Raw genomic sequence first — 230,686 nt, forward strand, 5'->3', positions numbered from 1 at the left:
TCGACGACCTCTCGACCGGGCTCCGGGAGCGCATACCGCCGGGCGTGTCGTTCGCCTATGGAGCCCTGACCGACTATCGAGCGGTCCAGGCGCTGTTCCGCCAGTACCCGATCCGGGGCGTCGTGCATCTTGCGGCACGAAAGTCGGTGGGCGAGTCCGTGCTCCGTCCACAGTGGTACTGGCGGGAGAACGTCGATGGTCTCTCGATACTCCTGAACGTCATGAACCAGTCGGGCGTACGTCATCTGCTTTTCGCGTCTTCGGCAGCGGTTTATGGCGATCCGGCATCGAGCCCGGTAAACGAGCTGATGAAGACGATGCCGATAAACCCGTACGGCAAGACGAAGCTCGTCGGCGAGAGTCTGATCCGGGCCGCCGGTGACCGCCACGGCCTTTCCTGGCTTGTGCTCCGCCATTTCAACGTGGCGGGCTCGGTCGGCCCCCGCTTCGCCGACCGCAGCCGTACGAGCCTGCTGACGAACATCTTCCGGGCGGCGACGGGTGGTCCGGTGCTGGCCGTGCTGGGCACCCAATATCCCACCCCCGACGGCACGGCGATCCGGGACTACGTCCATGTGGACGATGTCGCGAGCGCGTACGCGAAGGCGGTGGATCTCTTCTCCAAGCAGCCGTCGAGATGGCCCGGTGGCGAGATCCTCAACGTCGGTCGCGGGACCGGGACATCGGTGCGGGAGGTCATCGCGGAAGTCGAGCGGGTGATCGGCCGCGTGGTGCCGCGCCGCGAGATGCCGAATCGCCCGGGTGACCCAGCCGCCGTCGTCGCCGATCCACAGAACGCGATGGACCGACTGGTCTGGAAGCCCGAAAGCGAGCTGGCCGAGATGGTGGAAAGCGCCTGGCAGGCGTGGTGCGCCTTGTCGAGCGGGCGCCCGCGTCAGGTCTCCGGGTCGTTGCGGAGGACCAAGATCGCGATGTCGTCGCGGGGGCCTTCCGCCGAGAAGCCCATGGTGGCGGCGCGGAGCCTGGCCGCCACGATGTCCGCCGAGTAGCCGGCCAGCGGCGCAGCCGTGTCGCGCAGCCGCTCCGGGCCGAAGAGCTCGCGGCCGCGCCGCCGCTCGGTGACGCCGTCGGTGTAGAAGACCAGCGCGTCGCCCGGGTCGAGCAGCACGGTGGCGACCGGCGTCGCGATCGAGTCGAGCAGGCCGAGCGCGGTGCCGCCGGTACCCACGAACGACGCCCGCCCGTCCGCGCGGACCAGCACCGGCCGGTCGTGGCCGGCGAGGTGCAGCGAGACGTCGAGCTGGTCGCCGTCGCCCCGGCCGACCGCGGCGAGCGCCAGCGTGCAGTACCGCCCACCACCCCGCTCGACGAGCGTGTCGTTGAGCCGGCCGAGCGCCTCGGGCAGCGGCTTGCCGTCGCCGACGAGCACCCGGATCACGTCGCGGACGAGGCCGGTGACCGCCGCCGCCTGCACGCCCTTGCCGGACACGTCGCCGACGACCACGAGCCACCGCTCGTCGGGCAGCGGGACAACGTCGTAGAAGTCGCCGCCCACCTCGGCGGCGTCGCCGGTCGGCACGTACTCGGCGGCGAAGCCGATGCCCCTGACCACCGGCAGCACGGGCGGCAGCAGCGACTGCTGGAGGGTGTGCGCGACCCGGCGGCGCTCCTCGTGGATGCGGGCGTTGTCGACCGCGAGCGCGGCGCGCCGGGCGACGTCTTCGAGGATCGCGATCTCTTCGGCGTCGTGCCGGTGTCGCGGGTGTCGCCCGACGGAGAGCGTGCCGAGGCGCTGCCCGCGCGCGGCGAGCGGCACGGCGAAGCCCTCCAGCGGCGGCCCCAGTGGCACTTGCGAGCCACTGCGGGACGCCTCCCGGAGCCGCGCGATCGGCGAGTCCGGACCGCTCTCCTGGAACATCGCGTGCACCTGCGGCAGCGCCATCTCGTCGGCGTGCGTGGCGGCGGCGAGCTGGAGCCGGCCCCACTCGTCGGTGGTGTGCACGGCACACCACTGGCCGAGCCGGGGGACCACAAGCTGGGGGATGAGCGCGAGCGTCAGGTTGACGTCGAGCGACTGGGCCAGCAGCTCGCTCGCCTCGGCGAGGAATGTCAGCCAGGTCTGCCGGCGCAGGTCGGCGCGGCGCAGGCGGTCGTTTTCCAGGTGGAGGGCGAGGCGCTCGGCGGCCAGCGCGGCGAGCGGCCCGGCGTACCCGGAGGGCGCGACGTCGAGCTCCAGCTCCCCTGAGTACGGCCGGTTGACGTTGAGCGGCACCCGCAGCAGCTCGGCGCCGGCGCGGGGCTGGCGCCCGTACCGGGCCAGGAGCTGCGCCCCGCTGCCTTCGCCCCGGTCGAGGCGGACCGCGCCGCCGGCGGCACCCACCAGCTCGGCGACCCGGGAGAGCAGGTGGCCGGCGAAGTCGGCGAGCGCGTCGTCGGCGTGCGGCTCGGGTGCGATCTGGAGCAGCGTGGTGAGTGCCCCGGCCGTGGGCGCGGGCGCCTCTGGAAGTGCACCCGCGGGCGGCACGGTCTTGCGGTCGAGCCGGAACCACACGCCCTTGCCGGTCGCCATATGTGTGGTGCCCCACCGGCTGGCGAAGTGGTCGACGAGTAGCAGGCCGCGTCCGCGTTCCGATACGTCCGAGATGTCTATCTCGTCGTTGCGCGGGCCCGCCGTCAGGGTCTCCGACGGGCTGGCTTTGTAGTCCGTCACCGTGACCATCAGCCCCGAGGGGCCCGCGATGACCTCGATGTCCAACTCAGTACCGGCGTGCACCACCGCATTCGTGGAAAGCTCGGTCGTCAGTAGGAGTGCCTCGTTGAGCAGCTCGTCCAGGTGGGCCTCGGCCAGCACCGACCGCACGACCGCCCGGGCCGCGGCCGGTGTACGCCGGTCGGCCGGCAGTCGGACGCGACGGACGTGCTCCGCCGCCGGGGCGGCGTCCGCTCGACTGACCTCCGCTGACACGCTTGCATCCTCTACCGCCCAGCCGGGTTCATCCAAGCTCTGCTTGTCACGCTACGTCGCTCGGCGCTCGTCCGCCGTCGTGGTTAAGGCCCGTAGCCTCACGACTCCGGCTCGGGCACTCGCATCTGCCGGACAGCACGAGCCATGATGTGGGGAACCACCCAAGGTGAGCGAGGACTGCATGACCACGGCAAAGCAGGTGAGTACCAGGCCGGCCTCGGACGAGGCCGCTGTTCTCAATGAGCTGGCCGACGCGTTGCGGCGGGTGCGCCGCGGCGACTTGAAAGTGCGCCTTCCCCGGCGGGCCGGTGTGGCCGGCGAGGTGGCCGACGCCTTCAACGACGTGGTGGCTCTCCAGGAGCGAAAAAACCTCGAGGTTCGCAAGATCAGCCGGATCGTCGGACGGGACGGTCGGCTCACCGAGCGCCTTGACGAGGAAGACGTCGACGGTGCCTGGGCCGACCACGCCCGCGCCATCAACTCGCTCATCGACGACCTGGGCCGCCCGACCACCGAGATCTCCCGGGTCATCGTGGCGGTCGCGGACGGCGACCTTTCCCAGCACATGGCGCTGGAGATCGACGGCCGGCCGCTGCGCGGCGAGTTCCTCCGCATCGGCCGCACGGTGAACACGATGGTCGACCAGCTCTCGTCGTTCGCCGACGAGGTGACACGCGTGGCCCGCGAGGTGGGCACCGACGGCGCGCTGGGCGGCCAGGCCGACGTCCGCGGCGTCGCGGGTACCTGGCGTGACCTGACCGACTCCGTCAACACGATGGCGTCCAACCTCACCAGTCAGGTGCGGTCGATCTCGCAGGTGACCACCGCGATCGCCCGCGGCGACCTCTCCCAGAAGATCACCGTCTCAGCCAAGGGCGAGGTCGCCGAGCTGGCCCACACGATCAACTCGCTCACCGACACGCTGCGGACCTTCGCCGAGCAGGTGACGCGGGTGGCCCGCGAGGTGGGTACCGAAGGCAAGCTCGGTGGTCAGGCCCAGGTGCCCAACGTGGCGGGCATCTGGAAGGACCTCACCGACAACGTGAACTCGATGGCGTCCAACCTGACCGCCCAGGTGCGAAATATCGCCCAGGTCTCCACGGCGGTCGCCAAGGGCGACCTCTCGCAGACCATCACGGTGGCCGCCCAGGGCGAGATCCTGGAGCTGAAGAACACCATGAACACGATGGTGGACCAGCTCTCCTCGTTCGCCGAGGAGGTGACCCGGGTTGCCCGCGAGGTGGGTACCGAGGGCAAGCTCGGAGGCCAGGCGCAGGTGCGTGGCGTCGCCGGTACGTGGCGCGACCTGACCGAGAGCGTCAACCAGCTCGCCGGCAACCTCACCGCCCAGGTGCGAAACATCGCCCAGGTCTCCACGGCCGTGGCGAAGGGTGACCTGTCGCAGAAGATCACAGTGGACGCTCGTGGTGAGATTCTTGAGCTGAAGAGCACTGTGAACACGATGGTGGATCAGCTGTCGTCGTTCGCCGACGAGGTGACCCGGGTGGCCCGCGAGGTGGGTACCGAAGGGAAGCTCGGCGGTCAGGCCCAGGTGAAGGGCGTCCTCGGTACCTGGCGCGACCTCACCGACAACGTCAACTCGATGGCCTCCAACCTCACCTCCCAGGTCCGCAACATCGCGAGCGTCACCACGGCGGTCGCGAAGGGTGACCTGTCGCAGAAGATCACAGTGGACGCTCGTGGTGAGATTCTTGAGCTGAAGAGCACTGTGAACACGATGGTGGATCAGCTGTCGTCGTTCGCCGACGAGGTGACGCGGGTGGCCCGCGAGGTGGGTACCGAGGGCAAGCTCGGCGGTCAGGCGCAGGTGCGGGGTGTGGCGGGTACCTGGCGCGACCTGACGGACAACGTCAACTTCATGGCCTCCAACCTGACCGCCCAGGTGCGAAACATCGCGCAGGTCTCCACCGCGGTCGCCCGCGGCGACCTCTCCCAGAAGATCACCGTCGATGCGCAGGGTGAGATCTGGGAGCTGAAGAACACGATGAACACGATGGTGGACCAGCTCTCCTCGTTCGCCGAGGAGGTGACCCGGGTTGCCCGCGAGGTGGGTACCGAAGGGAAGCTCGGCGGTCAGGCGCAGGTGCGGGGTGTGGCGGGTACCTGGCGCGACCTGACGGACAACGTCAACTTCATGGCCTCCAACCTCACCGCCCAGGTCCGCAACATCGCGAGCGTCACCACCGCCGTGGCGAAGGGCGACCTGTCGCAGAAGATCACGGTCGACGCCGAGGGCGAGATCCTGGAGCTCAAGCAGACCGTCAACACAATGGTCGACCAGCTCTCCTCCTTCGCCGAGGAGGTCACGCGGGTCGGCCGCGAGGTGGGTATCGAGGGCAAGCTGGGCGGCCTCGCGCGGGTGAAGGGCGTGTCGGGTACCTGGCGCGACCTCACCGAAAACGTCAACCAGCTCGCCGCGACGCTCACCACGCAGCTGCGGGCGATCGCGCAGGTGTCCACATCGGTGACCAAGGGCGACCTGACCCAGCGGATCACGGTCGAGGCGCAGGGCGAGGTCGCCGAGCTGAAGGACAACATCAACCAGATGATCGTGGCCTTGCGGGAGACCACCCGGAAGAACGCCGAGCAGAGCTGGCTCGACTCCAACCTGGCCCGCATCGGCGGCCTCCTCCAAGGGCAGCGCGACCTCGGCGAGGTCTGCCGGATGCTGATGGGTGAAGTGACCCCGCTGGTCGAGGCTCAGCTGGGCGCATGCTTCCTGGTCGACAACAACGAGGCCACGACGCGGCTGCGCCTGGCCGCCTCGTATGGCTATGTCACGCGTACCAATGAGGTTGTTTTCGGCCCCGGCGAGGGGTTGATCGGCCAGGCGGCGGTCTCCCGGCGGATGATCCGGGTGAGCACCGACGCCACCGGCGCGCTGACGCTGCGGTCCGGGCTGCTCACCACGAAGCCCCGCGACGTCGTGGTGCTGCCGATCCTCTTCGAGGGCGAGATGCTCGGCGTGATCGAGTTCGCCTCGGTCAACGCCTACTCCGACCTGCATATCTCCTTCCTTGAGCGACTCGTCTCCACGATCGGCATCGCGCTGAACACGATCCAGGCCAACCGGCGTACCGAGGAGCTGCTCTCCCAGTCGCAGCGGCTGGCGCACGAGCTTCAGGAGCAGTCGGCGGAGCTACAGCGCACGAACGCCGAGCTTGAGGACAAGGCGCAGCTGCTGTCCGAGCAGAAGGCCAACATCGAGACGAAGAACCGGGAGATCGAGCTGGCCCGGATCGGCCTGGAGGAGAAGGCGCAGCAGCTGACCCGGGCCTCGGCGTACAAGTCGGAGTTCCTCGCGAACATGAGCCACGAGCTGCGTACGCCGCTCAACTCACTGCTCCTGCTGGCCCGGCTGCTCGCCGACAACCCCGAGCACAACCTCACCGACAAGCAGATCGAGTTCGCCCGGACCATCCACAGCGCCGGCTCCGACCTGCTCTCGCTGATCGACGACATCCTCGACGTGGCGAAGATCGAGGCGGGCCGGATGGACGTCGAGCCCACCGAGGTCAACCTCCAGGACATCCGGGCGTACGTCGAGCAGGCGTTCACGCCGCAGGCCGAGGAGAAGGGCCTCGACTTCGCGGTTACTGTCGAGTCCGGCCTGCCCGCGGCGGTGGTCACCGACGCCCAGCGGCTCCAGCAGATCCTGCGCAACCTGCTGTCGAACGCGGTGAAGTTCACCGACACCGGCTCGGTCACGCTGACCATCGGACCGGCGGCACCGGAGGATCAGGCGGCCTCGGCCCGTCCGCTCGTGGCGTTCACGGTCGCCGACAGCGGGATCGGGATCTCGGAAGACAAGTTCGACCTCATCTTCGAGGCGTTCCAGCAGGCCGACGGCACGACGAGCCGGCGGTACGGCGGTACCGGCCTCGGCCTGTCGATCAGTCGCGACCTGGCCCGCCTGCTTGGCGGCACGATCGTGGTGTCCTCGGTGCCCGGCGTCGGCTCCACGTTCACGCTGCTCCTGCCGGACGTGCTGATGCCGGAGGCGATTCAGACGCCGCTGCCGATCGCACTGCCGGTGACCAGGGCCAACCTGCCTGACCTGCCGGCCCTGGCCGACCTGCCGATGCTGCGGCCGCCGATGGAGAGCGAGCGGCCGGCGTCGCCCGCGGCTCGCCAGCTCGACGGCGCCACAGTCCTGATTATCGATGACGATGTCCGCAACGTCTTCGCCCTGACCAGCGCGTTGGAGCTGCACGGCATGACGGTTCTCTACTCGGACAACGGAGTCGATGGCGTACGGTTGCTGGCGGAGCACCCGGAGGTGGACATCGTGCTGATGGACGCGATGATGCCGGACCAGGACGGCTACGAGACGACGCGCGCCATCCGCCGCAACCACCGGTTCGCCGAGCTGCCGGTCGTCTTCCTCACCGCGAAGGCGATGCCTGGCGACCAGGAGTCGGCGATCGGCGCGGGTGCGAGCGACTACATCACCAAGCCCGTCGACCTCGACGAGCTGATCGAGATGATGGCTGCCTGGGTCAACGGGGGCGGCCGGGAGGTAAGCAACTGATGGCTGTCGCCAAGGCGCTCCTGGTCGACGACCGGCGTGACAACCTGGTCGCGCTCGAAGCCATCCTCCAAGGCCTGCCGGTGCATACGGTCGCCGTGGAGAGTGGCGAGGCCGCGCTCAAGCAGCTCCTCGTCGATGACTTCGCGGTGATCCTGCTCGACGCGCAAATGCCCGACATGGACGGTTTCGAGACGGCCAGCCACATCAAGCGGCGGGAGCGTACCCGCCACGTCCCGATCATCTTCCTCACCGCCGCCGACCGCGACGCGCAGCTCGCCCTGCGGGGGTACTCGGTCGGCGCGGTCGACTACCTGACCAAGCCGTTCGACCCGTGGGTACTGCGCGCCAAGGTGTCGGTCTTCGTCGATCTCTGGATCAAGACGCAACAGCTCCAGGCGCAGTCCGAGGTGGTACGCGAGCGGGAGGCGCAGTGGCGGGCGCTGACCGAGGCCGTGGACGAGGCCACCGCCCTGCTCCGCTCGTCCGATCCGGACGCCCGCGAGCGTGCCGTCACCCTTCTCGAACAGGCCCGTTGGGGTTAACGGTGACCGTCAGCGGACGGTGAGGGCCGAGCGTAGGCCGGTGATGTCCAGCACGCGAAGCAGGAACTCGCCCACATTGGTGAGCATCAACACGCTTCGCGTGTGGCTGGCCTTCTTGGTCAGGACCACGATCGTGCCGAGGCCTTGGGAGTCACAGAACGTGACGCCGGCCATGTCGAGGACGATGCGAACGGGCGGGTCGGCCAGGATGTCGTTGACGACGTTGGAGAGCCGACCTGCGGTGAGCATGTCGATCTCGCCGGCGAGCTTTAGCACAGTCTCGTCGGGATCACGTAACACCGCGATGGACAACTCCGGACGTTCCACCCCAACAGCCTATCGTGATCTAGTGAAGGTCGCCCGGTGGAGCGGTTGCGGACGGGGTGCCCTGCCTTCACTCCAGGTACCACTGTCAGAATGGCTGCACCGTGAGCGACACGCCAGCATCCGATGCCCTCTTCGACCGCGCCCGCGCCATCGTGCCAGGCGGGGTCAATTCACCCGTGCGTGCCTTCCGCGCTGTCGGCGGTACGCCCCGCTTCATGGTCCGCGGTGACGGTCCGTGGTTGTACGACGCGGACGACCGGCGCTACGTCGACCTTGTCTGCTCGTGGGGCCCGCTGATCCACGGCCACGCGCACCCCGAGGTGGTGGCCGCCGTGCAGGCCGCCGCCGCCCTCGGCACCAGCTTCGGTACGCCCACGCCGGGTGAGGTCGACCTCGCCGAGGAGATCGTCGGGCGTACTCCGATCGACCAGGTGCGCCTTGTCAACTCCGGCACCGAGGCGACCATGTCCGCGATCCGGCTGGCGCGTGGCTTCACCGGCCGTTCGAAGGTGGTGAAGTTCGCCGGCTGCTACCACGGGCACGTCGACGCGCTGCTCGCCTCGGCTGGCTCGGGTGTGGCGACGCTCGGGTTGCCCGACTCGCCTGGCGTAACCGGCGCGGCGGCGAGCGAGACGATCGTGCTGCCGTACAACGACGTGGCCGCCGTGGAGGCCGCCTTCGCCGCTGACGGCGAGCACATCGCGGCCGTGATCACCGAGGCGGCGGCGGGCAACATGGGCGTTGTCGCGCCCCGCGACGGCTTCAACAGGGCGCTCGCCCAGATCGCCCACCGGCACGGCGCGCTGCTGGTCGTCGACGAGGTGATGACCGGGTTCCGGGTGGCGCGCGGCGGCTGGGCCGAGTTGGATCCCGCCGACGCCGACCTGTACACGTTCGGCAAGGTCATGGGTGGTGGCCTGCCGGCCGCGGCCTTCGGCGGGCGTGCGGAGATCATGGCCCGCCTTGCCCCGGCCGGCCCGGTCTACCAGGCCGGCACCCTTTCCGGAAACCCGCTCGCCTGCGCCGCCGGGCTGGCCAGCCTGCGTCTCGCCGACGCGGAGACCTACCGCCGGCTGGACGAGACGGCCACCGCCGTGGGCGCGCTCGCGAGCGAGGCGCTCACCGTCGCCGGTGTCCCGCATCGGCTCGAGTACGCGGGCAACATGTTCTCGATCTTCTTTACCGGTGACTCCGTGTTCGACTACGACAGCGCCAAGACCCAGGACGTGGCCGCGTTCAAGGCGTTCTTCCACGCGATGCTGGACGGCGGTGTCTACCTGCCGCCCAGCGCGTTCGAAGCATGGTTCGTATCCACCGCGATCGGCGACGACGCGCTGGAAGTGATATCGGCGGCCCTGCCCTCCGCAGCGGCGGCCGCGGGGGCAGCGGGGAGCGGGTCATGACGAGCAAGACCATCGTGCACGTGTTACGGCACGGGGAAGTACACAATCCAGACAAGGTCCTGTACGGGCGGCTGCCCGGGTTCCACCTCTCGGAGGTGGGCGGGCAGATGGCCAAGGCGGCGGCGCAGGCCCTCGCCGACCGTGACGTGACGTATGTGGTGGCGAGCCCGCTGGAGCGCGCCCAGGAGACGGCCGAGCCGTTCGCGGCCCAGTTCAAGCTGCCGGTGGCGACCGACGAGCGGCTGATCGAGAGCGCCAACTGGTTCGAGGGCAAGCGGGTGGGGCCGGGCGACGGCTCGTTCCGCGACCCGCGCAACTGGTGGGTGCTGCGCGACCCGGTGACCCCGTCGTGGGGCGAGCCGTACAAGCAGATCGCCGAGCGGATGTTCGCCGCGCTGCACGCCGCGCGGGTGGCGGCGGAGGGGCGCGAGGCGGTTTGCGTGTCGCATCAGCTGCCGGTGTGGATTCTGCGCCGGTACGTCGAGCGCAAGCGGCTCTGGCACGACCCGCGGCGCCGGCAGTGCAGCCTGGCCAGCCTCACCTCGTTCCACTTCGAAGACACGAAGATCGTCGGCATCGCCTACTCCGAGCCGGCCGCGCACCTTGTCGCGATATCCCCGGCGCCCGGACGGCCAAGGGCGCCTGATGCGTGCTCGCGCCCTGCTCGCCGTCCTGCTGCTCACCACCACGCTGGCAGCGTGCACTGGAAAAGACGACGGCTGCGACACCTCACCCTCGGGGATGGTCGAGTGCCCGGTCGACAAGCGTCCAGCCGCCCCACAGCTCTCGGGTGAGCTTCTGGAGGGCGGCCGCTACGAGCTGAGCCAGGACCGCGGCCAGGTCGTGGTAGTCAACTTCTGGGGTTCCTGGTGCGCGCCCTGCCGGGCCGAGATCGACGACCTGGAGCAGGTGTACCAGGCCACCAAGGACCAGGGTGTCCGCTTCCTGGGCATCAACGTCCGCGACGACCGGGACAAGGCCAAGGCGTTCCACAGCGGCGCCGTGACGTACCCGAGCGTCCTCGACCCGTCCAGCAAGCTGGCGCTCGACTTCGACATCCCGCCCAACACCATTCCGGCCACGATCGTGCTCGACCGCGAGGGCCGGATCGCGGTGGTGATCCGGAAGGCGGTCCAGGCGGCCGAGTTCGAGCCGATCGTGGCGCGCGTGGCGGCCGAGGCCAGCTGAGATGGGCGAGACGTTCCGCGAGCTGGCCAACGGGGGACCGCTCGCGCTCGCGATCGGTGCCGCTGCCCTCGCCGGGCTGGTCAGCTTCCTCTCGCCCTGCGTGCTCCCGCTGGTGCCGGGCTATTTGTCGTACGTCACGGGGCTCTCCGGCGCCGAGCTCGACGCGGGCACCGAGCGGATCCGGCGCGTGCTCGCCGGCACCACGCTCTTCATCGCCGGCTTCACGGTCGTCTTCACGCTGACCGCCGTGCTCTTCACCAGTGCCACAGGTGCGTTGATGGGCAACCGGCGGCTGCTGGAGATCATCGGTGGGGCGCTGATCATCGTGCTGGGTCTGGCGTTCCTCGGTCTGGTGCCGGGGATGCAGCGCGAGTTCCGCATCCACAAGCTGCCGAATGCCGGCCTGATCGGCGCGCCTGTCTTCGGTGCGGTCTTCGCGCTCTCCTGGGTGCCGTGCGTGGGCCCGACCCTGGGCGCGGTGCTGACGATGGCGTCGGTCAGCGGCAAGACCGACCGGGCCGTGGTGCTCGCGGTCGCGTACTGCCTCGGGCTCGGCCTGCCGTTCATCGCCTTCGGGCTGGGTTTCCGCCGGCTGCTCGGCGTGTTCAAGGCGATCCGGCGCAACAGCCGCTGGGTCACCCGGGCCGGCGGCGCGCTGCTGATCGTGGTCGGGCTCGCGCTCGTCACCGGGGGGTGGCAGACCTTCCTCATCTGGCTCCAGACGACGGTCGGCGTCGGCGAGGTGAGCATTTGATGAGCGGGAGTCGCGAGGCTACGGACATCGAGCACGACGGCGGACGAGCGCCGAGCGACGGAGCGGGGTAGGCATGGTCTCGGTCCAGGACCCTCCCGTCACCTCGCCGCGACCGAGGCGGGCCAACCCGGTACTCGCGCTGCTGCGCAACTCCTGGCGGCAGCTGACCAGCATGCGTACCGCGCTGATCCTGCTCTTCCTGCTCGCGGTCGCGGCGATCCCCGGTTCGGTGCTGCCCCAGCGCGGCGTCAACATCGACGACGTCGACCGGTACTTCGTCGAGCACCCCGATCTCGCCCCGGTGCTCGACCGGTTGGGCATGTTCGAGGTGTTCGCCTCGGTCTGGTTCTCCGCGATCTACCTGCTGCTCTTCACCTCGCTGGTCGGCTGCGTCGTGCCGCGCCTGGCCGAGCACTGGCGGGCGATCCGCAGCGCCCCGCCGAAGGCGCCGTCCCGGCTCGACCGCCTGCCGCAGCACGCGACCATCGCGCAGGCGATCGGTGGTGCCGAGGAGATCGGCGCCGCGCTGCGCAAGCGCCGCTGGCGGGTCGCGGTCCGCGGCGACACGGTCTCCGCCGAGAAGGGGTACCTGAAGGAGACCGGCAACCTGCTCTTCCACTTCGCGCTGCTCGCGGTGATCGTCGGCGTGGGCTACGGGTCCTCGTACGGCTGGCACGGCAACCGGCTGCTCGTCGCCGGTACCGAAACGGCGTTCTGCAACACGCTCCAGCAGTTCGACGAGTACGGGCTCGGGCCGAGGGTGGACGCGGCCGACCTGCCCCGCTTCTGCCTGGAGTTGACCGACTTCAACGCGGAGTTCCTGCCGACCGGGCAGCCGTCGTCGTTCCGCGCGACCGTCCGGGTCGACAACGGAGCGCCCCGCGGCTTTTCGGTCAACTCACCGTTGCGGCTCGACGGCGCCAACGTCTACCTGCTCGGCCACGGGTACGCGCCGATGATCCGCTACACGGACAGGTACGGGCAGGCGCAGACCGCGATCGCCCCGTTCCTGACCGTCGACGGGATGCTGACAAGTGAGGGCGTGGCCGCGTTCCCCGACGCGAACATCGACCCGAAGGCCGGCAGCGCCCGCGACCCGAACGCGCAGGTGGCGTTCGAGGGGCTCTACCTGCCCACCGCGCCGGACCAGCCGCCGTACACCCGCTCGGTCTACCCCGAGGAGCGCTCGCCCGCGCTGATGCTGTGGGCCTACCGGGGCAACCTCGGGCTGGACGCGGGCATCCCTGGCTCGGTCTACCGCCTGGACCAGCGGCAGGTCGACAACGGGCGGCTCAAGCGTGTAGGCGAGGCGACGCTGCTGCGGGTCGGCGAGCGGATGACGCTCGACGACGGCAGTTCGGTGGAGTTCCTCGGCACCCGGGAGTACGCGACGCTCTCCATCCGCTACGACCCGGGCGAGAAGATCGCGCTCGGCGGTGCGGCGATCGGCCTGCTGGGGCTGATGCTCTCGCTGACCGGCAAGCGCCGGAGGGTCTTCTTCCGTGTCACTACGGGAGGTAGTAGTTTGGTGGAGGCCGGTGGCCTGCCACGCACCGACTACTCCGGCTTCGCGGAGGAGTTCAAGCAGACCGTAGAGGCTGTGGAGCGAGCGAACGAGGAAGGCAGCGTGAAGCGCTGATGTCCGCACTGTCCGATCAGCTCCTGGTCGTCGCGATCCTGTCGTACCTCGCGGCGATGGTCTGCCACGCCGCCGAGTACGCGTTCGGCAACCGCAGCCACATCGGCCGCGCGGCCTCGCGCCCCGCGCGGGAGCTCGTCGCGGTCGGCTTCGGCTCCTCTGCCGTCAAGGTGGACGAGCCGCCCGCGGACGATATGCCGGCGGCTCCGTCCGGGCGCGACCGGGCTGCCCTGGCCGGCAGGGCCGCTGTCGTGGTCACCGCCCTCGCCGCGCTCGTCCACCTCGGCACGCTCGTCACCCGCGGCATCGCGGCCGAGCGCATGCCGTGGGGCAACATGTACGAGTTCGTGCTCTCGGTGACGTTCGTGGGCAGCGCGGCCTGGCTTGTGGTGCTCTCCCAGCGGCCGGCGATCCGCCACCTGGGCCTCTTCGTCGCGACCGCCATGGTGGTCCTGCTCGGCATCGCCGGCATGGTGCTCTATACAGAGGTGGCGCCGCTGGTGCCCGCCCTCAAGTCGACCTGGTTCGTCGTGCACGTGTCGGCCGCGGTGCTCTCGTCCGGCATATTCTTGCTCGGCTTCGTGCCGGCCGCGATGTTCCTCATCCGCAGCGGGTACGACCGGGGCAAGCGCAGTTTCCCGTACTCCCTGGGCCGGCGCGTGCCCGAGGCGGCGGCGCTCGACCGGCTGACGTTCCGGCTGCACGCGTTCGCGTTTCCGATCTGGACTTTCGGCGCGCTGATCGCCGGCCCCATCTGGGCCGAGGCCGCGTGGGGCCGCTACTGGGGTTGGGATCCCAAGGAGGTGTGGGCGTTCATTTCGTGGATCGTCTACGCCGGCTACCTGCACGCCCGCGCGACGCCGAGCGTAAAGCGCACGACCGCGACCTGGATCGCGGTGATCGGGTGGCTGACGATGCTGATGAATCTGTTCGGCGTTAACATTTTCTTCACCGGCCTCCACTCGTACGGCGGCCTTTAAACCGGCTCAGCAGATGCCTGAGCTGTTTTCGTTCAACCTGTTCCGTCCGAACGGCTGAACCGTTGATCCACACCTTTAGACAACGATGGCGACGTCTTTTGCCGTAAGGCAGCGTCCGTCCACCCCTCTACAGTGGACGCCGACCCCACGGGGAGTCCGTCGTGTTCCAACTTCGCCGAGCGCGTCGCTCGGCTGTGGCCGGAGTCGTCCTTGTCGCGGTGGCAGGCTCGGCCACCGCTCTTTTCATCGGCGGTGGCACGGCGGTCGCCGAGCCGACCCCCGTCAAGCCGACGCCCATCAAGCCGCGCGCCGAACACATCGAGGTCTCCCGCGGCACCGGCCAGGTGATCAAGGACAGCTACATCGTCGTCTTCAAGGACGGCAAAGCGAAGGCAGCCGACGTCGCCACCCATGTCAAGTCCCTGACCAATACGTACGGCGGCTCGGCGCGCAGGACGTTCACCAAGAGCCTGCGGGGCTACTCGGCCAAGATGACAGCGGCGCAGGCCAAGGAGCTGGCGAAGGACCCCGACGTGGCCTTCGTCGAGCAAAACCGCCTGCTGAGCAAGTCGGCGACCGCTGGGTCGTGGGGGATCGACAGGATCGACCAGCAGTGGGTGCCGCTCGACGGGTCGTACACCGCGCCGAATACGGCGAGTGATGTGACCGTCTACGTCATCGACAGTGGCATCGACATCAGTCATCCGGAGTTTGGCGGGCGGGCCCGGTACGGCATCGACGTCGTGGACGAGTCGGCGGCCCCCACCCCAACAAGTCCTGGGCGCGCCGACGACACCGTCCCAGCCGACTGTGACGGCCATGGCACGCACGTGGCGGGCACGATCGGCAGCAAGAGTTACGGCGTGGCCAAGGGTGTGCAGCTCGTCGCCGTGCAGGTCCTCGACTGCGCCGGTGTCGGCAGCGTCGAGGAGGTTATCGCCGGCATCGACTGGGTGACCGCCAACGCTGAAAAGCCGGCGGTGGCCAACATGAGCCTTGGGGGCTCGGCAAGCGCCGCCATCGACAAGGCGGTAGAGAAGTCGATCGCCTCCGGCGTCACGTACGTAGTGGCGGCGGGTAACGGCACGGAAAACAAGGCCACCGGATTGCCAGAGCCCGTCCCCGCGTGCAATGTCTCGCCGGCGAGGGTGCCGGCGGCCATCACCGTGAGCGCTACCGACGTGGCCGACTTCCGGGTGTCGTGGGCGGGCCTTGGTACGTGCGTCGACATCTTCGCGCCGGGCAACGACATCGTGTCGACATACCACGACGCGGTCACGGGCAAGCCAACGATCGCCCAGATCAGCGGCACCTCGATGGCCAGCCCGCACGTCGCGGGCGCGGCCGCGCTGCTCCTCGCGGACAACGAAGGCATGACGCCGCAGCAGGTGCGCGACAGGTTGGTGGGCACCGCGACCCGGGGGGCCGTGAAGAACCTGGGTACGGGCTCGCCCGACCGCCTGCTCCGGATCGGCTCGGGCCTGCCGTCGACGACTGCCCTTCGCGCGGCAGCCAATGGCAAGCTCGTCACTACTCCCGGCGCGGGCGCTTCGGCCCTGATCGCCAGCGGCTCCCTGGCGCTCCAGGGGGAGCAGTTCGACCTCGTCAAGAACAGCGACGGCACCACATCTTTCAGGGCCAGGTCCAACGGCAGGTACGTCACCGCCGAGCGCGCCGGCGCCCAGCCGCTGATCGCCAACCGGACCGCCGTCGGCCCGTGGGAGAAGTTCGACCTCAGCACCAACGCTGACGGGACGGTCAGCGTCAAGGCGCTGGCAAACGGCAAGTACGTCACGGCCGAGCGCGCCGGCGCCCAGCCGCTGATCGCCAACCGGACCGCCGTCGGCCCGTGGGAGAAGTTCACCTGGACCTCTCCGGTGCCGGTGATCAGCCTCCTGGCCTACGTCAACGAAAAGATCGTGTCGGCGGAGACCCGGGGCACCAAGCCTTTGATCGCCAACCGCGCCGGCATCGGCGTCTGGGAGCAGTTCGACATCATCGATCGAGGCAACGGCAATGTCGCTCTGCGCGCCCACGCCAACGGCAGGTTTGTCGCCGCCGAGCGCGCCGGCGCCCAGCCCCTGATCGCCAACCGCACGGCGGTCGGCCCCTGGGAGACCTTCCAGGTCCTGAATCTGGGCGGTCCGGTGGCCTTCAAGGCGGCCGCCAACAGCCGGTGGGTGAGCGCCGAGTCCAGGGGCACGAAGCCGCTCATCGCCAACCGCACTTCGCCCGCCGCCTCAGAGGCATTCTTCCTCCTCTGAGCACGGCTGGATCAGCCTCGGGGTGGCCGTCGGCCAGGTGTCGCACCTGACTCGGCGGCCACCCGCGTCGTTGGGGTTGCGTCCCGGTAGGCGAGACTTGCAGTCATGGCGGTACGCGGATTCCCGTACACGGGACTGAAGGACTTTCTCGCGGCGCTTGAGCAGGCCGGTGAGCTGCGCCGGGTGTCCGTGCCGGTAGACCCGACGCTGGAGATCAGCGAGGTGGTCACGCGGACCGTCGCGGCCCGAGGCCCAGCGCTGCTCTTCGAGCGCCCCACCCGCGGCGAGATGCCGCTGGCGATCAACCTCTTCGGCACCCAGCGCCGCATGGCCATGGCGCTCGGTGTGGAGAGCGTCGACGAGATCGGCGACCGGATCGGCGACCTCGTCAAGCCAGAGCTGCCGGTGGGCTGGTCGGGCATCCGCGAGGGGCTCGGCAAGGTGATGCAGCTCAAGTCGGTACCGCCGAAGAAGGTCAAGACCGCGCCCTGCCAGCAGGTGATCTACCGCGACGGCCACGTCGACCTGGGCCGCCTGCCCGGCTTGCAGACGTGGCCGGACGACGGTGGGATCTTCCACAACTACGGGCTGACGCATACGAAGCACCCGGAGACCGGCAAGCGCAACCTCGGGCTGTACCGGCTCCAGCAGCACTCGCCCACCACGCTGGGCATGCACTGGCAGATCCACAAGGACTCCACGGCGCACCACGCGGTGGCCGAGCGGCGGGGCGAGCGGCTGCCGGTGGCGATCGCGTTCGGCTGTGACCCCGTGGTGTCGTACAGTGCGTCCGCGCCCCTGCCAGGCGACATCGACGAGTACCTGTTCGCAGGGTTCCTGCGCGGCGAGCGGGTGGAGATGGTCGACTGCCTGACCGTGCCGCTCCAGGTGCCGGCGCACGCCCAGGTGGTGCTGGAGGGGTATGTCGAGCCGGGCGAGCGCCTTCCCGAGGGGCCGTTCGGCGACCACACCGGCTTCTACACGCCGGTCGAGCCGTTTCCGGTGTTCCACGTCGAGTGCATGACCACCCAGCGCGACCCGGTGTACCACTCGATCGTGACCTCGAAGCCGCCGCAGGAGGACGGGCCGATCGGGCACGCCACCGAGCGGATCTTCCTGCCGCTGCTCAGGCTCCTCATTCCGGACATCGTGGACTACTCGATGCCGGAGGCCGGCGTCTTCCACAACTGCGTGATCGTCTCGATCCGCAAGCGGTACCCGAAGCACGCGCAGAAGGTGATGTCCTCGATCTGGGGCGCCCACCTGCTCTCGCTGGCCAAGCTGATCGTGGTGGTAGACGACGACTGCGACGTGCACGACTACAACGAGGTGGCGTTCCGGGCGTTCAGCAACGTCGACTACGACCACGACCTGCTGCTCACCCAGGGGCCGGTCGACCACCTGGACCACGCGTCTTACCAGCAGTTCTGGGGTGGCAAGGCGGGCGTCGACGCGACTCGCAAGCTGCCGACCGAGGGGTACACGCGTGGCTGGCCGGACGAAGCGGTCATGTCGCCGGAGGTCAAGGCGCTGGTCGACAAGCGCTGGAGAGAGTACGGGATCTCATGAGGGCGTTCCTCCGTCTTGTCACGATCGAGCACTCGGTCTTCGCGCTCCCGTTCGCCTTCCTCTCCGCGCTCGCCGCGATGCGCCACCTCGGCGGCGGCGTGCGCTGGGGCGATCTGGCGCTGATCACGATCGCGATGGTGGGCGCCCGCACGTTCGCGATGGCCGCCAACCGGATCATCGACCGGCACATCGACGCGCAGAATCCCCGTACCTCGAAGAGAGAGCTTGTCACCGGGGCCGTGCGGGTCAAGACGGCCTGGACCGGTGCGGCAGCCGCGCTCGTGGTGTTTGTCGGTGCCGCCGCCCTGCTCAACCCGCTCTGCCTCGTGCTCTCGCCGCTCGCGGTAGCGCCGCTGGTCGTGTACCCGTACGGCAAGCGGTTCACCGACTGGCCGCACGGGATCCTCGCGGTGGCGCAGGCGGTGGGTCCGGTCGGCGCGTGGCTGGCGGTCACGGGCACGTTCGAGGGCTCGTGGCCGGCGTGGGTGCTCGGCGCCGCCGTGGGGCTGTGGATCGGCGGGTTCGATCTGATCTACGCGTGCCAGGACGCCATCGTGGACCGGGAGATCGGCGTGCGCAGCGTCCCGGCTCGCTACGGGTTGCCGTTCGCGCTTGGCCTGTCCACGGTGGTGCACCTGGTGACGTTCGCGTTGTTCGTCTACTACGGCGAGCTCGTCGAACTCGGCTGGCTGTGGTGGGTCGGGCTGGCGCTGACCGCTGTCGCGTTCGGCTACCAGCACGTGGTGGTCACGCCCACGGACCTCTCCCGGGTCAACCGCGCCTTCTTCACCGCCAACGGGTTCGTGGGCATCGCCCTGTTCGCATTCGCGCTACTGGACTACGCGGCCTGAGCCGTCACTGGTAGCGCGCGCTCTCGTAGGACCAGTCCATCGTGCCCCGGATGGCGTACTCCACGCCGTCGAGGTACCTGCGGCCGGCGGCACCGTGCGGTGGCACCGCCGCCCGCAGGACCGGGAAGTGGCGCATCGTCCGCTGCCAGCGCGCCCGAGCCACCTCGGCGGCCTCCTCCAGCGATACGCCGCGCTCGGTGGCGATGGCCAGCACGAGGTTGTGCCCGCCGGCGGTGGCCGCGTCCCGCTCGAGTGAGAGCAGGTCGTTGAACCAGGAAAGCAGGTCGTTGCCGGTACGGCTGAACGCCCGCACGGCTGGGTGGTAATAGAACGATTCATTTACAAGGTCACCGTTGCCCGCGAAGTCGACGAGCGCGTGCGCCACGTACGCCGCGGAGGTGGCCCGTCGCAGCTCGACGTACTCCTGCACGGCAGGTCGGTGTCCGCCCGCCTTGTTGCGCGCCTCGACCACCACCCCGTTGAGGTGATGCTCGACGGTGGCGACGAAGCGGGTCCGCCACCTCGCCGGCATCCGGCGCTGGGGCTCGCGCCAGGCGTCGGCGAGCATGCTGCCCAGCGGCCCGGGCAGTGCGTCATCGGGGGATCCGGGCTCGCCGCGCAGCAGGGACAGCGCGCCGCCGACCAGAGCGCGTACCCGCTCCGGCTCCGGCACGCTTGCCCGGTCGCACTCGTCGTCGATGAGGAAGAACCAGGTGAAGAGGGCGGAGAGCACGTGGAGGTCGCCTGGGCTCGCGTGGGGGTAGAGGCGGGCCGCGTACCGGGCGATTCGGCCTTCGGCGAGCCGGTCGGCGTACACGCCGGGCAGCCCATGGCTACGGGTCCATCCGTCGAGCCAGCCGTGGGCCTCTTCGGCATAAGCCGAGATAACCGGATTAATCGGGCACTGGAGATCAAGGGAGATCGTCCGCAACATCGCAGCCTCCTGCAGTCCCGCCAACATCAGCTTGGCCTGACGGTAGCTCTAGTCTGGATCTATGCGGAATCCATGGATCGTCGGTGTTTCAGGTGCTTCAGGGACGCCGTACGCTGCGGCGCTCCTGCGTGGACTGTTCGACGCGGGTGAATCGGTTGATCTCGTGGTATCCCGCGCCGCCCGGCTGACGATCCTCGACGAGACCCGCGCACCCTTCCGCGACGCCCACTGGAAGGACGACCTGGCCGGGTGGCTCGGGCGTGACCTCGACGGTGCCGACGTGAGCTACTGGCCGGCCGGTGACCTGGCGGCCGGGCCGAGCAGCGGCTCGTACCTGGCGCGCGGCATGGTGGTCGTTCCGGCGAGCACCGCCGCGTGCGCCGGGATCGCGATCGGCCTCTCGAAGGACCTGCTCCAGCGGGCCGCCGAGGTAAACCTCAAGGAGCGCCGGCGGGTGGTGGTGGTGCCGCGCGAGACGCCGGTGACCCGTAGCCACCTGAGCCACCTCATCGCACTGCACGACGCCGGGGCCGTCGTGCTGCCGGCCAGTCCGGGCTTCTACGGTGCCGGCGCGTCCGCGACGGCGCAGCAGTTGGTGGACTTCGTCGCTGGCAAGGCGCTGGACGCGCTCGGTGTGCCGCACTCACTCTTCCGCCGCTGGCAGGGCCAGCTCGGGTCCTAAGGATCCGGCCTGGCCGCAGGTGCCGGTGGCGCGTGAGCCGGCCTTGGCTCAGCGCATGTTGACGTTGCCCGGGCTGGGCGTATGGTGACCGGCGCTCCGCGGCGGACCAGGATTCGCGCCCGGGCCGTCGTTGCGCGGCCGGTTGGCGGTCGACGGCGGCTGCTGCTCATCGCGCAGCTCGTCCAGCTCGCCCTCGCCCTCAAGCAGCGCGCGCACCTCCGACTCGCGGAAGCGGCGATGGCCACCGGGGGTGCGGATACTGCCGATCCGCCCCGCGGCCGCCCACCTGGTCACGGTCTTTGGATCGACGCGGAACAGCGCAGCCACCTCGCCCGGCGTCAGCAGACGATCTCCAGTGTCCACAGCCCCTCCCTCGCGTCGCACGATGGCCGTAGGTTGGATGCCCGACAGCCTCGATAGGGACGTACGGTCATTACAGCACCGCGAGCGTGCCGTGTCCGGGAAACAGGGAAAACGCACTGTCTGGGAAGTTAGGCAGTAGGATTTGCGAGCCTTGCTCACCTCCCCGACTGTTAATGTCTACCACCAGTGGACGACATAGATCTGAGGCTTGTGGAGCTATTGCGGGGGAATGCCCGGCTCTCGTATGCGGAGCTGGCCCGGCAGGTCGGCCTCTCCGCACCCGCAGTGCACGATCGCGTGGGCAAGCTGGAGAGCAGCGGGGTGATCCGCGGCTACCGCGCGGATGCTGAGCCGGGGGCGATCGGGCTTGGCGTGACGGCGCTGATCGGGCTGGTGCAGGACTCCGGCGGTGACACCGACGACGTGCTCGAGGCGCTGCGTGGGATGCCCGAGATCGAGTCGTGCTACTTCATGGCCGGGGTGGAGTCGTTCCTCCTCAAGGTGCGGGTGCCCACGATCCAGGAGCTGGAGACCGTGATCCTCCGGCTCAACCGGACCGCGGGGTGGCATCGACGCGTACCACCATCGCCCTCTCCACCAAATGGGAGGAGCGGCCGCAGCCCCTGTTACGGTCCGAGGATGGAACTCCTCGATCGGTGTAATGACTCCGATCGCGCCTGGGTCACCGACGCGATCGCCAAGGTCGAGGCCGACGCCAACCGCTCCGCCGACACCCACCTGCTGGCGTTTCCGCTGCCTGTCGACTGGGGCATCGACCTGTACCTCAAGGACGAGTCCGTGCACCCCACGGGCTCGCTCAAGCACCGGCTCGCCCGCTCGCTCTTCCTCTACGGCCTCTGCAACGGCTGGATCGGGCCGAAGACGACGATCGTGGAGGCGTCGTCCGGCTCTACGGCCGTCTCCGAGGCGTACTTCGCCCGCATGCTCGGCCTCCCCTTCATCGCGGTGATGCCGGCCTCCACGTCGCAGGAGAAGGTGGCGCTGATCGAGTTTCAGGGCGGCAGGTGCCACCTCGTCGAGGACCCCGCCTCCGTCGTGGTCGAGGCCCGCTGGCTGGCCGAGGACACCGGCGGGCACTTCATGGACCAGTTCACGTACGCGGAGCGGGCCACCGACTGGCGGGGCAACAACAACATCGCCGAGTCGATCTACGCGCAGATGGCGCTGGAACGGCACGCCATCCCAGCCTGGGTCGTCGTCGGCGCCGGCACCGGGGGCACCAGCGCGACCATCGGCCGGTACGCCCGCTACTGCCGCTATCCCACCAAGCTGTGTGTGGTCGACCCGGAGAACTCGGCGTTTTACCCAGCCTGGCAGGCGGCCGACTGGAGCCACGAGACCGGGCTGGGCTCGCGCATCGAGGGGATCGGGCGGCCGAGGGTGGAGCCGTCGTTTCAGCCCACGCTTGTGGACCGCATGGTCCGGGTGCCGGACGCCGCCTCACTCGCCGCGATGCGCGCGGCCTCCGCGCTGCTCGGGCGCCGCGTCGGCGGATCCACCGGTACGAACCTGTGGGGCGCCTTCGGCCTGATCGCCGAGATGCGCGCGGCCGGCACACGTGGCTCGGTGGTGACCCTGCTCTGCGACGCCGGCGAGCGGTACGCCAACACGTACTACTCCGACGAATGGGTCGCAGCGCAGGGTCTCGACATGGCCCCTTACCTGGGGATGCTCGACGGCTTTCTGGCGACCGGGATCATGCCTGCCGCTCTGCCAGCCCTGGGTACGTGAGCACATACCCCTCCTTGTCGACGGCCAGGTCGGCGCCGAAGCCCTCGAGGTCGAAGCGGATCGTGCTCTCGTCGACCACCCGGTAGGTCTGGGCGCTGGGCAGCACCTCGAGGCTGGGCACCAGCACCCACGCCATCGTGAGGGCGTGCGTGGTGCCGGGCGGCGCGTCGAGCAGGCCAAGCCGCCGGATGGGCAGTGTGTTGGGAAGAGGGGCGCCGGCGAGGTCGATGTCGATCGCGTCGTGCAGCCGGTCGGGCTCGTCGGTGCCGGGCAGGCCGGCTGGGGCGTGGCCCTCGCTGATCAGCACTCGGTCGAGGTCACCCTGCTCGGCGGTGGTCGCCCGCCAGCGGCCGGCCGCCCGCTCCAGCCGCAACGAGCGCAGCCAGCCGGCGCCCTCGACGGTCACGTCGAGGTGAGCGGTGGCCCAGGTCTCGTCGGTGACCAGCTCATAGCGGCACAGATAGGGAATCGGGTCGATGGCAGTCGCGACGCCGCGCGCGATCAGACCGCGCCGGTCGTCGAAGAGCGCCAGGTCGGTGCCGGTGGTGTCGGTGCGTTGCCACAGCAGTGCCTTGGGTAACGTCGCCATGCCCGAAACGCTACCGGCACAACGCGCTCGGCGCCGCCCGTGCACCGCTGATCATGGGTTCCACCGCAGGGGTGGAACCCATGACCGTCACTCAGTGAGTACGTGCGGCTGGCCGGCGGTCGCCACCGGAGCGGCGAAAGCCCTGCGGGCGATCCCCGCGGGGACGGCCGTCGTGGCGGAAACCGCGCGGGCGGTCGGTGCGGCGTGCCGGCGGCGGCGTGGGCTCGTCCACCACGGGAACACCGCTGGGCTCCCGGGCACCGGTCACCTCGGCCAACGCGGCGTCACCGGCGCGTACCCGAATCTGTCCGGGCTCCTCGACACCGGCCCGCTTGAGCATCGCCAGCGTCGACTTGCGCTGCTTGGGCAGGACCAGCGTGACCACCGCGCCCGACTCACCAGCCCGCGCGGTACGGCCGGCGCGGTGCAGGTAGTCCTTCTCGTCCTTGGGCGGGTCGATGTGAACGACGAGCGAGATGCCGTCGACGTGGATGCCGCGGGCGGCGACATCGGTGGCGACCAGCACGTTCATCCGTCCCTCGCGGAACTCGGCGAGCGTGCGGGTGCGTGCCCGCTGCGTCTTGCCGCCGTGCAGCGCCCCGGCCCGCACGCCCACCGCGGCGAGCTGCCCGACCAGCCGGTCGACGCCCATCTGGGTGCGCGCGAACATGATCGTGCGGCCCTCGCGGGCGGCGATCGAGGCGGTCACACCGAACTTGTCGTGCGGCGGGATCAGCAGCAGGTGGTGGTCCATCGTGGTGACGGTCGCGACCGGCGGAGCGGTCGAGTGGGTCACCGGGTCGCTCATGAAGCGCTGCACCAGCGTGTCGACGTCGCCGTCGAGCGTGGCCGAGAAGAGCAGCCGCTGGCCACCCTCCGGCGTCTTGTCGAGCAGCTCGGTGACATCGGGCAGGAAGCCCATGTCGGCCATCTGGTCGGCCTCGTCGAGCACCGTGATGGCGACGTCGTCGAGCGAGCAGGCGCCGCGCTCGATCAGGTCCTTGAGCCGGCCGGGCGTGGCCACCAGGACCTCGGTGCCGCGGCGCAGCGAGTCGATCTGCCGGTCGTACGGCACACCGCCGACGGCTGTGGCCAGGAACACACTCAGCGCCTTGCCGAGCGGTCGCAGCGCGTCAGCGACCTGCATGGCCAGCTCACGGGTCGGCACCAGGATCAGCGCACGCGGACGCCGCGAGCGGGCTCGCTCGCCCTCCGCGACCCGCGCCAGCAGCGGCAGCCCGAAGGCGAGAGTCTTGCCCGAGCCGGTCTGGCCACGGCCGAGGACATCACGGCCGGCCAGCGCGTCGGGGACGGTCGCGGCCTGGATCTCGAACGGGGTGAAGATGCCCTCCCGGTCCAGCTCGCGCACCAGGGGCATTGGCAGGCCGAGGTCGGCGAAGGTCTGCTCGGAGGAGGGCTCGAAGGCGGATGGGAACGTGCTTGGATCAGCGAACGTGGTCAAGTAAACCTCTCAGCGGGGGGCGCTTCTTCGCGTGGCCCCGCCGCGGCTAATGGGCAGCCGCCGTGTATCGCCCCAAAGAACGCCCAAGGACGCGCAAATCAAGCGCGCCGGGTCGGTAGAACTCGACAAGTGTACGGGCAGCCAGGCGTATCGGCACACGGATATGCCCGGTCGTGGGGAGGCTCACCCGGGGTCAGCTTTTGAGGAAGCTGTCGAACAGGCTGGAGAAGGTATCTCCGCTTACGAGTACGACCAACGCCCCGACCGCCACGAGGATTCCCAACACAAGAGCCATGACGAGGAAGACCTTGGCCGTGTTTCCAGCCGAGGTGGGCCCGTCGGAGCGCCCCTGGGAGAGGATGTGGCCGGTCAGCGAGCCGGAGTTTTCCAGCGGGCTGGCCCCAGCGATGGCCATGGTCATCTGACCTGGCCCGGAGCCCGAGGCACCGTAGACCGTCCCAGGTGGCGGCTGATCGCCCCTGCCGCGCTGGCCGCGGGCCCATTCCCCATATTCCGCTGAGGTGGAGACCGGTGGCGCCGAGGTGGGCGGCGCGCTGGTGGGCGCGGGCGGCGGCTCCACGGGTGCCGGCGGAGGCGCGGGCGGCGGGGAGAAGAGCGAGGGAGCAGGCGGGGGCGGCGGCGCGCTCGTGGCCGCCTCGCTCACCGGGGGCGGCGCGTCGACGGCGCTCCAGCGCCCGGGCGCGGTCGGGTTGCCAGCCGGCGGCCAGGTCGGCAGCGCGGGCGCCGGGACGACCGGTGCGGCAGATGGCGGTGGCGCGGCCGGCGATGGCGCCGAGGTGAGTGGCGGCGGCGCGGCCGCATATGGCGGCAGGGGGCTGTGTGACGCCTGCGCCGGGTGGGGCGGCATGGCCTCCAGCGGCGGCCGTGCGCCCTGCGGCGGCGGTGCGAGGTACGGCGGTGGCGTCACAGCGGGCGGCCCCAGCGGCGGCGCGGCGGCGGCCGGCGGCGCGAGGTGCGGCGGGACCCCGGGCGGCCCTGGCGAGGGCGGGACGGCTGGCAGCGCAGCCGCCCCGCGAGGCGTGAACGGCGTCGTCGCACCGCGGACCGGTGTGCCCGGCGGGGCTGGCACCACTTGGGGGACCGTCATCACCGGCGGTGGCGGCGGAAACGGCGGCAATGGCTCCGGCGGCTGCGGCCCCGGCGTCGGCGCAGGGTTGGGCGGCCCCGGCACGGGCGGGATCGGCACCGGCGGCGCCGGCTCCGGCGTCGGGAACGGGTTGGGCGCCGGCCCCGGACCCGGCGGCTCCGGCGCGGGCGGGCCGGGCGGCGGCTCGCCCGGCTCCGGCTGCTCGGGATCGGGGGTACCGGCACGGTAGACGCGGGCACGGCCGGCCGAGGGCTGCGCGGCCACTGCCGCCTCTGCGGCCGAGACCTGGCCCGCACCCGGCACGCTCGCCCGGGCGCGGGCACCCAGGGCGGAGATGAGCGAGTCACCGCGCGGCGCGGATCGCTGAGGTGGCACGAGGTACTCCGGCTCGGCCGCCTCTGCCTGCACGGCGGCGGGAGGAACCGGTGGCGTCAGCGCCCCGCCCGGCGGTGTGGGGGTGGCGGACGGCACCGAGTAGGCGGGAGTCTCCCGCACCGGCGGCGGCTCCGGCGGCTGGGCCTCCCGCTCTTCGGGCTGCGCGTCCCGGGGGCGGCGGGGGCGGAGTCGCGCCACGGCACCTCGAACGCCGACCACGGCGAGTCGGTCTGCGGCCTCTTCGGCTGGCGCCGCTCCAGCGGCGGGCCGGGGACCGCCGACTTCACCGGCGCGGGCAGCCCGGCCGCCGGCGGAGCGGAGGCGGCGGCCGCCGTGGGCGATGGCGGTGTGAAGGCGGAGGCCGGCAGCCCGGACGGCATGGAGGCGGCCGGCGGGGCGGAGGTCGGCGCGGGCGAAAGAGAGGCCGGCGTGCCAAAGACGGGTGCGGGCGGAGACGAGGCCGGTGCCGCGGAGACGGGTGCCGGCGGAGCGGAGGCCGGTGCGAGTGGGCTGGGTGGCGGCATGACCGGCGGGACGCTCGGTGCGGCCGGGGAGGCGCTCGACTCGCCGGCCCGGTACGTGCGGCCGGCGGCGGGCGGTGTCGGCAGGGCGGCGAGGTCGGCTGGAGCGAGCGGGGCGGAGCCCGAGACCGAGGCACGCCCGACGACACCCGGCCGGGGCGATGGCACCGGCTGGGGTGGTGGGACCGGCTGGGGCGGTTCGTTCGGGGTCGGGGTGCTCCAGGCGGGCACGATCCGCAGGGGCGCCGGCGCGGCTGCCGCTGGCGGCGCGCTCACCTGCGCCGCGCCGGCCCACACCGCCGGGGGTGCGGCTGGCGGGGATGCGGATGCGGGGGCGGGTGGAGAGCTCACCTGCGCCGGGCCGGGCCACACCGCCGGGGGCGTGGCCGGCGGGCTGACCGGGGCGGACGAGGCCGCCGGCGGACCGCTCACGGAGGCGGATGCGCGAGCCGGAGCCGCGGGTGGCGCAGACGAGGGCGCTGGCGGGGCGGAAGAAGGCGCGGCCGGAGAGGCGAAGCCAGGCCACAGCGCGCCCTCGGGTGGGGGCGGTGGCATCTCATACGCCTCGGGCAGCTGCTCCGACGGCGGCTCGGGCAGTGTCGTGCCCACGGGCGGTGGCGGAGGTAGTGGTGGCAGCTCAGCCGCGAGCCCTGTCGGCTCGCCGGCCTTTCCGGCGGCCGGCGGATCCTGTCGCTCGTCCATCATCGCCTCCCGCTCCCCCGCCGCACCGGACCGGTGCCGTCCGGACCGGAGCGTCCTTCAGCTTTTACCGTGCCACATCGCCCGGCGCCCGGACACCCGGAGTCGGGTTGTGGGCCGCTACCTGGCCCACAACCCACTTCCTACGGCCCAAGCCGTCCACTATGCGGACAGACCCGTCAGCCAGCCGTGCTCGCTCCGGCGGAAGAGTCGGACGAAGCGGGCACATCGGGCTGGGCCTCGGTAGTGGCCGGGGCGGCTTCGCTGGTGCTGGTCGCCGGGGGCTCGGACGACGGCTCCTCGGCCGGGGGACTCGGCGGGTCGGGCGTCGGCGTCGGCGTCGTCGGGGGCGGTTCCTCCGGCGTGGTGGGGGCGGGCTCTCCGGTGGGGTGGTCGGCTCCCCTGGCGTGGTCGGAGGCGGGGTCTCCGGCGGCGTGGTCGGCTCGCCCGGCGTGGTGGGCGGCGGCGTCGTCGGCGGCGTGGTGGTGGGCGGCGTCGTCGCGGGCGGGTTGGTGGTGGGCGGCGGCGTCGTGGACGGGGGGTTCGTCGGCGGCGCGGTGGGCGGCAGGTCCGGGGGAGCGGGGACCGCGCCGTAGATCCGGGTGGCCGCGAAGAGCCGCGAATACCAGACCGTGGAGACCTTGACCTTCTCCCGGCTGTTAGGCGCGTGGACCATCCGGCCCTCGCCGAGGTACATCCCCACGTGGTGGATGCCGCTCGCGGTGCCATTGGAGCTGAAGAAGACGAGGTCGCCGGGGAGCATCGCGCTGGTCGACACGCTCCGCGAGCGGGTCGCCGCGTACTGGTCGCGGGAGACCCGGGGCAGCTGGTAGCCGGCGTACCGGTACGCGGCCCACATCAGGCCGGAGCAGTCGTACGTATTCGGCCCCTCGGTCCCCCACACGTACGGCTTGCCGAGCTCGCCGAGCGCGAAGTTGACCGCCTTGATCGCGCGCGGGTCGGCGGCCATCCCGGCGATGTTGTCGGCGTTGAGGAAGCCCTCGCTGAGCTTGGCCTCCTGCGCCTCGCGCTCCCGCTCGATAACCGCGAGCTGGGCCGAGTTGCGCTCCTTGACCTCCGCGAGAGCGGCTTCCTTGGTCTTGAGCGTCGCCTCGATCGTGTTGAACTGCCCGACGAGCGACTGCTCCTTGCCAAGCGCCGTGTTGTACGCCTCCTGGGCGACCCGCTCGGCGTCCTTGGCCCGGGCCACCTCGTGCTCGGCGGCGTCGCTCTTGGCCGTGGAGGACTCGCCGCGCTGGATCCGGCCCAGCTCGCTCAGCCCGTGGAGGTCGGAGCCGAACGCGCCCGGCGGCAGCTCGGCCGCCTCCTTGATCGCCTGGGCGGCAGCGCTCTCCGCGTCTGCCTCGGCCTCGGCCACCGCGACCCGCGCCTCGTCGAGCTGCCGGTGGGCGATCGCCAGGTCGGTGCGCGCCTGCGCTTGCTCTTCCCGCTTTTTCAGCAGGTCTTCGCTGAGCAGGCCGATCTCGGTCTCGGCGTTGTAGATCTGGGCGGCCAGCGGGCCGGTGGCCGAGGGGGCGGCGTATACGTACTGCCAGGGGGCGGCACGTTGGCGCCGGGCAGCTGGAACGAGCCGGCAGGCAGGGGCCGAGCACCCGCGTCGGGGACCGTGCTGGGCGTGGGCTCGGCATAGGCCGGGGCCGCTAGCGCGGCAGCCGCAGCGGCGCCGAGCATGGCGGACCAGGCCAGTGGCCGGAGGACGGGACTGATGTACCCGTCCGGGCGCGCCTGATGCCTGCCCTTGCGCTTCGCCATATGCACATCTCCCCGCCGCTCGCGTACCCATTCTGTCCTACCGCACTGGAGCAACGATGTCGATTGGAGAGCAGGTAACAGGTACCTGAGAGCTCGTTTACGTAAGGGGTGACTAGGCTCAAAGCCATGGACGCGGCCCGCAGGCAAGAGATCGAAGAGCGTGTTTACGCAGGTGACCGGCTCACCGGCCCGGACAGCGAGGAATTGGCAGCCGCCAACGACCTCGCATGGCTCGGGCGGCTGGCCGACGACCGCCGCGCCGCCCACCACGGCGACCGGGTCACGTTCCTGATCGGCGATGGTCAGGTTTCCGACAGCGTGACCGCGTCGACGGACCCGGCGCCCGCGCCGGCCGAGGTGCTCCGCCGATTCGCGGTCGCCCGCCTGGCGATCATCGGCCCCCGCCACGTGAGCTGCTCGACGGCCGACCACACCACCGCGCTGGCCCAGCTCGCCCTCAACTTCGGCGTCGACGACATCATCGCCCCGCCCGACGCCGACCGCGACGAGATCCTCCACCTGATCTGGGACGCCGGCTTCCGTCCGGTCGAGCGGGACGCGGAGGACAACGTCGTCCGGGAGTACGACCCGCCGGTGCCACTGGCCGAGCGCCGAGCCACCCCACAGCAGGTCTGGGCCTGAGGACGGACCCCACCGCGCCCGGCAGTACCCTCAATGGGTCATGACTGAGGCGCAGAGTGGCTTTCCGAAGCGCGACGCCGACGGGCGGATCCTCGCCGTGACCGACCTGCTGGGCCTGGTCCTGGCCGGCCTGGTCATCGGCGTGCTCGCGCTGCTCGTCTTCGACGGCGTCTTCTCCCTGCTCGGCTTCGGCGACTTCGGCCGGGCCTCCGGCTGGCTGGCCGTGATCCTGCCGGCCTGGGTGTTCGTCGAGGAGTTCCGGGCCTGGTCGTACGGCGCCGCACGGGTGGTGGTCGCGCTGGTCGGCGCTGCCGTCTCGATCACCCTGGGGCTGCTGGTCGCCGGCCTGCTCAACGAGGCGGCGCCGCTCTGGTCCGGCTCGGCCGCCGCGGCGGCGTTCGCGCTGGCGTACTCGCTGATCTGGTTCTACGGCATCCGGTGGCTGGACCACCGGACCGGGTAGGGGATGGGCATGAGCCCGGTAATCAAGTACACCCTGGCTCGCGTCGGACTCTTCGCGGCTGTCTTCGCCGCGCTGTTTCCGATCGACCTCGACATCTTCATCAAGCTGGCGATCGCGCTGATCGCGTCGGCCGGTTTCTCGTTCATCCTGCTACGCGGCCTGCGTGACCAGGTGGCCAACCAGATGGCCGCGTCGGCCGAGCGGCGGCAGGCGGAGAAGGACCGCCTGCGCGCCGCCCTGGCAGGAGACGACGAGCCGAAGCGCGAGGACTAGGGCACCCGCGCGACCACACCGCCGCCGACCACCGCGACGAACGAGGTCGGCCGGATCGTCATGATCACCCGTACCGCCGCGTCCTTGATCGGGTAGTCCATGCCGTACCGGTACTGGAGCGACTTGTAGAAGCCTGCCTCGGCGTCGTCGTCCTCGATCGCCTCGACTACGCCGCGCACCTCGAGGAAGCGGTACCCGTCCTCCGGGTCCGTGATGGAGAGCGCGATCCGCGGCTCGCGGTTGAGGTTCTGGAACTTCTGGCGGGTCTTCGTGTGTGTCATCCGGATCCGCTTGCCGTCCCACTCGAACCACATCACGCTGCTCTGCGGCGAGCCGTCGGGGCGGACGGTGGCGAGGTGGGCGAAGAGGGGGCGTTCGAGGAGGTCGGCGTGAGTTTCCGGCGGGAACACGTCAGTCATGGTCAACGGAATACACCGCGGACGGGCCCGCCGCCAACAGGCGGCGAGTCCCGCACCCCTACCTCGGCAGGCCCGCCACCTGCGGCCAGGCCTTCCACCAGGGCTTGATCAGGTACGCGATGCCGCCCGAGCCGCCGGAGACACCCCCGGACGCGTTGATCCGCTTGGTGCGCAGCCACACGGTCTCGAACTGCTCGCGCGGGTACACGTTGCGCACCGCCTCGTTGGATGACGAGGCCGGGTCGTTGACGATCACGTCACCCTCGGCCGTGAATCCCACCACGACGAAGAGGTGGCCCGAGGTGCCGTAGTTGGCCCCGTCCAGCTCGCTGGCCAGGAACGACTGGCTCGTGATCACTGGGATGCCGGCGCGGATGAGCCGCTCCACGTCGTCCAGCGAGTGCAGCCGGGTGACGAACGCGTCGAGCCCGGGGAAGGATGCCGCGTACGCGGTGTTGAACGGCCAGTTGCCCGCGCCGTCGTACGCGTAGTCGTAGACCATCCGGGCGGCGTGGTTGACGGTCGGGTCGGGGTAGGTCGGGTCCACCCAGGACGTGTCCTCGTCGGACGGGCGCCGGCCCCAGTACTCCACCACCATCTCCGTGGATGTGGGCGAGCACCAGGCCTCTCCGCCGCCGTCGTACTCGGGGTAGTGCCCCTCGTGGACGTTCTGCGAGTAGCGCGGCACCGGCAGCTCGCGGCCCCACGCGATACGGCCCCTGCTCGGCGGCACCGTGAAGCGGTCCGGCACGAAGGAGCTCATCGCGCCGACCATCCACACGCGGGGCGAGCGCCACTGGTCAGGCGCGCGGTACAGGGTGACGCGCAGCTGGTAGTCGCGCAGCAGCACGCCGGCCGCCACGTCGTCGATGGAGAACGTGTCGGTCCAGATCGTGGACCACGGGTCGCCTTGCCGGTTGACGCTCGTACGGCGAATGTCCTGGTCGCCGGAGGCCCACCGGCCCATGACGTACCAGGGTGTGTGGTCGCCGGTGTTGTAGGTGCCCTGCATCTCGATCTGGATCCAGGTGCCGGCCGGCGTCTCCGCGTTCCACGAGGCGACAAGCTCGCTCGCGTCGAAGCCAGCCGTGCGGACCGGCGACGTCCACGTCGCGTACGCCCACGTCTTCGCCCCGCCGGTGTGCGGGTCGGTGTAGTCGACGGTGCCGGCGGGCCGTCCGATCGTGATGCCCGTACGCACACCCGGCAGGGCCACCGTGCCCTGGTGCGTGCCGCCGCGCCAGTCCTGGTACGTGGACCAGCGCTGGAAGGTGATCTGCTCGTCGTGGCTGATGGCTCCTCCGGCCGGGGCGGCTGCCGCGGGGGCGGCGACGGCCGGTGTCGCGGCGCCAAGCAGGGCGAGGGCCGTGACGGCTACGGCGGTGGTTCTGACCATGTCGCCACTATCCCGTTTGAAGGGAAGTTTCGCCAGAGTGTGGCACGAGGAAAATCTTTGTCAACGTGACGACCACATTGGAATGAGGGTCCGAGGACCCGGATGTGGTGCAGTTTTCATCAGTACACATCGGATCTCCCCAGCCCCAGGAGGTCGTTTTGTCCATTCGTCTGAGGCCGCGCCGCGCGGTCATCCTCGTCGCCGCCCTCGCGGCCGGGCTGTTGCTGGTCACCAGCAGCCCTGGCAGCGCCAAGCCAGATCCCGGCCCGAAGACGGCCGAGGTCGCCGCGCAGTACACGGTGATCGGGCCGCGCACGTTCGCGGACCGTGACGCCATCGCCCGTACCGGCGCGGCCATCGACTACATCGAGCACGGAAAGATCTACGTCTCGGCGATCCAGTCCGAGGTGCTCGCCATCCGCAAGCTCGGCTTCCAGGTGGTGCCGGTACCGGTCCCCGCACCCGGCGGCGTGACCACGTTCGACTTCCCGCCGGCCGACTCGGCGTACCACAACTACGCCGAGCTCAACGCGGTGGTCAACCAGGTGGTGGCCGATCACCCGTCGATCGCCCGCCGGATCTCGCTCGGCAACTCGTACGAGGGCCGCGACATCATGGCCGTCAAGATCTCCGACAACGTCGCCACCGACGAGTCGGAGCCGGAGATCCTCTTCAACTCGCAGCAGCACGCCCGCGAGCACCTGACCGTGGAGATGGCGATCTACCTGCTCAACCTCTTCACGGACAGCTACGGCTCGGACTCGCGGATCACCAACATCGTCAACGGCCGCGAGATCTGGATCGTGCCGACGGTCAACCCGGATGGCAGCGAGTACGACGTCGCCACCGGCGCGTACCGCTCCTGGCGCAAGAACCGCCAGCCGAACTCCGGCTCGTCCAACGTGGGCACCGACCTCAACCGCAACTGGTCCTACAACTGGGGCTGCTGCGGCGGCTCGTCCGGCACGACCAGCTCCGAGACGTACCGCGGCCCGTCTGCCTTCTCCGCGCCGGAGACCCAGCGGCTGCGCGACTTCGTCAACAGCCGGGTGGTCGGCGGCGTGCAGCAGATCAAGGCCAACATCGACTTCCACACGTACTCGCAGCTCGTGCTCTGGCCCTTCGGCTACACGACGGCGAACACCGCGCCCGGGCTCAACGCCGACCAGGAAGCGGTCTTCCGCACGATCGGGCAGCAGATGGCGGCCACCAACGGGTACACGCCGGAGCAGTCCTCTGACCTCTACATCACCGACGGCGACAGCATCGACTGGATGTGGGGCAGCACGGCATTTGGGCGTACACCTTCGAGATGTACCCCGGCTCGTCCGGTGGCGGCGGCTTCTACCCGCCCGACGAGGTCATCCCCGCGCAGACCTCGCGCAACCGCGAGGCGGTGCTGATCCTCAGTGAGTACGCCGACTGCCCGTACCGCGCGACCGGCCAGCAGGCCCAGTACTGCGGCACCGGCGGCGGCACGACGGTGTGGTCGGACACGTTCGAGACCAACACCGGGTGGACGGTCAACCCGTCTGGCACCGACACGGCGACGCTGGGCCAGTGGCAGCGGGGCACCGCCCAGGCCACCAACTCCAGCGGCGCGAAGCAGCTCGTCCCGTTCGCCGGCAGCAATGACCTGGTGACCGGCCCGCTGGCCGGTGCGAGCGCTGGCGACCATGACATCGACGGTGGGCTGACCAGCGTCCGTTCGCCCGCGGTGACGCTCCCGTCGAGCGGCACGCTGTCCATGTCGTTCGCCTGGTACCTGGCGCACGGCACGAACGCCTCGTCCGCCGACTTCCTGCGCGTCAGCGTGGTCCACGCCGGCGGCACGACGGCGGTCCTCACCCAAGCGGGCGCGGCGAGCAACCGCAACGCCTCGTGGGCGACGGCGACGGCGAACCTGACCCCGTACGCCGGGCAGTCGATCCGCATCCTGATCGAGGCAACTGACGCCTCCGGCGCCAGCCTGGTCGAGGCCGCGGTCGACAACGTGACGATCACCTCCGCGTAAGCGGAGTTCTCACAGGATGGGCCCGGGCCGTACGGTCCGGGCCCATCTGACCTGGGGTACCGTCGCAGGCGATCGGCCGCAGCGAATCCGGTGCCCAAACCGGAGCTGTCCCGCAACTGTGATGCCGTACCGGTGCAAACCGGACGGACTAGCCAGGTCGCCTGCGGACGGTCGCGAACAAGCGCTCTCGAGGAAGGGCGCCTCGCGGGCGGAGCGGCGACCCCTCTCTTGTCGGCGAAGCACCAGATCCTCGACCGACAGGAGGACCATGAAGAGACGCATCACAGCGGCCGTGATCGCGGCCGCCGCGGCGATCGCGATGAGCGCGTGCGCCAGCAACGACAGCACCGGCGAGCCGAGCGGGGGCGGCGAGGCGACCGCAAACGCCGCGACCTACCCCGTGACCGTCGGCAGCCTCACGCTCGACAAGCGGCCCGAGAAGATCGTGTCGCTCTCGCCCAGCGCGACCGAGATGCTCTTCGCCATCGGGGCGGGGGCACAGGTGACGGCGGTAGACGACAACTCAAACTATCCGCCCGACGCGCCCAAGTCGGACTTGTCCGGCTTCCAGCCCAATGCCGAGGCGATCGCGGCCAAGTCGCCCGACCTGGTGGTGATCTCCAACGACACCAACAAGGTGGTCGACCAGCTCACCACGCTGAAGATCCCGGTGTACCTGGCGGCCAGCGCGGTCACGCTTGACGACTCGTACAAGCAGATCAACGACCTCGGCGCGCTCACCGGGCACCCCACGGAAGCGGCCGACACCGTGCAGCGGATGAAGGACGACATCGCCAAGCTGGTCAAGGACGTGCCGCAGCGGGCGGAGAAGCTCACGTACTACTACGAGCTGGACCCCACGCTCTACTCGGTCACCAGCAAGACGTTTATCGGTGCGCTCTTCTCCCTCGCCGGTTTGGAGAATGTGGCCGACCCCTCGGATGCGGATGGCAAGAAGGGCGGCTACCCGCAGCTCTCGGCCGAAGGGCTGGTCAAGGTGGACCCGGACCTGATCTTCCTGGCCGACACCAAGTGCTGCCAGCAGTCGCTGGAGACGGTGAAGGCGCGCACTGGTTGGGCGAGCATCACCGCGGTCAAGAACGGCAACGTGATCCAGCTCGACGACGACATCGCCTCCCGGTGGGGGCCGAGGGTCGTCGACCTCGTGAAGGCGATCACGGACGCGGTGGCCAAGGCACCCGTGTGAGCAAGGCCCTACGGGCAGCGCGGGAGCGCCAGGCCGGCTGGATCGTCGCGGGCGTCGTATCCGTCGTCGTCGCGGCCATCGCCGGCCTGGCGTTCGGCCCGGTCAGCCTGCCACCGGGCAGCGTCGCGGCCGAGGTGCTCAACCTGATCCCGGGCGTACACATGCATAGCGGGCTGGACGAGCGGGAGATCGCGATCGTCACCCAGATCCGCCTGCCTCGTGTCGTGCTCGCACTGCTGGTGGGCGCGATGCTCGCCCTCGCCGGCGGGTGCTACCAGGGCGTCTTCCGCAACCCGCTGGCCGATCCCCACCTGCTCGGCGTGGCGGCCGGCGCCGGCCTGGCGGTGACCGCCGTCATCGCGTTCCGGATCGGCTCCGGCACCTCCGGCGGTGACGTGACCTCGGGCCTGCCGCTCACCACGCCGGTGGCCGCGTTCGCCGGTGCGGTCGGGGCGGTCGCGCTCACGTACCTGCTCGGCGTCGCCGGTGGCCGCGACCGCTCCCCGGCCACGCTGATCCTCGCCGGCGTGGCGGTCTCCGCGTTTCTCGCCGCCGGCCAGACCTATGTCATGCAGCGCAACGTCGACGCCATCCGCGAGGTGTACTCCTGGCTGCTCGGGCGGCTGGCCACGGCGGGGTGGCACGACGTGCTGGTCATCCTGCCGTACGCGCTGGTGACCGGCGCGGTCCTCCTGCTCTTCCGCCGCGAGCTCGACGTGCTGTCGGTCGGCGACGACGAGGCCGCCAGCCTGGGCCTGCACCCGCAGCGCTCCCGGTACATCCTGCTCGCCGCCGCCAGCCTCGGCACCGCCGCGGCCGTTTCGGTGTCCGGCCTGATCGGGTTTGTCGGGATCATTGTGCCGCACACGGTGCGGCTGCTCGCCGGCGCCAGCTACCGCATGATCCTGCCGCTGTCGGTGCTCTTCGGGGCCGCGTTCCTCGCCTTCACCGACCTTGTCGCGCGCACTGTGGCCAGCCCGGCGGAGATCCCCATCGGTGTGGTCACCGCGTTCTTCGGAGCGCCGTTCTTCGTGCTCGTGCTGCGCACCACGAAGCGGGTCAGCCTGTGAACGCGCTGGAAGCGCGCGGCGTCCGGGTCACCCTGGGCGGCGCCACGATCCTGGACGGCGTCGACCTCACGGTCGCCGCCGGTGAGTGGGTCGCGGTCATCGGACCCAATGGCGCCGGCAAATCGACCATGTTGCGCGCCGTCGGCGGCCTGCTCCCCGCAGCTGGTGCCATCTCCATCTTCGGTACGTCCACCGGGCGCCTCTCCCGTCGACAGCGGGCCAGGCTCGTGGCGACAGTGGCACAGTCACCGGTGGTGCCGGCCGGCATGGCCGTCTTGGACTACGTGCTCCTCGGCCGCACTCCCTACGTCCCGCCGCTGGGCCGGGAATCCACCGCCGATCTGGCCGCCGCTCGCGAAGTGCTGACCCGGCTCGACCTGCACCGCTTCGCCCGCCGCGAACTCGCCACGCTTTCCGGTGGCGAGCGGCAGCGCGTCTTCCTGGCCCGCGCGCTCGCCCAGGGCGCCCCGCTGCTGCTGCTCGACGAGCCGACTACCGCGCTCGACATCGGCCACCAGCAGGAGGTGCTGGACCTGGTCGACGGGCTGCGCCGGGACCGAGGGCTGACGGTGCTGGCCACCATGCACGACCTGTCGATCGCCGGCGAGTACGCGGACCGCATGGTCCTGCTCGCGGGCGGCCGGGTGGCGGCGAGCGGCACTCCGCGGGAGGTACTGACCGAGGAACTGCTGGCGACCCACTACGGCGCCCGGGTCCGGGTCATCGAGGGCGATCACGGCCCGCTCGTCGTACCGGTACGCTCGACCGCGAGCGGCGCCTGACCCCTAAGCCTTGCCGCGGTTGGCTACCTTGATCCCCGAGGTGGTGTGACGGTGACGACTCTCGTACGTGAACCGGCGACCCGGGCACCTGCCGTCGCACCCGTGGCCCGACTACGCAGGCGGGCCGCGGGACGATTCCGGGGGACCCCGGGCCGGCTCGTGCTCGCCACGGCGGCCCTTGTCGTGCTCGGCCTGGCGACCGGCGTCGCGGGCGCCGTTGGGGTTCGGCAGCGGGCCGACCTCGTCGACGGTGCCGTGGCGCGCAGTGGCGAGCTGACCGTGGCCGCCCAGCAGCTCTACCGCGCTCTCTCCGACGCCGACGCGACCGCCGCGAGCGCGTTCCTGACCGGTGGCGTGGAGCCGGTGGCACTGCGCGAGCGCTACCAGGCCGACATCGCCGACGCGGCCGCCGCGCTCGCGGTCGTGTCCGGCGGTGGCGCGGGCGATGGCCGGGGTGCCAACGCGGTCGCCCGGATCGCCGCGCAGCTGCCGGTCTACACCGGCCTCGTGGAGACCGCCCGGGTCTACAACCGCCAGGGCGTGCCGGTGGGCGGCGCGTACCTGCGCGAGGCGTCCGGCGTGATGCGCGAGCGGCTGCTGCCGGCGGCGCAGGAGCTGTACGACGCGGTCTCGGCCGAGCTGGACGAGGCGCGCGACGACGCGGGCGCGTTCCCGTGGTTCGCGGTGGCGCTCGGCGTGCTCACGATCGCCGCGCTCGTGGTGGTCCAGCGTTTCCTGACCCGGCGCACCAACCGCGTGTTCAACGTGGGTTTGGTCGTCGCGACCGTCGCCGCCGTGGCCGTGGTGCTGTGGCTCGGCCTCTCCGCGCTGGTGGCCGCCGGGCGGCTGGAGGCAAGCCACGACCGGGGTTCGGAGGAGGTGGCCCGGCTCGCCGACGCCCGGATCGCCGCCCTCCAGGCCCGGGCCGACGAGTCGCTGACGCTTGTCGCGCGGGGCAACGGCCAGGCCTTCGAGACCGACTACGACAAGATGATGGACCGGCTGGCCGGCGACGACAGGTCCGGCGGCCTGCTTGTCGCGGGCGACGCCGACGCGTCGACCCGGGATGCCCTCGCGGCTGCGCTGACCGAGGCGCGCAACTGGGACTCGGCGCACAAGCAAGTGCGGCAGCTGGACAACGACGGGCAGTACGCGCAGGCGGTCACGGCCTCGGTCGGCGGCGAGCCGACAAGTACAGCGAGCATCGCCGGCCGGTTGGACGAGCGGCTCGGCGCCGCGATCGAGCACAACAGCGAGGTGTTCCGGCAGGAGGTGCGCGGCGCGGGTGGCTCGCTCGCCGGCGCCGACATCGGTATCGGTTTGCTCGCCACGCTGCTCGTGCTCGGCGCGGCGATCGGCATCCAGCGCCGCCTTGCGGAGTACCGATGAGGGCGCGGCTCGCAGTGGCAGTGGCCCTGCTGTCCGCGCTGGTACTCGCCGGATGCGGCGGCTCGGACACCCCGCCGCCCGGCGCCAACCCGGCCGAGCCCGCCCGCCCGGTGGGCGTTCAGGATCCCGCGGTGCTGCCCACGAGCAGCGCGGCCGCGGCCGGTGCGTGCAACCCTCGGGCCAGCTACCGCCCGACCGGCGCGCTGCCCGCGGCCGGACGGATGCCATCCGGCTCCGCGATGGCGCGCATCCAGCAGGCCGGCCGGCTCGTGGTCGGCGTCGACCAAAACAACTTCCGGTTCGGGTACCGCGACCCCAAGACCGGCAACCTGGTCGGCTTCGAGATCGACCTGGCCCGCGAGCTGGCCAAGGCGATCTTCGGCAGCCCGGACAAGGTGCTCTTCCGCGCCATCACGACGGCCGACCGGGAGAAGGCGATCCAGGAGGGGCGGGTCGACGTCGTCATCCGCAGCATGACGATGAACTGCGACAGGTGGGAGCGGATCAACTTCTCCACCGAGTACTTCTCCGCTGGGCAGGCCATCATGGTCACCCGCGACTCGCCGATCAAGGGGATCAAGGACCTCGCCGGCAAAAAGGTCTGCGCGGCCACCGGCAGCACCTCGATCCGCAACATCGCGGCCAAGGCGCCCGACGCAGTGCCCGTGTCGGCGCCCGACGCGCTCGACTGTCTCGTGCTGCTCCAGCAGCTCCAGGTGGATGCGGTCTCCACTGACGACGCGATCCTGGCCGGCTTCGCCGAGCAGGACAGAGGCACGAAGATCCTGCCGGACCGGTTCACCGAGGAGCCGTACGGCATGGCGGTGAAGAAGGAGTCCGTCGACCTGGTGCGGTTTGTCAACGGGGTGCTGGAGCGGATGCGCGCGGACGGCACCTGGACCCGCCTCTACAACGCGTGGCTCTCCTCGCTCGGCTCCACCCCGCAGCCGCCCGCGCCGCAATATCGGGACTGACCGTGTCGACGACGCCGCCGCCGATGAGCCGCGACGAGGTCGATCGGGCCATCGTCGGGCTCGTCGCGGTGTACGACCGGATCTCCGCCGCGATGTTCGTGATGGACGCGCACCCGGCCCTTGTGCTGCTGCGCGGCGGTGGCCTGCGGGGCCGTACCGCCGAGGTGGCGAAAGAGGTGCTGGCGGCGGTCGAGGTGCTCTGGTCCCAGTTCGCCGCGCTGGGCGCCCAGCTCGACCGGGCCAAGGCGGTGCGCGCCGAGCGCTCGCGGCCCGGCGAGAGCGAGCTGCGCGTGCTGACCTCGGTGCTGCGGCACCCGATCGTGGGACTGAGTGCCTCCGGCATGGTGCTCGACACCCTCGCCGCCGGTACGCCGGCCTCGTGGCAGACCGTGCCGGGGCTCGCCGACGACCTGGAGACCGTGGCCGCCGAGGTGGTGCACGCGCTCAGCGAGGTCGAGGCGGCCAGCGGCCGGATCGCCGCGCTGTACGCCCAGCCGAGCGCCACGCTGGCGAAGGCGAGCGCCGACGCGGCGAACCTGGGCGGTGACGCGCTCCGGGGGTCCGATGTGGACGGACTCGCGCGCAAGCTCGGCGACGCGCAGGCCGAGGCGCTCGGCGACCCGATCGGCGCGAGCGGCCCGCCACCCGCGCTGGTGTCCGAGATCGACGCGCTTGCCGGACGGATCGCCGGCTTGGCGGAGCTGCGCACCGCGTACCCGGAAAAGCTCCGGATCCTGACCATCGCGGTGGGTGAGGTCGCCGAGGCGGAGGCGGGGGCGCGCAAGGTCTGCGATCTTGCGCTGACCAAGATTGCCAATGCCGGCCTGCCGCCGGTGCCGGACGCGGTGGGTGGGCTGCGCGCGCACCTCGCCCAGCTCGGGCAGCTCCAGCGCGAGGGGCGTTGGCTGCGCCTGGCCGACGAGCTGTCCATCGTGGAACGTTCGGTGTCGCAGGCGATGGAGCAGGCGGCCCACCTGTACGAGGCGGCGGACGGGCTGCTCCAGCGCCGCACCGAGCTGCGTGGGCGGCTCGACGCGTACCGCGCGCGGGCCGGCCGGATGGGGCTCGTCGAGCACCAGGAGCTCGCCGCCAAGCATCGCGCCGCCCAGGACCTGCTCTACACGAGTCCGTGCGACCTGCCCGCGGCCACCCGCGCGGTGGTCGCCTATCAGCGTTACCTCAACCAGCTCACGGAAAGGGGCAACCCATGAGGTGTGTCCGGCCCGGCTGCTCCGGCACGTATGGCGCCGAGGGCTACTGCGACGAGTGCGGGCGTCGGGCGCCGGCCGGTGCGGTGCCGGCGCAGGCCACGCCAGCGTCCTCGGCGACGCCGGCGTCCACCGCGACACCGGTGAGCGTGGCCACGACGCCCGGCTCGGTGCCGACGATCAGCGGGCGGGGCTCGACCCGCGGCTCCGGCCGCAGCCGTGGCGCCTCGCGGGGCGGGCTGGGCGCCGGCCTCATCGAGCTGCCCCGCGTGCCGTTGCGCGACCCGGCCACCGCGGTCATGCGCGACCCCAAGGTCTCCGAGTCGCGCCGCTACTGCAGCAAGTGCGAGGAGCCGGTCGGCCGCGGTCGGGACGGCAAGCCCGGCCGGAGCGAGGGTTTCTGCCAAAACTGCGGTACGCCCTTCTCGTTCCTGCCCCGGCTGTCCCAGGGCGACCTGATCAACGACCGGTACGAGGTGCTCGGCGCGCTCGCGTACGGCGGCCTCGGCTGGATCTACCTGGCCCGCGACCGCAACGTCAGCGACTCGGTCAGCGACCGCTGGGTCGTCCTCAAAGGACTGATCAACACGGCTGACGCGGACGCGATGGCGGCGGCGGTGACCGAGCGGCGGTATCTGGTCGAGATCGACCACCCCAGCATCGTGAAGATCCACGACTTCGTGCAGCACCCGGACCCGAAGACCGGTGTGCCGGTGGGCTACATCGTCATGGAGTACGTGGGCGGCCAGTCACTGCGCGACATGCTGATGGCCCGCCGCGCCGAGGGCCAGCGGGTGCTGCCCCTCGCCGAGGTCCTCGCGTATGGCGCGGAGGTACTCCCCGCGCTCGGCTACCTGCACGGCCGTGACCTGCTGTACTGCGACTTCAAGCCGGACAACGTGATCCACGCCGAGGAGCAGTTGAAGCTCATCGACCTCGGTGCCGTACGCCGGGTCGACGACGATGTGAGCGCGGTCTACGGCACGCCCGGCTACCAGGCGCCCGAGGTGGCCGACGTGGGGCCCTCGGTGGCCGCCGACATCTACACGGTGGGGCGGTCGCTGGCGGTACTGAGCTTCGAGTTCCGCGGCTTCTCCACCACGTACGCGGGCAAGCTGCCGGACCGCGCCGGCGTGCCACTCCTCGCGCAGGAGGAGTCGTACTACCGGCTCCTGGTCCGCTCCACGCACCGCGACCCGGACCGGCGCTTCCAGACCGCCGCCGACATGAGCGACCAGCTGCTCGGCGTACTCCGCGAGGTGCTCTCGGCGAACGACGGCGTGCCGCGCCCGGTGGTGTCCCGGCAGTTCACGCCGGAGCGGCGGGCGTTCGGCACCGGGGCGGGCGAGGTGAGCGGCGAGGCGATACCGGTCGAGCTCCAGCCCGCCGGGGTGGCCGCCGCGCTGCCGCTGCCGCAGGTGGACGTGCTCGACCCGGGCGCCGGCTTCCTCGCCACGCTCAGCAGCACCGACCCGGCCGAGCTGGTACGGCAGCTGGAGTCGCCGCCGGTACGCAGCACCGAGGTCTCGCTCCGCCTGGTCCGCGCCCGGATCGAGGCGGGTGACCTCGCCGGCGCCGCGGCCGGGCTGGAGGAGCTGGCCGCCACGGACCCGTTCGACTGGCGGGTCGACTGGTACCGGGGCATCGCCGCGATGGCCGGCGACAGCGCGGGTGACGCGCGGGTCGCGTTCGACGCCGTTTACGGCGAGCTGCCCGGCGAGCCCGCCGCCCGCCTCGCGCTCGCCGCCTCGATGGAGTGCACCGGCGACAAGGAGGCGGCGCTCCGGCTGTACGACCGGGTGTGGCGGGTCGACCGGGGCTTCATCAGCGCCGCGTTCGGGATGGCCCGCATCCTGCTCGGCAGCGACGACCGCAGCGGCGCGCTGGCCGTGCTCGACCAGGTGCCGGACAGCTCCAGCCACCACGTGACCGCGCAGGTGGCAGCCGTGCGGGCCAGCCTGCACAAGGGTGGCCCGATCGCCCACGCCGACGACCTCCTGCGCGCCTCCGGGCGACTTGAGCGGCTGGGGCTCGACGTGGAGCGGCAGGCCCGGCTGACCGTGGAGATGCTGGAGGCCGTCCTCGCCTGGCTGACCGCCACCAACCTGCCGCCACACCGCCTGCCGGCCGGCGCGCGGGTGCTGGGCCACGACCTGTCCGAGCGCGGGCTGCGGTTCGGGCTGGAGCGGGCGTACCGCACGATGGCCCAGATCGCCCGCGACCCCGACACGAAGATCGCGCTCGTCGACCGGGCCAACGCCGTACGCCCTCGGACGCTCGTATGAGGGTCTGTCCGGAGCACGGCCCGCCGAGCGAGCCGGAGCACAGGTTCTGCGAGGTGTGCGGGCGCAACCTGGTCACCGGCGAGGCCGCGCCCGTCATGCCGGTACCGACAGTCTCGCTTTCCTCCCGCGCGGGCCTGGCCTGCACCGGCTGTGGCGATTCTGGCACCGAGCCCTACTGCGACAACTGCGGCCGGCGCCGCTCGGTCGGGCGGGACCATGCGGAGCTGGACCTGAGCGCGGTGGCGGCGGTCACCGACCGGGGCCGGCGCCGGCCACGCAACGAGGACGCGGTGGTGATCGGCCGGTACGACGGCGGCCTGGTGTCGGTGGTCTGCGACGGGGTGTCCACCTCGACCCGTTCCGACGCTGCCTCACTTAGCGCGGCCGAGGCCGGAGTCGCCGCGCTGCTCGACGCGCTCACCGCCGGCGCCGATCCCGCCGAGGCGACCGCGCTGGCCGCGCATGCCGCTGCGAAGGCTGCTCGGGCCGCCGCCGGTCCGGACGAGAGCGACACCCCGCCCAGCTGCACATACGTGTCGGGGGTCGTCACGCCCGACGCGGTGACCGTGGGCTGGATCGGCGACAGCCGGGCGTACTGGCTCGGCGCCGAGCCCGCCTGCCTCACCGTCGACGACTCGATCGCCGGGCAGCTCGCGGCCGGCCGTCCCGCACCGGCCACAGTGGACGCCGACCCCACGTCGCGGGCGCTGATCCGGTGGCTGGGCGCCGACTCCGACGACGCCGAGCCGCAGGTGGTCACGCTGCGGCCGAGCGGTGAGGGGCGGCTGCTGCTCTGCTCCGACGGCCTGCACCACTACCTGTCCGACCCCGCCGAGCTCACTGCCGCCGCCACCGGCAGCCCCATCGAGGTGGCCCGCCACCTGACCACCGTGGCCCTCGAAGGCGGCGGGCACGACAACATCGCCGTCGCCGTCCTCTCCTTCCCTGCCTTAGGAGGATCCGCCGCATGACCGCGCAGTTCACGGCCGAGGTCGACCAGAACGAGTACCTGCCCGAGGGCGGCCGCGTCGTCGACGCGATCGTCACGGTGACCGCGCAGGGCGGCGACCTGCGCGACGCCTCCACGGCGCTGACTGCCGCGCAGGTCATCCTGGTCGACACGTCGGGCTCGATGGCGATGCCCGGCACGAAGATCGCGGAAGCCAAGAAGGCGACCGCCGTCGCGATCGACACGCTCCGCGACGGCGTGGCCTTCGCCGTGGTGGCCGGTACCGCGGGCGCCCACATGATCTACCCGGGCGACACCCGCATGGTCCCGGCCAACCCGCAGACCCGCGCCGAGGCCAAGGCCGCCGTCTCCCGCCTGCGAGCCGACGGGGGTACCGCCATCGGCCGCTGGCTCGACCTCGCCAACTACCTCTTCGCCGGTCAGCAGGCCGAGGTGAAGCACGCGATCCTGCTGACCGACGGGCAGAACCAGCACGAGACGCCGGCCGAGCTCCAGCGGGTGCTGGACGCGTGCGAGGGGAAGTTCATCTGCGACAGCCGTGGCGTCGGTACCGACTGGGTGGCGACCGAGCTGCGTAAGGTCGCCTCGACCCTGCTCGGCACGGCCGACGGCCTGGAGGACCCGTCCGAGCTGCCCGCCGCGTTCCGCTCGATGACCGAGGCGGCGATGGGCAAGTCGGTCGCGGACGTCTCGCTGCGCGTGTGGACCCCGGCCGGCTCGAAGATCCGCTTCGTCAAGCAGGTGTTCCCGCAGGTCGAAGAGCTCACCGGCCGCAAGGTCGAGGTCAGCGCCCGGATCGGCGACTACCCGACCGGCGCGTGGGGCGCGGAGAGCCGCGACTACCACATCTCGGTGGAGGTCGAGCCGGACACGATCGGCGAGGAGGTGCTCGCCGCCCGGTTCAGCCTGGTCAGCGGCGGCTCGGTGCTGACCGAGAAGCTTGTGCTCGCCCGCTGGACCGACGACACCGCGCTCTCCACGAAGATCAACCCGCAGGTCGCCCACTACACCGGCCAGGCCGAGCTGGCCTCGGTCATCCAGGAGGGGCTCAAGGCCCGCGACGAGGGTGACGCGGAGACGGCGACGGCCAAGCTGGGGCGCGCGGTCCAGCTCGCCAACGAGTCCGGCCACGAGGGTACGGCCAAGCTGCTGGCCCGCGTCGTGGACGTGGTGGACGCGCCGACCGGCACCGTGCGCCTGAAGAAGCAGGTCGCTGGCGTCGACGCCGAGCTGACCAACGTACGCAGCACCAAGACGGTCCGCGTGAAGAAGAAGCAGCCGGAGGAGGGCTGATGGCAACCTGCCCCAAGGGCCACGAATCGGCGACGCTCGACTACTGCGAGGTCTGCGGAGCCAGGATGGGCGCCGCACCCACGCCGGCCTCCTCGCCGGCACCCACCCCTACACCTACCGCTGCTGCCACCTCGTCACCGCCGCCGTCCGGTGAAGTCTGCCCGGTGTGTGGGACGCCCAAGACCGGCCGCTTCTGCGAGGAGGACGGGTACGACTTTCTGCTCGCCCCGCCGGTCTCCGCGATGTCCACTCCCGCCCCCAGGTTTCTCCGGCCCCGGTTTCGCCGCCGCCGCCGGCCACTCCTTCCGCTTCCGCCGCGGTCTCGTGGGAGGTCGTGGTGCGCGCGGACGCGGCGTACTTCGAGGTGGTCAAGGCGATGGGCGGCGAGGACGCCGGCTCGCTGGCCATGCCCCGCTTCGTGGCCGAACGCCGGTTCGCGCTGACCGGCCAGCAGATGGTCATCGGCCGGCGAAGCCGCTCCCGCGGCGTCAACCCGGACATCGACCTGGTCGGCCCGCCCGAGGACCCGGGCGTCTCGCACGTGCACGCGCTGCTGGTCCCGCAGGAGGGCGGCTGGGCGGTGGTAGACATGGAGTCGGCGAACGGCACGTACCTGAACGACCCGAACTCCGAGCCCCTCGAACCCAACGTGCCGGTCGCCCTTAAGGACGGCGACGTCGTATACCTGGGCGCCTGGACCGCCCTGACAATCCAACCCGCCTGACCGCAGCCGCCTTTGGGAGGCGGCGGCGGGCTTGCGGGGCCTTAGTACGCACGAAGACGCGCGACGTTGTCCTTCGGGACCACGGTCCCGGGTGCGACGTCGTAGTCGAGCAGCCGCAGCACCTCCGCCGCCTCCTCTGGGGCATCCCGGACTGCCGCTCTCAGCTGGAGGCGCCGCCACTGCTCACGGCCCTCCTTCACCGCACTCTCCCAGCCGTCGACCGGGTCGACGCAGAACTCGACCACCAACGCGTGTAATACGTCTTCGAGGCAGGGTCGGAAACGGTGGCCGCCGAGCGGAAAATGGAACTCTTGTAAGCGGGGCGGCTTCCCCTTCCGCCATCGCTGCCGCGCCTTGCCCTTTTCCGCCGCGATCAATGCGTACGCGAATTCGTCTCGATGGGCGTGCACCTGTAAGTGGGCGACCGGCACCGAGTTGGTGGCGTCGCGTAGGTACTCATAGCGGAACAGGGGAACCCTGTCACCCTTCGGCAAAACGTGCATCCACGATTCTTCGACGGCCAGGAACCTACCGCTGGAGTCGAAGCAGCAGTTGAACTTGGGGAGCAGATCCAGCAGATGCCTGCCATCGACACTCAGCGGCAGCGTGCCGAAGCTGTCTCCATCGAGGACTCCGACGGTGATGCGCGAATCACTGGGATTTTCGCGCACAAGCGGCGTCAAATCCTTGCTTGTCTTGATGATCCGGTGCAGCCGTAGGTTGATTTCCGCGGCAAACGCGGCAGCCGTATCGGTGAGGGGCGGGTGAGCGGTGACCTCGGGGCTAGTCATCGCCGAGCAGGTAGTCGATGCTCCGGATGAGCTCGTAAACACCGCGCTGCTCGGGCAGGAGCTCAAACTCCCGACCGAGATCGTACAGCCGCTCCTTCGACATGCCGACCTGGTTGAGCAGCCGGTCACGCCACTCCCGCAGCTCCTCAGACGTTTTAACGATCGCGGTGGACATGTTAGATCCTCTCGCTGGCGGTGACGCTGTAACGCCAATGCTAGAGGTACCCCCTTTGGTGCTGTCGCTTTAAGCACCGACTAAGCCACGGAGACGTGGTATAGCTGCCTCAGTGTTTCGTCAGGCGACCCGGACCACACCGCCCGGACGGGTACGGAGCTGTCAAGTCAGGGACAGAACGCCCCGGCCCATCGAGGTGGGCCAGGGCGGTCAATCGCTAGCAGCAGCTTGCCGTCGGGTGTTCGTCGCGGCGGTCGGTGCGGCAGTGTTCGAACTGGCGGCGGGTCATCAATGGTTGGTCCGGGTGGAGGCGGCGGTGGCGGTCGACGTAGTGGTCGTACTCGGCCTCGCCGCTCAGCTCCCGGAAGTACCAGCGGACCGCCGCCAGCGCGCGTCTCATGTCCGGTCACCCGCCGCGGCCAGCTCGCGCTTCTCCTCTGCCGTCGGGAAGAGGCCGGCGGGGGCGACGATCTGCGACTTCACGTACGGCGCCTCGGTCGTGGGCAGCGGCTCGCGGGCGCGGATCGCCTTGTAGCAGACCCAGGCCGCGTTGGCGATGACGATGATGACCAGGATCGCGAAGAACGCGGCCAGCACACCGTCCACCGTGGAGTTGGTGACCACCGCGCGCATGTCGTCGAGGTTCTTGGCGGGTGCGAGTACCTCGCCGCGGTCCAGCGCATCGGCGAAGCGCTCCCGCTGGGCGAAGAAGCCGATCGCCGGGTTGTCCGAGAAGACCTTCTGCCAGCTTGCGGTCAGCGTCACGGTGGCGTCCCAGACCAGCGGTACGCCGGTGACCCACGCCCACTTCAGCCGCCCGCTCTTGACCAGGATCGTGGTCGCCACCGCCAGGGCGACGGCTGCCAGCAGCTGGTTGGCGATGCCGAAGAGTGGGAAGAGCTGATTGATACCGCCGAGCGGGTTTGTCACGCCGGTGTAGAGGAAGTAGCCCCACGCGAGGACCACGACGGCGCTGGTGGCCCAGAGACCCGGCTTCCAGCTGACCCGGCCGATCGGCTTCCAGATGTTGCCGAGCGTGTCCTGGAGCATGAACCGGCCGACCCGCGTGCCGGCGTCCACCGTGGTCAGGATGAACAGGGCCTCGAACATGATGGCGAAGTGGTACCAGAACGCCTTCAGGCTCGCCCCGCCGATCACGCTGGAGAAGATCTCCGACATGCCGATGGCCAGTGTGGGTGCGCCACCGGTACGGGCGACGAGCGTCTGCTCCTCGACCTCGGCGGCCGCGGCGCTGAGATCTTGCGGTGAGATCGTGAAGCCCAGGTTGGCCACCGCCGCGGAGGCGCTCTCCACTGTGGAGCCGAGCACGCCGGCCGGCGCGTTCATCGCGTAGTAGAGGCCGGGCTCGAGGATGCAGGCGGCGATCAGCGCCATCACGGCGACGAACGACTCCATCAGCATCGCGCCGTACCCGACGAGCCGCACCTGCGATTCCTTCTGGATCATCTTCGGCGTGGTACCGGAGGAGATCAGCGAATGGAACCCGGAGAGTGCGCCGCACGCGATCGTGATGAAGACGAACGGGAACAGTGCTCCGGAGAAGACCGGGCCGTTGCCCTCCCTGGCGAAGTCCGTGATCGCCTCGGTCTGTAGCGCCGGCGCGGCGATGATCACGCCGACCGCGAGCAGGCCGATCACGCCGACCTTCATGAACGTGGACAGGTAGTCGCGCGGCGCGAGCAGCATCCAGACCGGGAGCACCGAGGCGAAGAAGCCGTACACGATGAGGCAGATCGTGAGCGCCTCCGGGCTGAGCGTGAACGTGTCGGCGAGGCTCGACTCCTGTACCCAGCCGCCCGCGACGATCGCGAGCAGCAGCAGGCCGACGCCGATCGCGGTGGTCTCGATGACCCGGCCCGGGCGGAGTACGCGCAGGTAGAAGCCCATGAGAAGGGCGATCGGGATGGTCATCGCGATGGAGAACGTGCCCCACGGCGACCTGGCCAGCGCGTTGACCACGACAAGCGCGAGCACGGCCAGCAGGATGATCATGATGGAGAAGACCGCGATCAGCGCGGCGATGCCGCCAACGGTGCCGATCTCGTCGCGGGCCATCTGGCCGAGGCTCTTGCCGTTGCGCCGCATCGAGAAGAACAGGATCACCATGTCCTGTACGGCGCCGGCGAAGATGACGCCGAAGATGATCCACATGGTGCCCGGCAGGTAGCCCATCTGCGCGGCGAGCACCGGGCCGACAAGCGGGCCCGCGCCGGCGATCGCGGCAAAGTGGTGCCCGACCAGGATGCGGCGGTCGGTCGGCTGGTAGTCGATGCCGTTGTCCAGGCGCTCCGCCGGGGTGGCGCGAGTGTCGTCGACCTTGAGCACCTTGCGGGCGATGAAGCGGGCGTAGAAGCGGTACGCGATCGCGTACGAGGCGAGCGCCGCCACCACGAGCCAGATGGCGTTGATCTCCTCGCCGCGGGAGAGCGCGAGCACCCCCCACGCGATCGCGCCGGCGACCGCGACAGCCGTCCAGATGGCGATCGACCGGGGGTTCAGCCGGCCACGCCCGGCGGGGGCCGTGGTCGTGGGTGGGGGTGTGGGCGGGCTCGCCGGGGTTGTGGTCGTCACGGGGGCCTCCAAGAGCTAGCGACGCAGCAGCAGGTAGGCAACGAACATGAGCAAAACACTCACAGGCACCCAAGCCATCTGGTACCAGTAGAAAAACGGCACGCCGGCGAGCGTGGGTCCACTGGCGTAGAACGGCACCCATAGCAAGGCGACGAACGGGGCGGCCAGGCAGCCGACCGCGAGTACCCGTGCGGTGTTCGACGTCACATGGCAGAGTTGCGCAACCAAGGCATTCGGTTTACCCGATGTTTCAGGGAGATGTCGTGCTCGCCACCGTGGCCGCGTTCCTCGCCGTCGTCGGCGGGACTTCGCTGGTGGCGGTGGGTGCGCGCTGGTTCCACCGGGACGACTCCCTGCCCACGCTGGAGGGCTGGGCGCTTGCCGGCCGGCGGTTCGGCGCGCCCACGACCTGGCTGCTGCTCGGCGGCACGATCTACACGGCGTACACGTTCGCGGCCGTACCCGGTCTCGTGTACGGCGCCGGCGCGCTCGGCTTCTTCGCGCTCCCGTACACGGTGATCGTCTATCCGCTCGCCTTCGTGCTGCTCCCGCGCCTGTGGAAGGCCGCCCGCGACAACGGCTACATCACGGTGGCCGACTACGTGAAGGGGCGGTACGACTCGCCGCCGCTCGCGCTCGCGGTCGCGCTGACCGGGATCCTCGCCACGATGCCGTACATCGCGCTCCAGCTCCTCGGCATCCGGGCGGTGCTCACCGCCGGCGGCCTGTACCCCCGCGGGCTCGCTGGCGACCTCGCGATGATCGCGGTGTTCGGCGTGCTGGCGCTGGCCACGTACCGGCACGGGCTGCGCGCGCCCGCGGTCATCTCGATCGTCAAGGGCGCGGCGATCTTCGGGGCCACGCTGGCGGTGGTCGCGGTGGTGCTCGACGAGCTGGGCGGCCCGGGCCGGATGTTCGAGACGGCCGCGACCCAGCACACCGCGCTCGCGCTGGAGCCCGAGCTCTTCCCGGCCTTCGCCACGCTCGCGCTCGGCTCGGCGATGGCCCTGCTGATGTACCCGCACGTGCTGACCGCCGCGTTCGCCGCCTCGGGCCCGGACACCCTGCGCAAGGTGACCGTTGCCCTGCCGGCGTGGACGGCGGTGCTCGGCCTCTTCGGCGTGCTCGGGATCGCCGCGCTCGCCGCCGGAGTGGAGGCACCACCGGGCAACGCCGAGTCGGCGGTACCCCTGCTGGTGGATCAGCTGATGCCGGCGGCGCTGACCGGCGTGCTCTTCGGCGCGTTCGTGGTGGGCGCGCTGGTACCGGCGGCGGTGATGTCGATCGCGGCGGCCACAGCATTCGTCCGGAACATCTACGTCGAGTACTTCCACCCGACCGCCACACCCAAGCACCAGACCCGCATCGCCCAGGCTGTCTCGCTGACCGCGAAGGTGGGCGCGGTGGCCTTCGTACTCGGGCTGCGTAACCAGGCCGCGATCAATCTACAGCTGCTCGGCGGGGTGTGGATCCTGCAGACGTTCCCGGCGGTGGCGATCGGCCTCTTCACGACCTGGCTGCACAAGTGGGCGCTGCTCGCCGGCTGGGCCGTGGGCATGGTCGCCGGCACGCTGCTCGTGGTCTGGGGTGGCTTTTCGTCGGTGGTCTGGGTGGGGTTCGGCGGCGCGCGGGTGCCGATGTACGCGGCCGTGGTCGCCTTCGCGCTCAACCTTGTCGTCGCGGTCGTCCTCACGCCGTTCTTCTCCAGGTCGCGGGAGGCGGTGCGGGCCACATGACATCCCCGTTGATCCGCGCCCAGCAGGCCGCCGCCGAACCCGACGAAGCGCTGGCCACGCTCTTCCAGACGCAGTACGCGGGAATGCTCCGCCTCGCCGTCCTGCTCGGCGCGGACGACGCGGAGGACATCGTGGCTGAGGCGTTCTACCAGCTCTACCGGCGCTGGAAGAAGCTGCGCGGCGCGGACGCGGCGGTACCGTACCTGCGGTCCGTGGTCTGCAACCTCACCCGGATGCGGCTGCGACACCTACAGGTGGTCCGCAAGCACTCCACCCCAGAGACGGCCCAGCCGCCAGGCATCTCGGCCGAGGCGGAGGCGCTGCTCCACGACGACCAGCGGGCGCTGGTGGCGGCGCTCAAGGAACTGCCCGCCCGGCAGCGGGAAGCACTCGTCCTGCGACACTGGCTGGGCCTGCGCGAGGCGGAAATCGCCGAGGCGATGGGCATCTCCGCCGGCGCGGTGAAGTCACACACCTCGCGCGGGATGGCCGCCCTCACGCGGGTGCTGGAGGAACGCCGATGACCAGGAGCACAGAGGAGCGGCTGCGGGAGACGCTGGACGCGCTCGCCGCAGGTATCGAGGCGGCGCCACCCGCGTACAAGAAGGCGCGCGCGGAATGGCGGCGGCGGGAGCGCCGGCGCCGGCTCGTGCTGGCGGTGCTGATCGCGATCGTCTTCGCGCTGGCCGACCTGATCGGCCTGTGGGCACTCAACCAGACCCGCGACCACGACCCGATCATCTTCGACGACCGCTCCCGCATCCACCAGACCGACCCAGCGACAGGCGTCATCCCGCCGTAATCCGAAATAGACCAGACCTACAGATCCATCCAGGACGGTTGGGTCGGCTCATTGAGGGCCGGTCGGGTTTGGGGAAATCTGTTGCTGCCATAGCGGCCATAACTTTTCCCGAATGGTTTGCGGCGCCGAGTCTGCGCACTCCCGACGGAAACTCTGGATCTAGTCGACTTTCTGCCGTCAGGACGACAGTAAGTCGACTAGATCTCGCGGGCTTGGCCACAGCGGCACCTTTGGCATGGCGCTTGGCTGGTTTGTCCGCATGTCGCAGGCTTCAAATCGTTGATCGAGGGGTTGGGTTGTGGAACCGCGGCCCCACCCTTCGCGGTCCACAATCCAAACCTTGGACCGGCACGGCCGGCGGTGAGGCCAGCACGCACGATCGTGGCCGGCACGGTCGAAAACGGTGGGCGTGGCCTTGATCGCCGCGTGCTCTGGCCGTCCGTGGCGATTCATTGCCCCTGGAGGGGTAATTATTCGCCACGATCGCAGCATGGCAGGACGCTACTCGCGTCGATCAAGGAAATCCGCGCCATACGCCATGATCGGCGTCTTTGCGCGAAGGTTTGCCGCCGTTAACGCGGGGTCTGGGGCCTTCGGCCCTCGACTGGCCCCCGCGACAATGATCGTGGTACTCAAGCGAAATAGCACGATCTGTCAGGTGCATCCGGCTGTAGCGCTGATTAAGGGAAGACGGACCCTGGGCGCGTGTTGCTGTCAGCGCGACGGGAAACGCAACCCAAAGGCCTTTCCGGGTCTGCCCGTGCCGCCAGGCCGTAGGTCGGCGGCGGGGTTGTGAATCGCGGAGGGTGAGGCTGCGGGAGCAGCGGTCCGGACCACCACGGACATCGCGGTAGCTCAAAATCTCTTTCTTGGGATCGCTCCTCCGGGCATGTCTCCCTGGTCGTCGACGTGCGACGGGCCCCAAGGAGACATGCCCTGAGGGCGGTCAGCCCTGGACCGTGGGGACGACGATCAGCTCGGCCACGTTCACGCGCGCGGGGGCGGCGGTGGCGTAGGCGATCGCGTCCGCGATGTCCTCCGGGGGCAGCGGCGGCACGGCCTGAAGCATCCCGGCGAGCACCTCGCGCTGGGTGCTGTCGAGCATCCCGGAGCCGAGCTCGGTGCCGACGAAGCCCGGCTGGATGTTCTTGACCCGTACGCCGCGCGGGCCGAAGTCTGCCCGCAGCCCCGGGTGAGGTGCGCGACTGCGGCCTTGGTGGCTGTGTAGACGGCGTAGTTCGGGAAGACCTGGTGGCCGCCGACCGAGCCGACAAGCACGAGGTCTGCCGCCTTGCCGTCTGCGGCGGTCGCGAGCAGGTCGTCGACGAACGCGCGGGCCGTGTAGAGCAGGCCGTTGAGGTTGGTACCGATCATCTGGTCCCACTCGATGGTCTGCGCCGACTCGAAGGGCGCGGCGAGCATGACGCCCGCGTTCGCCACGACCAGGTCGACCGGGCCCAGCGCGGAGCGGATCGTGGCCGCGGCCGCGTACACGGCGTCCTGGTCCGTGATGTCGACCGCGACCGGCACTGCGGCCGTCCCGATCTCGTCGGCCAGTCCCTTGAGACGGTCCTCGCGCCGCCCGAGGAGGGCGACCGACGCGCCGGCCGAGGCGAGGCGGCGGGCGGTGGCGGCGCCGATGCCGCTGGTGGCGCCGGTGACGACCGCGACGCGGCCGGAGAGTGTGTTGTTGTCAGTCATGCGTCCACCTTCGCGGTGCCGCCGGAAAGCATCCAGGATGGGCTTTTCCTGGGGATGTCGAGCCTGGTAGTGCGGGGACCAGGCAGGCCGCCGCCGGCCGGCCTAGGCTCGATGCGTGGACAGCAGCAACCAGCTCGGCGAGTTTCTGCGGGCGCGGCGCGAGCTGACCCGACCGGAAGACTTCGGCCTGCCGGACCCGGGCCGCCGGCGGGTGCCCGGTCTGCGCCGCGAAGAGGTGGCGCTGCTCGCCGGCATGAGCGCCGACTACTACATCCGGCTGGAGCAGGGCCGCGACAAGCACCCATCCGAGCAGGTGATCGAGGCGCTCGCCCGGGTCTTCACGCTGGACGACGAGGGCGTGGCGCACCTGCGCGCGCTGGCCAGTCCGGCGACCCGCCGCCGGCGCCGGCCCAGCCAGCCGGAGCGGATCAGCCCTCGGCTGGAGCGCCTGCTGGATGTCTGGACCGACACGCCGGCCCTGGTCGTGGGGCGCTACCTGGACGTGCTCGGCAACAACCGGCTCGCCGCCGCGCTCAACCGCTGCTCGGTCAAGGGGCAAAACCAGCTCCGGGTGATCTTCCTCGACCCAGAGACGCGGCAGATCTACGCCGACTGGGACAAGGTGGCGGCCGAGACGGTGGCCACGCTCCGTACGACGGCTGGCACCGACCTCGACGACCCGCGGCTGACCGAGCTTGTCGGCGAGCTGTCACTGAAGAGCGAAGACTTCCGCCGGCTGTGGGCGCGCCACGACGTGGGCGCCAAGACCGCCGGCACCAAGCGCTTCGTGCACCCGATGGTCGGGGAGCTGACGCTGGCGTTCGAGACGTTCGCGGTCAACGGACACCCGGGACAGTTCCTGATCGTCTACCACCCCGAGCCGGCCAGCCCCTCCGAGCGTGCGCTCAAGCTGCTGAGCAGTGCGACTGCCGAGGTCACTCTGCCAAGCCACGAATTGAGCGGTCGAGCAGCTCCACCGGGTGCATGATCAGCGGGCCGTCCCCGGCGTACCGGCGGATCTGTAGCAGGCACCCGGCGTTGCCGGTCGCGATCACGTCGGGGCGCGCGGACATCAGGTTTTCCGCCTTGCGCCGTCCGAGCTGCTCGGCCGTGCCGGCTTGGAGCAGGTTGTAGACGCCGGCTGAGCCGCAGCAGATCTTCTCCTCCGGTACGTCCACAAGCTCCACGCCGGGGATCGTGCGCAGTGCGTCGCGGGGCTCGCGGGTGATCCCCTGGGCGTTCGCGAGGTGGCAGGCGTCGTGGTACACCACGCGCAGCGGCAGCGGGTGCCGCTCGGCCACCGGCTCCAGCTCGGCGAGCACCTCGCTCACGTCCCGCACCCGCGCGGCCAAGGCGGCCGCCCGCTCGGCGTACCCGGGGTCGTCGTGCAGCAGCTCGCCGTACTCCTTGAGCACCGAACCGCAGCCCGCCACGTTGACCACGACCGTGTCGTACCCCTCGAACGCGTCGATCGTGCGCCGCGCGAAGGCCCGCGCCTCCTCGTCCCGCCCGGTGTGCAGGCTCAGCGCGCCGCAGCACCCCTGACCCTTCGGCACCGCGACGCGGCAGCCCTCGGCCGCGAGGACGCGCGCGGTCGCGTCGTTCACCGGCTTGAAGAAGACCCGCTGGGCGCAGCCGGTGAGCAGCGCCACGGTGCGGCGCGGCCTTGTCGGCGTCTTTTCTTGGGTACGGCTGACGAGGTCCCGAACGCGCACCGGTGGCAGCAGCCCTTCGAGCGCGCGTGCCCGGGCCGGCAGGCGGCCGAGCAGCCCTGAGCGGCGGGTCAGCCAGCGGAGGCCCAGCCGCTGGTAGAGCACCCCGGCCAGTGCGGCCGCGCGCAGCCTCCGGGGTACGGGAAGAGCGCGAACACCGCCGAGCGGAAGAACCTGTCGCGGGGCACCTCGCGGTCGAGCTGCGGGCGGGCCGACTCGATCAGCGCGTTGTACTTCACGCCCGAGGGCAGGCCGGCACGCAGGCCAGGCAGCCGAGGCAGGAGTCGAGGTGCTGGGTGACCGCCCCGGCGACCGGCGCATCGCCGCGAGTGGCGAGGTCCATGAGGTAGATGCGGCCGCGCGGCGACTCGGCCTCGTCGCCACTGATCACGTACGTGGGGCAGGTGGGCAGGCAGAAGCCACAGTGGACACACTCGTCGAGCAGCGCCCGGTCCAGGTCGAAAGCCACGCCTACCTCCTAGAACCACGGCCTGTAGCGCCCCGGGCCCAGCCGCCCATCCGGGTCGAACCGCTGCTTGACCGCCCGCATCAGCGGCACCGCCGCGTGTGGCTCACCCCACGCCTGTATGCCCGGAGGACTGCGCAGCACCGTCACCTGGGGGAACTCCGCGCGCAGCCCGTCAACGTCGGTCACCCCCAGCGTGTGTACGCCCACCGCCGCGCTGCTCGTCATGCTCGTCGCGTGCTTGGCGACGACGGCCAGTTGGCTGGGACGCGTGCCGCAGCGCACCACCAGGTCGCGGTCGCTCACCGCGGTCACCCGCCGCCAGGCCGCCTCGGCGTCCGCGACGGACAGTGTGGTACCGCCGGGCGTCGCGGTCGCCCGACGCTCCACACTGGACTCGACACCCTCGTACAAGGCGAGCAGCTCGCCGTCGCACCACTCCAGCGCGGCCGGCTCCAGCCGCGCCTCCAGCACCAGGCCCGTGTGGGTTACCGCCTCCGCCGCGTCGCAGAGGATCGAGACGGTACGGGAGGCGGGCGGCAGCGGGTGTGCCCGGAGCACGACCTCGGCGATCACCCCGAGCGTGCCGAACGAGCCGCAGAGCAGCTTGCCGAGGTCGTAGCCGGCGACGTTTTTGATCACGTGGCCGCCGGAGCGGGCGACCGTGCCGTCGGCGAGCACGACGGTGACGCCGATGAGCAGGTCGCGCGGCCCGCCGTACGCGTGTCGCAGCGGCCCCGAGTCAGCGGTGGCGACAAGCCCACCGATGGTGGCCTCTGTGCGGGCGGGGTCCAGACAGATCCGCTGGCCGGCGTCCGCCAGCTCCTGCTGAAGGGTGGTCAGGGGCGTGCCGGCCCGCACCGCGACAGTCATGTCCGCCGGGTTGTACGCGATCACGCCGGTGAGCCCGGTCGTCTCCAGCACATGGTCGGTCGGGTCGGGCGCACCGGCCCAGCCCTCGGCCGTACCCGCACCCATGACCAGCAGCGTGCCGTCCGTGTCGCGTACCGCGTCACGCAGCTCGGCGAGCGAGACCGGCCTCATAGCCGCTCGATGACGCCGGCCGCCTCCAGCGGGTGCGGCCGGTACGGCCCTGGCCGCTCGCCGCACAGCCGCGGGGTCGGGAAGACCTTGCCCGGGTTGCACAGCCCTTCCGGGTCGAACGCCGCGCGCAGCCGCCGCATCGTGTCCAGGTCGTCCGCCGAGAACATCCGCGGCATGGAGCACGCCTTGTCGGTACCGATGCCGTGCTCGCCGGAGAGCGAACCACCCAGCTCGACGCAGAGCTCCGCGATCGCTGTGGAGAGCGCCTCGGCCCGCTCGTGCTCGCCACGCTCCTCGCTGTAAAGCACGAGGGGGTGCAGGTTGCCGTCGCCGGCGTGGAAGACGTTGGCCACCTGGATGCCCGCCTCGTCGCCCATCTCGGCGATCCGGGTGAGCGCCTCGCCCAGCCGGGTACGCGGCACGACCCCGTCCTGCACGAAGTAGTTGGGGCTGAGCCGCCCCACCGCCGCGAACGCCGCCTTCCGCCCCTGCCAGATCTTCGCGCGGTGCTCGGCGTCCCGCGCGATCGTCACCCCGGTGGCCTTGGCGCAGAGCCGGGTGAGGTCGGCGAAGCGCGCCTCCACCTCGTCGGCCGGCCCGTCCAGCTCCACGATGAGCGCGGCCGCGGTGTCCGGGTCGAAGCCCGCGTCGACGGCCGCGTTGACCGCCTGGATCGCGAGGTTGTCCATCATCTCGATCGCCGCCGGCACGATCCCGGCGGCGATCACCGCGGTCACGGCGTCGCCGGCCTCCTTCGTCGAGTCGAAGTTGGCCACCAGCGTGCGCACGGTCGCCGGCGTGTGCAGCAGCCGCACGACAACACTTGTCACGATGCCGAGCGTGCCCTCGGTACCCACGAACGCGCCGAGCAGGTCGAATCCCGCCTGGTGCGGCGCGTCCCCGCCGAGCCGCGTGGCGGTGCCGTCCGGGAGGACCACGTCGACCGCGAGGATGTGGTTGACGGTGAAGCCGTACTTGAGGCAGTGCGCGCCGCCCGAGTTTTCCGCCACGTTGCCACCGATCGTGCAAACCTGCTGGCTGGACGGGTCGGGCGAGTAGTAGAGCCCGTACTTCGCGGCGGCGCGGCTGATGTCGAGGTTGGTGACCCCCGGCTCCACGGTCGCCCGCCGATCGACCGGGTCGACCTCCACGACGCGGCGGAGCCGCTGTAGCGAGATCACGACCCCGTCGGCGACGGGCAACGCTCCACCGGAGAGCCCGGTGCCCGCGCCCCTGGCGACGAAGGGCACGCGGTGCTTCGCACAGGCGGCGACGGCGGCCGCGACCTCGGCGGCATCGCGCGGCAGGGCAACGAGGGCCGGCACCACCCGGTAGCCGGTGAGGGCGTCACACTCGTACGTCCGCAGGTGCGCCGGGTCGGTGACGAGTCCATCCCGCCCGAGGCGGGCGGTGAGCTCGTCGCGCAGGTCGGTGAGAGACATCGCCTCCTCCTCCCGCCCCGACGCTAGCAGTCAGGCAGCGCGCCTGGCTATGCCAAGATCAGCGAAGGGCCGAATCGCCATGTGGCGAATGGGTGCATCTCTTTTGGCATTGATGAACATTGCCACTCGAAATGTCGTGATGGCGGCTTTCATCAATCAGTCACCGCTGCATACTGGCCACCGCGGGGCACGCTAGCACACTATGGATCCATGGGTGGGATTGGTGGCATCCGGTGCGAAGATATCCGCGCCGAAATGGAAGCGGAAACCTTGGTCAGGCGGATCGGTGGGCGGGAATTGCATTCCGGGATGCAATTGCAGGACAAGGCCGATCGTTCCTGTTCTCTGATGCAAGGCGCATGCTCGTCGCGGAACGACCATGAGTACGCGCGCTGACGACCCGGCGATCCGTGCCGAAGTGGCGGTGCGAACCACCAAGTGGATAGCGGCGTCGACTCTGGTGGTCTTCGTCAGCGCCGAGGCAAGTCTGAGAATGCTGCATGTCGATCTCATTCGAATGAGCATCGATGATCCTTCACTGGCTGCGGTGTGGCCGCCACTCGAACCTGGTGTGCCGCACGAGAAGGAGCGCCAGTACCTGTACGCCAATCTGATCTATCAGCATATCTGGCTGGGCTTGCGCATAAGCGACTACACCGAGGAGCAGATGCAGAACCACCTGCGCTACATCTTCACCAGCTCCCTGATGCGGGAGTACTGGCGCGCCGCCGCAAGGGCACGCACCTCGCTGGTCCCGGGTACGGCAGAGTACGCCTTCGCCGAGGCTGCGAATCGCATCTGCGGAGAGTACGAGGATCTTCTTGCCGCCGCGCGGTCAGCTGATCTCGGGCATGAACACGAAGCAGAGTCCAAGCGCTGGGAGCGCTTGGATGCGGATGTGCGACCGTGACGAATCCGTCTAGCTAGCGATCAGGGATGTCGCCCTTCGCGTGCAGCAGCGTATCCCGGCTGATGACGACGATGCGTTCGTAGCTCGCCCTGCCCGCGTCGGCGGGCAGGTGCCCCTCGAGCTCGGCAGTGGCGTCCGTGCCGATGATGGCGAACCGTCCGTCGCTCAGCTGGAAGATGTCAGGACACGTGCCGTTGTCGACGCTGCCACGCTCACGTGGGGTCGACCCCAAACGCCGTTCGATCTCGCCGAAGGGCGCGCCATGGTCAAGAGACACAAGCCGAGAGATTACCCAGGCCGGGTGTACGGGATCCTCCAGGGTGGACAGTAGTTTCCTCTCACAGTTGGAGGGGTAGGCCCACGTAGTTTTCGGCGAGGCTGGTGGCGGCGGGCTCCGACGTGGTCACGTACCGCAGCTGGGCCAGCTGTAGCTTCCGCGCGAATGCGTCGGCGTCCGGGGCCTGATGCAGCATGCTCGTCATCCACCAGGAGAAGTGCTCGGCCCGCCACACGCGGCGCAGGCACGTGTCGCTGTACGCGTCCAGCAGGTCCCTCCGGCCCTCGCGAAAGTACGCACCAAGCGCCTCCGCCAGCACCCACACGTCCGCGATCGCCAGGTTCATGCCCTTGGCGCCCGTGGGCGGCACGATGTGCGCGGCGTCGCCGGCCAGGAAAAGCTTGTCTTGGCGCATCGGCTCGGTGACCACGCTGCGCATTGTCGTGATGCCCTTCTCCAGGATCGGGCCGGTCGCCAGCGTGAAGCCGTCCGCGGACAGCCGGTGGCCCAGCTCGTCCCAGATGCGGGCGTCGGACCAGTCCTCGACGCGTTGGTCCGGCGCGACCTGGAGGTACAGGCGGGTGATCTCGGGCGTACGCATGCTGTGCAGCGCGAACCCCCGCTCGTGGTACGCATAGATCAGCTCGCTGTGTGACGGCGGCGCCATGGCCAGGACGCCCAGCCACGCGAACGGGTACTCGTGCTTGTGGACGGTCGCGTCCACGCGTGGCGCGCAGACGCCGTGCGAGCCGTCGCAGCCGGCGATGAAGTCGCACTCCAGGCGCTGCTCGGCGCCCTCGGCATCCGTGAAGGTGATGAGCGGCGTGGCGGGGTCGACCGTCACGCCGGACACCTCGAAGTGCAGCGGCTCGCCGGCCGCGACCCGGGCCGCGATGAGGTCCTTGACGACCTCCTGTTGCCCGTACACCGTGATGGTCTTGCCGGTCAGCTCGGTGAGCGCGACGCGGTGGTCGGCCCCGTCGAAACGCAGCGATATGCCGTGGTGTGGCATGCCCTCCCGGTCGAGGCGGTCGGCGACGCCGGCCTCTCGCAGCAGCTCGACGGTGGGGTGCTCGAGCACGCCGGCGCGCACCCGCCGCTCGACGTGCTCGCGACCGCGTAGCTCCAGCACCACCGAGTCGATGCCGCCTAGCCACAGCAGGTGGGCCAGCATCAGGCCGGCGGGTCCGGCGCCGACGATCGCAACCTGGGTACGCATGCCAGCATGCTGCCCCGTCGATGGCCTTCGCGCTAGGAGACCTCCGGCCCCCGCTTGCGAAGCTCGGCGACCGCGCCCATCGCGTCGCGCAGCTCGTCGAGCCAGGTGTTGGTGTGCTCGCCGACGAGCCGGACGCACCAGGCGAGCGCGTCCGAGCGGGAGCGGGCCACGCCCGCCTCGACTAGCGTGTCGAGCACCTGGCGCTCGGGCTGGCGGAGCCGGGTCATGACCGGCGCGGAGAAGTTGGTAAAGAGGGTGCTGGTGCCGCCGCACTCGGCGCCCCAGGCCACCTTGCGCTGGTAGCGGCGCTCCAGCTGCTGTGCGATCTTGATCCGCCGGTCGCGGGTGTCCTCGCGATGCTGGTTGATGCGGCCGGCCTCGGCGGCGGCCTTGTCCGCGTCGCTCGCGCCCTCGGCGAGCTGGGGCTCGGGCAGCCGCCCGACGATCACAATCTCGTCCCGGTCGATGACGATCTCGGGTGGCTCGGCGAACCACCCCTCCGGCACCGCACCCGTGACCCACGCCGCCGCGTCATCTGCCGGCGGCGGCTCCTGGCGGGATCCCGCCCACGTCCTATCGCGCATGATTACACAATTACACTGCAACGCGCCTTACACAAGGGCGGCCGGCAGCGGCTGTGTGTGGACCACCGAGAGGCGGGATACGGCCCGGGTGAGCACCACGTACAGGCGGTGGAGTCCGCGCGGCTCAGCCGCCACGATCTCCGCCGGCTCGGCGACCACCACGTGGTCGTACTCCAGACCCTTGACCAGGCTCGCCGGCACCACCGTGACCCGCGCCGCCTGGTCGTCGAGGCCCGCGGCCGCCACACCAGCCGCGACCAGCGCCGCGCGCAGCCGGTCGGCCGCCGCGTCGGCCGCGATCACCGCCACCGACCCCTCGTGCGCGAGCGCCGCCCGCACCTCACCCACCGTCGCGGCATCCAGGTCATCCGCCGCGCGAACGGTGAGCTCGCCGTCATGCCGCAAAGACCGCGCCTCTGGTACGTCCACCGCGAGCGCGGGCAGCAGCCGGTTGGCGAGGGCGACGACCGCCTCGGGTACCCGGAAGCCGATCGTCAGCGGTACCACCGGCGCGTCCGGCTTGCCGAGGTGACGCAGCGACTCACGCCAGTCCGTGGCGGCCCACGGTGCGGTGCCCTGCGCGAGGTCGCCGAGGAGGGTGATCGAGCCGTGCTCGCTGCGGCGGGCGATCGCGCGGCACTGCATGGCGGAAAGGTCCTGCGCCTCGTCGAGCACCACGTGGCCGAAGCCGGTGGGGCGCTCGATCAGCCCGGCCGCCTCGTCCAGCAGTACCGCGTCGGCCGCGCTCCACCGCGCCGCCTTGGGGGTACGCGCCGGCTTCGTCCACAGTAGAGCCGCCTGCTCGTCTGGCGTGAGCGCGTCGCCGGCCGCGCGGGCGAGCCTCTCGGGGTCGGCGAGGAGGCCGTACACAAGTCCTTCTGGCGTAGCGGCCGGCCACACCGCGTCCAGAAACTCCGTCACCGGCTTGACCCGCGCCATCCGCCGCAGCCACGCGTCGCCCGGCGAGTCGCCGCGGCGGGCCTCGCTCTGCCGCTGGAGGAGACCGACGACACGGGCGCGCACCCGCTCGCGGCCCGTCTCGTACGGCAGCCCTTCCCGGCGCGCCTCGTCGACGACACGGCGCAGTGGCTCCTCGGCGATGCGCCAGCGGTACGAGCCGTCGGAGACCACGATCGGCGCATCGGGCTTGCGGATGTTGCCCCACAGCGCGCGGTGCAGTACGCCGGCCATCCGCTCGTCGTGCTTGAGCGCGGCCACCTCGGGCAGATCGCTCGCGCGTACCGGCACGCGCGTGATCAGGTTCTCCAGCGTGGTCTGCGCCACCTCGACCTCGCCGAGCGCGGGCAGGACAGCGGAGATGTACGACAGGAACGCCCGGTTGGGTCCCACGATGAGCACGCCGTTGCGGCGCAGCCGCTCGCGGTGCAGGTACAGCAGGTAGGCGGCCCGGTGCAGCCCGACCGCGGTCTTGCCCGTGCCCGGCGCCCCCTGCACGCAGATCGAGTCGGCCAGGTCCGCGCGAACGAGTTCGTCCTGCTCCGGCTGGATGGTGGCGACGATGTCCCGCATCGGCCCCACACGTGGCCGCTCGATCTCCGCGGTCAGGATGCGGCTGGCGGTGCCGAGCTCCTCGCCCCGGTCGAGATGCTCGTCCTCGAAGCTGGTCAGGACACCACCGCTGTACCCGAAGCGGCGCCGCACGTGCACGTCCTGCGGGTCGCGGACGCTGGCCCGGTAGAAGGCCCGCGAGATCGGCGCCCGCCAGTCGAGCACCATCGGCTCGCCGGTCGCGTCCACGACGTGCCGCCGTCCGATGTGGTGGTCGCTCTCGGTGAAGTGCAGCCGCCCGAAGAAGAGCGGCGTGTCGGGGTTGTCGGCCAGCTCGGCCACCCGGCGGGAGAGCTCCCGCCCAAGCGTCTCGGCCGCGTACGAGTCGCCGGCAACCTGGTCGCCGGTCGCGAATAGGGACTCGGCCCGCTCCCGCATCCGCCGGAGCGCCACCCGGGAGGCGGCCAAATGTTGTTGTTCGGCAGTGAGCTCGGTGTCCAGATCCTGTGCGGGCACGGTCATCCTTCAGCAGTCGGATTTTGAGACCGCTCGCGTATCCAGGGGCGCTCGTTTGACCCCGGCGCGTAGGGACGCCCGATGCGGTGCATTCTCACCACGGCCGTCAAGCGAAGGTTCGACGCTACCCGCCTCCCACCAGCCATTCCACCCAATTAGACAGGCGACACGGTGGCGCTCGCGCTCGTGACTTAATAATATCCTTAACATGGGGAGGTGACCGCACGGAGTGGGAGATCCTGATGACCGATCAGGTGGAAGCTGAAGGAACGGCAGGGGGAGATTGGCGATGAGCGGCGTTAAGCGGTGGCGCGACACCGACCACCTGGCGCGCGCGGTGGAGACGGCGGGTGGCCAGGAGACGTTTGATGCCTCTGTCGGCGAGATGCTCGACGAGGCTCGCGGCTGGCGCCTCGCCGAGCTGCGCAAGCGGCGTGGCATGACCCAGGACCAGGTGGCCTCCCGCATGGGTGTGTCGGTCGCGCGTGTCTCCCAGATAGAAGCGGGTGCCGTCTCCACGCAGGACGTCCTCGGCCGCTACATCGCTGCCCTCGGCGGCACGCTGAAGCTGATCGCGGACTTCGGTGACGAGCAGCTCAAGGTCGCGTAGGGCGCTGCACGAAGTGGCGGAGCAGCAGGAGCAGCAGCGGATAACGATCACGGACCCGCAGGTGATGCGGGCCCTCGCGCACCCGGCGCGGCTGGCGATCATGGAAGAGCTGGGGACCGGTGGTGGGGGGTTGACCGCTACCGAGGCGGCGGAGGTGGCTGGCCTGTCGCCCAGCGCGACCAGCTACCACCTGCGTGCGCTGGCGCGGTACGGGCTTGTCGAGGAGGCGCCGAGCCGTGGGGACGCACGGGAGCGGGTCTGGCGCAGCACGGTCCACTCCTGGCAGGTGGACTCCGGGGCGTCAGACGACCCGGAGACGCAGGCGGCCGAGGGGGCGCTGGTCGACGCGTACCTCGCACGGGAGGTCGAGCGGATCCGCGACTGGCGTGCCCGGGCGGGGGACGAGCCGGCGGAGTGGTCGTCGGCCGCGCTGATGAGCGAGTCGGTGCTGCTGCTTAGCGCCGACGAGCTGAAGTCGTTCAACGACGAGGTGTTGCGGCTGATCGAGCCGTACAAGCGGCGGCACCGCATCGCCGCTCCACCGGAGGGGGCGCGGACCGTGGTCGTCACGTACAAGGCGGTGCCGCTCGACTGAACCCAAAGGCTTGCCCGAGCAGATGTGAAGCATTACTTTCGAAGTATGTCTTTCGCATCTGCGGACCCGTCGCGTTCAGCTGGGGGTTGGCGGGACGTCTACCTCGCGGCCGGCGCACGTGGGATCTCGACCTGCGGTGACTTCCTCGCCGCGACGGCCCTCGCGCTCGCTCTCCACTCGGCGGGCGCGGGCGGGCTGGCCGTCTCCGGGCTGATGCTGGCGGCGGTCCTGCCGCTCGTCGTTCTGGCGCCGCTCGCCGGGCGACTCGCCGACCGTGTGGACAGCCGCACCCTGCTGGTCGGGGCGGGTGCCGGCCAGGCGGCGATCTGTGTCGCGCTGGCGTACGCCGATGGCACCGCACTGATCATCGCGCTGGTGGCGCTGCTGGCCTGCGGGCTCGCGGTGACCCAGCCGACGATCGCCGCGCTGCTGCCGGAGATGGTGCGGCGGGACGACCTGCCCCGGGCCACGGCCGTCAACCAGACCGCCGGGTCGGTCGGCGCGCTGGTCGGGCCCGCGCTCGCCGGCCTGCTCGTCGGGGAGTTCGGCACGAGGATCCCGCTGCTCGTCGACGGTGCGAGCTATCTCGCCCTCATCGCGGCGGGACTTCTCGTGCGTACCAGAAGAAACGCTGGAACTGGCGCGAAGCCGGCAGCAGCCGGCGGTGCTCGCGACGCGTGGCGGCTGCGCCGGGATCCGATGGTGGTGGCGGTGATCGCGGCCGTCGCCGCGACGGTGGCCGGGGTTGGCGCGGTGAACGTCGTGGAGATCTTCTTCGTCCGGGAGACGCTGGGCGCCTCGACGACCGCGTTCGGGCTGGTCCAGGCTGCGTGGACGGCCGGCATGCTGGGCGGCGCCTGGCTGCTGGCCCGATCCGCCAAGCGGGCCGCCGACGACGGGGCGCTGGTCAACGGGCTGGTGCTGATGCTCGGGCTGTGCTGCCTGGCGGTGCTGGCCGGCGCGGCCGTGCCCGCTGTCGGGTGGCTCGTTCCGCTCTGGCTGGCCGGCGGCGTGCTCAACGGCGGCCTCAGTGTCTTCCTCGCGATGGTGATGGCTCGCCGGGTGCCGGCGGAGGCGCGCGGGCGGGCGTTCGCGGTGCTGGGGGCGGCGGTCCAGGGTGCCGGCATGCTCGGGTACCTGGCCGGCGGGCTGCTGCTGGGGAGCTTCGCGCCGCGCCCGCTGGTCGCCGCGTGCGGGCTCGCCGGCCTTGTCGTCGTCGCTCTGGTGGCGGTGCCGGTCGCGCGTGCGGTACGGAGGGAACGAAACGGGCAACGGGGGCAGAACGGGGAGCAGGCGCCGCGCCGGGACGATGCGGCGTGGACCACTTCTGCGACATCCGCCTGATTCCTGACGCCTACCGGCCGATACGGTGGGGATCATGAGGCGCCCACGAGTCGGCCACATCCAGTTCCTCAACTGCCTGCCGATCTACTGGGGCCTCATGCGGTCCGGTGCTCTCATCGACGTCGACCTGCATAAGGACTCGCCCGACCGGCTCAGCGCCGCGCTCGTCGCAGGTGATCTGGACATCGGGCCGATCTCGCTGGTCGAGTACCTGCGCAACGCCGACGACCTGCTGCTCCTGCCCGACCTCGCGGTCGGCAGCGACGGGCCGGTGCTCTCGGTCAACGTGGTCTCCACCCGCCCGCTGCCCGACCTCGACGGTGCCAAGGTGGCGCTCGGCTCGACCTCGCGCACGGGCGTGCTGCTCGCCCAGATGCTGCTCGCCGACCGGTACGGCGCCGAGCCTGAGTACTTCAGCTGCCCGCCCGACCTCACCCAGATGCTGCTGGAGGCGGACGCCGGCGTGCTGATCGGCGACGTGGCGCTGCGCGCGCTGTACGAGGCGCCCCGCCGCGGCCTTTCCGTCACCGACCTCGGCCAGGCGTGGCGGGAGTGGACCGGCCTGCCGATGGTCTTCGCGGTGTGGGCGGTGCGCCGCGACTTCGCCGCCGACCACCCGGGCGTGGTCAAGGAGGTACACGAGTCGTTCCTGCACTCGCGCGACCTCTGCCTCTCTGAGCTCGACGAGGTGGCGGCGAGCGCCGCGCGCTGGGAGCCCTTCGACGCGGCCACACTGGCCTCGTACTTCCGGGTGCTGGACTTTTCGCTCGGCGACCGCCAGGTCGGCGGGCTGCGCGAGTTCGCCCGGCGGGCGGCCGAGCGGGGCGACGTGCCGCCACTGCCCGCCGAAGGTCCGGCGTTCTTCAGCTCTTGAGCTGGCTGGCCACGTCCCGGCAGATCTTGGCGCCGTACTCGTAGCCGAGGCTGACCGGGTACCGGGTCATCACGCCCATCGTCCAGCCGTCGCCGATCGCGAGGCAGTTGACGTGCCACTCACCGAGCGCGTCGCGGGTCACCCAGCCGTTCTTGATCGCGATGCTCTTCTGGGTGCTCGCCGGGAACGCCTTCCGGATCCCGAAGTCACCGACCCCGCGCACCGCGCGCATCTCGCTGAGCAGCCACTTCGTCCACTTCGGACCGGCGGCGCGGCCGTCCGCGATGCAGACGCCCAGCCGGGCGGTGTCGCGGGGGAGAGCCGGGTGTTGCTCCACATGTTCTTGTACCCGCTGCTGTCGGTCAGCTTGCACGTCTTGATGAGCCGCCCGATCGAGGCGGAGCCACCGACCGCCTCCCAGAGCGACTGCGCCGCCTCGTTGTCGCTGTCCCGGATCATGATCGTGAGCTGCTGCATGCGGGCCGCGCTTGGCGTCTGTCCGCTCTCCGCGGCCCGGCGCAGGTAGTCCGCCCCGATCCACGACTTGATCAGTGAGGCGGTCGTATTGGTCTCGCTCATGTTGGACGAGCCGTAGATCTTGCCGGTGCGACGGTCGATCATCGCCCACGACCACCAGCCGCTGGCCTTGATCGTGACCTTGCCGGCGTGTACGGCCAGCGGCTTGAGCGTCGGCGACGGCGTGGGCGATGCCGACAGCGATGGAGTCGGCTCGGCCGAGGCGGGCCCTGACCCGGATGCCGATGGGGCCGGCGGGGTGGCGCTCTCCCATCGCGAGGCAGCCTCCGCGGCGAGCGGGGAGCCGGGCAGCGTACGCAGGCCGACACCGGCGAGCGCCACGCCCATCAGCGCCATCGCACCGAGCAGCCACCACATCCACCGGCCGCCTTGCCGCCTTGCCGTCATTTCGACTACCTCCGGACGAGCTGTTCGGTGATGGTGCGGCAGACGTTGGCGCCGTAGTCGAGACCGTGCTCGGCGGGGTAGCGGAGCATTATCGCGAGCACCCAGTCGTCGGCCACGGCCAGGCAGTTGACGTGCCAGTTGCCGTCGGCCCAGATCGACGTCCAGCCGTTTTTGATCGCGACGCCCTGCTGGACGATCTCGTCGGGGAGGCCGTCGATGATGCCCCACCGGCCGCCGGCCGACTTCTCGTGCTGGTCCTTCGTCGCGGTCGTGCCGCGGACGAGCGTCATCTCGTTGAGCACCCACGCCGTCCACTTCGGCCCGGCGGCGGTGCCGTTCTTGACGCACTCGCCCAGCCGCACCGCGTCGCGCGGGGACATCTGGGTGTAGCTCCACCAGCCCGACCGGCCGATGCTCGTCTCGGTCATCCCGCACATAGAGATCATTCGCTGGACGACCTCGTCGCCGCCGCCGGCCAGGTACAGCGACTGGGCCGCGTCGTTGTCGCTGTCGCGGATCGCCGCGCTCGCCTGCGCCAGTCGCTCGGTCGAGGGCTCGGGGGTGCGGCGGAGGTAGTCCGCGACGAGCCAAATTTTGATCATCGACTCGGTCGAGCTCGTCGCGGTCATGTTGTCCGAGCCGGCGATGGCCCCGGTCTGGCGGTCGAGCAGGGCCCAAGCGGCAAACCCGTCGACGGAGACCTCGACCGGGCCGGCGGCGAGCGTGGGCACGGGAGCCTCCGGCGACGCAGACGGCGAAGCGGACCGCGGCAGTGTCGCGGATGGGGACGGCACAGCGCCACCCGCGCCGGCGCCATTGGCGGCCGGCGTCGCGGGGTCGTCGCCCCGGCGCGCGAACACGGCGGGGGCGGCGAATAGGGCTACGGCGCCGATTAAGAGAGTGGCGACCGCGAGCACCATTGCGCGAAAACGCATGGGGGACTTTTCCATTTGGGTCAGTGCCGGGGAGTAACCGTGAGGAGTCTACGGCTCCAAACCTGGCGCGTCAGGGCCCGGAGCTGCGGATTCTCCCTGGCTGGCACTGTTTTCAGTGCTTATGGACCAATAGATTCCGGTATTGCCGAAGAGTCCGTGACGTGGCTCACTCCGCATTGGATACCTAAAGTAATTGTCCAGTTACTTTCCGCGTCACTGCCCTGGCCGTCGAGCCGGTTCACCATCGTGTACGACAACCGGTACGCGCGCAGCGTCATGTTCGCCGAGGAACTGGCCGACCTGAAGGATGTCCACCCGGAGCGGCTGCACGTGGTGCACGTGCTCTCCCGGGAGCCGCAGGAGGCGCGGCTGCTATCCGGCCGGATCGACGCGGCAAGGCTGGCCGAGCTGCTGTAGACGCTGGTGCCGGCGGAGCGGATCGACTACGACGCCTGAGGCTCGGCGCCCTTCTCGTCCGGCTTTTCGTCGTCTTCTGGCGGTGACGGACGCACCCGTCCGGTCGTTAGGCCGTATATGGCGAGTGCGGCACCCAGGGACGCGAGCGGCAGGGCCGGCATCGCATACCTCGACTCATACATGCCGATCGCCACCGTGAGGAGAGTCAGGCCGGTACCGGCGAAGAACAGGAGGACCACGTCGAGCTTGATCCGGCCGGGCGTGCTGGGGCCCTGCACGCGCCAGCGGAAGAACCGCAGGCCGGAGATGAGTGCCGCGAGCGCGAGCAGCAGGCTGATCGAGAGCGTGCTCGGGATGAGCCGCCCGTACAGGCCCCACTGATGCAGGGCCCCGGTCAACGCCGTCGGCTCTGGCCCGTTCTTCGGGTCGGCCGCCTCTCTCTGGAAGTCAGCGCGCGCCTGCGACGGATAGCAGCGGTTGGGAACGGTGAGCGTGTCGCGGAACCCGTCCGGTGGCGTCCAGCGCAGCCGCAGGCAGTCGTTGTCAGGCCCGAGCCGGAAGCCGGGGATGAAGTGCGCGAGGCTTTCCTTGCCCACCGAACGCAGGTAGTCGCCGGGCTGCTGGCGGATCACCGACAACGAGAAGCTGGTGTAGAGCTTTTCGCCCTCCGGCGTGTACGCCATGTAGCGGCGCTTCGGCGGGGCCGTCCAGAAGTACGCGTCGGCTCGGTCGAAATGCCTGGTCGGGCAGAGCGCCTGCTGCTCGTAGGTGAGCTCGATCCGGGAGCAGTCGGCGATCATCGCGGCTCGCCCGTAGAGGGCGATGCCGGTCTGCGAGCCGTAGACGCTCTGCCGGTCGCCGATCCAGTTCATCACCAGCAGGTACGGGATCGCGAACGCGACCGAGTACGCGACGAGCGAGCGCCAGCCCACCCAGCGCACGAGCAGCACGATCCCGACCAGGATCACCACGGGCAGCGCGGTCGGTTTGGTGTACCACGCGGCGGCCAGGAGCAGCCCGGCCGACCCGGTCGCCCACCAGCGCGGCTTCCTGTCCCACAGCACGATGATGACGGCCAGGGCGATAAAGACCGTGAGGATCTGGTCGGGCAGCAGGTAGTGCTCGACGGTGAGGTAGAGGGAGTCGAAGAGCACCGGGACGATCGCCAGGCAGCCCAGCCAGCGGGGTGCGCCGCGGTGCAGCAGGAAGGCGTACATCGCGGTGGCGAGCACGAGCCCGGCCAGGTGCTGAAGAAAGATCAGCGACATGAACGTGTGGGTGGGCTCAAGGATCTTCAGCGCCACCACGTAGCCGAGGGCCCGGGTCGAGCTGGGGGCGAGCGCCTTCTCGGACATCTGGACGTATACGCCGCTGTCGCCGAAATACCAGAACGCTGGCTTGTACGAGAGCATGAACAGGGCACGAAGTACGCCGCCGAGCAGGATGAGCGCGAGAAACGCGCTATGGCGGCGAAGGAACTGGCCTAGCAGCTCCAGCCGCCGTCGGCGGGGTTTGTCAGCGTCTACCGTCTGCGCCTCCACGTCAGGACTGAGGGTGGCGGTCACGGATCGCCTCACTTCCATGGCGGTCAGCCGCCAGACTAGGAGCCCTTTGCTCGCACTTGAGGCGATTTGGGCAAGCCCGTGTTGGCACGCCTTACAGACAGGACAATGACCAGCAATGCGGCGCCCTTCACAGAACGCGGCGCCAGCATATCGAGGTGCTCACCTTCCCGTAGTCTCGGCTTCGTGAACGCGAGCGCCGAGATCGATGACATCTTGCAGCGTGGAGCCGGCGGCGGGCGGATCACGCCCGAAGAGGCACTCCTGCTCTACACCGATGCGCCGTTCCACGCGTTGGGCGAGGCGGCGGACGCGGTGCGCCGGCGGCGGTACCCCGACGGCATCGTGACCTATCTGATCGACCGCAACATCAACTACACGAATGTCTGCGTGACGGCGTGCAAGTTCTGCGCCTTCTACCGCGCGCCCAAGCACGCCGAGGGCTGGACGCACCCGATGGAGGAGATCCTGCGGCGGTGCGGCGAGGCGGTCGAGCTCGGCGCCACGCAGGTCATGCTCCAGGGCGGCCATCACCCCGAGTACGGGGTGGAGTACTACGAGGAGCTGTTCTCCGGAGTCAAGCGGGCGTACCCGCAGCTCGCCATCCACTCGATCGGCCCCAGCGAGATCCTGCACATGGCCAAGGTCTCCGGGGTCTCCATCGAGGACGCGATCGTGCGGATAAAGGCCGCCGGCCTCGACTCGATCGCTGGCGCCGGCGCGGAGATGCTCCCGGACCGCCCGCGCAAGGCGATCGCGCCGCTGAAGGAGTCGGGCGCCCGTTGGCTGGAGGTCATGGAGGCCGCGCACCGCCTCGGTGTCCAGTCGACGGCGACGATGATGCTGGGCACCGGCGAGACAAACGCCGAGCGGATCGAGCATCTGGCGATGATCCGGGACGTGCAGGACCGCACCGGCGGATTCCGGGCGTTCATCCCGTGGACGTACCAGCCAGAGAACAACCACCTCAAAGGGCGCACGCAGGCCACGACGGTGGAGTACCTGCGGCTGATCGCGGTCGCGCGAATCTTCTTCCACAACGTGGCGCACCTTCAGGCCTCGTGGCTCACGACCGGCAAGGAGGCTGGGCAGCTATCGCTGCACATGGGGGTCGACGACCTCGGCTCGATCATGCTCGAGGAAAACGTGATCTCGTCGGCCGGCGCCCGCCACCGCTCCAACCTGCACGACCTGATCTGGATGATCCGGTCGGCGGGGCGGATTCCCGCCCAGCGCGACACCCTGTACCGCCATCTGGCCGTCCACCGCACGCCGGACGACGATCCACGCGACGACCGCGTGGTCTCACACTTCTCCTCCATCGCCCTGCCGGGCGGCGGCGCCGGTACGCGGATCGAGCTACCGCTGGTGGACAGCAAATAGTCAGCCGAACGGACGGATCTTCCACGCCCCGAGTGCCATTCCCACGGGATAAATCGCCGTCAAGGTGGATGAATTGGTGCTCAGGTTACGTTTGCATCACCCTCCGATAACAAACGAGGGCTCGCGCGAGATCGCGACCGGCCGTTAGTTTCCTCGCGTCCCCCGATGCCGTCCCGGTGGCCCCCGGACGGCATCCATTTGGGCGTCTCGACCGTGCGCCGGTCGTATACATAGAGCAGGTCCGCCGCGGGCGGGGTGGGAGACCGCCCCGCCCGCGGCGTTTTCGGTACCGGATGATGGGTCGGTGACCCGCGCAGACCTGGACAAGCAGCCGCACGAGATCGCCGCGATGTTCGACGGTGTGGCCCGGCGGTACGACCTGACCAACACGGTGCTCTCCTTCGGCCGTGACCGGGGCTGGCGGAGGGCGACCCGCGAGGCGCTCGACCTGGCGCCCGGGCAGCGGGTGCTCGATGTCGGCGCCGGCACCGGGACCTCCACGCAGGAGCTCGCCGCCTCTGGGGCGTACGCGGTGGGCCTGGACCTGTCGATCGGCATGCTTCAGGCCGGGCGCCGGGCGCGGCCGGGCGTGCCCCTGCTCGCCGGCGACGCGCTGCGGCTGCCGTTCCCGGACGCCGCCTTCGACGCGGTCACCATCTCCTTCGCGCTGCGCAACGTGGTCGAGCCGGCCGCCGCGCTGCGCGAGCTGGCCCGGGTCACCCGGCCCGGCGGGCGGCTTGTCGTGTGTGAGTTCAGCCACCCGACGGTGGTGCCGTTCCGGCAGGTTTACATGTCTTATCTGATGCGTTCGCTGCCCGTCGTGGCCCGCCGGGTCTCCAGCAACCCAGAGGCGTATGTCTATCTCGCCGAGTCGATCCGGGCGTGGCCGGACCAATCCGGGCTCTCGACGCTGATTGGCGAGTCGGGCTGGCAGGACGTGGCCTGGCGCAATCTGACCGGCGGAATCGTCGCGTTGCATCGCGCGACGCGCGATTAGAAAGCCCATAAATGGGGCATACCCCCGCTACTGTACGGGCGTGGCGGGGGACAGTGACGCGATTGAGGACATGCTCTCGCAAATGCGGCAATTGGCTGAGGGGCATCCAGAGGCCGCGGAGCGCCTCGCGGCCGATCTGACGGCGGCCTTGGGGCGTGCCGGAATGATCTTCGACGGCGAGTAGGTACGGGAGCGCGTGGCGGCCACGGCGGCCGATGAGACCGGCGCGGAGGGTATCGATGCCGGCGTACCCCTCGATCTCTCGGCCGAGCAGGGAAATTAGGGTTGCCTAACCAGTCGGCCCCCCGTGGACGGTTCTAGACTCCACACGGAAACGCTTGTGAAGCATTTCACGAGCGCCCCGGACGGAGGTGGAACCGTGACCGACGAAGCCGACGTGATTGTCGTGGGCGCCGGTCCGGGTGGTTCCACAACGGCTTACCACCTGGCCCAACACGGCTTGCGCGTGCTGCTGCTGGAAAAGACCGAGTTCCCTCGGGAGAAGGTCTGCGGCGACGGGTTGACCCCCCGTGCCGTCAAGCAGATCGTCAAGCTCGGCATCGACACCAGTCCCGAAGCGGGCTGGTTGCGCAACAAGGGCCTGCGGGTCATCGGCGGGGGCGTGCGCCTGGAGCTGGACTGGCCGGAGCTGGCCAGCTTCCCCGACTACGGCCTTGTCCGGACCCGGCTCGACTTCGACGACATGCTCGCCAAGCAGGCGGTCAAGGCCGGTGCGGTGCTGCACACCAAGGCCAACGTGACCGCCCCGGTGCTCGACGGCACCGGCCGCGCGGTGGGCGTGGTCGCCGAGATCGACGGCGAGGCGAAGGAGTTCCGCGCGCCGCTGACGATCGCCGCGGACGGCGTCTCTGGCCGCTTCCCACTCGCCATGGGCCTGGCCAAGCGCGAGGACCGGCCGATCGGTGTCGCGGTGCGGCGCTACTACCGCTCCCCGCTGCGGCACGAGGATGACTACCTCGAGTCCTGGCTGGAGCTGCGCAGCCGGGAGGCGGGCGACAATCTCCTGCCCGGCTACGGCTGGATCTTCGGGATGGGCGACGGCCGGGTCAACGTGGGCTTGGGCGTGCTCAACTCGTCGGCCGCGTTCGGCAAGACCAACTACCGGCGACTGCTGACCGACTGGCTCGGCAGCACCCCGCCGGACTGGGGCATGACCGACGAGGCCAACGCCGACGGCCCGATCCTCGGTGCCGCGCTGCCGATGGGCTTCAACCGGGTACCGCACTACACCCGGGGCGTGCTCCTCGTCGGCGACTCCGGCGGCATGGTCAACCCCTTCAACGGCGAAGGGATCGCGTACGCGATGGAGTCGGGCGAGCTCGCCGCGGAGGTCGCGGTGCAGGCGCTGGCCCGGCCGGCCGGACCGGCCCGGGAGCGTGCGCTCGCGGCGTATCCGGCCGAGCTCAAGGCGCGGTACGGCGGCTACTACCGGCTCGGCAACATCTTCGTGAAGCTGATCGGCAACCCTCAGATCATGAAGATCGCCACCCGGCACGGCATGCCGCATCCGACGTTGATGCGCTTCGTGCTCAAACTCTTGGCAAACCTGACCGATCCGCGCGGTGGAGACGCGATGGACCGGGTCATCAACGCCATGACCAGGGTGGCCCCCGCGGTGTGACCCCACACGCGGGTGAATAGTGTGAATCGATCGAAGTAGACGCAGGCCGGGAAGGACGAGCAGGGGAAAGAGGATGTCGCTCTCGTCGTACGTACCCATCATCGGGGTCTTCGCCCTCGCAGCGGCGTTCGCGGTCTTCTCCGTCGCGATCGCGCCGCTCATCGGCCCCCGCCGGTTCAACAAGGCCAAGCTCGCCGCCTACGAGTGCGGCATCGAGCCCTCGCCGGAGCCGGTCGGTGGCGGGCGGATTCCGATCAAGTTCTATCTGACCGCGATGCTCTTCATCGTGTTCGACATCGAGATCATCTTCCTGTTCCCGTGGGCCGTGTCCTTCGACGCGCTTGGCATGTTCGGGTTCGTGGAGATGCTGCTCTTCATTGGGACGGTCTTCATCGCGTACGCCTATGTTTGGCGGCGCGGGGGGCTGGACTGGGACTGAGGTCAACGCGCCATGGGAATCGAAGAGAAGCTGCCGAGCGGCATCCTGCTGACCAGCGTCGAAAAGCTGGTCAACTGGACCCGCAAGACCTCGACGTGGGGCGCCACCTTCGGGCTGGCGTGCTGCGCGATCGAGATGATGGCCGCCGGCGCCCCCCACTATGACCTGGGCCGCTGGGGCATGGAGGTCTTCCGTGCCTCGCCCCGCCAGGCCGACCTGATGATCGTCGCGGGCCGGGTGAGCCAGAAGATGGCTCCGGTGCTCCGCCAGATCTACGACCAGATGGCCGAGCCCCGCTGGGTGCTGTCGATGGGCGTCTGCGCGAGCAGCGGCGGAATGTTCAACAACTACGCGATCGTGCAGGGAGTCGACCACGTCGTGCCGGTCGACATGTACCTGCCGGGCTGCCCGCCGCGGCCGGAGATGCTGATCGACGCGATCCTCAAGCTGCGCGAGAAGATCATGCACGAGCCGCTCGGTGCCAACGGCCGCAAGATGCTCGAGGCCCGCAAGGCCCGTGGCGAGGTGCCGGTCGTGGCGCCGGGCTCGATGCCTTCGTCGTACCGCTCGGACAAGGCCAAGCGGGCCGAGTGGACGCAGGCCGTGCGCGAGGGACGCGAGGAGCAGCTCCGCATCGAGAAGTGGATGCAGGAGCAGAGGCACCTTCAGGGTGGAGGCCGCTGGTGACTAGAAACGGCGTCGAGCCGAACAAGCCGAGCGAGGAGCCGGGCGGCGGCGTGCCCGTTCAGGCGCCGCCGGTCGGTGCCACCGCCGGCGCGCCCGCCGAGTACCCGACGGCCAGCCCCGCCGGGCGTGGCATGTTCGGCATCCACGGCTCCGGCGACACCTCCGGCTTCGGCGGCCTTGTGCGCCGCCGCGTGCAGCCGGCCGGCACCCCCCAGCCGTACGGGAGCTACTTCGACGAGGTGTACGACGCGCTGACCGTGGCGTACCCGGGTATCGAGGACGCGATCGAGAAGGTCGTGGTCGACCGCGGCGAGCTGACCCTGCACATCAAGCCGGAGCAGATCGCCGAGGTCTGCCAGGTGATGCGCGACAGCGAGGGGCTCCGCTTCGAGCTCTGCTCCTCGGTGTCCGCTGTGGACTACCTGGGCGCCGACGACCGCCGCCTGCACGTGGTCTACCTGCTCACCTCGATGACCTACCGGCGCCGGGTGCGGCTGGAGGTGGCGGTCAGTGCGGAGCACCCGCGAGTGCCGAGCGTCACCCAGATCTACCCGACGGCCGACTGGCAGGAGCGGGAGACGTACGACTTCTTCGGCGTCATCTTCGAAGGCCACCCCAACCTCACCCGGATCCTGATGCCGGACGACTGGGAGGGCTTCCCGCAGCGTAAGGACTACCCGCTCGGCGGGGTGCCCGTGGAGTACAAGGGCGCCGAGATACCGCCGCCGGACAAGCGGAGGAGCTACCAATGACCACCACGCCTGGGTACGCGACCGAGCGCGAGACCACCGAGGGCAAGGTCTTCAACGTCACCGGCGGCGACTGGGACACCGTCGTCGGCGGTACCGACCCGATCCAGGACGAGCGGATCGTGGTCAACATGGGTCCGCAGCACCCGTCGACGCACGGTGTGCTCCGGCTGATCCTGGAGCTTGAGGGCGAGACCGTCCGCGAGGCCCGGGTGGTCGTCGGGTACCTGCACACCGGCATCGAGAAGAACCTCGAATTCCGCAACTGGGTGCAGGGTTCGACGTTCGTGACCCGGATGGACTACCTGTCGCCGATCTTCAACGAGACGGCGTACGCGCTGGCGGTGGAGAAGCTCCTCGGTATCGAGGACCAGATCACCGAGCGGGCCAACACGATCCGGGTGCTCATGATGGAGCTCAACCGGATCTCCTCGCACCTGGTCTGGCTCGCCACCACGGGCATGGAGCTCGGCGCGATCTCGATGATGCTCTACGGCTTCCGCGAGCGGGAGTACATCCTCGAGATCTTCGAGATGGTCAGCGGCCTGCGGATGAACATGGCGTACGTCCGGCCGGGCGGCGTCGCGCAGGATGTGCCGGACGAGGCGATCGTCAAGATCCGCGAGTTCCTGACGATGATGCCGAAGAAGCTCAAGGAGTACGAGGCGCTCCTGTCCGGCCAGCCGATCTGGCACCAGCGCACCAAGGACGTCGCCGTGCTCGACGTCACCGGCTGCCTGGCGCTTGGCGTGACCGGCCCGGTGCTCCGCTCCGCGGGCCTGCCGTGGGACCTGCGCAAGACAATGCCCTACTGCGGCTACGAGACGTACGAGTTCGACGTGCCGACCACGCCAACGGGTGACGTGTGGGGCCGCTACCTGGTCCGCATGGCCGAGATGCGCGAGTCGCTGAAGATCGTCGAGCAGGCGCTCGACCGGCTCAGGCCCGGCCCGATCATGGTGGCCGACAAGAAGATCGCCTGGCCGGCGCAGCTCGCCATCGGCGTCGACGGCATGGGCAACTCGCTGGAGCACGTCGCCAAGATCATGGGTCAGTCCATGGAGTCGCTGATCCACCACTTCAAGCTGGTGACCGAGGGCTTCCGGGTCCCGCCCGGCCAGGTGTACGTGGGCATCGAGTCGCCCCGCGGCGAGCTCGGCGTGCACGCGGTCTCCGACGGTGGTACCCGCCCCTACCGCGTGCACTACCGCGAGCCCAGCTTCATCAACCTCCAAGCGATCCCGGCCATGGCCGAGGGCGGCCTGATCGCCGACGTGATCGCCGGAGGCGCTTCTCTCGACCCTGTGATGGGTGGGTGTGACCGCTAGTGGGATTCAGTGACGCCACGCGCGAAAAGGCGCTGGAGATCATCGCGCGTTACCCGGCCGACCGGTCGCGGTCCGCGCTGCTGCCGCTGCTGCACCTCGTGCAGTCGGAGGAGGGCAACGTGTCCCCGGCCGGCGTGGAGTTCTGCGCCGAGATGCTGGGCATCACGAAGGCCCAGGTCGGCGCGGTGGCCACGTTCTACACGATGTACAAGCGCCGCCCGACCGGTGACTGGCTGGTCAGCGTCTGCACCAACACGATGTGCAACGTGCTCGGCGGTCAGGAGATCTACGACCGGCTGAGCGAGTACCTCGGCGTCGGGCACGACGAGACCACCGCCGACGGCAGCATCACCTTCGAGCACGCCGAGTGCCTGGCCGCGTGCGACTACGGCCCGGTGATGACGGTCAACTACGAGTTCTTCGACAAGGTCGACCCGGACACGGCCGTGCACGTCGTCGACCAGCTCCGCGCCGGGCAGCGGCCGCAGCCCACGCGCGGCGCCCGGCTCTGCACGCTCAAGGAGCTGTCGGTCCAGCTCGCCGGGTTTGCCGAGCCGCGCGAGGAGGCGATGGCAGACGGCCCCGCCGGCGCCCCCACGCTTCGCGGGGTCCGGCTCGCCCAGGAGCACGGCATCAGCGTCCCCGGCTTCGACCCGGAGACGCCCATCAAGTCCTCCCGGGGCGACGGCGCACCGGCGGCCCAGGCGGCCGGCGTTGCGGCGAACAAGCCGGCGAGCGACCTGAAGCCCGCCGGCGACACGGCGAAGCCGCAGGACCGGGCGCTCAAGGAGGCAAAATGACCACCCCTCGGCGGGAGACGCTGGAGAAGCTGACCCCGGTCCTCACCAAGCGCTGGCTCTCGCCTGAGGCCTGGCGGATCGACGTCTACGAGCAGCTCGACGGGTACGCGGCGCTGCGTAAGGCGATCGCCGCCCACCCCGACGACCTGATCCAGCTCATCAAGGACTCCGGCCTCCGCGGTCGCGGCGGCGCCGGCTTCCCGACCGGGCTGAAGTGGGGCTTCATCCCGCAGAACGACGGGAAGCCGCACTACCTCGTGGTCAACGCCGACGAGGGCGAGCCGGGGACCTGCAAGGACCTCCCGCTGATGACGCACGACCCGCACTCGCTGATCGAGGGCGTGATCATCGCGTCGTACGCGATCCGGGCCAACCGCGCGTTCATCTACATCCGCGGTGAGGCGGTGCACGCGGCCCGCCGGCTGCGCAACGCGGTTCAGGAGGCGTACGCCAAGGGGTACCTCGGTACCAACATCCTTGGCTCCGGCCACGACCTGGACGTCGTCGTCCACAGTGGTGCGGGCGCGTACATCTGCGGCGAGGAAACCGCGCTGCTGGACTCGCTGGAGGGCTTCCGCGGCCAGCCTCGGCTGCGCCCGCCGTTCCCGGCGACGCACGGCCTCTACGCCAGCCCCACGGTGGTCAACAACGTCGGCACGATCGCGAGCGTGCCGTACATCGTGCTCGGCGGCCCCGACTGGTGGAAGAGCATGGGCACGGAGAAGTCGTCCGGCCCGATGATCTACTCGCTCTCCGGCCGGATCGCCAACCCGGGCCAGTACGAGTGTGGGCTGGGCGTCACGCTGCGCGAGCTGATCGAGCTGGCCGGCGGCATGCTGCCCGGGCACAACCTGCGCTTCTGGACGCCGGGTGGCTCGTCCACGCCGCTGCTGACCGCGGACCACATCGACGTGCCGCTCGACTTCGAAGGCGTGGCGGCGGCCGGCTCGATCCTCGGCACCACGGCCACGCAGATCTTCTCTGACCAGGACTGCCCGGTGTACGCGACGTACAAGTGGCTGGAGTTCTACCACCACGAGTCGTGCGGCAAGTGCACTCCGTGCCGCGAGGGCAACTACTGGATGGTGGGCATCTACCGCCGGATCCTCTCCGGCGCCGGCACCCACCAGGACCTGGACACCCTGCTGGACACCTGCGACAACATCCTCGGCCGCTCGTTCTGCGGCCTCGGTGACGGCGCGACCAGCCCGGTGACCTCCTCGGTGCAGTACTTCAAGCAGGACTACCTGGACTACATCGAGGGCCGGAAAGCGCCGAGGCTCTCGGCGAAGCAGCTGGTGGGAGCGCACTAGATATGACCGACGTGGCCAAGAAGGCGGACACGGTAACGCTCACCATCGACGGCGTCGAGGTGACCGCGCCCAAGGGTGCGCTGCTCATCCGGGTCGCCGAGCAGATGGGTATCGAGATCCCGCGGTTCTGCGACCACCCGCTGCTCGCGCCCGCGGGCGCCTGCCGGCAGTGCCTGGTCGAGGTCGAGGGGCAGCGTAAGCCGGTCGCCTCCTGTACCCAGACCGTCGCCGACGGGATGGTGGTCAAGACGCAGCTCAGCTCCCCGGTCGCCAAGAAGGCACAGGCCGGGATCATGGAGCTGCTCCTGATCAACCACCCGCTCGACTGCCCGATGTGCGACAAGGGCGGCGAGTGCCCGCTGCAAAACCAGGCGATGTCGACCGGCCGCTCGGAGTCCCGCTTCCACGAGCACAAGCGCGAGTACCAGAAGCCGATCAACATCTCCAGCCAGGTGCTCCTCGACCGCGAGCGGTGCGTGCTGTGCCAGCGCTGCACCCGCTTCTCGGAGGAGATCGCCGGCGACAAGTTCATCGACCTGATGGACCGCTCGTCCGGTGAGCAGATCAACGTCTACCGGGACGACTTCTTCGGTGGCGAGGGCACGGGCGACGGCGCGGTCGGCGACGGCGAGGGCGACACCCCGTTCAACTCCTACTTCTCCGGCAACACCGTGCAGATCTGCCCGGTGGGCGCGCTCACCGGCGCCCAGTACCGCTTCCGGGCCCGCCCGTTCGACCTGGTCTCCACGCCGAGCGTCTGCGAGCACTGCTCGGCCGGCTGCGCCCAGCGCACCGACCACCGCCGCGGCAAGGTCATGCGGCGGCTGGCCGGCGACGACCCGCAGGTGAACGAGGAGTGGAACTGCGACAAGGGGCGCTGGGGCTTCCAGTACGCCACCGCGTTCGACCGCATCACCAACCCGATGGTCCGCGACGCGAAGACCGGCGAGCTGCGTGAGGCGCCGTGGTCGGAGGCGCTCGCGGTCGCGGCGGAAGGGCTGCGCAAGGCCCGGGACGGCGCGCACGGCATCGGCGTGCTGACCGGTGGCCGGCTGACGGTCGAGGACGCGTACGCGTACGCGAAGTTCGCCCGGGTTGCCCTCCGTAGCAACGACATCGACTTCCGGGCCCGCCCGATCTCCACCGAGGAGACGGCCTTCCTGGCCTCCACGGTGGTCGGCGGCACCGACGTGACCTACGCCGACGTGGACAAGGCGCCGGTGGTCGTCATCGTCGGGCTGGAGCCGGAGGAGGAGTGCCCGATCCTCTTCCTGCGGCTGCGCAAGGCGTACCAGAAGAGCCGCACCCGCGTGCTGGCGCTCGCCCCGTTCGCGACCCGCGGCTTCGAGAAGCTCGGCGCCTCGGTCGCGCTCGTCGCGCCGGGCGAGGAGGCTCAGGCGCTGGCCGAGGACGAGTCGATCGAGAAGGCGCTGCGGGTCGAGGGCGCGATCCTCATCATCGGCGAGCGGCTCGCGACCGTCCCAGGTGGACTGTCCGCGGCCGCCGCGCTCGCCGACCGTACCGGCGCCAAGCTGGCCTGGGTGCCGCGGCGCGCGGGCGACCGGGGCGCGGTCGACGCGGGCTGCCTGCCCAACCTGCTGCCCGGTGGGCGGTCGGTGACCGACGCGGCGGCCCGCGCGGAGCTGGCCGGCGCCTGGGAGCTGGAGGCCGGGGTCATCCCCAGCCAGGTCGGCAAGGACACCAACGCGATCCTGGCGGCCGCCGCCGGGAGCCGGATGGGCGCGCTTGTCGTGGCCGGCGTCGACCCGGCCGACATGGCCGACCCGAGGCTGGCGGAGCAGGCCCTCGACACGGTGCCGTTCCTGGTCAGCCTGGAGGTGCGGCGCAGCGCGGTCAGCCGCCGTGCCGACGTGGTCTTCCCGGTCGCGCCGGTGGTCGAAAAGGCCGGCAGCTTCGTCGACTGGGAGGGGCGCCTGCGCACGTTCGAGGCGGTGCTCTCCACCCCCGCGATGAACGACGCGCGCGTGCTCGACGCGCTCGCCGCCCAGCTCGGCGTGACGCTCAACACCGGCCAGGTCAACCTGATCCGCCGCGAGCTCGGCTCGCTGCCGGCGACCCGGTCGGCGCGGGTGGACGCCCCGGTGACCGCGCCGCAGCCGCAGCCCACGCTCGGCGCGGGCGAGGCGGTGCTGGCGACCTGGCACCACCTGATCGACCTGGGCAGCCTGACCGACGGCGACGAGTACCTCGGCGGTACCTCCCGCCCGCCGGTCGTGCGGCTGGCCAAGGGCGCGGCTGAGGCGCTCGGCGTCGTCGACGGTGACCCGGTCACGGTGGGCACCGACCGTGGCGCGATCACGCTGGCGGCGGCGATCACCGACATGCCGGACGGCGTCGTCTGGCTGCCGACGAACTCACCCGGTTCGACCGTCCGGCGGGCGCTCGGCGTCACGTCCGGTGCGGTGGTACGGCTTTCGAAGGGGACACACTAATGTTTGTCGCCCAGGATCCGACACTCCAGGATTTCGGCCACGACCCGTGGTGGCTGATCCTCATCAAGGTTGTCGCCGTCTTCGCCTTCGGCATGCTCTGCACGGTGCTCGGCGTGTGGTTCGAGCGGCGAGTGGTGGCGCGCATGGCGGTGCGGCCGGGCCTCAACCAGGCCGGGCCCCTCGGTCTGCTCCAGACGCTCGCCGACGGCCTCAAGGGCGCGTTCAAGGAAGACATCATGCCGCGTACCGCGGACAAGGTGGTCTTCTTCTTCGCGCCCACGGTCGCGGTGATCTGCGCGATGACCTCCCTCTCGGTCATCCCGTTCGGGCCGATGGTGAGCATCTTCGGCCACCACACGCCGTTGCAGGTGACCGACGTACCGGTGGCGGTCCTGCTGATCCTCGCCTGCTCCGGCATGGCGGTGTACGGCATCGTGCTCGGCGGCTGGGCCTCCGGCTCGACGTACCCGCTGCTCGGCGGTCTGCGGTCGAGCGCCCAGATGATCTCGTACGAGGTCTCGATGGGCCTATCGGTGGTCGCGGTCTTCATGCTCGCCGGCACGATGTCGACGAGCCAGATCGTGGCGTCGCAGGCCAGCGGCCGGGATTTCCACATCCTCGGGGCCACCATCAGCGCCCCGGGCTGGTACGCGATCCTGCTCGCGCCGAGCTTCATCATCTTCTTCATCGCGATCGTCGGTGAGACGAACCGAGCGCCGTTCGACCTCCCCGAGGCCGAGTCGGAGCTTGTCGCCGGCTACATGACGGAGTACTCGTCGCTGAAGTTCCTGCTCTTCATGCTCTCCGAGTACGTCGCGATGGTGGCGATGTCGGCGGCGACGGCGACGCTCTTCCTCGGCGGCTGGCGAGCGCCGGCGCCGATCACCACGTTCTGGGCCGGGGCCAACTCCGGCTGGTGGCCCTTGCTGTGGTTCTTCATCAAGGTCGTGCTGCTGGTCTTCGTCTTCGTGTGGCTGCGGGCGACGCTGCCCCGGCTCCGGTACGACCAGTTCATGCGGCTCGGCTGGCGGGTGCTGCTGCCGATCAACCTGGTCTGGATCCTGTCGCTGGCCGCCCTCAAGGTGTCCCAGGACCCGGAGACGGGCGACGGCAAGTACGTGATCCTCGGCGGGTTCCTGGTCGGCATCGTTCTGCTCGCGCTGCTCTGGCCGAGCGGCAAGCGGGCGCCGGACAAGTCACTCGAGGATCAGATCAAGTCCCGTCCAGCGGGGAGCTTCCCGATCCCGCCGATGGACCTCCAGGTACCGCCGAGCCCTCGCGCCCGCCGCGCGGTGGCCGAGCGCGAGCCAGCGAACGTCGGCGCGGGCTCCGGCGGAGACCTTGTGGATAAGGAGAGTTAGATGAGCGCCATTGGAGCGTTCAAGGGGTTCGGGGTCACCTTCGCGCACATGTTCCGCAAGACGGTGACCACGGCGTACCCGTTCGAGACGCCGGTTTCCGCCCCGCGCTACCACGGGCGGCACATCCTCAACCGGCACCCGGACGGCCTGGAGAAGTGCATCGGCTGCGAGCTGTGCGCCTGGGCGTGTCCCGCCGACGCGATCTACGTCGAGGGCGGCGACAACACCGAGGAGCAGCGGTACTCGCCGGGCGAGCGGTACGCGAGCGTGTACCAGATCAACTACGCCCGCTGCATCTTCTGTGGACTGTGCATCGAGGCCTGCCCGACCCGTTCGCTGACCATGAGCAACGAGTACGAGCTGGCCCGGGACAGCCGCAAGGATCTGATCTTCACGAAGGAGCAGTTGCTCGCGCCGCTGCTGCCGGGCATGGATCAGCCACCGCACCCGATGTACCTCGGCGACACCGAGAAGGACTACTACATCGGGGCCCTGACCAACCCGGGCACCTCGGCGGGTGCCGAGCGGGCGCCATGGTCGGAGCAGCGCACTTCGGACGGCTCGGGCACCGCGGGGGGTGAAGCGTGACCAGCATCGCGGCGGCCGGCGCCATGTCCAGCGGCGAGGCCGTCACCTTCTGGATCCTTGCGGTGTTCGCCCTGTTCGGCGCGCTGGGCATGGTCCTGTCCCGCAACGCGATCCACTCCGCGCTGTGGCTGGTGCTGACAATGCTCTGCCTCGGTGTGTTCTACGTGCTGCAGTCGGCGCCGTTCATCGGCTTGGCGCAGATCATCGTGTACACCGGCGCGATCATGATGCTCTTCCTCTTCGTGCTGATGCTTGTCGGCCGGGACGCGTCCGACTCGCTGATAGAGACGTTGCGCGGCCAGCGGCTCGCGGCGGTCGCGCTCGGCATCGGCTTCGCCGCGCTGGTGGGCACCGGCCTCTACCGGGCGCTGCGGGAGACTCCGGCGGCCGGCCTCGACCAGGCGAACGCGGGCGGAAACGTGCAGGGCATCGCGGCGCTGCTGTTCACCAAGTACGTCTTCGCGTTCGAGGTCACATCCGCGCTGCTGATCACGGCGGCGTTGGGCGCGATGGTCCTGGCGCATATCGAGCGGCGCCGCGGCGAAAAGCGCACCCAGCCGGAGATGATGCGGGCGCGCTTCGCCCCGGGCAACTACCCGGCCCGAAGCCCGGACCTGGCGTGTACGCCACGTCCGACTCGGTCGCCACCCCTGGCCGCCTGCCGGATGGCACGCTGACCGAGCGGAGCATCTCCCAGATCCTGCCCGCCCGCGAGCTGACTCCCGCCGAGTCGGCGCCGAAGGGTACCGAGAAATGAATGCAACCAACCCCGAGTGGTACCTGATCCTCGCCGCGGTGCTTTTCACCATCGGCGCGGTCGGGGTGCTGATCCGGCGCAACGCGATCGTGCTGTTCATGTGCATCGAGCTGATGCTCAACGCGGCCAACCTCGCGCTGGTGACCTTCAGCCGGATCAACGGCAACCTCGACGGCCAGATCATGGCGTTCTTCGTCATGGTGGTGGCCGCGGCCGAGGTCGTGGTCGGGCTCGCGATCATCATGTCGATCTTCCGGACCCGGCGGTCGGCAAGCGTCGACGAAGCCAACCTGTTGAAGTACTGAGGCGGATATGCACGAGACCGTGGAATACGCGGCCGCGGATGGTTTCCTGTCCACCGTCTGGCTGTTGGTGGCCATCCCGCTCGCGAGTGCGGCGATCCTCCTGCTGCTGGGCAAGCGGGCCGACAAATGGGGGCACTGGCTAGGCGTCGGCAGCATCGCCGTCTCCTTCGTGCTGGGCCTGGCCTACTTCTTCCAGCTACGTGGCCTGGACAACAAGTCCGTCGAGCTGACGCTCTTCGACTACATCCAGGTCGGCTCGCTGCACGTGGACTTCGGGCTGCTCTTCGACCCGCTGTCCGCGGTGTTCGTGCTCCTGATCACCGGCGTCGGCTCCCTGATCCACCTGTACGCGGTGGGGTACATGGACCACGACCCGGGGCGGCGCAAGTTCTTCGCGTACTTCAACCTCTTCGCCGCCGCGATGTTGCTGCTGGTACTCGGCAACAACTTCGTGATGCTGTACTTCGGCTGGGAGGGCGTGGGTCTCGCGTCGTACCTGCTCATCGCGTTCTGGTACGAGCGACCGGCGGCGGCTACGGCGGGCAAGAAGGCGTTCCTGATGAACCGGGTCGGCGACGCCGGCTTCGCGATCGCCATCTTCCTGATGTTCCAGCAGCTCGGCAGCGTCAACTACGCGGACGTCTTCAACGGCGTCGGCTCCCTCTCCTCCGGCGTGGTGCTGGTGATGGGGCTGCTGCTCCTGCTCGGCGCGACAGGTAAGTCCGGCCAGTTCCCACTCCAGGCATGGTTGCCGGACGCGATGGAGGGCCCGACCCCGGTCTCCGCGCTCATCCACGCCGCGACGATGGTCACCGCCGGCGTCTACCTGATCGCCCGGTCCAACCCGATCTTCTCGGCGAACCTCACGCTCCAGACGGTCGTGGTCAGCGTCGGCGCGCTCACGCTGCTGATCGGCGCCATCATCGGCTGCGCCAAGGACGACATCAAGCGGGTGCTGGCCTGGTCGACGGTCTCCCAGATCGGGTACATGTTCCTCGGCGTCGGCCTCGGCGGCGGCGCGTACGCCCTGGCGATCATCCACCTGCTGGCCCACGGCTTCTTCAAGGCCGGCCTCTTCCTCGGCGCCGGCTCGGTCATGCACGGGATGAACGACCAGACCGACATCCGGCGCTTCGGCGGGCTGTGGCGGTACATGCGGGTCACCTGGGCCACGTTCGGCCTCGCGTGGCTCGCCATCATCGGTATCCCACCGCTGTCCGGGTACTTCACCAAGGAGCCGATCATCGCGGCGGCCTTCGAGCGGGACGGCTGGACCGCCTGGCTCTTCGGCATGGCCGCGCTGCTCGGCGCGGCGATCACCGCGTTCTACATGACCCGCCTGTTCGTGCTGACGTTCCACGGGCCAAAGCGGTGGACCGAGGACATCGAGCATCCGCACGAGTCGCCGGCCATCATGACGGCGCCGCTGGTGCTGCTGGCGGTCGGCTCGGTCGCGGCGGGCTGGCTGATGTCGACGAGCGTTGTCGACTGGCTGACCCCGGTGCTCGGCGACCACTCCGGCGAAGAGGCGCACGGCGTGATCTCACACGGTCTGATCACCGCACTGTCCATCGTGGTCACCGTGCTCGGCGCAGGCCTGGGATACGCCCTGTACCGCGGCGGTACGGCCATGCAGGAGCAGCCGGCCGGCCCGATCGTGACGGCGGCGCGGCGCAACCTCTACGCGGACGCGTTCAACGAGGCGGTCTTCGAAAAGCCCGGCATCTTCCTCACCCGGGCACTTGTCTTCCTCGACAACCGCGGCATCGACGGGCTCGTCAACGGGCTCGCCGCGGCGGTCGGGGGCGGGTCGAGTCGGCTCCGCCGGCTACAGACCGGTTTCGTGCGGTCCTACGCGATGTCCATGCTCACCGGTGCGCTGCTGGTCGTGGCCGCGTTCCTTGCTCTCCAGCTGGGATGGTTGGCGTGAGTGACTTTCCGTTCCTGTCCATCCTGACCGGAGCGCCGCTGGTCGGTGCGCTGGTGGTGGCGTTCCTACCGCGCGCCAAGCCAGAGCTCGCCAAGCGGGTCGCGCTGATCTGGTCGATCGCGGTCGCGGCGCTCGCCGTCGTGATGTGGATCGCCTACGACGCCAATGGCGCGCGCTTCCAGTTCCGCGAGTCCTACACCTGGATCCCGGCCTGGGATGCGCGCTTCACCTTCGCGGTCGACGGCATCGCGCTGGTGATGTTGCTGCTGATCGCGGTGCTCGTACCGCTGGTGATCCTGGCCTCGTGGCACGACGCGGACAACACCCGCCGGAGCGTGCCGGTCTACTTCGCGCTGCTGCTCGCTCTGGAAAGCACGATGATCGGCGTCTTCGCGGCCGCCGACGTGTTCCTGTTCTACGTGTTCTTCGAGATCATGCTGGTCCCGATGTACTTCCTCATCGGTTCGTACGGCGGGCACCAGCGCCAGTACGCCGCGGTGAAGTTCTTCCTCTACTCCCTCGTCGGCGGCCTCTTCATGCTGGCCGCGGTGATCGGGCTGTGGGCGCTGGGCGGCAAGACCTTCGACTGGCAGAACCTGCTGTCGGCCGACTTCACCACGAACACCGAGCGGTGGCTGTTCCTCGGCTTCTTCGTGGCGTTCGCGATCAAGGCACCGTTCTTCCCGTTCCACACGTGGCTGCCGGACGCCGGTGGTGCCGCGCCCGCCGGATCGGCCGCGCTGCTCGTCGGCGTGCTCGACAAGGTGGGCACCTTCGGCATCCTGCGGTACTGCCTGCCGCTCTTCCCGGAGGCGTCCCGCTGGTTCGCGCCGTACGCGCTGGCGCTCGGACTGATCGGCATCATCTACGCGGCCCTCTTGGCGGTCGGTCAGAACGACCTCAAGCGGCTCGTGTCGTACACGTCGATCGCCCACTTCGGCTTCATCGGTATCGGCATCTTCGCGTTCACCACGCAGGCTGGTACCGGTGCGGTCCTCTACATGGTCAACCACGGCCTCGCCACCGGGCTGCTCTTCCTCGTGGTGGGCATGTTCGTGGCCCGCCGCGGCTCCGCGCTGGTGAGCGACTTCGGCGGCGCCGGCAAGCTCGTGCCGCTGCTGGCCGGCGTGCTCTTCTTCGCCGGTCTCGCCTCGCTCGCGCTGCCCGGCACGGCGCCGTTCGTCTCCGAGTTCCTGGTGCTGCTGGGCACGTTCACGGTCAACAAGACGGTCGCGGTGATCGCCACCGCCGGCATCATCCTGGCCGCCGCGTACGTGCTGTGGATGGTGCAGCGCACCACGCAGGGCACGCTCAACCCGGCCCTTACCGCAGTGGAAGGCATGCGGCGCGACCTGACCATCCGGGAGAAGGTCGTGGTCGCCCCGTTGATCCTGCTCATCCTGCTGCTCGGCTTCTACCCCAAGCCGGTCACCGACGTCATCAATCCCGCCGTCCAGGCGACGATGCAGGACGTCGACAAGACTGATCCCGCGCCCGCCGTTCAGGAGGCATCGCGCTGATGCAAGATCTCCAGCTTCCGCCGATCGACTACGGCGCCGTCGCGCCGATGCTGATCCTGTTCGGCGTCGCCTGCCTGGGCGTGTTCTTCGAGGCTGTACTGCCCCGGGCGGCCCGCCGATCGACCCAGCTCGTGCTGGCGCTGCTCGGCCTCGTGGCCGCGTTCGTCGTCGTGGTCCTGGAGTCGGACACCCGCATCCTCACCGCTGGCGGCGCCGTGGCCATCGACGGCCCGACGCTCTTCCTCCAGGGCTCGATCATCCTGCTTGGGCTGATGGCGCTGCTGCTGGTCGGCGATCGCTCGCTGGAGCAGGGCGGTGCGTTCGTGGCCCAGGCGGCGATTACGGTCGGCTCGGACGCCGACCGCCGCCAGGCCACGCGTTCGCAGGGCGCCACCGAGATCTACCCGCTGGCCATCTTCGCGATCGCCGGCATGCTGCTCTTCGTCGCCGCGAACGACTTGCTGACCATGTTCGTGGCGCTGGAGGTCTTCTCGCTGCCGCTGTACCTGCTGTGCGCGCTCGCCCGCCGGCGGCGCCTGCTCAGCCAGGAGGCCGCGCTGAAGTACTTCCTGCTCGGCGCCTACGCCTCGGCGTTCTTCCTCTTCGGCGTCGCGCTGGTGTATGGCTTTGCCGGCAGCGTGCAGTTCGGCTCGATCCACGACGCTGTGCGCGAGTCCACGCAGAGCACGGTCCTGCTGTACGGCGGTATCGCGCTGGTCGCGATCGGCCTGCTCTTCAAGGCGGCCGCGGCGCCGTTCCACGTGTGGACGCCGGACGTGTACCAGGGTGCCCCGACGCCGATCACCGGTCTGATGGCGGCCTGCACCAAGGTCGCCGCGTTCGGCGCGCTGCTCCGCGTGCTGTACGTCGCCTTCGACGGGGCCGCCTGGGACTACACGCCGGTGCTCGGCGTCATCGCGGTACTCACGATGCTTGTCGGCGCGGTCCTGGCCGTGACGCAGACCGACATCAAGCGGCTGCTCGCCTACTCCTCAATCGCCAACGCCGGCTACGTGCTGGTGGGCGTGCTGGCACTGTCGAAGGACGGCCTGTCGAGCTCGATGTTCTACCTCGTCGCGTACGGCTTCACCGTGATCGCCGCCTTCGCGGTGGTCACGCTGGTGCGGGACGCCGACGGGGAGGCCACCCACCTGTCCCGCTGGGCCGGGCTGGGCCGCCGCTCGCCGCTCTTCGCCGGCCTCTTCACGTTCATCCTCCTGGCGTTCGCGGGCATCCCGCTGACCAGCGGCTTCATCGCGAAGTTCGCGGTCTTCGGGGCGGCCCTCGAATCCGGCGAGGCTTGGCTGGTCATCTTCGGCGTGATCACGAGCATGCTGCTCGCGTTCCCGTACCTGCGCGTTGTGGTCATGATGTGGCTCTCCGAGCCCGGCGAGAGCACCCCTGCGGTTTCGGTGCCCGGTGGCCTCACCGCCGCCGCCCTCATGATCGGCGTGGTGGCCACGCTGGTGCTCGGCGTTGCCCCGGCGCCACTGCTCGACCTGACGACGAGCGCGGCCGAATTCGTGCGCTAGCGGACCAATTCGGCCGCTAGCACGGTGTGAGGTAGGTCCTGTAGCGCTCCCTGCCACACCGCCCGTTTGGGCGGTGTGGCATCGTGGGTGGCGTGGGCGGGGCGCAGGGTACGGGCGGATTAACCTCGATCGGGCTCGATTTTTTCGATCCCGCTCTTGAGGCTGGGGTGCGGCAGACGCTTGCCGAGGTCGAGCAGGAGCTGAGGGTCGGCATCAAAAGCGCGGACCCCTTCGTAACCGAGGCGGCGCGCCATCTCGTCGATGCCGGCGGCAAGCGGTTCCGCCCGCTGCTCGTGGCGTTGAGTGCCCACTTCGGTGACCCGCGTTCTCCTCTCGTGGTGCCGGCCGCGGTGGTTATGGAGCTCACCCACCTGGCGACGCTCTACCACGACGACGTGATGGACGAGGCGCCCGTGCGGCGCGGCGCCCCAGTGCCAACTCCCGGTGGACCAACTCGGTCGCCATCCTGGTCGGTGACTACCTCTTCGCCCGGGCCGCGGACATCGCCGCCGGGCTGGGCACCGAGGCCGTCCGGCTCCAGGCGCGTACGTTCGCCCGACTGGTGCACGGCCAGATCGCCGAGACGGTCGGCCCGCGCGACCAGGACCCGGTCGCCCACTACCTCGGGGTCATCGCGGAGAAGACCGGTTCGCTGATCTCGACGTCCGTCCGCTTCGGCGGCATGTTCGGCGGCGCGACGCCTGAGCACATCGAGGCCCTTGGCGGGTATGGCGAGACGATCGGCGTGGCCTTCCAGCTCTCCGACGATTTGCTCGACATCGCGTCCGACTCGGCCCAGTCCGGCAAGACGCCCGGCACCGACCTGCGCGAGGGCGTGCCCACGCTCCCGGTGCTGTATGCCCTGTCCTCCGACGACGCCGATGCCGCGTCGACCCGCCTCCACGAGATCCTCTCGGCTGGCCCGGTCACCGACGACGCGCTGCACGCCGAGGCGCTGGGCCTGCTGCGCGAGTCGCCGGCTCTGAAGCGGGCCCGGGAGACCGTGCGGATGTACGCGGAGGACGCGCGTTCGCGGCTGGCCCCGCTGCCGGACGGTGCGCCGAAGCAGGCGCTGGAGTCCTTGTGCGACTTCATCGCCGACCGCACCAACTAGCCTGACGCCGGCTCGTCATACCGCCTGGCGGCCTCCGCGGGCGCACGCCGTCGCGCGGCGACGCATCAAGGCGTAAGACATTCATATGGTGCAGATCACTCTTCGCTGTCACACAACGACGCATCTGCTGTCTTCGATGGGGTTTGTGTCGTCCCCGTAACCGGTGTCCGGCGGGTCGTGGGGCGGAGTATCCAGCCGCCCGTTCGCGCCCGATCACTGAAGTGGTACGGGCGTGATCACAGGTCTGGCCGGCTCCTGGCTGGAGAATGACATACGCCCGAACGGGCATGTGTCGAACGTTGGCGAGCGGAAAATTCCATCTGCAAAACATGAAGATCGAATGTGGACATAAGCCTCCGAAAAACGGGGTAAACCAACGCAACGTGGCGCCCTGCCCACCGTCGGTCGCCGTACATCCGATGGCTTCGATCCGAACGGGCATTTCGTTATCGGGCGGATTTTCATATGGTGTAAGTCCCCGGCCGGCGGAGGTGGTTGTGCGCGACCCCTTGGCGGAACCTTCGGATCTGATCCGTAGCGTCTCGCGTGCGCTGCGTGTCCTGGAGGCAGTCGGCAGGGCGCCCCGAGGCCTGACGGTCAAACAGATCGCGCGGCGCTGCGAGCTGACTGTGGCCACGACGTACCACCTCGTCCGCACGCTGGCCTACGAGGGCTACGTGATCCGACGCGAGGACGGTACGTACATCGTGGGTCTTGAGGTGGCCGACCGCTACCGCGAGCTCGTGGCCGCGTTCCGCGGGCCGGCGTCGGTTGGCGAGTCGCTGCGGCGGGCCGCGATGGAGACCGGCTACAGCCACTACGTGGGCCGGTTCGTGGGCGGCCGGGTGGCGATCACCGCAGCGGCGGACGGGCCCCGCTCGCCGTACCTGGAGGATCTCGTCCCCGGCTTCGACGACGGCGCCCACGCGACGGCGCTGGGAAAGGCCCTGTTGTCCACGCTGACGCCCGATCAGCGCTTCCGGTACCTCAAGGAGTGGGGCATGCGTTCGTTCACCGCGCAGACCCTCACCGCGCCGGAGGCGTTCGAGGCCGACCTGGCGGCGGGAGACCGGCGCGGGATGCAGCTGGAGATGGGGCAGTACCGGCAGGGCGTCGGCTGTGCGGCCGTGCTCGTCAGCACGGACAAGGACATGGAACGGCGCGTGGTGCTGGCCTGCGCGATGCCGGCGGCTGAGCTGATGACGACGGCCCGGGTGGTGCGCAACCGCCTCGTGACGGTGGCCAAGGAGCTCGCCGAGGCGATGGCAGCCGACGCCTAGCTCTCCTCACCCAGGCCGGGCAGAAGGGCCTGTACAGACGGGAAGGGGCGCCCCCGCCGACACGCGGGGGCGCCCCTTTTACGAAGAGCCTGTCAGCTGCCGACGGGCTTGCCGTCGAGCCGCCAGGTCACGACCACGCCCGGCTTGGCGTAGTCACCGTCAGGCCACGTCGAGGCCGGGGCTTCGACCGAGGCGCCGCTGATCTCGCCGGGGTGCTGCACCGCGACGAAGACGGACTTGTTGTCCCCGGTGATGAACGGGCCGCAGGTCTCGGCGCCGAACGGCACGGTGAGGAACTGCTTGAGGTGACCGCGCTCCGGGCCCTCGATCGCCGTGGCGAAGAGGCCGTCGTTCGTGCCCAGCGCGTTGCCGTCCGTGGAGATCCACAGGTTGCCGGCGCCGTCGAAGGCCACGTTGTCCGGGCAGGAGATCGGCGAGACCTTGGTCTTGTCGTACCCGGCGAAGTACGTGGCCGGGTCGGCCGGGTCGCCGCAGACGATCGGCACCGACCAGGTGAAGGTCTCACCCGCGTGGTCGCCGCCGTCCTCGGTCAGCTCGAGGATGTGCCCGTGCCGGTTGGCCGTACGCGGGTTGGCCTCGTCCGCCTTGGGGTTGGTGCCAGTGCCCCGGTTGGTGTTGTTGGTCAGCGCCACGTAGATCTTGCCGTTGACCGGGTTCGGCTCGACGTCCTCGGGGCGGTCCATCTTGGTCGCACCCACGGCGTCGCCGGCGAGGCGGGTGAACGTGAGCACCTCGGCCGCGGTCATCCCCGGCACGAACGACTTGTCGCCGCGCACCAGCGGGATCCACCGGCCGGTGCCGTTGAAGGCGCCGTCGGTGGGGAGCTTGCCCGAGCCGTCGATCTCGCTGGCGCTCGTGTAGTCGAGCTTCGCCACGTACAGCGTGCCGGACTCCAGCAGCGTCAGGTTGTGCTCGCGGGCCTGCCACGAGCTACCCGGCTTGAACTTCTTGTCCGTCACGAACTTGTACAGGTAGTCGAAGCGCTCGTCGTCGCCCATGTACGCCGTGACGTAACCGCTCTTGCCCACGATGACGTTGGCGCCCTCGTGCTTGAAGCGGCCCATCGCAGTGTGCTTGCGCGGCTTGGCGTCCGGGTCGAACGGGTCGAGCTCGACGATCCAGCCGAAGCGGTTGGCCTCGTTGGGGTTCTTGGCGAGGTCGAAGCGCTCGTCGGCACGGTCCCACTTGCGGCTGTCAGCCGCGTAGCGGGCGGTGGTGCTGATGCCGTAACGGGCCAGCTTCGGCTTGTCCGCCTCCGGCACACCGTCGCCGCCGACGAAGTACTGGTTGAAGTTTTCCTCGCCGCTGAGGATCGTGCCCCACGGGGTGACGCCACCGGCGCAGTTGTTGAGCGTGCCGATGACGGTCTTGCCGCGCGGGTCGGCGGCGGTCTTCAGGAACGCCGAGCCGGCGACCGGGCCGGTGAAGTCGAACCGGGTGGCCAGCGCCGTGATCCGCCGGTTGTACTTGCGGGCGCCGCGGCTGACCGGCTTCCACTGGCCGGACTCGCCAACCCGCTCAAGCTCCACGACCGAGAGGCCGTGCGCGGCGATCGCGATCCGGAGCTGCTCCACCGAGAGCGCGTCCAGGCTCGTGAAGCCGGGGAACATCAGGTTTTCGTTCGTGTACTCGTGGTTGACCACCAGCAGGGCGCGCTCGCCGTGCTTGTCGAGCGGCAGCACCGCGACGAAGTCGTTGTTGTAACCGAACTGCTTCGACTGCGCGTACGCCGACTGACGGTCCAGCCGGAACGCGGGCGCGTCGGGCTCCACCGGGTCGCCCCACTTGATGACGACCGAGTGGTCGTACCCATTCGGCACCACGAAGTTGTCGAGCTTGTTCGGCGGGATGGTGCTGAACGTGAGCGCGCGGGCTGCGCTCCCACCGCGGGCCGCGGTGGCGCCCAGGTCCGGTGCCGCACCGCTGCCACCCGGCGCGGCCAGCGCCGGGACCGCGGTGGCCGCACCCGCACCGGCGAAGCCGAGCACGATGGCGCCGACGGCACCGGCGCGCACGACACCGCGGCGGGTGACCTCGGCCTGCACGACATCGCCGAAGTACGGGTTCTCCGACTCGTTCGGCACCGGGTGGTCACACGCGTTGCCACAGCGGTACATACAGGTCATCGCGCTACGTCCGGAATGGTTTTGACCAAGAATCGGAAGCAGACGCGGTCGCTCGCTCATGAAGAAGAGCCTCCTCGCTGGTTGTTGCGTGCTCGGGAGGGCCGCGCCGACCTCTGGCCGCGGTCGAGAGCACGCCTGCCGGACGCTAAGAGCAGCCCATGAGCGCTGCTCAGCTCCGGTATGAACGGCAGGTGAACACCGCCAAGTGAGGGCCAAGACTGAACCGTCCGGCCGATCCCTGCGTAAGACAGAGCGAAAGGAGGCCGGGGTGGCTTGACCGACCAGGATGCCCAGTTGCTGCGCGCGTTGCAGGACGAGCACGGCGACGCACTTTTCGCTCACGCACTCCGGCTGGCCGGGGGCGACCGGCAACGAGCCGAGGATCTCGTACAAGAGACGCTGCTGCGTGCGTGGCGGCATCCCGAGGCACTGGATCCGCAACGCGGCTCGGTGCGGGCATGGCTGTTCACCACCGCGCGCAACCTGGCAATCGACGCGTGGCGACGGCGTGCCGCCCGGGTCGGGGAGATCGTCACGGACGAGCTGCCCGAGCCGCCGCCCGCGGTAGACGAGGCAGACCGGGCGGTCGAGGCGTGGACCGTGGCCGAGGCACTCGGGCGGCTCTCCGCGTCGCACCGCGAGGTGCTCGTGGAGTGCTTCTACGAGGGTCGGTCGGTCGCCGAAGCGTCCACCCGGCTCGGCGTACCGCCGGGCACGGTGAAGTCCCGTACGCACTATGCGCTGCGTTCGCTGCGCCTGGTTCTGGAGGAGATGGGGGTGACGAGATGAGGTGCGATCACGCGTACGACAGCGGTGCCTACGTCCTCGGCGCCCTGTCCCCGAGCGAGCGAGCTTCGTACGAGCGTCATCTCGCCGAGTGCCCGACCTGCCGCGAGGCGGTCGGTGAGGTGGCCGTATTGCCGGGTCTCCTGGGGAGGCTCGACCCGGCCGGTCTGGAGCAGATCGCCTCGGCACCCTCCGCCGAGACACGCATGCCAGACCTGCTCGCGGCCGTCGGGGACGCGCGTCGCAAGGAGCGGGCAACGCGCCGGTGGCGTACGGCCGGCTCGCTGCTCACCGCCGCCTGCCTCGCGCTCTTCGCCGGCTTCGGCGCGGGCATCCTGCGCGACGGCAGCTCGGCGAGCACACAGCCACCCGTGGCGCAGGCCACCACGCCGGCCGGCCCGCGCATGGTCGCCATGAAGTCGGTCGTCGGTGACATCCCGGTCACCGCCGAAATCGGCCTCACCGTGACGAAGTGGGGCACACACGTCACGATGCACTGCGCGTACCCGATGCACAGTGGAGCGAACAAGACGTACACGTACCGGTTGATGGCCTGGGACTCGGAAGGCGAGAAGGAGGAGATCGGCTCGTGGGCGGTGGCGCCCGGGGCCGACGTCGACTTCAACGCCATCACGAGCTTCGGCTCCGGACAGCTCGCACGGCTGGCGATCACCAAGAAGGACGGCACGCCGCTGCTGGAGTACAAGGTCCCCTGAGCGGCGTCCCTAAGCGGCCATAGCCGGCTCGCGGGCGGCGGCCCGGCGGCGGCCCGTACGCAGCCCGTCGATGGTGAACACGATCAGGGCGAGCCACACCAGCGCGAAACCGGCAAGTCGGGCCGGCGGCATCGGCTCGTGGAAGATCAGCACGCCGCAGCCGAGCTGGAGGATGGGCGCGATGTACTGCAAGATCCCGATGCCGGTCATCGGAATCCGGTTTGCCGCACTGGCGAAGAGCAGCAGCGGGATGGCCGTGGCGGCGCCGGCCACGACAAGCAGCGTGGTGTGCCCGGCGCCTTGGCCGAACGTGGAGTCGCCCTGCGCGGTAAGCCACGTCAGATAGGCCAGTGCGGGCAGGGCGAGCATCGCCGACTCTACGAAGAGCCCTTCCGCGGCGGGCAGCCCGAGGCGCTTCTTGACCAGGCTGTACCCGCCGAAGCTCGCGGCGAGCGTGAGCGCGATGTACGGCAGTCGCCCGTAGTCGACGGTCAGCACGGCCACCGCGACCGTACCGATGCCGACCGCGGTCCACTGTGCCGCGTTGAGCCGCTCGTGGAGCGCGACGACCCCGAGCAGCACCATGACCAGCGGGCCGATGAAATACCCGAGGGCGGTTTCCACCACGCGTTCGGTATTGACGCCGAAGATGTACATCCCCCAGTTGACCGCGATGAGGCCGGAGGCCAAGGTGATGCCGGCGAGCTTGCCGGGGCGGCGGGCCAGCTCCTTCAGGAACGGCCAGCGGCGCACGACCGTGAGCAGCAGCGCCACGAACACCATCGACCACACCACCCGGTGGGCCAGGATCTCCAACGCGCCCGCGGAGCGGAGCAGGCGGATGTAGAGCGGGAAGAAGCCCCAGAAGACGTACGCCGCGATGCCGAACAGGAAGCCGCGCCTCAGCTCGCTCACTGGGAGGCCTGCGGGCGCCGGTACTCCATCCAGCGGTCCGGCTCGGCCAGCGGGGTGAAGCCGATCTTCGCGTACACCGCGTGGGCGTCGAGGGTCGCGAGCATGATGCGGCGTACCCCGCAGTGCCCCAGCTCCTCGCGCACCTGCTCGACCATCCAGGTGCCCAGCCCGCGGCCGCGGACGGCCCGGTCGACGTAGACGTCGCAGAGCCACGCGAACGTGGCACCGTCCGTCACCACCCGCGCGAACGCGACCTGTCCGCCACCGTCGCTCTCCGGCCGGTAGACGCCGAACAAAAGCGAGCCCGCGAACGACTTGTCGACCATCTCGCGTGGGCGGCCGATCGCCCAGTACGCGTCCGTGGAGAGCCAGGTGTACACCAGGTCGGCATCGACAAGGGCCCGATCGGTCGAGAAGACGTACCCGTCGGCGTGCATGATCATCGGCACGCCTCCGACGCTACCGCGATGATCCGTCCTGGTCTGCGGCCAATTCCCAGCCCGTGGTCAGTCCTTGTCGCCCACCAGCGCGTTGAGGACCCAGCTCACGATGCCGACGAGCAGGGCGCCCACGACGGCGCTCGGCCAGAAGTCGTCGACGTGGAAGGGCAGGTCCAGCTCGCCCGCGATCCAGCTGGTCAGGAGAAAGAGTGCGCCGTTGACGACGATTGCCACGAGACCGAGCGTCAGCACGTAGAACGCGCAGCCCACGGTCTTGATGATTGGCCGGAGGACGGCGTTGATCACGCCGAAGATCACGGCGACGACCACGAGCGTGAGGACCGCCTCACCGATCGAGTCGGTGGAGAGCGTGATCCCGGGAACGATGACCGTCGTGATCCACAGCGCGACGGCGCTGATCGCGAGCCGGATGAGGATGCCCATGGCCGGCGATGTTAAGGGACAACGATCAACGCGTGGGGGACGCTAGCGTGAGAACGCCCACGGTCTTTGGGGGTGCGCGCCTTGTCGTCCCGTCAGGATCAGCTCCACTCGCACCAGTTCCTGTTGCAGCGCGTAGTGGCTGCCCTGGTGCTGCGTGACCCCGATCCGGGCCACTCAGCCTTCCCCGGGCGGCCGGCGCGACGCTGGCGAGCGTGCTTGTCGCGGCCATCGCGTTGGGCGCCGTCGCGCTGTACGGGACGCTGGTGGGCCCTGGCACCCCGCGCTGGGGCGATGGCCCGGCGGTGCTTGTGGAGCAGGAGACCGGCGCCCGGTTCGTCTACCGCGACGGCACGCTGCACCCGGTGCCCAATCAGGTCTCGGCACTGCTGATCCTCGGGCCGGGCGTCGAGACCGTATTGGTGTCGCGGGAGTCGATTGACGGCCTGCCGCGTGGCGTACCCCTTGGGATCGAAAGCGCTCCCGACGCGGTGCCCGATCCGCGCCGGCTGGCCACCGGCCCCTGGACCGTGTGCTCCACACCGGACGGCCCGGCGGTCCTGGTCGGCACGGCCGCCGACGGCGGTGTGCCGCTTGCCGAGCGTGGCCTGCTGGTTCGCGCGGGCCGTGACCTCCATCTGGTCTGGCACCAGCGCAGCTACCTGCTACGCGACCGCGAGCTGGTGCTCTCCGCCCTCGGCTGGACCGCCGAGCGCCCCACCACGGTGGCGCCGGCCCTGTTGGCGGCGCTGACGGAGGGCCCCGACCTTGCCCGCATCCCGATCGCCGGCGCGGGGGTGGACGCGCCAGCCGTGCCGGGCGCCGAGGTCGGCGAGGTGTTCGTGATCGAGTCGCAGGATGGCGGCCGGCAGTACGCGGTCGCCCTCGCCGACGGTCTCGCCCCAATCACCCAGCTCCAGGCCGACCTGCTGCTGACCGACTTGGACCAGCACGAGCCGGTGGAGCTGTCGCAGGGTGAGTACGCGGACCTCCCACGCGCGGCCGCGCCCGACCCGGCCGGCCTGCCACCGACCACACCACCGCTGGCCACACCCAAGGCGGGTACGGCTACGGCGGTGTGCGCGGCAGTGCCGGACGCGACGGGATCGGCGGAGGTCCGGGTTGGCGCGGCCGTACCTCGCACCGGCATCGTCGTCCCTTCCGGCGGCGGGGCCCTGGTCGAGGCCGCCGACAAGGTCTATCTGGTCACCGACCGCGGCCGGCGGCACGCCATGTCCGACCGCGAGGTGCCAGCCCTCCTTGGGTACGGGGATGTGCGCCCCTCCGCCTGCCGCCGGCTGTGGTCGACCTCGTGCCCGAGGGTGTACGCCTCGACCCCGCGATCGCCCGTGCCCCGCTGACCAACTGACGCCTTTGGCGGCCCTGAGTTATCCACAGGGTCTGTCGATCGAGTGGTTGGGTCGCTACGGTCAGTGGCGTTGTTGGCGCATCGATGGAGGTGGCTGATGGATCGCACCGAAGCCGAGGCCGGGGTGCTGGAGCGCACCGCCGCGAGGTTCGACCAGGTCAATCGCGATCTGGAGGCGATGCTCAAAGCGCTGATGAGCCAGCTGGAGGTGCTGCGCGACGCCTGGCAGGGTGCGGGCGGGCGCTCGTTCGAGCAGGTCAAGATCCAGTGGTCGGACGACCAGGCGGCCATCCAGCGCACGCTGGCCGAGACCGCGGTCGCTCTCAGGGCGGCCGGCCGTGGCTACGACGCGGCCGACGACCAGGCTGCCGCCCGGTTGGCTACCACCCATCGCGGCATCGAGCTGCCGCTCTAAGCCCGGGAGAGTGTCCGATGAGCGACAGCCGGCTGGTGGTCAACTTCGCCGCCCTGCATCAGGCCAGCGCCGACATCCAGCGGGCCCTCGGCCTGCTCGACTCCCATCTGGACCAGCTTGAGCGCGACGCGGCGCCGCTTGTCGCCACATGGGAGGGTGCCGCACGCGAGGCATATGACGGCCGCCAGGCCACTTGGCGCCGCGCGTCCCGCGATCTGCAGACGATCCTGCGCGAGATCAAGATGGCGGTCGACGAGAGTGCCGCCGACTATCACGACACCGAGCGCCGCGCGGCTGGCCGCTTCTAGCCTGTCTGGCGCAAGCACGCCCAGCCCGTCGGTGATCCAGGAGACAGGTCCTTAATGCGGCGCTTGACACGGTTGCTGGGACGGGCCTGTTGGTCGGTCGTGTCACATGCGAGGGTGAGAGTCGGCGGTGTCGGCGTCCAGGAGGCGGTTCCCGATACAAGCCGGCCATTGTGATCTTGCTCTTTCCTTGTAGGTTGTACGCGATGCATCTGGCCTGTTCGGCGGAGGGGAGGTGGCCGTGACCGAATGGGAGCCGGCCACCGAGGCCGAGGCTGCCATGCGGGAGGCGCTGCGTGGTGGCGATCAGGAGGAGTATTTCCGGGTCCTCGCACGCGCTGAGCTGCTGCTCCCGGTCTCCTCTGACTCCATCACCGGGCAGACGCCGGTGGGTTGGGGCACCTGGACCACCAGCGGGCGCACGCACGTGCTCGCCTTCACGTCCGGCATAGCGCTCCAGGCATGTCTGGCGGAAAACGCGGGCTCCGCGCGCCGGATGACATATCAGGAGCTGGCCGCGGCCTGGCCCAACCTTGAGTGGTGGCTGGCCGTCAACCCCGGCCTGCCGATCGAGGGCTATCTGCCGGCCTGGTTCGTGACCCAGTTGGCGCGTGGCGATGTGCGGCTGCCCGGACGCTCCATGGCCGCCCGCTCGCGGCTGGAAAAGGCAGAGTCCGCGGCCCGTGCTCGGGCCACCGCCGTCGTGCCGGGGCGCATTGCCCCGCCGGCCGACGAGCCCACCAGCCCCGCGTCCGGACCAGTGTCGACGAGCCCGGCCGGAGCCGGCTTCGGTGCCGGCGGCCTGGCCGCTGCCGGGGCGAGCAGCTTGACCGCAGCCGGGCATGGTGGCCTGGCGACCCCGGCCGACACCGGCCTTCCAAAGCGGAGTGGCCTCAGCGCGGCCTTCCCCAGCGCCCAGCGGGGGCCAGAGAAGGCAGGCCCCGCTGGAGACCGGCAGGGCGGCTTCGGCGCCTCTGGGCCGAGCGGCCTAAGCGGCGCGCGCCAGAGCGGCCTGAGCGAGGCGCCGCGCCACAGCGGCCTTAGCGAGGCGGGCGGCTTCGGCGGCGCACGTCACAGTGGCGCCGGCGCGACAAGCCCAAGCGCCTTCGACAGCGGGAGTGGCTTCGGCGGTGCGAGCGGTGCCGGTGGCGGCGGTGCAGGTGGCTTCGGCGGCGCGAGCGGTCCCGGTGGCGGCGGTTCGAGTGGCTTCGGCGGTGCGAGCCGTCCCGGTGGCGGCGGTGCAGGTGGCTTTGGTGGCGCGGGTGGTCCCGGTGGCGGCAGCGCGGGTGGTCACGGCGGCGTCTCGGGTGGCTTCGGACAGGGCGGCCCGGATCAGGGCGGCGCGGGCCCGAGTAGCTCGGGTCAGGGCGGCCAGGGCGGCTTCGGCCAGACTGGCGCAGGACTGAGCGGTGCGGGACTGAGCGGTGCGGACCAGGGCAGGTTCGGTGGCCGTGACCAAGCCGGCCCCGGCGACCCAGGTCCCGCCAGTGCCGGCCAGCGCGGGTTCGACACCACCAGCGAGAGCGGCGCGGCACCCGGCTTCACTACGGCGTCCGCGAGCAGCGCCACAAGGCTGCCCACCCGCCTCAGTGGCGCCGGCAGCCCGCCACGACCGGGCCACGGTCCGGCACCGGAAGAGCACTTGGCCAGCCGCGGGCCGGCGCCCACCAGCCCGGCGTTCGGCGGGCCACCCGGAGTTGGCGGCCCTTCCGGCGGGCCACCCACCAGCGCTGTCTCACCCCTCGCGGCGGTGCCGCCACCGGCGGTGCCGGACCTGCCCGCCGGCCTGAGCGGGGCAGGCCGTGGCGCCGGCCCGAGCGGCAATGACGGGCTGAGCGGCAATGCCGGTCTGAGCGGTGGCGGCGCCGGCCTGACTGACAGCCGTGGTGGCACCGGCGCCAGCGGCGGTAGAGCACTTCCACGGCGGGTGGCGGGCAGCGGGCCAGCGATCCCGATCGGACCGATCGGCGCCAACCTTCCCCGATCAGCCCCGGACCGGCGCAGGCATCCATCGCGGCACCCAACAGCGCGGCACCCTCCGGCGCCCAGCCGACCAGCGCGCCGTCGCCGAGCAACGGCACGAGCACAGGCGCGACGGCCTCCCGCCCTTGGGACACCCAGCCGCCGACCCAGGCATGGGACCCCGGCACCACGGGCACGCCGACGCAGGCATGGGATGCCACCGCGACCGGCACCCCAACCCAGCCCCAGGATCACACCGCAGGCACGCCGACCCAGCCGTGGGATTTGCCGGCCGCGAGTGCGCTGCCGTCGCAGTCTCGGGATCTCGCCGGTGGCACGCCGACTGAGCCGTGGGAGCTTGCGGCCGCGACCGGATCGCCGGCCCAGTCTCGGGATCTGGCCGCTGGTGCGCCGACTCAGCCGTGGGATTTGGCGGCTGCGAGCGCGTCGCCGTCGCAGTCTCGGGATCTGGCTGCTAGCACGCCGACTGAGCCGTGGGAGTTCGCGGCCGCGAGCGGGTCGCCGGCCCAGTCTCGGGAGCTGGCTGCTGGTGCGCCGACTGAGCCGTGGGAGCTCGCCGCCGCGAGCGGACCGCCGTCGCAGTCGCGCGATCTGGCTGCTGGTGCGCCGACTCAGCCGTGGGATTTGGCGGCTGCGAGTGCGCCGCCGTCGCAGTCTCGGGAGCTGGCCGCTGGCACGCCGACTCAGCCCTGGGACCTGCCGGCCGCGAGCGTATCGCCGAGGCGAGAGCCGGCACCGCCGGCGCACAGGCCGCAGCCGCCGCCGCCCGACTTCAAGCCGGCCAACGATGTCGAAAAGACCCTGATCTCGGCCGCGTCCGAGGGAAGCACCGACACGTTCCTCTCCACACTGCTGCTGGCCAAGGTGCTCCTGCCGGTGTCACCGGTATCGGCCGACGGCACGCGGCCGGGTGAGCCGGGCTTCGCCTGGCTGACCGAGACGATCGACGGCGAGCCGTACGTGGTGGTCTTCACCTCGATGGATCGGCTCAAAGATCACCTCGGCGAGTTGATCGAGACGATCGACGTGAAGTTCATGCAGCTCATCAAGGCGTGGCCGGATCCGGCGTGGTCGTTCGCGGTCAACCCCAGCACGCCCGTCGGTGCCAAGCTGCCCGGCGCGCAGATCCTCGCGCTCGCCAACTGGGCGGCCGATGTCGGGCTGGGCGACGCCGAGGAGCTCGAGCCAGCCTCCCGTCCGACCAAGAAGGGCGCGGCGGGGGACCCGAGCCAGCCCACCATCATGCAGAAGGCGGTCGCGCCCAGCCAGGTCGACTACTACCTTGAGCGCGGCTACGACCGGGTCTCCGGCTTCGTCCAGCGGGCCAACGAGGTCGCCCACCTCGACACGCCCGCGAAGCTATACGCGGCGCTGGGCTTGAGCTACGCGGGCTCGGCGTTCAGGCGCGACGCCGATGAGATCTACATGCTGCGGTGGCCGGCCTACCGCCCAAGCCTCTACCGGATTCCGTATGGCGGCCAGAACGAGCCGGCCATGCGCGCCATGGAGGGCTGGGTCATCGAGCGGGCACCGTTCCGGGGCAACGGGTTCGCGCCGAGCGAGAGTGGCGGCGTGATCGCCGAGTTCAAAGTGGATAGTGCCCGCCTCCCGCACGGCGCCCAGCTGTGGCGGGTCACGGCGGGTGGCGCCGAGAAGCTGATCGCACTCCTCGACGCGGACGCGCCCACCTGGCGGAAGGTGGGCGACGAATGATGCGCGACGGCTACGTGGCCCGCTGGCGGGGGCGGGAGTACGAGGCCAGCCCCGACGGCGACAACGTGCGCATCTACCAGCCCGGCCCCGGCGACGACTTCGAGCCCGTGCGCCCCGGCCGCTTCGTCCGCGTGCTGCCGCTCGCGGAGTTCGAAGACGTGGCGTACGTGCGGACCACCTGTACCTGGAAGGGCGAGCCGTTCATCGTGCTGGCCGAGCACGACACCTGGCTGCGCGTGGAGTACACGGGCGGCCGCTGGCCGGTGGCGCAGGCGCTCGGCCTGGAGGAGTTCGACTTCGGCGTCTACCAGGGTTGGGCCCCGGCCAGCGAGGTGACCGACCTACGGGAGCACCGGGTCTAGCCAGCTTTTGGAGTTGGGGTGGCCTCGGCGTCTTGTCGTGGATAAAGGTCCAAAATCAAGGAAGCCGGGCTACCGCGATGTCCGTTGTGGTCCGGACCGTCGCTCCCGCGGCCTCGCCCTTCGCGGTTGGGCAAGCTCACCCCTGGGTCGTGGTCGGCCGACCGCGACCTTCGCTGCCGGGTCCGCGCTCCGGCCCAACCTTTGACCTGACTCGGCGGTTGGGCGGGGGCTCCGTCCAAAGCCAGACACGCGCCCGAGGGCGCTCGGTTTCCTTGATTGACGCCACGACGGGCGGCCGTCTGGCAGATCGTGGTACCTAGTTGCCCCTGGAGAGCCTGTCGCAGATTGTTTTGTGTGTGGGTGGGGCTGTGGGTGTTGGGGTTGGGCGGGGTTGGTGGTGCTGGTCTGCGGTTATGCCGTGGTGAGGGCGGTTGGTCCGTGGGTGGTGGCGAGGCGGAGCAGGTTGGTGACGGCGGCGGCGAGGTGGGCTTCGGCTTTGGCGGCGGTGAGGCCGCGGCGGGAGAAGCGGCGTAGTCCGCGGCGGTCTTTGAGGTGGGCGTTGACGGGTTCGACGGTGGCGCCGCGTTTGCGGTAGAGGGTTTTGCCTTCTGGGGTGGATAGGCGCCAGGCCATGTGTTCGCGGGCGGTGGCGTTCGGGTGGGGTGGTTGTGTGGGTGGGGTGGGGCCGGTGGGTTGGTGGGTTTTGCCTTGGGCGATGAGCCGGTCGGGGCCGGGTGCGGTGAGGTTGTCGTGACTGTTGTAGCCGGCGTCGAACAGGGTGGTGCCGACGGCCAGGTCGGGGTTGGCGGTAGCGTCGCGGAGTGTTTGGACGGCGTCGTCGATCTTGTCGTGCATGGGTTCTAGCTGGTTGACGTCGCCGGTGTCCTGGACCACCTCGACGGCGAGGATGAGGTAGTCGGCGGCGACGGCGAGTTGGGTGTTCAGGCCGGCGATGAACCCGGTTCGGGTGGGCATCAGCCGGCAGTCGGGGTCGGTGAGGCAGCGGACCGGGTTGTTGTTCTTCTTGCCGCTGTTGGTTTTGCCGGTGTGGGGTGTGGCCTCGAACGCGGCGAGTTCGGCCTCGACGGCCTCGACGCGGGTTTGTGCGCGGCGTACGTGGCTGTGTTCGTCGACCGGGACGGGCTTGGCCCCGGGCAACCGCCGCCCTTCGGCTGCCGCCGCGGCGTGCTGGGTGGCGCGTTCGTCAGCTTTTTGCTGCACGGCCGCGCGGATGTGCGCCGCTGAGTGACGCGCCGCGTCCAGTTCATCCTGGAGCCGTTGCCGGGCTGCGCGCCGCGTCGTGTCGCGGACCGCGGCCAGTTCGTCGGCAAGGGCCAGAGCCCGGTCGGCCTTGTCCACCGCCCGCCGCCGCTTGCCGCCGCGATCGCGGTTCGGATCCGTTTCGGCCCGTTCGATCAACTCGTCCAGCAGCGCCCGCCGTCGGGCCGGGTCCTGCAACGCTTCGGGTAGCTCATCCCCGCGCGCGTCACCGAACAGCTCGTCCTCGACGGCATCGTCGGCGGCGGCCTGCTCGACCAGCCGACAGGCGATCCGGCGCAGTCCGTCCTCGTCGGTCATCGCCTGCATCGACGCGTTCGCCGCGATCTTCGTCCCGTCCACCGCGACATGCCCGAGCCCGCCCATCCCGGCCCGCCCGCACAACGCCAACACCTTCGTGAACAAGTCCACGAACGCCTCGTCATGCTGCTGCCGGAACCGGGCGATCGTGGCATGGTCCGGCCGGGCCAAACCGGAGATCACCATGAACGCCACATCCTCCCGACAGCGCCGCTCGACCTGCCGCGAGGAGGTGACCCCACCGGCATACGCCCAGATCAACAACGCCAACAACATGTCCGGGTCGTAGCCGGCCCGGCCCGCACCACCCAACCTGGCCCGGGCCGCGAACCCCGCCGTGTCCAACCGGGCCACCGCGTCCAACACGAACCACACCTGATGATCAACCGGCAGCCAATCCCGCAAATCCGGCGGCAACAACATCGGCTGATCCCGCCATACCGGCATAAACCCCTTCGCCACCCACCAATTATCGATCACAGCAAATCAACACCAGGTCAGCCACACCGACCCGATTTTGCGACAGGCTCTGGAAGGGCGGCTGGATACCACGATCTCTCGCGCACACCAACCGACCCCGCCGATCAAGGAAGCGGGTCCGCGCGACCGCTGTGCTACTTGATCGCCGGCGCGGCCACTGTAGGAAAGCAGAGCAATGCGCCTGCGCACCCACCTCTTACTTCTTGTCCGACGGCGATCCCAGGTTGGGTTGGGGTTGAGCTTGGACCGCGGACCTGGCAGCGGAGGTCGGGGGTTTCGGGGAGCGCTCGCGAGCCGCCGACCTGCGCGGTGCCCGCGGGAGCATACGGTCAGCGACTGGCGCGGACCGGGGCAAATACCTTGTCTCAAGAAATCGAATGTGATTCCGAGCCTGAAGATCTTTAGTCAGCGGCCGGCGTCACGACTTGGCCCAGCGCAGCACCTCGCCGAGTACCGTCTCCGGCGCCTCGACGTGCGGAAAGTGGCCGACGCCTTCGAGTAGGCGCCACTCGTACTGCGCGATCACGTAGCGGCCTGAGCCCTGCGCCGTACGGGGCAGGATCGAAGTGTCCAGCGCCCCGTGCAGCTGAAGCGTCGGCGTGACGAGTGGCTTCTGGATGGCCTTGACGAAGCGGTATCCGTGCAGGCGCAGCACCGAGCGGAACGCCCACCGGTACGCCTCCAGCGCGCAGAACGCCGCCTGCGGGATCTGCATCGCCTCGCGGCAGCGCCGCTCGTAGTCGGGGAACGCTGGATTGGCCAACCAGGACGGTCCGGCGTACCGGCGCAGGAACAGCCCGACGAGCGCGGCGTCGTCCTTCGTGAGCGCGTGCTCGTACCGCGGGATCTGGAATTTCAGCGTTGGCGCCGACGCGGAGAACTGCCCTCGGGGGTCGGCGAAAAGCGCGGCCCGCAACCGCAGCGGGTGTGCGGCGCCGAGCACGACGAGGCGCCGCACCATCTTGGGGTGGAAGGCGGCGGCGGTCCAGCCGAGCATACCGCCGAAGCCGGTACCCACGATGATCGCGGAACGCTCGCCGAGCGCCCGGATCAGGCCGGTGATGTCGGCCGCCATCGTGTAACCGTCGTAGCCACGCGGGGGCTTGTCGCTCGCCCCGTACCCGCGCATGTCGACCGCGACCGCGCGGAAGCCGGCGTCGGCGATGCCCGGAAGCAGATCGTGCCAGGCCCACCAGAACTCGGGAAAGCCGTGCAGGAGGAGCACCAGCGGTCCGGTGCCGGCCTCGACGGCGTGGAAGCGGGTGCCATTGGCCCCCACAAAACGGTGCGTCCAAGGCCCGTCGACCAGGACGCAAGAGTCATCCATGCAGCCCAGCGTACGGTCAGGGGAGTCACCGGGCCGGGATTCGCCACTACCGTCGAGGGGTGACCCTCCCGATTTCAGTGATTTCCGTGTCCGGCACGCCGGCCGAGTGTGGCGCGGCGTACGGTGTCGCCGCCGCCCCGCTCATCGCCGCGAACGTGCGCCTCTACCTGCAACGTTTCCAGGACCAGGCCGGGCTGGACGCCGCCGCTGTGCGGGCCGCCGGGGCCGCCTTCCGCCGCGCCGCCACCACCTTGCTACCGCGGGTGGCCGCGATGCTCGACGGTGTGGCGGAGGGGGCCGGGGCGAACGCCGAGGAGCTGTACGCACTCAACGGCCGCACCGAGTTGATCTACGGCACGCAACGCGACGGCGACGGCGGCTGTACCTCGGTCGGCGTCCTCGATACGCACACCACGAGCCGGCACACTCTGCTCGGGCAAAACTGGGACTGGCATCCGGCCCAGCGCGAGGCCATGGTCGTGCTCCAGACGCGCGACGAGGAGGGCTTCGAGGTCATCACGCTCGCCGAGGCGGGGATGCTGGCCAAGGCGGGGCTCAACTCGGCCGGCCTCGGCGTGTGTCTCAACATGCTCGGCTCGGACCGCGACGGGCCGCGCGACGGCGTCGTGCCGTACCACGTGCTGCTCCGCGCGGTGCTGGAGTCCGACCACCTCGGCGCCGCCCTCCGGGTGGCCGCTCGCACTCCCCGGGGCGCCTCGCTGAACCTGCTACTGGGCCAGGCGGGCAAGCCCGGCGAGTACGGCGGAGAGATCATCGATGTCGAGGTGGTGCCCGGCGACATCGGCTGGCTGCACCCCGTCGACGGGTACATCTCGCACGCCAACCACATCGAGACCGCGCTGCCGGTACGCGATCGGGCGCGCGAATTCGGCGGCGCCTCGCTCTTCCGCGGCGCGCGAGCCCGGCGCCTGCTCGGCACCATGATGGACGCCCGCGCCGAGCGTCGCGTGCACGAAAACGACCTCAAGGCGGTCTTCCGCGACCACGGCGGCTACCCGATGGCGATCTGCCGGCACGTGGACGAGCGCGACGAGCCGCTGGAGCGGGCCGAGACGGTCTACTCGGTGCTGTTGGACCTGGACGAGCGGCGCTTTGGGCTGGCGGAAGGGCCGCCGTGCGGCAACAAGTACGGGTTTACCCGACTCGGTCAATCGTGATCGCGCTGACGTGCTCGCCGGGTCCACAGTCGATCTTCAGGCGCAGGGGAGCGTACTTGACCCGGATCGTCTCGCCGACCTTGAGCGTCAACGTCTCGGTGCTGTAGAGCGCGTACACCTTGCCCTCGTCGGTCTCCAAGCCGAAGCAGGGCCCGCTGCCGCCGCGGGTGACCCGCCCCACCAGCAAGTCCTTGGGTGGGCGCGGGTCGCTGGGCGACTGTGGCGGCGCGGTGGGTGGCGAGGCCGTCGAGGGAGTCGACGAACTCGGCGGAGGCTCGCTCACGGCTCCTCCATCCCCTGCCGGAACCGGCGAATCCGCACATGCGGCAAGCAGCAGCGTCGCCGCCGTCAGTACTACAAGTTTGCGCAAAGCCACTCTATTCAGACGGTGGGCGGGGCGGCGGGGTTCCCCTGTACAGAACGGGGCCCGGCTCAACCGAGCCGGGCCCCTTCGGCGAACAAACTAGGAGATGCGGATCTTCATCGAGGTGCCCTCGACGTCGACCACCCGGATCTTCACACCGATCGCGGGGAGCTTGACCCCGTGGTTCGGCAGCTCCGGGTACCAGTACGGCTTGGTGTCGTCGAACAGCGGCTGCGCGTCCTGACCGCGGATGTACGACGGCTTGTCAGCCACGTGGAGCGTGAACGAGTCAGCCTTGGTGAGGCTGAACGGCGCGTCGTACACCTGGACCCGGGCCCGCCACGGCTGGCCGTCGATCCGGTAGAACGGGCGCGGGTGCGCATCGACGATCATGTTGCGCCCCTCGCCGGGGTGCTCGAACGTGTCGTTGTCGTTGTAGAACGTGTCCCAGTAGGAGACGAGCAGGCCCTGCTGGTACGCGTAGTGGTCGACGTAGTCCGGCTTCGACGAGTACCCGAAGAAGTACGGACCGGTCTTGAGGTACTTGTCGTACTGCACGTACGACCGGTGACCCGCGATGTAGTAGTTGTCGAAGTAGCGGACCTCCGAGCCGGGCAGCGCGATGAAGCCGGCCGCCACGAACGGGCCGGTGCCCTCCGCGCCGTCGCTAAGCACGGTGGCGCCATCGGCGGTCACCGTGATCGCGTCGGCGTAGAAGCCGCCCCACGCCGTACCGCCGTCCGTCACGTACCGGAACCGGAGCTGGATGGCCTTGCCCGCGTACGCGTCGAGCGGCACCGACAGGTCCACCCACTGCTGGTTGGCGAAGCCGGTGCTGCGGCCGTCGATCGCCGGCCGGCCCGCGCTGTCCTTGCTGAAGCCGTGGCCGTCGACCGTGCCACCGACCGGGGTCCAGGCACTTCCGTCCTCCGACGCCTCGATGTAGAGGTAGTCGTAGCCGGCCTCGATGCCGTACCGAACCTTGGCGGTCAGCGTCGCCGCCGACTTGCCGGAGAGGTTGACCGGTGCGGTCAGCGAGTTGCGCATGTCGTCGGCGTTGCCGGAGAACCACTGCTTCGCGCCCTCGAACGGCGCGCCGTTGTTGATGGTCCGGGCCCGCTTGGGCAGGACCACCACCGCGGCCTGCGGCTTGGCGCTGTTGTACTCCTGTGGACCCAGGTTGATGGTCCGCTTCTGCCCGGCCACGACGGTCTCGTAGTCGAGCCAGCCGAGCTGAAGCTTGTTCCACGCCCCGAGGTCGCCGGGACGGGTACCGAGCGGCTCACCGGCGGCGTTGAGCCGGCTCTGCGCCATCAGCGTCCAGTGCTCGCTGTTGTTGTCGCCACCGTTGAGCACGTTGTAGTCGTCCGGTAGGCCCAGGTCGTGCCCGTACTCGTGCACGAACACGCTCAGGCCACCGTTTTCCGGCTGCACGGTGTAGTCACCGATCCAGATGCCGGTGTTGCCGATCTGGGTACCGCCGAGCGGGTTCGTCGCGGGACCGGTGATGCCGGCCTGGTCGACGAACGCGTACCAGCGGTGGCTCCAGATGGCGTCCTCGCCCTGCCACGGGTCGCCGTCGGCCTCGTCGCCACCCGAGTGGACGATCTGGAAGTGGTCGATGTACCCGTCGGACTCGTTGAAGTTGCCGTCGCCGTCGTGGTCGTAGCGGTCCCACTGGTCGAAGGACTTCACGTCCGCCGCGATCTGGGCGTCGGTGCGGCCCGCGGCCTTCTGGTCGGCAACCCACTGGTTGGCGGCGTCCTGGACGAGGTTCCACGGGTTGCGGCCGTCGCACACGTCGCAGAGGTCGCGGCCGTACCGTGCCTCGTTGTAGCGGACCTTCACCCAGTCGGTGACGGCGCCGTCGACGCTGTACCGACCCGAGGACTGCGCCTCGTAGTAGGTCTTGACGGACTCGACGCCCTTGCCCTTACCGAAGTACAGATCCTGGTAGTGCTCCTGGGTGTAGTCCGCCTGCCAGACCGTCGAGTTGTCGGCCGCCCGGTCGGGCTCGGGGATCTCGTTGCGGAGCGGGCCGTCGAACCGCTGCGGGCCGGGCACGTCCGGGTCGCTGTCGATGTCCGGGTAGTCCGCGTGCCGCTCGTTGCCGAACTCGGCCAGGATCACGAAGATCCGGTCGGTCTTTTCGCGGGCGAGCTCGACGTACTGGTCCTTCTTGCCGTTCTTGCCGCTCTTCTTGGCCAGCGGGCCGGTGCCGTCCGACTGGCCGACCTTGACGACAGTGCTGCCGTTGCGCGACTCGGGCGTGGCTCGTCCGCTGAGGACGTCCGTCAGGCCCTGCTCGCGCAGCTCGCGCCGCTTGTCTTCGAGGGGTTGGGGAGTTCGTCACGCCGAGGGGCATCGCCCTTGGACGGGGCCGCGGCGGGTGTATCTGCCGGCGGTGCCGCGAGCGCCGACGGGCCGAGCGAAACGCCCATGCCCGAGGCGAGCGACACGGTGAGCAGGCCCACCATGACTTTACGCACTAGTGGTACCTCCGGGGTATAAGACGCCATCCGGCCAGGGGTTGATGGCAGGTGACGTCCGTATGGGGGTGGCCCGAACGTTTGGGGCCAGAGTGAAACCTAAACAGTTACGTGCACGGTGGGAAGCCTTTCGCATGAACCCATTTCGATAGCGCGCCCGTTATGTCATGAAAAGAAGGGCGGGCCCACAGGGGGCCCGCCCATATTTCTTAGGTCCTACTTCTCTGCGAGGCTGTGCTCGCCGTGTCGCGGAACCGCGACGTGACCAGCACCGCCGGTACTACCGTCAGTCCTCGTCTTTGCCGGTCTTCATGCCGGACGCGATCAGGTCCATGACCGTCGAGTCCTGAAGCGTGGTGACGTCGCCGAGTGACCGGTTCTCGGCCACGTCGCGCAGCAGCCGCCGCATAATCTTGCCGGAACGGGTCTTCGGCAGCTCCGCTACCAGCATGATCTGCCGCGGCTTGGCGATCGGGCCGAGCGTCTTCGCGACGTGGTTGCGAAGCTCGGCGATGAGCGCCTCGCCGGCCTCGCCCTCGCTGTCGACGTGGCCGCGCGGGATCGTGAACGCCACGATCGCCTGCCCAGTGGTCGGGTCGGTCGCGCCGACGACCGCTGCCTCGGCCACGCTCGGGTGGCTGACCAGCGCCGACTCCACCTCGGTGGTCGAGATGTTGTGGCCGGACACGAGCATCACGTCGTCGACCCGGCCAAGCAGCCACAGGTGGCCGTCGTTGTCGCGCTTGGCGCCGTCACCGGCGAAGTACATGCCCTCGAAACGGGACCAGTACGTCTCGATGAAGCGCTGGTCGTCACCCCAGATCGTGCGCAGCATCGACGGCCAGGGCTCGCGCAGCACGAGGTACCCGCCGCCGCCGTTAGGCACCGACTGTCCCTGGTCGTCGACCACATCCGCGCTGATGCCCGGTAGCGGGGTCATCGCCGACCCGGGCTTGGTGGCGGTCACGCCGGGCAGCGGCGAGATCATGATGCCGCCGGTCTCGGTCTGCCACCACGTGTCGACGATGGGGCAGGCGTCGCGGCCGATGTGCTTGCGGTACCACATCCAGGCCTCGGGGTTGATCGGCTCACCCACGCTGCCCAGCAGCCGCAGCGACGAGAGGTCGAACTTGGCCGGGATGTCCTCGCCCCACTTCATCATCGTGCGGATGAGCGTGGGCGCGGTGTAGACGATCGTGGCGCGGTACTTCTCCACGATCTCCCAGAAGCGGCCGCGGTGCGGGGTGTCCGGGGTGCCCTCGTACATGATCTGGGTCGCGCCGTTGGAGAGCGGCCCGTACACGATGTACGAGTGGCCGGTCACCCAGCCGATGTCGGCCGTGCACCAGTACACGTCGGTGTCCGGCTTGAGGTCGAAGACCGCGTGGTAGGTGTAGCTGACCTGGGTGAGGTAGCCGCCGGTGGTGTGCAGGATGCCCTTGGGCTTCGCGGTGGTGCCCGAGGTGTAGAGGATGAAGAGCGGGTGCTCCGCGTCGAACGGCTGCGCCACGTGCTCGGGGCTGGCCTGCTCGACCGTCTCGTGCCACCACAGGTCCTTGTCGCTCCAGGCGACGTCCTGGCCGGTACGGCGGACGACAAGCACGCGCTCGATCGTCGGGCACTGGGCGACGGCCTCGTCCACGATCGGCTTGAGCCCGGAGGGCTTGCCGCGCCGGTAGCCGCCGTCAGCCGTGATCACGACCTTGGCGCTGGCGTCCTGGATGCGGCCGGCGAGTGCGTCGACGGAGAAGCCGCCGAAGACCACGCTGTGGGTGGCACCGATCCGCGCGCAGGCGAGCATCGCGACGGCCGCCTCCGGGATCATCGGCATGTAGATGGCCACCCGGTCACCTGCGGCGACGCCGAGGTCGGTGAGGGCGTTGGCCGCCTGGCAGACCGCGCGGTGCAGGTCGCCGTACGTGATAGTGCGGGTGTCGCCCGGCTCGCCCTCCCAGTGGATGGCGACCTTGCTGCCCCGCCCCGCCTCGATGTGCCGGTCAAGGCAGTTGTACGCCACGTTGAGCTTGCCGCCCACGAACCACTTGGCGAAGGGAGGGTTGGACCAGTCCAGCACGCTCTCCCACGGAGTGGCCCAGGTCAGCCTGCGCGCCTGCGTCTCCCAGAAGCCGAGCCGATCGGCGGCCGCCTCGTCGTATGCGGCCGCGGTGACGTTGGCGCTGGCGGCGAGCGCGTCCGGCGGCGGGAATTGGCGGTTCTCCTGCAGCAGGTTCTCCAGGGTCTCGCTCATGGGTCGGCTCCTCCTGCGGGTGTGGTGTCAGTCTCGGTCTTCCGTTTGTGAGGTTAGTGCGGGCACCATCCGACCACCGCAGCGCGGGATGAATCGATCGCCGAGCGTGGCGATCGTTGCGGCGGCCGGGTGCGCCTGCGCATATCTTGCCGTTTCGAGCCTGTTACGAACAGTCCCGAGCAGGTTTCGCGCACCCCTGGTCACGCCGGTTACGGTAAGAAACCGTGGCTGATCCGCTCGTTCCCCTTGTCGATCTCGCCGGCGTGCGCGAGGCGGTGGCGTCCGCGCGCGACCGGGCCGACGCCGCCATGCGGCACCGCGCCTTGCGCCGCCAGGGCGGGCAGGTCGCGGCCGAGGTCAGTTTGCGGTCCGCGGTGGCCAGCGCCGCCCTCGAGGGGTACGCGTATGAGCGCGAGGCCGTCCGCGCGGGCACGGTGACCGATCCGGTGGTACAGGGTGCGCTGCGCGTCGCCGGCGCGCTGGGCGGCCTCGCCGAGCGGTGGTCCGCCGCCCCGCGACAGGTGCTCGCCCGGGTGCACGTGCTCGCCGCCCGTGACGTCGTGGACGAGGACGCGCTCGGCCGCCCCGCCGCGCCGGGTCCCCGCCTGGACGCGCTGATGGACCTTGTCGCGGGTGGCACGAGCGTGTCGCCGCTGGTGCTCGCCGCCGTCGTACACGGTGAGCTGCTCGCCCTGCGCCCCTTCGCCGGCCCGTCCGGCATCGTGGCTCGGGCGGCCGCGCGCCTCACGCTGATCGCGACGGGCTTCGACCCGCGCGGGCTGCTCGCCGTCGACGTCGGGCACCTGGCCCGCGAGCCCGAGTACGTGGGCGCCGCCAACGCCTTCGCCACGGGTACGCCGGACGGCCTGCGCGCCTGGGTCCGCCACTACACCCAGGCCGTGGTGGTCGCTGCGGAGGAGCTGGAGGACGCCGCCTCGACTACGGTCGCCTGAGCCGCCGGGCCACCTCGCCAGGTGGTACATCCCGGGAGGTGGTCTCTGGATCACCGTTCGCCAGGTCGGTCGCGGCGATGTCCTCGTACACCTCGGAAAATGCCTCGAAGAGCGCGGGTGTCAGCCCGGCCGCGCGCTGCGCGGACGCGATCTCCCGCATCTCCTCGGCAAACCTGGCGGCCTTCGTCGCGGCCACGGCCACCGCGCCCGGATCGGCCTCGTCACCAAGATCCTCAAGGACCTCATCGAGTACGTCGTAGTGGTCAGCGGTCCGCATGGCCTGGGCCAGGATCGCCGTCACTCCTTTGTAGACGCTTCCGGTGCACATCTTGACCGCGCTCGCCCGGCCGGTCCTTCCGGGCACGACGACGGGCCGGACGTCGCGCCAGGGTAGGGCGGCGATCTCGTCCGCCCGCGGACCGGAAAGGTAGATGCGGGCACCGGGTCGGGTGGTCGGCGGTGGGCCGGATATCGAGCCGTCGACGAGGTCGAGGCCGGCTGCGGCCAGCGTGGCCTCGATCGCCGCGACGGTGGTGGGCGCGATGGCGTTGAGGTCGGCGACCAGCGGCCGTCCCCCGGTGCGCCGGGCGGAATCCGCTATCCGCTCGGCCGCGTCGCTTGCCGCGCCCGGCGGCGTCACCACCAGGATTACCTCGGCGGCGCTGGTCACGTCGTCGATGCTGCCCAGCACCTCTAGGCCGGCCGCCTCGGCAAGTCTTCCGCTCCGCGCAGACCGGCCCTGAAGTGTGGTCACCACCCGCGCGCCACCACTCCGCAACGCGCCGCCCAGCGCCGCTCCCATGAAGCCCGGACTCACGATCCCGATTGCCATGAGCGGAGGGTAGGGCCTCTTCGGTGGGTCTCGTGGCTACCCTTGGCGGGTGAGCCTTCGATGGCATCGACCCTATGCCCCAGGCAGGGGCCGTCGTTTGATCATGGTGTGGGAGCTCGCCGCGCTTGCGATCTTCGGCTGGACCACCGTCGAGCTATTCGAGCTGGGCGGCTTCCGGGTCCTCGCGCTCGGCCTCGGTCTCGCCGTCCTGTGGGTGGTGGGCTGCTGGCGGATCGCGCGCATGGGTGTCTACGTCAGTGAGTACGGCGTGCGGGTGCGCGGGCTGGTCCGGTCCCGCACGATCGCGTGGCGCCAGGTCGAGCACGTCCGCCTCCACCAGGCCGCACACCGCATCGGGCGGCTGGAGATCCCGAGCGGGACGACGGTGCTGATCGAGCGGGCCGACGGAGGCGATGTGCCGACGTCGCTGTGGGCACAGGGCGTCGACTTCCACAACCAGCCGGGGGTCTTCCGCGCGGTGTACCACGACCTGCGCGAGCGGCACGCGGCCGCGCTGCGCCTGTCGCCCGCCTGAGCCTGCCTGGGTTTTCCCGGCGGACACGTGGACGGCGCCTCAGGACCCGAGGCGCCGTCACCCCACGTCCATCCGGGTTACCAAGCGTGCACCTACAAAATCGTTGTCAGCGGTCCTCGACGGTCCCGCCGCAACGCGCCTGCCGCGGCTGGTCGCGCGTGGGCGCCCGGTGGCCGTGCACGGAGCCCGCTCAGCGGGGTCCGCACTCCTCGTTCTACGCCGGTCTGGTCATGATCGCTAGCTTTCGGCGAGATTGGGTGACGATGGGTGACTACTGGTCTGTTTTGCTGATTGTGCGCGAGCGGCGGTGCCGCCCGTACCACGCGATGCCGATCGCGACCCCCACGCCCACGCCGATCGCGGCCGCGGCCACCGGCACGGCCGGGCGCTCCCGCAGCCGCCGGCCCAGCGGGATCGGGTGACGAAATTCCAGCACGGGCCAGGCGTTCTCGGTGGCGAGGCGGCGCAGCATGCGGTCTGGGTTGACCGCGGTGGGGTGGCCGACCGTCTCCAGCAGCGGGGCGTCGCTGATCGAGTCGGAGTAGGCATACGACTCGGCCAGGTCGTAGCCGCGCTCCTCGGCCATTTCGGTGACGGCTGTGGCCTTGCTCGGGCCCGCGGCGTAGAACTCGACCTGGCCGTTGTACCGCCCGTCCTCGATCGTCATCCGCGTGGCGATCACGTCGGTGATCCCCAGCAACTCGCCGATCGGCCGCACGATCTCCTCGCCCGACGCGGAGACCAGCACGATGTCCCGCCCGGCCGCCTGGTGCTCCTCGATCAGGGCCGCGGCCTCGGCGTACACGTACGGGTTGATCAGCTCGTGCAGCGTCTCTGTAACGATCTGGCGAACCTGGTCGACCTGCCAGCCCTTGCACAGCTCGGCGAGGTAGTCACGGGTGCGCGCCATGCTCTGCTCGTCGGTGCCACCCAGCCGAAACATCAGCTGCGCATAGGCCGACTTCACCACGTCGCGGCGCGTGATCAGCCCATCCCGGTAGAATGGCCGGCCGAACGCCAACGCGCTCGACTTAGCGATCACCGTCTTGTCCAGGTCAAAAAAGGCGGCACTCCGGCCCACGACGCGCCAGTGTAGCTGGATGGCGTAAGGTCAGCGGGTGCCCGGGGTCCCGGCCGTCGCGCCGCCGACCTGCGGTTCTGAGCCGCCGATCAGCGACACGGCGACCCGGATCACCGTATTGAGTCGGCGTGTCGTGATAGTTGCGGCAAACGCCACTCGACGCGCGCCGGTCCACTCAGGCATGCTTGTTTACGACACGGTTTCACGTCCCTACGCGACGTGTCCGTGAAAGCTCTCGGCGGTTGCACCCCCCGTGACCGCTGAGTGGGTTTCGGCTCGACCCCCCGGAGCCGGACCCCAGACGACCCCCGCCTCCCCCGGCGGGGGTCGTCCTCGTTGTGAAAGCGTTTATCCCCCTGCTCAGAGGGGTTGCGCCGGCCAATGTGGATCTTCTAGCCGGTGACCACCGCGACGATGACGCTGCCGGGCTTGAAGTGCCCTGCGCGGACCAGCGCAAACACGCCGTACAGCATCTTCGCGACGTAGACCCACTCCAGCGCGATCGCGTGTCGTTCCTCGAAGTCTTTGATAAAATCGTCCAGCTCGGCCGTGCGGCGTGCGTAGCCGCCGAAGTGGTGGCCCGTTTCGACCGACCAGTTGGCGGTGACCTGGCCATATTCCGCCTGGAGCCGCCGGACCTCGTTGGCCAGGAAGTCGCCGCCCTTCAACGCCGAGAACCCCGTCGCGTGCTGCCCGTCCGTGAGGCCGAGTGCGATGCCGGCAAGGGTGCCGCCCGTGCCGATCGGGCAGCAGATGTGGTCGAACGCGAACGGGATCTCCGCCGGAAGTTCGGCGCAGCCGCGTACGGCCAGGGCGTTGCTGCCGCCCTCCGGCACCAGGTAGAAGTCTCCGAAGCTACGCCTCAGGCCGGCGATGACCTGCGGGTCGGCCTTGGTGCGGTAGGCCGTGCGGTCGAGGTAGACGAGGCGCATGCCGCATTCCGTCGCGTACGCCAGCGTGGGGTTGAGCGGAAGGCGCTCCTCGCCGCGGATGACGCCGATCGTGGCAAAGCCGAAGTAGCGGCCAGCGGCGGCGACGGCGCGGATGTGGTTGGAGTAGGCGCCGCCGAAGGTCAGCAACGTGCGGTGGCCCTGCTCGCGCGCGGCGGCGAGGTTGTATTTCAGCTTGCGCCACTTGTTGCCCGGGATCTCCGGGTGGATCAGGTCGTCGCGCTTGAGGTGGAGCCGCACCCCGAACGGCGCCAGCCGCTCATCGCGCAGCTCAGACACCGGCGACGGCACCCGCGGCTCAAACGGCCGGACCGGAGCCAAACCGCCCAACACCCGCCCACGGTACCGATGCCGGCGCTTGTCGATACCTTCGGCCGAACACAAGTCACCGGCCGCCATGGAAACATGTACCCGTGTGATCGTGAGCCCTCTCGGCGGTGCCACCTGCGTCGAATGCTCCGCCGCCACCGTCTCCGTCAGTGATGCCACGCCATGGTGCCCAAGCTGCGAATGGCAGCTCGACCTTTACGAGCCGGCCCGCCGCCGGCCGGAGTTCGGGTGGCGGTGGATCGATAGGCGCACCCACCGACTGGCGTACCGGCTGTCGCGTAGCCAGTTCGACACCCTGGTTGCCGACCGCCTCGACCGGCGCGGACCTGGCCTCGCGCGGGTGGTGACCATTGGGATTTCGGTCCTGCTGCTTGTGCTCGTGGCACTTCTCGCGGTGTTTGGTGTGTGGCTGGTGGTGCACGATTTCCCATCGCTGACGATCCCGTTCGGGTTGGCTGCGTTGGGCCTGGCCGCCACGCTGCGACCCCGCTTCGGCCACCTGGACGCGTCGGCCGAGGTGCTCGACCGGGAGCGGGCGCCAGCGTTGTTCGAGCTCGTGGACGAGGTGGCGGCCGCCGTAGCCGCGCCGGCGCCGGATGTGGTGGCGCTGGATGACGGCTTCAACGCGTACGCCGGCTCGGTGGGTTTGCGCCGAGTCCGCGTGCTCTGCATCGGCCTTCCGGCGTGGGGTGCGCTGCCGCCGCAGGAGCGGGTGGCGCTTCTCGGGCACGAGATGGGCCATTTCGTGAACGGCGACGTTCGGCGGACGCTGCTCACCCAGCCGGCCTTCACGATGCTGGGCACGGCCGCGGACTTGGTGCGTCCGGTGGAGACCGCGGCTACCGGCGTGGAGCGGTTGGGCGAGATGCTGGTGGAGGGGGTGCAGCGGCTGCTGGCGCGGCTGCTCTTCGGGGCTCACGTGCTGCTCGTGTGGCTGGGGCAGCGCGATTCGCAGCGTGCCGAGTACCTGGCTGACGAGCTGGCCGCGAAGGCGGGTGGTTCGGCCGCCGCCGCCAGCATGTTGGACGCGTTTCTCCTGAGTGACGCGATCGAAATGGTCGTGCGTCGGGAGGCCCGCGCGGGGCACGGGCCGGATCGGTGGCGGATCGCGGCGGACGAGGCGCGGGCGTCGGCCGCCGCGAGCCTGCCGGCGATGCGCCAGCTGTCAGTGCGGGACCGGGCATCGCTCTTCGCGTCGCATCCGCCGCAGGGCCTGCGTTCCAGGATGATTCGGGAACGGCAGTCGCACGCGGCGGCTGTGACGCTCACGGAGGCCCGGCTCGAGCGGATCGACAGCGAGCTGACCAGGCATTACGAGCGGATCGTGCGGGACATCAGCTGGGGCGGTTGAGTCCCGTCTAGCAGATCGACCCGGTTTTCGGGCGTTTTCCACAGGCCCTCTGGTTATCCACAGATTGATCTTGGTGGCGTTGGCTCGGCGCGCTCCCGGCGGAACGGTATTGGCATTGCCGCAACCGCCCCTAGGAGCAGCGAATGCCACTGCAGTCCTTGCCCGCCGCTCACCGCCTGCCGCTGCTGGTCACCGCCGAGAGCGACCTCCTCGAAGACCTCCTCCGCTTGGCCGCCGCCGGTGGCTGCGAGCTTGAGATCGCACCGGATCCGGCGGCCGCCCGATCGAAATACGCGGGCGCTCCGCTCGTCCTGATCGGCATGGACCAGGCCAAGGCCGCACTGCGCGCGGCCCTGCCTCGCCGCCCTCGCGTCGTCCTGGTCGGCAGATCATCTGGGTACCCGGACGACCCGTGGCAGCTTGCCGAAGCGCTGGGCGCCGAGCACGTGGCGATGCTGCCGGCGGCCGAGGGGTGGCTGGTGGAGCGGTTCGCCGAGCGGTTGCCGAGCCCGGGGCACGGGCGGGTGATCGGCGTGGTCGGCGGGCGGGGCGGCGCCGGAGCGAGCGTGCTGGCCAGCGGCCTGGCCGTGACGGCGAAGCGGGCCGGCCTCCGCTCGCTCCTTGTCGACGCCGACCCGCTTGGCGGCGGGCTCGACCTGGTGCTGGGTTGGGAAGACCTCGAAGGTCTGCGTTGGCCCGCGCTCAGCGAGGCCGACGGCCGGATCGACGCGAATGCGCTGGTGGGGGCGCTGCCGCACCGTGGTGGGCTGGTGGTGCTCTCGTGGGATCGCGGCGAGCTTGTCGGCCTGCCGCCCGAGGCGATGGCGGCGACGATGGACGCCGGCCGGCGCGCCTGCGACCTGGTGGTCGTGGATCTGCCGCGACAGTTCGACGACGCGGCGGTGGTGGCGTTGCAGGCGGCCGACCGGGTCTACCTGGTGGTGCCGGCCGAGATCCGGGCCGCCGCTGCCGCCGCCCGGATCGCCGCGCTCACCCGCCTGCACTGCGCCGACGTGGGGCTGATCGTGCGCGGCCCCACTCCCGGCCGGCTCCGCGCCCGCGACATCGCCGACTCGCTCAGCATGCCGCTGGCCGGCACCCTGCGTCCTGAGCCGGCGCTGTCCCGCAGCCTGGAGCACGGCGTGGCGCCTACGTCGAAGGGCCGCGGTCCGCTCGCCACGCTGTGCCAGCGCCTTGTGGCCGAGCTGACCGGCACGTCGATGGAGGCCGCGGCATGAACGGGCAGATCGATCTGGCGAGCCGGGTGCGCCGCCGCTTCGCCGTCGAGGGTGTGGAGGCGACCCCGTCAGCGGTGGTATCGGCGGTGCGCAGCGAGCCGGCTGGCGCGGTCCTCGGTGACAGCGCCGTGCTCCGCCTCGCCAACCAGGTGCACAGTGACCTGGTCGGCGCGGGGCCGCTGACGCCGTACCTGACCGATCCGACGGTCACCGACGTGCTCGTCAACGGGCGGGACGTCTGGGTCGACCGCGGTAGCGGGTTGCAGCGCGTGTCCACTGTGCTCGGCGGCGTCGACGAGGTGCGGCGGCTCGCCCAGCGGCTGGCGGCTGGGTGTGGGCGGCGCCTCGACGACGCCAGCCCGTGCGTCGACGCGAGCCTGGCCGACGGCACTCGGCTGCACGCCGTGCTGCCACCGGTGGCCACCGAGGGCCGTACCTGTCGCTGCGCACGTTTCGCCAGCGACCCTTCACGCTGCACGAGCTGATCGAGCAGGGCACCGTGCCGGAGCCGATCGCGACGCTGCTGGCGGCGATCGTGGGTGCCCGCCTGGCGTACCTGGTGACGGGCGGCACGGGCTCCGGAAAGACCACATTGTTGAACACCCTGCTCGGCCTGGTGCCACATAGCGAGCGGATCGTGCTGGTGGAAGACGCGGCGGAGCTGCGCCCGGTGCACCCGCACGTGGTGGGTCTCCAGGCACGTACCTCCAATGTGGAGGGCGCGGGCACGGTGACGCTGAGCAACCTCGTGCGTCAGGCACTGCGCATGCGTCCCGACCGGCTGGTGGTCGGCGAGTGCCGGGGCGCCGAAGTGGTGGATCTGCTGGCGGCGCTCAACACGGGGCACGAGGGCGGCGCCGGCACCATGCACGCCAACTCGCCAGCCGACGTGCCCGCCCGACTGGAGGCACTCGGGCTGCTTGGTGGCCTGCCCCGCGCCGCCCTTCACGCCCAGGCCGCGGCGGCGCTACAGGTCGTCCTGCACGTGCGGCGCACCCGTAGCGGGCGGATCCTCGACTCGATCTGCGTGCTGATGCCATCTGGCAGCGAGCGGCTCGTGACCGTGCTCCCGGCGTGGCGGCGGGGGCACGGGCCAGGGCCGGCGGCGCGAGCGCTGGCCAGGATGTTCCTCGACCGCTCGGTGCTGGTGCCGCCGGTGCTCTCGGCCGAGGGAGGCCGGCCGTGACCGCGCACTGGATGGTCACGGCCGCTTGCCTGGTCGCTGCGGCCGTCGTGCTGGCCTGGCCCCAGCGCAGCCGCCCAGCCCGGTTGCTGACCCCGCCGCGGCCAGCGCCACGCAGCCTGCGGGAGCGGGTCGCGGCGCTCTCCAGCCGGCGGGCGATGGTCTTGGCGGTCGTCCTCGCGGCTCTTGCCGGCACGCTGCTCGCCGGCCCGGTCGCCGGGTTGGTAGCCGGCGGATACGGGGCCATCGCGGTGCGCACGGTGCTGCGGCGGCGGTCCTCCCGCGCCGCCGCAGCCATGCGGACGCGCTCGCTCGACGCACTGTGCGGGTTGGCGGCGGACCTGCGGGCGGGCCTGTCCGCCACCAGCGCCGCGCCGACTGCCGGTACCGCCCATCCGCAGGCTGGTCCGGCCACGATCGAAGACCGCCGGATGGCTCAGCTCACCGATGCGGCCTGGCGCCTGGCGGAGCGCACCGGCGCCCCGATCGCCGACCTGGTCGAGCGCATCGAGGCGGACGCCCGGGCCATGGACCGCGCAAGTGCGTCCGCGGCGGCGCAGGCGGCCGGTGCGCGGGCGACGGCCTGGCTGCTCGCCGCCCTGCCGCTGGGTGGGATCGCGCTCGGGTACAGCATCGGGGTCGACCCGTTGGCGGTGCTGCTGCGTACGCCAGTCGGCGCCGCCTGCGCCGTGGGTGCGGTGACGCTCCAGGTGGCCGGGCTTGTCTGGGCCGATCGCATTGCCTCCGCCGGCACGGTGCGGCCGGAGCCCACACCGTCGAAGCCGGCGACGGCGGCCGAGCCGGCATCGCCGCGAGGCGCCACGATTCGACCGAGGCCACGCCCCCGGCCACGCATGACGGCGGTCGTCGCCGGCCGCACCAGTGTGGGGAGCGAAGCATGACGCTGGCGGAAGCGTTGCTCGCGGTAAGCCTGGCGGCGGCGGCGGCGATCGTGGCCGGTGTACGCGGCTGGCCAGCCCGTCGCGGGCTCGCCACCCTCACCACGCGGCGCCAGTGGCGGCCCAATCCGGTCCGGCTAGCGGCGGCCCTCGGCGGCTTCGCGGTCGCGCTCTTCGTGGGCGGCCTGCTGGGGCTGGCGGTCGGGGCAGGGGTGGCGGTTGCTCTCGATCGGTTCCTGCGGCGCTTGGAGCCGGCCGAGGCGCGGGCGCGGCGGCTGCGCGAGGTTGCCGACTTGCCGCTCGCCGCCGACCTGATCGCCGCTGGCCTGCGGGCGGGCGCACCGGTGGACCACGCGGCGGCGGCCGTAGCCGAGGCGATCGACGGCCCTTTGGGCGAGCGGCTCGCGCGCGTGGCCCGCTCTCTCCGCCTGGGCGCCGAGCCCGCGGAGGCGTGGGGCCACGTGGCGATGGTGGCCGGCGCCGGGCGGATGGCACGGGCAGCGGTCAGATCGAGCGCCAGCGGTGCCGCTTTGGCCGGCGCGTTGACCCGGCTCGCCGACGACCTGCGCGCCGACCGCGCGGTGGCCAGCGAGGCCGCCGCCCGCCGCGCGGGTGTGCTCATCGTGCTGCCACTGGGCCTGTGCTTCCTGCCGGCGTTCATCCTCGCCGGTCTGGTGCCAGTGCTAATCGCCGTCCTACGCGACGTGCTCTGAGCCAGCGAAAGCCAACGCCGAGGAAAGCGAACCCGAAAGCCAACGCGACGGGGAGCGCAACGCAAAAGCCAACGCGGAGGGAAGCGCGAAAGCCAACGCCGAGCGAAGCGCGACGCGAAAGCCAACGCGGAGGCGAGCGCAACGCGGAAGGAGACGGCCCCGGGGCGAAGAGAGAAAACCCGGGGCGAAGAGAGAAAACCCCGGGGCGGCAGGAAAAAGCTTCGCCCGCCAGGCCGGCGGGTGTGGGGGATCCGACGGAGAGAGAGGGGATTTGTGTGCGCAAGCTGATCGCTCGGCTGTGGGAAGCCGGGTCGGGGAGGATCGTGGCCTGGAGGAGGCGCCGCCTCGCGGGCGACGCCGGGATGAACACGGCTGAGTACGCGGTCGGGACCATGGCTGCTGTCGCGTTCGCCGGCGTCCTGTTGAAGGTGGTCACCAGCGCAAGCGTCCAACGAGCGCTCACCGGCATCATCGAGGGAGCGCTGAAGTGAGCCGGGGCCGGCGGCCCGGCCGCGACCGGCAAACTGGCCGCGATCGGAGAGCACGCCGCGACCGGGGGTCGTTCACCGCCGAGTTGGCGGCCGGGCTGCCGGCCCTGATGCTGTTGCTGTTCGCCGGGCTGACGGCGGTGAATGCGGTGACCACGAAAGCCCAGTGCGTGGATGCCGCCCGCGAGGCCGCGCTGGCCGCCGCACGTGGCGAGGGCGGGGCAGAGGCAGGACAGCGAGTGGCACCACCAGGCGCCACGGTCTCGATCGCGACGTCGGGCGACACGGTGACGGCGACGGTGGCAGCCCCGGTGCGGGCGATCGGCCGAGGCCTACCCGGTACCACGATCACGGCCACGGCGGTCGCCGCGGTAGAGCCTGGGACGCCGGGGCTGGCGCCATGACCACCGAACGACAGCACGACGGCCACGCGACGGCGGTCGCGGCAGTGAAGCCCGAGCACCGGGGAATGACGCCGTGAGCACCGGAGCCCGGGACGCCGGGAATGACGCCGTGATCCGCCGACGACGCGAGGATCGCGGACCAGAGCAGGGCCACGAGCAGCGCAAAGTCCGGTGGGAGCGGGCGTCCATGCGGCGCAGGCAGGCGGATCGCGGCGCGGCGACCATCATGGTGCTGGCGGTCGGGCTGGTGCTGCTCGCCCTTTCGGCGGCCGGCGCCGCTGTGGGCGCGGCACGCGTGGCCCGGCACGAGGCGCGGGCGGCAGCAGACCTGGGTGCTCTCGCCGGCGCGATGCGGATACTCGAAGGCCCGGACACAGCCTGCGCCCGCGCGGGCGAGCTGGTGTCGCGCAACGGCGGCCGGCTCGCGGCGTGCACAGTGGACGGCCTGGACCTGATCGTCGCCGTCGAAGTCGACGTGACGCCGCTGGTCGGCCTCACCCGCACAGCCCGCGCCGCCGCCCGCGCCGGCCCCATCCGGACCGAATAGCGCCGCCGCCGCCGGCGCCGACCCTCGCGGATTAGCGCCGCTGGGCCGGGTGTGAGTGCGATTCGGCGGGTAGCGACGCCAGCGCCCACGACGGACCAGCCAGCGCAGAGCAGCGCCGTCGCTGGTGCGGGCGTGAGAAAGGGTCAGTGGGGTAGCGACGCCAGGACTACGTCCAGGACGCGGACCGCGTCGGGTTTGGAGAGGGGGTTGTTGCCGTTGCCGCACTTGGGTGACTGCACGCACGATGGGCAGCCGGTCTCGCAGGTGCAGCCGTCGATCGCGTCTCTCGTGGCCTGGAGCCACGACCTGGCGATTTTGTACGCGCGCTCGGCGAATCCCGCGCCGCCCGGGTGTCCGTCGTACACGAACACGGTGGGTGTCTCAGTGTCCGGGTGGGCTGCCGTCGATAGGCCGCCGATGTCCCAGCGGTCGCAGGTCGCGACCAGCGGGAGCAGGCCGATGGCGGCGTGCTCGGCCGCGTGTAGGCCGCCCGGCACGTCGTCCACGCCGGCGGCCTCCAGCGACTGCGGTGACAGCGTGAACCAGACCGCCGTCGTACGCAGCTCGCGTGTGGGCAGGTCCAGTGGCCAGGTGCCGAGCACCTCGCCCGAGCCGATGCGGCGGCGCTGGTACGAGACGACCTGGCTGGTCACGTCGACGTCGCCGAAGAAGAGGCCGACCGGGCCGGCATCCACATACGAGCGCACCGACACCACGGACAGCGAGGTGACGTCGCGAGCGTGGGTGGACCACTCCGGCTCCTCGCGGTGCACAAGCGCGACCGCGTCGTCGAGGTCGAGGGTGTCCACGACGTACGACTCGCCCTGATGCAGGTAGACGGCTCCGGTATGGACCATGAAGTGCGACGAGCCGGGGTCGACCGTGCCCAGCAGGCGGCCGGTGGCGGCCTCGACCACGCAGACGGGCAGCCCGCCGGTGCCGCGCAGGTCGACGCTCGGGCGGCCCTCGCCGGTCCAGTACCAGCCGCTGGGGCGGCGGCGCAGGATGCCCTCGGCCACAAGCTCGTCGAGCACCGCGGGCGCGTCCGGGCCGAAGAGGGGGAGGTCGGCGCGGGTGAGTGGCGCCTCGTACGCGGCGCTGCACAGCTGGGGTCCCAGCACGTACGGATTGGCGGGGTCGAGCACCGTCGCCTCGACCGGCCGGCCGAAGAGCGCCTCGGGGTGGTGCACCAAATACGTGTCGAGCGGGTCGTCGCGGGCGACGAGCACGGCGAGCGCCTCGTGCCCGTTGCGCCCGGCCCGGCCGGCCTGCTGCCACATCGACGCGCGGGTGCCCGGCCAGCCGCAGATCACGACCGCGTCCAGGCCCACCAGGTCGACGCCGAGCTCCAGCGCGTTTGTGGACGCAAGGCCGAGCAGCTCGCCGGAGTGGAGGGCTGCCTCCAGCTCGCGCCGCTCCTCGCGCAGGTAGCCGCCCCGGTACGCGGCGACCCGCGCGCCCAGCCCGGGCACCGCCTCGTCGAGCGACCGCCGGGCCATCGTCGCGACGGCCTCGGCGCCGCGGCGGGAGCGGACGAACGCCAGCGTGCGTACCCCGTTGACGACCGCGTCCGCCAAGAGGTCGGCACTCTCCCGCAGCGCCGAGCGGCGGACCGGGGCCGCATCGCTGCCAGCCGCTACAGACTCGACGTGCGGCGGCTCGCACAGCGCGAAGGTCACCCCGCCGCGCGGCGACGCGTCCTCGGTGACGGCCTCGACCACCAGGCCGGTGAGCCGCTTAGCGGACGTCGCCGGGTCGCCCGACGTCGCCGAGGCCAGCACGAAGATGGGCGTACGGCCGTAGCGGGCGGCCGCTCGCCGAAGGCGGCGCAGCACGTGCGCGACGTGCGAGCCGAAGACGCCGCGGTACGTGTGGCACTCGTCGACGACCACGTACCGCAGGCGCCGCAGAAAGGTCTGCCACGCTGCGTGACCCGGGAGGATGCCGTGGTGGAGCATGTCGGGGTTGGTCAGCACGAAGCGTGAGTGCTGCCGGATCCACTCGCGCTCCTCACGCGGGGTGTCGCCGTCGTAGCAGGCTGGCCGTACACCATCGATATCGAGCGACGAGACGGCGCGCAACTGGTCGGCGGCGAGCGCCTTGGTCGGTGCTAGATAAATAGCCGTGGCGCGCGGGTCCTCCAGCATCGTGGCGAGCGCGGGCAGCTGGTACGCCATCGACTTGCCGGACGCGGTGCCAGTGGCGACCACGACGTGGCGGCCGGCGTGCGCGTGGTTGGCCGCCTCGGCCTGGTGCCGCCACGGCGCGGTGACCCCCCGCGCGGCGAACGCCTCCCGCAGCGGGTCGGGCACCCAGTTCGGCCAAGGCACTGTCTCGCCGGCCCGGGTGGGCACCCGCTCGATGTGCGTGACGGAGTCGGGACGCAGCCGGCGTAGCAGCTCTGCCGGCTCGGCGACGGTCGTCACGCAAGCACTCTCGCACTGGTGTGCGGAAAACCCAAACAGGCGAGTATGCCTAAACCCGAACGTGCTGGCCGGGCGGCTCACCGCGCGGGTCGTGTCGATGGTTAGATTCCGGGAGGACCGAGAAGACGTGTCGACACGCGCCGGCACGGGCGACTCGGGCAGGAAGTGGCGGCAGTACTGGAGGCACCCCGATGGAGCTCTCGCTTGCGACCCGCGCTGTCGCCGAGCACCAGGTGCTGGAGGTCGGCGGTGAGGTGGACGTATATACGGCGCCTCGGCTGCGCGAGCGGCTCAACGAGCTGATCGACGGTGGCGCGCGAAGCATCGTGGTCGACCTCAACCGGGTTGACTTCCTCGACTCCACCGGCCTCGGGGTGCTCGTGGGCGCACACCGGCGGCTGCGCCCGCTGGGTGGCCGTTGCGCGCTGGCCTGCGACAAAGAGCCGCTGCTGAAGATCTTCCGCATCACCGCGCTGGACCAGGTCTTTCCCCTGTACCCGTCGGTGGAGGCGGCGACGGACCCATCCGGCCCCGCCGCGTGATGTCGACCGTCCGACTCGCGTTCTCGCCGGCCCCGGTGCATGTCCGGACGGCGCGGCTGGTCGGCGTGGCGGTGGCCCGCCGGGCCGGTGTGGCCGAGGAGCTGCTCGACGAGGTGCGGCTGGCGATCGGCGAGGCATGCACGCGGGCGGTGGCGCTGCACCGGCAGTACGGGCTGCCCGACCTCGTGCAGATGGAGATGAGCGACGACCAGAGCTACACGGTTCGGGTGATCGACCGCGCGCCGATCGAGGCAGGGCTGGGCCTCACCGCACTCCCTCCGGACGAGCTGGCCAACGAGTCGCTGACCGATGAGGCACTCACCGTCGGTGTCGGATTTGCACTGCTTGCCGGCTTCGTCGATGACCTCCAAGTGCGTCCGGTGGAGGTCGGCATTGGCACAGAAGTGCGGATGGTCTGGCCCGTCGCAAAGTAAGGTCTGACTCGCCGGGACCTAAACCGGCTAACACAGCGGCGAATATCACCGTCACACGCCCGGTGGGCGGTGTGACCATGAACACGGTGTGCCGCTACAGTACGCGGGTTATCTGCAAGAACCCGGGTGCGCGGGCGCCGGGGTTCGATTGCGCAACCGCGTGCAGGCGCTCCGCCGGTTCGTCCGCCGGCTGGGCGGGCATCGCAACGGCACAGGAGGACATAGATGTCCGGACCCTTGGCCGCCGACGGCGGCGGGCTGTCCATCACCGGCATGAACCTTACGTACGTCATCATCGCGGCCGTGATCGCGCTGGTGGCGCTCGGATTCGCGGCAGCCCTGGTCAGGGCCGTGCTGGCGACCGGTAGGGGCACTACCAAAATGCAGGAGATCGCCGGCGCCGTGCAGGAAGGCGCGTCGGCGTACCTGATCCGCCAGTTCAGGACCCTCGGCATCTTCGTCGTGCTGGCCGTGGTGCTGCTGTTCATACTCCCGGTGCACGGCGACAGTGACAACGAGACGCTCGTCAAGATCGGCCGTTCGGCGTTCTTCGTCGTGGGTGCGCTGTTCAGCGCGTTCATCGGCGGTGCCGGCATGGCGCTGGCGACGCGGGCCAACCTCCGCGTGGCGGCGGCGGCGCGGGCCAGCGAGGGCGGTCGCGAGGAAGCGATGAAGATCGCCTTCCGCACCGGCGGCGTGGTCGGCTTCCTCACGGTCGGCCTCGGCCTCTTCGGTGCGTCGCTCGTGGTGCTGCTCTACAAGGGCGACGCACCCACGGTGCTGGAGGGCTTCGGCTTCGGCGCCGCGCTGCTCGCGATGTTCATGCGGGTCGGCGGTGGCATCTTCACCAAGGCCGCGGACGTCGGCGCCGACCTGGTCGGCAAGGTGGAGCAGGGCATTCCGGAGGACGATCCGCGCAATGCCGCCACCATCGCCGACAACGTGGGCGACAACGTCGGTGACTGCGCGGGTATGGCGGCCGACCTCTTCGAGTCGTATGCGGTGACGCTTGTCGCGGCCCTCATCCTCGGCCGGGCCGCGTTCGGCGAGGAGGGCCTGGTCTTCCCGCTGATCGTCTCCGGCATCGGGGCGATCATCGCGATCATCGGCGTGTTCATCACCCGCCTGCGCGCCTCGGACCGCAGCGGCCTGAGCGCGATCAACCGCGCCTTCTACATCTCCGCGGGACTCGCCGCCGTGCTCGTGGCGGCCGCCTCGTTCGCGTACCTGCCGTCCGACTTCGCGGACTTCGGTGGCGACGTCGCGGACGTCGACGGCAACCCGCGGCTCATCGCGATCGGCGCGGTCGTGATCGGCATCGTGCTGGCCGCCGCCATCCAGGCGCTGACCGGCTACTTCACCGAGACCAACCGGCGCCCGGTGCGCGACATCGGCAAGACCTCGGAGACCGGAGCGGCGACTGTCATCCTCGCCGGCATCAGCATCGGGCTCGAGTCGGCCGTGTACTCGGCGCTGCTGATCGGCGCCGGCGTGTTCGGCGCGTTCCTGCTGGGCGGCGGCTCGATCACGCTCTCGCTCTTCGCGGTCGCGCTGGCCGGCACCGGCCTGCTCACCACCGTCGGCGTGATCGTCGCGATGGACACCTTCGGCCCGATCTCGGATAACGCGCAGGGCATCGCCGAGATGTCCGGCGACATCGACGAGAAGGGCGCGCGAACGCTGACCGAGCTCGACGCGGTCGGCAACACCACCAAGGCGATCACCAAGGGCATCGCGATCGCGACGGCCGTCCTCGCGGCGACCGCGCTCTTCGGGTCGTACCAGGACACCGTCGTTAGCTCGCTCGCCGACGCCGGCTCCGACCTGTCGATCGACCAGCTGCTCAACGTGGCCAACCCGCGCAACCTGGTGGGTCTGATCATCGGTGCCGCGGTGGTGTTCCTCTTCTCCGGCCTGGCCATCAACGCGGTGTCCCGCTCGGCGGGCGCGGTCGTGATGGAGGTGCGTCGCCAGTTCCGCGAGTTCCCGGGGATCATGGACGGCACCCAGCGCCCGGAGTACGGCAAGGTGGTCGACATCTGCACCCGGGACGCGCAGCGCGAGCTGATGACCCCCGGTCTGCTGGCGATCCTCGCGCCGATCGCTGTGGGCTTCGGCCTCGGCCCCGGCGCGCTCGCGGCCTACCTGGCCGGCGCCATCGGCACCGGCGTGCTCATGGCGGTCTTCCTGGCCAACTCGGGCGGTGCCTGGGACAACGCCAAGAAGCTCGTCGAGGACGGCGCGCACGGCGGCAAGGGCTCGGAGGCGCACGCCGCGACGGTCATCGGTGACACGGTGGGTGACCCGTTCAAGGACACCGCCGGTCCGGCGATCAACCCGCTGATCAAGGTGATGAACCTTGTCTCGCTGCTGATCGCGCCGGCCGTCGTGACGTACAGCATCGGCGACGACCAGAACGACGCGCTGCGTATCTCGATCGCGGTCGTGGCGGTCCTCGTCGTCGTGGCGGCGGTGGCGTTCAGCAAGCGCAAGCCGATCGCCATGAACGAGGCAGGGTCTGGTGCGGCACCGGGAAAAGCAGGTGACGGCACGCCCGACCAGGAGCACGAGCGGGTGAATGCCTGACACCTCGGTCAAGCACGATCAGGGCGTCCCGTACGTGTGCGGGGCGCCCTGATCTTTGATGAGCCATCTCTCGCAAACCGCTACGCTGCAACGCATGCGTACGCCCCGCGCAGTTCTCGTCGCACTCACGACGGCGTTCGCGCTCCTGGTGGGAGGCTGCGGGGGCGGGCCGGCGCCCCGGGCGTGGGCGGCCAACGTGTGCACCGCGCTGAGTCCCTGGCGCACCGAGATCAGCACGCTGACCAGCCAGACCCAGCAGCAGATGACCGCGAAGACCACCCCCGCGCAGGCGAAAGAGAATCTTGTACGCCTGCTGGGCGGCGCCGAGTCGGCCAGCGAGACGGCCCGGTCCAAGGTCGAGGAGGCAGGTGTGCCGGACGTCGACGGCGGCGCAGATGTCGCCACGGGCTTCGTCCGCTCGCTGACCGCCATGCGCGACGCGTACGGGCGGGCGAAGCAGAGCATCGAAGGACTGGACGCGGGGCGCGCCGACCCCTTCTACGACGGCGTCGAGTCGGTCATGAACAAGCTGACGACGGAGTACAACCAGAGCGCCCTGGACACCAGCTCACTCGACTCGGAGGAGCTGCGGGCGGCCTTCGACGAGGTCCCGGAGTGTCGCTGACCCCGGGCGCCCACGAGCCGACCCGGCGACAGCTTTCGCTCTTCGGGGTGGAGGCCCACGACCCCCGCCCGGCTGACCTGGCCGGGCTGCTCGCCGGGCCGGGGGAGGTAGTCCGGATGGGTGGCACGGCCCGCGTCTCGGTCGAGGTCGACCGGGCCTGGCGGGTACACGTGCTGATCGCTGAGCTGGCCCTTCGCGGCCTCCAGGCCACCTGGGAGCTAGCCACCGTCGAGGGACAGCTTGTCGTCCGAACGGCGTACGCCACCACCCTCGCCGCACTCGGCGCGGCATGGCTGCGTACCACGGCCAAGCGCCCGCCGCCCAACTTCCACCTCAACGGGCCCCGCCTGCGCCTCTGGGCAGCCGCCGCGGGCGGTCCTGACCAGCACGGATACGTCCTGCGCCTGGGCGCGGCGGACGAGCCCTGGTGGGAGTCTGTGGGGGCCGCGCTGGCCGCCCTGGGACTGCCCGCCGTGCTGCTCGGACCGCGCGCGGGTGGGCCTGCGTACCGGATCACAGGACGGCGCCGTCTGGGCCGTCTGGCGGAGCTTGTGGGCGACCGCCCAGCCGCCGCCCCGCCCGCTGAATGGCCTGGTTGATAGGGGGAAAAGACCTTTCCGGCGCGGCGGTGGCCGACGTCCGTGTCGCAGTTCGGTGTACGGTGTCGCCGACCGGTCCGCGCAACCGCCAGACCGGCGGCGCGTTACGTTGGACATCCGGCGTCCGGTTCTGATACCGGACGCAAGGGGCCAAGTTTGTAGCCAGAGGCAGCAGTAAAGGTCAGGAGAGAAGTGCCGAGCAACGCCAGCAGCCGTCTGGTCATCGTCGAGTCACCGGCGAAGGCCAAGACGATCTCGGGTTACCTCGGCCCGGGATACGTCGTGGAGGCGAGCCTGGGCCACGTGCGTGACCTTCCGCGTAACGCCGCCGACGTGCCGGCTTCGCACAAGAAGGAGCCCTGGGCCCGGCTCGGCGTCGACGTCGACAACGGGTTCGCCGCCCTGTACGTCGTATCTCCCGACCGGAAGGAACAGATCCGCAAGCTTCGCTCGCTGGTCAAGGAGGTCGACGAGGTCTTCCTCGCCACCGATGAGGACCGCGAGGGCGAGGCCATCGCCTGGCACCTGGTGGAGACGCTGAAGCCCAAGGTGCCGGTCCGCCGGATGGTCTTCCACGAGATCACCAGGTCGGCCATCCAGGCCGCGATCGCGAGCCCGCGCGACATCGACCGCGATCTTGTCGACGCGCAGGAGGCCCGCCGCATCCTGGATCGCCTCTACGGGTACGAGGTGTCGCCCGTCCTGTGGAAGAAGGTCATGCCCCGGCTCTCGGCCGGCCGGGTGCAGTCGGTCGCCACCCGCATCGTGGTGGAGCGCGAGCGGCATCGGATGGCGTTCCGCACCGCCGAGTACTGGGACGTGGCCGCCACGCTTGCCGTACAGGGCAAGGTTGAGGGCCCTCGCACGTTCGGGGCGACACTGATCGCGCTCGACGGCGACCGCATCGCGACCGGCAAGGACTTCGAGCCGACGACGGGGCAGGTGAAGCCCGGCGCCGGGGTCGTGCACCTCGATGCCGACGGCGCCCGTGGCCTGGCCGCTCGCCTCGACGGGCGGCCATTCACTGTCACCCGTGTGGAGGAAAAGCCGTACCGGCGGAGGCCGTACGCGCCGTTCATCACCTCCACCCTCCAGCAGGAGGCCGCACGCAAGCTGCGCCTCTCCTCGCAGCAGACGATGCGGGTCGCGCAGCGGCTGTACGAAAATGGCTACATCACCTATATGCGTACCGACTCGGTCAACCTCTCGGAGACCGCCCTCGCGGCTGCTCGCCGGCAGATCGCCGAGCTCTACGGCGAGCGCAACGTGCCACCGGAGCCCCGCCGCTACACCGGCAAGGTCAAGAACGCGCAGGAGGCGCACGAGGCGATCCGCCCCGCGGGTGACAACTTCCGCACGCCGGGCGAGGTGGCCAAGGAGCTGTCGACCGAGGAGTTCAAGCTCTACGAGCTGATCTGGCGGCGCACGATCGCGTCCCAGATGACCGACGCGGTCGGCTCGTCCGTCTCGGTGCGCATCCGCGCCATCTCGACCTCGGGCGAGGAGGCTGACTTCGGGGCGACCGGTAAGACGATCACCGACCCGGGCTTCCTGCGCGCGTACGTCGAGTCCTCCGACGACGAGAATGCCGAGGCCGAGGACCAGGAGCGGCGGCTGCCCAACCTGGTCAAGGACCAGCCGCTCACCGCCGAGGAGCTGGCCGCGGTCGGGCACACGACCCAGCCGCCGGCGCGCTACACCGAGGCTTCGCTGGTCAAGCAGCTTGAGGAGCTGGGCATCGGGCGCCCGTCGACGTACGCGTCGATCATGGCGACGATCCAGGACCGGGGGTACGTCTTCAAGCGCGGACAGGCGCTGATCCCGTCCTTCCTCGCGTTCGCGGTGGTGGGGCTGCTGGAGCAGCACTACCCGCGGCTCGTCGACTACAACTTCACGGCCGCGATGGAAAACGAGCTGGACGAGATCGCGGCCGGTGACGCCCACTCGACCGACTTCCTGACCTCGTTCTACTTCGGCTCGCCGGTCGGCGACGACGGTTCGATCGCCCGCTCCGGTGGCCTGAAAAAGATGGTCACCGAAAACCTCGGCGACATCGACGCGCGCAGCGTCAACTCCATCCCGCTCTTCCGCGACGACGAGGGGCGTGACGTCGTCGTCCGGGTCGGCCGCTACGGGCCGTACCTCCAGCGCACCCTGCCCGACGCCGAGCCGGCTGCGGACGGGGGCGACGACCGTGTCTCCATCCCCGAAGGGCTGGCGCCCGACGAGCTGACCCCGGAGAAGGTCGAGGAGCTCTACCTCGGCGGCAGCGGGGAGCGAAAGCTGGGCGAGCACCCGGAGACCGGCGAGCCGGTGGTGCTCAAGTCCGGCCGCTACGGCCCGTACGTCTCCACCGGCGACCGCAACGCATCGCTGCTGCGCTCGCAGTCCCCGGAGACGGTGACGCTCGAAGAGGCGTTGAAGCTGCTCACGCTGCCCCGCCTGGTCGGCACCGACCCGGAGGGCAAGGAGATCCTGGCGGCAGCGGGCCGCTACGGGCCGTACGTCAAGCGCGACGACGACTACCGCTCGCTCGACTCCGAAGACAAGATCTTCACGGTCACGCTCGACGAGGCGCTGGCGCTGCTGGCCGCACCGAAGACCCGCCAGCGCCGGGCTGCCGCCGAGCCGCTGCGCGAGCTGGGTGTCGACCCGCTCACCGAAAAGCAGATGACCATCAAGAACGGGCGCTTCGGGCCGTACGTGACGGACGGCGAGACGAACGCGTCGCTGCGCCGTGACCAGACGCCGGAGTCGCTCACCGTCGAGCAGGCTTCGGAGATGCTGGCCGAGCGGCGGGCGCGGGGTCCGGCGAAGCCGCGCAAGAAGGCGGCCGCCGCGAAGAAGACCACAGCGGCGGCGGACGGCGCGGCGCCGGCGAAGAAGACCGCAGCCAAGAAGACCGCGGCTGCGAAGAAGACGACCGCGAAGAAGACCACGACGGCGGCGAAGAAGGCCGCGCCGAAGAAGGCGGCAGCGCGCAAGTCTTCCGAGTAGTTCGAACAGGTGTACGATGAGGCGCGTGTATGACCACGACGTCCCCGACAAGCGTGCCGTCGTCACCCACCGCCTGTCCGGCTTCCACGGGCCAGTCAGTGGCCGGGTGAGGTTGCCACACCGGATGTTCTGGCACGCCGACCGAGTGTTCGATCTGGACCAGCCAGCCGCGCTCCGCCGGATGTACGAGATCGTGCTCCGCGAGGCACTGTCCTATGACGAGCTTCGCACCTGGCTGGACGTGCCGACTCTCCGCCGGGAGTGGCACAGCCTGTCCCTGCCCCTGTCGGTCCGCCGCGATTGGGAGCGCCGCCACCCGAGCCTGGCCACCTGAGGCGCACACGACGGGCCTCAGGGGCCGAGGACCCGCTCGGTGTATGCGTTGGCGAAGACGCGGGACGGGTCCAGCCGGTCGCGGGCGGCCAGGAAGTCGTCGAAGTGTGGGTACGCGGGCCGTAGCGTCCCGGCGTCCCGGTAGTGGAGCTTGCCCCAATGTGGACGGCCGCCGAGATCCTGGGCCACCCGTTCGAATGCGCGGAAGTACGGCTCGTACTCCACCCCCACGTACTGGTGGATCGCGATGTACGCGGACTCCCGCCCGTACCCGTGCGAGAGCCAGATGTCGTCCGGGGCGGAAAACCGTACCTCGACCGGGATCAGCACCTTGAAGGGCAGCGACTCCACCACCCGCCGCAGCCCGGCGAAGGCCTCGGGCAGCGCGGCGCGGGGCAGCGCGTACTCCATCTCGGTGAAGCGCACCCGGCGCGGGCTGACGAAGCACGCGTCGGAGCGGGCCGTGTAGACGCGCGGCGTCAGCACCCGGGCCTCGGTGCGTGAAATGGCCGGCACCAGCGCGGGCACGCGGCGACCGACCCGGCAGAGGCCGCCGAGCACGGTGTTCTGTAGGAAGTCGTCGTCCCACCAGGCGCGCAGCTTCGACAGTGGACGGTCGTCGGCGGGTGCCCGGTTGTTGCGCTTGGTGAGTGTCTGCTCGGTGTACGGCAGCCAGTAGAACTCGAAGTGGTCGTTGTCTCCGATGTGGTCGGTCAGCCCGGACAGCACGGCGTCGAGCGGCAGGGGTCGCTCGTCGGCGTGCAGCACGAACGCGTCGACGCACCGCAGCCTGACCTCGGTGATCACGCCGAGCGCGCCGAGCCCCACCCGGGCCGCCACGAAGACGTCGGGGTGCTCGTCCGGGCCGCATCTGATCACCGCGCCGGTACCGGTGACCAGCGTCAGGCCCACCACGAAGGTGGAGAGGCACCCGTAGGCCGCCCCGGTGCCGTGGGTGCCGGTCGAGATGGCGCCCGCGATGGTCTGCGCGTCGATGTCGCCGAGGTTGGGTAGGGCGAGGCCGTGCGTGGCGAGTGCCGCGTTTAGCGCGCGGAGTGGCATGGCCGGCGGGGCGCTGACAACCCTCGATTCGAGGTCGACCGAAAGGGTGGTTCCGATGCCCGATAGGTCAAGCTTGATGTCCTCCGCAAGGGCGATATCGCTAAAGGAGTGTCCGCTCCCGACCACTTTGACCCGGCGCCTGTTGGCCGCCGCGTCTTGTACCGCCGCGCTCACCTCATCGATGCTGGTGGGGCGGGCAACGGCGGCCGGTGTAGCGCTCTGGTTGCCGGCCCAGTTTTGCCACTTGACTGCCGTCGAGGCCATCCGAACCTCCAGCTAAATGTGAGTAACATTCTTATCAGCGCGGCCACTCCGCGTAAACATCTGCGATCCGTAGGCCGGGCTCGCTCGTTAATCTGAGTAAGGTTCTCACCGTCGAAAGCCTCGAAGGGAGTGGCGACGAGTGTCGACATCTACCGCGACCGTCGCGACCGGGCCGCTGCGCCGCGTCCCGGTCCAAGGGCGCAGCGTGGCGCGTGTTCAGCGGATGCTCGACGCCTGTGCCGAGCTCGTCGACGAGGTGGGCTACGAGGGGCTCACCACGACCCTGCTCGCCGAGCGGGCCGAGGTCGCGATCGGCTCGGTCTACCAGTTCTTCCCGGACAAGCGGGCCATCGTCCAGGCACTCACGCTCCGCAACATGGAGGCCTACCTTCAGCGGCTGGCCGGCAGCTGGGCCGACGGCTCGTTCACCGACTGGTGGGACGGCGTCGACGCGGCGATCGACGAGTACATCGCGATGCACCGTTCCGTACCCGGCTTCCGCACGCTGCACTTCGGTGACGTCGTCGACGTGCACCTGCTCGACGAGGAGAGCGACAACAACGCGGTGATCGCGGGGCGGGTCGCCCACGTGCTCGTCGAGCAGTTCGGGGTGGCCGAGACGGCGCGGCTGCGGTTTGCGCTGGAGATCGCGGTCGAGGCCGCCGACGCCCTGATCAAGCTGGCCTTCCGCCGCCACCCGGACGGCGACGACACGGTGCTGGGCGAGGCCAAGGCGCTGATCCGCGAGTACCTGCACCGCCACGTCGACGCCTGAGACGAGCCCTACAGGAACGCCCGTCCTTCGCCGCGGTACGTGGGCACCGTCTCCACGACTTCCGCGCCGTCCACGAGGTGCAGCTCGTTGACGTGCTCGCACAGCTCACCGGCCTTGGCATGGCGAAACCACACCCGGTCGCCCTCCCGCAGCCCGTCGGCCGCCGGGCCGCGCAACGGGGTCTGTACCTCACCGGCCCCTTCCATGTCTACGAGTCGCAGGCCCGCCGGGAGCCACGGCAGCGGCTGGCGGCTGGCGTGGGTCTGGCCGGAGGCGATCCACCCGCCGCCGGAGACGGTCACGAAGCCGCGCGCGGGGCGGCGTACCACCGCCAGCGCGAAGTAGGCCGCCGGCTCGGGGCGCCACGCCCGGTACCCGTCGAAGAGCGCCGGTCCGAACAACCCGGATCCGGCGGTCACCTCGGTCACGGCCGGGTCGGCGGCGGTGGCGGCCACGCTGCCCGTGCCGCCGCTGTTGAAGAACTCCACGTCCGCGTGCTCGCGCACGGCGGCGAGCGCGGCGCTGCGGCGGTCCAGCAGGTCACGGTATGAACGGCGCTGCATCTGCCGGATCGCGAAGCCGCGAAGCTTCTCGTGCGGCGGGGCGTCGCCGAGGCCGGCGATCTGCGCGTCGTACGCCATCAGGCCCACCAGCCGGAACCCGCGACGGGCCGTGATCTCGCGCGCGACATCGCCCGCGGCGGCGGCGGTGTGTACGGGCGAGCGGCGCACGCCGATGTGCAGGCCCAGCAGACGCCAGGAGCCGTCGAGGTCGAGGCAGACCCGGATCTCGGCGCGGTGTGCGGGCGTCGCGACCGAGTCGAGCAGGTCGAGCTGCGCGGGACCGTCGACCATGAGGGTGATCGCCCCGGCCAGGCCGGGGTCGGCGGCGAGCTCACGCAGCGCGGAGCGGTTGGCGGTCGGGTACGCCACCAGTGCGTCGTGCGTCATCCCGGATCGCACCAGCCAGATGGCCTCGGCCAGCGTGTACGCCATGACACCCCGCCAGCCGGGAGTGGCGAGGGCGCGCTCGAGGATGGCGCGGCTGCGCACGGACTTGCTGGCCACGCGCAGGGGCTTGCCGGCGGCTAGGCGGGACAGGGCGCGCGCGTTCGCGTCGAAGGCGGCGAGATCGACGACTGCGAACGGCGGGTCGAGGTCCGCGGTGGCCTTTTCGAGGCGTTCGCGGAGCGCGTCGCGGGTGGTCGTCGTCACACGAGCACGCTAACGGGTCGATACAGTAAAGCGAAACTCCTTCGTGTATCAATCACTCCCGCGAGCCGTGCTACCAGGGCCATCAGGCTGCGCGTCTAGAGTGTCAGCGGATGCCCGCAGGCGGAGGGACGACGGCCATCGACGCGAATGCTCGCGACGAAAGCGGTAGCGACAGCGGCCGCGCCGGCGCGTCGACGAGGAGCTCGTCGACGGCCCAGGTCGAGCTGTCCGGCTTCCAGGCGCTCCGGTCGGTGCTGCGGATCCGGCCGTTCCGCCGGCTCTGGGTGGTCACCGGAGTAGCCGCGCTCGGCGACTGGCTGGGCCTGCTGGCCACCGCCACCTTCGCCTCCGCGCAGGTCAGCGGCGACGCGGCCAAGGGCCTCGCCTTCGGCTCGGTCATCGCCGTGCGCCTGCTGCCGGCCCTCGTGCTCGGCCCGGTCGCCGGCGTCCTCGCCGACCGCTTCGACCGGCGATACACGATGGTCATCTGTGACCTGCTGCGCTTCGTGTTGTTCGCGTCGATCCCGATCGTGGCCCTCTTCTCGGAAAGCGCCGGCCTCACCGTCGGCTGGGCGGCCACCGCCACCTTCCTGATCGAGACGATCACGCTGCTGTGGATCCCGGCCAAGGAGGCCGCGGTCCCCAACCTGATCCCGCGCTCCCGGCTCGAGACCGCCAACCAGCTCACGCTCATCACCACGTATGGCCTTACGCCCGTCTTCGCCGGCCTCAGCATCGCCGCGCTCGACCGGATCCTGCGCTCGGGTAACACCACGCCCCCGGAGTGGGCCGAGGCGTCAAACCTGGCGCTCTATTTCAACTCGCTCAGCCGCCTCGCCATGGCCCTTGTCGTGTACTTCGGCATCAAGGAGATCAGCGGCCGCATCCACGGGGCCAAAGAGCACGGGCAGAGCATGCTGCGGCAGTTCGTCGAGGGCTGGAAGTACGTGGGCAGCACCCCGCTGGTGCGCGGGCTCGTCTTCGGCATCCTCGGCGCGTTCGCGGGCGGCGGTGTCGTCATCGGTACCGCGCAGTTCTTCGCCCGCTCGCTCAGCGCTGGCGACGCCGCCTTCTACCTGCTCTTCGGCACCCTCTTCGTAGGGCTGGGGGCCGGCATCGGGCTTGGCCCGGCGGTGGTGCGCGACCTGTCCCGGCGGCGCTGGTTCGGCATGAGCATCGTGCTGGCCGGTGGCTCGGTACTGCTCCTCTCGGTCGCGATCCACCTCGCCATGGCGGTGTTCGGCGCCCTGCTGGTGGGCGCGGGGGCCGGCATGGCGTTCCTCTCCGGCGTGACGCTGCTCGGCGGCGAGGTGGGCGACCAGGTGCGCGGGCGGGTCTTCGCGTTCGTGCAGACCGCCGTCCGGGTCGTGCTGATGCTCGCCATCGCGGTGTCGTCGAGCCTCGTCGGCCTCGGCGGTTCCTGGGAGGTCAGCACGGTCTCGATCTCCTCCACCCGGGTGTTGCTGCTGATCGCGGGCGTCGCCAGCATCCTCACCGGCATCAGCGCGTTCCGGCAGATGGACGACAAGCCCGGCGTGCCGGTGCTGGCCGACCTCTGGGGCTCGATCCGCGGCCGCCCGCTCTCCGCAGGCGAGGAAGTGGTCGGAGCGGGTACGTTCGTCGTCTTCGAGGGCGGCGAGGGTGCCGGCAAGTCCACGCAGGTCAACGCGCTCGCCGAGGCGCTGCGGGCGGAGCGCCGCGAGGTCGTGGTGACCCGCGAGCCGGGCGGGACCGAGGTCGGGCAGCGCATCCGCGCCCTCGTGCTCGGCAAGCACTCCGAGCTGTCGCCGCGCGCCGAGGCGCTGCTGTACGCCGCGGACCGGGCCGACCACGTGGCGACCGTCGTGCGCCCGGCGCTCACCCGGGGCGCGGTGGTGGTCAGCGACCGGTATGTCGACTCGTCGCTCGCGTACCAGGGCGCCGGCCGCACGCTCCCGGTCGACGAGGTCTCCTGGCTCTCCTCCTGGGCCACCGGTGGGCTCCGGCCCGACCTCGTGGTGCTGCTCGACGTGCCACCCGAGGTGGGCCTGGCGCGGGCGGCCCGGCGGGGCGCCGCAGACCGGCTGGAGAGCGAGTCGGTATCGTTCCACGAGCGCGTGCGGTACGCGTTTCTCGACCTGGCCGCCAGCGATCCCAAGCGCTACCTGGTGCTGGACGCCACCCGGCCGCCCGAGGAGATCACCGCCGCGGTGCTGGAGCGGGTCGGCGAGATCCTGCCGGAGGCGCCGCCACACCACCACGAGCCTTCCGAGGCGTTCAAGACGATCGTGGAGGTCGACCTGGAGCGGAGACCGTCGTGAGCGCGAAGCAGGCCCGGCCATGAGTGACGTGTTCGCCGACCTGGTGGGGCAGGACGAGGCGGTCGAGACGCTGCGCCGGGCGGCGGCGGCCGGCGCTGCGGTCCTGCGCGGGGGTTCCGGCGGTGGCATGACGCACGCCTGGATCTTCACCGGGCCGCCCGGCTCGGGCCGCTCGGTGGCCGCGCGGGCCTTCGCGGCGGCCCTCCAGTGTGAGTACGGGACGGGCTGCGGCCAATGCCCCGGCTGCCACACGACGCTCGCCGGTACCCATGCCGACGTGCGGTTGGTGGTGCCGGAAGGGCTCTCGATCGGGGTCAGCGAGATGCGTGCGCTGGTGCTGCGTGCGGCGAGCACCCCGTCCGGCGGCCGGTGGCAGGTGCTGGTGATCGAAGACGCCGACCGGCTTACCGAGGCCGCCGGAAACGCGCTGCTCAAGGCCATCGAGGAGCCGCCACCGCGCACGGTCTTCCTGCTCTGCACGCCCTCGACCCACCCCGACGACATCTCGGTGACGATCCGGTCGCGCTGCCGCGTCGTACCACTGCGGCAGCCCCCGGCCAGCGCGGTCGCGACAGTGTTGGCCGCGCGCGACGGTGTCGCCGACGACGTGGCCCAGTGGGCCGCGGCGGCCGCCCAGGGACACGTGGGGCGGGCCAAGCGTCTGGCCCGCGACCCGGAGGCGCGCAAGCGGCGGGAGGCGGTGCTCGCCGTGCCACGGCGGCTGACGGGCGTCGGCGCCTGCTTCGACGCGGCTTCGGCGCTGATCGAGGCGGCCGAGCAGGAGGCGGAGGCTGCGGTCGCGGAGACCGACGCGGCCGAGCGGACCGCGCTGGAGACGGCGCTCGGCGCGGGCGGCACCGGGCGGGGTGCGGCCGGGGCGATCCGGGGTGCGGCGGGCCAGCTCAAAGACCTCGAACGCCGCCAGAAGTCGCGGGCCACCCGAGCCCAGCGCGACTCGCTCGACCGCGCGCTTGTCGACCTGGCCGGCTTCTACCGTGACGTACTCACGGTCAAGTTCGGCGCGCCGGTGTCACCGGTACACACCGACACCGCGCCGCTCGCGTCGGCCGCCGCCGATCGGTGGACCGCGGAGAGCACGCTGCGGCGGCTGGAGGCGATACTCGCCTGCCGCGACGCGATCGAGGCCAACGTGAAGCCGCGGATCGCCGTCGAGGCGATGATGCTTGCCCTCTGGCGCGGCTGACCCAAAGCAATGGCACGGGTCGCCTTTCCGAGGGCGACCGGCCGCACGCCGATTTGCGTCCTCGATTTCAACGATTGGCGCGGCTGATTTCGCCGATCAAGGGATCGTCGAAGCCAATAAATAGCGCGTTCGCGGGGCAGCGGACTGACGACCCTGGCCGGTACGGTCTGAACTCGGGTTGCCACGTCCGGTGAAAGGGCCTGCAAATTATGGGGCGGGAGATCGACGAGAGCTGGATCGAGGACGCTGTTGAGCGCTATCGCCGAATTGAAGCGCTTCAAGCGGAGTTCGAGGAAGCGGCTCGCGACTTGACGGTGACCGTCCATTCGCCGGACGGTCTTGTCGAGCTTGTCGTGACGGCCACCGGCGCGATCACCGACGTCCGTATCACCGGCGCGTTCGGCGGGCGGACCAGCGCCGAGCTGTCCCAGTCGATCCAGGCCGCCGTCACCGCGGCCGCCGACGCCGCGAAGTGGGCCCGCGAAAAGCTGCACATCGAGATGTTCGCTAGCTATCGGCCGCTGCGGGAGGTCTGAGATGGACTCCCTGCGCGACCTCGCGGCCGGCTTCGACGAGGCGGCCACCGCGCTCACGGACGCCGGTCGGCGGCTGTCCCACCTCGAGCCGCCGCCGTCCTCGTTCGGCGCGGGCGGGCCCGGCCGCCTCGGCGAGGTGGGTCGCGCACTGCATCGCCAGTGGCTCGACGCGTTCGGCGCGCGCGGTCGCGAGGCGGCCGCCGCCAGTGCCCGGCTCGCCGACGTGGCCGGCGCGCTGCGGGCCACCGCCGCTGATTACTCCGATGTGGACAAGACCGCCCGCGGCTGGCCCGGGGAGGTGTGATGGACGCGCTCGACCACCTCGCCGGCACCGCCACCCTGCTGCTTGAGCGCGTCGACAGTGCGCTCGCCACCAGCGGCGCCCCCGGTGGTCACCCGATTTGGCCGCTCATGCGCCGCCTCGGTGCCCTTCCGGGCGCCGCCACAAGCACCATCGCCGGGCTCCGGCCCGCGCCGCTGGCTGCCGCCGGGCCGTCGTTGCGTGGCCTCATCCAGGTGTACGAGGAGCGGGGCGAGACGATCGCGGACTCCGGCTCCTGGGAGGGGGCGAGTGCGGAGGTCTTCGGGGCACACCGGGCGGCGCTCTCCGCTCACCTCGGTCAGATGGCCGGCAAGCTGGGCGCGACCGACGGCTATTCGGCCGCCGTGGCTGAGTGGATCGAGGAGAGTCGCGCGGGGCTGGCCCGGGAGCTTGCCGCGGTGCTGGGCTCGCGCGAGGCGGTAACCGTCACCGTCGAGCCGTACGGGGTGCCCGGCGCCGTCGCGGCCGCCGAGATCGGGGCGCGGGTGCTGGGCGCGGTCGACACGGCATACGAGCGGGCCGAGGCACTCCTGCACCGCTGGGAGGTCGACCTGTTGGAGCTGCCCTACCAGCCGCCGGATACCGGCCCGGCGGCGTTCGGCTCCACCACCCGAGCCTGAGGGCGCCATCTATCTCCGTCAATGGCAACGGCGTCGCGCTCTGGAGCGGTAGATGCTCTCCCACCGCTCCGGCTGCGACGCCGTGGCCCTTTCCTGCACCCCCGCAGGTCTGTGGACACCCCACTCAACGCCGCTGCCCGACTTTTGTCGTGGGCGCCGCCCAGGAATCATCCGTAAGTGCGAACGGCAATGGGACGAACCGTGGCACGGCGGCGCCGACTGGCCAGCACGGCTACCGAACCAGCCATGATCAATAGTGCACCTCCGGTCGCGATCCAGGCGACGTCTGGGCCGGTCACCGGCAGTCCGCCAGCGTTGTCGACGGGTAGCGCCGCAGGTCCACAGCGTCATGGAGGCGCGACCCTCGATGCGCTGTGGCGAAAGGTCCCGTTCGTACCGACAAACCAGATCGTCTGAATGGCCGGCCCTTCAGCCGAAGGCGGATCGCGCCGTAATGTGGGGCCATGGGGATGCTCTGCGCGGTGAGCTTCAACCGGTACGGCCGGCTCTACTACCTCGACCCCGGCGAGCACCGCCCCCAGGTCGGCGACCGGGTGCTGGTGCCCACCGACGACGGCACCGAGGTGGCCGAGTGCGTGTGGGCGCCGCAGTGGGTCAGCGAAGACACCGACGGCTTCCCCAAGCTGGCCGGCATGGCCGCCGAGCGTGACCTGCGGCGCGACGAGGCCCAGCGCAAGCGCAAGGCCGAGGCCAAGGTGGCCGCCAAGCGGCTCATCCGCGAGCACGACCTGCCGATGAAGGTGGTCGCGGTCGACCACGTGCAGGAGTCCGGTGCCGGCGGCAACGGCGCGCGTACGACGATCTACTTCACCGCCCCGCACCGCGTCGACTTCCGCTCGCTGGTCCGCGACCTGGGTGCCACGCTCCGGTGCCGCGTCGAGCTGCGCCAGCTCTCCGCCCGCGACTCCGCGCGCGTGCAGGGCGGCATCGGCTCGTGCGGGCGTGACCTGTGCTGCGCCACCTTCCTGACCGACTTCGAGCCGGTCACCATCCGCATGGCGAAGGACCAGGACCTGCCGCTCAACCCGCTGCGCATCTCCGGCGCATGTGGACGGTTGATGTGCTGCCTGAAGTACGAGCACCCGCTGTACCAGAAGTTCCAGGCGTCGGCGCCCGCGGTGGGCAGTCGAGTGTCCACACCGGAGGGCGACGGCCGGGTCGTGTCGCACAGCGTGCCGCGCGACGCGGTGGTGGTGCGCATGGACGCGGACGGCTCGCGGTGCATGTGCAGCCGCGCGTCGGTGTGCGGCCCGCGGAAGGCGCACGACGAGGCGTACGGCGGCTGAGGCCGAAACGCACGGAGGCCCGGGTCACCTGACCCGGGCCTCATCGTGTGGAGCCGCCTGACGGAATCGAACCGTCGACCTATTCATTACGAGTGAATCGCTCTGCCGACTGAGCTAAGGCGGCAACGGTGGTCAAGTGTACGGCACGCCAGCGGCGGGCTCGCAACGGTTCCCCACCTTCGGCTACTTAGGGGCAGCGCATCGACACATGGCGCGACTAGGGTGCTTGACGTGAGCGAGCTTGCGAGCGAACCAATGGACTCAGCAGCTTGCGCAGGCGACGGCTCGGAGCCCAGCGACGAGGCGACGACCAGCGAAGTCCAGCAAGCTGCGCCGCCACCGGCACCGCCACCGCCACCGCGCCCGCGCACCCTCGACCCCCTCGAGCTCGGCTTCACGCCGCGCAAGCCGGTGCCCTGGCTCGCGCCGCTGCTGCTGCTCAGCACCGGCCTCCGCACGCTGCTGGCCATCCTCTTCGGCGCCTACCTCGACAAGCGCGAGCTCCAGAACGCCCTGCCCGGCCGGATCTACCACCAGCCGGGCGTGGGCGGCGAGCTGTGGATGGACTACGTGGCCGACCTCGGCGACGGGTTCGACGCGACGTACTCGGTGGCGTACCTGCTGGCCCAGCCGGACCTCGACCTCGGCGGAGAGCGACTGCCCCGCGGCCAGGTCCTGGTCATGGGAGGCGACCAGGTCTATCCCACCGCGAGCGCCTCGGCGTATGAGGATCGGTGCAAGGGCCCCTACCAGGCCGCGTTGCCCGGCGCGCCGGCCACCGGGCCGCGCCCCACGCTCTTCGCGATCGCGGGCAACCACGACTGGTACGACGGGCTGACCGCGTTTCTTCGGCTCTTCGCACGGCGCAAGGACGGCGAGATCGGTGGGTGGCGCACCGAGCAGAATAGGTCGTACTTCGCCACCGAGCTTCCCGCCGGCTGGTGGCTTTTCGGCATCGACGAGCAGTTCGGGGCGTATCTGGACGACCCCCAGCTGATCTACTTCGAGGAGGCCGCCCGCCACCTCGGGCCCGACGACCGCGTCGTGCTGGTGGTGCCGGCGCCGACCTGGGTGAAAGCCGTGGACAACCCGGATGCGTACGACGCGGTCGACTACTTCATCCGCACGGTGATCGACCCGACCGGCGCCCGCGTCCCGCTGATCATCGCGGGTGACCTGCATCACTACGCCCGCTACGCCAACGGCGAGCGGCAGCTCGTCACCTGCGGCGGAGGCGGCGCGTACCTCTACCCAACCCACAAGCTGCCCGAGCAGATCCAGGTGCCCCCGCCGGACACGCTCGCCCGCCGGGCCAGCCGCAGCCTGCCGTACGACTTGGCCGGCACGTACCCCAAGCGTGAGCGCTCCCGCCGCTTCGGCTGGGGCATCTTCGCCCGGCTGCCGCTGCGCAACCCGGGCTTCGCGGTCCTGATCGGCCTGCTGCACACGCTGCTGATGCTGCCGATGGTCGGCGTGGTGCACCGCAATGGCGAGAGCGAGACCCGCATCTTCAGCATCCCGCTCGCCATCATGGTGCTCGTCACGATCGTCGGCGCCGTGCTCTTCGCCAGACCACCCAGCGCGAGCGGCAAGCGCCACGCGCGGCATTGGCTGCTCGGCCTGGCCCACGGCTTTGGCCACGTGGGGCTGGCCGTCCTCGGTACGTGGGTGTGGCTCCAGCTCCCCTTCGTCGACTGGCCGTGGCCGCTGCCCGTGGTCGCCGCCGCGGTGGTCTACGGCCCGATCGTCGGCTACGTCGCCAGCCTGCTCGTCGCGGCGTACCTGCTGGTGGCCGGCTCGTTGGGCGTCAACGTCAACGAGCTCTTCGCGGGTCAGGGCATCGAAGACGCGAAGAGTTTCCTGCGGATACACATCGCCGCCGACGGCAGCCTCACGATCTACCCGGTCGCGATCGACCGCGTCTGCCACGGCTGGGCGGCCAACCCGGCGGCGCCGCCGGCACGCCGTGGGTCGAGCCCAATAAACCCTTGCGGGTACACCTGGCGGAAGAACCCATCGTGATCCGCTAGTCGATCCTCGCAGCGCGTATGTTTGGTGGACAGCAGTCCGGGTACCGCATCGACGTCTTTGAGAGTGCCTACCCCTCGGAAGCGCGGCCATCATGCAGACACGGCTCAACATCTCCGGTCATCCGGTCCACCCGTTCATGATGACCCTGCCCCTGGCGTTGATCGTGTGCGCGATCCTCTTCGATTTTGGTGCGCTGGTCGGGCTTCACTTCCTCAGCCAGGTCGGCTACTGGACGCTTGTGGCGGGGCTGTTCGCCGCCATCCTGGCCGTGGGTGCCGGGATGGTCGACCTCTGGGATCTGCCGGCCGGCGCGGGCAAGCGCCGCCTGGTGGCGTATGAGCTGGTCAACCTCGCGATGGTCGCCATGTTCGCGATCGTCTGCCTGGTACGCGTCGAGGACCAGGCCAGCGCGCCCACCGGGGCATCTTCCTGGTCGAGCTGCTGGCTTTGGCGACCGGCGGCTACGGCGCCTGGCTGGGCGCGTCGATGGTCCGCGAGTTTCGGATCGGCGCCGAGCCCGTCGACGACCTGCCGACCGACGTGATCTTCCCCGCGGACGCACGCCGGCCCCGCCCGCCGGAGGCCAGGCGTCCGGCACCCGCTCCTGCCCCGGGCAGCCCCACGCCGCGCGGCTGAATGCCAGCTCTACACCGATAACTGCTGGTTGCTATCTAATCTGGTCGATGCTCGACCGCGCCTGCCCATTCAATTGCGTAGAACCCGGCAACGAATGAAATTCGTCTGCCGATTGAAGTTCTTTTATCGCCAGCGGTGGGTGTGAAGCCTCATGCCTCACGTTTAGGGCCGAATCAGGTCCCAGCAGCGGCAAACAGGCCGAGACTGGGATCATGACCACCGCCGACGTCAGCAGGCCCCGCTTAAGCCGGCAGCAGATCCTCCTCCTCATGGCCGGCTTGATGACCGGCATGCTGCTCGCCGCGCTGGACCAGACGATCGTCGGTACCGCGCTGCCCACGATCGTCGGCGAACTCGGGGGCATCAACCACTACTCGTGGGTGGTAACCGCGTACCTGCTGGCGTCCACCGCGTCGACGCCGCTCTACGGCAAGATCTCCGACCTGTACGGCCGCCGCCCGGTCTTCCTCTTCTCGATCGGGACGTTCCTCGTCGGCTCGCTGCTCGCCGGCCTGTCGCAGAACATGACCCAGCTGATCATTACGCGCGGCATCCAGGGCCTGGGCGCGGGCGGCCTGCTGACGCTCGCGTTCACGATCATCTCGGATGTGGTCTCGCCTCGCGAGCGTGGCCGGTACCAGGGCCTCTTCGGCGCGGTCTTCGGTATCGCCTCGGTCGCCGGCCCGCTTGTCGGCGGCTACTTCGCCGAGCACGACTGGCGGTGGATCTTCTACATCAACGTGCCGATCGCCATCGTCGCGATCGTGGTCTGCTACCACGTGATGCGGCTGATCCCGTTCCACCGCCGCCCGCACTCGATCGACTGGATCGGCGCGTCGCTCATGGTGGTCGCCGTGAGCTGCCTGCTGCTGGCGCTGAGCTGGGGCGGCAACCAGTACGCCTGGGGCTCGCCCACAATCATCGGGCTCTTCGCCGCGGGCGGCGTACTGGCGCTCCTCTTCGTCCTCCAAGAGTCCCGGGCCGGTGAGCCGATCCTGCCGCTCAAGCTATTCCGCCGCCGGACGTTCGCGCTGGCCAACACCGCCAGCTTCGTCCTCGGCCTGGTCATGTTCGGGTCGATCATCTTCATCCCGCTGTACCTCCAGATCGTCAAGGGCGCGACGCCGACCGAGAGCGGCCTCCTGATGCTGCCGATGATGGCCGGCGTGATCGTCACCTCGGTGCTCTCCGGGCAGGCGATGAGCCGGATCGGCAGGTACAAGTGGTTTCCCGTCGCCGGCTCGGGGGTGCTGACCGCCGGCATGCTGCTCTTCACCCAGCTGCACGTAAGCACCACGCTGTGGCTGGCCTTCTTCTACATGGTGGTGATCGGCGTCGGCCTCGGCCTGTGCATGCAGTCGCTGGTGCTCGCCGTCCAGAACTCGGTCGACCTGCGCGACCTCGGCGCCGGCACATCGGCCGCCACGTTCTTCCGCTCGCTGGGCGGCTCGTTCGGCGTGGCGATCCTCGGCGCGGTGCTCTCCGCGCGGCTCAGCGTCGAACTGGCCGAGCGCCTGCCCGGAGCGGTCAGCCGCCTCACGCCCGACCAGGCCGCCCGCTTCGAGGCGTCAGGCGGCGCGTCGAACTTCTCGATCAACCAGCCGTCGGTGATCCGGGCGCTGCCCGCGCCGCTGCGCGAGGCGATCCAGTTCGCGTTCGTGGACGCGCTCCACCGGGTCTTCCTGATCTCCGGGATCGTCGCGATCGTGGCGGTCCTTGTCACGCTCGCGCTGCCCGACCACAAGCTGCACGGCCCCGAGCCCATCTCCGAGGAGGACAGCGCCACCAGCGCCGAGGCACGCGCCCAGACGCTGCTCTGAGGACCTATTTCAAAACCATTTGGCCGGTACGTTCGAACGCGGCGAGGTCGGCGAGCGTCTCGTGCACGCTGCGGGACATCAGCGAAGGCATCTCGTCCGGGTGGTAGAAACCAGCGTCGATGGTCTCGTCCGTCACCCGCTCCAGCTGGCCGGCCCACCTCTCGACGCGGAAGGCGGTCACGAAGAGCTGGTAGGTGTCGGAGTACATGTTCGTGTACGTGTACGCCGGGCCGGTGTACAACGCGAACGGCGTCACCTCGGCCGCGCGTATGCCGGTCTCCTCGTACACCTCCCGCACGGCGCAGTCGGCGATCGACTCGCCCAGCTCCATGGCGCCCGCCGGGATATCCCAATAGCCGTTGTCGCGCCGCCTGATGAGGAGCAGGCGGCCCTGGTCGTCGAACACGGTCGCGCGTGCGCCGACGAACAGCAGAGTGCGGTCGCCGGCTAGTGCGCGCAGTTGGCCGAGGTACGACTCCGCCCATGGAATGCTCGCCACGGCCCCGATCCTAGATGCCCAGACGATGTCTTCCATTGATGTGATCCAGGCCACTACATTCGGAACCATGCGTAGCACGATGATGGACGCCCCACTCCTCGTCTCCCGGATCCTCGAGCACGGCAGCACCGTGCACGGCGCCGCGGACGTGCGGACCTGGACCGGCGCCGGCAGCAGCCGTATGACGTACGCCGAGGTTGGCGCCAAGGCGGCTCAGCTGGCCCACGCTCTCCGCGACGACCTGGGGGTGACCGGCGACCAGCGGGTGGCCACCTTCATGTGGAACAACGCTGAGCACCTCGTGGCCTACCTCGCCGTGCCCAGCATGGGCGCCGTGCTGCACACGCTCAACCTGCGGCTCTTTCCGGACCAGATCACGTACATCGCCAACCACGCCGAGGACCACGTCGTCCTCGTCGACAGCACGCTGATCCCGCTGCTGGCCAAGGTGCTGCCCGCGATGTCCACTGTGGAGCACGTGGTGGTGGTCGGCGGGGCGACGCCGCACCGCTGGGCGACCGGGTCGCCGTACACCGGTGGGAAGACCTGCTGCGCGACAAGCCGGAGCGGTTCGACTGGCCCACGCTCGACGAGCGCGACGCCGCCGCCCTCTGCTACACCTCAGGTACCACCGGCAACCCCAAGGGTGTGGCGTACTCGCACCGCTCGATCTGGCTGCACTCGATGCAGGTATGCGCGCCGGAGGGCTTCGGGCTCAGCCCGGCCGACCGCGAGCTCGCGATCGTGCCGATGTTTCACGCGATGTCGTGGGGGATCCCGTTCGCCGCGCTGATGTCAGGTGCCTCGCTGGTGATGCCCGACCGCTTCCTCAAAGGCGAGCCGATCGCTCAGATGATCGAGGCGGAACGCCCGACCAAGGCCGGCGCGGTGCCGACCATCTGGACCGATGTGCTGTCCTACCTGGACAGTCACGAGGTGGACGTCTCCTCGCTCAAGGAGGTCATCGTCGGTGGTTCGGCCTGCCCGCCGGCGCTAATGGAGGCGTTCCGGGAGCGGTACGGCATCGAGATCATCCATGCCTGGGGCATGACCGAGATGTCCCCGCTCGGCTCGGTGTCCCGCTCACCCGCCGGTGCGACCGGCGACGACGCGTGGGCGTACCGGATCACGCAGGGCCGCGTGCCCGCCGGCGTCGCGGCGCGCATCGTCGGCCCGCTGGGCGAGCAGATGCCCGCCGACGGCAAGTCCGTGGGTGAGCTGGAGGTCCGGGGGCCTTGGACGACCTCGCGGTACGTCGGGGAGGACGCCCCGGACCCGGACAAGTTCCACGACGGCTGGCTGCGTACCGGCGACGTCGGCACCCTGTCGGCGGACGGCTTCATCACGCTCACCGACCGCGCCAAGGACGTCATCAAGTCCGGCGGCGAGTGGATCTCGTCGGTGGAGCTGGAAAACGCCCTGATGGCCCACCCGGCCGTACTCGAGGCATGCGTGGTCGGCGTGCCCGACGAGCGCTGGGACGAACGCCCGCTGGCCGCCGTCGTGCTACGCGAGGGCGCGACGGCGAGCCCAGAGGAGCTGCGCGACTTCCTCGGCGAGCGGGTCGCCAAGTGGCAGCTCCCCGAGCGGTGGGCCTTCATCGAGTCGGTACCGAAGACGAGCGTGGGCAAGTTCGACAAGAAGCAGGTCCGCGCCAACTACGCCAACGGCACCCTCGACGTCACCAAGATCTAGGCGGACTTGCGGGCTGTGGCTTTCTTGGCGGGTGCCTTCTTGGCCGGGGCCGCCTTCTTCGCGGCGGTCTTCTTGGCGGGCTCGGCCTTCTTCGCGGCCGCCTTCTTCTCCGGCTCGGCCTTCTTGGGGGCTGCCTTCTTCTCGGGCTCCGCCTTCTTGGCCGACCGCGCGGACGAGATCGGCGTCGGCTCGCCGCCCTCCTCGCCGCGTGCTGCGCGGGCCCGCTCGACCGACGCCCTCAGCGCGGCCATCAGGTCGACCGCGGCTGCCGGGGCCTCCTCGACCTCCTCCGGCTGTACCACCTCGCGGCCCTCGACCTTGGCGTCGATGACCTCCTGGAGCGCCTCGCGGTAGTTGTCGGTGTAGTCGTCCGGGTCGAACTCGCCGGCCATCGAGTCGATCAGCGAACCGGCCATGGCCAGCTCCGGCGGGCGGACCTCGATGCTCTCGTCGAGGAAGTTGAAGTCGGGCTTCCGGATCTCGTCTGGCCACAGCATCGTGTTGAGCAGCAGCACGCCCTCGCGCACCCGCAGCGTGGCGAGCTGCTCGCGCTGGCGCAGCGCCACCTTCACGATCGCCACCCGGTCGGCGTCGGAGAGGGCGTCGCGGAGCAGCACGTACGGCTTGGTCGCCGCGCCCTCAGGCTCCATGAAGTACGCCTTGTTGTACAGGATCGGGTCGACCTGCTCGGCCGGCACGAACTCCAGCACGTCGATCGCGTGCGAGGTGCTCAGCGGGAGGTCGGCGAAGTCTTCGTCGGTCAGGATGACCATCTCGCCGCCGCCGATGTCGTAGCCCTTGGCGATGTCGTCATACGTGACCTCTTCGCCACAGATCGAGCAAGTGCGCTTGTACCGGATACGGCCGCCGTCTTCCCGGTGAACCTGGTGAAAACGGATATCCTTCTCTTCGGTCGCCGAATACAACTTTACGGCGATCGATACAAGGCCGAACGATACCGCGCCTTTCCAGATTGCCCGCATCCTGGCTCCCTACCCGTGCTGACCTGCCCGGAACCCCCGCCGCGCATCCTGTGGCACAGCCCGGTCCAAACAAGGATGGCACCGCAATGAACAGGACGCGAGGGCTTCGGAGTGGATCTAAGGTGAGATCGTGGCTGGTACGCCGCTCAAACCTATGCTCGCGACCACAGGGGAGCGGCTTCCGGCCGGTTCCGAGTGGGCGTATGAGTTCAAATGGGATGGAGTACGCGCAATTACTCAAATCGCCCAAGGTGCATCACGCATGTGGGCGCGGTCCGGAACCGAGATCACCATCGCGTACCCCGAGCTCGCCCGCCTCGGCGGCACGGTCGAGGACGCGGTGCTGGACGGCGAGGTCGTGCTGCTCGACGAGGCCGGGCGCCCGAGCTTCACGATGCTGGCCGAGCGGATGCACGTACGCGAGAAGGCACGGGCGGCCCGGCTGGCGGCGAGCATCCCGGTGACGTACATGATCTTCGACCTGCTCCGGCTGCGCGGCGCCGACCTGACCGGCTGGCCGTACCACGAGCGGCGGGCGGCACTTGAGTCGCTGGCGCTCGCCGGTCCGCGCTGGACGGTCCCGCCGACCTTCTCCGACGGCCCCGCCACGTACGCCGCCGCGCAGGAGAACCAGCTTGAGGGCCTGGTCGCCAAGCGGCTCGACTCGATCTACCGGCCAGGTGCCCGCAGCGGCGACTGGGTGAAGGTCAAGGCGGAGTTCACGGCCGAGTTCGTGATCGGCGGGTGGCGGCCCGGCGCGCGGAAGATCGGCGGGCTGCTGGTGGGCGTGCCGGGGCCGGACGGGCGGCTGGCGTTTCGCGGGCGGGTCGGCGGCGGGATCGGCGCGGCCGCCGAGCGGGCACTGCTGAAGCAGCTGGAGCCGCGGCGGGACCCGCAGCCGCCGTTCGCCGACGACATCCCGCGCGAAGACGCCCGTGGCGCGATCTGGGTCAGACCGGAGATCGTGGTGGAGGTGAAGTACGGCCAGCGCACGCCGGACGGGAGACTCCGCTTCCCGCGCTTCCTCCGGCTGCGGCCCGACATGCGACCGGAGGATGTGGGAGATGCCTAAGGAGCAGCGGATTCGGGTTGAGGTTGACGGCCAGTCGCTGGAGCTGTCCAACCTGGACAAAGTGCTCTATCCGGCGGCCGGGTTCACCAAGGGCGAGATCATCAACTACTACACGCGGATCGCGCCGGCACTGCTTCCGCACCTGCGCGGCCGGGCGCTGACCCGGATCCGCTTCCCGAACGGCGTGAACGGGCAGTCGTTCTTCGAGAAGAACAAGCCGGGCGGTACACCCGACTGGGTGCGGGTGGAGACGATGCCGGTCCCCGGGTCGTCCAAGGATCGGGAGACGATCGACTACGTCGTCGCGGACGACCTGCCGACGCTCGTGTGGCTGGCCAACCTCGCCGCGCTGGAGCTGCACACCCCGCAGTGGCGGATCGGCGAGCAGCCGGACCTGATGGTGGTCGACCTCGACCCGGGTGCGCCGGCCGGGCTGCGTGAGTGCTGCACGGTCGCGGTGCTGATGCGCGACCGGCTCGCCGAGGACGGGCTGACCGCGTACCCGAAGACGTCCGGCAAGAAGGGTATGCAGCTCAGCTGCCCGATCGCGGGTACGCAGTCGGCCGAGGAGGTCTCCGCGTACGCCAAGCGGATCGCGGAGGAGCTGGAGCGGAGCACCCCGAAGTCGGTCACGTCGAAGATGATGAAGCGACTGCGGCCGGGCAAGGTCTTCATCGACTGGAGCCAGAACAGCGCCGCCAAGACCACCGTCGCGCCGTACTCGCTGCGCGCCCAGCCCACGCCGACCGTCTCCACACCGCTGACCTGGGAGGAGGTGGAGCAAGGAGGGGCGCGGGCGTTCGCACCGGAGGAGGTGCTGGAGCGGGTCGAGGAGTACGGCGACCTGCTCGAAGACCTCCTGACACCCGGTCCCTCCCTGCCAAGTTAGTGAGTGATAGCTCAAGGAGATGGGCCGGTCCTACAACTCGCGCTCACCGGCCTTATCAACTTTTCTGACTGAGTGACAAGACAGCGAGCGAGGGATCGCACCATGGCACGTCAAGTTAGTGACCAATCACTACGTAAGCTGCTATGGACGTTCGTCGTCACTGGCGTGGCGACGTTCATGGTCGCGATGGACAACCTGATCGTCACGAACGCCCTGCCAGTCATCCGGGTCGACCTCGGCACCGGCCTCGAGGGTCTGGAGTGGACGGTCAACGCGTACACGCTCACGTTCGCCGTACTCCTGCTCACTGGAGCGGCCCTCGGCGACCGCTTCGGCCGGCGGAAGATCTTCGCGGCCGGCCTTGTCATCTTCACGGCGGCCTCTGCGTTGGCCGCGCTCTCGCCGGACATTGACACGCTGATCGCAGCCCGCGCGGTGCAGGGCCTGGGTGGCGCGATCATCACGCCGCTCAGCCTCACGCTGCTCGCCGACGCTGTGCCGCCGAAGCGGCGGGGTGCGGCGTTCGGCATCTGGGGTGCGATGAGCGGGCTCGGCGTCGCGCTCGGCCCGGTGATCGGCGGCGCGGTCGTGGACTCCGCCTCCTGGCAGTGGATCTTCTGGATCAACGTGCCGATCGGGCTGATCCTGCTCCCGCTCGTCGCCGCCGTACGGGAGAGTCGCGGCGGTGCCGGCCGGCTCGACCCGGTCGGCGTGGTCCTCGCCACCGCCGGCCTCTTCGGCGTCGTCTTCGGGCTGGTCCGCGGCGGCAGCCAGGGCTGGACCAGCGGCCCGGTGCTCCTCGGGCTCATCGGCGGCGGCGTGCTCGTGATCGCGTTCGTCGCCTGGCAGGCCCGCGCGCGGTACCCGATGCTGCCCCTCCCGCTCTTCCGCAGCCGCGGCTTCAGCGTGTCGAACGCGGTGGGCTTCGTGATGGCGTTCGGCATGTTCGGCGCGGTCTTCCTCGGCGCGCAGTTCCTACAGACCGTCCAGGGGTACTCGCCGCTCGAAGCCGGCGTGCGCACGCTGCCGTGGACCGCGGCGCCGGCCCTTGTCGCGCCCTTCTCCGGTGCGCTCGCTGACCGCATCGGCGTGCGGCGGGTGCTGGCCCTCGCGCTCGCCTTCCAGGCCGCGGGCGTCGCATCGCTCGCCGCGGTGAGCCGGCCGGACGTGCCGTACGCCGAGCTGGTGCCGCCGTTCGTGCTGGCCGGTATCGGCATGGGTCTGTTCTTCGCACCGATGGCCCGGGCCGCGATCGACTTCGCGCCGCGCGGCATGGAGGGTGTCGCTTCGGGCGCGTCCAACGCGACGCGCCAGCTCGGTACGGTGCTGGGCATCGCGGTGCTGGGCGCGGTCTTCTCGGCCGTCGGCGGCTACGCCAGCGGGCAGGACTTCGTCGACGGCATGCGCGTCGCCGAAGGGGTCGGTGCGGTGGTGCTCGCCGGCGCGGCGCTGCTCGCCCTCGCGATCCCGGAGAGCCGCCGTACCGCGCCGGACACCATGGTGCTCGCGCCGGAGGCTCAGGCGAGCACGTCGTCCGCGTCGACGATCGTGTAGGCGTACCCCTGCTCGGCCAGGAACCGCTGGCGGTGCGCCGCGTACTCGGTGTCGATCGTGTCCCGCGAGACCACCGTGTAGAAGTGCGCCTGCCGCCGGTCGGACTTGGGGCGCAGCACCCGACCCAGGCGCTGCGCCTCCTCCTGCCGGGAGCCGAACGTGCCGGACACCTGGATCGCCACCGCCGCCTCGGGCAGGTCGATCGAGAAGTTGCCGACCCGGGAGATCACGAGCGTCCGGACCTCACCCGAACGGAAGGCGTCGAATAGCCGCTCCCGCTCCTTCGTGGTCGTGGCGCCCTGCACGATCGGCGCGTCGAGTGCCTCGCCGAGCTGGTGCAGCTGGTCGATGTACGCCCCGATCACCAGCACCTGGTCGTCGGAGTGCCGCTCGACGAGCGCCTTCACCACCGGGAGCTTGGAACGGGCGGTGGCCGCGAAGCGGTAGCGCTCCTCCGACTCGGACGTGGCATACGCCATCCGCTCCTCGTCGGAGAGCGTCACCCGCACCTCGGTGCAGTCGGCCGGCGCGATCCAGCCCTGCGCCTCGATGTCCTTCCACGGCGCGTCGTACCGCTTCGGGCCGATCAGCGAGAAGACGTCGCCCTCGCGGCCGTCCTCGCGTACCAGCGTCGCGGTGAGGCCGAGCCGGCGGCGGGCCTGGAGGTCCGCGGTGAACCGGAAGATCGGCGCGGGCAGCAGGTGTACCTCGTCGTAGATGACAAGGCCCCAGTCGCGCGCGTTGAAGAGGTCGAGGTGGGTGAACGCGCCCCCGCGCCGGGTGGTGAGCACCTGGTACGTGGCGATGGTCACCGGGCGGATCTCCTTGCGCTCGCCCGAGTACTCGCCGATCTCCTCGTCGGTCAGCGACGTACGGGCGAGCAGCTCGCGCTTCCACTGCCGACCGGCGACCGTGTTGGTGACCAGGATCAACGTGGTCGCCGACGCCTGGGCCATCGCGGCGGCACCGACGAGCGTCTTGCCGGCGCCACAGGGGAGTACGACCACGCCCGAGCCGCCGGCCCAGAAGTGGTCGACCGCCTCCTGCTGGTACGACCGGAGCTGCCAGCCGTCCTGCGCCAGCGCGATCTCGTGCGCCTCGCCGTCGACGTAGCCGGCCAGGTCTTCGGCGGGCCAGCCGAGCTTGAGCAGCGCCTGCTTGAGCCGCCCGCGCTCGGATGGGTGCACCGCGATCGTGTCGTCATCGATCTTGTTGCCGAGCATGCCGGCGAGCTTCTTCGACTTGGCGACCTCGACCAGCACCACCCGATCGAGCCCGCGCAGCAACAGCCCGTGTGTCGGATGCTTGACCAGCTGGAGCCGCCCGTACCGGTCCATGGTCTCGGCCACGTCGACCAGCAGCGCGTGCGGTACCGGGTACCGAGAGAAGCGCAGCAGCGCGTCCACCACGCCCTCGGCGTCGTGCCCCGCGGCCCGCGCGTTCCACAGCCCGAGCGGGGTCAGCCGGTACGTGTGCACGTGCTCCGGCGAGCGCTCCAGCTCAGCGAATGGCGCGATGGCCATCCGGCAGGCCAGCGCGTCCGGGTGGTCGACCTCCAGCAGCAGGGTTTTGTCCGACTGCACGATCAATGGTCCGCCGCTCAAGATCGCCCTCCTCCACGAGACCCTCCAGTGTTGCACGCCCGCGCGTCTGTCCCGCGCGGGTCGGGTTTGCCCGCGTACACCAAACTGTCGCGAAGAAAGTCTTCATCAGACGCAACCGGACTGGCACTGTCGTGCGTCTACGTGACGACAACTGCTCTGGGGAGGGCGCCATGGTAGGCAAGTGCTCGCGCTTGGTCGCCGTTGCAGTCGTCGCGCTGTTCGGCGTCGGTGCGTGCGCGCTCGAGTCGCAACCTGACCAGGCTGGGGCAGACGTCCAGCCGGTGAGTGCGGGGCAGGGCGCTACGGGGGCGAGCGCCTCGCCCGACCCGGCAGCGCCGTCCACGGCCGCGCCGACCCCGTCCTCCTCGCCGCCCAAGGCCGAGTCGAGTCCGACGCCAGCGACCACGACAAAGCCCCCGAAGCCGAAGAAGACCACCAAGCCGGGCTGCCCGCAGGGTGAGAGCCAGCGCGAGGTGGAGACCGCGCTGGCCAAGCTGGGCTCCTTCGGCGAGGTCACGGTGGACGGCAAGCAGTCCGACGCCGACTGCGCGGCGATCAAGAAGTTCCAGCAGCGGTACGGCATCAGCCCGGCCGCCGGTCGCGCCGGCCCCACCACGGCCGACGTCGCGCTGCGCCTGGCCGCGACCGACACGAGCAAATGCAAGACCGGATCGGGTACCACGTTCTGCGTCGACCTCACGCACCAGACCACCTGGGCGATGCGGGGCGGCAAAGTGGTGCTCAAGCCGACGATCACGCGCACCGGGATGCCCGGCTACGCGACCCCCACCGGTGCGTACTCCGTGCAGAACAAGGCGCTCAAGGAGTGGTCCAACCCGTACGAGGTGTGGCTGCCCTACTGGCAGCGCTTCAACGGGGGCATCGGCTTCCATGAGACCACGACATACATCCATACGAAGTCGATCGGCTCGCACGGCTGCGTCAACCTGCTGCCCTCCGACGCCCGCGCCTTCTACGACCTGGGCAAGGTCGGCAACAGGGTGTACGTGTTCGGCCGCCGGCCAGGCACCTGAGGCACCCGACCGGCGGCCGGTTGGTTTTGCGGGTGGGTCAGCCGAGGCTCAGGCCGTAGACCGACATCACCTCGTTGAGCGGCTGGAAGAAGGTCGTGCCGCCGCTGGTGCAGTTGCCGCTGCCGCCGGAGGTCAGGCCGAGGCCGGAGCTGCCGGCGAAGAGCGAGCCGCCGCTGTCACCGGGCTGGGCGCACACGTTGGTGCGGATCAGGCCGCTGACGGTGCCCTGCGGGTAGGTGACGGTGGCGTTGGTGGCCGTCACCGAGCCGCTGCGGACGCCGGTGGTGCTGCCGCTGCGGCGGACCGACTGGCCGGTGACCGCGTTGCCGACCGAGGTGATCGACTGCGTGCTGCTGCCCGAGTACAGGTACACCGCGCTCGGCCGGGCGATGGTCGTGTTCGTGTACCGGACGATCCCGTAGTCGTTGCCCGGGAAGCTCGAGCCGGCGCGGGTGCCGAGCGTGACCGAGCCGTTGTTCCAGCTCGCGCCGGCGTTGGTGCAGTGGCCGGCGGTCACGAAGTAGAGCGTGCTGCCCGAACGCACGTTGAAGCCGAGCGAGCAGCGCGAGCCGCCGGTGTAGATGGCCTGGCCGCCGGCGATGAAGAGCTGGAACTTGCCGGCCGTGGTCTCCAGGCGGGCCGCGTCGCCGGCGGCGGCCACGGTGGCCTTGACCGAGTCGAGGCGGGCACCGGTGACCGTGCTGTCCACGGTGACGACGACCTGGTTGGTGGTCACGTCGGTGTGGCGGGCGATGCCGGGGGTGTCGACGGACTTCGACATCGTGGTCTGCACGGCGTCGAGCTGGGCGGTGCTGTACTTGACCGTCTTGGCGACGGCACCGGCCTGCCGGACCGCCTTCGCGGCGTTGGCGTCGGTCACCGTGACGACCATGCGGCCGCTGGCGTCGACGTACGCACCGGCCGACTGGGCGCCGAGGGTGTCGCTGAGGCTGGTGGCCGCGCTCGCGTCGGCGGCGTACAGGAGGGCGGGGCGGCCTGCGCGGCGGACGGCCAGAGCACCGCGCCGAGCAGGAGGACCGGAGCCGCGAGGATGGCGGCTGGGCGGCTGAGTTTCACGTGAGCCTCCAGGGGGTGTTTTGGGCACACGTCGGGGACGTGATGGGGGATCTCGACCGTTTTGATGCCGAGATGTGAAGAACACTTCCATCACATCTAAGAATTCACAAGAACTAATGTGTGGGGATGTATCCGGCGATATGGCCGTAAGGCGACTGGTGTACGTCAGTCGTCCAGGACCGCGGCCGTGATCCGGTGCAGCGCGAAGGTGTGCAGCATCTCGGTGCGCTCGTCCTCCGCGCGCAGGTAGCCGCCGCCGATCGAAACCGGTCGGACCAGCCGGGACGCGGTGGCGCCGTGTGCGTCGACGTACCCGACCCAGACCAGCGCCTTGTCCCGTACCGCCTGTTGCAGCACGGCGAGTGCCTGGCTGTGTGCCTGTACCGCGGTCAGCCCTTCGATGCCCTGCCCGTGCGCGGCGCGGACGGTGACCGGCGCGCGGCGGGCGACCCGGGCGGCGGCGTCGCCCCGCCGGATCTGCTCGACGATGCCGGCCAGGCGCGGCGGGGTGAGCGGCGGCGGCCCGAGCGGGTCGGTGCGCAGCCCAGCCGTCGTGCGCACCGGGGCTCGGCGGGACCTGGTGCGGCTTAGCACGGCAGCGCCGGTGGCGTCCTCGTGCACCGGCGGGTACCCGGCCTCGCGCAGCGCGGTGAGCAGCCGCCCGATCTGGTACGGCGTGACGAGCACCGTCGGGGCCAGCCGGCGCAACGTCAGCGCACCGAGCCGCTTGTCGGCGAGCAGTTGCACGAGGAGCGCTTCGTCGTCGCTGCGCACGTACGCCCCGGCGCCGCCCGCGCGCAGCCCGCCGTGCTTGCGGGCCACGTCGTCGACAAGGTACGTCAGCCCCTGTGGCACCGGCGTGCGGGATCGGCGGCGCAGGAGCGCATGCAGGTCGTCGGCCGTGTAGCCGGCGTCCAGGGCCCGCCGCACGCTCGCCTCGGTGACCCGGTGCACGCTGGCGCCGCCCGCAGACTCCTGCTCGGCGATCAGCTCCAGCTCGGCCGCGAGCGCCGGCTCGGGCGGCCCGGGTACGACCACGGTCAGGTCGGCCTGCACCAGCACGTGGTCGACCGGTGCTGGCAGGAGACCGTCGAGCGCGCCGGCGAGGTCGGCCTCCTCCTCCGCCCGTACGCCCAGCGGATCGTCGTCGGGGGCCTCTTCCTGGCTGGCGAGCACCCGGCCGTACGAGGTGAGCGCGCCGAGCCCGGTCACGCCGAGCGCGGCCGCGTCGGTGAGCACCTCGCGGTGGATCGCCTCGCGCCCCTTAGCCCGGCGCGGCGTCCGCCAGGCGAGCAGCGCGAGCACCTCGTCGGCGGTCGGGGCGGTGCCCGGCTCCAGGTCGGCGAGCACCTCCAGCACGGCCCGGCGGGCGGCCGGCGCACCGGCCCGTTCCGCCTCGGTGGACAGCACGTTGATCGGCCGGTCCCGCTCGTCGCGCTGCCCGATCAGGCCGGCCTGCCGGGTCATGACCAGCCACGCCGTGGCCAGCCGCTCCCAGCGTCGCGCGAGCGGGAGGGCGCGCCAGGTGTCGTACGCGGCTGTGGGCAGGAAGACAAGGTCGGCGCCGACCCGGGCGCCGGGCGCTTCAGCCTCGTTGACCAGTCCGGCCGCGTGCGCCACCTCCAGCAGCAGCGCGGCCACCGGCTCGTCCAGTGCGGTCGCCTTGGCCAGGCGGCGCAGGTCGCGGACGCCCAACCCGCCCGAGCGGAGCATGGTCACCGGCTCGGCGTCGATCGCGGCCAGCAGCGCCTCGGCCTGCCGTACCGCCTCCATCGCCTGCCCGGCCCCGGCGGAGTCGACGCTCTTGAGCTCGCGGGCCGCGCTGGTGACCTCCGGCGGCCGCACCTGCAACGGCCCGAGCGGGCCGAAGTCACGGCGCAGCAGCAGGCCGATCTCGCGGGGCAGCTCCATGGCCTCGCCCGAGATCCGCAAGAGCAGCCCGTTGTCGAGCAGCCACCGGACCGGTGAGTCGGCGGCCGCTGCGCCGTTTGTCAGCGTGCCCACCGGCGGCCCGGCGGCGAGGCGGTCGAGCACCGCGCGGGCCTGCGGCGGCGCGGCCAGCAGCGTCCGCCGGAGCCGGGCCGGGTCCGCGCAGAGGGCCGCCGCGACCGGGTCCAGCTCCGCGGCGGGTCGACCCAGGCCGGCGGGGTACGGCGAAGAGACCTCGTCGACGCCCCCGACCACGTGCAGAGCGTCATCCGGACCGGGAACCAGCAGCAGCTCCCGCAGCCGCCCGAGCGCCTCCCGCGCGGCTGCGGTCTCGCCCTTCGCCATCGCGAGCACGGCGCCGACCGAGGTGGTGCCGTCGCGGGGGTCGCGGGCCAGGCGCACCGCGTCGAGCACCTGGAGCGTGAACTGGTCGAGACCGTCGAGCGCGCGCGCCACCGATACCCGCGACTGGGCCCGCACCGCCAGCGCCGACAGGTCGGCTGGCACGGGCATGACCAAGTCTGGCCGGTGCTGGAGCAGCACGGCCAAGGAGCGGTCGGGTAGCGACCGCAGGTGTTCGGCGAGTGTGGTGGCCATCGTCATCCAAAGCTAGCTGAGGCCGCCTGCTGGTGCGGCCAGCGTTGTGGGTCAGTCCCTGAGCCCAATCGGTTCGCTCGCAAGCTCGCGCACGTGCGACGATGATCGCGGAAACGGTCTGGAGGAGGAGCACCGGCGTGGCTGAACCGCTGGTAGTTGGGTTCGACCTGGACATGACCCTCATCGACTCCCGGCCCGGCATCGCCGCCACGTACCGGGAGCTGTCCGCGCGCACCGGTGTGTACGTGGACGCCGATGCCGCCGTCACCCGCCTCGGCCCGCCGCTCCGCCACGAGCTGCGGCTCTGGTTTCCGCCCGAGCAGGTCGAGGAGGCCGTGGACGCGTACCGGGCGCTCTACCCCACGTACGCGATCACTCCGTCGGTCCTGTTGCCGGGCGCCGCGGAGGCGGTCGAGACCGTACACGGACTCGGCGGGAGAGTGGTTGTTGTCACGTCCAAGCTCGGCCGGCTGGCCCGCCTGCACCTCGACCATCTCGGTCTGGCGGTCGACGAGCTGGCCGGCGATTTGTTCGCTGAGGGCAAGGCCACCGCGTTAACCGAGCATGACGTGCGGCTCTACGTAGGTGATCACGTGGCCGACATGGTCGCCGCGCGCACGGCTGACATTCCTGGCCTTGGCGTCACCACCGGCCCCTGTTCGCCAGACGAGCTGTGGGCGGCCGGCGCCACCGAGGTGCTGGGTGACCTGAATGGATTCCGAGGCGCGCTGACGGGGTTGCTCCGGTTAGCCTTGTGACAAATCAGCAATCCCGCAAACGGAGTTGAGGTCAGCGGTGCCTACGGGTCGAGTGAAGTGGTACGACGCGCAGAAGGGCTACGGGTTCGTCACCAGCGACGAGGGTGGCGACGTCTTCCTGCCCAAGAACGCGCTACCGGAGGGCGTCACCGACCTCAAGAGCGGGCAGCGGATTGAGTTCGGCGTGGTCGACAGCCGCAAGGGCGCGCAGGCGATGGGCGTGACCCTGCTCGAGGCGCCTCCGTCAGTGGCCGAGCTGCGCCGGCGCCCGCCGAGGAGCTGCACGGCCTCATCGAGGATATGATCAAGGTACTTGAGGCGAAGGTCATGCCCGACCTCCGCCGCGGCCGCTTCCCAGACAAGAAGGCGGTCCAGACGGTCGCGCAGGTCGTGCACGCGGTGGCTAGAGAGCTGGAGACCTGAGCAGGGCCTCGACCGCCTTGTATCCCTCATTGCCGAGATCCTCGGTGAACTCGTTGACGTAAAGCGCTATGTGCTGGTCCACCACGTCCGGCTCCATTTCCTGGGCGTGCGCCAGCACATAGTCGCGGCTCGCTTCGGGGTGTGCCCACGCGTACCGCACCGACGCCCGTACCCACTCGGCCGCCGCATCCGGGTCCACCGAGCCGCGGCGGGCGAGGATCGCGCCGAGCGGGATCGGCAGCCCCGTTTCCCCTTCCCACCACTCGCCGAGGTCGGCGAGGGCGGTGAGGCCGTAGCGCTGGTACGTGAAGCGCGCCTCGTGGATGACCAGCCCGGCGTCGAAGCGACCCGCGGCCACGCCCGGCATGATCTGGTCGAACGGCACGACCTCCACCTTGGCCGGCGGCCGCGCGGCCGCCCACTGGCGCATCAACATGTACGCCGTGGTGCGCTCGCCCGGCACCGCGATCGTCGCGCCGGTCAGGTCGTCACGCGCGTCCTTGGTGAGCACGAGCGGCCCGCACCCGCGCCCGAGCGCCCCGCCGCACGGCAGCAGGTGGTAGTCGTCCAAGAGCCAGGGCAGCGCCGCATAACTCACCTTGACCAGGTCAAACGCCCCGTTCTCGGCCGCCGTGTTGGTCACGTCCACATCGGCGTACGTCACGTCGAACGCGGGGGCTCCGGGCACCAACCCGTGCACGAGCGCATGAAACACGAAGGTGTCGTTGGGGCACGGCGAGAAGGCAAGTGAGAGCGCCACGCCCCTAACGCTATCCCCGCCACTTCGCCGTCCGCCGTTGCGGTGATCACCTTGGGCCGTCATGAGAAGGGCGCGTCGCGGCCGAGGCGGGGTGTGCTTGCGAAGGGCTCTCGAGCTGGGCGCACCAGCGCGTCCGCCTGCGGGGGCGCTCAAGAGAGCATTGGAGTCAGGGTGGCCTAGGCGTCATGTCGCGGATAAAGATCCAAAACCAATGACATTGAGCTACCGCGATGTCCGCCGTGGTCCAGACCGTCGCTCCCGCGGCCTCACCCTTCGCGGTTGGCAACCTCACCCCGGGTCGCGGTTGGCCGACCGCGACCTCGCTGCCGGGTCCGCGCTCCAGCCGACCAGAGTGCCCACTCCGGCGGCAAAGTCGCCAGTCATCACCAGCGCGGCCACCCTAGGGAAGCAGAGCAAATGCGCCTGCGCGCCCACCTCTTCCCCGCGTCCGACAGCGATCCCGGGTCGACGCGCCCCCGTTGGATCGGTCGCGGGACCCGGAGTTGGGCTTGGACTGCGGGCCCGGCAGCGGAGGTCGGGGATTTCGGCGAGCGTCAGCGAGCCGCCGACCTGCGCGGTGCCCGCGGGAGCATACGGTCTGCAACTGTCGCGGACCGGGGCAAATACTGATCTCAAGGAGCCTGTCGCAGAATCGTCTGATTCGACCGAAACGAGGTCGCGTTGACCCTCGCTGGCCGCCGTTTGGCGGCCCACGGCCGACACAGCCGAAACTGAATGTGACCTCGACCCTGAAAGATCTCTTGAGGCCACCGCTGGGCGCATTCGCGCGCCCAGCTCGAGAGGTGCCCCAACCGATATCCCGGACCGGGCGACGCCTGGGTTATCCACAGGAAATCGGGCGGCCTTGAGATGGCTCTAACGGATTGGCACCCTGCCGGGCATGAGTGACACAGGTGGGATCGAGCTGGGCGTGACTCTCCGCGCGCTGCGCCGGCGGGCCGACCTGAGCCAGCGCCAGCTTGCTGAGCTCGCTGGCGTGCCGAAGAGCACCGTCACGCGCATCGAGTCGGGAGAGGTCACGGATCCGCGGCTCCGGACGGTGGAGCGCCTGGTGCGGGCGGCAGGCGAACGCATCGCGGTGAGCGGCGATGTCGAGCCTGCGCCGAGCGAAGGGTGGCGCGACCGGGCGGACCGTAACTACCCGCCGCACCTGGATGTGCGGCCTGTCGAGGAACTTACGGATTGGGCGGGTGCCTGGTGGGCGCACTGGCACCGGTTGCCGCCTGGAGCCTGGCCGCTGGAGCCGCCGCCGTACACGTATGACCTGAGCCGGACGCGGCGGGCGTACCGCCGGCGCCGGGAGTGGGTGCGGCGCGGCCTTCGCCTGCGGCGCGCGGGTGGTGGCGGCACGAGCGTCGGTGAGGCATGGCGTTGGGTCGCGGAGGCACCCGACGGTGAGCTGGTTGGGGAGTTGCGGGCCGTGGTGCGGGCCGCGCATCCCGAGGACCCGCCTGGGCGTGAGGTGTTCCTGGACGGCGTGGTGGTGGCGGTTGGCCTGCGTGGGCTTGGGATCGGGCGGCGGTTGGTCGGCGAGTTCGCGGCGGAGGTGGATCGGTCCGGTGTGGCCGTGGCACGGGCGGTCGTGATGACGGGAGTGGCGGCAGCCTTTCTGCGCCGATGCGGCTTCCGTGACGACTCGTCGCGGGTGGTCGCGCTGACGCTGCGACCGCCGGCCGCGAATCGTTAGAGACCCAGGGAGCGGGCGGCTTTGGTCAGGGCGGCCAGGGCGTCTGGGATGCGCCAGGCGGCGCGGTCGCGGGGGCCGATGGTGTTCGAGATGGTGCGGAGTTCGGCGAAGGGGAGGGTGGCGTCGGCGGCGGCACGGGCTGCGCCGTACCCCTCCATGCCCTCTGCCACCGCGGCGGGGAAGCGGCGGGCGAGCGTCTCGGCGGTCTCGGCCGTGCCGGTCGCGGTGTTGACGGTGAGTATGTCGCCGGTGATCGCGTCGGGGAGGGACTCGCGCAGGCTCGCCAGCAGGGTCGGGGCGGCCGGTGCGACCGCGGTCCCGAAGCCCAGCTCGTCCAAGGAGATGAAGCCGTCCGGTGAGTCGGCGCCCAGGTCGGCGGCGATGCTGCGGGTGGCCACGACGGTGGCGCCCAGCGGGGCGCGGTCGGCGAAGCCGCCAGCGATGCCGGCGAGGATCACCGCCTGGTACGGGCTTCCGGCGGCCTCGGCCAGTGCGAGCAGCCGTGCCGTGCCGGCGGCGGCCGCGGCGGCGCCCACACCGACGGCGGCCACCCGCACCCGTCCCGCTGGCAGGCCGGCGCGGACCGCCTCGGCCTCCGGCTCGACGGCCGTCACTACGAGCAGGGTCATGTGGGTGGGCCGGATGTCGGGCGGTACACGTGGAAGCCGGGCGGCGCGGCCGTGTCCTTTTCCTTTTCCACGAGCGGCTCTGGCTCGGGCGGCGGAGCGGCCTCGGGCTCCTTGCGGCGCCAGCGGGACTGCGACCTCTTCGGCGGCGGTGGAGGTGGCGGTGGCTTCGGCGGTGCTGGCTTTGGTGGCTCCGATGCGGACGAGGGCGGGGGTCGGCGTCGGGGTCGGCCCGGCCGTTCAGCTTGTCCTTGCGCAGTGAGCCCGCGACGACCACGGCCCGGACGGCGGCGACCACCGCGACCACCGCGGCGACCGCGATGCCCAGGCGGCCCTGGAACGGGATGAGTCCCAGCGCGCCGCCCAGCACCCAGGCGACCATGAGCACGGTCTCGGAGTGGGCGAACGCGCTGGCCCGCAGCCGGTCGCCGATCCGCTCCTGGATGGACGCGTCCACGGCGAGCTTGGAGATGCCGCTCATGAACGACGTCGCCAGGCACAGCAGCGCCACCATCGCGAGCGAGAACTTCAGTGTGGTGAGCACCGCCACGCCGGCCACGATGACGAGGCCGACGGACTGGAGGGTGGCCGGGCGGCGGATGCGCATACGGGTGCCGAGGGCCGTGGCGAGGAAGCCGCCAATGGCCAGACCACCGCCCGCGAGGCCGAGCGCCAGCTCGTCGCCGAGGGTGCGGCCGAGGAACGCGGTGGGCAGGTTGCCGGCCTTGATCGCGAACGCGAGGAAGAGCAGCAGGAAGCCGTACAGGCCACGGAGCGCGGCGCTGCTGATCAGAGTGGCGATGACCAGGCGGCCGGTGAGCGCGCGGTCGCCACGGCGCAGGCCCATCGCGGCGAACGGTCGGGGAAGCGACTCGGGCGGGTCGGAGTCGGCCTTGGGCGGCAGCCGCAGCGCGACGACCATGCCGACCAGGAAGATGATCGACGCGACCCGGAGTGGCCACTGCGGGCCGAACCGGAAGGCGAGCAGGCCGATCGGCGTCACCGCGGCGCCAGCGATCATGCCGAACACGCCGGCCCGGGCGGCCGCCTGGGACAGCCCCATGCCCTCGGGCAGCAGTCGTGGCACGGCGGCCGAGCGGGCCACCCCGTACGCCCGGGAGAGCGCCAGCACGCCGAACGCGGCCGGGTAGAGCCCGAAGCCGTGGATGTAGTCGGACATCATCCAGGCGAGGAACGCGCGGCCGAGCATGGTGGCGGCCAGCGCGTACCGCCGGCCGTGGCGGAAGTGGTCGAGCAGCGGGCCGGCCACCGGAGCGAGCACCGCGAACGGGATCATCGTCACCAGCAGGTAGATGGCGACCCCGCTGCGCGCCTCGCCCACCGGCGCACCGAAGAAGATGGTGCCGGCAAGGCCGATCGCGATGAGGATGTCACCCGCGTACGACGCGGCGTGCAGGTCGAGCAGGCGGGTCATGCCGACCTCGCCGCCGGCCCCCTTGGCGCGGATCGCGCCGACCCTGCGCCCCGCCCAGCGGCCGCTGCGGACGGAGGAGCGGCCGAGCAGCCGCGTCCACCGGATCATCGAGCCGAGGGCTCGACCGAGCGACGGCAACAGCGGCATCCTCCCATTTTGGCGCATGGCACAATAGCCGGCGTGACCAGGACCGCCGCCGTTCGCGCCGCTCGTCTCGACCAGGTCTGCGCCGACGCGGTAGACCTGGCCCGTTCCGCCATCACCGAGGTCGACGCCGCTGACGTGGGCGAGCACCTCGACGTGGTGGCCGAGGGCGATCGTGTGGTCACCCACTTCTTCGAGTGCCACCTCGCGGGCTACCGCGGCTGGCGCTGGGCGGTCACCGTCACCCGCGTCTCACGCAGCAAGCACGTCACCGTCTGCGAGACCGTCCTGCTCCCCGGCCCCGACGCGATGCTCGCGCCCGGCTGGGTGCCGTGGCAGGAGCGACTCCAGCCCGGTGACCTGGGCGTCGGCGACCTGCTGCCCACCCCGCCCGACGACGACCGGCTCGTGCCCGGCTACCTGCTCTCCGACGACCCCGGGGTCGAGGAGGTCACCTGGGAGCTCGGCCTCGGCCGCCCGCGGGTGATGTCGCGCGAGGGACGTGGCGAGACCGCCCAGCGGTGGTACGACGGCGACCACGGGCCGGACGCGCCCATCTCGACCGCCGCACCCCGAAACGCGCGGTGTGGCTCGTGCGGCTTCTACCTGCCGCTGGCGGGTTCGCTGCGGCAGGCGTTCGGCGTGTGCGGCAACCTGTACGCGCCCGACGACGGCCGCGCGGTCAGCGCCGACCACGGGTGCGGCGCCCACTCCGAGGCCGCGCGCGAGGCCGAGCCACCGGTCGACGAGCTGACGACGGTGTACGACGACAGCGAGGTCGAGGCGGTGGCGGTGAGCCACGCGCCCGGCTCAGTCGAGGCGGGCGAGCCGGCCGAGCCGTACGGACACGGCTAGGAGCCCGGAGCACGCGCTCGCCGGCGGGCGCGGTGGCGGTCGTGGCGCACCATGACCACCAGTCCGACGAAGCCGAGCAGGAATCCGGCTAGGCAGGTCCAGAGCCAGTCGGTGTGCCCGTTGTCTTCCAGCCAACCGCGGAAGAAGACCAGCAGCACCAAACCGGCCACCGCCCAGCCCGCGGTCCCCGCGACGGCGAAGGGCACCATCGGCGGATCGAGCGGCTCCACCCGGGGTGGTGGCTCGTGTTGATCAGACACGAAGGCAAGGGTACGGCGTTTGTAACTCGCCGGTGCTTTCTCGGTACCTAATGATCTGCGACGATGCGCGGAACCATATCCATGATCATAGGTAGGTTTCCGTGGACCGTTTCGACCGGTTCTTTGAGATATCCGCCCGTGGTTCCACATTGGGACGCGAGATCCGAGGCGGGTTCGCCACCTTCTTCACGATGGCGTACATCGTCGTCCTCAACCCGCTGATCCTCTTTGGTGCGACCGACGGCACCGGGGCGAAGCTGGCAATTCCCGCAGTTGCCGCCGCCACCGCGCTCGTGGCCGGCGTTATGACGATCCTGATGGGCGTCGTGGCCCGCTTCCCGCTGGCCCTCGCCGCCGGGCTGGGCGTCAACGCGCTCGTCGCGTACGAGATCGCACCGGAGATGACCTGGGCCGACGCGATGGGGCTCGTGGTGATCGAGGGGGTGATCATCGCGATCCTGGTGCTCACCGGCCTGCGTACCGCCGTCTTCCGCTCGGTGCCCACCCAGCTCAAGACGGCCATCGGCGTCGGTATCGGCCTCTTCCTGGCGCTGATTGGCTTCGTGGACGCCGGCTTCGTCAAGGGCAACGCAGGCACGCCGCCGGTCGGCCTCGGCATCGGCGGCGTGATCGTCACCTGGCCGATGTTCGTCTTCGTGATCGGGTTGCTAGGGACGCTGCTGCTCGTCGTACGCAAGGTCAAGGGCGCGATCCTGATCGGCATCCTCGGCACCACGGTCCTCGCCTTCGTCGTCGAGGCGATCGCCGACGTCGGACCGGCCGGCGGCCCGCAGGGCAACCCGCACGGCTGGTCGCTGAACGTGCCCGAGTGGCCGTCCAGTTGGGACGCCACGCCGGACCTCTCGCTGCTCGGCCATTTCAACGTGCTTGGGGCGTGGGACCGGGCCGGCGTGCTGGTGGCGCTGATGTTCGTCTTCACGCTGCTGCTCACCGACTTCTTCGACACGATGGGCACGATGGTGGCGGTCGGCCAGGAGGGCGGCCTGCTGGACGACAAGGGCACGCCTCCGCGTACCCGCGAGATCCTGTTTGTCGACTCGGTGGCCGCCGCCGCGGGTGGCGCGGCGAGCGTGTCGAGCAACACCTCGTACATCGAAAGTGCCGCCGGTGTCGCGGAGGGTGCCCGCACCGGCGCGGCCAACCTGGTCACGGGCGCGCTCTTCCTGGTCGCGGTCTTCCTCGCGCCGCTGGTGGAGATCGTGCCGTTCGAGGCCGCGTCGGCCGCGCTGGTGATCGTCGGGTTCCTGATGCTCACCGCGGTACGCACGATCGACTGGACCGACTACGAGATCGCGATCCCGGCCTTCCTGACGATCGTGCTGATGCCGTTCACCTACTCGATCTCGAACGGGATCGGGGCCGGCGTGATCACCTACGTGCTCGTCAAGCTGGTGAAGGGGAAGGCACGCGAGGTCCACCCTCTGTTGTATGCCGTCGCCGCGCTCTTCGTGCTGTACTTCATGCGCGGTCCGATCGAAACGCTGATTTTCTGAGGCTGCCCGCTCTGGGCGCCCGGGGCGTGACGGGGTGACCGCTGTCATATTGGCTGGTCGTTAGCCTAGCTTATTAGTTAGGCTAACGATCGTGACGGAGCGGACGGTGATGGCGGTGCCAGTGACCGCTGTGCAGCTCGCGCCAATGGTGCGCGATGCGATCACCAGGCTCAATCGACGGGTCCGGCAAGCCCGGCCTGTCGGTGACCTCACGGCGACTCAGATCAACGCGTTGACCAGCCTCGAGCTGGCCGGCGCGCTGACACCCCGGGAGCTCGCCGACGTCGAGCGGGTCCAGCCACCGACGATGACAAAGATCGTCGCGAAGCTGGAGGAGCGCGGCCTTGTGCAGCGTTCGCCTCACCCGACTGACGGGCGGCAGGTCATCCTGGCGGCGACCGAGGCCGGTCGTGCGGTGCTCGCGCAGTTCGAGCGGGCCCGCGACGAGTGGTTGGCCAGCCGCCTGGCTGAGCTGCGCCCGGAGGAACGCGACACACTGCAGCGAGCCGCCGAGATCCTTCGAAAGCTCGCCCGCGCCTGACCGCGCCCCACCGGTGTCGCTTCGTCCACTGTGGATGACGCGCATCATCGGTAAGGGAGGCGCACGCTCAGTGCGGGCAAAGCTGAACACCACGTTCCAGTCATTGAAGGTTCGTAACTACCGGCTCTTCGCGACCGGTCAGCTGATCAAGCTGATCGGCGTCTGGATGATGTTCATCGCCCAGGACTGGTTAGTCCTCGAGCTGTCGGACGACTCCGCCACGGCCCTCGGCGTGGTGACGGCGCTCCAGTTCACGCCCGTACTGCTGCTCACGCTCTTCTCCGGCCGCCTCGCCGACCGGTACGACAAGCGTCTCCTCCTGCTGATCGGCAACGGCGCGTGGAGCGTCCTCTCGATCGCGATGGGCATCCTCGTGCTGAGCGGCGCCGTGGAGCTTTGGCACGTCTTCGTCTTCGCCGCCCTGCTCGGCACCGCGAATGCGCTGGAGACGCCGGTGCGGCAGGCGTTCGTCTCCGAACTCGTCGGCACACCGCTGCTGCCCAACGCGCTCTCACTCTCGGCGGCCACGTTCAACGTGGCGCGGATCCTGGGGCCGGCGGTGGCCGGCGTGGCGATCGCCGTGTTCGACGTGGGCCCGGTCTTCGTGATCAGTGCGGTCAGCTCGATCGCCCCGCTGCTCATGCTGGTCAAGATGCACGCCAGCGAGCTGCACCGCCAGGAGCTGCCACCGATCGACGAGCGGGACGCGGCGAAGGTCACGGACGGCCTCCGGTACGTCGCCCGCCGCCCCGATCTGGTCATGCCGATGGCGCTGATCATGGTGATCGGCATGGTGCTCTTCAACTTCCAGCTCACGCTCGCCGCGCTGGCCAAGACCGTCTTCAACACCGGCGCCGCCTCGTTCGGCCTCTTCACCACGGCGCTCGCGGTGGGCGCGCTTGGTGGGGCACTTGTCAGCAGCGGGCGGCGCGAGCGCCCCTCGGCGTACGTGGTGATCGGCGCCGCCCTCGGCTTCGGCGTCTTCGGCACGCTGGTCGGCTTCGCCCCGGCGTACTGGCTGGTGTCGCTGCTGCTCGTGCCCACGGGGTTCTTCATGGTCTACTTCGCGCAGGCGACAAACCAGCGCATCCAGCTCGGCGTCGACCCGGCCTACCGCGGCCGCGTGGTGGCGCTGTGGGTGCTCGTCTTCCTCGGCACCAACCCGATCGGCGCGCCGCTCATCGGCATGGTCGCGGAGAAGTTCGGCGCCGGCACGAGCATCTGGATGGGCGGCCTCATCTCGATCGCCACGGCTAGCCTCGCGCTCGCCTGGCAGCTGCGCCGCACGGGCGGTCGGCTGCGGCTGCGGCTCCGTCCGCTGCCCCGGCTGTACGTGGTCCACGCCGGAGTGTCGTAGTCCTGTGGTTGGCTGGCGGCCTCGGCGGGGACAGCACACACTGAGTCCGCCTTCTGTCAACTGAAACTGGTAGCAATAGTCGAAGAATCGGCTTAGCGTGAAGGATCGTGGCCATCGTGCACGCGGTTGTGCTGGCACTAGCGCTTGTCGCGCTGGTGTTCCTGCCGTGCGCGGTGGCGCTCTTCATCTGCGCCGACGGTGTGGCCGCTCGCATCCGTCGTCGCGTGCGGGAGCACCGGGACAGCCGCGCCCTGCACCGCCTCGACCGTACGTTCAGCGAGCAGAGCATCTCGCTCGCCGAGCTGGACGAGCACCAGCCGAGCATCCAGCAGATCGCGGCCGACCTGCGCCGCCTCGACCGCCAGCGGTTCGGCGTCGCCACCCGTTCCAAGGTGTGGCACGCGGCCGTGCTGCTGGCCTACGACGACCGCCTCCGCCTCGCCAGCCGCTGCCTCGGCGTCTGCGAGCATCTGGAAACGCTTGAGGGCGTCGACCTGGAGATCGAGCGGGTGCGGGTCGAGGGCGAGCTGGAGGCGGCCGGCCTGACCCTCCGGCCCGCGGCACCCCGTCACCAGGATCACTGAGGCCCCGACCCTTGCGGCTCTTCGTCGCGGTGTACCCGCCGGAGCCCGTGGTCCACGACTTCGCCACCTGCGTCGAGCGGCTGCGGGTCAGCCAGGCGATGCGCGACGGCATCAACACCCGCGTCGCCTCGCGGGACAACTGGCACGTGACGCTGGCGTTCCTCGGCGACGTGCCGGACGACCGAGGAGACGACGCGGCCAAGGCCATCGAGCGCGCGGCCGTCCTCGCCGAGCCGTTCGAGGTACGTCTCACCGGCGGCGGCCGCTTCGGACGCGGGCGGTTCACGATCCTGTGGGTCGGGGTGGGTGGCGAGGTCGCCGCGCTGGGCGGGCTGAGCCGTGAGGTGCGGCGGGAGCTGAAACGGGCCCGCCTCGCGTACGACCCGAAGCCGCTCCGGCCACACCTGACCGTCGCCCGCCCCGGCGACCGGCTCGACCGTGTGGAGGTCGACGCCGACCGGGCGACCCTGGACGAGTACGAGAGTCCACCGTGGACGGTGGCCGAGGTGGTGCTGATGCGCAGCCACCCCGGCCCCCACCCCACCTACGACCGCCTAGGCGCCTGGCCCCTCTAGAGCCCAGTTACCAGGCCCAGGCTTCCGGGGCTGGGCCGCCGTTGCCGATCGGTGGGAAGAGTTCGTCGAGCTGGGCCAGCACGTCGTCGGTGAGCACCACGTCGAGTGCGTCGAGCGAGGCGTCGAGCTGCTCGGGCGTACGGGGGCCGATGATCGGGGCGGTCACGCCGGGGCGGGCGAGCAGCCAGGCCAGCGCCAGGTTCGCCGGGTCGTACCCGAGGTCGGCGGCCAGCTTCTCGTACGCCTCGATCGTCGCGCGGTGCTTGATCAGCGACTCGGCCGCCCGCCCGCTCTTGGCCCGCGCCGCGCCGCCCTCGGCGAGCTTGCGGATGGCCCCGCTGAGCAGCCCGCCGTGCAGCGGTGACCAGGGGATGATGCCGATCCCGTACCGCTGGGCGGCCGGCACCACCTCCAGCTCGACGTGCCGCGTGAGCAGGTTGTAGATGCACTGCTCGGAGACCAGCCCGAGGAAGTGCCGCGCCGACGCGGTCTCCTGCGCCTGGGCGAGGTGCCAGCCGGCGAAGTTGGACGAGCCGACGTAGAGGACCTTGCCCTGCTCGACCAGCGTCTCCATCGCCTGCCAGATCTCCTCCCACGGCGTCTCGCGGGAGACGTGATGCATCTGGAAGAGGTCGATCCAGTCGGTTTGCAGGCGGCGCAGCGAGTCCTCGGCGGAGCGGATGATGTGCCGGGCGGAGAGGCCACGCTCGTTGGGCCAGTCGCCCATCCGGCTGTACACCTTCGTCGCCAGGACCACCTTCTCCCGCCGCCCGCCACCTTGGGCGATCCAGCGGCCGATGATCTGCTCGGTGACCCCTTCGCCGAGCTTCCAGCCGTACACGTTGGCGGTGTCGAAGAAGTTGATGCCGTGCTCCAGCGCCCGGTCCATGACCGTGAAGCTGTCCGGCTCGCTGGTCTGCGGGCCGAAGTTCATGGTGCCGAGGCAAAAGCGGCTGACCGACAGGCCGGTGCGGCCCAGGTTGGTGTACTCCATACCGCAAACCCTGCCACGCGCGGCGGCAGCGCAGCGATCAGGAAGTCTCGCGCGCGGCCGGGCCGGTGCCGAAGAGCACGTCGTCCCAGCTGGGCAGGCGCTTGCGCGGCTTGCCGGCGGTCTCGGTGGGCTCGCTCGCCGCAGGAGTGCCGCTGCCGGTGTTGCGGCGGGGGCGCAGCACGGCCAGCGACGGGACGGCCGGCACCTCCTTGGGGAGGTCGCTGTCGTCGTCGAAGGCCGAGCCCTGCCCGCCACCGATCAGCGCGGCCGCGCCACCGGAGACCGCCGGGCGCTGCCGGGCCGGCTCGGTGGGGACGACGGTCGGGTCGAGACCGCGGCCGGGAGAGCTGACCGGACGGTCGAGCGACGCGAGCAGCGCGTCCCGGCCGGCGCGGATCGGGTCGCGGGTGCGCGCCTTGTCGGCCGGGGTGGGCAGGCCGTGGCCGCCGCGGCCGGGCTCGGTGCGGGCCGGACCGGGCAAACCGTGGCCACCGCGCTCGGGGGCCGGCTCCTGCCCGAGGATCTGGGTCGGGCGCTCGGCGCAGAGGTACTGCGCCATGTCGTCGTGCGGGGCAACCATCTGGCGGGTCTTGTCGAGCTCCCAGATCGCCTGAGCCGTGGCCTTGCCGGAGGGCCAGGTGGCCACGATCCGCCAGGTGCCGTCCTCGCGCCGGTAGGCGTCCCAGGAGATCTTTTCTGAGTCGATGCCGTGCTGCGCGAGGCGGCTGTCGACCACCTCGGCGAGGGGTGCGCCCTTGTCGGAATTCTTCAGGCGCGTACGCCGGGCGTGCTGAGCGAGCATCGCCCGCTCCTGGAGGACCGGCCCGGCGTACCGCAGGACGCGGTCGACCGGCACACCGGCGATGCGCGCGACGTCGTCAGCCGACTCACCAGCGCGGATGCGCGCTTGGATGTCGCGGGGGACAGGGAGGGCGTCGGCTCGCCGCCGGTGCCCGCCACGGTCAGCGCGACAGGGCCCGAGCCCGGCTCGGCGTGGAGCGCTCCGGAGATCCGCTCGTCGAGTGGGAGCGCGAGGAGTCGGCCCACCTCATCGGCGAGCACCAAGGCCTGGCCGTCCTCGGAGAGGGCGACGAAGCGTACTGGCCGCATCGCGTTGCCTCCGTCCCGCTTCGCTGGCCTCCGCCGTCCCTGGCCAGCTACGCCAAGGACGTCTGGGGCACACGGTACGCGCAAACTACACCCTGCGGGGGGAAGCTACGCGGCATGTCGCGTAGCACACTACCCGTCAGAGTCGGTCGAGCACGTAGTCGATGCAGGTCGTCAGCGCGTCGACGTCGCTCGGCTCGACGGCCGGGAAGAGCGCGATGCGCAGCTGGTTGCGGCCCAGCTTGCGGTACGGCTCGGTGTCGACTATGCCGTTGGCGCGCAGCACCTTCGCCACGGCCGAGGCGTCGACGCCGTCGGCGAAGTCCACGGTGGCCACCACGTTGGAGCGGAGCGCCAGGTCGCTGACGAACGGCGTCGCGACGGAGGAGCGCTCGGCCCACCCGTACACGATTCCGGCGCTCTCGGCCGTGCGCTTGGTCGCCCAGGACAGGCCGCCCTGCGACAGCATCCAGTCGGTCTGCTCCGCGGCCAGGAAGATCGTGGCCAGTGCCGGCGTGTTGTACGTCTGCTCGAGCCGCGAGTTGTCGATCGCGGTGACCAGGTCGAGGAAGCCGGGGATGTAGCGGCCCGACTCCTTGATCTCGGCGGCGCGGGCCAGCGCGGCCGGCGACATCAGGGCGATCCAGATCCCGCCGTCCGACCCGAAGCACTTCTGCGGGGCGAAGTAGTAGACGTCGGTCTCGCGCAGGTCGACGTCGAGGCCGCCGGCGCCGGAGGTGGCGTCCACGAGCAGCAGCGCGTCGTCGTCGGCGCCGGCCACCCGCTTGATCGGCACGGCCACGCCGGTGGAGGTCTCGTTGTGGGGCGTGCAGTACGCGTCGACGCCCGCCTCGGTCGCGAGCGAGGGCGCCGAGCCCGGGTCGGCCTTGTGCACGGTCGGGTCGCCGAGGAACGGCGCGGCCTTGACCGACGAGGCGAACTTGGCGCCGAACTCACCGAAGCTCGCGAACTGCGCCCGGTCGCGGATCAGCCCGAACGTCGCCACCTCCCAGAAGGCGGTGGTGCCGCCGTTGCCCAGGATGACCTCGTAGCCCTCAGGCAGGGAGAAGAACTCCGCGATGCCGCGGCGCAGCCGCGCGACCTGGTCGCGGACCGTCTTCTGCCGGTGGGAGGTGCCGAGGTAGGTGGTCGCCACGCCGGACAGCGCGGTCACGGACTCGGGGCGCACCTTGGAGGGCCCGCAGCCGAAACGGCCGTCGGCGGGCTTGAGGTCGTCGGGGATCCGGATGCTCGGTGTGTCAGCCACGGCGGCAATCTTTGCACTCACTCCGGCGGACCGGGGCATCGCCCGCCGGAGTGTAAGCAAGGGCACGCTGTAATGATCAGAGGCGATCAGAGCCCGTGCGGGACGGTGTCCCAGCCCTCCACGTCGGTGGGCTTGCGGGGCGCCGGGCCCATGTACGTGGCGGAGGGGCGAACGAGGCGGTTGAGCCCCTTCTGCTCCAGGATGTGCGCGCTCCAGCCGCCCATCCGGGCGCAGGTGAACATCGACGTGAACATGTGTGACGGCACCTCGGCGAAGTCGAGCACCACCGCCGACCAGAACTCCACGTTCGTCGCCAGTACCCGGTCGGGCTTGCGGTTGTGCAGCTCCTCCAGCGCGGCCTTTTCCAGCGCCTCGGCCACCTCGAAGCGGGGCGCGCCGAGCTCCTTGGCGGTGCGGCGGAGCACCCGGGCCCGCGGGTCCTCGGCCCGGTAGACGCGGTGGCCGAAGCCCATCAGTCGCTCGCCGCGGTCGAGGACGCCCTTGACATACCCCTCGGCGTCGCCGCTGCGCTCCACGGCCTCGATCATGTGCAGCACCCGGGAGGGCGCGCCGCCGTGCAGCGGCCCGGAGAGTGCGCCGATGCCAGAGGAGATGCAGGCCGCCGCGTCCGCGCCGGTGGAGGCGACGACCCGGGCGGTGAACGTCGAGGCGTTCATGCCGTGCTCGGCGGCGGAGATGAAGTACGCGTCGACGGCCTTGACGTGCCGCGGGTCGGGCTCGCCCCGCCACCGCTTCATGAACCGCTCGACGATCGTGGTGGCCTTGTCGATCTCCTTCTGCGGCACGGCCGGCAGGCCCAGCCCGCGAGCCGACTGCGCGACGAACGAGAGCGCGGTGACCGATACCCGGGCGAGGTCTTCGCGGGCCTGCACGTCGGAGATGTCCAGCAGCTGGGAGAGCCCCCAGTACGGCGCGAGCATCGCCACGGCGGACTGCACGTCGACGCGGATGTCGCCGGAGTGCACCGGGACCGGGAACGGCTCGGCCGGCGGCAGCCCGGGCCCGAACCGGCCGTCCACGAGCAAGGCCCAGACGTTGCCGAACGAGACCTGGCCGATCAGGTCTTCGATGTCAACGCCGCGGTAACGAAGTGCGCCGCCCTCTTTGTCGGGCTCGGCGATTTCGGTTTCAAAGGCGATCACGCCTTCGAGACCCGGCTTGAAGTCGGACATTTCGCTCTCCTGGATCTCTTGTCCGCACTGACGGCGCCAAGCCACGTGGTGACCAAGGCAGGGGGTTGCGTGCCATCTTGCCTGGTGAGTAACTAAGTTTGCGAGCGCTCGGTCTTGTGGTACATGCGACATCATCCCTTTTCCGCCGAGTTAACGGCTGGTTACCCGTCGCGCCAAGAGGATGAGGCAGTGATCGCTGACACACCTGAGCCCGCTCGCATGCGCCGCGACTACGGCAGCGGGAATTCGCTTTCCGCCGACGACCTCGCCGAGGACTGGTGGACCCAGTTCGATCGCTGGTTCGCGGACGCCGTGGACGCCAGCCTGCCCGAGCCGAACGCGATGATCGTGGCCACCGCCGACCCGGCCGGTGTCCCCAGTGCCCGTACCGTGCTGCTCAAGGGGTACGACGAGCGCGGCCTCGTCTTCTACACCAACTACGCCTCGCGCAAGGGCACCGAGCTGGCCGCCAACCCGTACGCGAGCCTTGTCTTCCCCTGGTTTCCGATGCGCCGCCAGGTCGTGGTCGTCGGCGCGGTGACCCAGGTGACCCGCGCCGAGACCGAGGAGTACTTCGCCGCCCGCCCCCGCGAGTCCCAACTGGGCGCCTGGGCCAGCCCGCAGTCGCAGGTCGTACCGGACCGCGCCGCGCTGGACCGGGTGTACGCAGAGGCCGAGCGGCGGTTCCCGGACCAGGTGCCGGCACCGGAGCACTGGGGTGGCCTGCGTGTCGCGCCCCACACCGTTGAGTTCTGGCAAGGACGCACTGGTCGGTTGCATGATCGATTGCGCTACCGCCGCACCGACGAGGGAGTGTGGATCATCGAGCGGCTGGCCCCTTGACCCAGAGCCTCACCCGGCGGTGGGCGATTGACGTCCGACCGCTGAGCGTCCCGGCGTACCGCCGTATGTGGGTCGGCAACGCCTTCTCCTTCTTCGGCTTCCAGCTCACCGCCGTCGCGGTACCGGTCGAGATGTTCGCGATCACCGAGGACTCGTTCTGGGTGGGTCTGCTCGGCATCGCCGGCCTCGTACCGCTGATGGTCTTCGGCCTTTGGGGCGGCGCGGTCGCCGACGCCGTGGATCGCCGCCGCCTGCTGCTGGCCAGCTCCACGCTGATGTGGGCCTCGACCGGCGGCCTCCTACTACAAGCGCTGCTCCGGGTCGGCAGCCCGACGCTGCTGCTGGGACTCGTGGCGATACAGACCGTCGCCTTCGCGATCAGCTCGCCGACCCGGCAGGCGATCATTCCGAGGCTTGTCGGCCCGGAGCTCGTACCGGCCGCCAACACGCTCAGCTTCACCACCACCAGCGGTAGCGCGGTGGCCGGCCCGCTGGCCGCGGGGTTGATCTTCGCGACCTTCGGCACCGAGGACGGGCTGCCCATCGCGTACGCCGCCGACGCCCTCTTCTTCGCCATCTCCTTCTGGGCCACGCTGCGCCTGCCGCCCATCCCGCCCGGCGACGAACGGGCCACGATGGGGCTGCGCAGCGTCGTCGACGGCATCCGGTACCTGGCGACCACGCCGGTGCTGCTGCTCTCGTTCGCCATCGACCTGATCGCGATGGTGTTTGCCATGCCCCGCGCGCTCTTCCCGCAGGTGGCCGAGGAGCGGTTCGGCGGTGGCGCCGCGGTCGGCTGGCTCTTCAGCGCGATCGCGATCGGCTCGGTGGTCGGCGGCCTGACCTCAGGCTGGATCGGACGGGTGCGTCGCCAAGGCGTGGCGCTCACCGCCGCGGTGGTCGCCTGGGGTATCGCGATCGGTGTGTCCGGTTTCGCCCACCAACTCTGGCTCGTGGTGCTGCTGCTCGCCTTCGCCGGCGCGGCCGACCTGGTGAGCGCGGTCTACCGCCAGTCGATCCTCCAGACGTACGCGCCGGACCGCTACCAGGGGCGCCTCCAGGGCGTCTTCATCACGGTCGTCGCCGGCGGCCCGCGCCTGGGTGATCTGCGAGCCGGCGCGATGGCCGGGCCGTGGGGCGTGACCCTCGCCTGGGCGGGTGGCGGGTTTGCCGCCGCGGTGCTCGCGTTGGCGCTGGTGCTGGTCTTCCCCGCGCTGCTCCGCTACAAGCTATCGTCAGCCGATGGATAACGGCACGACCCCGCTCTCCGGGGCACAGTGGACGATCGCGGCGCAGGGCCACGAGGCAGTCGTGGTCGAGGTCGGCGGAGGGCTGCGGCACTACCGGTGGCGCGGGGTCGACTACGTGGACGGGTACGGGGACGACGAGCTGCCCCCGGGCTGCGCCGGCCAGATCCTGGCGCCCTGGCCGAACCGGATCCGCGACGGTAAGTACAGCTTCGGCGACCGCGAGCACCAGCTCTCGATCACCGAGCCCCCTCGCAACACCGCGATCCACGGCCTGGTCAACTGGCAGCCCTGGACCCTGGCCGAGCAGGCGCCCGACGCGGTGACGATTGAGTGCGCGATGCCAGCCCAGCCGGGCTACCCGTGGCCGCTGCGCCTGCGGGCGATGTGGCAGGTCGGCGCCGACGGGCTGCGGGTCACCCACGCGGTCACCAATGCCGGCCACGAGCCCTGCCCGTTCGGCTTCTCCGTCCACCCGTACCTGCGGCTGCCCGGCGCCCGTGCCGACGACATGCTGCTGCGGGTACCGGCCCGCAGCCGCCTGCTTGTCGACGGCCGGTTGCTGCCGATCGGCGCGCAGAAGCTGGCCGGCACCGAGTTCGACTTCACCGAGTCCCGGCGCATCGGCACTACCGTGCTGGACACCGCGTTCGCCGACATCGAGCGGGCCGACGACGGTGGTTCCACAGTGGAGCTGTCCACTCCGGATGGTGGCCGGGTGGCGATCTGGGGCGACGAGCAGTTCGGCTGGTGGCAGGTGTTCAGCAGCGACACGCTCACCGGCGACCGGTTCCGCCGGGCGGTGGCGATCGAGCCGATGACCTGCGCGCCCGACGCGTTCCGCTCGGGCGTGGGCTGATCGTGCTCCAGCCCGGCCAGACCTGGACCGGCAGCTGGGGGATCACCCCGTCCGCCGACGCGGTGTGACCCGTGGAGTTTAGGGACGTCGTGCGGCGGCGGCGGATGGTGCGCAACTACGACCCCGACCGCCCGGTACCGCCCGAGGTGGTGGAGCGCCTGCTCGCGCACGCCACCCGGGCGCCGTCCGCGGGCTTCGCCCAGGGCTGGGGCTTCCTGGTGCTGGTGGAGGAGGCCGACCGGGAGCGGTTCTGGGCGACCACCACGCCCGAGGGGCAGGGGATGACCGGCTGGCTGACCGGCATGCGCCGAGCCCCGCTGCTGGTGGTCGCGCACTCCAACCGCGCCGCCTACCTCGAGCGGTACGCGGAGCCGGACAAGGGCTGGACCGACCGCGACCCGGCCCGCTGGCCGGCGCCGTACTGGGACATCGACGCCGGCTTCGCCAGCATGTTGATGCTGCTCACGGCCGTCGACGAGGGGCTGGGCGCGTGCTTCTTCGGTTTCCCGCCGCAGCAGGTGGAGGGGTACCGGGAAGCGTTCGGGGTGCCGTCGGACTTCTCCCCGATCGGGGCGATCACGGTGGGATATCCGGCTCCGGACCACCGCTCGCCGTCGCTCAAGCGGGGACATCGGCCGCCTGACCAGGTCATCCACTACGGCCACTGGACAGGACGGCCTGCAATATAGCTGGACATTTGGCCCTTTTCACCAGGATGGCGCGGCGCCCGCGGCGCGACGAACCGCAAGGGGCGGTGAAAAGGGGTCACTAGGGAACAAACCGAGGTGTCGGCGCCGGTCGCTAGGCTGACATGCGGTCGACAGGTACGGCGACATGGGAGGGGAGCGTGCCGTCGTGATCTTCAAAGCGGTTCGGGACGGGCGTCCGTATCCCGACCACGGCCTCACGCTGAAGCAGTGGTCGGAGATTCCGCCGCGGCCGATCCGGATCGACCAGCTCATCACGACCAAGCGCGAGCTCGCCCTCGACAAGCTCCTCGCCGAAGACTCGACCTTCTACGGCGACCTCTTTCCGCATGTCGTGCAGTGGAATGGCGCGCTCTATCTGGAGGACGGGTTGCACCGGGCGCTCCGCGCGGCCCTCCAGCAGCGCAACCAGATCCACGCCCGGGTGCTGGTGCTGAGCTGATGCGCGCCCTCCCGCTCGAATTGATCGACGTCGACTCACTCCACACCGACGAGGAGCGGCAGATCCGCGAGGTGGTGCGCAAGGTTGTCGACGACCTGGTGCGGCCGCACGTCGCGGAGTGGTACGAGCGGGGGCATGTGCCGGCCCGCGACCTCGCCGTCGAGTTCGGCAAGCTCGGCCTGCTCGGTATGCACTTGACGGGGTACGGGTGTGCCGGCGCCACCGCCGTGGCGTACGGGATGGCCTGCCTGGAGCTCGAGGCGGGCGACTCGGGTGTGCGCTCGCTTGTCTCAGTGCAGGGCTCCCTCGCCATGTACGCGATCTGGCGCTTCGGCAGCGCCGAGCAGAAGGGGCAGTGGCTGCCGTCGATGGCCGCCGGCGCGGCGCTGGGCTGCTTCGGGCTGACCGAGCCAGACCATGGCTCCGATCCGGCGTCGATGACCACCCGGGCCGTCCGCTCCGGCGACGACTGGCTGCTCAGCGGTACCAAGATGTGGATCACCAACGCGCCGGTGGCCGACGTGTCGGTGGTGTGGGCGCGGGCCGAGGAGGGGGTGCGCGGCTTCGTCGTACCCATGGATTCGCCCGGTGTGACGGCGCGTGAGATCCAGCACAAGATGTCGCTGCGCGCCTCGTCGACCGGCGAGATCGTGCTCGACGAGGTCCGGCTGCCCGCGGACGCGGTGCTGCCCGAGGTCCTGGGCCTGAAGGGTCCGCTGTCCTGCCTGACCGAGGCCCGCCAGGGCATCTCCTGGGGCGCGCTCGGCGCGGCGCGGGAGTGCCTGCACACGGCGCTCGACTACGCGGTGTCGCGGGAGCAGTTCGGGCGGCCGATCGGCGCGTTCCAGCTGACTCAGGCCAAGCTCGCCGACATGGCTCTCGAGCTCCAGAAGGGGTACCTGCTCGCGCTGCACCTCGGCCGCCTCGCCGACCAGGGCAAGGTCCGACCGGAGCAGGTCAGTGTCGCCAAGCTCAACAACGTGCGGGAGGCGCTCTCGATCGCCCGCCAGTGCCGCACGATCCTCGGGGCCAATGGCATCAGTGGCGAGTACCCGGTGCTCCGGCACGCAAACAACCTGGAGAGCGTGCTCACCTACGAGGGCACCTCCGAGATCCACCAGCTTGTCGTGGGGCAGAAGCTGACTGGCTTGTCAGCGTTCGCGTGAGCGGCGGATGCGGCGCCCGTAAATGATCAAGATGCGAGTGTCGTACCGGCCATCTACCGTTCTCTTAAGGGCGCAAGTCTGAAGAGGACGGTGATCGGGATATGACCCACCCGACCAGCGAGTTTCCCGAGTACCAAAAGGGCCAGGCCACGGCAGAGGAGCCCAAGCCGGACCCGCGGTTTCACGACGACGACGAGATCGTGCCCGAGACGCCCCGCGCGCGGCGTGGGCGCGTCTTGTTCTGGATGGCCGGAGCCATCGGCCTGATCGTTGTCCTGGTGCTCAGCGTCCAGGCGGTCGGGCTGTGGCCGAGCTGGCGAAACCCGTTCGCCGAGGAGACCAAGGACCGCAGCCAGCCGCCGCTGCTCCAGTCGATCCAGGATCTGAGCAGGTATGTGGCCGCCGAGGGCAACTTCCAGGTGGTCATCGACCTGGAGCGCGACCGCAAGTACGTGCCGGACTTCCTGCTCAACCAGCGCACTCTCTTCGTCGGTGCCGGCTCGGTCGAGGCGTACGTCGACTTTTCCAAGATCGGTGACGGGGCGATCGTCGAGTCCGCCGACCGTACCTCCGCCGAGGTCACCCTGCCCGCGCCGCAGCTCACCGAGGCGTCGCTCGACTTGGGGCAGAGCTACGTCTTCGCCGAGGAGCGCGGGCTGATCAACCGGCTCGGTGAGGTGTTCGGCGGCGATCCCAACCGCCAGCAGGAGGTTTACCGGCTGGCCCAGGAGCGGATCACCGGGGCCGCGCGGGACAGTGGGCTGGTCAAGCGGGCCGAGGAAAACACCCGCAACATGTTGATGGGCTTGTTGCGGTCGCTCGGTTACACACAGGTCAAGGTCACTTATACCGCCGCATAGCGGCGGGTGCGGTCGATGCGCCACCCGCTATCCTCGTGCGGGTGGCGCGGGCCGTGGGTATACACCTGACAGGCCTGATCCACCGGCGTTCCATCGCGCATAGAGTCCGCCGGCGAGGACAATCAGCACTGTGACCGGGAGTATGCCTGTGGCCAGCACCGTGGCAAGGGACGACGTCGACATCGAGGTCACCGTCCTGCTGCCCTGCCTCAATGAAGCGGAGACGCTCGAGGTCTGCGTGACCAAGGCGCGTCGCGCGCTCGACGAGCTAGGCGTGGTCGGTGAGGTACTGGTCAGCGACAACGGCAGTACCGACGGGTCGCAGGACATCGCGATCAGGGCGGGCGCCCGCGTCACGAATGCGCCGATCCGCGGCTACGGCGGGGCGCTGCTCAACGGCATCGCCGAGGCGCGCGGTAAGTACATCATCATGGGCGATGCGGACGATTCGTACGACTTGGCCAACCTTGAGCCGTTCATCCAGGAGCTGCGCGCCGGCCACGACCTGGTGATGGGCAACCGGTTCCGGGGCGGTATCGCACCCGGTGCGATGCCCCCGCTCCACCGCTACCTGGGCAACCCGGTGCTCTCCTTCCTCGGCCGCCGCCTCTTCGGCAAGAGCCTCAGCCACGTGGGCGACTTCCACTGCGGCATGCGCGGCTTCAACCGTGACCGCATCCGCCAGCTCGGCCTCTGCATGCCGGGCATGGAGTTCGCCTCCGAGCTCGTCGTGCGCGCCGCGCTCAACGACTACGACATCGTCGAGGTGCCGACCACCCTCCAGCCCGACGGCCGCAGCCGCCCGCCGCACCTGCGCACCTGGCGGGACGGCTGGCGCCACCTGCGGTTCCTGCTGGTCTTCGCGCCGCGCAAGACGCTGATCTGGCCCGGCGCGATCATGTTCGTCCTCGGCCTGATCGGCACGACGATCCTGACCGTCGGCCCGCTGCGGGTGGCCGGCGTCGGCTTCGACATCAACACGCTCGTCTACACCTGCCTGGCGATGCTCGTCGGCACCCAGGTGCTGATGTTCGGCGCGTTCGCCCTGATCTACGGGCACAACGAGGGCATCACAAGCGAGCGGCAGTCCGACCGGTGGATCCGGCTGGTTCGGCTGGAGACCTGCACCGCGCTCGGCGTGCTGCTCGTGCTCGTCGGCCTCGCCGGCAGCATCCTGGCCTTCTCCGCCTGGGGCGCGCGCGGCTTCGGCGCCCAAGACCTCGGCGAGGCGCTCCGCGTGGTGCTGCCCTCGTCGACCTGTATCGGCGTCGGCGTGACCGTGATCTTCGCCGGCCTCTTCTCCAGCCTGCTGAGCCTGCGGCGCGTCAACACCCCGGTGGCCAGCCCGGCCAGCGAGTTCGCCTCCACCAACGCCTAACGATCTCCCGGCGTGGCGCGCGGCCGCGCGACCTGGACGATCCATTCCAAGAGACAGACATGGGCTACCGCGATGTCCGCGGTGGTCCGGACCGCTGCTCCCGCGGCCTCACCCTCCGCGCTTCACAAGCTCACCCCAGCTTGCGCGGATTGGTGCCAGCCCGCAGCGCGGCAGGACGACCATCTTTGCCCGCCGCTTTGGCGCGGCCCGGTTGTCCCATCTGAGTAGATCGTGGTACCTAACGGCCCCTCTGGGGGCGCCTGCGTACCACGATCTCTTTCATCAGCGGCCCACCGGGCCTGGCGGCCCACCGGGCCTACCGCGCAGCGGACGCCGCCGTAGCTCAGCTCCTCGGTTTAGTACGTCGTGGCGTAGCGGTCCTCGTTCGGCATGATGATCCACAGCGCGATGTAGATCACGAACTGAGGGCCGGGGAGCAGGCAGGAGATCAGGAAGATCAGGCGCATCGCGTTCGGCGAGATGCCGAAGCGGCGGCCGAGGCCGGCGCAGACGCCGGCGATCATCCTGTTGTCCCGGGGACGTACGAGTTTCGCTCTCATGAATTCCACGGTATGGGCGAGTGGCGCCGCCCGCCTCGGTAACGCCACCGACCCAACCCCTGACACCGACCCGAGGGCTTTCCCTGACCTGGGCTGATGGCTGCTAACCTGGCGCCCGTCAATTCCTGGGGTAGGGCGGCTCATCGATGTTGGGTGTCATCGTCACATCCGGGCTTGAGCTGACCGCCGGGCCCATCTCGGGGCAGCTTCGCGCCGCCGGGGTGGACCGGGTCGTGGCCGTCCCGGACCTGGCCGGCTTGGCCGGGATGGCGAGCACGGCCGAGGAGCCGCTGCTGATCTGTTCCGATGACCTTGTCGCGCACACCGCCGTGCTCCGTCACCTGGCCACCAACCCGGCGGGTTCGACGGTGGCCCTGGTGGTCGAGGTGGCCGCCGGCTCCCGGGGTGAGCGGATCCGGGAGGAGCGCGGCCGGCTGGTGCCCGGCGAGCCCAACTCGGCCTTCGGCGGCGCACTGCGGGTCGATCCGCCCGACCTGCCGGACCTGATGGCCGCCGCGCGCGGCGGGGTCGGCGTCGGGCTCGACTCGCTGCCAGCAGCCCTGCGCGGGGTCGGCGTCACGGTCTTCAGTCAGCGGGTGCGGCAGCTCGTCGCCGCCCGCGCCAGGGACGGTGTGGCGCGTGCGGCCGCCCAGGCGACGATCGCCGAGATCCACCCGGACGAGGTGGAGCTGCGGCTGGCAGTGCGCGAGCGGGACGACCTCGTCGCGACGTACCTGGTCAGCTCCTGGTCGCCGCGCCTCACCGGCTGGGCGGCCCGGGCCGGTATCGGCCCCAACACGGTCACCGCCGCCTCGGTCGCGCTGGTGGCCGCCGCGGCACTGCTCTTCTGGGCCGGCGGCCGGCCGGCGCTGCTGCTCGGTGCGGTGCTTGTCTACCTCGGTTTCGTGCTCGACCGGGTGGACGGCCAGCTGGCCCGGTACACGCGGCGGTTCAGCCCGTTCGGCGGGTGGCTGGACACGATGGCGGACCGGGTGAAGGAGGCCGCGGTCTACGCCGGGCTGGCGGCCGGCGCGCAGGGTGACGGGTGGGTGCTCGCCGTCGGGCTGCTGCTGCTGATCACGGTGCGGCAGCAGAGCGACACGTGGTACCTGGCCCTGCACGACGAGGCCGCCGCCCGCGCCACCCCGTCCACCGGGCGGCTCGGCCGGCTCTCCCATCGCGTGCAGTCCGACCAGGGCTCACCGGCGTACTGGCTGAAGCAGACCGCGCTCTTCCCGATCGGTGCCCGGTGGGCCGTGGTCGCGGTGTCCGCCGCGCTCTTCGACCAGCGGGTGGCTCTCGTGGCGATGCTCGTGTGCGCCGCGCTCTCCGCCGCGTACACGCTGGTCCTGCGCACCGTCCGCGCGTTCTCGATGCGGGTGCCCGTTTTGGCCTTGGCCGACCCGACGCTGTACCGCGACGACGGCGCCGCCGCCCACCTCGTGCGCCGCTGGACCGTGCCGCCGCTGGCCACGGCCGTGCTCGCGGGAGCCGGGGCCGCCGCGGCGCTGCTTGTGGCCCGGTCGGGTGGGAGCGAGGCGGCCGCCCTGGCGCTCCTCGCGCTTGTGCTCGCCGCCGCGCTCGGCGCGTGGCACCCGCACGACGGCCCGCTCGACTGGCTCGTGCCGGCGGCGTTACGCGCGGCCGAGCTGCTCTTCGTGGTCGCCGTCGGTGTGGTGTACGACGTGCCGCTCCCGATCGTGTACCTGCTGCTGGCCTCACTCGCGCTGCACCACTGCGACTTCACCACCCGGCTGGAAAAGCGGGTGGAGGGGCCGCCGCTGCACCGGCTGGGGCTGGGCTGGGACGGCCGAGCGGTGCTGCTCGTCGTCGGCGCGTTCGCCGGCGCGGCCGCCCCCGCGTTCGCGATGCTCGGCTTGTACCTTGTGGCGCTTGTGGTGGTTGACGCCTGGCGAACGTGGAGTTACGGCGCGGTCGGACGCTGACGCCGCATTCCTACCACTTTGATAGCCCATAGTCGCTGCTACGGAAGAACTCGGCTGAACTGGGCAGTAATCACCCTGTCACACCACGAACATGGCACGTTTACCCGATGGGCTGAAGTCGTAACGCTCGTCACAGTTACCTATTCGGGGGCCGGCAACGAAGCTGCGGGGAGGTGACGGTGACCACCGTCGCGCTCAAGGACGTCACCAAGGTTTTTCCAGATGGCACGGTCGCTGTCGACAACGTCAGTCTTGACGTCAACGACGGCGAGTTCATGGTGCTCCTGGGCCCGTCGGGTTGCGGCAAGTCGACCGTGTTACGCATGGTCGCAGGGCTAGAGGACCCCACCACGGGAGCGATCCTGCTCGACGGCGAGCTTGCCAACGACCTTCCGCCGCGCGACCGGCGGATCGCGATGGTTTTCCAGGATTTCGCACTATATCCCCACATGACTGTTGGGGAGAATATTGGTTTTCCTCTACGTCTCTCCGGCGTCGACCAGCAGCCGCGTGGCGAGCGGGTGGCTGACGTGGCGAGCGCCCTCGGCATCGGCGACGTGCTCGCCCGCAAGCCCAGCCAGCTCTCCGGCGGCCAGCGGCAGCGGGTGGCGATGGGCCGGGCGATCGTGCGGCGACCGGGCCTCTTCCTGATGGACGAGCCGCTGTCCAACCTGGACAGCGGCCTGCGCGCCGAGCTGCGCGCGGAGATCTCCGGGCTGGTGCGCGAGCTGGGCGTCAGCACCATCTACGTGACGCACGATCAGGCCGAGGCGCTGACCATGGCCGACCGCGTCGCCATCATGCGCAAGGGCGTGCTCCAGGACGTGGGCACACCCACCCAGGTGTACGGACGGCCGGCCACCCTCTACGTCGCCGCCTTCCTCGGCAGCCCCCGCATGAACCTGCTTGAGGCGTCGGTCTATGTGCACCTCGACCGGTACGTCGCGCTCAACCTCGGCGAGCAGGCCCTCTACCTGCCGTGGGACGACATCCGGGCACGGGCGGTCGCGCACTACCACGGTGAGCGCATCGTGGTCGGCATGCGGGCCGAGGCCCTCACGCCGGTGGCGCCGGGCACCCCGGGCGACGTGCTTCAGGGGCGGATCCGCTACCTGGAGCACCACGGGCACGAGTCGCTGGCGTTCCTCGACATCGGCGCCACGGCGATCCTCGTCGACGACCTGGGCGGGCCGGTTACCGACGGCGAGGAGACCGGTGGCACGAGCCGCCTGCGCCGCTTCGGCCACGTGATGCAGCGGCTCACCGGACGTTCGGGCGGCGGCGAGGCGCCGCGGACCGAGCCCACCACCGGCCAGGGCAACCGCACGAGCGTGCTGAGCGACCCCGGCCGCCACCACCGGCGACCGGCGGAGCTGGCGGTGCGGCTGGCGCCGTACCCGGCGGTGTCCGCGGGGCATCCGCTGGCAATTTCGGTACGCATGGACGCGTTGCACTTTTTCGACGAGCGTGGCGATCGGATCGACGTGGGGTGGCGGTAGTCACACCGCTGCCCTACCGTCTGCGGACGTGACTACCGCTAACGGTTCTGGATTGCTCGTGATCGAGCGGATCCTGCGCGACCGGCAGAGCATCTGGCAGCAGATTGTTGACGAGCGGGAGCTAGGCAAGCTGACCACGCACATGCTGGCCAGCTCCGCCATCGCGCTCGCGCTGTACGGGGCAGTGCTCGGGGCGTTCCACAGTGTGCTGATGGCGATGACGTCAGCGGTGAAGCTGCCGCTGCTCTTCCTCGTCACGCTGGCGATCTGCCTGCCCACGCTGTACCTGTTCAACCTGGTCTTCGGCGCGCGCCTGTCCGTGCGACAGGCGCTCGCGATGGTCATGGTGGCCATTACGGTCACCGCGATGCTGGCCGTGGCATTCGCCCCGATCAGCCTCTTCTTCTTGATCACCGCACCCGACTACGCCTTCTTCAAGCTGCTCAACGTGGCGATTCTGACGTTGTCGGCGCTAGTCGGACTTCGGTTCCTGACGGGTGGCATGCAGGTGCTCAACGAGCACGGCCTGCTTTCTCCCGCCGCACCGGCCGCGGTCCCCGCCACCGTGCCGGCCGCCATCCCCGCTGCGCCCGCGGTCGTCGCGCCAGCCGAAGCGGCTCCGGTGGAAGCGGTGCCGGTCACGCCGATCTCCGCCGTGCCGGCCGCCGTACCGGCCGCCGTCAACGGCGGTATGACCTCCACTGTGGTCGCACCGCTGCCCACGCTGCCCCCGCCGCCCGCGCATGTGCCCGGGTACGGCTGGGACCCCGGCGCGCGGGGCATCTACGCGGGCCCTCGCCCGCAGCGCCCACCGGTCCGCGAAGGCCAGCGCCCGGCGAGCATGACGCTGCTGTACATCTGGATCCTGCTGTTCGGCTTCGTGGGCACCCAGCTCGCGTGGACGCTGCGGCCGTTCTTCGGCAGCCCGGGGCAGGAGTTCGCGCTGTTCCGCAGCATCGAGGGCAACTTCTACGCCGAGATCATAAGGACGATCGCGGACCTGTTCTGACCTTCCGACGCCGTTGGTGCGTGGTCGTCCTCGCCGGGGGCCACGCACCCCCGCCGGGGGAGGCCGCGCGACTCAGCGCTGGGGGCGCAGGGTCCAGATCACCGTCATCTCGGCCGTGGTCTCGCCGTCCTCCGTGCTGATCTCGACCAGCACCGGAAACTCCGGGCGAGTCCCGGCGTCGAGCTCGGCGGCGATCTCCGCGACTGGGCGGCCGAGCCGGGCCGTGGCGTGGATCGTGCCGAGCGCCAGCCGCTTGTACGCGATGTCGGCGCGCACCGCCAGCGGCACCGCGCGGTCGAGCAGGTGGGCGAAGGCCGCCAGCACCACCGCGCCGGACGCCGTCTCGCCCAGCGTGAAGATCGCGCCAGCGTGCGGGCCGCCGACGTGGTTGTGCGTCGCGGGCGAGTCGGGCAGGCGGACGACCGTGCGGACGCCGCCGTCGCCGTCGGGTGCGGCCTCGACGAACTCGAAGCCGAGGGTGCGGGCGAACGGCACCGCCTGGAGCATTCCGGCGCCGACGGCATCTGCGTCGATGGACATGCGCCCGATGTTACCGGTAGGTAACCCCTAAAGGGACCCCCAATCTGTGTGATCCAATGGGTCACCCTGCGTAGTTTGCCGCCCGAGTTGGTGGCTCGTCGCGGGATTCGTGGATTACGCCCATCCGGGTGTCCCCTGCACGTACCGCAGCCGTGTCCTGAAACGCGAGGACGCCGGGATGATGGGCCAGTTCGGGGTGTCGAGCAGGGACAGAAAGAGGGCCGTCCGGGCACTCACAGTGACCACAAAAGCCACGGGTGAGCCGGCAGTTTCATCAGTCCCACAGCGGTTACTCTGTCCGGGTGTTGGGACTCCCCGATGGCGTTACCGCCTGTTTGTTCGATCTCGACGGTGTGCTTACGCAGACCGCAAAGGTGCACAACGCCGCATGGAAGGAGACCTTCGACGCCTACCTGCGTGACCGTGCCGAGCACACGGGCGAGCCGTTCCGGCCGTTCGATCCCGGCGACGACTACAACAGGTACGTCGACGGCCGGCCGCGCGCGGATGGCGTGCGCACCTTCCTCGGTTCGCGAGGGATCACGCTCCCAGAGGGCACCCCGGAGGACCCGCCTAGCGCCGAAACGATCAATGGCATCGGCAATCGTAAGAATGAGCTGCTGCTCCGCCACATCCGCCAGGACGGGGTGGAGGTCTTCCAGGGATCGGTCGCCTATCTTCAGGCTGTCCGAGAGTCAGGATTGCGTCGCGCTGTGGTCTCCGCAAGCGCCAATTGTCGCGATATCCTGACCGTTACGGGCCTCATCGACGAGGTCGAAGTGGTCGTCGACGGCACCGTCGCCCGACGCGACAATCTGCGCGGCAAGCCGCATCCTGATACGTTCCTTGACGCAGCTAAGCTGCTCGGCGTCGCGCCGTCGGCTGCGGCCGTTTTCGAAGACGCCCTGGCCGGTGTGGAGGCCGGCCGCGCCGGCGATTTCGGCTATGTCGTCGGAGTCGACCGGGTCGGGCAATCCGACGCGCTATACAAGCACGGCGCCCACGTCGTCGTGCGCGACCTCAGTGAGTTGCTGGAGAATCCATGATCCGTGAGCGGGCTTACCCGGTGGAGCCCTGGCACGTCCGGGAGACCCGGCTCGACCTCGATGTGCTGGCTCAGTCTGAGTCGGTCTTCGCGCTGTCCAATGGCCACATTGGACTCCGCGGTAACCTTGACGAGGGTGAACCACACGGGTTGCCGGGCACCTATCTCAACTCGTTCTACGAGCTACGACCGCTACCCTACGCGGAGGCCGGCTACGGCTTCCCCGAATCCGGGCAGACGGTCGTCAACGTCACAAACGGCAAGCTCATCCGCCTGCTGGTGGACGACGAGCCCTTTGATGTCCGATACGGCGAGGTGCGCACGCATCAGCGCACCCTCGATCTCCAGGCAGGCACGCTCGATCGCACCGTCGAGTGGGTTTCGCCGGCCGGACGGGCGGTGCGTGTGCACAGCACCCGTCTGGTCTCCTTCACGCAGCGCGCGGTCGCCGCGATCTGCTACGAGGTGGAGGTGGCCGACGACCGCCCGCTGCGCCTGATCGTGCAGTCCGAGCTCGTCGCCAACGAGGAGCTGCCGCCCACCCGCAAGGACCCCGGGTCGCCGCGGTGCTCAAAGCCCCGCTCAAGCCTGAGGAGCACCTGGCGACGGCCGCGGGCGGCCTGCTGATCCACCGCACCAAGAAGAGCGGCCTGCGCATGGCCGCCGCGATGGAGCACGAGATCGACGGGCCGGAGCGCACGTCGATCAGCACGGAGGCGTACCCGGACTTCGCGCGCACCACCGTCGCGACGGTGCTGAAGCCGGGCGAAAAGCTGCGTGTCGTCAAGATCCTCGCGTACGGCTGGTCCAGCCGCCGCTCGTTCCCGGCCCTGCGTGACCAGGTCGGCGCGGCGATCGCCTCGGCCAAGTTCTCCGGCTGGGACGGGCTGGTCCGGGAGCAGCGCAAGTACCTCGACGGCTTCTGGGACGCCGCCGACGTGCAGCTGGAGGGCGACCCCGAGGTGCAGCAGGCGGTGCGCTTCGCGCTCTTCCACGTGCTTCAGGCTGGCGCCCGCGCGGAGATGCGGCCGATCGCGGCCAAGGGCCTCACCGGCCCTGGTTACGACGGTCACGTCTTCTGGGACACCGAGACGTTCGTGCTGCCGGTACTCACGTATACGCAGCCGGAGGCGGTCACCCACGGCCTGCGGTGGCGGCACGCGACGCTCGACCTGGCCCGGGAGCGGGCGCAGACGCTCGGCCTCAAGGGCGCCGCGTTCCCGTGGCGCACCGTCCGGGGCCACGAGTGCTCCGGTTACTGGCCGGCCGGCACAGCCGCCTTCCACATCGGCGCGGACATCGCCGACGCGGTGCAGCGGTACGTGGTGGCCACCGGAGACCTCGACTTCGAGCGTGAGGTCGGGCTGGAGCTGCTCGTCGACACCGCGCGGCTGTGGCGCTCGCTGGGTCACCACGACCGGCACGGCGTCTTCCACATCGATGGCGTCACCGGCCCCGACGAGTACACCGCGGTGGTCAACGACAACATCTACACCAACCTGATGGCGCAGAAGAACATGATCGGTGCGGCCGACGCCGCCCTGCGCCACCCGGAGCAGGCCCGCCGGCTCGGCGTCGACGAGGAGGAGGCGGCGTCCTGGCGCGACGCGGCCGCCGCCATGCACGTCCCGTACGACAAGGAGCTCGGCGTACACCAGCAGTGCGAGGAGTTCACCCGGCTCCAGGAGTGGGACTTCGCGGCCACTCCGCCCAGTGGCTACCCGCTCCTGCTGAATTACCCGTACTTCGACCTGTACCGCAAGCAGGTCCTCAAGCAGGCCGACCTGGTGCTGGCCATGCACTGGCGGGGCGACGCGTTCACGCCCGAGCAGAAGGCGCGCAACTTCGCCTACTACGAGCAGCGCACTGTGCGCGACTCGTCGCTCTCGACCTGCACCCAGGCGGTCATCGCCGCGGAGGTGGGCCACCTCGAGCTGGCTCATGACTACCTCGGCGAAGCCGCGCTCATGGACCTGCACGACATCCACAACAACACCCGTGAGGGCCTGCACATCGCCGCGCTAGCCGGCGCCTGGCTCGCCGTGGTGGCCGGTCTCGGCGGCATGCGCGACCACGACGGCAACCTGTCGTTCGCGCCCCGGCTGCCCAGCCGCATCAACAACATGGCGTTCTCCATGCTGTGGCGGGGCCTGCGGGTGCGTGTCGACGTGCAGGCGCACGAGGTCACGTACTCCCTGCGCAATGGGGGCGAGGGCGCCAAGCTCGACTTCCTGCACCACGGGGAGCACGTAACGGTCACCAGCGACACCCCGCTGACGCTGCCCATCCCCGCGCTGGCACCGGTCGGCCCGCCGCCGCGCCAGCCCTTCGGCCGGGCCCCGGCCCGCCGTATGCCCGACCTGTAGTAAGCAGCGGTTCGCGATCAAAGGCTCCTCTCAAGCGGTTCCATGGTTCTACTGCTTGAGAGGAGCCTTTGATCATTAAGACTTGAGCTGCCGCGATGTCCGCCGTGGTCCAGACCGTCGCTCCCGCAGCCTCACCCTATTCTTTGGGTCGCGGTCACCCCTCTTGATCTCCAAAGGGAAACTCACCCTCCGCGATTCGCAACCCGCCGCAGCCGGTCCACGACCCCTGGGGCGGCATGGCGGCGGTGAGGCCGCGGCCGACTTGGCCCGCGCAGGGACCAGAGCTGGCGAATCTTGATCGTTTGTTCCCTTGATCATGGCGTGCTTCGATCCCATCGCGTCGATCAGGGCGATCGTCATGGACGGCCGGCACAGTCGAAGGGGGCGTGGCCTTGATCGGTGGGTGCTCTGGTCGTCCGTGGCGATTCATGGCCCCTGGAGGGGTAATTTTTCGCCACGGACGCGGCCTGGTACGGCGCTGCTGCGTCGATCAAGGGAAGTCCACGGCATAGACCTTGATCGGCGCGATGAGGTCGGAGCACGCCAGCGATCGTGGTACTCAGCTGTCGCTGTAGGCACAGCCAAGTACCGCGATCTGCCAGGTGGGCTTGTCTCGCGGACGTGGCAGCGGAGGTCGGGGGGTTCGGCTCGCGCAGCGAGCCGCCGACCGCAGCGGTGCCCGCGGGAGCATACGGTCCGCAGCTGGCGCGGACCGGGGCATATCTGCTCTGGGAAATTTCTCTAGAGCATCGATATGTGTACGTGGTTGGTGTGGTCGCTGGACGGGTCGCCGCCGGCTCCGCTGTATGACTTCCAGCCGGTCGCGGGTGACCAGAACTGCCGGTACCAGATGATGTACATGATGCCGAGCCGGTCGGCGTTGCGCACGAAGAACGCGGCTAGGTTGTTGCCGTAGAGCTTGTCGCCCCCGGTCGCGTCGCCACCGAAGCTGTTCGGCTCGGACGAGAAGTCGCAGGCCCGGCCCTTCGGGTGTTCGTACGGCCCGCCGGGGCGGAAGCAGTTGACGAAGCGCTTGAAGCCGAGCCGCTGGGTCTCATCGAGCATGTGCCGCGTGCGTGGCGTGATGCAGCGGCCGGTCGTGGGGTCGTCCGCGGTGCAGCCCTGCCCGGAGAACCCGCCGTCGCTGTTGCGCGGCGCGGGACGGGCCACCGGCGAGGTCGCGCTCACGAAGCCGCCGGTCGCCTTGCCGCCGACCAGCTTCAGTGCCTTCTCCGCCTCCGACTTCTGCCTGGCCATGATGGTGAGCTGCTTCTGCTCTTCCTTGACCTCGGCGTCGATCGCCAACTTGGCCCGGCTGGCCTGTTCAAGAGCGGCGTTGAGCGTGGCCAGCCGCGCGTTGTCACGGGCGGCGAGCAGGTCGAGGGCGACCGCACGCTCCATGAACTCATCCGGCGAGGCGCTGTTGAGCAGCAGGCTCATCGGCCCGATGCGGCCGTTTTGGTAGGAGGTGGTGGCCACGAGCTGGATCTCGGGCGCCATCTCCTGGACCTTCTCTTCGGCCCTCTGTAGCTCTAGCTGGAGCTGTAGCTGCCGGTTGCGCGACTTGGTGGCGGCGTTGCGGGCATCGATGTAGCCCTTGCTCGTCTCCGAAAGCACGTCCCGCAGGAGCGGTGTGCTCCCCTCGTCGCCAGTGTCGGGCTTCGGTGCCGCGGCCGCTCCGACCGGCCCGAAGGCCACCCCGGAAAGCAACGCGGCCGTCGCGGCGACCAGGGCTACGACCAGCGACCATCGCCGGCGACGCACGCATGACGTCATCCACAGTCCTCCCATAGGCCGCCGGCCGGGTTAGCTGACGGGTTCGGGACGGAAGGATCCCTACCGCTACCGCGGATTCACCCCAGTTACCTGGTTCCCCGACTCGCCCGCGCGGGCGATTAGGCGGCGGTTTGCCGCCGGCACCGTGGGGGCACCGTCTGCGCGGCAGACCGCCGGAAAGCTTACCGGATCGACTGTGGACTCCAGGACCGCTCTGACCAGGTAAAAGCAACGTAAAAGTGTTAGCGGGCAACGACGTTCGGTAATGGACAGCGATGCGTGTCTACGCAACGACGCGTGGTTCGCTCGCGTTTCCCTCGTTCCACAGTCGGTCGAGGCCGGCGACACAGTAGGTGTGCGGGGCGTCGCTCTTCGTGGTGTCCACCCAGGTCGTACCGCGTGTCGTGGCCACCATCCGGGCCGCGTCACCGTCGACCCGGTAGATCGCGTAGCTTGTCGCGTCGCCTTCCCAGCGCAGCCGAACGCCGTCGTCGACGCGGTCGGCCGTCACCTTTGGCGCGGCCGGCCGCTTTGCCGGCAGCTGTGACATCGCTGGCACCAGCGCGGGCTCGGCGTAGTGGGCCTCCGCGTACCTAGATACCGCGCCGAGCCGGTCGGCCTTCACCTGGCGGGCGCTGAAGTGCACGCTGCCGGTGACCCGGTACTTGCGGTTGAGCGCGAGCTGCCGGTCGAGCTCGGCCGGGTCGCGCCAGGCACCCTTCTGCCCGATGCGGTAGTCGGCTTGGCCCACGTAGAGCTGTACCGGACTGTTCGCCACAAGCTCGGACCACCAGGGGAGCAGCTTGGCATAGTCGGCGATCGCGAACCCGATGTGCCAGTAGAGCTGCGGCACGATGTAGTCGACCCACCGCTCACGCACCCACAGCCGGGTGTCGGCGTAGATCGCGTCATAGCTCTGTAGCCCGCGGGTCGGCGAGCCGAGCGGGTCGGTCGACGCGTTGCGCCAGATGCCGAACGGGCTGATGCCGAACTTCACCCACGGCTTGGCTGCCTTGATCCGCTCGTTCGTCTCGCGGACGAACAGGTTGACGTTGTCGCGGCGCCAGTCGGCCTTGTTGGCGATGCCCCGCCGCTGCGACTGGAACGTGGCAGTGTCGTTGAAGTCCTCGTCCCCCTCCGGGTACGGGTAGAAGAAGTCGTCGAAGTGCACGCCGTCGATGTCGTACCGGTTGACCGCGTCGAGGATCGAGTCCTCGACGAACTTCCGCGCCTCGGGGATGCCGGGGTTGTAGTACAGCCGGCTGCTCTTGCCCTTCGCCGGATAGGCCACGGCCCAGTCGGGGTGCGCGCGGAGCGGGTGGTTGCCCGGCAGCTCCGCGAACACGCCGGACTGGCTCGCCTTGTACGGGTTGAACCAGGCGTGGAATTCAAGGTTGCGCGCGTGCGCCTCCTCGATCATGAAGGCCATCGGGTCCCACCCCGGCCCCTGCCCGTCCCGCCGCCCGGTCAGGTAATACGACCACGGAGCGTAGTCGGACTGCCAGAACGCGTCCCCGGCCGGCCGTACGTGGACGAACACCGCGTTGTGGCCGCGCCGCTGGGCCAGGTCGAGCCACTGCCGGTACTCCGCCTTGACCTGATCCTGCGGTAGGCCGGGGCGGCTGGGCCAGTCCACATTGCTGACCGTGGTCAGCCACATGCCGCGCAGCTGGCGGGTGGCGGTGAGCGGGTGGCCGGCGCAGGTGCTGGTCACGGCCGTGGGCTGGGGGCAGCTGGCCGCCGGGTCTGCCAGCGGGCGATACCGACGGTGACGAGCATGACGGCCGTCAGCAGCACCGCCAGCTGGACGCGGACGCGTTGGGCCATCGCACCACTATGCCTTGCGCGAGCGGGGTGGGCGAGTCAGCTCTGTGCGCTTGAGGGCCGTGAGCGATAGCGATGCAACCAGAAACGGATGTCCATACGTCTACCGGATGACCCTCGCGGCGAAGGAGGCCCGGCGTGTTCGGGTACAAATCACGCACCGCGATCGCGACGGTGCTCGTGCTGCTGTGCGCGCTCCTTCGGCCCGCCCCGGCGACTGCGACGTCCACTGTGGAGCCTGGGCCACTGCCGGCTGGGCAGACCTACACGGTGACGCTGGTGAGCGGCGACGTCGTGACCGTACACACACGCGAGACCGGGTGCCCGACCGTGAGCGTGCGGCCGGCGACGCCGGACGGCGTGCTCCAGCGCTCCTGCGGCGCCGACGGGCACGTGCGGGTCATCCCGGGCGGGTCGCCTCGCTGATCGGCGAGGTGCTCGACGAGGACCTCTTCGATGTGACAACTCTCATCATGGAGGGGTACGACGACGCCCGTACCAAGGAATTGCCCTTGATCGTGCGACCCGGCACGCCTGCCGCCGCGTCGCGGGCGCCGCTCGCGGCGGACCTGCGCGCCAAGCGCGACCTGCCCACACTGGCAGCGGTGGCCGGCCGGCAGCCCAAGGAGGCCGGCGCCGCGTTTGTGCGGGCGCTGCCGGCGGAGGGCGCGCGGGTGTGGCTGGACCGTCGCGTGCGGGCCACCGCGATCCTCGATCGAAACCTCGCGCAGGTTTCCGCGCCGCGGGCCTGGGCCAGCGGATACACGGGTACGGGCGCGAAGATCGCGGTGCTCGACACCGGCGTCGATCCGACCCACCCCGACCTGGCCGGGCGGATCGCGGAGAAGGCGGACTTCACGGTCGAGGGCGGCGACGCGGTCGACCGGTACGGCCACGGCACCCACGTGGCCGCCATCGCCGCCGGCTCCGGCGCGGGCGCGTCCGGCGAGCGGAGTGGCGTCGCGCCCGGCGCCAGCCTGCTCGTCGGCAAGGTGCTCGACGATGACGGCAACGGCACGGACTCGCAGGTCATCGCCGGTATGGAGTGGGCCGCCAGCCGCGCTGACGTGGTCAATCTGAGCCTCGGCGGCTTCGAGCCGAGCGACGGTACCGACCCGATGTCGATGGCGGTGGACGCGCTGACCAAGGAGCACGGGACGCTCTTCGTGGTGGCCGCGGGCAACGACGGGTACGCCGAGCGCTTCATCACCGCGCCCGCCGCGGCCGCGAGCGCGCTCACCGTTGGCGCCGTCGACGCCGGTGACCGCCTCGCCGACTTCTCCAGCCGCGGCCCTGTGATCAACACGAACGCCGCGAAGCCCGAGATCGTCGCGCCCGGCGTCGACATCGTCGCCGCCCGCGCCGCCGGCACCGCGATGGGGCGGGTGGTCGACGACCGGTACACCGCCGCCTCGGGTACCTCGATGGCCGCCCCACACGTCGCGGGGGCGGCCGCTTTGCTCGTGCAGCGCCACCCCGACTGGGACGCCGGCCGGCTCAAGGCGGCACTGGTGGGAGCGGCAGACCCGCTGCCCGGCGCCGACCCGTACCAGGTGGGCGCCGGCCGCCTCGACGCGGCCGCGGCCCTCAGCGGCGTGGTCTCCGGCCAGGGCGTGGTCAACCTCGGCCCGTCATCCCCGTCCACGACCCTGACCTGGACGAACACAAGCGACGGGATGCTCGCGGTCCCGCTCGGCGCGCGCGTGGTCGACCGCCACGGCAGCACCTTCCCGGCCGCGACGGTGTCGCCCCAGGTGCTCGTCCTACCGCCCGGCGCCACCGCCACCGCCACGCTGCGGATCGACCGGTCGAGGCTGGCACCCGGCTTCTACGCGGCCACCGTCAGCGGCACGCTTGTCACCTTCGCGGTCGAGCCGCCCAGCCACGAGCTCACGCTCACGATGACGACGCTGCCCGGGGCGCCGGACCCATCGGATATTTCGGCCTTCGGCAACATCGTCAACCTCGACGACCCCGCGGCCTACGCGGTCAGCTTCCACCTCACACCCCAAGACACCATCCGGGTACGGGTGCCGGCCGGGCGGTACAGCGTGGTCGGTTCGGTGTGGGAGTTTGCCGAACGGCAGCGCGTGGCCCTCGCCGGCGACCCCGACGTCACCGTCGACCGGGACACCGCTGTGGTGCTCGACGCCGCCTCGGCCAGTCCGGTCGGCATGGCGATCGAGGAGGAGAAGACCGAGGCCAGCGCGGTGGGCATCCTCTACGAGCAGCGCGGCCGCCGTGGTGCCGGATGGGACGACTTCGCGTACGCCTGGGGCGAGGACGCCCGCCTCGGCAGCGTGTTCGCGGTGCCGATGGAGCAGCCGGAGGTGGGCGAGTTCCAGGCGTACACGGCGGCCGGACTGCACGCCCCAGGCTCGCGCCTCTACGACCTTATCCACGCGCACGCTTCCGGGGTATCGGACCTCTTCCACCTCGTCGGCCCTGCCGAGCGGCACTCGCTGATCCGCATCGACCAGCGCTTCCACCGGCTCGACGCGCCGGACTCCGCGACCGACCACAAGCGCTACGGCCTCGCACCCTCAGGACTCTTCGTCCTGGAAAACTTCACCTCGGACGTCGCCGGCGATCGGGTCGACTACGTGTCACCGGGGTATGCCTGGATCGACGAAGCCTTCTACGCCGGCGGTGTGGTGACCCAGGAGGCGGCCCGCACGTACCCGCCGGGCAGCCGCCATCAGAAGGTGTGGGTACGGCAGCCGCTGCGCCCCGACTTCTACGACTCCGTCGATCCGTCGCCGAGCGCATGCGTGCCCGCGCCGCCGAGCCGTACGCGTGGCAACCTGCACGTCGAGCTCGTCGAGCTGACCGACCAGCACCAGCGCTTCGCCTGCTTCGACTGGGGTGGCGACGCGGTCCGGCAGCTGTCCCTGTACCGGAACGGCCGCCTGTTGGGGTCCTACGCCAGCCCGGCTGGCGACTTCGCCGTGCCCGCGTCGCCGTCGTCGTACCGCCTGACCTACGACCTGGACGTGAGCGCTGTGCTGCCCGTCTCGACGCGGGTGAACACGGCGTGGACCTTCCGGTCAGCCGCCCCGCCCGGCACGGGGAGCGCGCCGCTGGCGCTGCTGTCGGTGGACTACGCGCTGCCGCTCGGCGTCACCAACCACCCGGCTGGCGGGGCCGCGGAGTTCTCCGTCCGCCAAGCCCATGGCGTGCCGCGGCAGCGCGTGACGTCGTTCCGGCTGTGGGCCTCTCTGGACGACGGCGCGACGTGGCGGGCGGTACAGGTGCGGGCCGCGGGCGGCGACCGCTACCGGGCCGTGCTCCCGTCGGGTCCCGCCGTCTCGCTGCGGGTGTCGGTCGCGGCGAGCGGCGGGAGCGCCTTCGACCAGACGGTGATCCGCGCATACCGTTCGTAGCGGACCGCCGTTCGGCCGGTTTTGTCGAGGTCAGCGGGCATGGCACGATCCAGGCCGTGTCTGTGACTCGCCGAACCGTCCTGGGTGCCGGCCTAGCAGCCGCCACCGCGGGGATGGCTGGCTGCGGGCCGCAGCCTTCCGCGCAGTGGGCTGTTCCCGCGGAAGCGCCTTCTAGCTCGCCACTGCCGCCCACATCCTCCTCGCCGCCTCTTGCTTCGCCGTCGCCGTCTTCCTCGCCGTCGGCATCCAGCGGGGCCCAGGACAGCAAGTTGACGGCGGCTCTCGAGCGCTTCCTGAAGCCGACCAAGGAAAACCCGAAGCACCCGACCTACGCCGGCGCGGTGGCCCTGGTGATGGTCGACGGCAAGGTCAAAGCCCAGGTGGCGGTGGGCCACGCGCTGAGGTACAACGCCGGCCCGGTGGAGTTACCGGCCGCCAGGCGCGTCCCCATGCGCCCCGACTCCGTCTTCGATCTGGCCTCGCTGACCAAGGTCTATACGGCCATCCTCGTGCTGCGGCAGGTGGACAAGGGAAAGCTGGACCTCTCCGCGCCCGTGGTCGAGTATCTGCCCGACTTCGCCGGCAAAGACCAGGTCACCGTCCGCATGCTGTTGACCCACACGAGCGGCCTACCGGTCGGCGCCACGGTGGCCGGCCTGCCGGACCTGGCCGCCAAGCGCAAGGCGGTGCTCGCGACGCCGCTGGTGAAGGGCGCCGTCCCCGGCAAGGCCTTCCGCTACTCCAGCACCGGCCTGATGGTCGCCGCGCAGCTGGTGGAAAAGGTCACCGGGATGAGCCTGGACCGTGCGCTGAAGGCCGAGCTGACCGGCCCGCTGGGCTTGCGCGACACGGGGTTCAAGCCGCTGGGCTGGCTGTCCACAAAGGAGCGACTGGTGGCGACCGACGCCCGGTCGTCGCGGGGCCTGCTGCGCGGCGTGGTGCACGACGACGTGGCCAACCAGATGGGCGGGGTGGCGGGCAGCGCCGGCATCTTCGCGACGGCTCGGGACGTCGCGGCGGTCGGTCAGCTTTTGCTCGAGGGCGGCGGCTCGGTCCTCAAGCCCGCGACCGTCGAGGCGATGCTGACCAACGCCAACCGCGGGCTGCCCGCGATCGACCCCGAGCGTCCGGGTCGGCCGTCGGACCACGGGTTGGGCGTGGTGCTGCGGCAACCCTGGTTTATGGGCCGGCTATCGACGCCGGCGACGTTCGGGCATACGGGCTTTACGGGTACGTCGTTGCTTGTCGAGCCGAAGCGAAGGCTGGTGCTGGCGCTACTGACGAACCGCGCCCACCCCAACTGGACCTGGGCCGACCCCGACCCCATGCGCGCGGCAATCGCCAACGTCGTGGCCGACATGCTTTGATCGCCGCTTAGCCCAGCGTCAGCACGATCTTTCCGCGTAGGCCGCCGGCCAGCACTCGCCGGTGCGCCTCGGCCGCTTCGGTCAGCGGCATGGTGGCCGCCACCCGTGTGCGCAGCGTGCCCGCCGCCACCTGCACCACCAGGTCGGCTAGGAGCTTGTGGTCGAGCTGGATGAGCTGTAGATCCTGGCGCACAGCGCGGGCCGGGTCGATGGCTGGCGTGGGCCGGGTGGTGACCACGACGCCCTGTTTTCGACTGCGGCGGCCGCCGCCTCGCCGACCGGCACCGCGTCAAACGCCGCGGCCACTGGGCCCACCTTGGCCAGGTCGGCGGAGCGAGAGATCACCTCTTGGGCGCCGAGACCGCGCACCCACTCCTCATCCCCGTCGCTGGCTTGCGCCAGGACACGGTAGCCCTCCTGCGCGGCGAACTGGGCGGCGAAGCCGCCGACACCACCGCTGGCGCCGGTGACCAGGATGCGGCTGCCGGCGGACAGCAGGCTCGCGGACAGCAGGGCCATCCCCTGGTGTGCGGTCTGCGCGTTGAGCGGCACCGTGGCGGCGTGCGCGAAGTCGAGCTCGTCGGGCAACGGCGCCAGCCAGTCGACGTCGGCCGCCACGAACTCGGCATAGCCGCCGGGCGCGCCCCGCGTGAGGTAAAACGGGATCATCCCGACGACGCGGTCACCCACCTGGAAATCCGTCGTGTCGGGGCCGACCGAGGCCACCTCGCCGGCGATGTCCCACCCAGGCAAAAACGGTGGCGGTATAGGCCCGCGTGGAACGTTTCCGGTGGTGACGGCGACGTCGGCTGGATGCACACAAACCGCGCGGATCCGCACGACTACCTGTCCAGGCTGCGCCTCAGGATCCGGCAGCTCAGTCACTTGCAGCACTTCAGGCCCGCCCAGCGCGGCCGCGATGACCCCAGCACGCGTCCACTATAGACCCCGCCAAACGCGTAGCTTCTGATCAAGGCTTAGCAGTTGGTGTCCTAGGTGCCCGGGAACACACGGTCGATCTGTCGGTCGATCAGGTCGGTGGCGTGTTGCGCTGTGTACTGCCCCAGTAGGACGGGCGGCTGGAGCCCTTGCGCGCCGGCTACGAGGAAGGCGGCTTCGGCCCGCGCATCCAGATCCGCGTGCACCTGGCCCAGTGCTTGGCCATGGCGAAGCAGTGACGCGACGAGTTCTTCGAGGGCGTGCGGGCTGTCGCGTACCGGCGTGGCCATAGCGGGATCGGTCAGGAAGCGAATGAAGTAGGCGGCGTGGACGATCTGTGTCTCGCGCCGCTCGTCGTCCAGGGGCAGGAGTTCGAAGAGAACCGCCCGTACCAACGCCCGGGGCGACGGCTCCTCGCCGAGGTCGGCCATCCGTTCGGCTGCGCGTCGCTCGGCGTCCGCGTTCAGGATCTCCAGGGCGCCCAGCAGCAGGTGATCACGAGTGCCGAAGTAGTACTGCAACTGCCGCGCCGGGACCCCGGCTTCGGCGGCTACCTGGCGCAACGTCACGTCTTCCAGGCCGCGCCGGGCGGCCAACCGCCAGACGGCCTCGGCGATGCGATGCCGGCGTTCCTCGTGATCGACCTTTCGCGGCATGCAGCTCTTCCGGGACTTCGTGGGCACTCGGGCTGATGTGGTTCGATCGTATCGAAACGTGTTATGGTGCGATCGCACCACATAGCGCACCCGGCCGATGAACGGGGAAGGCTGCCATGAAGCACGTCGTACTGCTGGTTCTGGGCATGGTTCTGCTGGTCGTAGGGGCGCAGGGCGGCATCCGCCTGCTCGCCGACCACGACAACGCCGGCGTCCTGCAATGGCTGCCGGGTGGCTTCGCTGGTCAACTCGGCGGCTTTGTCGTGATGACGCTCGTAGGCGTGACGCTGGCCGCGCGCAGCGGTGCGCACGTCCGCCGGTCCGACCCGGGCCAGTGACCAAGGGCAGCCGCGGTCTCAGCGGATGATCGGCAGGCCCGGATCGTAGTTGGCGAAGTGGTCCGGGCAGATCCAGAGGTATTCGCCGGTCGGGGCGGGTACCCGCTCAAGCCCGCCGAACTGAGGTCCGCAGTGGCGGTGCAGGAAGTCGCGGATCTCGCGCAGGTGGGCGCCGGTCGCGCGGATGGGTTGGGCGTGGCCCGCGGGAACGGCGCGAAAGCGCCATCGACAACGCTAGGCGCCAGCAGCCTAGGCCGCACTCTCGCCAATACGACACTCGCCCGCGTGGACAGTGACCGGGTCCGCTTCGCGCAACAGGTCCTGTTGATCATGGGCGGATCATGTACGTGCTGGTCAGAGGGGGTTTCCGCTGCTGCGGGAGGTTGTCTGCTGGTTGTCGGGAACCCGACATCGCGTTGCCGGTTTGGACGACGACTGTTCATCTCCCAGTGCCACCTACTGTGCGGTAGGGGCGCGATGGTGTGCGCGGCGTGCCCGCCTGACCTGGCCTTTTGGCGGTCGTACGCGCTGACGGGCGCAAGTGGCGCGCTCGTCTACATCGCAAGGGAGAGTTCAACCGTGCCTGCCCCTCTGACGAGGCGCCAGTTCGCAGGATGGAGGGCAGCCATTTCGGTGGCAGTTGCCCTCTCCGCGGCAGCGCTCGTCGTCCAGCCCCATACCGCCGCCGCCGAAAGCCTTGCCGCCGCGGCCGAAAGCCCGTTCCCCGCGACCGCCGTTCCGTCGCAGATATCGATGCTGTACGGCCCGGAGGGATCCGGCCCGGTGTCCATGCGGTTCGCCTGGGTGACCGACCCGGACGTCACCGAGTCGGTGCTGGAGTACGCGACCAAGGCCTCGTACGACGCGACCGGCAAGCTCGACAAGCGCGTCGACGGCCGCTGGGAGCGTGCCGACATCAACGTGGCCACCAGCCAGCCGGTCAACGGCCACAAGGTCGAGGTCGACGGGCTTGCCCCGGCTACGGAGTACGTCTACCGGGTCGGTGACGGCGGCTCGCTGGTCAGCCAGGTCGGGTCCTTCACCACGCGCGAGGCGAAGGTCGAGGACTTCTCCTTCCACTGGTACACCGACCCGCAGATGAACGACTACGAGGGCTACGTGGAGACGATGGTCCCGCGATGGAGCGGGCCTTCGGCGAGGTGCCCGACCCGGCGTTCATGCTGTTTACCGGTGACCTGGTCAACCACAGCTACAAGTCCCAGGAGTGGGACGGCTTCTTCAAGGCGATGGAGTCTCGTACCGCGACCGTCCCGACGTACTTCACGATCGGCAACCACGAGTACGAGGGCAATCCCAGCGATGGCTACCTCGACTGGGAGTCGCCCGACCCGTACTTCACCAACTTCGCCGCTCGTACCAACATCCCGGCGAACGGTCCGGCCTACGCCGGCGCCGCTGGTGGCCGGCCGACCGCGGTCGGCGAGGAGGCCAAGACGCTGCGGAACACCGCCTACTACTTCGAGTACGGCGATGCGTTGTTCGTGGTGCTCAACCACTTCGACCAGCTGAAGCTGTCCGAGCTGCGGCCGCAGCTGGACTGGTTGAAGACGGTCGTGCAGTCGTCGGACGCGAAGTGGAAGGTCGCGGCCTACCACCACGGCCCCTACCTGGGCCGGCGTGACCACCCGTCGAACTACCTCGAGATCACCAAGGCGTTCGACCAGGCCGGCATCGATCTGTCCATCTCCGGGCACGACGGCATGTACCTGCGCACCCACCCGTTGAAGGACGACCTCGTCGTCGGGGATGGCGCGGGCACGACGTACATCACCGGTGCCGCGGCGGGCGATGGGCAGGGCTACACCTGGAACCCGGAGATCGCGGGCGAGTACACCGCGGTCTACAAGGACAACCAGGAGGCCAGCTACCAGACCGTCTCGGTCTCGCCGGAGCGGATCGCGATCAAGTCCACCAGCCGCGATCCCAAGACCGGCGTCTACAGCGTCAACGACACCTTCGAGATCACCCACTCGCTGCCCTCCTCACTGGAGGACTGGGTGCCGCCGGCCTCTCCTGAGCCCGTGCTCGACAAGGACTTCCCGCCCTTGGTCGAGGGCACCTACCAGATCAGCACGCCCCAGCACCTGATGTATGTGAGCAACAACTTCGGTGGCGGGTTCGGGCAGCTGCCGCTGGACGGTCACTACGTGTTGACCAAGGACATCGACCTGAAGCACCTGCGGGGGTTCCGTCCGCTGGGTCTGCCGGCCCTGAACGCCGAGGACGCCGGCCCCGGCTTCACCGGAACCTTCGACGGCGCGGGCCACTCCATCACCGGTCTCAACCTCGGGTACGACCAGGGCTGGGAGCTCGACGGCGCGCCCTCGCCCACCGGGTTCGTCGGCCGGCTCGGCGCCGGCGGTGTGGTCCGCAACCTGGGACTCGTCGACGTGGACTACCGCGACACCGAGGGCCCGGTCGGCGGCGTCGCCGGTGTCGTCAAGGGCGGCACCCTGGACAGGGTGTTCGTCGCCGGCGGTGTCGACGGCGCCAAGGACACCGCGGGCGGCCTGATCGGTGCGCTCGACGGTGGCTCCGTGAAGGACTCGTACGCGACGGTGAACATCGACGGCGAAGCGACCGCCGCCGGCCTGGTCGGTGAGATCACCGGCGCGTCCACCGTCGAGCGCAGTCTCGCGGCTGGCGCGGTGGTCACCACCGCGGACGCCGGTGGTGCGGTCGGCCACGTACAGTCGGCGGACGCCGTGCTCAGCGGCATCGTCGCCGCGAATCGCGCCGTGACTGGGTCGAATGCCGGCAAGCTCTTCGCCGCCGCGGTCGCGCAGGCGCGTGTGGCCGACAACGCCGTGTGGGCCGACGTGCCGCTGACGGGTACGAAGGTCGAGCAGCGCGGCATCAGCGAGCTCACCCAGGCCGACCTCACCGCCCAGGCCACGTACGAGGGTCGTGGCTGGGACTTCGACACGCGTTGGGCATGGCAGCCGGCGACCAGCACCGCCGTCGCGTACCCGTACCTGGCTGGTCTGTCCGGCCAGGTCAACACGCTGCCTTTCACCAACAAGGCGGCGCTTGCGGACCTGCTGGCCACGGTGACGGGCGGGAACGCCCCGAACCCGGCTGGCTACACGCCGTACAGCTACCAGTTCCTCGCGAAGGCCATCGACAGCGCCACCGCCGTGATGAACGACCCGTACACGTCGCAGACCAAGGTCGACGCCGCCGTCACCGGCCTGGCCACCGCCATCCGGTTCCTCAACCCGCTCGTGGCGGAGAAGCAGTTCCGGGCCGCGAGCATCGACGAGCTCCGCTTCCGCATCGCCGAGATCGGCAGCGGTGCGGATACGATCTGGATCACCGAAGACTTCGTCGCCGACGACCAGGGCGGCGCGATCCAGGTCGACGCCGGCAAGATCCGCCTCACCGCGGACCAGCCGACCACGCTCACCGCGACCGGCAACGTCTACTTCAACGTGGACAGTGCCGAGCTGACGGTCGGTCGAAACCTGACGATCGTGCAGAGCGCCGACAGCACCGCGCTGGCGGCGTTCTTCATGGTGCGCGACGAGGGCCGCCTCACGGTCGAAGACACCACGATCCGGTCGGACGCCACAATGTCCGGCTCGCAGGGCGTCATCGTCACCGAGGACTCCGGCCCGACCGTCACGATCGACCGGTCGACCGTCAGCGGCAAGGGCGCACGCACCATCTACGCCTACAACGCCGGACCGCTCTTCACGATCACCGACAGCACGATCACCAACACCAATACCGCGCTCTACCGCAGTGAGTACGTGCTGAACGGCACCACGGTGATCACCGGCAGCACCGGCGGCGGTGCGGTGATCCACGACTTCCGCGGCAGCGAGGTCGCCGGAAACGTGGCGGACAACGCCGTCACGCTCACCAAGGCCGGCACCGGGCCCGCGGTGACCGACCCGGCGTACACGATCGCCTACGTCGTGACCGAGCCCGGCGCCCCGGCACCGGGCGATTTCCAGGGCGCCGTGGCATACACCGAGCCGATCGCCCTTCCTCAAGGAGGCACAGTCTGGGCCGCGCTGACCCACGGAAGCCGCCACGGCATCGTCAAGTCCTTCGTCGTCCAAGCACCGGGAGACCCGGCGGCCTGCCTCGTGGCTCAAGAGCAGGCTGAGGCGGCAGCGAAGGACGTGGACAAGGCTGACAAGGCCGTGCAGAAGGCCCAGAAGAAGGTCGAGGACGCCGAGGCCAAGCTCGAGAAGAGCTTGGCGAGCGGGAAACCGGCCCAGGCCATCAAGCAGGACGAGGCGAAGTTCGCGGAGGCCAAGGCCCAGCTTGAGGAAACCAAGACCACGCTGGCGACGGCCAAGGCCGTGCATACGGCCGCGCTCGCCCAGGTGGCGGCGTTCTGTAGGTAACGCTCCCGCGATCCGGGATTTGGGGCCGCCTACGCCGATCCGGCGCTAGGCGGCCCCGAACTCATGACTCGCTGGTCAGGCTCGGGTGGTCGCGCAGCTGGCGGCGCGAGGTGATGCCCAGCTTGCGGAAGATGTTGCGCAGGTGGGCCTCGATCGTGCGCGGGCTAAGAAAGAGCCGGGTGGCGATCTCCTGCGAGGTCGCCCCGGTCGCGACCTCCCGAGCGATGTACAGCTCTTGCATGGTCAGCTCGTCGTGGCCGCTCTCCGAACGGCCGCGGGCCTTCTCGCCGGTGGCGCGTAGCTCGTCGGCGGCACGTTTGGCGAACGCGTCGATGCCGTGGCCGGCGAGCAGTTCGTGGGCGATACGCAGGTGCCGGCGGCAGTCCCGCCGCCGGCCTTCGCGCCGTAGCCACTCGCCGTACAGCAGGTGGGCCCGGCCGCGGTACGGGAGCAGGGAAGTCTTGTCGAGCAGCTCGATGGCCTCGCGGTAGTCGTCCTCGGTACCTGTGACCAGCCCTCGGGCGTACGCCGTGATGCCCATGCCCATCGCGGTGCCGGTGGGCTCGGTGCGTTCGACGAGCGCGTCCAGGGCCGCCGCGGCGGCAGCCTGCTCCCCGGACCGGACCGCGGCCTCCACCAGCTCGGGCAGGGCCAGCCCGGCGAGGAAGAGGTCGCTCTGCGCGATGGCCCGCTGGGCGGCGGCCAGCGCAGCGGGGTAGTCGCCCAGCCCGTTGTGCAGTAGCGCGGACGCCCAGTGCACGCTGGTCGTCAACTGGTTGGGCCGCCGCATCAGATCCAGCGCCTCATCCCGCCGGCCACGCATGGCGGCCAGTTGCAGCCGGTGGTACGTGACCGCCGGCCCACGGGTCGCGTCGGCGATGGCCTCCTCCTCGGCGATCGATGTCATGGCCCGCTCGATGTCGCCGTCGAGGACCGCGTGGAATGCGGTCTGGGCCAGACCCAGGCGCAGCACGATCGGCGACCCCGACTCGCGCCCGGTCTGCACCAGCCGCCGGACGATTGCGGCGTGGCCGTCCGGATCCCACAGCTCGGCGGCGAGGATGACGGCGAGCGCGGGCCGTCGCGTCCACAGAGGATCGCCGGTGTCGTCGAGCAGCTTCCGTAGCAGCGGAACCGCCGCTCGGGGTCCCTTCGCGGCGAAGACGAGTAGTCCATCGAGGACGTCCGGTTCCGCGGAGGTGGCCGGCGCGGTGGCCAGGATCATGTCGAGCACGCCGCTGGCCCGGCCGACGGCCAGCCCCATCTCGAAGGCGTCCACGAGGTAGTCGCGCGCCCGCCGCGGGTCAGTTTCGTCGAGTCGCCGTGCCGCGCGCAGCATGAATTTCGGGCCGCTGCCGTCGTGGCTCTTGAGAAAGGAGATCCGGCCGCGTAGGAGATCGAGCCGGGCGTGCTGAGGCGTGTCCATGGTGGCGTTCTCGATGGCGGTGAGCAGTGCCTCGGCGGTGTCGGTGCCGCCGGAGTCGAGGTGGGCCTGCGCCGCATCGAGGGTCCGTCCGATCCGGCTTGCGTGATTCAGCGACAGCGCGGCAGCCCGTTCCAGGAATGCTGCCGCGGCCGCCATGCCGCCCCGCGAGCGGGCCAGTGACGCGGCCCGTTCCAGCTCGGTGGCCACTTCCTCGTCGGGGCCGGTGACGGCCTGGGCGCGGTGCCAGGCGCGGCGGTCCGGATCGGTCTTCGGGTCGGTGACCTCGGCGAGCGTACGGTGGGCGGCTCGGCGCTCCGCCGCGTCCGCGTGGCGGTAGACCGCGGAGCGCGCCAGCGGGTGACAGAACCGGGTGCGGGCGGAGAACTCGATGAGCCCGGTCGCGGCCGCCGCAGCGGCGGCCGCCGGCACGTCGAGGCTCCTCCGCTCCGCGGCAGCCCACAGCAGCGCGGGTCGCCGATGGGGTCGGCGCTCGCGATGGTCAGCAGTGTCCGCGCATCCGCCGAAAGGTCGTCCAACCTGGACCGGTAGCCGCGCTCGATGCGGGTCGGCACCGGCGCCGGATCCGGTGGCGCGAAACCCCCGCCGCCGGGCAGTTCCCGCAGCGCGAGGGGTTTCCATGGGCCTCGGCCACGATCCGGTCCCGGACCCGGTCGTCGAGGGCGACGTGGCTCTTGACGGCCAGCAGGTTCCGGGCGTCGGCGTCGCTGAGCCCCTCGACGGTCAAGCCAGGCAGGTCGTCCAGGTCGGTCGGGTCGCTGGGTGTGCGTACGGCGAAGAACATGGCCACCGGTTCGGCGGCGATCCGCCGGGCCACGAACGCCAGCGCGCCGGCCGACGCCGGGTCCAGCCACTGCGCGTCGTCGACCAGGCAGATCAGCGGCTGTTCCTGGGCGGCGGCGGCCAGCAGGCTGAGGGTCGCCAGACCGATCCGGAACGGGTCCGGGGTGCCGGTGGCCAGCCCGAACGCCACCTCCATGGCGCTGCGCTGTGGGGGAAGCACATCGGCGAGGCGGTCCAGGACCGGAGCGGCCAGCTGGTGCAGCGAGGCGTACGGGAGATGGGTCTCGAACTCCGACCCGGATGTTTGGATGATCCTGAATCCCGCCGCCTCGCGGGCGTGGCCGAGCAGGGTGCTCTTGCCGATGCCGACCTCGCCGCGCAGCACCAGGGCGCCGCCCTGACCAGCGCCAGCGGCCCCGATCAGGTCGCGGAGGCGCCGGATCTCGTCCTGCCTGCCGAACAGCCGCATGCCGATGAGGCTAGGCCGCCTAGGTAATTTCCACCGACGCGAGGTGGTTCGCCCGCCCGGCACGCTTTCGGGGACCTTGCTGGTACGAACTCATACAAAGGACCCCACCTTGAGCCGACAGTTCCTGACCCACCGCCGTCTGGTAGTCACGGCCGTCGCCGGTCTCGCGCTGGCCGCAGCGGCCGTGCCAGCGGTCGCGGCGACGGCCTCGACCAGTCCCGTGACGCATGTGTCGGCGCACACGTCCAAGCACACCTCGGTGCCGCGGCTCGCCCAGCAATGGGCCGACGCCTGGAACACCGGCAACGCGGCGAAGATGGGCTCGCTGTTCACCCGCGACGGCGTCTACACCGACCACGCCCTCAACCAGAGCTTCACCGGCCCGGCCGGCGCCGCCGAGTGGGTGCACGGGACGCTGGAGCAGATCGCCGCCGCGCGCGTGACCATCACCCGCGCCTTCCGGGACGGCGACAACATCTGCGTGACGTGGACGTTCAGCGGCACGTACAAGGCCACCGGGAAGAAGTTCTCGGTGCCGGCCACGTCGGTCTTCCGCACCAAGCACAACCGGATCGCGTCGGTCGAGGACTTCTACAACCTCTCTGACCTGCTGAACCAGGCCGGGCTGGCCAAGTGAGCACGGACGTGGTCCGCACCTGGAAGGCGCTCTGGGACGGCGACTACAGCGTCGCCGCTTCGCTGATCGACCCGGGCATCCAGGTCCACGCGTCGATGGCCGACGGCAGCGACGGCAGCGAGATCAAGGGCGTCGAGGGCATGGTCGGCTGGATCGGGCAGATCCGCGGCCCGTCGCCCGACCTGACCTTCGAGATCGAGGTCGGCCCGATCGCCCAGGACAACCTGATCGCACTGCGGTGGCGAGCCACCGGCACGTACGCCGGCGGCTTCCCCGGCGCGAACGCCCCGGCCGGCACCCAGATCGACTTCACCGGTATCGACATCCTGCGCGTACGGGATGGGCGGGTCGTCGAGTACTGGCTGAACTCCGACATGCAGCGCCTGTTCAGGCAACTGCACGTCCAGGGCTGATGCCCGGGTGGGCCGGCACGGCACCGCCCGCGCCGGCCCACCTCGAACAGATTGGGCCCGCCTGCACCGGTTCGTGGACGAGGTACCGATCGGTGCCGAGCCGAACCTAGCGCTGGAACGTTGGTGTTGCTGTGACGGACAGCGATAGTTGTCACCTAGCGAGCGCGGGCGCGATCGAGGACCTCCTCGGTCGTCAGCGGGCTCTTCGGGTGGTGGCTGAGGCACAGCGGCGTTCGCACCTTTTGCGGTGCCTCACCCTCGGCCGCGACGTAGAACTCGCCGGTGCTCAGCCGCGAGACGTCGGGGACGTCACCGCCCTTCGCCTTCGCCATCTCCCGCGCGGCTTCGATCTGGATCGGGCTGTTCAGCAGGCCGTAGAACTGCGTGGCCGCGTTGCCCGGGATGCGGTTGTGCAGTCCTTTCGGCGCCTGGGTGGCGAAAACCAGCCCGAGACCGTACTTGCGTGCCTGCGAGGCCAGGGCAAGGGTGCTCTGTGTGCAGGCCGTCATTGTTCCCGACGGAGCGAGTGTCTGGGCCTCGTCCATCACGAACAGGCCGAGCAGCGGCCGATCCCCGGCGGGGTTCTTTTTGATGTACGCGAAGAGGGCCATCTCCAGTTGGTTGACGAAGCTCTGGCGCATGTCGTCGGAGGGCAGGCCGACCAGGCTGATCACGGAGATACGCGCCCGCTTTCCAGCGGACGGTGTCAGCAGGATGGCCGGGTCCAACGGTGTGCCGTCGCCGCCGAACATCGGGTCGTTGTCAATTGACGCCGTGAGCGTCTGGGCCAAGCCGCTGGCAATCTTGTCGGCTTCCTCGAGCCCGCTGACCCCGTCCGGCAGATCGGCAAGCGTCTCGATCAGACCCCGCAACGTGCTACCGCCGCGCCGACCGTAGTGGTCCACCGCGCGTCGCAGGACGGCGAGGCCGAGGTGCGCCTTTGCGGCCCGACTGTCCAGCCGCGCCCGCGGGGTCAGCGCGGCGACCGCCGAGTCGACGGCCTCGTTGAACTCGTCCGGGTCGTCGAGCACGCTCTTGAAGTCTGGCAACGGCTGGAAACTCAGCGGTCGTCCAGTTTCCCGCCTCGGCGTCCACACCACGACCTCGGTGCCGGCGATGTAGCCGGCGGCTTTCTCCGCGTCGCCGCCGCTCCATGCCTTCGGCGGCGACGGCCAGGGGTCGCCGAGCCGGGCCAGGTCGTTGTTCGGGTCCAGCACGATGGCGGACACGCCTTGGAGCGCGCATTCCTCGACCAGGCGCCGTATCAGCACCGTCTTGCCCGAGCCCGAGCCGGCGAAGATCGCGACGTGCTTGCGCAATGACTCGAGGGCCAAGCGGACCGGCACGCCGGTTGTGTAGTCGTGGCCAACCGTCAGCGTCGGCACCGTTTGCTGTGACTCGCCCGTCGTCTGCCGCAAGGGGGTCGGCTCTTTCGACGACGCTTCTGTCCGCTGCTCGTACGGCGCACTCGTCGGCTCGGCCGCCTTCGATGGCGTCGACGCTCCCGACTGAACCGCCATGGCCTGGCGGAAGATCTGGATTTCGCTGGCTGGTTGCCGCTGCATCAGCCACGCGGGGAGGTCGACGGCCGCCTCGTCGAGCATGACCTTGAGCGCGGCCAAAGCGCGGAGATCAGACTCTTCGAAAGCCAGCGTCGTCGTGTTCTTGGACTTGAGCTCCTCGATGAGGCTTGATGTCTTGGCGCCGGTCCACGCGCCATTGCGCAGGAAGTAGAGCCTGCGCTTCGGTACCTGATACTCGACACCCGCCGCCGTGACCGCTCGCTTGATGCGGTGCAGCGCGGCCACACCATGATGCCTCGCGCTGATCGCCCGGAAGGACCAGTGCGCCTGGTCCTCGGTGCCCTCGTTGAGCGTGCGCCGAAGCCTTGCGTGGAGTGCGGGTTTGGCGCTCGGCGGACCATCCTGGTTAAAAGTCTCGTCGGTCCCTCCTTGTTCGATGATCCACGCCGTGAGCCCAGCCGAGAGCAGGCCCGGAACGACGGAGTCTTCGCGGTCCGGGTCGAGCGGTGTCACGACGTCCGCTTCGTCCTTCAGTTCGCTGAAGCGTTCGTCAAACTGCTTGGTTACGTCGTCCGTGATGCTTGTGGGGACGAGTGCTGCCGCGCTCGGCTCGCTGCTTGGTGGTTCGCCCAGGTGCTTGAGTTCTCGGACCTGGTTGTTCAGCAGGCAGTCGCGGACGTGTGCGTCGATCTCGATGAGCAACTGCCGGGGGTGAACTTGGCGGCGGTGTCGAACGCCTCGGGACGGATCGGCCACGACGGGTAAGGCGGTGAGAACCGGACCAGCCGGAAGCTGTGGGCGAACCGCTTCTCGATAAGGCTCCGGGCGATGGCCGGGTCCCGGATCGTCAGCAACTCCTCAGGTTCTCGGAAGCGGTCGCGTACGGTGTCGGTCGCTCTGTTCTTGATGAGCATCCACGATGGCGGAATGCAAGCCACGAGGGTGAGTGTCCTGCGGGTGTCCTGGCGCAGTGCCATCAAGCCATGCGCGATCTGTTCGAGGACCAACATCTGCGCCCAGTCGTCGGTGTTGGCCGGTTCGGGCTGCTGGCCGTCCTGCGACGCCACTGACGACTGTGAGATCAACGTGTCGATCTGGTCGACCGCAATCACGGTGGGGCCGGTCAGTGCGAGCAGCTTGGACAGCTCGCGCACAATCTCCTGCGCGGTGCGCGGCTTTCGCCGCATGCGCCACTGGGCACGCTCCCCGGGCTCGGCCTCCGGCTCCGAGCTGAAGTAGTTCTCGGCGAGGTCGCGATGCGCGACGTTATCCGAGGCGGAAAGTGCGAGCGCGCGGGCGGTGTCGTCGCACTCGCGCGCGACCAGCCGGTCGTAGTCGCCTAGGCCGAGGAGGAAGGCGTCCAGCGCGGCTGGGGTCAGCTCGGTTTCGCCCATTACAGCCCGCCGCGCAGATCGAGGCGCGCCGACGACCGACGAAAGCCGCCGTAGGAACAATCGCAGCTGGGTATCGCTACCCGGTACGGCACGAAAGAGGCCTTCCAGCATTGAGGCCAGGACGCTGTCCCAGAATCCCTTGGCGTCGAGCAGGCTAACCAGGAAGAAGTAGCCGCCCTGGTCCTGAATCTGTTGACGAACCCATCCGAGCAGGTGGGTCTTACCCGAACCGCGTCGACCCTTCAATATCAGGCCGAGCGGGCTGGCGTCCTTACTCGCTTTCGCGTCGGCCATGCCCGCGAGGACGTCGTTGACCACGCCTTGGTGCAGCCCTTCGACATGGAACGGCGACGGGCGCCAGACGTCATCGGGTACCGGTGCCCAGTCGAACCTGAGTGCCGCCAGTGCTTTGCGTTCGTCTTCGTTCATCGCGTTCCGATGGCAATCAGGTGCGTGTCCTGCCCGCCGACCCGCACGGCGATGCGGCGGTCCTCGTCGGTGAGCGTCTTCTGGTTGGATTCGGGCATCATTTCCACGTCTTCCGCCTGGCTCAGCAACCGGAATGCCTCGTCGAGCGCTTCGCCGGGCACGTCGCCAAGTTTTCCGCGAACGTCTGCGTGCTTGAGCCAGGCACCGGGATGTGGTGCCAGCGAGTCGTAGACCTTGCGAATCCGCATGTCGAGGTCGTCGTCATCGGGTATCGGGGCCGCGACCTCAAGGTCGTCATCGGGTACCGAGGCGGCGCGGGAGAACATCTCCCCAAATGTCTGATAAGCGTCGGCCTTAAGCACCCGTTCCCTGAGGTTGTCGTGCAACGCCCTCAGCGCCGCGCCCAAGGTCTTGGCCTTTGGACTGTCGAAGTTCAGTTCCTGGTGCACCCGCTTCCAGCCCTTGTCGTCCAGCACGTGCACGAAGGGTCGGCCTACCTTCTCGCTCTTGACGTAGCCGGCGTTGTTGAGCTTTATGCGGCTTGCACCGGTCAACGATATCCCGTAGCGCTCTTTCAACTCCGGGTTGGAAATCTCCCGCGCCTCTGCCATCAAGACGATTAGCAGCGCGCTTTCCAAGGGGGTGAGCTCGTTAGCCACTATGCGGTCCCTTCGCCATGTCGTGCCTTCGTGCCCGAATGAGGTGTTCGATCTGCGCCGCTATCGCCTGAACGTCGTGCATCACTCGCGCGTTGGTGAACCTGAGAACGGCGTAGCCGTCCAGCTGCAACTGCACGTCGCGGACCCGATCGGAGTCGTACTGCGCGGGCCGGCAATGCTCCAGCCCGTCCAACTCCACCACCACACGCTCGGCGGGCCATAGCAGGTCGGGCCGAATCGGGCTCCGCAGTAACGTCGGCTGATACGTCCCGTTCCAGATCCGGCCGTACGCCCACTTCTGTCGCGCCAGTACCGCCTCGAGCGCGGCCTCGACGCCGCTGCGCGGATGCGGCCGCCCAGGAATGGTCGCGACCCTGCCCGGGTTTGCCCGCGTCGACGCCAGATCGGCCTCATGCGGGACCGGCGTCATGCACACGGTGCCAAGGCGCTCGGGGTCGGGTGATTCGGCGCCGGTGAGCCACACGCCCAGGTGCCCACGATCGGCTAGCCACTCCGAGGCTGCTACCACGATGTTGTTGGCCGGCGTCTGTCCGGGCTTCGTCTCGGTAGATATAGCCAGCACCAACCGGTCGCGCTGGAATCCCGTCGCGACGATGCGGGCAAGCCCCGCGATCCGTACCTCGGGCCGCAGCCGCGCGCGCGAAGGTCGGCCGGTCAGCGCGCGTTCCGCCAGGTCAGCCAGGAACACGCTGGCATAACCCGCAGCGCGCGCCCGTTCGGTCGCGACGGCTCGGATCGCGGTCAGCGCGGCGCCTTGCGAACCGTCGAGCTCATCCACCTCGGGAAGCCATCCGGGGAGAAGCTGCCGGGCGACCACGTCAAGGGCATCGAGCACCTCGCCCACAAAAGCAGCCACCGAGCCATCCGCCGACGGCGCCACCACGATGGCCGCTGGGAGATCGCCGAATCGAGCGACAGCCGCGGCGACACCTCCGGCCGAGACGCCCGAGATGTGGACCACTCGATCGAACGGAATCCTGGCCAGTTGGTGGTGCCAGGCGGCCTCGCCATCGCGCTGTACCGTGATCGCGTCTCCCATCACGCCTCAAGCGGCCTATGGGGAAAGCCGTCCGCGTCGAGACCGTGCGCACGGAGATGGTTGATGAGCGTGCGATCGACGTCCTCGGTGGCGTTGAGCAATGCCACGAACCGCTCGGCGGCCTGGAAGGTGCCCGCATCGACTTCGCGCCTGAGCTCGGCCTCGCTTCGTAGATCGAACAGCAGCGTGGTGAGCTGCCGGGCCGCCGCGTCGTCTCCGCTGCCGATCCGGCGTCGCAAGTAGGCAAGCTGTGCCTGGATGGCGGCGCCGTCAACGGTCGTGTCCGAGGCGAGGAGCTTGGCCAGTTGGCGAGAGGCAGCCTCGTCACCGGCATCGGCTCGCTGCTGAAGCGCATCTACCCGGCTGTGCGTCGCCAGCAGTTCGGCCAGGGAATTGGCGGCCGGTTGCTTGCCCCGATCGGCCCGCTCACGCAGTTCATCGACCGCTCCACGGTCTGCCAGCAGCGCGGCGAGGTCCTCCTCGGCGAGCAGGCTGCCAGCGTCGGCTCTCGCCCGCAAGGCGTCGGCTTCGCCGCCGTCGACAAACATCTCGGCTAGGCGCCGGCCCGCCTCGGGATCGTCATCCGCAGAGGCGGCGCGCATTTCGTCGATACGCTGGGCAAGCATGACGATGTGGTCAAGCCGGTCGGCGGCTGATCGATCATCCGGAATCTGCCGCAGGTGGCGTCGCAGCAAGTCGACTGCCTCCCGCTCGCGCCCACTCCGGAAAAGCACACCGGCGAGCTCGACAGCTCCTCCGCCATGCAGGTCGAGGAGCCGGCGCAACGCCTCTTCCTCGTGGCAATAGCGCATCCGTGCGTTTGCCGCGGCGGCGAGACGACGGAGGTCCTCAGCATCCTCAGCGGTGGAGATCAGCGTCTCCCACGCACTGCGCGGAGGGCACTCGGTACGCCGGATGTGCTGGGCCACGTAGTCGGCGACGACGTAGCCGGCCAGCAACCCGGCCTCGCCGTCGTCGACCGGTGTCAGAGCGGACACCGCACCGTGGAGCTCCTGCCCGCCGAACGCCAAGGCATCCGCCAGCCAATGCCGCGGCCGGTTGACGCGCTGCGACGAAGTCAAATAGCCCCCGATCGCCGAGTCGAACGCGTCCTGGGCGATCGGCGACAGGACCCCGAGCCGCCGCGCGTCGGCGGCAAAGCTGATGACGGCTTTGGCGTAGGGATCCGGCGCCTGTTCCCATCGGTGCAGCAGGTCGGGTCCAGCGGCCAGCACCTGAGTGAGCCCGGCATCTTTGACATCGAGCGCGAGCCGGATCCGCGTGTCGGTCTCCGCGACGCGCTCGGCCTCCGCCTGCTCCGGCCCCGACAGTACGTCCGGAACGCTCACGACCTCGGCGAGTTCAAGGAGGCGGCGATCGTTCTCGACTTCCGCGGGTGCGCCGAGGCCGCGTGGCGTCTTCCTCTTCAGGTAGTCATCGGGCCACAGGGTCGCGACCACAATCGCGGGAAACTGGAGCAGCCGTATGACGTGCTCTTTGGTCAGCCGAGGGTCGGCACCGAAGAAGCGGTGCATCTCGTCGAGCCAGACGATGATCTTTTGCCGTGGGGCATCTAGCAGTTCGACGATTTCACCGGTGCCGGCCGGTTGAACAACTGGCCAGTTCGGAGCGACCATACGAACGGCTTCATACAGCGATCTTGTCTTCCCCGAGGATGATCGGCCGACCAGGAGGACGAAGCAACCCCGCACGATCCCGGCTGAGATGCGTTTCCGCAGGTCGTCGTCGAAGTCACGACCCACGTACTCGGGCAGGTCTCCGATGCTTTCCTCGGCGGTGATCGCCGCGTGGATCCCCAACTGGCGGGGCGAAACCTCGTCAAAGCGCGGTATCGGGCTGGGCGGCTGTGTCTCGGCGAGCCGATTCCAGGCATCCTGCCAAGTCGCCCGGTCGGCCTGAGGCACGTCGAGGACCTTGAGCAGGCACGAAAGCACCTCCTTCGCCGGGCGCCTGCCGTTCATCACCGGGCTCACCGTCGCCGGCGGGAGGTCGCGGGGAAGGTTGAGACGTCTGGCCTGCTGCTGAATCTTGGTGAGCGAAATGCCTCGATCAACTTTCAGTCGATTGAGGAGCTTTCCGAACGCCGCCCAGTCCTGGGCATCCGCAAGATCGGCAGCACTGACGATTGTCAGGTAGCTCAACCCCCTTGCGCACGCCTCGATGCCGTTCGACGGATGACATCGAAGATTCGGGAACAGCCTACGAACGGCCTATCCGGAAAGCCATCCATAGAGTTGAGCGCCAGGATCACCCGAACGGACCCCTTCGAGGTCGTGCGGGATCGTTCCACAACCTCGACCGAATCACGTTTGCGCTGCTCACATGGGTCCTATCCGCGAAAAGGTCCGCGAAACCTCAGGGGTCCCAATGGGCAACTGGCTCACAATCATGCGTACATTCGACACGGAACGGTGGGGTTGGAGCAGCTTCGGCGGCATGGGCACAAATTTATGGGAACTGCGGATTGGGCGGGGGGTTCGCCCGTTCCGGCGCGTTCCTGGCACCGAATATGAGTCGGCGACTCAGCAGGAGGCTGCCGCTCTACACTCCGCCCGCGACAGCGTAGTGAATCACTACGGCGGAAGCCTGGACCGCGTCGATGTGCTGGTGGTTGCGGCATTGCCAGAGGAGTTCGACGCGGCCAAGGCGGCTGGCCTGGCGACTGCTCCGGCGGGTCCGGGAGTGACTCGGTGGGAGGAGCGCGACCTGGACGGCGTCCCACCGTTCCTTTGGGGCGAGTACCGCGTCGATGGGCAGGCTCGATTCACCATGGCGTTGGCCCGACCGACGCAGATGGGTGGTCGGGCTACAGGACCATTCGCTGCGTCGCTGGTCGATCGGCTGCGCCCGGCGTTGCTGGCCATGTGCGGCGTCTGCGCCGGTAACCCCGCAGACACGGCGCTGGGTGACGTCGTGGTCGGTGAACCCGTCTATGAATGGGACGAGGGCAGGCAGTCGGCCACCGGGTTCGAGGGCGATCACCGGCAATTCCGGCTGGAGTCCCGCTGGCTGCGCGCCACGCAGGACCTCGACCCGAGCAGTTTGGCCAGCTACGGCGACGCCAGCGAGGACGAAGCCTTGCTCTGGTTTCTCGAACAGCTACACCGTGGGCAGCAACCACGCAGTCACCCTGCGCGCGACGCCTACTTCCCAAGCGGAACCTGGCAGCGGCGCCTAGCGCAGCTTGAGGAGCAAGGTCTGATCCGGCGCGAGCCGACCGGTGAGGCCGCTTTGACCAGCGAGGGGTCCGGCCTCGTGCAGCGACGGCTCTACGACGACGTCGAGGGGCCGCAGCAGCTTCCATTTCGCGTGCTCGCCGCCCCCATGGCCAGCGGCAGCGCTGTCATCGCCGACCCCGACGTCTGGGGCCGGCTGAAGGCGATGGGCACGCGGAACATCACCGCCGTCGAGATGGAGGCCGCTACCATCGCGACCGTCGCCCATGATCGGGGACTTGCCTGGTTTGTTGCCAAGGGTGTGATGGACCACGCTGACACCAGGAGAGACGACCGCTATAGGCAGTTCGCCGCCCGCGCCTCAGCGCAAGTCATGTTCGCCTTGCTGGAACGCCTCGTGGCAAAGACAGACGCTGGTACGCAACGCATGACCGAGATGGTTGGAACGGCCGGGATCTCCAGTGAGCCTGGTCGCGGACGCGCAGGCGCTTCCCGTGCGGCGGTGGTGCAGCGGGCGACGACTGGATCGTGCGGGAAAGCCGGGCGTCGATAGGCACGGTCACCACCCGGCTGGGCCTGGAGGACGAAGTCTTCCAGGCCCCGGGGCCGTCGCTCTGCTGGGTGGTGACCCCCAATCCTGACGCCAGCGGCTACGTGGCCAGCTGTGCTGGCCTCGCCGACGGAATGTGTGAGTCGTTCGTCGGCTGAGCCGGGCCCAGCACACGACGGCTAGTTGGAGCCGCCCAGTCGGAGTTCGACACGCCAAGCGGCCTGCGTGAGGTTCATCGAAGAGCGATGAGTTTGCAGGTGTGCTCGGATGTGGCCGCAAGGGAGATCGGTGCCGGCCGGTGGCCGTCGGTGACGATCAGCGCCGCGCAAGATCATGGCGTGCCGTGCGATCGGTTCGTGCTGCGCCGGTCGCCGTCGGGACGGTTGGTTGCTGTCGGCGCTCCCCAACGGCCAACGTAGTCCGTTGACGGGTACCCTGGGGAGCCGCGCCCTCGTAGCTCAGGGGATAGAGCATCGGTTTCCTAAACCGTTGCTGCCGGTGGCGGCTTGTGCCCGTGACCTGCGGTTTCTCTCCGGCTTGCCCCGCCGATCGGGCGATATGTGCGCGGTGTGTGCTCGCCGGTCGGCGGTCGGGTCGGATTCCCCGGATGTGGCCGCGGCGGCCCCGTCGCCGGTGCGATGATCGTGGCGAACCGGGCCCGGCGATCATGCCGCTGGGCCGGCGTCCATGCGGGGGTGGGCGATGCGCAGGCCGCGATCGCGGCACGTTTCAAGCGGTGTGGCTGCCTCACCGGCGGCGGGCCGTGCCCACGGCTGCGCCGCCCGAACGGGACCTGGAGCGCCAGCCACGGCGCCTGGCACTACCGGCTCGAACTCCCACCCGACCCGGGCCGCCGGCGGCGGCAGCAACGCCGCGGCGGCTACCGCACCCACCACGACGCGCTCGCCGTCCGGGATGATGCGCTGGCGCAGCTGCGTCTAGCCGCCAGCGACCCCGCCGCGGCGACGGAGGTCTCCGGCTGCTCCAGGCCACCCGCTATCGCCGGCGGCTGCCGCCGGTGGACGCGGTCCGCCGCAGCCTGGACGCTGGCCGGGCCCTGGATGGGTCGACCACGCTTGACGTGTATCTGCAGCGGTGGTTGGCCGTCCGACCGGTGGACGAGAACACCCGCCGCACCTATGCCAGCCACCTCCGCGCGCACCTGGTCCCGCACCTGGGCCACCTCAAGCTGGACCGGCTGCGCCCGGAGCACATCCGGACCATGTTCGCCATCATCGAGGCCACCAACGACTTCGTCCGTGCCGCCCGCCGGTCGACCAGCCCGGCGACGCGGGCGTCGGTGCGCGGCCGGCGGGGGCACCGGCCCGGCCACCTGCCAGCGGATCCGGGCGGTGCTCAGGGTGGCGCTCAACGACGCGGTCGCCGACGGCCTCACCTGCACCAATCCCGCCGCCCTGGTGAAGCTCCGGCTGGCCCGGCCGTTGGTCTGGACGGACCGCGAGTGGACCGGTGGCGGGACACCGGCGAGATCCCCGGCCCGGTGATGGTCTGGACACCCGAGCAGACCGGCGCCTTCCTGGACCACGCCGCGGCGCACGAACCGGACCTGTATCCGCTGCTCCACCTGATTGCCTACCGCGGCCTGCGCCGCGGCGAGGCCGTCGGCCTGTGCGACGCCGACACCCACCTCGACCTGGCCGAGCTCGCCATCACCCAGCAGATCACCGTCTCTGGTCGCGTAGTCCAACGGAAACCGCCGAAGAGCGAGACCGGCAACCGCGTCGTCGCGCTCGATCCGGCCACGGTCGCGGTGCTGGGCAGCTGCCGGACCCGCCGACCGCCCAACCGCGACGGTGGCCTGTTCTTCGCCCGCGAGGACGGGCAGGCCTGGCACCCGGACAGCGTCAGCCGCCGCTTCCGCCAGCTGGTCGCCGACGGTGGGCTGCCGCCGGTACGGCTCCACGACTTGCGGCATGGCGCGGCGACCCTCGCCCTGGCCGCTGGCGTCGATCTCAAGGTCATCCAGGCCACCCTCGGCCACTCCACGCTCGCCCTGACCGCGAACACGTACATCAGCGTGCTGCCGCAACTTGCCCAGGTCGCGGCTGAAGCGGTCGCCGCGATCATCCCCCGCAATTGACATCGGTCAAGCCCGTGCGCCCATCGCCGTCGAATAGCAGCGCCTTGGCACGGGAGTCCATTTGTCCGGGCTCGAATCCCGGGCGAACCATCCAGAGCAGGCGAAGACTGTAGACATCCGCCGGATGCGGACGCATGCCTGGCCAGCGTTCTTGCCGCTTCCGGTCATTTGCCTGGCGCGACGGGACTCTCGTAGCGACGTACTGGCGTACTGACGTTGTGTGGTGCAGACTGCCCGCGTGAAGGCCTATGTCGGGGTCACGGACTGGTACCGGTTCCTGTCCGCTCGTCCGTCCCTCGCCGAGGTCAACTTCTGGCGGCCGGGAGGCGGACGCGAGTTCCCGGGTCTTGACACTTGGTGAGCCGTTCTTCTTCAAGACCCACTACCCGGACAACCGGGTAGTCGGCGGTGGCTTCTACAGTGGCTTCGCGCAATTGCCGATCTCGACGGCGTGGGAACTGTTCGCCGAAGCAAACGGCGTGAACAGCCCTGAACGGATGCGCGCTCGGGTCGGCCAGTACCGGCGGGTGCCGATCCAACCCGACGAGGACCCGGTGATCGGATGCGTCTTCGTTCGCGACGTCGCTTCTTCTCCCGGACGCGTTGGCTGACCCTCCGCCCAAGTTCGCACCGAACTCGGACACCGAGGCGTACCAGGTGTTCGTCCACACGGTGAAGCTCCTCAATATGTCCGTTGCCGAGGAGGGTCGCCGATGAGCTGAGTAGTTCCATCGCCTGCGCGGTTCACAGACGCCGTGAAGATCAACCAGTGGCCGTCTGTGCGGCAGTTGGGTCACAGCGTATGGCTGGACTACGAGTTTGTCTTCCCCGTTCTGGAGACTCCTAGAGGCAATGCCGTTCAGATAGGGCTTCAGTCGAGGTGAGGGTGCTGAGCTGGGGTCGATTGTGGAGGCCGGTACGGTGGCTGGCCGTGACGTCATCGGTGGGGCAAACGCAGGCGTGGGGTCGGTTGACCGATCATGTCGGACTGGGTGTGGTGTCGGCCCGGTTCAGCCGTGACCTGCTTGAGGAGGTTCTCAATCGCACGTCTCGGCGGGAGCAGCGGTCGCGGCGGCTGCCGGCGCACGTGATGATCCGCTACGTGATCGCGATGGGGTTGTTTTTCGCGGAGTCGTATGACGAGGTGATGCGTCGGCTGGTCGGTAATCTGCGCAAACTCGGTTCCTGGGACGACGGCTGGCAGGTCCCGACGAAGTCGGCGATCACGCAGGCCCGGCAGCGACTCGGGCCAGAGCCGGTGAAAGCGTTGTTCGAGCGGGCCGCGGTGCCGCTGGCCATGGCCGGCACGAAAGGCGCCTGGCTTGGCCGGCGCCGGTTGATGGCGATCGACGCGACCAGCTTCGACGTGGCCGACACCGCGGAGAATGTGGAACGGTTCGGTCGGATGGGGTCCGGGCCGAAAGCGTCGGCGTATCCGAAGCTGCACGTCGCCGCGCTCGCGGAGTGCGGCAGTCACGCCATCGTCGGCGCGGTGTTGGGCGGCTGCCGGACAGGGGAACGCACCCTGGCCGCCGACCTTGCCGCAGCGGTCGGTCCTGGCATGCTGGTCATGGCCGACGCCGGCCTGTACTCCTACGAACTGTTCCAGGCGTTCGCCGCTACTGGTGCCGATCTGGCCTGGCGGATCGGCGCGTCGGTGTCCGTCGGGCACCTGCGCTGGCTGGCCGACGGCTCCTACCAGGCGCTGATCTACGCTCCCGGTCTGAGCGCCGCCCGGCGGGCCCGGCTGGTCGAGCAGGCCAGAGCCGGCCACGATGTTCCCGGCGACCTGGCCCGGCTGGTCCGGGTGGTCGAGTACACCGTCCCGGACCGCAACCCCGACGGCGACCTGATCGTCGTGGTCACCACCATCACCGACCCGCACGAGGTGCCCGCCGTGGAACTGGCCGAGGCGTATCACCAGCGCTGGGAGGAAGAATCCGCGCTGGACGAACTGAAGACCGACCTACGCGGTCGCGGTGAGGTCCTCCGCTCGAAGACCCCGGACCTGGCCGAACAACAAATGTGGGGCCTGCTGCTGGCGCACTACGCCATCCGCGCGCTGCTCCTGGATGCCGCCGACCCCGCCGGCTACGACCCGGACCGGATGTCATTCGTCAAAGGTCTACGCGTTGTGCGCCGCCAGGTCACCGACCAGGCGGCCATCACCCCCTGAACACCTTTCCGACGCCCTGACCGACGCGCTCACCGAAATCCGCAGCCAGCCCAACCCGCCCCGCCGCAACCGGACCTGCCCCCGCGTCATCAAACGCGCCCGACACAACTCCTACCGAGTCAAACGTCCCACCGACCGAATCACTCGTCACCCCGGCCCACCGACACCGTTACTGGCCTGCCCAGACGGCCTTATCTGAACGGCATTGCTCCTAGAGGCGCCCATCGTCGCCGTGTCTGTCATGGCCGCCCAACGGGCCGAGCCCGCTCTGGGTTGACCGACTCAATCGAAGGTATCGGCGCGGGCAACTGAAGTTGGTCGATCAGGTACGGGCCCTCGGCGCTGAGGTAGTGCTGGTGCCGCCGCCTGAGCGCCTGGTTCCGTTCGTCCTGCAATCTCGGCAACGATGTCCCGGCACATCTGAAGCTGCTGATCATCTGATAGGGAGCGCGGATCGACGAAAGCAAGGAATCTACGCAGACGCAATGTTGCGTTACGGAACAGAATCCTCCGGTCGCCACCTGCATCGACCTGCTCCAGGATGACCCGGGCGATCGCGCATACCAGTCGAGGGTCACCACCGATGGAGCGCCGCTCGAGCAGCTGGTTGAGATCGCTCTCGTGGAGGGCGTTCAGCAAATCCGGATTTCCATTAAAGATAACGCCTTGCCACCACAACCGTGCCCAGGTATGTCGGGTGAGGTCTGAAGCGATCCAACGCTCTTGATTTCCGATGCCGAAGCGCCAGAAAGTGAGGTGCGGGAGAGCCACCATGGCCACGAATGTCCAGACGTCCCGGCTGCCTGCCTCTGCCCAACTGAGGTCCATGGCACCACGGATGGCGGATGCTACGTCGCGATCGAAGCGGATCCTCTGCTCGTCCGTGGACCGGTCCGGGAATCCGGCGGTAGCCGCGAGTTTGGTGATCTCATCGATCAAGGATGCGACTTCGTCGTCACGGACCCGACGCCCTCCAACCGGGCCATACAGTTGCTCAGGATGGCGTGTCGCAGGTTCAGGGACGCCGGCAGAAATGGAAGACCAGAGCCTCGTGGCCACCGGCCTGATCAGACGTGGCCAGAGGACGCTCATTCAAACTGCCTTCCTCGCCCGGTTGCACGAGCTGCACCTGTGATCAATGTCCGTACCTCGGCAAGATCATGAGGGCCGTCCGCGATCCTCAGGTCTGCTCGCTTCGACGCCGCGTCAAGAATCCTCTTCAAGACGTCACCGACGGTACCGGGTGGCCACCTGTCAGAGTCGCAAAGTTCGTCGCGGTGGTGCAAGGCGAGCTCAATGAGGAGGGCACCGACGCCGTGTTCGAGATCTTCGATCAACAGCTGCTGTCGCTTGTCTTTCCGGCCTTTCGCCACCGCCGAGATGAGTTCCTGGTCGCGGGTGTTCAGCAGAAGGAGGAACGATCCGAGGAAGGGTGCAGTCAGGTCGGTCGTCGTCTCCAGGTGCCAGCTGGCGTCGGGGTTGAGCCTGGTGCGCGAGAAGTCGATCTCGTGCGTCGGGAAGGGTGGATCGCTGGGCTCCAGGCCTACGGAGTAGCGGTGTTCGGCAAGTACCGAGCCGGGGAACCATGCGACACCTGGCGCTCGAACCGCTGACGGCCGTGCGAGTGTGAGGGTCGTCCGCAACGTGACGACGCCACCGAGGCGCTCGCCTTTCAGCACCGCCCGTAGCGTTATCGTTCCACTCGCCGACACAACGACCGGCGGGACATAGCTGCTCATGTCTGAGCTGGAGCTGGTCCATGACGTCGTGAGCGCCAGGGACGCATCGGATGTGATGCCGGTCTCGCGTGCCAGGCGATCCAGGTCGAGTTGAACATCTCTTTCGATGATCAGGTCGGTGTTGCTGTCCCAGTCCGGAAGGTGCGACGGTAGCTGCTCCGACTCGCTGTCAGCCGCCCACATCCACGGTCCGAAGCGAACGGTGTCGTGACTCGGCCTGAAGTACGGGAAAACGTCTCCTTTCACGCTGGCTCCCTGACCACGGTCACGCCCATGCGGACGACGGCGTCGGGCAACGCCTCGGTGTAGACCCACCACTCGCTGTCGGCGCCTGCCGGCACCACCAGGGCTCGACCCTGCACGACGGCACCGTTTGCGATGTTGCGCCATCGCAGCACTGTGGGCGTTCTGCCGCTGGGCGACGTCTCGGTCTCCAGCCCTCCGCCGTCCACGACGATGTGTGTCCGCACCTCGATCGTTCGCAGGTATGGTGACGAGGGAATCGCCACGCGTGCGACCAAGTATGGCCGTTCTTCGTGCACTTCCAGCTGAGGGGCGCCGATGATTCGCGGCGCCGACCCGGGACGGCGACCAGGGCTGCCCCCTCCAGCCGACTCATCGGTGGAGCCGTGGCTGGTGGAGCCGGGTGATGACCGTTGCTGGTCCGGGGCTGCCTCGGATCCGTTGCCTTGGCCAGCGGTCGGTTGCGCCAGCACACCACCTGGGATCAGTCCCGACAGCCGCCGGGCGATTTCCCCCAGACCTGCCGTGCCAGCGCCGCCGGCGATCGGCCGGGGTGTGACGATCTCTTGGATCTGTTTCGTGATGGAGCGGCGCGCGCCCCAAACGACGCCGCGGGCGGTTCCGGTCAAGCCTTTTTCGACCCAGTCGTCATGCGTCGGCGGTTCTGCTCCGGCGAAGTAATGGTCCGCCTCCCGTGAGGCCTTGAACACACCGGCGTAGCCGAATAGTGGGTCGGGGTGTGGTGTGCATTCCAGGTAGTCGACGACGAGTTCGGCCATGCGCATACGGGCGACATGACGCATTGGCTGCGCGAATGGCTTGGCTGCGGCGACCAGCGGGTCTGGTTGCTGGACGTCCCGTGCCGGTACGAGCTCGTATGCAAACGACCCGACCGTCCGGGGTCGGGTTGCACGCGTGAACTGGTTGCCGCAACCGGATCGTAGGCGATTGAGGGCGTCCGCGAAGGGGCGCAAATCTCTGGTCGACTCCGGTGCCGGCACGGGGATGTGCACCCCGTCGACCGTGACGGTCAGCG

At 70.1% G+C, this 230,686-nt stretch carries 189 protein-coding genes, 1 tRNA gene, 20 pseudogenes and 2 riboswitches (2 of these 212 running past the window's edge); of the genes and pseudogenes, 135 read left to right on the forward strand and 75 right to left on the reverse strand.

Annotation, left to right across the window (positions count from 1 at the left end; genetic code table 11):
• Window positions 1-1,010 carry the 3' portion of a UDP-glucose 4-epimerase GalE gene (galE, locus tag Pflav_RS34865; RefSeq protein WP_173040973.1) on the forward strand. It extends 88 nt beyond the left edge of the window, so 1,010 of the gene's 1,098 nt are visible here — the last part of the coding sequence; its start codon lies beyond the left edge, outside the window; it ends in the stop codon at window positions 1,008-1,010.
• On the opposite strand, the gene Pflav_RS34870 is transcribed toward galE, so the two are convergent.
• Window positions 896-2,926 (reverse strand): SpoIIE family protein phosphatase, encoded by a 2,031-nt coding sequence (locus Pflav_RS34870; protein ID WP_173040974.1) that lies wholly within the window; start codon window positions 2,924-2,926, stop codon window positions 896-898. The two genes, galE and Pflav_RS34870, sit on opposite strands and share 115 nt — an antisense overlap.
• Window positions 2,927-3,107: 181 nt before the next feature.
• Here Pflav_RS34870 and Pflav_RS34875 point away from each other — a divergent pair, with 181 nt between their 5' ends.
• Entirely contained in the window at window positions 3,108-7,478 is a 4,371-nt protein-coding gene (locus Pflav_RS34875) for a HAMP domain-containing protein (protein ID WP_173040975.1), read from the forward strand.
• A complete protein-coding gene (locus Pflav_RS34880) occupies window positions 7,475-8,020 on the forward strand; it encodes a response regulator (protein WP_173042810.1) in 546 nt (181 codons plus the stop codon). Before Pflav_RS34875 ends, Pflav_RS34880 begins: the two co-directional genes overlap by 4 nt.
• Window positions 8,021-8,029: 9 nt before the next feature.
• Here Pflav_RS34880 and Pflav_RS34885 read toward each other — a convergent pair whose 3' ends face one another.
• Entirely contained in the window at window positions 8,030-8,347 is a 318-nt protein-coding gene (locus Pflav_RS34885) for an STAS domain-containing protein (RefSeq protein WP_173040976.1), read from the reverse strand.
• Between the two features lie 101 nt (window positions 8,348-8,448).
• On the opposite strand from Pflav_RS34885, the gene hemL reads away from it, so the two are divergent.
• The 9 genes and pseudogenes from hemL to mqnP all read left to right on the forward strand — a co-directional run bounded on the left by hemL (window position 8,449) and on the right by mqnP (window position 18,995).
• On the forward strand, window positions 8,449-9,750 hold the full coding sequence (gene hemL / locus Pflav_RS34890) for a glutamate-1-semialdehyde 2,1-aminomutase (RefSeq protein ID WP_173040977.1): 1,302 nt from the start codon (window positions 8,449-8,451) through the stop codon (window positions 9,748-9,750).
• Window positions 9,747-10,396 (forward strand): annotated as a pseudogene (locus tag Pflav_RS34895) (histidine phosphatase family protein). The gene hemL and the pseudogene Pflav_RS34895 overlap by 4 nt, the downstream one beginning before the upstream one ends.
• Window positions 10,396-10,938 carry a TlpA family protein disulfide reductase gene (locus Pflav_RS34900; protein ID WP_173040978.1) on the forward strand — a complete coding sequence of 181 codons (543 nt, stop codon included), beginning with the start codon at window positions 10,396-10,398 and terminating at the stop codon, window positions 10,936-10,938. Before Pflav_RS34895 ends, Pflav_RS34900 begins: the two are co-directional and overlap by 1 nt.
• 1 nt (window position 10,939) lies before the next feature.
• A complete protein-coding gene (locus Pflav_RS34905) occupies window positions 10,940-11,692 on the forward strand; it encodes a cytochrome c biogenesis CcdA family protein (protein ID WP_173040979.1) in 753 nt (250 codons plus the stop codon).
• Between the two features lie 73 nt (window positions 11,693-11,765).
• On the forward strand, window positions 11,766-13,331 hold the full coding sequence (gene resB, locus Pflav_RS34910; RefSeq protein WP_173040980.1) for a cytochrome c biogenesis protein ResB: 1,566 nt from the start codon (window positions 11,766-11,768) through the stop codon (window positions 13,329-13,331).
• On the forward strand, window positions 13,331-14,311 hold the full coding sequence (ccsB, locus tag Pflav_RS34915; protein ID WP_173040981.1) for a c-type cytochrome biogenesis protein CcsB: 981 nt from the start codon (window positions 13,331-13,333) through the stop codon (window positions 14,309-14,311). Before resB ends, ccsB begins: the two co-directional genes overlap by 1 nt.
• A 161-nt stretch (window positions 14,312-14,472) precedes the next feature.
• Window positions 14,473-16,575 (forward strand): S8 family serine peptidase, encoded by a 2,103-nt coding sequence (locus tag Pflav_RS42970; RefSeq protein ID WP_180201291.1) that lies wholly within the window; start codon window positions 14,473-14,475, stop codon window positions 16,573-16,575.
• A gap of 105 nt (window positions 16,576-16,680) precedes the next feature.
• Entirely contained in the window at window positions 16,681-18,144 is a 1,464-nt protein-coding gene (locus Pflav_RS34925; RefSeq protein ID WP_173040982.1) for a menaquinone biosynthesis decarboxylase, read from the forward strand.
• On the forward strand, window positions 18,141-18,995 hold the full coding sequence (mqnP, locus tag Pflav_RS34930) for a menaquinone biosynthesis prenyltransferase MqnP (protein WP_197938815.1): 855 nt from the start codon (window positions 18,141-18,143) through the stop codon (window positions 18,993-18,995). Before Pflav_RS34925 ends, mqnP begins: the two co-directional genes overlap by 4 nt.
• A 4-nt stretch (window positions 18,996-18,999) precedes the next feature.
• Here mqnP and Pflav_RS34935 read toward each other — a convergent pair whose 3' ends face one another.
• Window positions 19,000-19,929: a terpene synthase family protein gene (locus Pflav_RS34935; RefSeq protein ID WP_232072261.1), complete on the reverse strand. Its 930-nt coding sequence runs from the start codon at window positions 19,927-19,929 to the stop codon at window positions 19,000-19,002.
• Window positions 19,930-19,990: 61 nt separating this feature from the next.
• Between Pflav_RS34935 and Pflav_RS34940 the strand changes: the two genes are divergently transcribed.
• Window positions 19,991-20,611 (forward strand): UbiX family flavin prenyltransferase, encoded by a 621-nt coding sequence (locus Pflav_RS34940; protein WP_173040984.1) that lies wholly within the window; start codon window positions 19,991-19,993, stop codon window positions 20,609-20,611.
• A 48-nt stretch (window positions 20,612-20,659) separates the two neighbouring features.
• Here Pflav_RS34940 and Pflav_RS34945 read toward each other — a convergent pair whose 3' ends face one another.
• Window positions 20,660-20,974, reverse strand: a complete 315-nt coding sequence (locus Pflav_RS34945; RefSeq protein WP_173040985.1) for a BldC family transcriptional regulator — start codon at window positions 20,972-20,974, stop codon at window positions 20,660-20,662.
• A 186-nt stretch (window positions 20,975-21,160) separates the two neighbouring features.
• Here Pflav_RS34945 and Pflav_RS34950 point away from each other — a divergent pair.
• Together Pflav_RS34950 and cds1 are read left to right on the forward strand one after the other, a co-directional pair.
• Window positions 21,161-21,636 (forward strand): annotated as a pseudogene (locus Pflav_RS34950) (Lrp/AsnC family transcriptional regulator).
• Complete coding sequence (cds1, locus tag Pflav_RS34955) at window positions 21,614-22,726, forward strand: L-cysteine desulfhydrase Cds1 (protein WP_173040986.1); 1,113 nt, start codon at window positions 21,614-21,616, stop codon at window positions 22,724-22,726. The pseudogene Pflav_RS34950 and the gene cds1 overlap by 23 nt, the downstream one beginning before the upstream one ends.
• Here cds1 and Pflav_RS34960 read toward each other — a convergent pair.
• From Pflav_RS34960 to Pflav_RS34975, 4 genes are all read right to left on the reverse strand, one after another.
• Window positions 22,692-23,315, reverse strand: a complete 624-nt coding sequence (locus Pflav_RS34960) for a putative glycolipid-binding domain-containing protein (protein WP_173040987.1) — start codon at window positions 23,313-23,315, stop codon at window positions 22,692-22,694. The two genes, cds1 and Pflav_RS34960, sit on opposite strands and share 35 nt — an antisense overlap.
• A gap of 91 nt (window positions 23,316-23,406) precedes the next feature.
• Window positions 23,407-24,777 (reverse strand): DEAD/DEAH box helicase, encoded by a 1,371-nt coding sequence (locus tag Pflav_RS34965; RefSeq protein ID WP_377307576.1) that lies wholly within the window; start codon window positions 24,775-24,777, stop codon window positions 23,407-23,409.
• 193 nt (window positions 24,778-24,970) lie between these two features.
• Window positions 24,971-27,307: a hypothetical protein gene (locus tag Pflav_RS47690; protein ID WP_173040988.1), complete on the reverse strand. Its 2,337-nt coding sequence runs from the start codon at window positions 27,305-27,307 to the stop codon at window positions 24,971-24,973.
• Between the two features lie 240 nt (window positions 27,308-27,547).
• Entirely contained in the window at window positions 27,548-29,284 is a 1,737-nt protein-coding gene (locus Pflav_RS34975; protein WP_232072267.1) for a C40 family peptidase, read from the reverse strand.
• A gap of 95 nt (window positions 29,285-29,379) precedes the next feature.
• Between Pflav_RS34975 and Pflav_RS34980 the strand changes: the two genes are divergently transcribed.
• The 3 genes from Pflav_RS34980 to Pflav_RS34990 are packed head-to-tail and all read left to right on the forward strand — an operon-like array spanning window position 29,380 to window position 30,631.
• On the forward strand, window positions 29,380-29,895 hold the full coding sequence (locus tag Pflav_RS34980) for a hypothetical protein (protein WP_173040989.1): 516 nt from the start codon (window positions 29,380-29,382) through the stop codon (window positions 29,893-29,895).
• Between the two features lie 40 nt (window positions 29,896-29,935).
• Window positions 29,936-30,358, forward strand: a complete 423-nt coding sequence (locus Pflav_RS34985) for a hypothetical protein (RefSeq protein ID WP_173040990.1) — start codon at window positions 29,936-29,938, stop codon at window positions 30,356-30,358.
• 9 nt (window positions 30,359-30,367) lie between these two features.
• Entirely contained in the window at window positions 30,368-30,631 is a 264-nt protein-coding gene (locus tag Pflav_RS34990) for a DUF4229 domain-containing protein (protein WP_173040991.1), read from the forward strand.
• Here the strand turns inward: Pflav_RS34990 and Pflav_RS34995 are convergent.
• A complete protein-coding gene (locus tag Pflav_RS34995) occupies window positions 30,628-31,050 on the reverse strand; it encodes a PPOX class F420-dependent oxidoreductase (RefSeq protein WP_173040992.1) in 423 nt (140 codons plus the stop codon). The genes Pflav_RS34990 and Pflav_RS34995 overlap by 4 nt on opposite strands.
• A gap of 58 nt (window positions 31,051-31,108) precedes the next feature.
• Entirely contained in the window at window positions 31,109-32,446 is a 1,338-nt protein-coding gene (locus Pflav_RS35000) for a C39 family peptidase (RefSeq protein ID WP_173040993.1), read from the reverse strand.
• Window positions 32,447-32,604: 158 nt separating this feature from the next.
• On the opposite strand from Pflav_RS35000, the pseudogene Pflav_RS35005 reads away from it, so the two are divergent.
• The 10 genes and pseudogenes from Pflav_RS35005 to Pflav_RS35050 all read left to right on the forward strand — a co-directional run bounded on the left by Pflav_RS35005 (window position 32,605) and on the right by Pflav_RS35050 (window position 45,638).
• Window positions 32,605-34,460, forward strand: a pseudogene (locus Pflav_RS35005) (M14 family zinc carboxypeptidase).
• A 29-nt stretch (window positions 34,461-34,489) separates the two neighbouring features.
• A riboswitch (cobalamin riboswitch) is annotated at window positions 34,490-34,643 on the forward strand.
• A gap of 85 nt (window positions 34,644-34,728) precedes the next feature.
• On the forward strand, window positions 34,729-35,667 hold the full coding sequence (locus tag Pflav_RS35010) for an ABC transporter substrate-binding protein (RefSeq protein WP_173040994.1): 939 nt from the start codon (window positions 34,729-34,731) through the stop codon (window positions 35,665-35,667).
• Complete coding sequence (locus tag Pflav_RS35015; protein WP_173040995.1) at window positions 35,664-36,737, forward strand: FecCD family ABC transporter permease; 1,074 nt, start codon at window positions 35,664-35,666, stop codon at window positions 36,735-36,737. The genes Pflav_RS35010 and Pflav_RS35015 overlap by 4 nt, the downstream gene beginning before the upstream one ends.
• Window positions 36,734-37,519 carry an ABC transporter ATP-binding protein gene (locus tag Pflav_RS35020; protein WP_377307566.1) on the forward strand — a complete coding sequence of 262 codons (786 nt, stop codon included), beginning with the start codon at window positions 36,734-36,736 and terminating at the stop codon, window positions 37,517-37,519. The genes Pflav_RS35015 and Pflav_RS35020 overlap by 4 nt, the downstream gene beginning before the upstream one ends.
• Before the next feature lie 51 nt (window positions 37,520-37,570).
• Window positions 37,571-38,908 carry a hypothetical protein gene (locus Pflav_RS35025; RefSeq protein WP_173040996.1) on the forward strand — a complete coding sequence of 446 codons (1,338 nt, stop codon included), beginning with the start codon at window positions 37,571-37,573 and terminating at the stop codon, window positions 38,906-38,908.
• A complete protein-coding gene (locus tag Pflav_RS35030) occupies window positions 38,905-39,882 on the forward strand; it encodes a glutamate ABC transporter substrate-binding protein (RefSeq protein WP_173040997.1) in 978 nt (325 codons plus the stop codon). Before Pflav_RS35025 ends, Pflav_RS35030 begins: the two co-directional genes overlap by 4 nt.
• A gap of 2 nt (window positions 39,883-39,884) precedes the next feature.
• Entirely contained in the window at window positions 39,885-41,093 is a 1,209-nt protein-coding gene (locus Pflav_RS35035; RefSeq protein ID WP_173040998.1) for a hypothetical protein, read from the forward strand.
• Entirely contained in the window at window positions 41,090-43,375 is a 2,286-nt protein-coding gene (locus tag Pflav_RS35040; protein WP_173040999.1) for a serine/threonine-protein kinase, read from the forward strand. The genes Pflav_RS35035 and Pflav_RS35040 overlap by 4 nt, the downstream gene beginning before the upstream one ends.
• Window positions 43,372-44,346, forward strand: a complete 975-nt coding sequence (locus Pflav_RS35045) for a PP2C family protein-serine/threonine phosphatase (RefSeq protein ID WP_173041000.1) — start codon at window positions 43,372-43,374, stop codon at window positions 44,344-44,346. Before Pflav_RS35040 ends, Pflav_RS35045 begins: the two co-directional genes overlap by 4 nt.
• On the forward strand, window positions 44,343-45,638 hold the full coding sequence (locus Pflav_RS35050) for a VWA domain-containing protein (RefSeq protein ID WP_173041001.1): 1,296 nt from the start codon (window positions 44,343-44,345) through the stop codon (window positions 45,636-45,638). The genes Pflav_RS35045 and Pflav_RS35050 overlap by 4 nt, the downstream gene beginning before the upstream one ends.
• A gap of 40 nt (window positions 45,639-45,678) precedes the next feature.
• Here the strand turns inward: Pflav_RS35050 and Pflav_RS44250 are convergent, their stop codons facing one another.
• A complete protein-coding gene (locus tag Pflav_RS44250; RefSeq protein ID WP_197938816.1) occupies window positions 45,679-45,888 on the reverse strand; it encodes a hypothetical protein in 210 nt (69 codons plus the stop codon).
• Between the two features lie 87 nt (window positions 45,889-45,975).
• On the opposite strand from Pflav_RS44250, the gene Pflav_RS44255 reads away from it, so the two are divergent.
• The gene (locus Pflav_RS44255; RefSeq protein WP_197938817.1) at window positions 45,976-46,362 is read left to right on the forward strand and encodes an FHA domain-containing protein; all 387 of its coding nucleotides are present in this window, start codon (window positions 45,976-45,978) and stop codon (window positions 46,360-46,362) included.
• A gap of 41 nt (window positions 46,363-46,403) precedes the next feature.
• On the opposite strand, the gene Pflav_RS35060 is transcribed toward Pflav_RS44255, so the two are convergent.
• The 5 genes from Pflav_RS35060 to Pflav_RS35080 all read right to left on the reverse strand — a co-directional run bounded on the left by Pflav_RS35060 (window position 46,404) and on the right by Pflav_RS35080 (window position 50,127).
• Entirely contained in the window at window positions 46,404-47,153 is a 750-nt protein-coding gene (locus Pflav_RS35060; RefSeq protein WP_173041002.1) for a hypothetical protein, read from the reverse strand.
• Window positions 47,146-47,328, reverse strand: coding sequence for a hypothetical protein (locus Pflav_RS35065; protein ID WP_173041003.1), 183 nt, complete (start codon window positions 47,326-47,328; stop codon window positions 47,146-47,148). The genes Pflav_RS35060 and Pflav_RS35065 overlap by 8 nt, the downstream gene beginning before the upstream one ends.
• Before the next feature lie 217 nt (window positions 47,329-47,545).
• Window positions 47,546-47,728, reverse strand: coding sequence for a YbdD/YjiX family protein (locus tag Pflav_RS35070; RefSeq protein ID WP_173041004.1), 183 nt, complete (start codon window positions 47,726-47,728; stop codon window positions 47,546-47,548).
• Window positions 47,725-49,920 carry a carbon starvation CstA family protein gene (locus tag Pflav_RS35075; RefSeq protein ID WP_269474566.1) on the reverse strand — a complete coding sequence of 732 codons (2,196 nt, stop codon included), beginning with the start codon at window positions 49,918-49,920 and terminating at the stop codon, window positions 47,725-47,727. Before Pflav_RS35075 ends, Pflav_RS35070 begins: the two co-directional genes overlap by 4 nt.
• 15 nt (window positions 49,921-49,935) lie before the next feature.
• Window positions 49,936-50,127 (reverse strand): DUF3311 domain-containing protein, encoded by a 192-nt coding sequence (locus tag Pflav_RS35080; RefSeq protein WP_232072269.1) that lies wholly within the window; start codon window positions 50,125-50,127, stop codon window positions 49,936-49,938.
• A gap of 56 nt (window positions 50,128-50,183) precedes the next feature.
• Between Pflav_RS35080 and Pflav_RS35085 the strand changes: the two genes are divergently transcribed.
• From Pflav_RS35085 to Pflav_RS35095, 3 genes are read left to right on the forward strand one after another with little or no spacing between them, the layout of a single operon-like run.
• The gene (locus tag Pflav_RS35085; protein WP_197938818.1) at window positions 50,184-51,656 is read left to right on the forward strand and encodes a sodium:solute symporter family protein; all 1,473 of its coding nucleotides are present in this window, start codon (window positions 50,184-50,186) and stop codon (window positions 51,654-51,656) included.
• Window positions 51,653-52,180 (forward strand): SigE family RNA polymerase sigma factor, encoded by a 528-nt coding sequence (locus Pflav_RS35090; RefSeq protein ID WP_173041007.1) that lies wholly within the window; start codon window positions 51,653-51,655, stop codon window positions 52,178-52,180. Before Pflav_RS35085 ends, Pflav_RS35090 begins: the two co-directional genes overlap by 4 nt.
• Window positions 52,177-52,458, forward strand: coding sequence for a hypothetical protein (locus Pflav_RS35095; RefSeq protein WP_173041008.1), 282 nt, complete (start codon window positions 52,177-52,179; stop codon window positions 52,456-52,458). Before Pflav_RS35090 ends, Pflav_RS35095 begins: the two co-directional genes overlap by 4 nt.
• A gap of 987 nt (window positions 52,459-53,445) precedes the next feature.
• Here Pflav_RS35095 and Pflav_RS35100 read toward each other — a convergent pair.
• Window positions 53,446-54,159, reverse strand: a complete 714-nt coding sequence (locus Pflav_RS35100; protein WP_232072271.1) for an SDR family oxidoreductase — start codon at window positions 54,157-54,159, stop codon at window positions 53,446-53,448.
• A 115-nt stretch (window positions 54,160-54,274) separates the two neighbouring features.
• Between Pflav_RS35100 and Pflav_RS35105 the strand changes: the two genes are divergently transcribed.
• Window positions 54,275-55,147, forward strand: coding sequence for a helix-turn-helix transcriptional regulator (locus tag Pflav_RS35105; protein WP_173041009.1), 873 nt, complete (start codon window positions 54,275-54,277; stop codon window positions 55,145-55,147).
• Here Pflav_RS35105 and Pflav_RS35110 read toward each other — a convergent pair.
• From Pflav_RS35110 to Pflav_RS35120, 5 genes are read right to left on the reverse strand one after another with little or no spacing between them, the layout of a single operon-like run.
• Window positions 55,095-55,976, reverse strand: coding sequence for a (Fe-S)-binding protein (locus Pflav_RS35110; protein ID WP_197938819.1), 882 nt, complete (start codon window positions 55,974-55,976; stop codon window positions 55,095-55,097). The genes Pflav_RS35105 and Pflav_RS35110 overlap by 53 nt on opposite strands.
• The gene (locus Pflav_RS44260; RefSeq protein ID WP_197938820.1) at window positions 55,943-56,110 is read right to left on the reverse strand and encodes a hypothetical protein; all 168 of its coding nucleotides are present in this window, start codon (window positions 56,108-56,110) and stop codon (window positions 55,943-55,945) included. The genes Pflav_RS35110 and Pflav_RS44260 overlap by 34 nt, the downstream gene beginning before the upstream one ends.
• Window positions 56,107-56,340 carry a 4Fe-4S dicluster domain-containing protein gene (locus Pflav_RS44265; RefSeq protein ID WP_232072273.1) on the reverse strand — a complete coding sequence of 78 codons (234 nt, stop codon included), beginning with the start codon at window positions 56,338-56,340 and terminating at the stop codon, window positions 56,107-56,109. The genes Pflav_RS44260 and Pflav_RS44265 overlap by 4 nt, the downstream gene beginning before the upstream one ends.
• A gap of 9 nt (window positions 56,341-56,349) precedes the next feature.
• Entirely contained in the window at window positions 56,350-57,381 is a 1,032-nt protein-coding gene (locus Pflav_RS35115; RefSeq protein WP_173041010.1) for an FAD-binding oxidoreductase, read from the reverse strand.
• Complete coding sequence (locus Pflav_RS35120; protein ID WP_173041011.1) at window positions 57,378-58,823, reverse strand: FAD-linked oxidase C-terminal domain-containing protein; 1,446 nt, start codon at window positions 58,821-58,823, stop codon at window positions 57,378-57,380. Before Pflav_RS35120 ends, Pflav_RS35115 begins: the two co-directional genes overlap by 4 nt.
• Window positions 58,824-59,202: 379 nt before the next feature.
• Between Pflav_RS35120 and Pflav_RS35125 the strand changes: the two genes are divergently transcribed.
• Window positions 59,203-59,733, forward strand: a complete 531-nt coding sequence (locus Pflav_RS35125) for a DUF6082 family protein (protein ID WP_173041012.1) — start codon at window positions 59,203-59,205, stop codon at window positions 59,731-59,733.
• 13 nt (window positions 59,734-59,746) lie between these two features.
• On the opposite strand, the gene Pflav_RS35130 is transcribed toward Pflav_RS35125, so the two are convergent.
• The 4 genes from Pflav_RS35130 to Pflav_RS35145 form a co-directional block, all read right to left on the reverse strand.
• Window positions 59,747-60,010 (reverse strand): hypothetical protein, encoded by a 264-nt coding sequence (locus Pflav_RS35130; RefSeq protein ID WP_173041013.1) that lies wholly within the window; start codon window positions 60,008-60,010, stop codon window positions 59,747-59,749.
• Window positions 60,011-60,071: 61 nt separating this feature from the next.
• Window positions 60,072-61,229: a 4-hydroxybenzoate 3-monooxygenase gene (locus Pflav_RS35135; protein ID WP_173041014.1), complete on the reverse strand. Its 1,158-nt coding sequence runs from the start codon at window positions 61,227-61,229 to the stop codon at window positions 60,072-60,074.
• A gap of 32 nt (window positions 61,230-61,261) precedes the next feature.
• Complete coding sequence (locus Pflav_RS35140) at window positions 61,262-61,813, reverse strand: hypothetical protein (protein ID WP_173041015.1); 552 nt, start codon at window positions 61,811-61,813, stop codon at window positions 61,262-61,264.
• A 27-nt stretch (window positions 61,814-61,840) separates the two neighbouring features.
• Window positions 61,841-63,844, reverse strand: a complete 2,004-nt coding sequence (locus Pflav_RS35145; RefSeq protein WP_173041016.1) for a HelD family protein — start codon at window positions 63,842-63,844, stop codon at window positions 61,841-61,843.
• Between the two features lie 283 nt (window positions 63,845-64,127).
• On the opposite strand from Pflav_RS35145, the gene Pflav_RS35150 reads away from it, so the two are divergent.
• The 4 genes from Pflav_RS35150 to Pflav_RS35165 are packed head-to-tail and all read left to right on the forward strand — an operon-like array spanning window position 64,128 to window position 67,261.
• Complete coding sequence (locus tag Pflav_RS35150; RefSeq protein ID WP_173041017.1) at window positions 64,128-64,448, forward strand: transcriptional regulator; 321 nt, start codon at window positions 64,128-64,130, stop codon at window positions 64,446-64,448.
• A gap of 13 nt (window positions 64,449-64,461) precedes the next feature.
• The gene (locus tag Pflav_RS35155; RefSeq protein WP_332107823.1) at window positions 64,462-65,043 is read left to right on the forward strand and encodes an ArsR/SmtB family transcription factor; all 582 of its coding nucleotides are present in this window, start codon (window positions 64,462-64,464) and stop codon (window positions 65,041-65,043) included.
• A gap of 45 nt (window positions 65,044-65,088) precedes the next feature.
• On the forward strand, window positions 65,089-66,387 hold the full coding sequence (locus Pflav_RS35160; RefSeq protein ID WP_173041018.1) for an MFS transporter: 1,299 nt from the start codon (window positions 65,089-65,091) through the stop codon (window positions 66,385-66,387).
• A gap of 34 nt (window positions 66,388-66,421) precedes the next feature.
• Entirely contained in the window at window positions 66,422-67,261 is an 840-nt protein-coding gene (locus tag Pflav_RS35165) for a menaquinone biosynthetic enzyme MqnA/MqnD family protein (RefSeq protein WP_173041019.1), read from the forward strand.
• Here the strand turns inward: Pflav_RS35165 and Pflav_RS35170 are convergent.
• A pseudogene (locus Pflav_RS35170) lies at window positions 67,251-68,185 on the reverse strand (serine hydrolase). The gene Pflav_RS35165 and the pseudogene Pflav_RS35170 sit on opposite strands and share 11 nt — an antisense overlap.
• Window positions 68,186-68,190: 5 nt before the next feature.
• Window positions 68,191-69,120: a serine hydrolase gene (locus Pflav_RS35175; protein ID WP_173041020.1), complete on the reverse strand. Its 930-nt coding sequence runs from the start codon at window positions 69,118-69,120 to the stop codon at window positions 68,191-68,193.
• Between the two features lie 225 nt (window positions 69,121-69,345).
• On the opposite strand from Pflav_RS35175, the pseudogene Pflav_RS46635 reads away from it, so the two are divergent.
• Window positions 69,346-69,534: pseudogene (locus Pflav_RS46635) on the forward strand (phenylacetic acid degradation protein); the annotation flags it as partial.
• Window positions 69,535-69,563: 29 nt separating this feature from the next.
• On the opposite strand, the gene Pflav_RS35185 reads toward Pflav_RS46635, so the two are convergent.
• Entirely contained in the window at window positions 69,564-71,102 is a 1,539-nt protein-coding gene (locus tag Pflav_RS35185; RefSeq protein ID WP_173041022.1) for a phospholipid carrier-dependent glycosyltransferase, read from the reverse strand.
• A 183-nt stretch (window positions 71,103-71,285) separates the two neighbouring features.
• Between Pflav_RS35185 and mqnC the strand changes: the two genes are divergently transcribed.
• The 20 genes and pseudogenes from mqnC (at window position 71,286) to Pflav_RS35285 (ending at window position 93,277) form a co-directional block, all read left to right on the forward strand.
• Window positions 71,286-72,482: a cyclic dehypoxanthinyl futalosine synthase gene (gene mqnC / locus Pflav_RS35190; protein ID WP_173041023.1), complete on the forward strand. Its 1,197-nt coding sequence runs from the start codon at window positions 71,286-71,288 to the stop codon at window positions 72,480-72,482.
• A 304-nt stretch (window positions 72,483-72,786) separates the two neighbouring features.
• Window positions 72,787-73,479: a demethylmenaquinone methyltransferase gene (locus Pflav_RS35195; RefSeq protein ID WP_173041024.1), complete on the forward strand. Its 693-nt coding sequence runs from the start codon at window positions 72,787-72,789 to the stop codon at window positions 73,477-73,479.
• Between the two features lie 40 nt (window positions 73,480-73,519).
• Window positions 73,520-73,663, forward strand: coding sequence for a hypothetical protein (locus Pflav_RS35200; RefSeq protein ID WP_173041025.1), 144 nt, complete (start codon window positions 73,520-73,522; stop codon window positions 73,661-73,663).
• Window positions 73,664-73,858: 195 nt separating this feature from the next.
• Complete coding sequence (locus Pflav_RS35205) at window positions 73,859-75,121, forward strand: geranylgeranyl reductase family protein (protein WP_173041026.1); 1,263 nt, start codon at window positions 73,859-73,861, stop codon at window positions 75,119-75,121.
• A 73-nt stretch (window positions 75,122-75,194) separates the two neighbouring features.
• Window positions 75,195-75,560 (forward strand): NADH-quinone oxidoreductase subunit A, encoded by a 366-nt coding sequence (locus Pflav_RS35210; RefSeq protein ID WP_173041027.1) that lies wholly within the window; start codon window positions 75,195-75,197, stop codon window positions 75,558-75,560.
• Between the two features lie 12 nt (window positions 75,561-75,572).
• Window positions 75,573-76,247, forward strand: a complete 675-nt coding sequence (locus Pflav_RS35215) for a NuoB/complex I 20 kDa subunit family protein (protein WP_173041028.1) — start codon at window positions 75,573-75,575, stop codon at window positions 76,245-76,247.
• The gene (locus tag Pflav_RS35220; protein WP_173041029.1) at window positions 76,244-76,999 is read left to right on the forward strand and encodes an NADH-quinone oxidoreductase subunit C; all 756 of its coding nucleotides are present in this window, start codon (window positions 76,244-76,246) and stop codon (window positions 76,997-76,999) included. Before Pflav_RS35215 ends, Pflav_RS35220 begins: the two co-directional genes overlap by 4 nt.
• The gene (locus Pflav_RS35225; protein WP_173041030.1) at window positions 76,996-78,324 is read left to right on the forward strand and encodes an NADH-quinone oxidoreductase subunit D; all 1,329 of its coding nucleotides are present in this window, start codon (window positions 76,996-76,998) and stop codon (window positions 78,322-78,324) included. The genes Pflav_RS35220 and Pflav_RS35225 overlap by 4 nt, the downstream gene beginning before the upstream one ends.
• Window positions 78,324-79,124 carry an NADH-quinone oxidoreductase subunit NuoE gene (nuoE, locus tag Pflav_RS35230; RefSeq protein WP_173041031.1) on the forward strand — a complete coding sequence of 267 codons (801 nt, stop codon included), beginning with the start codon at window positions 78,324-78,326 and terminating at the stop codon, window positions 79,122-79,124. Before Pflav_RS35225 ends, nuoE begins: the two co-directional genes overlap by 1 nt.
• Entirely contained in the window at window positions 79,121-80,437 is a 1,317-nt protein-coding gene (gene nuoF, locus Pflav_RS35235) for an NADH-quinone oxidoreductase subunit NuoF (protein ID WP_173041032.1), read from the forward strand. Before nuoE ends, nuoF begins: the two co-directional genes overlap by 4 nt.
• Before the next feature lie 2 nt (window positions 80,438-80,439).
• On the forward strand, window positions 80,440-82,890 hold the full coding sequence (locus Pflav_RS35240) for an NADH-quinone oxidoreductase subunit G (protein WP_173041033.1): 2,451 nt from the start codon (window positions 80,440-80,442) through the stop codon (window positions 82,888-82,890).
• Complete coding sequence (gene nuoH / locus Pflav_RS35245; RefSeq protein ID WP_173041034.1) at window positions 82,890-84,251, forward strand: NADH-quinone oxidoreductase subunit NuoH; 1,362 nt, start codon at window positions 82,890-82,892, stop codon at window positions 84,249-84,251. The genes Pflav_RS35240 and nuoH overlap by 1 nt, the downstream gene beginning before the upstream one ends.
• Window positions 84,252-84,839 (forward strand): NADH-quinone oxidoreductase subunit NuoI, encoded by a 588-nt coding sequence (nuoI, locus tag Pflav_RS35250; protein WP_173041035.1) that lies wholly within the window; start codon window positions 84,252-84,254, stop codon window positions 84,837-84,839.
• A gap of 23 nt (window positions 84,840-84,862) precedes the next feature.
• Window positions 84,863-85,596: pseudogene (locus Pflav_RS35255) on the forward strand (NADH-quinone oxidoreductase subunit J).
• Window positions 85,593-85,901, forward strand: coding sequence for an NADH-quinone oxidoreductase subunit NuoK (nuoK, locus tag Pflav_RS35260; RefSeq protein WP_173041036.1), 309 nt, complete (start codon window positions 85,593-85,595; stop codon window positions 85,899-85,901). Before Pflav_RS35255 ends, nuoK begins: the two are co-directional and overlap by 4 nt.
• Window positions 85,902-85,908: 7 nt before the next feature.
• On the forward strand, window positions 85,909-87,831 hold the full coding sequence (gene nuoL, locus Pflav_RS35265; protein WP_173041037.1) for an NADH-quinone oxidoreductase subunit L: 1,923 nt from the start codon (window positions 85,909-85,911) through the stop codon (window positions 87,829-87,831).
• Window positions 87,828-89,351: an NADH-quinone oxidoreductase subunit M gene (locus tag Pflav_RS35270; protein WP_173041038.1), complete on the forward strand. Its 1,524-nt coding sequence runs from the start codon at window positions 87,828-87,830 to the stop codon at window positions 89,349-89,351. The genes nuoL and Pflav_RS35270 overlap by 4 nt, the downstream gene beginning before the upstream one ends.
• Window positions 89,351-90,883 carry an NADH-quinone oxidoreductase subunit NuoN gene (gene nuoN / locus Pflav_RS35275; protein WP_173041039.1) on the forward strand — a complete coding sequence of 511 codons (1,533 nt, stop codon included), beginning with the start codon at window positions 89,351-89,353 and terminating at the stop codon, window positions 90,881-90,883. Before Pflav_RS35270 ends, nuoN begins: the two co-directional genes overlap by 1 nt.
• A gap of 128 nt (window positions 90,884-91,011) precedes the next feature.
• A pseudogene (locus Pflav_RS35280) lies at window positions 91,012-91,997 on the forward strand (polyprenyl synthetase family protein).
• Window positions 91,998-92,494: 497 nt separating this feature from the next.
• Window positions 92,495-93,277 (forward strand): IclR family transcriptional regulator, encoded by a 783-nt coding sequence (locus tag Pflav_RS35285; RefSeq protein ID WP_173041040.1) that lies wholly within the window; start codon window positions 92,495-92,497, stop codon window positions 93,275-93,277.
• Window positions 93,278-93,369: 92 nt separating this feature from the next.
• Here Pflav_RS35285 and Pflav_RS35290 read toward each other — a convergent pair whose 3' ends face one another.
• Window positions 93,370-95,484, reverse strand: coding sequence for a PhoX family protein (locus Pflav_RS35290; protein ID WP_173041041.1), 2,115 nt, complete (start codon window positions 95,482-95,484; stop codon window positions 93,370-93,372).
• A 234-nt stretch (window positions 95,485-95,718) separates the two neighbouring features.
• On the opposite strand from Pflav_RS35290, the gene Pflav_RS35295 reads away from it, so the two are divergent.
• Together Pflav_RS35295 and Pflav_RS35300 are read left to right on the forward strand one after the other, a co-directional pair.
• Complete coding sequence (locus tag Pflav_RS35295) at window positions 95,719-96,213, forward strand: sigma-70 family RNA polymerase sigma factor (RefSeq protein WP_232072776.1); 495 nt, start codon at window positions 95,719-95,721, stop codon at window positions 96,211-96,213.
• Window positions 96,210-96,926, forward strand: coding sequence for a zf-HC2 domain-containing protein (locus Pflav_RS35300; RefSeq protein WP_173041043.1), 717 nt, complete (start codon window positions 96,210-96,212; stop codon window positions 96,924-96,926). Before Pflav_RS35295 ends, Pflav_RS35300 begins: the two co-directional genes overlap by 4 nt.
• Before the next feature lie 9 nt (window positions 96,927-96,935).
• Here the strand turns inward: Pflav_RS35300 and rarD are convergent, their stop codons facing one another.
• The 3 genes from rarD to Pflav_RS35315 form a co-directional block, all read right to left on the reverse strand.
• Window positions 96,936-97,841, reverse strand: a complete 906-nt coding sequence (gene rarD, locus Pflav_RS35305) for an EamA family transporter RarD (protein ID WP_173041044.1) — start codon at window positions 97,839-97,841, stop codon at window positions 96,936-96,938.
• Complete coding sequence (locus Pflav_RS35310) at window positions 97,838-98,284, reverse strand: GNAT family N-acetyltransferase (protein ID WP_173042816.1); 447 nt, start codon at window positions 98,282-98,284, stop codon at window positions 97,838-97,840. Before Pflav_RS35310 ends, rarD begins: the two co-directional genes overlap by 4 nt.
• Window positions 98,285-98,347: 63 nt before the next feature.
• Window positions 98,348-98,725 carry a phage holin family protein gene (locus tag Pflav_RS35315; protein WP_173041045.1) on the reverse strand — a complete coding sequence of 126 codons (378 nt, stop codon included), beginning with the start codon at window positions 98,723-98,725 and terminating at the stop codon, window positions 98,348-98,350.
• A gap of 212 nt (window positions 98,726-98,937) precedes the next feature.
• On the opposite strand from Pflav_RS35315, the gene eccB reads away from it, so the two are divergent.
• The 6 genes and pseudogenes from eccB (at window position 98,938) to Pflav_RS35345 (ending at window position 104,869) form a co-directional block, all read left to right on the forward strand.
• Complete coding sequence (gene eccB / locus Pflav_RS35320) at window positions 98,938-100,083, forward strand: type VII secretion protein EccB (RefSeq protein WP_415624357.1); 1,146 nt, start codon at window positions 98,938-98,940, stop codon at window positions 100,081-100,083.
• 105 nt (window positions 100,084-100,188) lie between these two features.
• The gene (locus Pflav_RS35325) at window positions 100,189-100,506 is read left to right on the forward strand and encodes a WXG100 family type VII secretion target (protein ID WP_173041046.1); all 318 of its coding nucleotides are present in this window, start codon (window positions 100,189-100,191) and stop codon (window positions 100,504-100,506) included.
• A 17-nt stretch (window positions 100,507-100,523) separates the two neighbouring features.
• A complete protein-coding gene (locus Pflav_RS35330; RefSeq protein ID WP_173041047.1) occupies window positions 100,524-100,814 on the forward strand; it encodes a WXG100 family type VII secretion target in 291 nt (96 codons plus the stop codon).
• Window positions 100,815-101,052: 238 nt separating this feature from the next.
• Window positions 101,053-101,592, forward strand: a pseudogene (locus tag Pflav_RS35335) (SseB family protein); the annotation flags it as partial.
• 1,964 nt (window positions 101,593-103,556) lie between these two features.
• Window positions 103,557-104,507: pseudogene (locus Pflav_RS35340) on the forward strand (SseB family protein); the annotation flags it as partial.
• Complete coding sequence (locus tag Pflav_RS35345; RefSeq protein WP_173041048.1) at window positions 104,504-104,869, forward strand: hypothetical protein; 366 nt, start codon at window positions 104,504-104,506, stop codon at window positions 104,867-104,869. The pseudogene Pflav_RS35340 and the gene Pflav_RS35345, both read left to right, overlap by 4 nt.
• A 411-nt stretch (window positions 104,870-105,280) precedes the next feature.
• Here the strand turns inward: Pflav_RS35345 and Pflav_RS47695 are convergent, their stop codons facing one another.
• Window positions 105,281-106,813 (reverse strand): transposase, encoded by a 1,533-nt coding sequence (locus tag Pflav_RS47695; protein WP_173035147.1) that lies wholly within the window; start codon window positions 106,811-106,813, stop codon window positions 105,281-105,283.
• Window positions 106,814-107,345: 532 nt separating this feature from the next.
• Window positions 107,346-108,254, reverse strand: coding sequence for an alpha/beta hydrolase (locus tag Pflav_RS35355; protein ID WP_173041049.1), 909 nt, complete (start codon window positions 108,252-108,254; stop codon window positions 107,346-107,348).
• Window positions 108,255-108,313: 59 nt separating this feature from the next.
• Here Pflav_RS35355 and Pflav_RS35360 point away from each other — a divergent pair, with 59 nt between their 5' ends.
• Window positions 108,314-109,432, forward strand: coding sequence for a C45 family autoproteolytic acyltransferase/hydolase (locus Pflav_RS35360; RefSeq protein WP_173041050.1), 1,119 nt, complete (start codon window positions 108,314-108,316; stop codon window positions 109,430-109,432).
• On the opposite strand, the gene Pflav_RS35365 is transcribed toward Pflav_RS35360, so the two are convergent.
• The 3 genes and pseudogenes from Pflav_RS35365 to acs all read right to left on the reverse strand — a co-directional run bounded on the left by Pflav_RS35365 (window position 109,410) and on the right by acs (window position 114,533).
• Window positions 109,410-109,715, reverse strand: a complete 306-nt coding sequence (locus Pflav_RS35365; protein ID WP_173041051.1) for a hypothetical protein — start codon at window positions 109,713-109,715, stop codon at window positions 109,410-109,412. The two genes, Pflav_RS35360 and Pflav_RS35365, sit on opposite strands and share 23 nt — an antisense overlap.
• A gap of 180 nt (window positions 109,716-109,895) precedes the next feature.
• Window positions 109,896-112,270, reverse strand: a pseudogene (locus Pflav_RS35370) (immune inhibitor A domain-containing protein).
• Between the two features lie 301 nt (window positions 112,271-112,571).
• The gene (gene acs, locus Pflav_RS35375) at window positions 112,572-114,533 is read right to left on the reverse strand and encodes an acetate--CoA ligase (RefSeq protein ID WP_173041052.1); all 1,962 of its coding nucleotides are present in this window, start codon (window positions 114,531-114,533) and stop codon (window positions 112,572-112,574) included.
• A gap of 224 nt (window positions 114,534-114,757) precedes the next feature.
• Here acs and Pflav_RS35380 point away from each other — a divergent pair, with 224 nt between their 5' ends.
• The gene (locus Pflav_RS35380; protein ID WP_173041053.1) at window positions 114,758-115,486 is read left to right on the forward strand and encodes a Fic family protein; all 729 of its coding nucleotides are present in this window, start codon (window positions 114,758-114,760) and stop codon (window positions 115,484-115,486) included.
• Here the strand turns inward: Pflav_RS35380 and Pflav_RS35385 are convergent.
• On the reverse strand, window positions 115,473-116,318 hold the full coding sequence (locus Pflav_RS35385; RefSeq protein ID WP_173041054.1) for an NAD(P)-dependent oxidoreductase: 846 nt from the start codon (window positions 116,316-116,318) through the stop codon (window positions 115,473-115,475). The genes Pflav_RS35380 and Pflav_RS35385 overlap by 14 nt on opposite strands.
• 103 nt (window positions 116,319-116,421) lie before the next feature.
• On the opposite strand from Pflav_RS35385, the gene Pflav_RS35390 reads away from it, so the two are divergent.
• Window positions 116,422-116,853, forward strand: coding sequence for a PH domain-containing protein (locus tag Pflav_RS35390; RefSeq protein ID WP_232072277.1), 432 nt, complete (start codon window positions 116,422-116,424; stop codon window positions 116,851-116,853).
• 271 nt (window positions 116,854-117,124) lie between these two features.
• On the opposite strand, the gene Pflav_RS35395 is transcribed toward Pflav_RS35390, so the two are convergent.
• Both Pflav_RS35395 and Pflav_RS35400 read right to left on the reverse strand, forming a co-directional pair.
• Entirely contained in the window at window positions 117,125-117,934 is an 810-nt protein-coding gene (locus tag Pflav_RS35395; RefSeq protein ID WP_173041056.1) for an HAD family hydrolase, read from the reverse strand.
• Window positions 117,935-118,326: 392 nt separating this feature from the next.
• Entirely contained in the window at window positions 118,327-119,163 is an 837-nt protein-coding gene (locus tag Pflav_RS35400; RefSeq protein ID WP_232072278.1) for a 1-aminocyclopropane-1-carboxylate deaminase/D-cysteine desulfhydrase, read from the reverse strand.
• A 142-nt stretch (window positions 119,164-119,305) separates the two neighbouring features.
• Here Pflav_RS35400 and Pflav_RS35405 point away from each other — a divergent pair, with 142 nt between their 5' ends.
• The 8 genes and pseudogenes from Pflav_RS35405 (at window position 119,306) to Pflav_RS35440 (ending at window position 126,037) form a co-directional block, all read left to right on the forward strand.
• A complete protein-coding gene (locus Pflav_RS35405; RefSeq protein ID WP_232072280.1) occupies window positions 119,306-120,565 on the forward strand; it encodes a M48 family metallopeptidase in 1,260 nt (419 codons plus the stop codon).
• A gap of 143 nt (window positions 120,566-120,708) precedes the next feature.
• Window positions 120,709-121,803 (forward strand): septum site-determining protein Ssd, encoded by a 1,095-nt coding sequence (gene ssd, locus Pflav_RS35410; protein WP_173041059.1) that lies wholly within the window; start codon window positions 120,709-120,711, stop codon window positions 121,801-121,803.
• Window positions 121,800-122,989: pseudogene (locus Pflav_RS35415) on the forward strand (TadA family conjugal transfer-associated ATPase). Before ssd ends, Pflav_RS35415 begins: the two are co-directional and overlap by 4 nt.
• Window positions 122,986-123,888 (forward strand): type II secretion system F family protein, encoded by a 903-nt coding sequence (locus Pflav_RS42975; protein ID WP_180201292.1) that lies wholly within the window; start codon window positions 122,986-122,988, stop codon window positions 123,886-123,888. The pseudogene Pflav_RS35415 and the gene Pflav_RS42975 overlap by 4 nt, the downstream one beginning before the upstream one ends.
• Window positions 123,885-124,598, forward strand: a complete 714-nt coding sequence (locus Pflav_RS35425) for a type II secretion system F family protein (protein WP_173041060.1) — start codon at window positions 123,885-123,887, stop codon at window positions 124,596-124,598. Before Pflav_RS42975 ends, Pflav_RS35425 begins: the two co-directional genes overlap by 4 nt.
• Window positions 124,599-124,960: 362 nt before the next feature.
• Window positions 124,961-125,089 (forward strand): DUF4244 domain-containing protein, encoded by a 129-nt coding sequence (locus Pflav_RS35430; RefSeq protein WP_173042818.1) that lies wholly within the window; start codon window positions 124,961-124,963, stop codon window positions 125,087-125,089.
• Window positions 125,086-125,490: a TadE family type IV pilus minor pilin gene (locus Pflav_RS35435; protein ID WP_173041061.1), complete on the forward strand. Its 405-nt coding sequence runs from the start codon at window positions 125,086-125,088 to the stop codon at window positions 125,488-125,490. The genes Pflav_RS35430 and Pflav_RS35435 overlap by 4 nt, the downstream gene beginning before the upstream one ends.
• Before the next feature lie 73 nt (window positions 125,491-125,563).
• A complete protein-coding gene (locus Pflav_RS35440) occupies window positions 125,564-126,037 on the forward strand; it encodes an Rv3654c family TadE-like protein (RefSeq protein ID WP_232072282.1) in 474 nt (157 codons plus the stop codon).
• Between the two features lie 143 nt (window positions 126,038-126,180).
• On the opposite strand, the gene Pflav_RS35445 is transcribed toward Pflav_RS35440, so the two are convergent.
• Window positions 126,181-128,463: a DEAD/DEAH box helicase gene (locus Pflav_RS35445; protein WP_173041062.1), complete on the reverse strand. Its 2,283-nt coding sequence runs from the start codon at window positions 128,461-128,463 to the stop codon at window positions 126,181-126,183.
• 191 nt (window positions 128,464-128,654) lie between these two features.
• Here Pflav_RS35445 and Pflav_RS35450 point away from each other — a divergent pair, with 191 nt between their 5' ends.
• The 7 genes from Pflav_RS35450 (at window position 128,655) to Pflav_RS35480 (ending at window position 136,580) form a co-directional block, all read left to right on the forward strand.
• Window positions 128,655-129,005: an STAS domain-containing protein gene (locus Pflav_RS35450; RefSeq protein ID WP_173041063.1), complete on the forward strand. Its 351-nt coding sequence runs from the start codon at window positions 128,655-128,657 to the stop codon at window positions 129,003-129,005.
• Complete coding sequence (locus Pflav_RS35455) at window positions 129,002-129,439, forward strand: ATP-binding protein (protein ID WP_173041064.1); 438 nt, start codon at window positions 129,002-129,004, stop codon at window positions 129,437-129,439. Before Pflav_RS35450 ends, Pflav_RS35455 begins: the two co-directional genes overlap by 4 nt.
• 225 nt (window positions 129,440-129,664) lie before the next feature.
• Window positions 129,665-132,025 carry a sodium-translocating pyrophosphatase gene (locus Pflav_RS35460; RefSeq protein ID WP_173041065.1) on the forward strand — a complete coding sequence of 787 codons (2,361 nt, stop codon included), beginning with the start codon at window positions 129,665-129,667 and terminating at the stop codon, window positions 132,023-132,025.
• Between the two features lie 94 nt (window positions 132,026-132,119).
• Complete coding sequence (locus tag Pflav_RS35465) at window positions 132,120-132,650, forward strand: hypothetical protein (RefSeq protein WP_173041066.1); 531 nt, start codon at window positions 132,120-132,122, stop codon at window positions 132,648-132,650.
• A complete protein-coding gene (locus Pflav_RS35470) occupies window positions 132,641-133,249 on the forward strand; it encodes a hypothetical protein (RefSeq protein ID WP_173041067.1) in 609 nt (202 codons plus the stop codon). Before Pflav_RS35465 ends, Pflav_RS35470 begins: the two co-directional genes overlap by 10 nt.
• A 192-nt stretch (window positions 133,250-133,441) precedes the next feature.
• Window positions 133,442-136,246, forward strand: a complete 2,805-nt coding sequence (topA, locus tag Pflav_RS35475) for a type I DNA topoisomerase (protein ID WP_173041068.1) — start codon at window positions 133,442-133,444, stop codon at window positions 136,244-136,246.
• A 25-nt stretch (window positions 136,247-136,271) separates the two neighbouring features.
• Window positions 136,272-136,580 carry a hypothetical protein gene (locus Pflav_RS35480; RefSeq protein ID WP_377307543.1) on the forward strand — a complete coding sequence of 103 codons (309 nt, stop codon included), beginning with the start codon at window positions 136,272-136,274 and terminating at the stop codon, window positions 136,578-136,580.
• 17 nt (window positions 136,581-136,597) lie between these two features.
• Here Pflav_RS35480 and Pflav_RS35485 read toward each other — a convergent pair whose 3' ends face one another.
• Window positions 136,598-137,905: a D-arabinono-1,4-lactone oxidase gene (locus Pflav_RS35485; RefSeq protein ID WP_173041070.1), complete on the reverse strand. Its 1,308-nt coding sequence runs from the start codon at window positions 137,903-137,905 to the stop codon at window positions 136,598-136,600.
• 223 nt (window positions 137,906-138,128) lie between these two features.
• On the opposite strand from Pflav_RS35485, the gene Pflav_RS35490 reads away from it, so the two are divergent.
• Entirely contained in the window at window positions 138,129-138,680 is a 552-nt protein-coding gene (locus tag Pflav_RS35490; protein ID WP_173042820.1) for a TetR/AcrR family transcriptional regulator, read from the forward strand.
• An 8-nt stretch (window positions 138,681-138,688) separates the two neighbouring features.
• Here the strand turns inward: Pflav_RS35490 and Pflav_RS35495 are convergent, their stop codons facing one another.
• Window positions 138,689-139,894 (reverse strand): amino acid deaminase/aldolase, encoded by a 1,206-nt coding sequence (locus tag Pflav_RS35495; RefSeq protein WP_173041071.1) that lies wholly within the window; start codon window positions 139,892-139,894, stop codon window positions 138,689-138,691.
• Window positions 139,895-140,004: 110 nt separating this feature from the next.
• Between Pflav_RS35495 and tmk the strand changes: the two genes are divergently transcribed.
• The 6 genes from tmk (at window position 140,005) to Pflav_RS35525 (ending at window position 146,183) form a co-directional block, all read left to right on the forward strand.
• A complete protein-coding gene (gene tmk, locus Pflav_RS35500; RefSeq protein ID WP_173041072.1) occupies window positions 140,005-142,194 on the forward strand; it encodes a dTMP kinase in 2,190 nt (729 codons plus the stop codon).
• Window positions 142,195-142,213: 19 nt separating this feature from the next.
• Window positions 142,214-143,398, forward strand: coding sequence for a DNA polymerase III subunit delta' (locus tag Pflav_RS35505; protein WP_173041073.1), 1,185 nt, complete (start codon window positions 142,214-142,216; stop codon window positions 143,396-143,398).
• Between the two features lie 209 nt (window positions 143,399-143,607).
• The gene (locus Pflav_RS35510; protein ID WP_173041074.1) at window positions 143,608-143,934 is read left to right on the forward strand and encodes a YbaB/EbfC family nucleoid-associated protein; all 327 of its coding nucleotides are present in this window, start codon (window positions 143,608-143,610) and stop codon (window positions 143,932-143,934) included.
• A 1-nt stretch (window position 143,935) separates the two neighbouring features.
• Window positions 143,936-144,238, forward strand: coding sequence for a hypothetical protein (locus Pflav_RS35515; RefSeq protein ID WP_173041075.1), 303 nt, complete (start codon window positions 143,936-143,938; stop codon window positions 144,236-144,238).
• The gene (locus Pflav_RS35520) at window positions 144,238-144,876 is read left to right on the forward strand and encodes a hypothetical protein (protein ID WP_173041076.1); all 639 of its coding nucleotides are present in this window, start codon (window positions 144,238-144,240) and stop codon (window positions 144,874-144,876) included. The genes Pflav_RS35515 and Pflav_RS35520 overlap by 1 nt, the downstream gene beginning before the upstream one ends.
• Window positions 144,877-145,340: 464 nt before the next feature.
• The gene (locus Pflav_RS35525) at window positions 145,341-146,183 is read left to right on the forward strand and encodes a PSP1 domain-containing protein (protein ID WP_173041077.1); all 843 of its coding nucleotides are present in this window, start codon (window positions 145,341-145,343) and stop codon (window positions 146,181-146,183) included.
• A 48-nt stretch (window positions 146,184-146,231) separates the two neighbouring features.
• Here the strand turns inward: Pflav_RS35525 and Pflav_RS35530 are convergent.
• A tRNA-Thr gene (locus tag Pflav_RS35530) sits at window positions 146,232-146,307 on the reverse strand.
• Between the two features lie 131 nt (window positions 146,308-146,438).
• Between Pflav_RS35530 and Pflav_RS35535 the strand changes: the two are divergent.
• The 3 genes and pseudogenes from Pflav_RS35535 to Pflav_RS35545 all read left to right on the forward strand — a co-directional run bounded on the left by Pflav_RS35535 (window position 146,439) and on the right by Pflav_RS35545 (window position 150,670).
• A pseudogene (locus Pflav_RS35535) lies at window positions 146,439-148,213 on the forward strand (metallophosphoesterase).
• A 92-nt stretch (window positions 148,214-148,305) separates the two neighbouring features.
• Complete coding sequence (locus tag Pflav_RS35540) at window positions 148,306-148,758, forward strand: DUF2231 domain-containing protein (RefSeq protein WP_173041078.1); 453 nt, start codon at window positions 148,306-148,308, stop codon at window positions 148,756-148,758.
• A 304-nt stretch (window positions 148,759-149,062) separates the two neighbouring features.
• Entirely contained in the window at window positions 149,063-150,670 is a 1,608-nt protein-coding gene (locus Pflav_RS35545; protein WP_173041079.1) for an MDR family MFS transporter, read from the forward strand.
• Window positions 150,671-150,674: 4 nt separating this feature from the next.
• Here Pflav_RS35545 and Pflav_RS35550 read toward each other — a convergent pair whose 3' ends face one another.
• Complete coding sequence (locus tag Pflav_RS35550; RefSeq protein WP_377307538.1) at window positions 150,675-151,169, reverse strand: NUDIX domain-containing protein; 495 nt, start codon at window positions 151,167-151,169, stop codon at window positions 150,675-150,677.
• A 67-nt stretch (window positions 151,170-151,236) separates the two neighbouring features.
• Between Pflav_RS35550 and Pflav_RS35555 the strand changes: the two are divergent.
• Window positions 151,237-152,864: pseudogene (locus Pflav_RS35555) on the forward strand (fatty acid--CoA ligase).
• Here Pflav_RS35555 and ku read toward each other — a convergent pair.
• Complete coding sequence (gene ku / locus Pflav_RS35560; protein WP_173041080.1) at window positions 152,861-153,847, reverse strand: non-homologous end joining protein Ku; 987 nt, start codon at window positions 153,845-153,847, stop codon at window positions 152,861-152,863. The pseudogene Pflav_RS35555 and the gene ku overlap by 4 nt on opposite strands.
• 130 nt (window positions 153,848-153,977) lie before the next feature.
• Between ku and ligD (Pflav_RS35565) the strand changes: the two genes are divergently transcribed.
• From ligD (Pflav_RS35565) to Pflav_RS35575, 3 genes are all read left to right on the forward strand, one after another.
• Entirely contained in the window at window positions 153,978-154,919 is a 942-nt protein-coding gene (ligD, locus tag Pflav_RS35565) for a non-homologous end-joining DNA ligase (RefSeq protein WP_173041081.1), read from the forward strand.
• Window positions 154,912-155,808: a non-homologous end-joining DNA ligase gene (gene ligD / locus Pflav_RS35570; protein WP_173041082.1), complete on the forward strand. Its 897-nt coding sequence runs from the start codon at window positions 154,912-154,914 to the stop codon at window positions 155,806-155,808. The genes ligD (Pflav_RS35565) and ligD (Pflav_RS35570) overlap by 8 nt, the downstream gene beginning before the upstream one ends.
• Window positions 155,809-155,910: 102 nt before the next feature.
• Window positions 155,911-157,362, forward strand: coding sequence for an MFS transporter (locus Pflav_RS35575; protein WP_173041083.1), 1,452 nt, complete (start codon window positions 155,911-155,913; stop codon window positions 157,360-157,362).
• On the opposite strand, the gene Pflav_RS35580 is transcribed toward Pflav_RS35575, so the two are convergent.
• Window positions 157,326-158,966, reverse strand: coding sequence for a DNA repair helicase XPB (locus Pflav_RS35580; RefSeq protein WP_173041084.1), 1,641 nt, complete (start codon window positions 158,964-158,966; stop codon window positions 157,326-157,328). The two genes, Pflav_RS35575 and Pflav_RS35580, sit on opposite strands and share 37 nt — an antisense overlap.
• Before the next feature lie 170 nt (window positions 158,967-159,136).
• Between Pflav_RS35580 and Pflav_RS35585 the strand changes: the two genes are divergently transcribed.
• A complete protein-coding gene (locus Pflav_RS35585) occupies window positions 159,137-160,000 on the forward strand; it encodes a L,D-transpeptidase family protein (protein WP_173041085.1) in 864 nt (287 codons plus the stop codon).
• Window positions 160,001-160,037: 37 nt separating this feature from the next.
• Here Pflav_RS35585 and Pflav_RS35590 read toward each other — a convergent pair.
• Window positions 160,038-161,089: pseudogene (locus tag Pflav_RS35590) on the reverse strand (S1 family peptidase).
• A gap of 153 nt (window positions 161,090-161,242) precedes the next feature.
• On the reverse strand, window positions 161,243-163,603 hold the full coding sequence (locus Pflav_RS35595; RefSeq protein WP_173041086.1) for a helicase-associated domain-containing protein: 2,361 nt from the start codon (window positions 163,601-163,603) through the stop codon (window positions 161,243-161,245).
• A 137-nt stretch (window positions 163,604-163,740) separates the two neighbouring features.
• Here Pflav_RS35595 and Pflav_RS35600 point away from each other — a divergent pair, with 137 nt between their 5' ends.
• Window positions 163,741-164,361 (forward strand): HAD family hydrolase, encoded by a 621-nt coding sequence (locus tag Pflav_RS35600; RefSeq protein ID WP_269474567.1) that lies wholly within the window; start codon window positions 163,741-163,743, stop codon window positions 164,359-164,361.
• A 37-nt stretch (window positions 164,362-164,398) separates the two neighbouring features.
• Window positions 164,399-164,784 (forward strand): annotated as a pseudogene (locus Pflav_RS35605) (cold-shock protein).
• Here the strand turns inward: Pflav_RS35605 and Pflav_RS35610 are convergent.
• On the reverse strand, window positions 164,765-165,544 hold the full coding sequence (locus tag Pflav_RS35610; protein ID WP_173041088.1) for a 1,4-dihydroxy-6-naphthoate synthase: 780 nt from the start codon (window positions 165,542-165,544) through the stop codon (window positions 164,765-164,767). The pseudogene Pflav_RS35605 and the gene Pflav_RS35610 overlap by 20 nt on opposite strands.
• Window positions 165,545-166,445: 901 nt before the next feature.
• Between Pflav_RS35610 and Pflav_RS35615 the strand changes: the two genes are divergently transcribed.
• The gene (locus tag Pflav_RS35615) at window positions 166,446-167,252 is read left to right on the forward strand and encodes a GNAT family N-acetyltransferase (protein WP_173041089.1); all 807 of its coding nucleotides are present in this window, start codon (window positions 166,446-166,448) and stop codon (window positions 167,250-167,252) included.
• Here Pflav_RS35615 and Pflav_RS35620 read toward each other — a convergent pair.
• Window positions 167,249-167,881 (reverse strand): futalosine hydrolase, encoded by a 633-nt coding sequence (locus tag Pflav_RS35620; RefSeq protein WP_173041090.1) that lies wholly within the window; start codon window positions 167,879-167,881, stop codon window positions 167,249-167,251. The two genes, Pflav_RS35615 and Pflav_RS35620, sit on opposite strands and share 4 nt — an antisense overlap.
• Window positions 167,878-169,460: pseudogene (locus tag Pflav_RS35625) on the reverse strand (MFS transporter). Before Pflav_RS35625 ends, Pflav_RS35620 begins: the two are co-directional and overlap by 4 nt.
• Before the next feature lie 33 nt (window positions 169,461-169,493).
• On the opposite strand from Pflav_RS35625, the gene Pflav_RS35630 reads away from it, so the two are divergent.
• The gene (locus Pflav_RS35630; protein WP_173041091.1) at window positions 169,494-170,312 is read left to right on the forward strand and encodes a DUF3027 domain-containing protein; all 819 of its coding nucleotides are present in this window, start codon (window positions 169,494-169,496) and stop codon (window positions 170,310-170,312) included.
• Here Pflav_RS35630 and Pflav_RS35635 read toward each other — a convergent pair.
• Window positions 170,309-170,521 (reverse strand): DUF2530 domain-containing protein, encoded by a 213-nt coding sequence (locus tag Pflav_RS35635; protein ID WP_173042822.1) that lies wholly within the window; start codon window positions 170,519-170,521, stop codon window positions 170,309-170,311. The two genes, Pflav_RS35630 and Pflav_RS35635, sit on opposite strands and share 4 nt — an antisense overlap.
• Window positions 170,522-170,673: 152 nt before the next feature.
• On the opposite strand from Pflav_RS35635, the gene Pflav_RS35640 reads away from it, so the two are divergent.
• The 5 genes from Pflav_RS35640 (at window position 170,674) to thpR (ending at window position 175,143) form a co-directional block, all read left to right on the forward strand.
• On the forward strand, window positions 170,674-172,086 hold the full coding sequence (locus Pflav_RS35640) for an NCS2 family permease (RefSeq protein WP_173041092.1): 1,413 nt from the start codon (window positions 170,674-170,676) through the stop codon (window positions 172,084-172,086).
• A 91-nt stretch (window positions 172,087-172,177) separates the two neighbouring features.
• Entirely contained in the window at window positions 172,178-172,627 is a 450-nt protein-coding gene (locus Pflav_RS35645) for a MarR family transcriptional regulator (RefSeq protein WP_173041093.1), read from the forward strand.
• 70 nt (window positions 172,628-172,697) lie between these two features.
• A complete protein-coding gene (locus tag Pflav_RS35650) occupies window positions 172,698-173,984 on the forward strand; it encodes an MFS transporter (RefSeq protein WP_173041094.1) in 1,287 nt (428 codons plus the stop codon).
• 107 nt (window positions 173,985-174,091) lie between these two features.
• The gene (locus tag Pflav_RS35655) at window positions 174,092-174,568 is read left to right on the forward strand and encodes a hypothetical protein (RefSeq protein ID WP_332107825.1); all 477 of its coding nucleotides are present in this window, start codon (window positions 174,092-174,094) and stop codon (window positions 174,566-174,568) included.
• 11 nt (window positions 174,569-174,579) lie between these two features.
• A complete protein-coding gene (gene thpR, locus Pflav_RS35660; protein WP_173041095.1) occupies window positions 174,580-175,143 on the forward strand; it encodes an RNA 2',3'-cyclic phosphodiesterase in 564 nt (187 codons plus the stop codon).
• Window positions 175,144-175,150: 7 nt separating this feature from the next.
• Here the strand turns inward: thpR and Pflav_RS35665 are convergent, their stop codons facing one another.
• The 4 genes and pseudogenes from Pflav_RS35665 to Pflav_RS35680 form a co-directional block, all read right to left on the reverse strand.
• Window positions 175,151-176,137 (reverse strand): aldo/keto reductase, encoded by a 987-nt coding sequence (locus Pflav_RS35665; RefSeq protein ID WP_173041096.1) that lies wholly within the window; start codon window positions 176,135-176,137, stop codon window positions 175,151-175,153.
• 37 nt (window positions 176,138-176,174) lie between these two features.
• A pseudogene (gene sepH, locus Pflav_RS35670) lies at window positions 176,175-177,247 on the reverse strand (septation protein SepH).
• A gap of 136 nt (window positions 177,248-177,383) precedes the next feature.
• Entirely contained in the window at window positions 177,384-178,511 is a 1,128-nt protein-coding gene (gene serC, locus Pflav_RS35675) for a phosphoserine transaminase (protein WP_173041097.1), read from the reverse strand.
• Between the two features lie 86 nt (window positions 178,512-178,597).
• On the reverse strand, window positions 178,598-179,704 hold the full coding sequence (locus tag Pflav_RS35680) for a citrate synthase 2 (protein ID WP_173041098.1): 1,107 nt from the start codon (window positions 179,702-179,704) through the stop codon (window positions 178,598-178,600).
• A gap of 219 nt (window positions 179,705-179,923) precedes the next feature.
• Between Pflav_RS35680 and pdxH the strand changes: the two genes are divergently transcribed.
• The 8 genes and pseudogenes from pdxH (at window position 179,924) to Pflav_RS35720 (ending at window position 187,206) form a co-directional block, all read left to right on the forward strand.
• Window positions 179,924-180,547: a pyridoxamine 5'-phosphate oxidase gene (gene pdxH / locus Pflav_RS35685; protein WP_173042824.1), complete on the forward strand. Its 624-nt coding sequence runs from the start codon at window positions 179,924-179,926 to the stop codon at window positions 180,545-180,547.
• On the forward strand, window positions 180,544-181,797 hold the full coding sequence (locus tag Pflav_RS35690) for an MFS transporter (RefSeq protein ID WP_232072284.1): 1,254 nt from the start codon (window positions 180,544-180,546) through the stop codon (window positions 181,795-181,797). The genes pdxH and Pflav_RS35690 overlap by 4 nt, the downstream gene beginning before the upstream one ends.
• Window positions 181,790-182,721: pseudogene (locus tag Pflav_RS35695) on the forward strand (aldose 1-epimerase family protein). The gene Pflav_RS35690 and the pseudogene Pflav_RS35695 overlap by 8 nt, the downstream one beginning before the upstream one ends.
• A gap of 3 nt (window positions 182,722-182,724) precedes the next feature.
• Window positions 182,725-183,342, forward strand: a complete 618-nt coding sequence (locus tag Pflav_RS35700; RefSeq protein ID WP_173041099.1) for a nitroreductase family protein — start codon at window positions 182,725-182,727, stop codon at window positions 183,340-183,342.
• Window positions 183,343-183,508: 166 nt separating this feature from the next.
• Window positions 183,509-183,802, forward strand: coding sequence for a type II toxin-antitoxin system VapB family antitoxin (locus Pflav_RS35705; protein ID WP_173041100.1), 294 nt, complete (start codon window positions 183,509-183,511; stop codon window positions 183,800-183,802).
• Window positions 183,802-184,968, forward strand: a complete 1,167-nt coding sequence (locus tag Pflav_RS35710) for an acyl-CoA dehydrogenase family protein (RefSeq protein WP_173041101.1) — start codon at window positions 183,802-183,804, stop codon at window positions 184,966-184,968. The genes Pflav_RS35705 and Pflav_RS35710 overlap by 1 nt, the downstream gene beginning before the upstream one ends.
• A 101-nt stretch (window positions 184,969-185,069) precedes the next feature.
• A complete protein-coding gene (locus Pflav_RS35715) occupies window positions 185,070-185,828 on the forward strand; it encodes a DUF4230 domain-containing protein (RefSeq protein WP_173041102.1) in 759 nt (252 codons plus the stop codon).
• 148 nt (window positions 185,829-185,976) lie between these two features.
• A complete protein-coding gene (locus tag Pflav_RS35720) occupies window positions 185,977-187,206 on the forward strand; it encodes a glycosyltransferase family 2 protein (protein ID WP_232072286.1) in 1,230 nt (409 codons plus the stop codon).
• Window positions 187,207-187,562: 356 nt separating this feature from the next.
• Here the strand turns inward: Pflav_RS35720 and Pflav_RS35725 are convergent, their stop codons facing one another.
• On the reverse strand, window positions 187,563-187,766 hold the full coding sequence (locus Pflav_RS35725; protein ID WP_173041103.1) for a PspC domain-containing protein: 204 nt from the start codon (window positions 187,764-187,766) through the stop codon (window positions 187,563-187,565).
• 146 nt (window positions 187,767-187,912) lie between these two features.
• On the opposite strand from Pflav_RS35725, the gene Pflav_RS35730 reads away from it, so the two are divergent.
• The 3 genes from Pflav_RS35730 to Pflav_RS35740 all read left to right on the forward strand — a co-directional run bounded on the left by Pflav_RS35730 (window position 187,913) and on the right by Pflav_RS35740 (window position 192,220).
• Complete coding sequence (locus Pflav_RS35730) at window positions 187,913-189,712, forward strand: CDP-alcohol phosphatidyltransferase family protein (protein WP_173041104.1); 1,800 nt, start codon at window positions 187,913-187,915, stop codon at window positions 189,710-189,712.
• 179 nt (window positions 189,713-189,891) lie between these two features.
• A complete protein-coding gene (locus Pflav_RS35735; RefSeq protein ID WP_173041105.1) occupies window positions 189,892-191,211 on the forward strand; it encodes an ABC transporter ATP-binding protein in 1,320 nt (439 codons plus the stop codon).
• A 28-nt stretch (window positions 191,212-191,239) separates the two neighbouring features.
• Entirely contained in the window at window positions 191,240-192,220 is a 981-nt protein-coding gene (locus tag Pflav_RS35740; protein WP_173041106.1) for a hypothetical protein, read from the forward strand.
• Window positions 192,221-192,292: 72 nt separating this feature from the next.
• Here Pflav_RS35740 and Pflav_RS35745 read toward each other — a convergent pair whose 3' ends face one another.
• The gene (locus tag Pflav_RS35745; RefSeq protein WP_173041107.1) at window positions 192,293-192,760 is read right to left on the reverse strand and encodes a DUF4442 domain-containing protein; all 468 of its coding nucleotides are present in this window, start codon (window positions 192,758-192,760) and stop codon (window positions 192,293-192,295) included.
• Between the two features lie 302 nt (window positions 192,761-193,062).
• On the opposite strand from Pflav_RS35745, the gene Pflav_RS35750 reads away from it, so the two are divergent.
• Together Pflav_RS35750 and Pflav_RS35755 are read left to right on the forward strand one after the other, a co-directional pair.
• On the forward strand, window positions 193,063-193,806 hold the full coding sequence (locus tag Pflav_RS35750; RefSeq protein WP_173041108.1) for an HAD family hydrolase: 744 nt from the start codon (window positions 193,063-193,065) through the stop codon (window positions 193,804-193,806).
• A pseudogene (locus tag Pflav_RS35755) lies at window positions 193,803-196,171 on the forward strand (glycoside hydrolase family 65 protein). Before Pflav_RS35750 ends, Pflav_RS35755 begins: the two are co-directional and overlap by 4 nt.
• Before the next feature lie 741 nt (window positions 196,172-196,912).
• On the opposite strand, the gene Pflav_RS35760 reads toward Pflav_RS35755, so the two are convergent.
• Both Pflav_RS35760 and Pflav_RS35765 read right to left on the reverse strand, forming a co-directional pair.
• A complete protein-coding gene (locus Pflav_RS35760) occupies window positions 196,913-197,947 on the reverse strand; it encodes a coiled-coil domain-containing protein (protein WP_173041109.1) in 1,035 nt (344 codons plus the stop codon).
• A gap of 3 nt (window positions 197,948-197,950) precedes the next feature.
• Window positions 197,951-198,083: riboswitch (cyclic di-AMP (ydaO/yuaA leader) on the reverse strand.
• Between the two features lie 147 nt (window positions 198,084-198,230).
• The gene (locus tag Pflav_RS35765) at window positions 198,231-199,661 is read right to left on the reverse strand and encodes a glycoside hydrolase family 10 protein (RefSeq protein ID WP_332107826.1); all 1,431 of its coding nucleotides are present in this window, start codon (window positions 199,659-199,661) and stop codon (window positions 198,231-198,233) included.
• Window positions 199,662-199,909: 248 nt separating this feature from the next.
• Here Pflav_RS35765 and Pflav_RS35770 point away from each other — a divergent pair, with 248 nt between their 5' ends.
• The 3 genes from Pflav_RS35770 (at window position 199,910) to Pflav_RS35780 (ending at window position 204,521) form a co-directional block, all read left to right on the forward strand.
• A complete protein-coding gene (locus tag Pflav_RS35770) occupies window positions 199,910-200,197 on the forward strand; it encodes a hypothetical protein (RefSeq protein WP_173041110.1) in 288 nt (95 codons plus the stop codon).
• Window positions 200,198-200,205: 8 nt separating this feature from the next.
• Window positions 200,206-203,154 carry a S8 family serine peptidase gene (locus Pflav_RS35775; RefSeq protein ID WP_173041111.1) on the forward strand — a complete coding sequence of 983 codons (2,949 nt, stop codon included), beginning with the start codon at window positions 200,206-200,208 and terminating at the stop codon, window positions 203,152-203,154.
• A 269-nt stretch (window positions 203,155-203,423) separates the two neighbouring features.
• Window positions 203,424-204,521, forward strand: coding sequence for a serine hydrolase domain-containing protein (locus Pflav_RS35780; RefSeq protein ID WP_232072288.1), 1,098 nt, complete (start codon window positions 203,424-203,426; stop codon window positions 204,519-204,521).
• Window positions 204,522-204,528: 7 nt separating this feature from the next.
• Here Pflav_RS35780 and Pflav_RS46650 read toward each other — a convergent pair whose 3' ends face one another.
• From Pflav_RS46650 to Pflav_RS35790, 3 genes are all read right to left on the reverse strand, one after another.
• Entirely contained in the window at window positions 204,529-204,714 is a 186-nt protein-coding gene (locus tag Pflav_RS46650) for a zinc-binding dehydrogenase (RefSeq protein ID WP_232072290.1), read from the reverse strand.
• On the reverse strand, window positions 204,669-205,406 hold the full coding sequence (locus Pflav_RS35785) for an NADP-dependent oxidoreductase (RefSeq protein WP_232072292.1): 738 nt from the start codon (window positions 205,404-205,406) through the stop codon (window positions 204,669-204,671). The genes Pflav_RS46650 and Pflav_RS35785 overlap by 46 nt, the downstream gene beginning before the upstream one ends.
• 107 nt (window positions 205,407-205,513) lie before the next feature.
• Window positions 205,514-206,116: a TetR/AcrR family transcriptional regulator gene (locus tag Pflav_RS35790; RefSeq protein ID WP_173041112.1), complete on the reverse strand. Its 603-nt coding sequence runs from the start codon at window positions 206,114-206,116 to the stop codon at window positions 205,514-205,516.
• A gap of 116 nt (window positions 206,117-206,232) precedes the next feature.
• Here Pflav_RS35790 and Pflav_RS35795 point away from each other — a divergent pair, with 116 nt between their 5' ends.
• From Pflav_RS35795 to Pflav_RS35805, 3 genes and pseudogenes are all read left to right on the forward strand, one after another.
• Complete coding sequence (locus tag Pflav_RS35795) at window positions 206,233-206,454, forward strand: hypothetical protein (protein WP_173041113.1); 222 nt, start codon at window positions 206,233-206,235, stop codon at window positions 206,452-206,454.
• Between the two features lie 789 nt (window positions 206,455-207,243).
• Window positions 207,244-207,441 (forward strand): annotated as a pseudogene (locus Pflav_RS49160) (fibronectin type III domain-containing protein); the annotation flags it as partial.
• 152 nt (window positions 207,442-207,593) lie between these two features.
• Window positions 207,594-210,833: a metallophosphoesterase gene (locus tag Pflav_RS35805; protein WP_173041114.1), complete on the forward strand. Its 3,240-nt coding sequence runs from the start codon at window positions 207,594-207,596 to the stop codon at window positions 210,831-210,833.
• A gap of 61 nt (window positions 210,834-210,894) precedes the next feature.
• Here Pflav_RS35805 and Pflav_RS35810 read toward each other — a convergent pair whose 3' ends face one another.
• The gene (locus Pflav_RS35810) at window positions 210,895-212,688 is read right to left on the reverse strand and encodes a helix-turn-helix domain-containing protein (RefSeq protein ID WP_197938823.1); all 1,794 of its coding nucleotides are present in this window, start codon (window positions 212,686-212,688) and stop codon (window positions 210,895-210,897) included.
• Between the two features lie 70 nt (window positions 212,689-212,758).
• Entirely contained in the window at window positions 212,759-213,529 is a 771-nt protein-coding gene (locus tag Pflav_RS44270) for an AAA family ATPase (protein WP_197938824.1), read from the reverse strand.
• A gap of 109 nt (window positions 213,530-213,638) precedes the next feature.
• Between Pflav_RS44270 and Pflav_RS35815 the strand changes: the two genes are divergently transcribed.
• Both Pflav_RS35815 and Pflav_RS35820 read left to right on the forward strand, forming a co-directional pair.
• On the forward strand, window positions 213,639-214,166 hold the full coding sequence (locus Pflav_RS35815; protein WP_173041115.1) for a nuclear transport factor 2 family protein: 528 nt from the start codon (window positions 213,639-213,641) through the stop codon (window positions 214,164-214,166).
• Window positions 214,163-214,579 carry an ester cyclase gene (locus tag Pflav_RS35820; RefSeq protein WP_173041116.1) on the forward strand — a complete coding sequence of 139 codons (417 nt, stop codon included), beginning with the start codon at window positions 214,163-214,165 and terminating at the stop codon, window positions 214,577-214,579. The genes Pflav_RS35815 and Pflav_RS35820 overlap by 4 nt, the downstream gene beginning before the upstream one ends.
• Window positions 214,580-214,734: 155 nt before the next feature.
• Here Pflav_RS35820 and Pflav_RS48190 read toward each other — a convergent pair whose 3' ends face one another.
• Genes Pflav_RS48190 through Pflav_RS35840 form a run of 5 tightly spaced genes read right to left on the reverse strand, consistent with a single transcriptional unit; the run spans window position 214,735 to window position 221,806 of the window.
• Window positions 214,735-216,804: an ATP-binding protein gene (locus Pflav_RS48190; RefSeq protein WP_332107827.1), complete on the reverse strand. Its 2,070-nt coding sequence runs from the start codon at window positions 216,802-216,804 to the stop codon at window positions 214,735-214,737.
• Complete coding sequence (locus tag Pflav_RS48195) at window positions 216,762-217,925, reverse strand: P-loop NTPase family protein (RefSeq protein WP_332107828.1); 1,164 nt, start codon at window positions 217,923-217,925, stop codon at window positions 216,762-216,764. Before Pflav_RS48195 ends, Pflav_RS48190 begins: the two co-directional genes overlap by 43 nt.
• Window positions 217,922-218,584, reverse strand: coding sequence for a hypothetical protein (locus tag Pflav_RS35830; protein ID WP_173041117.1), 663 nt, complete (start codon window positions 218,582-218,584; stop codon window positions 217,922-217,924). The genes Pflav_RS48195 and Pflav_RS35830 overlap by 4 nt, the downstream gene beginning before the upstream one ends.
• Complete coding sequence (locus Pflav_RS35835) at window positions 218,577-219,644, reverse strand: endonuclease domain-containing protein (RefSeq protein WP_173041118.1); 1,068 nt, start codon at window positions 219,642-219,644, stop codon at window positions 218,577-218,579. The genes Pflav_RS35830 and Pflav_RS35835 overlap by 8 nt, the downstream gene beginning before the upstream one ends.
• Window positions 219,644-221,806, reverse strand: a complete 2,163-nt coding sequence (locus Pflav_RS35840) for a hypothetical protein (protein WP_173041119.1) — start codon at window positions 221,804-221,806, stop codon at window positions 219,644-219,646. The genes Pflav_RS35835 and Pflav_RS35840 overlap by 1 nt, the downstream gene beginning before the upstream one ends.
• 226 nt (window positions 221,807-222,032) lie before the next feature.
• On the opposite strand from Pflav_RS35840, the gene Pflav_RS35845 reads away from it, so the two are divergent.
• The 5 genes from Pflav_RS35845 (at window position 222,033) to Pflav_RS35865 (ending at window position 227,668) form a co-directional block, all read left to right on the forward strand.
• Entirely contained in the window at window positions 222,033-223,394 is a 1,362-nt protein-coding gene (locus tag Pflav_RS35845) for a 5'-methylthioadenosine/S-adenosylhomocysteine nucleosidase family protein (RefSeq protein ID WP_173041120.1), read from the forward strand.
• Window positions 223,370-223,549, forward strand: a complete 180-nt coding sequence (locus Pflav_RS35850; protein WP_173041121.1) for a hypothetical protein — start codon at window positions 223,370-223,372, stop codon at window positions 223,547-223,549. Before Pflav_RS35845 ends, Pflav_RS35850 begins: the two co-directional genes overlap by 25 nt.
• A gap of 956 nt (window positions 223,550-224,505) precedes the next feature.
• Entirely contained in the window at window positions 224,506-225,492 is a 987-nt protein-coding gene (locus Pflav_RS35855) for a site-specific integrase (protein ID WP_232072294.1), read from the forward strand.
• A gap of 347 nt (window positions 225,493-225,839) precedes the next feature.
• The gene (locus tag Pflav_RS35860; protein ID WP_180201293.1) at window positions 225,840-226,103 is read left to right on the forward strand and encodes a hypothetical protein; all 264 of its coding nucleotides are present in this window, start codon (window positions 225,840-225,842) and stop codon (window positions 226,101-226,103) included.
• A 314-nt stretch (window positions 226,104-226,417) separates the two neighbouring features.
• Window positions 226,418-227,668, forward strand: a complete 1,251-nt coding sequence (locus Pflav_RS35865; RefSeq protein WP_173042531.1) for an IS4 family transposase — start codon at window positions 226,418-226,420, stop codon at window positions 227,666-227,668.
• Between the two features lie 282 nt (window positions 227,669-227,950).
• On the opposite strand, the gene Pflav_RS35870 is transcribed toward Pflav_RS35865, so the two are convergent.
• The 3 genes from Pflav_RS35870 to Pflav_RS35880 all read right to left on the reverse strand — a co-directional run.
• Window positions 227,951-228,607, reverse strand: a complete 657-nt coding sequence (locus Pflav_RS35870) for a hypothetical protein (protein WP_173041122.1) — start codon at window positions 228,605-228,607, stop codon at window positions 227,951-227,953.
• A gap of 149 nt (window positions 228,608-228,756) precedes the next feature.
• A complete protein-coding gene (locus tag Pflav_RS35875) occupies window positions 228,757-229,653 on the reverse strand; it encodes a hypothetical protein (RefSeq protein ID WP_173041123.1) in 897 nt (298 codons plus the stop codon).
• A protein-coding gene (locus Pflav_RS35880; protein ID WP_173041124.1) for a hypothetical protein crosses the window boundary here: on the reverse strand, window positions 229,650-230,686 show its 3' portion. Its footprint extends 391 nt past the window's final position; only the last 1,037 of its 1,428 coding nucleotides appear in the window; the start codon falls outside the window, past its right edge; its stop codon occupies window positions 229,650-229,652. The genes Pflav_RS35875 and Pflav_RS35880 overlap by 4 nt, the downstream gene beginning before the upstream one ends.

Origin of the sequence: Phytohabitans flavus (genome assembly GCF_011764545.1) — a bacterium.
Classification (GTDB): Bacteria; Actinomycetota; Actinomycetes; order Mycobacteriales; family Micromonosporaceae; genus Phytohabitans; species Phytohabitans flavus.

Excerpts from the sequence above, each read along its gene's own strand:
- Pflav_RS35065 (WP_173041003.1), bottom strand. The coding sequence starts at position 47,328 with ATGTCCACCGCGATCGTTAAAACGTCTGAGGAGCTGCGGGAGTGGCGT.
- Pflav_RS35135 (WP_173041014.1), bottom strand. The coding sequence starts at position 61,229 with ATGCGTACCCAGGTTGCGATCGTCGGCGCCGGACCCGCCGGCCTGATG.
- nuoN (WP_173041039.1), top strand. The coding sequence starts at position 89,351 with ATGCAAGATCTCCAGCTTCCGCCGATCGACTACGGCGCCGTCGCGCCG.
- Pflav_RS34940 (WP_173040984.1), top strand. The coding sequence starts at position 19,991 with ATGCGGAATCCATGGATCGTCGGTGTTTCAGGTGCTTCAGGGACGCCG.
- resB (WP_173040980.1), top strand. The coding sequence starts at position 11,766 with ATGGTCTCGGTCCAGGACCCTCCCGTCACCTCGCCGCGACCGAGGCGG.
- Pflav_RS35145 (WP_173041016.1), bottom strand. The coding sequence starts at position 63,844 with ATGACCGTGCCCGCACAGGATCTGGACACCGAGCTCACTGCCGAACAA.
- Pflav_RS34925 (WP_173040982.1), top strand. The coding sequence starts at position 16,681 with ATGGCGGTACGCGGATTCCCGTACACGGGACTGAAGGACTTTCTCGCG.
- Pflav_RS35725 (WP_173041103.1), bottom strand. The coding sequence starts at position 187,766 with ATGAGAGCGAAACTCGTACGTCCCCGGGACAACAGGATGATCGCCGGC.
- Pflav_RS35835 (WP_173041118.1), bottom strand. The coding sequence starts at position 219,644 with ATGGGAGACGCGATCACGGTACAGCGCGATGGCGAGGCCGCCTGGCAC.
- ssd (WP_173041059.1), top strand. The coding sequence starts at position 120,709 with ATGCCACTGCAGTCCTTGCCCGCCGCTCACCGCCTGCCGCTGCTGGTC.
- Pflav_RS35115 (WP_173041010.1), bottom strand. The coding sequence starts at position 57,381 with ATGAGGCCGGTCTCGCTCGCCGAGCTGCGTGACGCGGTACGCGACACG.
- Pflav_RS48195 (WP_332107828.1), bottom strand. The coding sequence starts at position 217,925 with ATGAACGAAGACGAACGCAAAGCACTGGCGGCACTCAGGTTCGACTGG.
- Pflav_RS35510 (WP_173041074.1), top strand. The coding sequence starts at position 143,608 with ATGGGGCGGGAGATCGACGAGAGCTGGATCGAGGACGCTGTTGAGCGC.
- Pflav_RS35175 (WP_173041020.1), bottom strand. The coding sequence starts at position 69,120 with ATGCGTTTTCGCGCAATGGTGCTCGCGGTCGCCACTCTCTTAATCGGC.
- Pflav_RS35515 (WP_173041075.1), top strand. The coding sequence starts at position 143,936 with ATGGACTCCCTGCGCGACCTCGCGGCCGGCTTCGACGAGGCGGCCACC.
- Pflav_RS35745 (WP_173041107.1), bottom strand. The coding sequence starts at position 192,760 with ATGTCCATCGACGCAGATGCCGTCGGCGCCGGAATGCTCCAGGCGGTG.
- nuoL (WP_173041037.1), top strand. The coding sequence starts at position 85,909 with ATGCACGAGACCGTGGAATACGCGGCCGCGGATGGTTTCCTGTCCACC.
- ligD (WP_173041082.1), top strand. The coding sequence starts at position 154,912 with ATGCCTAAGGAGCAGCGGATTCGGGTTGAGGTTGACGGCCAGTCGCTG.
- Pflav_RS35240 (WP_173041033.1), top strand. The coding sequence starts at position 80,440 with ATGACCGACGTGGCCAAGAAGGCGGACACGGTAACGCTCACCATCGAC.
- Pflav_RS35715 (WP_173041102.1), top strand. The coding sequence starts at position 185,070 with ATGACCCACCCGACCAGCGAGTTTCCCGAGTACCAAAAGGGCCAGGCC.
- ccsB (WP_173040981.1), top strand. The coding sequence starts at position 13,331 with ATGTCCGCACTGTCCGATCAGCTCCTGGTCGTCGCGATCCTGTCGTAC.
- Pflav_RS35730 (WP_173041104.1), top strand. The coding sequence starts at position 187,913 with ATGTTGGGTGTCATCGTCACATCCGGGCTTGAGCTGACCGCCGGGCCC.
- Pflav_RS35070 (WP_173041004.1), bottom strand. The coding sequence starts at position 47,728 with ATGAGACGCGCGCTGGCGGCGGTCCGCTGGTACTTCCGGGAGCTGAGC.
- Pflav_RS35805 (WP_173041114.1), top strand. The coding sequence starts at position 207,594 with ATGGAGCGGGCCTTCGGCGAGGTGCCCGACCCGGCGTTCATGCTGTTT.
- Pflav_RS35050 (WP_173041001.1), top strand. The coding sequence starts at position 44,343 with ATGACCGCGCAGTTCACGGCCGAGGTCGACCAGAACGAGTACCTGCCC.
- Pflav_RS35795 (WP_173041113.1), top strand. The coding sequence starts at position 206,233 with ATGAAGCACGTCGTACTGCTGGTTCTGGGCATGGTTCTGCTGGTCGTA.
- Pflav_RS35385 (WP_173041054.1), bottom strand. The coding sequence starts at position 116,318 with ATGGCAATCGGGATCGTGAGTCCGGGCTTCATGGGAGCGGCGCTGGGC.
- Pflav_RS35040 (WP_173040999.1), top strand. The coding sequence starts at position 41,090 with ATGAGGTGTGTCCGGCCCGGCTGCTCCGGCACGTATGGCGCCGAGGGC.
- Pflav_RS35545 (WP_173041079.1), top strand. The coding sequence starts at position 149,063 with ATGACCACCGCCGACGTCAGCAGGCCCCGCTTAAGCCGGCAGCAGATC.
- nuoK (WP_173041036.1), top strand. The coding sequence starts at position 85,593 with ATGAATGCAACCAACCCCGAGTGGTACCTGATCCTCGCCGCGGTGCTT.
- Pflav_RS35140 (WP_173041015.1), bottom strand. The coding sequence starts at position 61,813 with ATGCGCGATAGGACGTGGGCGGGATCCCGCCAGGAGCCGCCGCCGGCA.
- Pflav_RS35525 (WP_173041077.1), top strand. The coding sequence starts at position 145,341 with ATGGGGATGCTCTGCGCGGTGAGCTTCAACCGGTACGGCCGGCTCTAC.
- Pflav_RS35325 (WP_173041046.1), top strand. The coding sequence starts at position 100,189 with ATGGATCGCACCGAAGCCGAGGCCGGGGTGCTGGAGCGCACCGCCGCG.
- Pflav_RS35490 (WP_173042820.1), top strand. The coding sequence starts at position 138,129 with ATGCTCGACGCCTGTGCCGAGCTCGTCGACGAGGTGGGCTACGAGGGG.
- Pflav_RS35090 (WP_173041007.1), top strand. The coding sequence starts at position 51,653 with ATGACATCCCCGTTGATCCGCGCCCAGCAGGCCGCCGCCGAACCCGAC.
- Pflav_RS35505 (WP_173041073.1), top strand. The coding sequence starts at position 142,214 with ATGAGTGACGTGTTCGCCGACCTGGTGGGGCAGGACGAGGCGGTCGAG.
- Pflav_RS35225 (WP_173041030.1), top strand. The coding sequence starts at position 76,996 with ATGACCACCACGCCTGGGTACGCGACCGAGCGCGAGACCACCGAGGGC.
- Pflav_RS44270 (WP_197938824.1), bottom strand. The coding sequence starts at position 213,529 with ATGCGGCTGTTCGGCAGGCAGGACGAGATCCGGCGCCTCCGCGACCTG.
- Pflav_RS35665 (WP_173041096.1), bottom strand. The coding sequence starts at position 176,137 with ATGGAGTACACCAACCTGGGCCGCACCGGCCTGTCGGTCAGCCGCTTT.
- Pflav_RS34905 (WP_173040979.1), top strand. The coding sequence starts at position 10,940 with ATGGGCGAGACGTTCCGCGAGCTGGCCAACGGGGGACCGCTCGCGCTC.
- Pflav_RS35010 (WP_173040994.1), top strand. The coding sequence starts at position 34,729 with ATGAAGAGACGCATCACAGCGGCCGTGATCGCGGCCGCCGCGGCGATC.
- Pflav_RS35520 (WP_173041076.1), top strand. The coding sequence starts at position 144,238 with ATGGACGCGCTCGACCACCTCGCCGGCACCGCCACCCTGCTGCTTGAG.
- Pflav_RS35635 (WP_173042822.1), bottom strand. The coding sequence starts at position 170,521 with ATGGTGCCCTTCGCCGTCGCGGGGACCGCGGGCTGGGCGGTGGCCGGT.
- Pflav_RS35290 (WP_173041041.1), bottom strand. The coding sequence starts at position 95,484 with ATGAGCGAGCGACCGCGTCTGCTTCCGATTCTTGGTCAAAACCATTCC.
- Pflav_RS35030 (WP_173040997.1), top strand. The coding sequence starts at position 38,905 with ATGAGGGCGCGGCTCGCAGTGGCAGTGGCCCTGCTGTCCGCGCTGGTA.
- Pflav_RS35845 (WP_173041120.1), top strand. The coding sequence starts at position 222,033 with ATGGGCAACTGGCTCACAATCATGCGTACATTCGACACGGAACGGTGG.
- Pflav_RS34985 (WP_173040990.1), top strand. The coding sequence starts at position 29,936 with ATGACTGAGGCGCAGAGTGGCTTTCCGAAGCGCGACGCCGACGGGCGG.
- Pflav_RS35045 (WP_173041000.1), top strand. The coding sequence starts at position 43,372 with ATGAGGGTCTGTCCGGAGCACGGCCCGCCGAGCGAGCCGGAGCACAGG.
- nuoI (WP_173041035.1), top strand. The coding sequence starts at position 84,252 with ATGAGCGCCATTGGAGCGTTCAAGGGGTTCGGGGTCACCTTCGCGCAC.
- Pflav_RS34935 (WP_232072261.1), bottom strand. The coding sequence starts at position 19,929 with ATGTTGCGGACGATCTCCCTTGATCTCCAGTGCCCGATTAATCCGGTT.
- Pflav_RS35125 (WP_173041012.1), top strand. The coding sequence starts at position 59,203 with ATGAGTACGCGCGCTGACGACCCGGCGATCCGTGCCGAAGTGGCGGTG.
- Pflav_RS35540 (WP_173041078.1), top strand. The coding sequence starts at position 148,306 with ATGCAGACACGGCTCAACATCTCCGGTCATCCGGTCCACCCGTTCATG.
- Pflav_RS35450 (WP_173041063.1), top strand. The coding sequence starts at position 128,655 with ATGGAGCTCTCGCTTGCGACCCGCGCTGTCGCCGAGCACCAGGTGCTG.
- Pflav_RS35620 (WP_173041090.1), bottom strand. The coding sequence starts at position 167,881 with ATGACCCTGCTCGTAGTGACGGCCGTCGAGCCGGAGGCCGAGGCGGTC.
- Pflav_RS35330 (WP_173041047.1), top strand. The coding sequence starts at position 100,524 with ATGAGCGACAGCCGGCTGGTGGTCAACTTCGCCGCCCTGCATCAGGCC.
- Pflav_RS35485 (WP_173041070.1), bottom strand. The coding sequence starts at position 137,905 with ATGGCCTCGACGGCAGTCAAGTGGCAAAACTGGGCCGGCAACCAGAGC.
- Pflav_RS35710 (WP_173041101.1), top strand. The coding sequence starts at position 183,802 with ATGCGCGCCCTCCCGCTCGAATTGATCGACGTCGACTCACTCCACACC.
- tmk (WP_173041072.1), top strand. The coding sequence starts at position 140,005 with ATGCCCGCAGGCGGAGGGACGACGGCCATCGACGCGAATGCTCGCGAC.
- cds1 (WP_173040986.1), top strand. The coding sequence starts at position 21,614 with ATGGAACTCCTCGATCGGTGTAATGACTCCGATCGCGCCTGGGTCACC.
- Pflav_RS35575 (WP_173041083.1), top strand. The coding sequence starts at position 155,911 with ATGGCACGTCAAGTTAGTGACCAATCACTACGTAAGCTGCTATGGACG.
- Pflav_RS35425 (WP_173041060.1), top strand. The coding sequence starts at position 123,885 with ATGACGCTGGCGGAAGCGTTGCTCGCGGTAAGCCTGGCGGCGGCGGCG.
- Pflav_RS35165 (WP_173041019.1), top strand. The coding sequence starts at position 66,422 with ATGAGGCGCCCACGAGTCGGCCACATCCAGTTCCTCAACTGCCTGCCG.
- Pflav_RS35460 (WP_173041065.1), top strand. The coding sequence starts at position 129,665 with ATGTCCGGACCCTTGGCCGCCGACGGCGGCGGGCTGTCCATCACCGGC.
- ku (WP_173041080.1), bottom strand. The coding sequence starts at position 153,847 with ATGCGGGCAATCTGGAAAGGCGCGGTATCGTTCGGCCTTGTATCGATC.
- Pflav_RS34960 (WP_173040987.1), bottom strand. The coding sequence starts at position 23,315 with ATGGCGACGTTACCCAAGGCACTGCTGTGGCAACGCACCGACACCACC.
- Pflav_RS34995 (WP_173040992.1), bottom strand. The coding sequence starts at position 31,050 with ATGACTGACGTGTTCCCGCCGGAAACTCACGCCGACCTCCTCGAACGC.
- Pflav_RS35310 (WP_173042816.1), bottom strand. The coding sequence starts at position 98,284 with ATGATCATGCACGCCGACGGGTACGTCTTCTCGACCGATCGGGCCCTT.
- Pflav_RS34875 (WP_173040975.1), top strand. The coding sequence starts at position 3,108 with ATGACCACGGCAAAGCAGGTGAGTACCAGGCCGGCCTCGGACGAGGCC.
- Pflav_RS35215 (WP_173041028.1), top strand. The coding sequence starts at position 75,573 with ATGGGAATCGAAGAGAAGCTGCCGAGCGGCATCCTGCTGACCAGCGTC.
- Pflav_RS35345 (WP_173041048.1), top strand. The coding sequence starts at position 104,504 with ATGATGCGCGACGGCTACGTGGCCCGCTGGCGGGGGCGGGAGTACGAG.
- Pflav_RS35210 (WP_173041027.1), top strand. The coding sequence starts at position 75,195 with ATGTCGCTCTCGTCGTACGTACCCATCATCGGGGTCTTCGCCCTCGCA.
- acs (WP_173041052.1), bottom strand. The coding sequence starts at position 114,533 with ATGAGCGAGACCCTGGAGAACCTGCTGCAGGAGAACCGCCAATTCCCG.
- Pflav_RS34990 (WP_173040991.1), top strand. The coding sequence starts at position 30,368 with ATGAGCCCGGTAATCAAGTACACCCTGGCTCGCGTCGGACTCTTCGCG.
- Pflav_RS35060 (WP_173041002.1), bottom strand. The coding sequence starts at position 47,153 with ATGACTAGCCCCGAGGTCACCGCTCACCCGCCCCTCACCGATACGGCT.
- Pflav_RS34975 (WP_232072267.1), bottom strand. The coding sequence starts at position 29,284 with ATGGGTACGCGAGCGGCGGGGAGATGTGCATATGGCGAAGCGCAAGGG.
- Pflav_RS35300 (WP_173041043.1), top strand. The coding sequence starts at position 96,210 with ATGAGGTGCGATCACGCGTACGACAGCGGTGCCTACGTCCTCGGCGCC.
- Pflav_RS35390 (WP_232072277.1), top strand. The coding sequence starts at position 116,422 with ATGGTGTGGGAGCTCGCCGCGCTTGCGATCTTCGGCTGGACCACCGTC.
- Pflav_RS35465 (WP_173041066.1), top strand. The coding sequence starts at position 132,120 with ATGCGTACGCCCCGCGCAGTTCTCGTCGCACTCACGACGGCGTTCGCG.
- Pflav_RS35160 (WP_173041018.1), top strand. The coding sequence starts at position 65,089 with ATGTCTTTCGCATCTGCGGACCCGTCGCGTTCAGCTGGGGGTTGGCGG.
- Pflav_RS34900 (WP_173040978.1), top strand. The coding sequence starts at position 10,396 with ATGCGTGCTCGCGCCCTGCTCGCCGTCCTGCTGCTCACCACCACGCTG.
- Pflav_RS35100 (WP_232072271.1), bottom strand. The coding sequence starts at position 54,159 with ATGACTGACAACAACACACTCTCCGGCCGCGTCGCGGTCGTCACCGGC.
- Pflav_RS35120 (WP_173041011.1), bottom strand. The coding sequence starts at position 58,823 with ATGTCTCTCACCGACCTGCGCGACGAGCTCACCGCCCGCCTCGGGCGG.
- Pflav_RS35760 (WP_173041109.1), bottom strand. The coding sequence starts at position 197,947 with ATGACGTCATGCGTGCGTCGCCGGCGATGGTCGCTGGTCGTAGCCCTG.
- Pflav_RS35585 (WP_173041085.1), top strand. The coding sequence starts at position 159,137 with ATGGTAGGCAAGTGCTCGCGCTTGGTCGCCGTTGCAGTCGTCGCGCTG.
- Pflav_RS35790 (WP_173041112.1), bottom strand. The coding sequence starts at position 206,116 with ATGCCGCGAAAGGTCGATCACGAGGAACGCCGGCATCGCATCGCCGAG.
- Pflav_RS35615 (WP_173041089.1), top strand. The coding sequence starts at position 166,446 with ATGAGTGACACAGGTGGGATCGAGCTGGGCGTGACTCTCCGCGCGCTG.
- nuoH (WP_173041034.1), top strand. The coding sequence starts at position 82,890 with ATGTTTGTCGCCCAGGATCCGACACTCCAGGATTTCGGCCACGACCCG.
- Pflav_RS35150 (WP_173041017.1), top strand. The coding sequence starts at position 64,128 with ATGAGCGGCGTTAAGCGGTGGCGCGACACCGACCACCTGGCGCGCGCG.
- Pflav_RS35430 (WP_173042818.1), top strand. The coding sequence starts at position 124,961 with ATGAACACGGCTGAGTACGCGGTCGGGACCATGGCTGCTGTCGCGTTC.
- Pflav_RS34980 (WP_173040989.1), top strand. The coding sequence starts at position 29,380 with ATGGACGCGGCCCGCAGGCAAGAGATCGAAGAGCGTGTTTACGCAGGT.
- Pflav_RS35595 (WP_173041086.1), bottom strand. The coding sequence starts at position 163,603 with ATGGCCACCACACTCGCCGAACACCTGCGGTCGCTACCCGACCGCTCC.
- Pflav_RS35095 (WP_173041008.1), top strand. The coding sequence starts at position 52,177 with ATGACCAGGAGCACAGAGGAGCGGCTGCGGGAGACGCTGGACGCGCTC.
- nuoF (WP_173041032.1), top strand. The coding sequence starts at position 79,121 with ATGACCACCCCTCGGCGGGAGACGCTGGAGAAGCTGACCCCGGTCCTC.
- mqnP (WP_197938815.1), top strand. The coding sequence starts at position 18,141 with ATGAGGGCGTTCCTCCGTCTTGTCACGATCGAGCACTCGGTCTTCGCG.
- Pflav_RS35000 (WP_173040993.1), bottom strand. The coding sequence starts at position 32,446 with ATGGTCAGAACCACCGCCGTAGCCGTCACGGCCCTCGCCCTGCTTGGC.
- Pflav_RS35680 (WP_173041098.1), bottom strand. The coding sequence starts at position 179,704 with ATGTCCGACTTCAAGCCGGGTCTCGAAGGCGTGATCGCCTTTGAAACC.
- pdxH (WP_173042824.1), top strand. The coding sequence starts at position 179,924 with ATGCGCCGCGACTACGGCAGCGGGAATTCGCTTTCCGCCGACGACCTC.
- Pflav_RS35355 (WP_173041049.1), bottom strand. The coding sequence starts at position 108,254 with ATGGATGACTCTTGCGTCCTGGTCGACGGGCCTTGGACGCACCGTTTT.
- Pflav_RS35315 (WP_173041045.1), bottom strand. The coding sequence starts at position 98,725 with ATGGGCATCCTCATCCGGCTCGCGATCAGCGCCGTCGCGCTGTGGATC.